Genomic DNA, 230,686 nt, shown 5'->3' with positions numbered 1-230,686 from the left:
CGTCCTCGACGATCTTTTTCTTCGCTTCTTCAGCGGCCGCTTTCTTGGCCTCTTCTTCAGCGGCTTTCTTGGCTTCTTCTTCGGCTTTCTTCTTGGCTATATCAGCCAATTGTTTCTCTTCTGCCTTTTTGGCCTCGGCTTTCTTCGCTTCGTCGGCTTTCTTGGCTTCGTCAGCCTTTTTCGCCTCGTCCGCTTTTTTCGCCTCATCGGCCTTCTTGGCTTCCTCGGCCTTTTGAGCCGCTTCCTCTTTCTTTTGTTCCGCGGCCTTTATCGCTTCCTGCTCGACCTTCTTCTGTTCCATTTGCTCGACTTCAGTCTGGCGCGCGGCGGACTTCTTCGCCTCACCGGCAAGCTTCTGGTTCGTCTGGGTCGTCGCCTGGCTTTTCGACTTGAGCTGGTACAACGTCGCCTGCACGATCGGCTTGGCCGGTGGCAACTCCGGAGTCATGGCAAAACTGACGAACAGCATGCCGAACACCAGCACATGCAGGCCGATGGCCAGGACACTGGGCCAGAAGTAGCTTTCCGAGGCGGACGGCTCTCGCTGTTGCTGCATCAGGGCGCCTCAGTGATCAAGCCAACATTACCGACCCCGGCTTTCTGCAGGCCGCCCATGGCCCCCATCACGGCACCGTAGTCGACGGTCTTGTCGCCGCGAATGAAGACTTGCGTGCGCTTGCCGGCATCGTTGCCGACACGAATGATCTTGGTCACCGCATCGGTCATCTGCGGCAACGTCATGGCCCGGTCCTGCTGCTTCTCGGTGTCCACTTCGCTGCCAAGGTTCCAGTAGTAGGTCTTGTCAGCCTTGATCGAAATGGTCAGGACCTGGGTGTTGTTGTCCTGCGGCAAGGCTTCGCTGGAAACCTTGGGCAGATCGACCTTCACGCCCTGATTGAGCATCGGCGCGGTCACCATGAAGATGACCAGCAGCACCAACATCACGTCGATGTAGGGCACCACGTTCATCTCGGCGACCGGCTTGCGCTTTTTTCGGGCTCGAGCGATTAAAGCCATTGGGAAATACCTGCTTATTCTTCGCTGGTGTGCACTTTACGGTGCAGGATCGCCTGGAATTCATCGGCGAAGGTGTAGTAACGGCCGGTCAGCATTTCGCTGCGGGCAGCGAAGCGGTTGTAGGCGATAACGGCCGGGATGGCCGCGAACAGACCGATGGCGGTGGCGATCAGTGCCTCGGCGATACCCGGGGCCACGGTGGCGAGGGTCGCTTGCTGGGCGGAAGCCAGGCCACGGAAGGAGTTCATGATCCCCCACACGGTACCGAACAGACCGATGTACGGGCTGACCGAACCAACGGTGGCCAGGAACGACAGGCCCTGTTCGAGCTTCTCTTCCTCGCGGGAAATGGCGACGCGCATGGCACGGGCCACACCTTCCATCACCGCCTCAGGGTCGACGCCCGGCTGCTGGCGCAGGCGAGAGAACTCCTTGAAGCCGGCACGGAAGATCTGCTCGACGCCCGAGTCCGGGTCAGGGTTGCTACCGGCCTGGCGATAGAGCTTGGACAGGTCGATGCCGGACCAGAAACGCTCCTCGAAGCTCTCCAGGGCACGACGACCGGCGCGCAGCATGTTGCTGCGCTGAAAGATCATGATCCATGAGGTCACCGATGCGGCTACCAGGGTCAGCATTACCAGTTGCACCACGACGCTGGCATTGCTGACCAGGCTCCACATGGAGGAATGGTCGACGACGTTAGCTTCCACGCTTTATCTCCTGCTCTGAGTGTGTACCCGCGCCGCTCACGCCGGCAAAGGCCGCACGTAGAGCTTCGGGAATGGCCCGGGGTTTCAAACTATGGGTGCGCACACAGGCCACCAAAAACTGCCCTTCACAGAGCAGCACGTTATCCGTAGCCCGCCTGACCTGCTGCTTGAAACGCAGGCTGACACGGTTCAATTCGATGACATCGGCACTTACCAGCAACTCGTCGTCCAGTCGCGCCGGCGCGTGGTAGCGCGCTTCGCTGGAATGCACGACGAATAACAGGTCCTCCCCTGCCAGCGCGGATTGGGCAAAACCCAGTTCCCGCAGCCGTTCGGTTCGAGCCCGTTCCATAAACTTGAGGTAATTGACGTAGTAGACGATGCCGCCAGCATCGGTGTCCTCGTAATAAACGCGACAGCGATGTGCGAACGACTCCAGCCCGTTTTGCGCGCGCATACTCTAGTGCTTACTCCTCAGGTTGCCAATCGGCCAGGCAACTGTTTTTTCATTCTCGAACGCATTGACGCTCCAGGCGTCGTCTGGGACAGCACGAACTGGAAAAAAGTCGGCGTACAGAGCTCGTTCAATCGTCCACGGCATCGAGGAATTCGTCTACCACCGGCATCTCACCCATTCGTGTCGGGATGTTTAAACCAAAATGCAGATAAGCATGACGGGTCACCACGCGCCCGCGAGGGGTACGCATGATGTAGCCCTGCTGGATCAGGTACGGTTCCAGCACATCTTCAATGGTGTGGCGCTCTTCGCTGATGGCCGCGGCCAGGCTGTCCACGCCCACCGGGCCACCGTCGAACTTCTCGATCATGGTCAGCAGCAGGCGCCGGTCCTGGTGGTCGAAACCACGCTCGTCGATGTCCAGCAGGTTCAACGCCAGGTCGGCAATCGGCTTGGTGATGTGGCCCTTGGCCCGGACTTCGGCAAAATCCCGGACCCGGCGCAGCAGGCGGTTGGCGATCCGCGGCGTGCCCCGGGCACGCCGGGCGATCTCATACGCACCGTCCGGGTCCAACGGCAACCCGAGGATGCCCGCCGAGCGGCTGACAATCGTCGCCAGGTCGGCGTTGTTGTAGAACTCCAGGCGCTGGACGATACCGAAGCGGTCGCGCAACGGGTTGGTCAGCATGCCTGCGCGAGTGGTGGCGCCCACCAGGGTGAAGGGCGGCAGGTCCAACTTGATGGAGCGTGCCGCCGGCCCTTCGCCGATCATGATGTCGAGCTGGAAGTCTTCCATGGCCGGGTACAACACTTCCTCGACGATCGGCGACAGCCGATGGATTTCGTCGATGAACAGCACATCATGGGGCTCAAGGTTGGTCAGCAGCGCCGCCAGGTCACCCGGCCGCTCGAGGACCGGCCCGGACGTGCTCTTGATCGAGACGCCCATTTCCTGGGCAATGATGTTGGCCAGGGTGGTCTTGCCCAGGCCCGGCGGGCCGAAGATCAAGGTGTGGTCCAGCGACTCGCTGCGCCCACGGGCGGCCTGGATGAACAACTCCATCTGCTCGCGCACGGTCGGTTGACCGATGTAGTCGGCCAGGCTGACAGGACGAATCGCGCGGTCCTGGATTTCCTCGCGGTCACGGGGCGCGCCCGTGGCGGCGATCAGGCGGTCAGCTTCAATCACTTAAATCATTCCCTTCAGGGCACGACGAATCATGTCTTCAGTGCTCAGGCCTTTTTCCTTGATAGCGGAAATCGCCTTGCTGGCTTCCTGCGGCTTGTAGCCCAGGGAGATCAGCGCGGTGACTGCATCGTTTTCGGCGCTGACCGCAGGCGCAGGCGCATCCGGCTGGTTCGGCACCAGGGCGAACATCGCCGGCACCGCCTCCCAGGCCTTGAAGCGGTCCTTGAGTTCGACCAGCAGGCGCTCGGCGGTTTTCTTGCCCACACCCGGCACCTTGGTCAGGGCCGAGGTGTCCTGGGACTGCACACAACGCACCAATTCATCGACTTCCAGGCTCGACATCAAGGCCAGGGCCAGTTTCGGGCCGACGCCATTGAGACGGATCAGTTCGCGGAAGAAATCCCGCTCGCGCTTGCCGACGAAGCCATAGAGTAACTGCGCATCCTCGCGCACGACCAAATGGGTGTGCAGGGTCAGCGGCTCGCCGACCGACGGCAAGCGATACAGCGTGGTCATGGGCACTTCCAGCTCATAGCCCAGGCCGTTTACATCCAGAATCAGGTGCGGCGGCTGTTTTTCAGCCAGGGTGCCGCGCAAGCGTCCAATCACGTTTCAGATCCTTGGGTGTTGGCCAGCCTGCCGGCTGGCGAGTAACAGCCCGGGCAGGAAGGCCGACGACACAGGCGCAAGATGCTCGGGCTCACGAAAGATTGCGCTGATGCTATCAGAGACGCAGGCGCCCGCCACGACTGCGTGCGGTTCCCAGGCCGTGAGGCAACAGGCTGGAACGGGTATGGGCATGGCAAATGGCAATGGCCAGGGCGTCCGAGGCATCGATCTGCGGCTTGCTGACCAGTTTCAACAGGTGCATCACCATCATTTGCACCTGCTCCTTGTTCGCCGCCCCGGTTCCGACGACCGCCTGCTTGACCTGGGTCGCGGTGTACTCGGCGATCTCCAGGTTTTCCTCGGCGCCAGCAACGATTGCCGCGCCCCGGGCCTGCCCCAGTTTCAAGGCCGAGTCGGCGTTGCGCGCCATGAAGACCCTTTCGATGCCCATGGTGACCGGGCCGTAGGTCTGGATGACTTCGCGAACGCCGCGATAAACGATCTGCAAGCGCTCGTGCAGTTCACCCGCCCCGGTGCGGATGCAACCGGACGCGACGTACACGCAGCCGCGCCCGGTATCGCGAACCACACCGTAGCCGGTGATGCGCGAACCAGGGTCGATACCAAGGATTAAAGTCATAGCGCCTGCGAAAGGTAATGCGGTTACAAGAGGATACAGCTCATCAAGGGCTTGCAGTGGATCCGTGGCGAGGGAGCTTGCTCCCGCTGGGCTGCGCAGCAGACCTTTTTGGGAGCGCTTCGCACTCCAGCGGGAGCAAGCTCCCTCGCCACAATGATTTCAAACAAGCCTTGAGTGCCCGTCAGCCCAGCTGTTCAGCCACCGACTCCGGAATATCGGCATTGGAATAAACGTTCTGCACGTCATCCAGGTCTTCCAACATGTCGATCAGCTTGAGCACCTTCTCGGCCCCTTCCAGGTCCAGTTCGGCACTGGTGGTCGGCTGCATGACGATCTCTGCGTCGGCGGGCTTGAAGCCGGCCGCCTCCAGGGCGTTGCGCACGGCATAGAAGCTGGCGAACGACGTGAACACGTCGAACGAACCGTCTTCATGACTGACCACGTCATCGGCATCGGCCTCCAGGGCCGCTTCCGTCAGGGCATCTTCATCGAGGCCCGGCGCGAAGCTGATCTGCCCCTTGCGCTCGAACAGATAGGCCACCGAACCATCGGTGCCCAGGTTGCCACCGCATTTGCTGAACGCGTGACGCACGGCGGCGGCAGTACGGTTGCGGTTGTCGGTCATGCATTCGACCATCACCGCCACGCCGCCCGGGCCATAACCTTCGTAGGTCAGCTCTTCAACGTTGTCGGCCTCGGTCGCACCCGCGCCACGGGCGATGGCCCGGTCGATGATGTCGCGGCTCATGTTGGCACCCAGCGCCTTGTCCAGGGCCAGGCGCAAGCGCGGGTTGGAACCGGGGTCGCCGCCACCCTGGCGGGCCGCGACCGTCAGTTCACGGATCCACTTGGTGAAGATCTTGCCTCTCTTGGCATCCTGACGTTCTTTGCGGTGCTTGATGTTCGCCCACTTGGAATGACCTGCCATAACTCGCTCCGTTTCTCTTTGGAACATTGCCCGCCCTGCGCGTACGCAGTGGCCGGCAATCAGAAATATCGACCCCAATGAAAAGGCGCATCCGAAGATGCGCCCTCTCAGGTGCCAGCCTTACTCAGCTTTTGGCTGTTCACGCAGACGAATGTGCAACTCGCGCAATGCCTTGGCATCCACCACACCCGGCGCCTGGGTCATGACATCGGCCGCGCTCTGGGTTTTCGGGAACGCGATCACTTCACGGATCGACTGGGCGCCGGTCATCAGCATCACCAGGCGGTCCAGGCCGAAGGCCAGGCCACCGTGAGGCGGTGCACCGTACTTCAGGGCGTCGAGCAGGAAGCCGAACTTCTCTTCCTGCTCGGCTTCGTCGATGCCCAGCAGGCGGAACACTGCCTGTTGCATTTCCTTGCGATGGATACGGATCGAACCGCCACCCAGCTCGGTGCCGTTCAGGACCATGTCGTAAGCGCGCGACAGAGCGGTGGCCGGGTTGGCCTCCAACTCTTGCGGCGAGCACTTCGGCGCGGTGAACGGGTGGTGCAGCGCCGAGAAGCTGCCGTCGTCGTTTTCTTCGAACATCGGGAAGTCGACGACCCACATTGGCGCCCACTCGCAAGTCAGCAGCTTCAGGTCGTGACCCAGCTTGATGCGCAGCGCGCCCAAGGCTTCGCTGACGATCTTGGCCTTGTCGGCGCCGAAGAACACGATGTCGCCGTCAACCGCGCCCACGCGATCGAGGATCACGTTCAGGTTGGCTTCAGGGATGTTTTTCACGATCGGCGATTGCAGGCCGTCAACACCCGCGGCGCGCTCGTTGACCTTGATGTAGGCCAGGCCCTTGGCACCGTAGATGCCGACGAACTTGGTGTAGTCGTCGATCTGCTTGCGCGGCATGCTGGCCCCGCCAGGAACGCGCAGGGCCGCGATACGGCATTTCGGGTCGTTGGCCGGGCCGCTGAACACCTTGAACTCGACTTCCTTGAGCTGGTCAGCCACATCCACCAGTTCCAGCGGGTTACGCAGGTCCGGCTTGTCGGAACCGTAGCGGCGCATGGCCTCTTCGAAGGTCATGTGCGGGAACTCGCCGAATTCCAGGCCCAGCACTTCCTTGAACAGGTTGCGGATCATGCCTTCGGTCAGGCCCATGATGTCTTTTTCGTCGAGGAAGCTGGTCTCGATGTCGATCTGAGTGAACTCAGGCTGACGGTCGGCACGCAGGTCTTCGTCGCGGAAGCACTTGGCGATCTGGTAGTAGCGATCGAACCCGGCCACCATCAGCAGTTGCTTGAACAGCTGTGGCGATTGCGGCAAGGCGAAGAAGCTGCCGGGGTGGGTACGGCTCGGCACCAGGTAGTCGCGGGCGCCTTCCGGCGTGGCGCGGGTCAGGATTGGCGTCTCGACATCGAGGAAGCCGTTCTCGTCCAGGTAACGACGGATGCTGGTGGTCATGCGCGAACGCAGGCGCAGCTTCTCGGCCATCTCCGGGCGACGCAGGTCGATGAAGCGGTAGCGCAGGCGGGTTTCTTCGCCCACGTCGGAGTATTCGTTGAGTGGGAACGGCGGGGTTTCCGATTCGTTGAGCACTTCCAGCTCGTAACCCAGCACTTCGATCATGCCGGACGCCATGTTGGCGTTGCCAGCACCGGCCGGACGCAGGCGCACCTTGCCGGTGATCTTGACCACGTATTCGCTGCGCACGCGGTCGGCGGTGGCGAAGGTGTCAGCGCGGTCCGGATCGAACACCACCTGGGCCAGGCCTTCACGATCACGGATATCGAGGAAAATCACCCCGCCATGGTCACGGCGACGATGGACCCATCCGCAAAGAGTAACTTCCTGACCTTCCAGGCTTTCGTTCAGTTGGCCGCAATAATGGCTGCGCATCATGGTAGTGGTTTCACTTCTCGTAATTCGAAATTCGGTTGGAGGACCTGCCCGTGCAAGCACTCGCGCGTGTTCAACTCAATCTGCTTTGTCGCCACCGGCCAAATTCTTCTTGGCGCCGGTCTTGAAGTCGGTTTCATACCAGCCTGTGCCGCCGAGGCGGAAACCAGGCATGGACAGCATCTTTTTCAGTTCTGGCGCCTGACAGGCAGGGCAGTCGACCAGCGGTGCCGCGCTGATCTTTTGAATGGCTTCCATCTGATGACCACAGGAAGCACATTGATAGTCGTACATCGGCATGGGGTTGTCTCGGCGATCAGGTTACTCGCGCAAAGGCTGGGCTTTGCGGCAAAGAGCGGGATTATATCCATTAAATGCGGCCTGTGCAGCCGTAAGACCGCACAGGCCGTTTGCAGTCCGACTCAGTCATCGACAGGGCAGCTACCCGTCAATGACAGTCCGCCACCTGCGACACGGTCTCCTTCAAACCGTGCACCACGCATACAACACGCACCAGCGCGCTGAAATTGCGTACCCCGCCATGGCGCAGGTGCACCTCTCTGTCGACATGGGACAGCAACGTACTGATGGAACAGCTGTTGAGCTGGGCCATGTCGCCGAGGATATCCCAATAGACCTGCTCCAGCCGCAGACAGGTGGCGAACCCGTTCAGACGAATGGATCGGGCCAGGGGACGCACCAGTTGCATGTCGAACCCCCTGACGAACGGATCGACGCTGATGGACTGAAAGCGTCCACGCACACCCTCCTCCGGTTCCTTTCCTTGAATCATACCGTTGACACTCCTTTGCCATACGAGCCTCTCAGTTGGAACAATCCACCTGTGGCTCTATGGAAGCTCAACGGCATCGCCAGTTCCAGACGACTTTATGACCATGGGCGTAGGACAAGCCAACAGCAGGCAGGCGACGAATTACGCCGTCCTACACCTGTGGCGAGGGAGCTTGCTCCCGCTCGACTGCGCAGCAGGCGCAAAATCTTCCAGCCTCCAAAGAATCAGCGTCTGGTATGGGGGTCGCTTCGCAACCCAGCGGGAGCAAGCTCCCTCGCCAGGACATTACAACGCGCTCCCTATTAGTTTTCCAACAGCGCGCGCAGCATCCACGCGGTCTTTTCGTGAACTTGCATGCGCTGGGTTAGCAGGTCGGCGGTGGGCTCATCACTGACCTTGTCCAATAAGGGAAAGATGCCACGGGCCGTACGTGTCACCGCTTCCTGGCCCTCGACCAGTTGCCGGATCATGTCTTCGGCGCCAGGCACGCCTTCCTCTTCCTTAATAGAAGACAGGCGCGCGTACACCGAGTAGGCCCCCGGAGCCGGGAAACCCAGGGCGCGGATGCGCTCGGCAATCAGGTCCACCGCCAGGGCCAGCTCGTTGTATTGCTCCTCGAACATCAGGTGCAGGGTGCGAAACATCGGCCCCGTGACGTTCCAGTGGAAATTGTGGGTCTTGAGATACAGCACATAAGTGTCCGACAGCAGGCGCGAAAGCCCGTCGACGATGGATTTGCGGTCTTCTTCACTGATACCGATATCAATTGCCATGCTGGTTGATCTCCTGACGGTGATGAATTCGACAACGCCCCAAACTCTAGTGGTTTTGGCCGCCGATGGCCTGCGACAGATCGCCAGCCCTCCTGAACCGACAAGCCGGGGCAGCGGGCGGTTCCGACACCTCGAGGAATTCAACGCCGTTTGCCTGGCACCTTCAAGCATCGGCGAGTTTTTCCTGGCCGACGAACAGCGCGGTGCGCGCCCGTAACGGGTTTGAGAAGGCCCGAGCTTTACTGTTAAATAGGCAGTGTGTCGCTACGCTTATTTTCCCGGGTGTGGCGCATAGGCTGATTCGGGTACGTGTCCAACGCCTCTCATTGTTTCGAAGCGAACCGTCCCCGACCCGCTCTTCCTTGTGATCTGTCTTAACCGTGAGCCAATCAAAATGTTGAAAATCGTCCACTTGCTAATGGGCGCAGCTGCCCTGCTGCTGTCCTTCATCCCTAGCCTGGGTTCCGAAGCCACACCTTACCTGCAACACCCCGATGCACTGTACCTGGCCTTTTTCGGCCTGCTCAACCTGACCCTTGCACCCGTCATCCCTTACTGGAACAAAGGTCCACGTCACCAACTGCAAAACCTGGTCAGCGCCCTGCTGGTACTGGCCGTTGCCCTGCAAACCCTGGCCCTGCTGGCACCCATGCCGGAAATCGGCGGTCAACCGGCCATTCTGTTCAGCCTGGGTGCGGCACTGCTAGCCGTGGCACTGCACCTGGCCGTCAGCTTCTACAAGAAGTCGTCGCCGGCCGCCGCTGCGCAGAACTACGACATGTCCAACCGCGATACCGGCACGGTGAAGTGGTTCAATACGTCCAAAGGGTTCGGTTTCATCTCCCGCGACTCCGGCGATGACATTTTCGTGCATTTCCGGGCCATTCGTGGCGAAGGCCATCGCGTCCTGGTGGAAGGCCAGCGCGTGGAGTTCTCCGTGATGAACCGCGACAAGGGCCTGCAGGCCGAAGATGTGATCGCCGCGCTGCCGCGCCGCTGATCCCTGCCCCTAAAAAAACCGCGATGCAGCCTGGCTGCTCGCGGTTTTTTATTGCCCGTCAAACGAGAGTCGGGCCCAGTCAGTAGTGAGGAGGCGGCGCCTCTTCTTCGAACGACTCGAACTGCCCGGCCATTTCTTCCTGGCGCTTGAGCAACGCCGCCATCTGCAGTTGCAGACGCTCGACGATCCGCTGCTGCTCCACAAGCACATCGTTCAATGCCTGGATGGTGTCATCCTGAAACGCCAGGCGGCTTTCCAGATCGGTTACGCGGTCTTCAAGGTTCATGGTTCAGCCCTCCAGAAACTTGAAATCATCGGTCAAGGCCATTCGCAACCGTTCACGAATGGCCGCGACCTGCCCTGCATTATAAGGCTGGGCCGGGTGCTTGCCCCAGACCGGCGCGGGCCAGGCGGCGTCATCCCGTTTGCGCACGATGACGTGCATGTGCAGTTGACTGACAACGTTACCCAAGGTTGCAACGTTCATCTTGTCGGCATCGAACGAATCCTTGAGGGTTTCGGCCAACGCCGTGGTTTCTTTCCACAGCTGTTGTTGATCAACGTCATCCAATTGAAATAATTCGCTGATATCTTCCCGCCGCGGTACGAGGATGAACCACGGGTAGTTCGAATCGTTGGACAAGAGCAGTCGGCACAATGGGAAATCACCGATGGGCAATGTGTCTTGTTGCAGTCGTGGATCTAAAGCGAACACCGCGTGTACTCCTCGCTCGTTATCGGTTCTGCCCGGTTTGGCGGCCTACGGGCCTGCATCGGACTCAGATGCGCAGCATACCCGCGAACGCCGGATCGATCACGGTGTACCGTCCTGATGCTCGTCCTGCGAAGTTTTTTCAACACACAGCATCAACCTGTGCAAGCTGACGCACCAACACAGCGCAAGCGGCACCACACAGTCCTGACAGGACCGTGCCAGGGGCCCACGCAAGGCCTCGGCGTTGTAAGATTTTCGTACAGCCGGAAAATTTTTTGCACCAAAACAGCACAGTGCGTCTACGCTCAGTGCACAAAGCATCCGTGATCTACTCACTGGGTAGGGTGAACCGGTAACGTTTTTGATTGTCTCGCCGCGTTTGTCGGCGTCAATCACGAGAGCCGCACACGAGTCAACCCTATTTAAAACAAGGCCTTTGGAGCCCGGTTTCATGAGGTTTCACCGCGTCAACCGGTGAAATGTGAAAAAAATGTAAACAAAATTCGGGTTTGAGCATGCTTGTTGCATTCATCCCCGCACTGTCCAAAGGCCTCGCCGGAAGCGAGCACCTGCCGACATACAAATTAAAGTGGCAAGGCTGCCCACAGGAGCTTCAAGCGCGGTAATGACGGACTCTTTACACCGATGCCGGAAAAGAAAAAACAACATTAAGTTGTGGATACGGTTGCGTCGGACCAGCTGAAATGCGACATGGATCGAGCCATTGGCGACATGGTCGTAAAGAAGCTGAAAGGTTGAATGGGCAAGTATCGCCAAAGAATGTCGACGTGATATAAGTTTGCGCCGACACAAAAAGAAAGAGCCGCCCAGATAAAAAAACAGGTGGGACGGCAGTACTCTTCTAAAAACCAAAGGAGCAAATCACGATGCGCGTGATGAAGTGGAGCATGATCGCACTGGCTGTATCGGCCAGTACCTCGCAGTTCGCAATGGCCTCTTCCCAGGAAGAATCCAAGGGTTTTATTGAAGATCAGAGCTTGACTGTTCTGACCCGTGCGCTGTACATGAACCGTGATTTCAAGAACAACCCAAGCACTTCACAAAGTTATCGTGAAGAGTCTGGTGTTGCCGCTCGTGCCATCTACGAGTCGGGTTTCACTCAAGGTACCGTTGGTGTAGGCGTTGATGGCTTCGCATTTGGCACCGTTCGCATTGATGGCGGTAGCGGTCGTGCCGGTAACGGTCTGTTCGCTCGTGACAGCGACGGCAACCTGGAAGACACACAATCGAAGGTGGGCGGCGCGGTTAAATTCCGTCTGTCCGACACCGTCCTGAAATACGGTAACCAGTTCACCACCAGCCCGGTTTTCTCGACTGACGACAGCCGTCTGCTGCCAGAAGTTGCCACGGGTACGCTGATCACCAGCAAAGAAATCAAAGGCTTGGAGTTGAGCGCAGGTCATTTCAACGCCATCAGCTCGCAAACTGGCATGGGAGATGACGGCCTTGGCCTGAAATCTGCTGACATCGTTGGCGCAACCTACCAGTTCACCGACAATTTCGTAGCAGGCGTAGCGGCTTCCGACGTTGAAGATCACTACAAAAAGAAATACATCAACCTGAACTACACCCTGCCGATCAACGAAGATCAGTCCCTGAACTTCGACTTCAACGGTTATGACAGCCAGGATCAGGGCCAGAAAATCAGCGGCGATGTTGACAACCGTATCTGGTCCCTCGCAGCAGCCTATGCCATCGGTGCCCACAAGTTCACCCTGGCTCACCAGCGCTCCTCCGGTGACAGCGGCTATGTGTATGGCGTTGACGGCGGCGGTACCATTTTCCTCGCCAACTCCATCCAGTACTCCGACTTCAACGGTCAGGACGAGCGCTCCTGGCAGGCTCGCTACGACCTGAACATGAAGACCTACGGCGTTCCTGGCCTGAGCTTCATGACTCGTTACGTCAAAGGTGACAACATCTCCACTGGCGGTGAAGAAGGTAAAGAGCACGAACTGGACTTCGAAACCAAGTACGTTCTGCAAAGCGGTCCAGCCAAAGACCTGTCTTTCCGCCTGCGTACTGCGTTCTACCGTGCAAACACCGCTTATAACGAAGCCGGCCAAGTCACTGACAACAATGACACCCGTCTGATCATCGAATACCCACTGAGCATCTTGTAATTCAGTGCTAATTCGATAGCTGCACCCGCAACAAACAAAAACCGCTCACCTGATCCAGGTGAGCGGTTTTTTTATATCCACCGCATGTCAGCTTTAACACAGCTTGTTAAATAGCAAGCTAACTAAACATAACCTGACCCCAGGCCAAGTTATAGCGAATCATTATTGCGCTGCTCCTTCCTGAACCACCCGAATCACTCGCTGTGGAAACGGAATATCAATACCCGCGTCCTTCAAGCGATCCCGCGCTTGTTCATTGAGCATGAACATCACACTCCAATAATCCGCAGTCTTCACCCAGATACGCAGCGACACCGTGATGGAACTGTCGCCCAAGGTGGAAATCACCGCTTCAGGCGCCGGATCCGCCAGCACACGCTCATCCTTGGCCAGGTCCAGCAGCACTTCCCGGGCTTTTTGCAGGTCGGCCTGGTAATCCACGCCGACATCGAACACCACCTTGCGGGTCGGCTGGCGGTTGGTGTTGGTAATGATGCCGTTCGAGAGATTGCCGTTGGGCACAATGACAGTCTTGTTGTCACCGGTGCGCAACACGGTGTGGAAGATCTGGATGCTGTCGACCGTACCGGCCACACCTTGGGCTTCGATCCAGTCACCGATGCGGAACGGACGGAACAGCAGGATCAACACGCCACCCGCGAAGTTCGCCAGGCTGCCTTGCAGGGCCAGGCCAATCGCCAGACCGGCGGCACCAATGGCGGCAACGAACGAAGTGGTTTCCACACCGATCATCGAAGCGACGCTGACGATCAACAATATCTTCAGAATGATGTTGGCCAGGGTACTGATGAACCCTTGCAGCGCCAGGTCAGCGTTACGCAGGGCCAGCAGCGCACCCAGTTTCTGCGTGACTTTGTTGATCAACCACCAACCGATGGCCAGGGTGATGACGGCCAGCAACACGCGGCTGCCGTATTCCATGATCATGGGGATCCAGGTCTGGGAAGCCTTGACCAGGTTGTCCACTTCAGCATTCAAGTCCATCAAATTCTCCTTTATTCCTGTTACCACTAAAAAACCTGCAGAGACTCATTGTGGCGAGGGAGCTTGCTCCCGCTGGCTGCGTAGCAGCCCCTTATAGGTGGGCGCTTCGCACCCAAGCGGGAGCAAGCTCCCTCGCCACAGGGTCACTGAAGTATCAATCGCGGAAATTATTGAATTGCAGTGGCATGCCGAATTCCTTGCCGCGCAGTGCCGCAATGGCTTCCTGCAAGTCGTCACGCTTTTTGCCGGTGACTCGCACCTGCTCGCCCTGGATGGCGGCTTGCACCTTGAGCTTGGCGTCCTTGATATGAGCGACGATCTTCTTCGCCAGTTCCTTGTCGATGCCTTCCTTGAGCACGGCTTCCTGCTTCATCAGCTTGCCCGAGGCATAGGCGTCCTTGACCTCGAGGCACTGCACGTCGATCTTGCGCTTGACCAGCGCCAGCTTGAGGATCTCGATCATCGCCTCGAGCTGGAACTCGGCCTCGGCGGTCAGGTTCACGGTCAGGTCTTTTTCCTTGAACTCGAAACTGCCCTTGCCCTTGAGGTCATAACGACGGTCGAGTTCCTTGACGGCGTTTTCAACCGCGTTGGTGACTTCGTGCTTGTCCAGTTCGGATACCACGTCGAATGACGGCATGTAGTGTTCTCCAAATAAAAAGGCGCGCCAGTATCATCGGCGCGCGCTTGGCTTGTGGTTAAAATCGGGCTCATTATAACGGCTCTTTTCCTGCCGACACTGCGAGCCCTCAGATGCCTGCGCCAATCCGAGTAAAAAACTGATGTCGACCACCTGGCATGTCCTGGGGGCCGGCAGTCTCGGCACGTTGTGGGCCACGCGCCTGGCCCGGGCCGGGTTGCCGGTTCGGCTGGTGCTGCGCAACGAAGCCCGCCTGCAAGCCTACCGAAGCGCCGGCGGCCTGACGCTGGTGGAACAGGGCCAGGCGCAGAGCTACCCGATACCTGGCGAAACGGCGAACAACCCAGAACCGATCAGGCGCCTGCTGTTGGCCTGCAAAGCCTATGACGCGGAAGCGGCCGTGGCCTCGGTGGCCCATCGCCTGGACGCCGAATCGGAACTTATCCTGTTGCAGAACGGCCTCGGCAGCCAGGACGCGGTGGCCAATTGTGTGCCCCAAGCCCGGTGCATCAGCGCCTCCAGCACCGAAGGCGCGTTCCGCGACGGTGACTGGCGCGTGGTATTCGCCGGCCACGGCTACACCTGGCTGGGCGATCCTGCTCACCCAGTGGCGCCGTTCTGGCTCGACGACCTGGCCGCCGCTGGCATTCCCCACGAATGGAGCGCCGACATCCTCACCCGGCTCTGGCGCAAGCTGGCGCTCAATTGTGCGATCAACCCGCTGACCGTGCTGCATCACTGCAAGAACGGCGGCTTGCAGGAACACCGTTGCGAAGTGGCGACCTTGTGCGCGGAGCTCACCGACCTGCTCGAACGCTGCGGCCAGCCCGCGGCGGCCGAAGATTTGCAGCCGGAAGTCGAACGGGTGATCCAGGCCACGGCCGCCAATTATTCCTCGATGTACCAGGATGTCGCCAATCGGCGCCGCACCGAAATCAGCTACTTGCTCGGTTATGCCTGCAAGGTCGCCCAACGCCATGAACTGAGCGTGCCGCACCTGGAACAACTGCGACAGCGACTGATTGTCCACTTGCACAACCTCGGATTGCCCAGCGACTGAGCAGCGGCTACGCTGGCCCTCGTATTCCTTTTTAGCGACGAGTCTGATGCCATTGCGCCAGCGCCTTGAAAACCTCCCGGTCGGCCAGAAACTGCTGGCCGCCCTGTTGGTGTTGTTGACCACTGTCCTGCTGGTGGCCAACCTGACCTTTATCAGCGCCGCCTACTACATCTCCCAGGAAAGCATGGCGCCCCAGGCCCTGCAGACCATTGGCCGGCTGGTGGCCAATCCAAGCCTGATCTCCGACGCCCTGCAATCGCCACAAAGCGCCCAACGCTTGCTCGACGAGCTCAACAGCTACGCACCGCTGCGGGCGGCGGCGCTGTACGACGGCCAGGGCGAACGCCTGGCACAACTGCAACAGGGCGAAAAGCTCAAGCTGCCGGACCATTACCGCAACATACAAGCCTGGCAGGCGGGCGAATTTCGCAGCAACCAGGTCATCACCCTGCCCCGCCCCGGCACGGTGCCCGGCCATCTGTTACTGGTGGCCAGCAGCGAATTGCCGACCGCGTTCTACACCGGCACCCTGACTGCCAGCCTCGGCATCCTGATTTTCAGCGTGTTGCTGTGGCTGATCATTGCCCAGCAGATCAAGCGCCTGATCACCCAGCCAATCCATCAACTCGAAGAACTGTCACGCCAGGTCACCCGCGAAGAGAACTATGCCCTGCGTGCCGCACGCGGCAACCACGATGAGATCGGCAGTCTGGCCGAAGCGTTCAACACCATGCTCTCGCGCATCGAAGCCCGGGAGCAGCAACTCAAGCGCGCGCGGGACGACTCCCAGGCCGCCTACGACCAGGCCCAGGGCCTGGCGGAAGAAACCCGCCACACCAATCGCAAGCTGGAACTGGAAGTCCAGGTGCGTAGCAAGATCGAGAAAAAGCTCACCGGTTTCCAGAATTACCTCAACAGCATTATCGACTCCATGCCGTCGGCGCTGATCGCCCTCGACGAGCAGCTCTACGTCACCCAATGGAACCAGGAAGCCAGCGCCCTCTCCGGCACACGGCTGGACGAGGCGCTGAACCAGCCGATCTTCCTCGCCTTCGAACCGCTCAAACCCTACCTGCCCCAGCTCAAGCAAACCGTCGAGCAGCACACGGTGGCCAAGATCGAACGCGTCACTTGGACCAAGGACGACGAAGCCCGGCATTACGCCCTCACCTTCTACCCGCTGATGGGCGGCGCCGGGCGTGGCGTGGTCATCCGGATCGATGACATCACCCAGCGCCTGTCGCTGGAAGAAATGATGGTGCAATCGGAGAAAATGCTCTCGGTCGGCGGCCTCGCAGCGGGCATGGCCCATGAAATCAACAACCCGTTGGGTGCGATCCTGCACAACGTGCAGAACATCCGCCGTCGCCTGTCGCCGGAACTGCCCAAGAACCTCGAACAGGCCGAGCTGCTGGGTATCCAGTTAGAGGAGGTCAATCGTTACCTCCAGGGGCGGGAGATCCCGCAGTTGCTCGACGGTATCCAGCAAGCCGGCGCCCGGGCGGCAAAAATCGTCACCCACATGCTCAGTTTCAGTCGTCGCAGTACCCGGCAAATGGCGCCTTGCGACCTGCCCGCGCTGATCGACCAGGCAGTGGAAATCGCTGGCAACGACTTCGACCTGGCCATCGGTTTCGACTTCAAGGGCCAGGCGATCACCCGTCAGTTCGACCCGAACCTGGGCCCGGTGCCCGGCACGGCCAACGAGCTGGAACAGGTGCTGCTCAACCTGCTGAAAAACGCCGCCCAGGCGATCCATCAGCGCCAGGACGACAGCGAACCGGGGCGTATCATCCTGCGCACGCGGTTGAATCCGCCGTGGGCGGAAATCCAGGTCGAGGACAATGGCATTGGCATGAGCGAGAACGTGCGCAAACGTACCTTCGAACCTTTCTTCACCACCAAAGAGATCGGCCAGGGCACGGGCCTCGGGCTGTCGGTCTCGTATTTCATCATCACCAACAACCACAAGGGCCAGATGGAAGTGCAGTCGGCGCCAGGTCAAGGCACCTGCTTCACCTTGCGCCTGCCCCTGACCGGCACGTCGATGGTGCCGCAGGAAAACAGACAACTGGAGCGCTGAGCATGGGTTTTCGCCTGTCGAAGATTTACACCCGCACCGGCGACACAGGTGAAACCGGGTTGGGCGATGGTCGCCGCGTGGCAAAGGACCACCCACGGGTCGAGGCCATCGGCGAAGTGGATACGCTGAACAGTCAGCTGGGGTTGTTGCTGGCCGGGCTCGCCACTGAAACGACCCGGCATCCGGGGCTGAAGGAGGTCAGTGATGTGCTGGCGCCTTGTCAGCACCGTCTGTTCGACCTCGGCGGGGAACTGGCAATGCCGGCCTATCAGGCCTTGAACGTCGCAGAAATCGAGCGGCTGGAAGCGGCGATCGATGGGTGGAACGAGGAATTGGGCCCCCTGGAAAACTTCATCCTGCCAGGTGGCTCGACGCTGGTAGCCCAGGCCCACGTCTGCCGCAGCCTGGCCCGCAGCGCCGAGCGGCGTTGCCAGCAGTTGAACGCCATGGAGCCGCTGGCCGGGCCGGGGCTGGCCTATATCAATCGCTTGTCGGATCTGCTGTTCGTGGCCGCGCGGGTCATTGCCCGACGGCAAGGGGTGGCGGAAGTGCTTTGGGTGGCGGCGGCCAAGCCTGAGGGCTGATCACCTGCATGATCGTTCCCCACGCTCTGCGTGGGAACGCAGCCCGGGACGCTCCGCGTCCCCCTCCAGAGCCGAACGCGGAGCGTCCGTTGAGGCATTCCCACGCAGAGCGTGGGAACGATCGGTTCACTGCAGCTTCAAGCCTCTGGCCAAAACGCCCGAATCCCCGCCACACCCTGCGCCCCGGCCTCCCAGGCTTTTTGCCGCTCGCCAGGCCCGACCCCGCCCAACAGATAAACCGGCCTGTTGAAGTCCTCGATCAACCGCGCCGCCTCTGCCCACCCCAACGGCTGTGCATCGGGATGGGTCTGGGTCGGTTGCACCGGCGAGAGTGTCACGAAGTCCACGTCCATCTGCTGCGCCAGGGACAGTTCCTCGGCGTTATGGCAGGAGGCCGCCAGCCAGCGGTCCTTGCCAAACGGTCGACCGGCCGCTGCATGCTTGCGCAGTTGCGCGGCGGTAATGTGCCAGCCAGCGGAAGGAAAATCCCCCAGCCATTCGAACGGGCCCTTGAGCATCAGCTGGGCCTTGCCGGCACACAGCCCCGCCGCGTCCACCGCCAGATCACGGTATTGCGGGTCGTAACCGTTGGGGGCGCGTAGCTGGACCAACTTGATCCCACCGGCAATCGCCTTCTGCATGCCGCGCAGCAAGGCCGGTGTTTCAAGGCCGTCAGGCGTGATCAGGTACTCACCCGGCAAACGGGCCGCCGCGACAATCGGCTGATTGGCCGCCGGAAACTCATAGTTCGTCAGATCTCGGGCCGTCACCCAGGCCAACGGCTGCCCTTCGGCGCCGTGGGGCTGGCCGGTGAACGCCGAGACTTCCCAGACATCCAGCAACACCTGTTTGTCCGGGTAATCGTGGCGCACCTTGATCAACGGTCGGGCGGCATCGACGACAATGCACAGCTCTTCATGAAGTTCACGGGCCAGGGCGGTTTCAACGGACTCATCGGCCTCGACCTTGCCACCGGGGAACTCCCACAGGCCACCCTGGTGCTGGGTGTCGGCCCTTCGGGCGATCAGGATTTTACCGGCGGCGTCGCGAATGACCGCCGCCGCCACATGGACTCGTTTCACCGCGCAGTGTCCTCCAGGCCAGCGTGTTGCCACGCCTTGAACGCCGGCCATTGATAAAGGGTTTCGACGTAGGCCTCATCGACCTGCGACAGTTTCACCTGATAAGTGCGCAAGCGCACGGCAACAGGGGCAAAAAACGCATCGACCAGGCTCACGCGGCCAAACAGGTAAGGACCGGTTTCGGTCGCCGCGGCACGGCATTCGGCCCACAGCGTCAGCATCCGCTCGATTTCCACCTGGACGTCAGCCGGCATGGGTGACAGCGGTGCATCGTGCAGCAGGTCCATGGGCATGTGGTTGCGAATGGCGAAGAAGCCGCTGTGCATTTGTGCACAAGCCGAGCGCGCCTGGGCCCGGGCGGCAACGTCCTTGGGCCAGAGGCCGGCATCCGGGAACTGTTCGGCCAGGTATTCGGCAATCGCCAGGGAGTCGGCGATCACGCCGAACTCGGTCTTGAGCAGCGGGACCTTGGCCGTGGCCGAATACTTGAGCAGCTTCTCGCGGGTGTCGGGTTGGCCGAGCCTGACCAGCTCTTCGGTGTACTTCGCGCCGGTCAGCGCCAGGGCCAACGCGCCGCGCAGGGACCAGGAAGATAGATCTTTGTCGCCGATGATCAGGTGCATGCTCATACCTGGATTCCTTTCTTATGGTTCTGGGGTGTCTGTTCTGGCGCCATCGCGAGCAAGCTCGCGATGGCAGCAACTCGGTCCAGAGCCTGTTAAGTCCGGTACTCAGCGTTGATCTTGACGTACTCGTGGGACAGATCGGTGGTCCAGATGGTTTCGCTGCAATCACCCCGTCCCAGCTCGATACGGATGGTGATTTCTTCCTGTTGCATGACCGCCGCGCCCTGGGCTTCGGTGTAGGTCGCAGCGCGAGCGCCTTGGCTGGCGATGCAGACTTCGCCGAGGAACACATCGATCTTGCTCACGTCCAACTCAGGCACGCCGGCCCGGCCAACGGCGGCGAGAATGCGGCCCCAGTTCGGGTCGGAGGCGAACAGTGCGGTCTTGATCAGCGGCGAGTGCGCCACGGTGTAGCCGACATCCAGGCATTCCTGGTGATTGCCACCGCCGTTAACCTGCACGGTCACGAACTTGGTCGCGCCTTCGCCGTCACGCACGATGGCCTGGGCCACTTCCATGCACACTTCAAACACTGCCTGCTTCAGCGCCGCGAACAGCGGGCCGCTGGCTTCGGTGATTTCCGGCAGGCTGGCCTTGCCGGTGGCGATCAGCATGCAGCAGTCGTTGGTGGAAGTGTCGCCGTCGATGGTGATGCGGTTGAACGACTTGTTGGCGCCGTCAAGCATCAGGTCTTGCAGCACTTGGCGTGAGACCTTGGCGTCGGTGGCGATGTAGCCAAGCATGGTCGCCATGTTCGGGCGGATCATGCCTGCGCCTTTGCTGATACCGGTGACAGTGATGGTCACGCCATCGTGCTCGAACTGGCGGCTCGCGCCCTTGGGCAAGGTGTCGGTGGTCATGATGCCGGTGGCGGCGGCGGCCCAGTTGTTTTCCGACAGATCATCGAGAGCGGCTTGCAACGCACCTTCGATCTTCTCGACCGGCAGCGGCTCGCCGATCACGCCGGTGGAATACGGCAGCACCTGGCTGGCGTCGACACCGGTCAGTTCCGCCAGCTTGGCGCAGGTGCGCTCGGCAGCGGCCAGGCCTGGCGCGCCGGTACCGGCGTTGGCGTTACCGGTGTTGGTCAGCAAGTAACGCACCGGTCCCTGCACGCGTTGCTTGGCCAGGATGACCGGCGCGGCGCAAAAGGCGTTGAGGGTGAACACGCCAGCGACCGTCGAACCTTCGGCGCAACGCATGACCACGACATCCTTGCGCCCGGGGCGCTTGATGCCCGCCGAAGCGATACCGAGTTCAAAACCGGCAACCGGGTGCAACGTGGGCAACGGACCAAGACCAACAGCCATGAATGAGCTCCTAAATGAGATGTATATCGACGCCATCCTCATTGGGACGGCGAATCAAAATGGCAAAACGCCGCGACGGATAAAATCCGGTCGCGGCGCGGGTGGTTCAGCGTTGGAACGGGTTTATTGGATCTGCCCGTGGCAATGCTTGTATTTCTTGCCCGAACCGCAATAGCACAGTTCGTTACGACCCAGCTTCTGCTCGTTGCGCACCGGTGCGGTCGCCAAGGCGACATCCACATCGACGCCCTCTTCGGCGACCACTTCCAGGCCCGGGGCTTCGGCGTGTTCGAATTGCATGCGCGCAGCCAGGGCTTCGGCTTCCTGGCGCAGGCGGGCTTCTTCCTCGGCCGGGTCTTCGCGGCGAACCTGAACGTGAGACAGCACACGGATCGAGTCGCGCTTGATCGAGTCGAGCAACTCGGAGAACAGCGTGTAGGACTCGCGCTTGTACTCCTGCTTCGGGTTCTTCTGGGCGTAACCACGCAAATGGATCCCGTGACGCAGGTGGTCCATGGTCGAGAGGTGGTCTTTCCACAGGTCGTCCAGCACCCGCAGCACGATTTGCTTCTCGAAGGAGCGCAGCGCTTCGGCGCCGGCCTGGTCTTCTTTCTCGTTGTACGCGGCGATCAGTTCGGCCAGCAGCTTCTCGCGCAGGGTTTCTTCGTACAGGTGATCGTCTTCGTCGAGCCATTGCTGGATTGGCAACGCCACGCCGAAGTCGCTCTGCAAGGCGGCTTCCAGGCCAGCGACGTCCCACTGCTCCGGCAACGACTGCGGCGGAATGTGGGCACTGACGGTGGCGTTGAGCACGTCCTGGCGGAAATCGGCGATGGTTTCGCCAATGTTGTCGGCGGCCAACAAACTGTTACGCATGTGATAGATCACTTTACGCTGTTCGTTGTTGACGTCGTCGAACTCCAGCAGTTGCTTACGAATGTCGAAGTTGCGGCCTTCGACCTTGCGCTGGGCCTTCTCGATGGCGTTGGTCACCATGCGGTGCTCGATCGCCTCGCCCGGCTGCATGCCCAAGGCCTTCATGAAGTTCTTCACCCGGTCAGAGGCGAAGATGCGCATCAGGCTGTCTTCCAGGGACAGGTAGAAACGGCTGGAACCGGCGTCGCCCTGGCGACCGGCACGGCCACGCAGCTGGTTGTCGATACGACGCGACTCGTGACGCTCGGAAGCGATCACCTGCAAACCGCCGGATTCGAGCACCTGTTGGTGACGTTTCTGCCAATCGGCCTTGATCTGCGCGATCTGCTCGGGGGTCGGGCTTTCCAGGCTGGCAACTTCCACTTCCCAGTTGCCGCCCAAGAGGATGTCGGTACCACGGCCGGCCATGTTGGTGGCGATGGTCAGCGCACCCGGGCGACCGGCCTGGGCGATGATCTCGGCTTCCTTCTCGTGGAACTTGGCGTTGAGGACCTTGTGCTCGATGCCTTCCTTGTTGAGCAGGGCGGACATGTGCTCGGAAGTCTCGATGGTGGCAGTACCCACCAGGATCGGACGGCCCTGGGCCATGCCTTCCTTGATGTCGTTGATGATCGCCGCGTACTTCTCTTCGGCGGTCAGGAACACCAGGTCGTTGTAGTCTTTACGGGCCAATGGCTTGTTCGGCGGAATCACCACCACTTGCAGGCCGTAGATCTGGTGGAATTCGAACGCTTCGGTGTCGGCCGTACCGGTCATGCCGGACAGCTTGTTGTACAGGCGGAAGTAGTTCTGGAAGGTGGTCGAGGCCAGGGTCTGGCTCTCGGCCTGGATGTTCAGGCCTTCCTTCGCTTCGATGGCCTGGTGCAGGCCTTCGGACAGGCGACGACCCGGCATGGTACGGCCGGTGTGTTCGTCCACCAGTACGACCTGGCCGTCCTGCACGATGTATTCGACGTTGCGATGGAACAGCTTGTGCGCACGCAGGCCAGCATAAACGTGGGTCAGCAGGCCCAGGTTGTGGGCCGAGTACAGGCTCTCGCCTTCAGCCAGCAAACCAATACGGGTGAGCATTTCCTCGACGAACTGGTGACCCGCTTCGTTGAGCTCGACCTGACGGGTCTTCTCGTCAACGGTGTAGTGCCCGGGCTGGGTCACTTCGCCTTCGACTTCCTCGACGTGCAACTTGAGCTGCGGGATCAGCTTGTTGATCTCGATGTACAGCTTGGAGCTGTCCTCGGCCTGACCGGAAATGATCAGCGGGGTACGGGCTTCGTCGATGAGGATGGAGTCCACTTCGTCGATCACGGCAAAGTTGAGTTCACGCTGGAATTTTTCTTCCATGCTGAACGCCATGTTGTCGCGCAGGTAGTCGAACCCGAATTCGTTGTTGGTGCCGTAGGTGATGTCGGCGGCGTAGGCGGCGCGCTTCTCTTCCGGCGGCTGGAACGGCGTGACGACACCGACAGTCAGGCCGAGGAACTCGTAGAGCGGGCGCATCCAGTTGGCGTCGCGGCGGGCCAGGTAGTCGTTGACCGTCACGACGTGCACGCCCTTGCCGGACAGTGCGTTGAGGTACACGCCCAAGGTCGCCACGAGGGTCTTGCCCTCACCGGTACGCATTTCGGCGATCTTGCCTTCGTGCAAGGTCATGCCGCCGATCAACTGAACGTCGAAGTGGCGCATGCCCATGATCCGCTTGCCGGCTTCACGGGCGACCGCAAAGGCTTCAGGCAGGAGCTGGTCAAGGGTTTCCCCCTTGGCGATGCGGTCCTTGAATTCGGCAGTCTTGGCGCGTAACTGATCGTCCGAAAGGGCCACCATTTGCTCTTCGAAGGCATTGACAGTCTGTACCGTCTTGAGCATGCGCTTGACTTCACGCTCGTTCTTGCTTCCAAAAAGTTTCTTTAACAAAGGCGCAAACATATCGGCAGGATCTTCCACACTAAAGGGATGGAGGGCGGCCCCGTGAGTCGCCCGTGCAGCCCTCATGGCCGCATGCGAACGAGCATTCTACCCGGAAACGATGGAGAGGAAAGTGGCGTTATTCCACGATGCTGGCACAGCGCTGTGACGGGGCCTGCATAAAATAAGGGCTTTTGCGCGAACTTCAACCCACAAAAGGCAGAAGTTACGCTTTGGTTGCGCGGGTAAAAGCCGCTGGGTATCAGGCCGAGGCGTGCCCGGCGCTTTCTGCTACCATGGCGCCTCTGTCACTTGCGGTATTCACTCATGGCCTTCCGCCCTCTTCCAGCCAAGGCACCCGCCGTTCTGCTGCGCGAAGCCAAGCCGCTGAAAGCCATCTTTGGCCACGCCAAACGCCTGGGTCACTTGCAACGCCTGCTCGACAGCCAGTTGCAACCGGCCGCGCGCGAGCATTGCCACGTGGCCTCCTGGCGCGAAGGCAGCTTGCTGCTGATCGTCACCGACGGCCACTGGGCCACACGCCTGCGCTATCAGCAAAAACGCCTGCTACGCCAACTCCAGGCGTTCGAAGAATTCACCAACCTGACGCGGATCCTGTTCAAGGTGCAACCGCCCACCGTCCAGGTCGGCGCCAAAGGGCACACGCTGGATTTGTCCACCGACGCCGCGGCGACTATCCAGGCCACGGCGGACGGCATCACCGACCCCAACCTGCGGGCGGCGCTGGAACGGTTGGCGGCGCATGCCAGGCCCAAGGGCTGAGAGTTTCGGCGCCTGTTGAACCGCTATCGCGAGCAAGCTCGCGATGGTGGCAACTCGGTCCTGACTACCGGCGCTTGCTGCCACCGAGCAACGACCCCATCAACCCACGCACCAATTGCCGCCCCAACTGATTGGCCGCCTGGCGCATCGCCGATTTAAGCGCCTGACCGGCCGCGGTGCCGAGAAATTCCCCGGCCTTTTCGGTGAAGCTCGGTTCTTCCGCCGTCGGCTTACCCGGTGCCTCTTCGGCCTGCGGTTCCAGCCCTTTGCGGCCCATCAGCACTTCATAGGCCGACTCGCGATCAATGGGCTTGTCATAGCGCCCTTGCAGCGACGAGCTGGCGATCAACCCGGCGCGCTCAGCCTCGCTCAGCGGCCCGATGCGTGATTGCGGCGGCGCCACCAACACGCGCTGGACCATTTCCGGCGTGCCTTTTTCCTGCAAGGTGCCCACCAGGGCTTCACCGATGCCCAGTTCGGTCAGCACCGCCAGGGCATCGAACTGCGGGTTGGGCCGGAAACCGTCGGCCACCGCCCGCAGGGATTTCTGCTCCTTGGCAGTGAAGGCCCGCAAGCCGTGCTGAATGCGCAAGCCCAACTGCGCCAGCACGTCATCCGGCAAATCGCCCGGCGACTGGGTCACGAAATACACCCCCACGCCCTTGGAACGGATTAGCCGAACCACTTGTTCCAGGCGCTCCTGCAAGGCCTTGGGCGTCCCGGCAAAGAGCAGGTGCGCCTCGTCGAAGAACAGCGCCAGCAGCGGTTTGTCTGCATCGCCGCGCTCGGGCAACTGCTCGAACAGCTCGGCCAGCAGCCACAACAGGAACGTCGCGTAGACCTTCGGTGCTTCATGGACCAGGCGGCTGGCGTCGAGCAAGTGGATGCGGCCACGGCCATCGCTGGCCGGTTGCAGGATGTCTTCGAGCTGCAAGGCTGGCTCGCCGAACAACGCGTCCGCCCCCTGCTGTTCCAGGGTGGACAAGCGTCGCAACAACGCCTGGCTGGAACCGGTGGTCATCAAGGCCGCGTCGTCCCCCAGCAATTCTGGGTTGTCCTTGAGATGGTTGAGCAGCGCCTTCAGGTCCTTGAGGTCCAGCAACAACAGGCCTTCGCGGTCGGCCACCTTGAACGCGGCGTAGAGCGCCGACTGCTGGCTGTCCGTCAGCTCCAGCAGACTGCCGATCAACAATGGGCCCATCTCGCTCAGGGTGGTGCGCAATGGATGCCCGGACTGGCCGTGGATATCCCACAAGGTCACCGGGTAAGCCTGGGGCTTGTGGTTGAGCCAGGGCATGCCGGCGATACGCTCGGCGATCTTGCCCTGGGGATTGCCGGCAGCGCCCAGGCCGCACAGGTCACCCTTGATGTCCGCTGCGAACACCGCCACGCCGGCATCACTGAACATTTCGGCCAGGCGCTGCAAGGTGACGGTCTTGCCGGTACCGGTGGCGCCTGCCACCAGACCATGACGGTTCGCCAGGCGCATGGCCTGGGCGATAGGCTGGCCGCCAAGGTCGGCCCCGATAACGAGTTGCGATGAGTCAGGCATGTAGTCACCCGTGGTGTTTGCGATATGACGCCATTTTGCACACTTATATAAAAGCATGCCTGGCGCATTAAGCCCCTGGCGCTGGAAATAAAAACCGCATGTGATCGCACTCATGTGGCGAGGGAGCTTGCTCCCGCTGGGCTGCGAAGCGGCCCCAAAATCTTGGGAGTGCTTCGCACTGGAGCGCCAGCCCGGTCCAGCGGGAGCAAGCGCCCTCGCCACGTATTCATTTACATAGCCGCCACGTCACCATAACCCCAACCGAACATCTATTCTTACTAAAGGTCAACACAGGAGAACACTGACCGGAGGGACGTTCATCGTGCATATAGCGGACATAACCATGTTCTACGCCCCCGCCAGCGGAGGCGTGCGCACTTATCTGGATGCCAAGCACCGGCGCCTGGGCGATCGGCCCGGTATTCGCCACAGTCTGTTGATCCCCGGCGCGCATTTGAGCGAGCACGATGGGATCTACAAGGTTCCGGCCCCTGCACTGCCGTTCGGCAAGGGCTATCGTTTCCCCCTTCGCCTGGCTCCCTGGCGCAATGTCCTGCGCGATCTACAGCCCGATCTGATTGAAGTCGGCGATCCCTACCTCACGGCGTGGGCCGCGCTGGATGCCCGTCGCCAGCTCGACGTGCCCGTCATCGGTTTCTATCACTCCGACCTGCCACTGCTGGTCAGCAACCGCATGGGCAACTGGTTCACCCCCAACATCGAAGCCTATGTCAGCAAGTTGTACGGCAACTTCGACCGGGTCCTGGCGCCGAGCCAGGTCATGGCCGACAAACTGACCGGGTTGGGGGTCAAGAACGTCTACGTGCAACCGTTGGGCGTCGACCTGCAAACCTTCAACCCGGCCGCCCGCGACCCGGAGTTGCGCGCCGAGCTGGGCATCGCCGAAGACGCGCGCCTGCTGATTTTCGCCGGTCGCGGCTCCAAGGAAAAAAACCTGCCGGTGCTGCTCAAGTGCATGAAACGCCTGGGAGAGCGCTACCACCTGCTCCTGGTGGGCTCATCGATGCCCGCCTTGGTGCCGGACAACGTCACGGTGATCGATGAATTCTGCCCGGCGCCGCAAGTCGCCCGGCTCATGGCCAGCGCCGATGCCTTGCTGCACGCCGGAGACCAGGAAACCTTCGGCCTGGTGATCCTCGAAGCGATGGCCAGTGGCATTCCCGTGGTGGCAGTGGCGGCCGGGGCCTTTACCGAAATCGTCAACGAAGACTGCGGCCTGCTGTGCATGCCCAACAATCCACAGGCCATGGCCAATGCCGTGCGCCAACTGTTTTCCGAAGGTTGTCAGCGCCGGGGGATATTGGCACGCCGGCACGTGGAGCGTCATTACGCCTGGGATACCGTGGTCAACAGCTTGCTGGGGCACTACTACGCCGTGCTCGGCGAACAAATGCCGTTGCTGGCCAATGGTTGAGGCGAGGACCGTGTCGATGAGTTCTTCGCCCAGCGTGCTATTGGTGCTGCACGACGTGGCACCGCAAACCTGGCCCGACTATCAGCCCTTCGTCGAAGCCGTTGACGCCCTCGGCCACGTGCCGATGACCTGGTTGGTGGTACCTGACTTTCACCGCAACAATGCCTTGGAGGCTCACCCCGGCTTTCGGCGCCTGCTCAATAGCCGGGTCGAGCGTGGCGACGAGCTGGTGTTGCATGGCTACTACCATTGCGACGACGGCCCTGTCGCCCGCCACCCCAAGGACTGGTTCATGCGCCGGATCTATACCCATGAGGGTGAGTTCTACAACCTGTCCGAGGTCGCCGCCCTCGCCCGCCTGCGCGCCGGTATCGACACCTTTGAACGCTACCACTGGCCACTGGAGGGTTTCGTCGCCCCGGCCTGGCTGATGAGCGAAGGCACGCGCCAAGCCTTGCGCCAGTTACCGCTGAGCTACACCAGTGACACCCAACACCTCTATCGCCTGCCCGACTTCAGCGCCATCGACGCGCCGGGGCTGGTCTGGAGTGCCCGCAGTGCCTGGCGCCGTGGCCTGTCGAAAGTCATCAGCGACCAGCGTGAACAGCGCTGGCGCCAGGCCCCGGTGATTCGCCTGGGCCTGCATCCGGTGGACATGCGCCATAGCTTTTCCCGGGACTATTGGCTGCGCACCCTCGAACGCCTGCTCAACGACGGTCGCGTGCCGATGACCAAGGTCGGCTGGCTGGCAACCCAGGGGCTGCGTGCCCGCAGCGCCGCATGAAACGGCTGATCTGGCTGGGCGCCGCCCTGCTCACGGCGCTGTTGGTGCCGCTGCTGGTCGGTGGTGGGGAAATGTGGTCGCGGGTGCAGCGCTTTCCCTTGTCGCTACTGCTGGCCATGCTCGGCATGATCGTGCTGTGCTGGGCCTTGAACTCCGTGCGCTTGCGCCTGCTGCTGGGGGAACACCGTGGGCGCATCGGCAGGCTGAAAAGCATCGGCGTGGTGATGTCCACCGAGTTCGCCATGTGCGCGACGCCCGGTGGCAGTGGCGGCCCACTGACGCTGATGGCCCTGCTGGCACGCAACGGCGTGCGCCCGGCCCATGGCAGCGCGGTGTTTGCCATGGATCAGTTGAGCGACTTGCTGTTCTTCCTCTGCGCCTTGGTGGGCATTCTGTTTTATGCGCTGTTCCAGAACCTCAGCCAGCGCATGGAGTGGATGCTGGGGTTGAGTGCGGTTTCAATGTTTGGCGGACTGTTCGCCTGCGCACTGGTGGCCCGCTTCCATCGCCGACTGATCCTGCTGGGCGCGCGGCTGCTGTGCCATTTGCGGGTCAAGGGCAGCACCCGCCGACGCTGGGCGCGCAAGATCCTGCACTTTCTCGCGGCCTTTACCGATACCTTGAAATTGCCACGGCAGACGCTGTTCCAGGTCTTTGGCCTGACGTGCCTGCACTGGGCCCTGCGCTACAGCGTGTTGTACCTGGCGTTGAAAGGGTTGGGCGCGGACTTGCAGTGGGCCTGGAGTTTCCTGATCCAGATGCTGTCCTTGAGCGCGGGGCAATTCAGCCTCTTGCCCGGCGGTGCCGGGGCGGCCGAGGTGACCTCGGCGGCGTTGCTGGCTCCCATGGTGGGCAAATCCACGGCGGCGGCAGCGATCCTGATCTGGCGAGCGGTGACCTATTACTTTTACCTGGTGGCCGGCGGACCGGTGTTCTTCCTGATGGTCGGGCGCCCCCTGATCAAGAAGCTGATAAAGCTCAAGCAGGCCTGAGCGATCAGCGCTTCTGCCCGGGCTCATCCTGGGGATGTAACTGCTCCCACAGTTGCGCGGCATCGGGGAACTCAGTGCCATCCTCGGGCCCCAGTGCATCAGGGTCGTAGCGGCTCAGGCAGCCTTCGCCCAGGGTGTCCGGCGCACGGGAGGTGGCTTTATCCAGTGGATCGGTCATGGTGCAAGGTTGTCCCTGAAGGTTTCATGAATCATTGTGCTTCAGTAAAAAGGCCTGGCGATCGCTCGTCCAGGCCCTTTGCAGTGTGGTCAGAACACCACGGTCTTGTTGCCGTGCACCAGCACCCGGTCTTCCAGGTGATAACGCAGGCCCCGGGCCAACACCATCTTCTCTACGTCACGGCCGAAACGCACCATGTCTTCGATGCTGTCGCTGTGGCTGACGCGCACCACGTCCTGCTCGATGATCGGGCCGGCATCCAGCTCTTCGGTCACGTAGTGGCAGGTGGCGCCAATCAACTTCACGCCGCGCATCGAGGCCTGGTGGTACGGCTTGGCCCCGACGAACGACGGCAGGAAACTGTGGTGGATGTTGATGACCTTATGGGCGTATTCGCGGCACAAGGCCGGCGGCAGGATCTGCATGTAGCGGGCCAGCACCACCACCTCGGCATCATGCTGCTTGACCAACCGCGAGACTTCGGCGAACGCCGGCTGCTTGTCCTGCGGGTTGACCGGCACGTGGTAGTAAGGGATGCCGTGCCATTCCACCATGCTGCGCAAGTCGTCATGGTTGGAAATCACACAGGCGATGTCGCAATCGAGCTCATCGCTGTGCCAGCGGTGCAACAGGTCGGCCAGGCAGTGGGACTCACGACTGGCCATCAGCACCACGCGCTTTTTCTGCGCGGTGTCGGTGATACGCCAGTCCATCGAGAACTCTTCGGCAATGGGGGCGAATGCTTCACGGAAGGCTTCGATACCGAAGGGCAGCGAGTCGGCACGAATCTCGTGACGCATGAAAAACCAACCGCTTTGATTGTCCGAGTGATGGCTTGCTTCGGTGATCCAGCCGTTATGGGACGCCAGAAAGTTACTGACTTTAGCAACGATGCCGACGCGGTCCGGGCAAGCAATCACCAGACGAAAAGTGCGCATTAGGGAAACTCCAGAACTTCGCAAAGGCGGCCATTCTAGCCATTGCGCGGCAAAACTGCAGTATCGATGAGACGCCAAATCTCGACGACGGCCCCCGGGCCACGACCGGCGAGGCCCGGGAAAGCAAGCTATATGTGTGAACAGATGTGAAGACTCTGTCGCGGTATTTAACTGCAACAGGCGTTTTTGTGGCGTAGCACTAATTAATTAAATAAAACACCGGTTAAATGTTTACTTGATGAAACTGTCTGATTACTATTGTCGCACTGTGTCCTTGTCACCCGCGTCCTACATAAGGTAGTCCACATGTCCTTGATCAATGAATACCGCGCCACAGAAGAAGCTATCAAAGAACTGCAAGCTCGCCTGAAAAACCTGTCCCAAGACGACAAACTGCAAACCGAGCTTGAATTCGAAGGCAAACTGCGCACTCTGATGGGCGAATACTCCAAGTCGCTGCGCGACATCATTGCCCTGCTGGATCCAGAAGCCAAGTCGAGCAAAGCACCACGTGGCGCCGTGAAAACTACCGGCACCAAACGCGCTCGCAAAGTTAAGCAATACAAGAACCCGCACAACGGCGAAGTCATCGAAACCAAAGGTGGCAACCACAAGACTCTGAAAGAGTGGAAAGCCAAGTGGGGCGGTGACGTGGTTGAAGGCTGGGCAACCCTGCTGGGCTAAGCCCCACCGGTTCGCAGCGTTCTTAGCGAACAAAAAAACGCCAGCGATGCTGGCGTTTTTTTTGCCTGTCATCTTTTCACTTCATCGCGGCCCAAGGCTTAAACGTTTGCGCAATTGCTGGCTGTAACCCTGCCACTCCCTGAGTACTTCTTGCTGCACTGGTGTAGACAGGTCCATCCACTCCCCCATCGCCGCATCAAAACTTTCCAAGGTATTAGGCGCGCCCCACTCCGGGGATGACAGCCGTTGTTGACAGAAAAGTCTCCAACGCTCCTGCTCTTCAGGATTCAACGTGTCTGGAAAGTTGCGTGCACGATATCGGAACAATAGTTCTGGTAAACGCTCATCATCGAAAGGCCAGCGTTCTCGAGCCAATTGCGCCGGGTCCGCCATGCGGACTTGTTCACATAAACGTCGATCGCGATCCCCCAGGAAGCCCGCGTATAACTGTTGCTCGGGATCCTCGCTGGCGGTGAAATCCTCGCGACCATAAATAGCCTGAAGTTTATCTTGCCAAACTTTCTGTGCGTCAGTTAGCCGCGATGCCCGTTGCTGATAGCCCTCCATGTCCAACTCCAGTCGCTGCTGGTCCTCGGCACGCAGCACCGACAATGGCGCGATCACCGGGCATTTGTTGATATGGATAAGCTTGAGCGGCACCGGCAACTCACCTTCGAGCAATTCTTCACGGCGGGTATACAAACGCTGGCGCAGGCTTTCGGCATCGTGGTCCAGCAGGCCCTGGGGGTCCAGGTGCAGGTCGCAGACGATCAGGGCGTTACGGTTTTTCGGGTGCCAGGCCAGCGGCAAGACCACACCGATGTAGTTGCGCGCCGCCGAGAAGCGACCGGAAATATGCACCATGGGCTGCAACAGACGGATCTGGTCCATCACCTTCTGTTTGCTGCGCAACTGGAATAGCCAGTCGTAGAGCCGGGGCTGCTGCTGACGGATCAGCCGGGCCAGGGCAATGGTCGCGCGCACGTCCGACAACGCATCGTGGGCCTGGCCATGGTCGATGCCATTGGCGGCGGTCAAGCGCTCGAGCTTGAGGGTTACGCGCCCGTCCTCTTGCGGCCAGACAATGCCTTGCGGGCGCAGCGCATAGGCCGCGCGCACCAGGTCGATCAAATCCCAGCGACTGTTGCCGCCCTGCCATTCCCGTGCGTACGGGTCGAAGAAATTTCGATAGAGGCTGTAGCGGGTCATTTCATCGTCGAAGCGCAGGGTGTTGTAGCCGGCGCCACAGGTTCCGGGCGCGGCCAGGTGCCCGTGGACACGGGTCATGAAATCGGCTTCGCTCAAGCCTTTTTCGGCCAGGCATGTCGGGGTGATACCGGTAATCGCACAGGCCGCCGGATGCGGCAGGATGTCATCGCTGGGCCGGCAATACAGGTTCACCGGTTCGTCGATTTCATTGAGTTCGAAATCGGTACGGATACCCGCCACCTGCAAGGGCCGGTCGCAACGCGGGTTGATGCCGGTGGTTTCGTAGTCGTACCAGAAGATGGAAGTCACGGGCTGTTCCTGAACTGAAGACTGGCGAAGTCTAGGCGCTCGGGCCCGCCCGAGACCAGCAGTCCTGTAACTTTTGAATTCCAACACGGGTTCCACGCCCACAGTTTGAACCCTGGTGCTCATACGGGCAGTGCTCGCCTCCTCAATCCTGTTGCAAACCATGAAATGACCTGCACAGTTGTATCGTTTGCCCGCACGAAGACTGCTAGCATCTGGGCCGAGATTGAACATTCGGTCTGGCCCATCACAGGTTGCCCATGCTCGAGACACCAGCACTGCAAAGGAACGCGACGCTGCCCGCGCCCCTGGACACGCGCTATCAGGTTGAAACGCCCGAAGGCATCGACCTGCCGCTGCGCCCGGCGGGGCTGATGCCGCGTGCAATCGCCTTCGCCATCGACCTGGGCATACGCGGGCTGGTCCTGGGGCTTTTCTTTCTGGTCCTGGCGTTTTTCGGCGAGCTGGGGATCGGCCTTGGGTCCATCCTGCTGTTTGTCGTCAGTTGGTGGTACATGGTGCTGTTCGAGGTGCTCAACCAGGGGCGCTCTCCCGGCAAGCAGATCATGGGGCTGCGCGTGGTGCAGGACGATGGCCGGCCCATCGGCTGGTCGGCGTCGTTGATCCGCAACCTGCTGCGTTTCGTCGACATGCTGCCCTTCGGCTACACCTTCGGGGCCATCAGTTGCCTGCAGCATCCGGCGTTCAAGCGCTTGGGCGATCTCGCGGCCGGCACGCTGGTGGTGTATCGCGAACAGCCGGTCAAACGCCCTGCATTGCCAATGGCAGCGCCGATACGAACACCTTTCACCCTCAGCCTGCATGAACAACGCGCCGTGCTGGGCTTCGCCGAACGCCAGGCCGAACTGTCCCAGGCGCGGGTCAACGAACTGGCTGCCATCCTGGCCGCGCCACTGAACGTCCAGGTGCCAAACGCCGCGGCCGAACTCAATGGCGTCGCCCGCGGCCTGCTGGGGCCAACATGAAGCAAAGCCTGTTCGAAAGCCGTCACCAAGGGGAATGGGAGCACCTGGCCCGGCAACTCGACCAACTGGAGCGCAGCCGCAGCGTGCCCCAGAGCAGCGACTTTCCCGCCACCTACCGACGGCTTTGCCACCACCTGGCATTGGCCCAGGCCCGGGGCTACAGCAGCTTGCTGGTCGACACACTGCAACAACTCGCGCTGCGCGGTCACCAGCAACTGTACCGGGATCGCAGCCGGCCATCGACCGGTCTCTCGGCGTTTATCCTGGCCGGTTTTCCCCGACTGGTGCGTGAACAATGGCGATTCGTGCTGGCCGCCAGCCTGATGTTCCTGGGCAGCCTGGTGGGTATCGGGCTGCTGGTCTATCTGTTCCCGGAACTGGTCTACAGCGTGCTCGGCGCCGACGAAATCAGCCAGATCCGCAGCATGTATGACCCCGCGTCCGGGCACCTGGGGCGTTCGGTCGAGCGCGCCGCCAGCGAGGACTGGGTCATGTTCGGTTACTACATCATGCACAACATCGGCATTGCCTTTCAGACCTTTGCCAGTGGCTTGATGTTTGGCCTGGGGAGCGCGTTCTTCCTGTTTTTCAATGGCCTGACCATTGGCGCGGTGGCTGGGCACCTGACCCAGATCGGCTCCGGGGGAACATTCTGGTCGTTCGTGATTGGCCACGGCGCCTTCGAACTCACTGCCATCGCCCTGGCCGGGGCCGCAGGCCTGCAACTGGGCTGGGCTCTGATTGCGCCGGGACGCCTGAGCCGAGGCGAGGCCTTGCGGCTCGCGGCGGGCAAAAGCGTACTGATGATCGGCGGTGTGATGCTGTTCCTGCTCATTGCCGCGTTCATCGAGGCCTACTGGTCTTCCAGCGCCGTGACGCCCGCCACCAAATACACGGTGGGCGCCTTGTTGTGGCTGTTGGTCATCAGCTATCTGTCGCTTGCCGGACGGGTCCGCCATGCGCCTGAGTGACGCCACCGTCGTCATCCGCCCACGCTCCACCTGGGAAGCCATGGACCTGGGGGTGTTGATGAGCCAGCAGCATCGACGCCTGCTGATGACCAGTTGGGCGATCATCACGTTGCCGGTGTATCTGTTGCTGACCCTGCTGCTGTGGGATTCACCGTCGCTGGTGGTGATGCTGTTCTGGTGGTTGAAGCCGGCCTTCGACCGGCTGCCGCTGTACATTCTGTCCAAGGCACTGTTTGGTGAAACCCCCACCTTGCGCCAGGCGTTGCGCCAGTGGCCGGCGCTGCTCAAGCCGCAGTTGCTGGCCAGCCTGACCTGGCGCCGGCTGAGCCTGAGCCGCAGCTTCCTGATGCCGGTGGTGCAACTGGAGGGGCTTAGCGGTGAGGCGCGGACGCAACGCTTGCGGGTTTTGATGCAACGCAACCGCGGCGCGGCGCAATGGTTGACCATCATCGGCGTGCACCTGGAAACCGCCTTGTGGTTCGGCCTGATGGCCCTGTTCTACCTGTTCGTGCCACAACAAGTCGAACTGCAATGGGATTGGGAGACGCTGGTGTCAGCGGCCGAGCACGACTGGTTGTGGTTCGAACACCTGGTCAACTTCCTCTACCCGCTGCTGCTGATCTTGTGGGAGCCGGTGTATGTGGCCTGCGGCTTCAGCCTCTACCTGAACCGGCGCACCATCCTCGAAGCGTGGGACATCGAACTGGTGTTCCGACGCCTGCGTCAGCGCCTGAGCGGCGTGGCTCCGGTGTTGATGCTGCTGGCGTTCATGCTGCTGTCGCCGACGCCCCCGGCGTTTGCCGCCGAAGACAGCGACGCCCCCGATAGCCCGCGGCTGCTCAACCAGCCCCTCACCAGCGAAGCCTCCCGGGAGGGTATCAAGGCAATCCTCGACGCCCCGCCATTCAAGAACCCCGAGACCGTCATCCGTTATCGTTTCGGCGAAGAAACTGCCGAATCCCCCGAGACCGAGACCGAGGCCAAACCGAGCTGGCTCAAGGACCTGTTCAAATGGCTCGGCAGCCAACGTTTCGACATCGCCGCCGCACTGATCCAGGTGGTGCTGTGGGCCTGCCTGGTGGCAGCGATCGCCTGGTTGGCCTGGCGCTACCGTGAAAGACTCAAGGCCCTGGCCAATCGCCGACCGACGCAGCGCCTGCCGGTGGAACGAGCCGCACCGGCACGCATGTTCGGCCTGGATATTCGCGAAGAGAGCCTACCCGCCGATGTGGCCACCCGCGTCGAACAACTGTGGGCCACGCAACCCCGTGAAGCCCTGGGCCTGCTGTACCGGGCGCTGCTCAGCCGGTTGCATCATGACTTCAAGATCCCCTTGAAACCGGCCGACACCGAAGGCCAGGTGCTGGAACGCGTCGAACAGCTCAAGCAGGACAACCTGCTGGGCTTCAGCAAAAACCTGACCCTGCATTGGCAGAACATTGCCTATGGGCATCGTCCACCGCCGACACACCTGCAACAGGAATTGTGTGACGGCTGGCGCGAGCTGTTCGGTCCGGGAGCCTCTCGATGAGCCGGCATGCAGGGTGGCTGATCGGCGCCGTGCTGGCCGCGCTGGTGTGCGCATTCGGCCTCTACCTCTACACCAAGGCCGAACCCTATGAAGAGGTCGTCGAGCACGGCCCCTCCCCTGAAGCCCAGGCCAATCCTTACCTGGCCGCCGAACTTTTCCTGCGCCAACGGGGGATCAACGTCGAGCACGCCAACAGCCTGGAGGTGCTGCCCAGCCTGGAACCTCGCCAGCACAGCCTGCTGTTGCTGGGCGAGCGAACCCACATGACGCCACGGGAAGTCGAACAGTTGATGAACTGGACCCGGGCCGGCGGACGCCTGGTCTTTGTGGCCGAAGCCTTGTGGGACAACAACACCGGCAGCAGCGGCGACCTGCTGCTTGATCGCGTGCGCCTGCGTCAACTCCTGAGCGAAGACCTCAAGGAGCCCGCGCCCGAACTGATCAAGGACCGTTACCCGGAACTGACCAAGCTCTACCTGGAAGATGAAGAGGCGCCGGCGTATATCGGCTTCGACACCGATTTCCACCTCGAAGACCCGCATAACCTGGCCCAGGCCTGGGCCAACAGCGCGCTGTCGACCCACATGATGCAGTTGAACCTCGGCCTGGGCTCGATCACCGTGATCACCGACGCCGAGCTGTGGAAGAACGACGCCATCGACCAATACGACAACGCCTGGCTGCTCTGGTATTTGAGCGCCGACACGGACGTCACCCTGCTGTTCAACACCGACCACGACGACCTGCTGACCTTGCTGCTGCGCTATTTCCCCCAGGCACTGGTGGCCCTGCTGGCTCTGGTTGCGCTATGGCTCTGGCGCTCGGCGGTACGCCATGGCCCACTGCAACAACCGGCGCCCAAGGCGCGGCGTCAGTTGGAAGAGCATGTGCAGGCCGGCGCCGGTTTCCACCTGCGCCACAACGGCCAGGCGTACCTGTTGCATGCCTTGCAACAAGACGTACTGCGCCGGGCACGTCATCTTCACCCAGGCTTCGAACAACTGGCCGTCGCCGAACAATGGCAGGTACTCGCCCGCCTGACCCGCCAGCCCACGCGAGCCATCAGCCAGGCCTTGAGCCCCCGGCCGAAACAGCGCATGTCCCGCGCAGAGTTCTGCCGCCAGGTCGCCCATTTGCAAACCCTTAGGAATGCCTTATGAGTTTTCCGCAGATAAATCCGCAAGAACACTCGAATTCATCTATCGTACGGCGTTACCAAGCCTAGTAATAACCGGCGCTGTAGCCGATTTTGTTTTCCGCATAAATTTCCGCAGGAATCACCGAGTAAGTAGCCGTTTAAGGGCGCCGGAATCAAACGATGATCACCTCGAAAACGTACCTTGACCCAGTACTGCCAGAAAATCTGCCCGACTCGATCATTCAGTCCGCGGATCAGTTGCCCCGCAAGGCAGAATTTCTGGCCGGACGACTTGCCGATGAGACATCGAAGCAACTGGCGGGCCTGTTGCGCATCACCAATACCTATTACTCGAACCTGATCGAAGGGCATCGAACCGAGATCGCCGACCTCCAGATTGCTCGCACGACACCAAAACGGGAAAGAAAAGAGCTCAAAGAGCTGGCCGTACAACACATGACGCAGCAGGAGGTGATGGAGCGGCTGCTTCGCATGCGGCCAGCGGATAATTTCTCTGCCATGTTCGATCCCAGGTTGATCGCGGCCATCCATCGTCGACTGTTCAAAGATGCTTCCACGCAGGAACTGACCCTGAGCGATGGGCGCATGATGGAACCGGGCAGGCTGCGGGTCGAAGAGGATGAACAGGTCCAGGTCGGCGCGCATATCGCTCCAGCGGCTGCAGTTGTATTGCCCATGCTTGAGCATCTGCAGTTGCACTACGGACGAATAAAGGATCCGCGACGCCAACTGATCGCGGCCCTGGCAGGCCATCACCGAGTGGCGCTTGTGCACCCCTTCCTCGATGGCAATGGTCGAGTGATTCGGATGCTCACCCACCTGCAACTGGTTCACCTCGGGCTAAAACCTTTCCTCTGGTCACTGTCCCGCGGCCTGGCTCGCAGGCAAGATGAGTACTATCGCTTCCTGGCTTTGGCTGATCGTCCTCGTGAAGGAGACTATGACGGGCGCGGCCAACTCTCACAGCGTCACTATTTCAACTTCATCGAGTTCATGCTCGATGTCTGCCACGACCAGATTGAGTACATGACGACCTCGCTAAACCCAGCCAAGCTGCGCGAGCAGGTTGTTCATGTGTTCTCAACGGATCCTGAGCTTCGCCGTGCCGGCATCAGGCATACCAGTGCAGCTGCCGTGCTGGCGCTGCTCACCCAAGGGGCGATGCCGCGTGCAGAGTTCAAGGTGTTCACAGGTTTGAAGGATCGGCTTGCCACGGAGGAACTGAGCCGCTTGATCGACGCGGGGATTGTGGTCAGCAGGACCCCCAGATCCCGCACGGTGGAGGCGGGTTTGCCCGCACGCTTCGCTGGGTTGATCTTTCCAAACCTGCACTTCCAAATGGGCTAGGTTATGTCGGCGGCTCAGATGTCACCGCCCAGTCATGGCAAAGCATGAAATGGTTAGATCATGTAACTAGATGATTTATCTAATAGGAATAGGATTTAACCGTTAGGAGAACTCCAGAATTGACGACTGAACAGAACGAACCTGTCGACGGCCAGGCCCACGCCGCCCAACAGCGTCAGCGCGCCAGTCAGTTGGCCCAGGCCATCCGCACCGAGCTGCGCAAAGCGGTGGTCGGCCAGAGCGCGGTGATCGACGATGTGCTCACCGCGCTGATCGCCGGCGGGCACGTGCTGCTCGAAGGCGTTCCCGGGCTGGGCAAGACCTTGCTGGTGCGGGCCTTGGCCCGCTGTTTCAACGGCGAGTTCGCGCGCATCCAGTTCACCCCCGACCTGATGCCCAGCGACGTCACCGGGCACGCGGTGTACGACTTGCAGACCGAGCAGTTCAAGCTGCGCAAGGGCCCGGTGTTCACCAACCTGCTGCTGGCCGACGAGATCAACCGCGCACCGGCCAAGACCCAGGCCGCGCTGCTCGAAGCCATGCAGGAACGCCAGGTCACCCTCGAAGGCCGCGCCCTGCCCATCAGCCAGCCGTTCATGGTCCTCGCCACCCAGAACCCCATCGAACAGGAAGGCACCTACCCGTTGCCCGAAGCCGAGCTCGACCGCTTCATGCTCAAGGTGCGCATGGACTATCCGGACGCCGACCAGGAGCTGGACATGGTGCGCCAGGTCAGCCGCTCGACCCGCGCCGACATGCTCGACGTGCAACCGCTGCGCGTGGTGTTGCAGGCCAAGGACGTGCAAGCGCTGCAACGCATTGCCAGCGACCTGCCGATGGACGACCAGGTGCTCGACTACGCCGTACGCCTGGCCCGCACCACCCGCAGTTGGCCGGGCCTGACCCTCGGCGCCGGACCGCGCGCGTCGATTGCCCTGGTGCGGTGTGCCCGGGCCCGGGCGTTGTTGCGCGGCGGCGAGTTCGTCGTGCCGGACGACATTAAGGGTTGCGCCCTGGCGGTGCTGCGCCATCGCGTGCGGCTGGCGCCGGAGCTGGACATCGAAGGGCTGTCGGTGGATCAGGTGCTGGGGCAGTTGCTCGATCAAGTGCCGGCGCCGCGCTTGTGAATACGCATTTCATGATGGAGAGACTCATTGTGGCGAGGGAGCTTGCTCCCGCTGGGCTGCGAAGCAGCCCCCTGGCTTTGCCTGGCACACCGCAAGGGGACGCTACGCGTCCAGCGGGAGCAAGCTCCCTCGCCACGGGGAACCTCACAGCCGCAAATTCCTTTGCCAAGGCAAGCGCCCCCTGCGAGGGAATGCACCCATGAAACCCTCGCGCCTGCTCTTGATCTGGCTCGCGCTTCTGCTGGCCCTCGGCATTGTGCTGGGCGCGCTGCGGGCACTGGGCGTGGCGCTGCCAGCGACACTGCTGTCGATCAACTGGGGTTTGCTGCTGGCCTTGCTGGCGCTGGCGCTGCTCGACGCGGTGCGCGTCAGGCGCCTGCCCTCGCCGCGGGTACAACGGCAGATGCCCGGCAGCCTGGCCCTGGGTCGCTGGGGTGAAATCCGCTTGGACATCAGCCATGACTTTGCCCAACCGCTGGAGGCGCAGGTCTTCGATCACGTCCCAGATGGCCTGGACTTCGAAAACCTGCCCCTGTCCGTCGAGCTGCAACCCGGCCAACGCAGCCAGGTCGGCTACCGCCTGCGCCCGCTCGAGCGCGGGCACTTCGCCTTCGAACATTGCGAAATCAACCTGCCGAGCCCATTGGGCCTGTGGACCGACAAGCGTCTGCTGGATGCGCTCGATGAGACCCGGGTCTACCCGGATTTCGCCAGGCTCTACGACGGTCAACTGCTGGCGGTGGACAACTGGCTCAGCCAACTCGGCATCCGTCAGCGGCAACGGCGCGGCCAGGGCCAGGAATTTCATCAACTGCGCGAATTTCGCGAGGGCGACAGCCTGCGCCAGATCGACTGGAAGGCTACGGCCCGCCATCGCACGCCGATTGCCCGGGAATACGAAGACGAGCGCGACCAACAGATCATCTTCATGCTCGACTGCGGCCGGCGCATGCGCAGCCAGGACGGCGAGCTGTCGCACTTCGACCACGCCCTCAACGCCTGCCTGCTGCTCAGCTACACCGCGCTGCGCCAGGGCGATGCCGTGGGCCTGAACACGTTCGCCAGTGATCAGCCCCGCTACCTCGCCCCGGTCAAAGGCCCGGGCCAGCTCAACGTCTTGCTCAACACCGTGTACGACCTCGACAGCAGCCAGCGCCCCGCTGATTACCAAGCAGCCGTGACCCAGTTGCTGGCTCGGCAAAAACGCCGGGCCCTGGTGGTGCTGGTGACCAACTTGCGGGATGAGGACGACGCCGATCTGCTCGCGGCCGTGAAACGGTTGGGCCAACAGCATCGAGTACTGGTGGCCAGCCTGCGGGAAGAAGCCCTCGACCGGTTGCGCCAGGCGCCGGTGCAAACCTTGCCTGAAGCCTTGGCCTATTGCGGAACGGTGGACTACTTGAATGCCCGGGCCGAACTGCATCAGCAACTGAGCGCCCATGGCATCCCGACCCTGGATGCGCGCCCCAGTGAGTTGGGGGCGCAATTGGTGACGCAATATCTTGCATGGAAAAAGGCGGGGACCGCATAGGTCCTACAGCGAGCCAGCAAAGCTCCAGCTGACTACAGCGCCTTGCGCAACGGACTACAGATCCGCCAGAATCCGCCGGCTTGTGTGCCTTGGCCTTGCCCCGTAACTTGATTCGCGTCGCTGATATCCAGCGATCGGGTTTAGTCGCCCGGGGTGTGTTACCAAGATGCATTGCGTTTCCATCAGTCAGGTCTCCCTATCCCTGCTCTTGATGGTGGCTGTGCGCAGGGCGCTTCGGCGCGCCGGTTTTTGGTGACACTTCCCCGGTCGACTAACCTGCGTACAGCCGCCACCCTTCGTTTAGTCGCGAAGTGGTCAAGGCATCATTTAAGGGAAATCACCATGATCAAACCAACCCCCAATCCACCCCATCCCGACCCGCTCTCCCCCCACGAAACCCTCGATCCCGGAAAGCTCGACGAAGCCGCCCAAAGAGCCCTGGACTACTACCTCAAGCCCAACCACGGCCAACCCGACAAGAAGCCTGCCAAACAACCGGATTACTTCATCGTCGCCCCTGACGCCGACCCCGAAGGCATGCTCGCGCACACCTACGAAACCTTCTGCTCGGTGAGCACACTGATCCTGGATTTATCGGAAGACCTGGAAGGCGCCCCGCGCAATCTGGCCCTGGCAATTCACCAGATGGGCGAGATGGGGGTGTTGTTGCTGGAGAAGATGCTGGATAACGAAGCGAAGGTTCAGCGCTAGAAGAGGTGTATGAGAAACCTGTGGGAGCGAGCTTGCTCGCTCCCACAAAGTGTTGCGCCAACAAAAGTGACCGGGGCTCAGGCCGATTCCGGCAACGGATAAAAACTGAAATATTGCTGCAATGCGCTGATCAGTTGCCCGTACTCCGGCGGCGCCCATTGCAGGCTGAAACCGGCGTCGAAATGCTGCGGCGTCACGTCTTCGCGGCACCACAGGCAATTGGCCCTGAGCACAATGTTCTGCTGCGGTCCCTCATCGGAAGGGATTTTCAGGTGCAAGTCAAAGTCCGCACCGACCATCAACGGTAAATGGCTGATCAGCATCAGGCCATCTGCAGAAACGTTGCCCAAAAAACCGATGGGCTTGCCGTTGACGCCATTAAACACTCTCAGGAAATACGGCAGCTGCTGCCGTTCGATGCGCCGTTTTCTGTACATGTCCTGTATCGCTTTTTGAACGACCCCGAATCGGGGCAACCTAATACTTCGGAACGAGCACACGCCAGCTCGCTCTCCCCGATCCCGGTGCCAGACGCTCGCAAGCGTTCAAGCCTAGTGCTGCCGGTCACAGGTGCCGCTTGAAGTTAGAGATTTAGCTCTAATGACGATTTGTACAAATATAGCTCATGGTCGTGTGGCAGCCAGTCCGTGCGCACACCTTTCATAAACAAAAATACCCGGGGGGCTTGTGGCCAGGGATCGCCCCCGGCCCATGGCTTGATGAGCCTGTCAGGACGCCGTCGGGCGGATCGCCGACGCGCTGCGGGTCGGGTAATGGCCCAAGCTCTGCAAGGTCTCGAGCCGGGCGCGGGCGCGGAAGGCGTATTCACTGTTAGGGTATTGCGTGATGATGAACTGGTAGGTCTGCGCCGCATCGACAAACAGCTTCTGCCGCTCCAGGCACTGTCCGCGCAGCATCGAGACTTCCGGCTGCATGTAGCGACGGGCGCGACTGGCGCGGTCGACCTGGGACAGTTCGAGCATGACCTGCTCGCAATTGCCGCGGTCATAGGCCTTGTAGGCCAGGTTCATGTGATGGTTCATCGACCAACGGGTGCAGCCCGTGACGCTCAGGGCCAGGGCAACAAAAAGCACGAATCGCATGGGAGGTTCTCCTGTCTTGAGCTCTGTATCGACCTGGCTGGGAAAATCTTCAGCCTGAAAACGCTTGCCATGGCTGGCACACACCCCGTGGCGAGGGAGCTTGCTCCCGCTGGGCTGCGCAGCAGCCCTGAAACCTGGCCCCTCGGTGTATCAGGCAGCCCGGGTTCAACTTGTTTGGGGTCGCTTCGCAACCCAGCGGGAGCAAGCTCCCTCGCCACAAGAGCCTGTGGCAGGCTTTAACGAGGTGTGAAAATTTTCAGGAATGTTCATTTCGAAAAACAAACGAAAAAGTAGTGCATATGAACAATGACTACACCCAAAGAGCATAGTAGCCTTCGCTGGCGCTTGAACTTGAGGAGTCTTGCATGTCCGTCCGTCGCACCAAAATCGTCGCTACCCTTGGCCCGGCCAGTAATTCGCCGGAAGTTCTCGAACAGCTGATTCTGGCTGGCCTGGACGTCGCCCGCCTGAACTTTTCCCACGGTACCCCCGAAGAACACAAGGCACGTGCCAAGCTGGTGCGCGACCTCGCCGCCAAGCACGGCCGTTTCGTTGCCCTGCTGGGCGACCTGCAAGGCCCGAAGATCCGCATCGCCAAATTCGCCAACAAGCGCATCGAGCTGAAGATTGGTGACACCTTCACCTTCTCCACCAGCCATCCGCTGACCGAAGGCAACCAACAGGTGGTGGGTATCGACTACCCGGACCTGGTCAAGGACTGCGGCGTGGGCGACGAGTTGCTGCTCGACGACGGTCGCGTGGTGATGCGCGTCGAGACCGCCACTGCCACCGAACTGAACTGCGTCGTGACCATCGGCGGCCCGCTGTCGGACCACAAAGGCATCAACCGTCGCGGTGGTGGCCTGACCGCACCGGCCCTGACCGAAAAAGACAAGGCCGACATCAAGCTGGCCGCAGAGATGGAAGTCGATTACCTGGCCGTGTCCTTCCCACGTGACGCCGCCGACATGGAATACGCCCGTCAACTGCGCGACGAAGCCGGCGGTACTGCCTGGCTGGTGGCCAAGATCGAGCGCGCCGAAGCCGTCGCCGACGACGAAACCCTCGACGGCCTGATCAAGGCCTCCGACGCCGTGATGGTGGCCCGTGGCGACCTGGGCGTGGAAATCGGCGACGCTGAGCTGGTGGGTATCCAGAAGAAGATCATCCTGCACGCACGCCGCCACAACAAAGCGGTGATCGTCGCGACCCAGATGATGGAGTCGATGATCCAGAACCCGATGCCGACCCGCGCCGAAGTGTCCGACGTAGCCAACGCCGTACTGGACTACACCGACGCCGTGATGCTCTCGGCCGAAAGCGCCGCGGGCCTCTACCCGCTCGAAGCGGTGCAAGCCATGGCGCGTATTTGCATCGGCGCTGAAAAGCACCCGACCAGCAAGACCTCCAGCCACCGCATCGGCAAGACCTTCGAGCGCTGCGACGAGAGCATCGCCCTGGCGACGATGTACACCGCCAACCATTTCCCGGGCGTGAAGGCGATCATCGCCCTGACCGAAAGTGGCTACACACCGTTGATCATGTCGCGCATCCGTTCCTCGGTGCCGATCTACGCATTCTCCCCGCACCGCGAAACCCAGGCTCGCGCCGCCATGTTCCGTGGCGTCTACACCGTGCCGTTCGACCCGGCCGCCCTGCAACCGGGCGAAGTCAGCCAGGCGGCGGTGGATGAACTGGTCAAGCGCGGCGTGGTGCAGACCGGTGACTGGGTCATCCTGACCAAAGGCGACAGCTACCACACCATCGGCGGCACCAACGGGATGAAAATCCTGCATGTTGGCGACCCGATGGTCTGAGTGACCGAGCGCTGAAAAACAAAAGCCCTGCCATGTGAATGGCGGGGCTTTTTGGTTTTTGCCCTTGGGGAATGTAGTGCCTGAACTGGCCCCTGCAGAACTTATTGCCTGTTGATAAACCCCGACAACGCCGCAACCGCCTCGGGCGAACGCAGCCGCTGGGTGAACAGCTTGCCCTCTGCTTCAATCACCTTGCGCAACAGTTCCCGGTCCGGCGCTTTCATCAGTTGCTTGCTGATACTCACCGCTTCAGCCGGCAACGATTCGAAGCGCAACGCCACCTCCCGCGCCTTGGCCAATGCCGCCTCGCCACTGTCCATTGCCTCGGTGGCAATGCCCCAGGCGACCGCTTGTTCGCCACTGAAGCCCTCGCCCAACAGCAACAATTGCGCGGCCCTGGCCTGGCCCAGCAACCGTGGCAGGATGAGGCTGGAGCCGAATTCCGGGCATAGCCCCAAGTTGACGAACGGCATGCGCAGCCGCGCGTCCCGGCTGACGTAGACCAGGTCGCAATGCAACAGCAACGTGGTGCCGATGCCCACCGCCGGCCCGGCCACGGCGGCGATCACCGGTTTGCGGCAATCGAGCAGGCTGAGCATGAACTGGAACACCGGGTTATCGAGGTCGTTCGGTGGTTGCTCGAGGAAGTCGACGATGTCGTTGCCGGCGGTGAAGCAGTCGCTGGAGCCGGTGAGCAGCACTGCGCGAATCTGCGGGTCAGTATCGGCCATCGCCAGGGCTTGGGCCAGCTGACTGTACATGGCCCGGGTCAGGGCGTTTTTCTTTTCCGCACGGTTCAAGCGCACCGTCAGCAGGCCGCGTTCTCGGTCGAGCAACAGGGTTGGGGTCATGGTCGGTCTCGCGTCTGGAAATCAGCGCTCAACCACGGGGCAGGAAGACGTCGGCCAGCAGTTGGTTGCGCGGCAAGCCGGCCAGGTACAAGCGTTTGGCAAAGGCCTCGACCCGGTCGGGATGGCCGCAGAGTAAGGCCTGGGTTTGCCGTGAAACAAGCCGCAGTTGCGCCAAGGCGGACGGCGCCTCGGCCGCGGTCAACAGTTCCACGGTGAGGTTTGGGTGCTTGGCCGCCAGCGCCGCCAGGGGTTTGGCCAGGTAATGCCCGGCCGCATCATGGGCCACGTGAATAAGGCGAATCGCGCCTTGGTGATCCTGACGCAAGGCTTCGCGCAGCAAGCCGAACAGCGGCGCCAGGCCAGTGCCGGCGGCGAGCAGCCACAGCGGCCGGGCGTGCCAGTCGGGGTCGTAATGCAGGGCACCGCCGCGCAACTCGCCCAGGCGGATCGGATCACCGGCCTTCATCCGCCGGGCCGCATCAATGAATTGACCGGGCTCGCGGCAATCGAGGTGGAATTCCAGGAAACGGTCTTCCTCGGGCAGGCTCGCCAGGGAATACGGCCGGGCCACGTCGCCGGCCCACAGCACCAGATGCTGCCCGGCCTGATAACGCAGCGACCGCTTGGGGGTGATGCGCAAGCGCAGCACATCGCCACCAAGCCAATCCACCGCCGCCACCTGAGCGGCCTGGCCGTCACGTTGCGGGTCGAAGGTGTGGATCTGCACATCCTCGACCACCTGGCATTGGCAGGCCAGCCGCCAGCCCTGGTCGCGCTGCGTCGGGCTCAGGGCGTCGGGGCGGCTGTCGCGCACATCACCGCCCACACACTGCACCAGGCAGGCGTGGCAACTGCCGGCGCGGCAACTGTAGGGCACCGCCACGCCTGCACCGTTCAAGGCGTCCAGCAGGTTACTGCCCACCGCCACCGTCCATTGCCGACCGGCGACTGTCAGTTCAGGCATCGACGTTCTCCCAGGCGGCAGCGCACCGATTGCGGCCGTCTCGCTTGGCACGGTACAGGGCCTGGTCGGCACGCTGCAACGCGTTGTCCAGGTCATCGCCCATTCCCAGCATCGTCATGCCCGCCGACAAGCTGAGGGCGCCGACCTGCAGACCGATCAGCTCGACTTCTGTGAATGCCAGCCGCAGCCTTTCACAGCAGGCCGTCAGGCGCTGGGGGTCGCAGGCAGGCAGCAGCATGACGAACTCCTCGCCACCATAACGGGCCAATACATCGCCCTCGCGCAGGCACGCTGTGGCGACCGCGGCAAATGCCTGCAGCACCTGATCGCCGGCGGCGTGGCCGTGCAGGTCGTTGATGCGCTTGAAATGGTCGAGGTCGATCAGGGCCAGGCCATGGGCGATGCCGGGCCTGAGGGTGTTGAGTTCGCGCGAAGCGAGGCGCAGGAAGTGGCGGCGATTGAACAGCCCGGTCAGCTCGTCGGTGGCCACCAGGTCTTCGAGCTGGCGCATCATCCCGCGCAAGGTGTCCTGGTGCGCCTGCAGGGCAAACCGCCGCTGGCGCATGCGCTGACGTGATATCTGGACGTAGCGGGCGTAAAACACCAGCCACACCAGCACCAGAAACAGCACGGCCACCTGCAACCCGGCCAAGGTGGGATCGGGAAGCCTGAAGAAGTAACCGTCCCAAAGGGTAATAGCGGCGAAGCTGATGAACACCAGCGTCGCGCAGCGCACGAAGGCCCGGCGCGACAGATGAAACAGCCCGAACAGCAGGATCAATACATAAAACACCAGGAACACGCCCCGAGCCTGGTCCAGGTGCGCCATCATCCAGGTCTGCCAGCCCAGGCCGATCAACACCTGCGCTTCGGTAAGGCTGGGGTCGGCGAAGCGCAGGTTACGATCCGTGATAAACAGCGCGAACAGCCCAGCCTGGCACAGCACGACCAACACGCTGCCGATGATGACACCGCGCAACGAATCGAGGTAATGACCACTGAAAAATGCCAGCCACAATAAAACCAGTGCCAGCGCGTACGTCGCTGCCGCCAAAGCGAAGCGTTTCAGCAAAAGACGTTGAATGGCGTTATGGGTCAATCGTTGACTCACCATGGGAAAGGAAACTGACAGGAGGCGTCCTACGCTACAGGCCAGACGCCACTTTAGTGGCGTGTAGGACAAATGACCATTCAATTCTGGAGCAGAAAAATGGCGTCAAAGCAATGGCCCAGATTGACGCATCCGTAGGTCGTCCTGGTCCCCGTGGCGAGGGAGCTTGCTCCCGCTGGACGCGCAGCGTCCCCTTGCGGTGTGTCAGACAAACCAGGGGGCCGCTACGCAGCCCAGCGGGAGCAAGCTCCCTCGCCACAGGTTTCACTTCCCTCATCAATCCGTCGTGATCGGGAGCAAGCTCGCTCCCACAGGGTGCCGGCCTGCGATATACTGCCGCGCCTTTTTAGCGTCGCGCCAGCATGCCCGGCGTGCCTTATAGAGGTGCCGCCCGTCGACCGATGCACCCAAGCGGCCGGCACCTTATTGAATGTTCCCGTCTTTAGAGAGGAGCGCGACTCATGACCGTGATCAAGCAAGATGACCTGATACAGAGCGTTGCCGACGCTTTGCAGTTCATTTCCTACTACCACCCCGTGGATTTCATCCAGGCGATGCACGAGGCCTACCTGCGCGAAGAATCGCCGGCGGCCCGTGACTCCATGGCGCAGATCCTGATCAACTCGCGCATGTGCGCCACCGGCCACCGGCCGATCTGCCAGGACACCGGCATCGTGACCGTGTTCGTGCGCGTGGGCATGGACGTGCGTTGGGACGGCGCGACCATGAGCCTGGACGACATGATCAACGAGGGCGTGCGTCGCGCCTACAACCTGCCGGAAAACGTCCTGCGTGCGTCCATCCTCGCCGACCCGGCAGGCGCCCGCAAAAACACCAAGGACAACACCCCGGCAGTCATCCACTACTCCATCGTCCCCGGCAATACCGTGGAAGTGGACGTGGCGGCCAAGGGCGGCGGCTCCGAGAACAAGTCGAAGATGGCCATGCTCAACCCGTCCGACTCCATCGTCGACTGGGTACTGAAAACCGTGCCGACCATGGGTGCCGGCTGGTGCCCACCGGGCATGCTCGGTATCGGCATCGGCGGCACCGCCGAGAAAGCTGCGGTGATGGCCAAGGAAGTGTTGATGGAATCCATCGACATCCACGAGCTCAAGGCGCGCGGCCCGCAGAACCGTATCGAAGAGATGCGCCTGGAGCTGTTCGAGAAGGTCAACCAACTGGGCATCGGCGCCCAGGGCCTGGGTGGCCTGACCACCGTGCTCGACGTGAAGATCATGGACTACCCGACCCACGCCGCTTCGCTGCCGGTGTGCATGATCCCCAACTGCGCCGCCACCCGTCACGCCCACTTCGTGCTCGACGGCAGCGGCCCGGCGTCGCTGGAAGCGCCACCGCTGGACGCCTACCCGGAAATCGTCTGGGAAGCCGGCCCGTCGGCTCGCCGCGTGAACCTCGACACCCTGACCCCGGAAGAAGTCCAGAGCTGGAAACCGGGCGAAACCGTGCTGCTCAACGGCAAGATGCTCACCGGCCGCGACGCGGCGCACAAGCGCATGGTGGAAATGCTGAACAAGGGTGAAACCTTGCCGGTGGACCTCAAGGGCCGCTTCATCTACTACGTCGGCCCGGTCGACCCGGTAGGCGACGAAGTCGTCGGCCCGGCCGGCCCGACCACGGCCACGCGGATGGACAAGTTCACCCGCCAGATCCTCGAGCAGACCGGCCTGTTGGGCATGATCGGCAAATCCGAGCGCGGCCCGACCGCCATCGAAGCGATCAAGGACAACAAGGCCGTCTACCTGATGGCCGTCGGCGGTGCCGCTTACCTGGTGGCCCAGGCGATCAAGAAATCCAAGGTCCTGGCGTTCGCCGAACTGGGGATGGAAGCGATCTACGAGTTCGAGGTCAAGGACATGCCGGTGACCGTTGCGGTCGACAGCAAAGGCGAGTCGGTGCACATCACCGGTCCTGCCATCTGGCAAAAGAAGATCAGTGACAGCCTGGCGGTGGAAGTGCAGTAACAGGCACTTTGCTGCTGTAAAAAAGGCCGGTGGGCGACAAGCCCACCGGCCTTTTTTTTTGTGCAAACCGTGGCGAGGGAGCTTGCTCCCGCTTGAGCGCGTAGCGCTCACAAAAGGGTCTGCTACGCAGCCCAGCGGGAGCAAGCGCCCTCGCCACAATGAATGACACCTTGAATATGGATGTGCAGCCGTCTTCGCAACCGCCATGCTATCGTGCCCGCCCGACTTGCAACTGTTCACACCAGCATGCTGCCAACTACCCGTACCTTGCGTCTGTCGTTGTACACCTTGCTGATCCTCACCGGCGCAGCCGTTGCCGCCACCCTCGCCGTGCGCCACGCCGAACGCGTGGCCCTGGAAGAAGACGCCAGCCGTGCCAACCAGCAGTTGGCGCTGTACGCCAATTCGTTGCACACCCTGATCGAGCGCTATCGCGCCCTGCCCGCCGTGCTGGCGCTGGACCCGGAGTTACGTTCGGCCCTCAAGGGACCGGTCGGCGCGGCGCAGCAGGATGTGTTGAACCGCAAGCTGGAACGGATCAATGGCGCCGCCCAGTCATCCACCCTGGAATTGCTCGACCACACAGGCTTGGCCGTCGCGGCCAGCAACTGGCGCCTGCCCAGCAGCTATGTCGGGCACAACTATGGCTTTCGTCCGTATTTCCTCCAGACCCGCACCCAGGGCACCGGACGTTTTTATGCGGTGGGCGTGACCAGCGGCATCCCGGGATACTTCCTCTCCAGCGCCGTGACCGACGACAACGGCGAGTTCCTCGGCGCGATGGTGGTAAAGCTGGAGTTTCCGGAGCTGGAACGCGAATGGCGCCAGGGCAGCGACACTCTGCTGGTCAGCGATGCCCGGAGCATCATCTTCATCGCCAACCGCCCAGGCTGGCGTTATCGCCACTTGCAGCCGCTGAGCGACAGCGACCGCGCCGAGCTCAAGGCCACCCGTCAATACGACAAACAACCGTTGCAACCGCTGGCTTACGAAACGTTGCGGCGCTTTGACGACAATAGCCATCTGGCCCGGGTCGAGACGCCCGATGGCTCGGCGGACTACCTGTGGGAATCCTTGCCGCTGACCGCCGAAGGCTGGACGCTGCACTTGCTGCGCCGTCCGCAGATCGCCTTCGAAGACCGCCGTAATGCCGGGCTCGCGGCCGCCGGTTCGTGGCTGGCGCTGGTGTTCCTGCTGCTGTTTCTCAACCAGCGCTGGCGCCTGGCAAGGTTGCGCCAGCGCAGCCGCGAAGAGCTCGAACGGTTGGTCGAAGAACGTACCCGGGATCTGCGCACGGCCCAGGACGGGTTGGTGCAATCGGCCAAGCTGGCGGCACTGGGGCAGATGTCGGCGGCCCTGGCCCATGAAATCAACCAGCCCTTGACCGCCCAGCGCATGCAATTGGCGACCCTGCGCTTATTGCTCGATCACGGTCGGGTCGATGACGCCTACAAGGCCCTCAAGCCGGTGGACGACATGCTGACGCGTATGGCCGCCCTCACCGGCCACTTGAAAACATTTGCCCGCAAAAGCCCCAGCGGCCTGCGCGAACGCCTGGACCTGGCGGCGGTGGTCGACCAGGCGCTGCAATTGCTGGACACGCGCCTGCGCGACGAACAGATCAGCACCGTGTTGCACCTGACTCGACCGGCCTGGGTGCGCGGCGATGCGATCCGCCTCGAACAAGTGTTGATCAACCTGCTGCGCAATGCCCTCGACGCCATGGCCGAGCAACCCATCAAGCGCCTGGAAGTGCGCCTGGAGGCCGATGAGCAATTGTGGCGCCTGACCGTCAGCGACAGCGGCAGCGGGATCGCCGAGGAACACCTGGCCCAGGTGTTCGATCCGTTTTTCACCACCAAGGCGGTAGGCGACGGCTTGGGCTTGGGGCTGGCGGTTTCCTTCGCGATCATTCATGAATCCGGCGGGCGGCTGACGGCAGACAATCACGAACATGGCGCAGTATTCTGCGTGACCTTGCCCATCGATCAGGAGGCCCAACTGCATGCTTGATTCAGTCATGGTCGTGGATGACGAAGGCAGCATCCGCAGTGCCGTCGAGCAATGGTTGAGCCTGTCGGGGTTCCAGGTGCAGTTGTTCAGCCGCGCCGACGAATGCCTGGCCCGGTTGCCGGAGCATTTCCCCGGGGTGATCCTCAGCGACGTGCGCATGCCCAGCCTCAGCGGCCTGGAGCTACTGGCCGAAGTACGCCGCCGCGACCCGGACCTGCCGGTGATTCTGTTGACCGGCCACGGCGACGTGCCCATGGCTGTGGAGGCCATGCGTGACGGCGCCTACGACTTCCTGGAAAAACCCTTCAGCCCCGAAGCCCTGCTCGGCAGCCTGCGCCGGGCCCTGGACAAGCGCACCCTGGTCCTGGAAAACCGTCGCCTGCATGAACAAGCCGACGCCCGGGCCCGCCTCGATGGCACGCTGCTGGGCGTTTCCCGTGCGTTGCAAAACCTGCGGCGCCAGGTGCTGGACCTGGCCGCACTGCCGGTCAACGTGTTGATCCGCGGCGAAACCGGTAGCGGCAAGGAACTGGTCGCCCGTTGCCTGCACGACTTCGGCACGAGGGCGAGCAAGCCCTTCGTCGCGTTGAACTGCGCAGCCATTCCCGAAGCGCTGTTCGAAGCGGAGCTGTTCGGTCACGAAAGCGGCGCCTTCACCGGCGCCCAGGGCAAGCGCATCGGCAAGCTCGAATACGCCAACGGCGGCACGCTGTTCCTCGATGAAATCGAGAGCATGCCCCTGGCCCAACAGGTCAAGTTACTGCGGGTGTTGCAGGAACAGAAGCTCGAACGCCTGGGTTCCAACCAGAGCATCCAGGTGGACCTGCGCATCATCGCCGCCACCAAGCCCGACCTGCTGGACGAAGCCCGGGCCGGGCGTTTTCGCGAAGACCTGGCCTATCGCTTGAACATCGCCGAGCTGCGCCTGCCGCCGCTGCGAGAACGGCGCGAGGACATTCCCCTACTGTTCGAGCATTTCACCCACAGCGCCGCCGAACGCCTGGGTCGCGCCGCCGCGCCCCTGAGCGGCCCGCAATTGAGCCACCTGCTCAGCCACGACTGGCCGGGCAACGTGCGAGAGCTGGCCAATGTCGCCGAACGCCAGGTGTTGGGGCTCGATCAACCACAGGCCCTGGAGACGGAGCCGGGCCAGTCTCTCGCGGCCCAGCAGGAAGCCTTCGAAGCCCAATGCCTGCGCGCCGCCCTGACGCGGCACAAAGGCGATGTGAAAGCCGTGCTCGAAGAACTGCAACTGCCGCGCCGCACCTTCAATGAAAAGATGCAACGCCATGGGTTGAGTCGGGAGATGTTTTTGTAGGGTGTTGATCGCTCCCACGCTCCCGCTGCCGCCAGGGACGCTCCGGAGGTGACGCAGAGCGTCACGGGATGCATTCCCACGCAGCGTGGGAACGATCAACATAAGCGGATTCCCGCTCATGCCGAATCCAAAGCAAGCGGATTTCCGCTCATTCAACGTCACTACCCCCTCTAAACCGGCCTTCTGCCACCTGGCACAGCTCCTGCTATAGCCCTGGCAGGCTGCGTTCCCACGCGCTCCACAAAAACAATTAAACGAAGGATCCTTCAATGGATAACTCCAACGCCCTGCCCCTTGGGTCGGCTGCCGTGCCCGCCCGTGAAAGAACCACCGCCAGCCGGATCAAATCGATCTTCAGCGGCTCGGTCGGCAACATGGTCGAGTGGTATGACTGGTACGTCTACGCCGCTTTCTCGTTGTACTTCGCCAAAGTCTTCTTCCCCAAGGGCGACACCACCGCCCAATTGCTCAATACCGCCGCGATCTTCGCCGTGGGCTTCCTGATGCGCCCGATCGGCGGGTGGTTGATGGGCCTGTACGCCGACCGCGCCGGTCGCAAACGTGCGTTGATGGCTTCGGTGTACCTGATGTGCTTCGGCTCGCTGATCATCGCCTTGAGCCCGAGCTACGAAACCATCGGCGTCGGTGCGCCGATCCTGCTGGTGTTTGCCCGCCTGCTCCAAGGCCTGTCGGTGGGTGGCGAGTACGGCACCTCGGCGACCTACCTGAGCGAGATGGCGACCAAGGAACGTCGCGGCTTCTTCTCCAGCTTCCAGTACGTGACCCTGATCTCCGGCCAGCTCATCGCCCTCGGCGTGCTGATCGTGCTGCAACAGTTCCTCACCACCGAACAGCTGTATGCCTGGGGCTGGCGCATCCCGTTCGCCATCGGCGCGCTGTGTGCGATCGTGGCGCTGTACCTGCGGCGCGGCATGGAAGAAACCGAGTCGTTCACCAAGAAGGAAAAAGCCAAGGAAAGCGCCATGCGCACCTTGCTGCGCCATCCCAAGGAACTGATGACCGTGGTCGGCTTGACCATGGGCGGCACGCTGGCGTTCTACACCTACACCACCTACATGCAGAAATACCTGGTGAACACCGTCGGCATGAGCATCTCCGACTCCACCACCATTTCCGCCGCCACGCTGTTCCTGTTCATGTGCCTGCAACCGGTGATCGGCGGGCTGTCGGACAAGATCGGTCGCCGGCCGATCCTGATCGCCTTCGGCATCCTCGGCACGCTGTTCACCGTGCCGATCCTCACCACCCTTCACACCATCCAGACCTGGTGGGGTGCGTTCTTCCTGATCATGGCCGCGCTGATCATCGTCAGCGGCTACACCTCGATCAACGCCGTGGTGAAAGCCGAGCTGTTCCCCACCGAAATCCGCGCCCTGGGCGTCGGCCTGCCGTACGCACTGACCGTGTCGATCTTCGGCGGCACCGCTGAATACATCGCCCTATGGTTCAAGAGCATCGGCATGGAAACCGGTTACTACTGGTACGTGACGGCCTGCATCGCCGTATCGCTGCTGGTGTACATCACCATGAAAGACACCCGCAAGCATTCACGGATCGTGACCGACTGACCTCCAAGTCGTACAAACAAAAAGGGGCGAACCTGACAGGGTTCGCCCCTTTTTTCGTTCCTGGCTAAAGATCTTTCTGACATTAATCCCTGGTTAATGCCTGACCTTCACCCTCATCCTCAACAGAACGCCACTCGAATACGCCGGCAATGGCCTCATTGACCGCTCTGCTGCAACGGCTAACACATCGATTTTATCGATTTATTTGAGCATTTTTTTGCGCTTTTTAATCAAATTAACAAGCGTAATATCAACTCCACACCCAAGGCGCTAACGCCAAACATTCTGGAGCACGACCATGAAAACCAAACTGATCATCGCCCTGACCCTTTCCGTACTGGCTGCCAACACCTTTGCTGCCGACGGTTTCGACCGCACCAGCTCGGCCATCGCCGCCGATGGTTATGACCGTACGAGCGCCGCCACCGTCGCATCTGATGGTTACGACCGTACTAACGGCGCCACCGTTGCTGAAGACGGCTTCGACCGCACTAACGGCGCCACCGTTGCTGAAGATGGCTTCGACCGCACTAACGGCGCCACCGTTGCCGAAGATGGCTTCGACCGCACTAACGGCGCCACCGTTGCCGAAGATGGCTTCGACCGCACTAACACTGCTGCCATCAGCTAACCCGAGAACGACACCCTCACAGCCCGGCTTCGGCCGGGCTTAGTTATTCATGGGCTATGGAAAAAGGAAGACCGCCAGTGGTTTTGTTATCGCCACTCATCAAATTGTGGGAGCGGGCTTGCTCGCGAAGACAGTATGTCAGTCGACATCTATGTGTCTGAACCTGCGCATTCGCGAGCAGCCTGCTCCCACAGTGTCCCAGGGTGCTGACAAAAACAGCGCGGCCCTGCACTATCTTCCAATCCCTTTGAAAGCCCACCGCAGGACCTTCTTCAACCATGCCCGATGACATCCACTTCTACGAACCCGCCAACGGCCACGGCCTACCCCACGACCCATTCAACGCCATCGTTGGCCCGCGCCCCATTGGCTGGATTTCGTCCCAGGATGCCGAAGGCCGCCTGAACCTTGCGCCCTACAGTTTTTTCAACGCCTTCAACTACATTCCACCGATCATCGGGTTCTCCAGCGTTGGGCGCAAAGACAGCCTGAACAACATCGAACAGACCGGCGAGTTCGCCTGGAACCTGGCCACGCGCCCGCTGGCCGAGCAGATGAACCAGAGCTGCGCGATGGTCGCCCCAGAGGTCAATGAGTTCGAACTGGCGGGTTTGACGGCCGCCCCATCACGGGTAATCCAGGTTCCACGCGTCGCCGAAAGCCCGGTGTCCTTCGAATGCAAGGTCACGCAGATTATTCAACTGCAGCGAGCGGACAAAGGGCTCGTGCCAAGCTGGCTGATCCTCGGCGAAGTGGTCGCCGTGCATATCGCCAAGTGGTTGTTGAAAGACGGGGTGTACGACACCGCCGCCGCCGAGCCGATCTTGCGCGGTGGCGGGCCGGCGGATTATTTCCAGCTGGGGCCTGAGGCGTTGTTCAAGATGCATCGCCCGAAGTAAGCGACACGGCTCTCAAGAAGAAACAGCAACCTGTGGCGAGGGAGCTTGCTCCCGCTGGACGCGCAGCGTCCCCTTGCGGTGTGTCAGACAAACCGGGGGGCCGCTTCGCAGCCCAGCGGGAGCAAGCTCCCTCGCCACAAAAGCCCTACCGGGTGATCGTGCCGCTACCAGACCAACCCGCCCTCGTCGTCGACACCTTTGAGGTGGGTCAGCTGCAGGGCTGCCGCTTCATCGGCTTTGACCGCGGTCTCGAAGGTTTGCTCTTCAAGGATCTTGTTGAAACGCGGCGCACCGGAACCACCGATGGCCTTGGTGGCGATGGCGGCATGGTAGCCGCCGCCTTCTTTGGGGATTACAGCGGAAACAGCTTCAAAGGTTTCAAAGGCTTTACGTGCCATGTCTTGTGCATCCTGGCGGTGGAAAATGACGCTCATTAAACCTTCAACCAGCCAGTTTGTGTACCTGCGCCAGGCACCCTTCGGTCGCCTGGGCGGCGGACACGTCGCGGAACGTATGGAAATCCAGGCTGCTCACCACCAGGTCTTGCACCAGCTCGGCAAATATCGCCATGGCCGGGGAATTGAAGTAGGCATCCATGGCCGCCTGATTGACCCAAAGCCCGGACACCAGCCACAAATCGGCATCGCACTGCGAATGCTGCAAGGCAAAGTACAGGCAACCGGGGGCCTGGCGCGAAGGCGCGATCAGCGTACTCAGGCGTGCGCCCAGTTGCTTGGAGCAACCGACGCGGGCCCGGACAAAAGCCATGTGACTGACGGGGATCTGTGTAGACATGTTCAACCCTCCCAGGTCATCCGTTGTGCAGCCGGGGACAGGCCGCGACAGGATCAAAGGTTAAGCGCCGCCCTGCCAGTTTCGTTAGTCGATTCCTGCCGACCCATTGCACGATCCTGCGCGTCGGTATCATAAAATTTGCTATCGATCCGGTCGAAACCCGGGAAGTTGAAACAAAAGGTTTCAAGCAAGTTTCCACAGCATTGCAGCGTCATGGCCCTTTGCGTCGTGCAGGATCAGGCAAGCTTTCAACAGGATGTTGCTATCGCTGTGCCTTGCACAAACATAAGCTTTTGTTCATCGCTCCCTATCGCTTGAGGATCCCGGCATGTCGCCACTCGACCACGCCCACGTCCCACTGGACACGTATCTGGAACAACAGCGCGCCGAACTGGCATCGATCATCGACCGCAACACCAGCGAAGACGGAAGCTACGCCACGGCCATCGGCTCACTGAATCTGTCACGGCACAGCCAGCCGCATAAGTTCGCCCCGGTGTTGGCGCAACCGGCGCTGTGCATCATGGCCCAGGGCAGCAAACAGGTGCGCCTGGCGGATGAGTTGTTCAACTACGACCCACTCCATTACCTGGTGGTCTCGGTCTCGATGCCGTTGAGTGGTTGCGTTGCCGACGTTTCGCCCGAGCAACCCATCCTGGCCCTGCGCCTGGACATCGACCCGGCGGAAATCACCGCATTGATCGCCGACGCCGGCCCCCTGGGCGTACCGACCCGCCCCGCCGGGCGCGGGCTGTATGTCGAACGCCTGGACACGCCAATGCTCGACGCCGTACTGCGCCTGGCACGGTTGCTCGATACGCCGAAAGACATCGCCATGCTCGCGCCGCTGGTTCGCCGGGAAATCCTCTATCGTCTGCTGCGCAGTCCCCAGGGTTATCGGCTGTACGAAATCGCCATCGCCAACAGTCAGAGCCATCGCATCAGCCAGGCGATCAAATGGCTCAACGGCCATTTCGAACAGCCGCTGCGCATCGATGACCTGGCCCGGGAAGTGAACCTCAGCGTCTCGACCCTGCACCACCGCTTCAAGGCCATGACCGCCATGAGCCCGCTGCAATACCAGAAGCAACTGCGCTTGCAGGAAGCCCGGCGGCTGATGCTGGCCGAAGGGCTGGAAGCTTCGGCGGCGGGCTATCGGGTGGGTTATGAAAGCCCTTCGCAGTTCAGCCGCGAGTACAGCCGATTGTTCGGCGCGCCGCCGTTGCGGGACTTGGCGCGGTTGCGGATGACGGTTTGATCTGGGTTTGCATTGCCTTTTGAAATCAGGCAGCGAGCACCCGACATGCCTGCGCCGGTATGGTCACCGACACCGCATGCCCGATGCCCAGGTCCATGCCCTGGCACGGCGTGCTCAGTGCCGTGAACGAGATTCCAGAACACTCCACCGTGGTCTCGATCGTCGCACCGATGTCGCGCACGAACGTGACCTTGCCCAGCAACCGGTTGCCCACCGTGGCCTGGGGCGCGGACAGTTGCAGGTCTTCGGGGCGCACCAGCAGCTTGATCTTTTCGCCAACCTTGAGGCTATCGCTGGCCGGCACCTCCAGCGCATCGCCACCCGGCAGCCCCACTCGCCCGTTGCCCAGGGTGGTCGCCGGAAAAATGTTGCCAGAGCCGATGAAGTCGGCGACGAACTCATTGGCCGGGTGCCGGTAGATCTCGATCGGCGTACCGACCTGTTGCACCCGATGTTCCCCCAGCACCACGACGATGTCGGCCATGGTCATGGCTTCGCGCTGATCATGGGTCACCAGGATCGTGGTGATGTTCAACCGCTGCTGCAGTTGGCGGATTTCCACTTGCATCGACTCGCGCAGCTTGGCGTCCAGGGCCGACAGCGGTTCGTCCAGCAAGAGGATCTTCGGCCGGGCAGCAATGGCCCGGGCAATCGCCACGCGCTGGCGTTGGCCGCCGGACAGTTTGGCCACGGGCCGGTCGATCATCGCCTGGAGCTGGATCAGTTCCAGCAACTCCACCACCCGCGCTTGTTGCTCGGCCTTGCCCACACCCCGAAGCTTCAGCGGATAGGCGATGTTCTCGCCGACGGTCATGTGGGGAAACAGCGCCAGCGATTGAAACACCATGCCGAAGTTACGCAGGTGCGCCGGGGTATGGCCGATGTCTTGCCCATCCAGGCGGATTTCACCACCGCTGAGGCTTTCCAGGCCGGCGATCATGCGCAGCAAAGTGGTCTTGCCACAGCCTGAAGGCCCGAGAAAGCACACCAGTTTTCCTTCGGGCAAATGCAGGTTCACGTCCTTCACCGCACAGGCCGAGCCGTAATGTTTCTCGACGTTTTCCAGTATCAGTCCAGTCATGTCTTCACCTTGAAATCAAAAGGAAACGCCGCCCTCGCCCACCAGCCTCTCCAACGCCCAGATCAGCACGAAGTCGATCAGCACGATGAGCACGGCAAACGAGAAAACGGTGGGGTCCAGCGACGACACGGTGCGGCTGTACATCCAGATCGGCACGGTCATGACATCGATGGTGTAGAGGAAATAGGTCACGGTGAATTCGTTGAACGAGACAATGAACGCCAGCAGCATCCCGGCGAGAATTCCCGACTTCATCAATGGCACCACCACGTCGACGATGGCCCGCCGCGGTGTCGCCCCGAGCATTCGCGCGGCTTCTTCGACTTCGCTGCCGATGCCAAGCATGGCGGCGGTGCAGTTCTTCACCACGAACGGCAAGGCGAGGATCACGTGGGCAATGACCAGCCGCGAGGTGGTCATCTGGAACGGCAGGCTGTCGAACACCAACAGCAGCGCCAACCCCAGCACCACCATGGGAAACACCAACGGCAGCGACATCAGTTGCAGCGCCACAGCCTTGCCACGGAACTCGCAACGGGTCAGCGCGTAGGCCGCCGGCACGGCGATCAGCGTGGCGAAAATCATGGTCAGGCAGGCCACCAACAAACTGGTGCCCATGGCCTGGCCCAGGCTCAGCACATCGCTGGCATCCGGCGATACGAAGGTGTGCCAGGCCGCCCGGTACCATTGCAGGCTGTAGCTGCTCGGCGGAAAGTCCAGGTTCGCGGCGCCGCTGAAGGACATGACGATCATGGTCAGGATCGGCAGCACCGCCAGCAGCAGGATGAAACCCGACAGCAGCCCCACTGCGCGCCCGGTTTCACCGGGCAACAGCGACTGGCGTTTTTTGCTCAACGCGGTCATTGAGAAGCCTCCAGCATCCGCCGACGACGGCCGGTGAAATATTCGGACAGGGTCATGATCATCAACGTGGTGACAATCAGCACCACCCCAGCGGCGGACGCGGCGGGCCAGTTCATCAACGGGGCAATCTGATCGTGGACCATCACCGCCAGCATCGGCACCCGCCGGCCGCCCAACAGCAGCGGCACGACAAAGCTGCTGGCGTTGTAGGCAAACACCAGCGTCGCGCCGGTGATGATGCCCGGCAGGCTCATGGGCAGCACCACTTGGCGAAACACCTGGAAGCGGCTGGCGCCGAGGGTCGCGGCGGCCTCTTCATAGCTGCGGGCGACCCCACGCATGGCGCTGGCGATGGGCAACACGGCCAGGGGGAAGGCCGTCTGGACCAGGCCCATCAACACACCATTCTGGTTGTACAGCAGCATGACCGGTCGCTTGATCAAACCCAGGCCCATGAGCGCCTGATTGAGCATGCCGGCAGGGCCGAGGATCACCAGCCAGCCATAGCTTTGCAGCAGCAGGTTGACCAACAGTGGCAACAGCACCGCCGCCAGGAACACCCGCCGCAACAACGGCGAGGCCAGGCGCGACATGGTGTAGGCCACGGGGATCGCCAGCAGCACAGCAATCACCGCGCTGATCAATGCAAGGCGCAAGGTCAGCAGCAGGGACTTGAGGTAATAAGGCTCCAGCAACTGCTCGTAGCTGGCGAGGCTGAACCCACTCCACTCCGCGCCCTTGGTGCCGACGCTCATGCGCAGCACCAGCAGGCTGGCGGCGATCAGCACGCCGAGAAACAGCATGGACGGCGACAGGAACAGCCAGGCTCGGCCGGTGGGTGAAATCTCCCGGGGTGGACGCATGGATGCGACGCGCTGGGGATGGGTTAACGGTTGGGGTTCCATGGCAAGATCTCGTCAGAGGAACACGACAGGACAAACACAATTTCAAAACAACCCACTTCCCTGTGGAGCGAGCTGGCTCGCGAAGGCGGCAGCACCGTCAACATCTCCTTCAACTGACCTACCGCTATCGCGAGCAAGCTCGCTCCCACACTGGATCTCGGGTGGTCACAGAGGCCGCGTACTCCTCAATTCCCTATGCTGGGCAGGCGGTGTGCAGCGCTTGTTTCAGGAAGAGAAGATTTCCGTGTACCGACGAATCCACTGGTCATGCACCGTCGCCAGGAAGGCGTTGTCATGCATGATCGCTTTGTCGGCGATTTGCTCCGGGGTGAGGATGTAGGGGCTCTTGCGCGCTTCGCTGGAGATGATGGCCTTGGCGTTGACCGGGCCGTTGAAGATGTCTTCGGCCATCTTGCCCTGCACCAGCGGGTCGAGGGAGTGGTCGATGAAGGCGTAGGCCAGGTCGGTGTCGCCCGGGCGGTTTTTTGGCATGACCGAGAGCATCAGGTCGGTGTAGAAACCTTCCTTCATGCCGAACGTCGCCCCGAGGCCGTAGGCCGGGTCGCGGATCTGCTTGGGGAAAAACGCCGGCGCATACAAGCCGCCCATGTCCAGGGAACCGGTGCGGAACAGCTCGGCGATCTGGTTCGGGTTTTCCCCCAGGGTCACCACCCGATCCTTGAGTTCGGCGAGTTTCTTGAAGCCGGGTTCGATGTTGTGTTCATCACCACCGGCCAGCTTGGCGGCGATGATGATCAGGTCCATGGCCTCGGTCCAGTTTGGCGGCGGCAGGAAAATGTTCGGCGCCAGCTCCGCGTCCCACAGCGCAGCGTAACTGTCCGGTGCCTGCTGCAAGGTACGGGTGCTGTAGACCAGGCTGTTGCACCACAGCAGGTAACCGATGCCATGGCCGCCAGCGCCGGTGCGGTATTGCGCCGGCACGTCAGCCAGGTTGGGAATGCGGTTGAGGTCGGGTTTTTCCAGCAGCCCGGCAACCGCCAGGCCCTCGGCGCCGACGCCTGCCAGGGTGATGATGTCGTACTGCGGCCGGTCGCCACCGGCCTTGAGCTTGGCCACCATCTCCGAGGTACTGCCGGTGCGGTCGGCAATGACCTTGGCCCCGGTCTTGGCCTCGAAGGTGGCGGCGATGTTGCGCAGCGCCGCCAGCCCGGTGTCATCGGACCAGGTCAGCAGGCGCAGGGTCTTGCCGACGAACCGCGTGTCACTGGCCCGCGCACTGATGAACGGCATGCTCATGGCCGCCGCTGCAACCGAAACCACACTTGCAGTCTTGATGAATTGACGTCTGTTCAGATCATGCTCGCCCATGAGGACTCCCTTTATTCTTTTAAGTATGAGGTGGGTAAAAACCGTTGTGCCCGCACCGTTCGGCGTCGACGAAAGCCCCGTATTGCCTGGGCTTTGCCGCCGCCTGCGGCCATCCTGAGGTTGTGCAAAATCCCTGACTATCGAAAAAAACTCATTGGAGCCATGTCCTTGGCGCATGCCTTTTTTCGAGGCATGCATGACCTGAAAACGTGCCGTCAGATCGCCCGGACCACATGCTTGATTTCCTGGAACGCGGCCAACCCCCAAGGTCCCAACTCGCGGCCCAGGCTGCTCTGCTTGTACCCTCCCCACGCCGCCTGGGGAAAAATCACCTGGGGCGCGTTGATCCACACCAGCCCAGCCTGCAACGCGTCGGCCACCTGCCCGGCGGCTTCGGCATCGCGGCTGACCACGCTGGCCACCAGACCGAAACGGCTGTCGTTGGCCAGGGCGATGGCCTGCGCCTGGCTGCTGAAACGGCGTACGCACACCACTGGCCCGAAGATCTCTTCGCACCACAGCGCACTGTCGAGGGGCACGTCAGTGAAGATTGTCGGCTGTAGAAAAAAGCCGCGCGGCAGGTGCGCCGGTCGCTGGCCGCCGCACACCAGGGTCGCTCCGGCGCTCAGGCCTCGGTCGATGTGCCCCAGCACCCGCTGGTATTGCGCCTGGTTGACCAGTGTCCCCATCTCCACGTCCGGATCGAACGGATCGGCTACGCGGATCGCTTCGGCACGGGCCTTGAGCCGGCGCAGGAATTCATCGGCCAGCTCATCGGCCACCAGCACGCGGCTGGTGGCCGAACACATCTGTCCGGCATTGAAGAAAGCGCCGCCACAGGCCAGCTCCACCGCCAGGTCCAGGTCGGCATCCGCCAGTACCAGCAGGGACGATTTACCGCCCAGCTCCAGGCTCACGCCCTTCACCGTTTCCGCCGCCCGTTGCATCACTTGCACGCCCACCGCGTTGCTGCCGGTGAAGGAGATCTTCGCCACGCGCGGGTCCGCCGCCAGCGGCGCGCCCACTGCCAGGCCAGTGCCGCAGACCAGGTTGAAAACCCCGTGGGGCAAGCCGGATTCGGCGATGATCGATGCCAGCGCAAGCTCGGGCAACGGTGTGACCTCCGAGGGCTTGAGCACCACGCAGCAGCCGGCAGCCAATGCCGGGGCGAGTTTCCAGGCCGTGGTGACCATCGGGAAATTCCACGGCACGATCAAGCCGACCACGCCGCACGGTTCGCGGCGCAGGCGTGCGCTGAAATCAGCACTGGGCAATGCCAGCGGACTGTCTTGCCGAGCGTCCAGGCCTTCGGCCAACTCGGCGTAATACTCGAAGGTGGCGATCACATCGTCGACATCGATGGCCGCTTCGAACAACGGTTTGCCGTTGTTGCTCGATTGCAATTGCATCAACCGCTCGCGGCCTGCCTGCACGCCGGCGGCAATCCGGCGCAGGATCGCGCCACGCTCGGCGCCGGTGGTGGTCGACCAGTGCGTGAAAGCCTGGGTCGCGGCGTTCAATGCCTGATCGACGGCGCGTTCACCACCGCCATGAACGGTGGTCAGCAGCGCTTCGGTCGCCGGGTTGATCACCCGCAGCGGTTGATCGCCGGCCAACCATTCACCGTTGATGTACAGCCCGTCTTGCGTCGTAGGGAAATTCATTTCGACACCTGCGCCATCCAGGTTGCCTGGTCGATTTCGATCAGCGTCGGGCCCTGCCGGTCGCAAGCGGCGAGCAACGCGGCGTGCAGTTGCGCCACGCCGTCGATGGCTTGCGCAGCGCAGCCCAAAGCCCTAGCGACACCGATGAAATCCGGGGTGTAGATGTCCACGCCCACCGGCTCGATGGCGCGGTTGACCATGTATTTCTTGATCTCTTCGTAGCCCTGGTTATTCCACAGCAGCACGATCACCGGCGTGCGCGCCTCCACCGCGCTGGCCAGTTCCGGCAGGGTGAACTGCAACCCGCCATCGCCAATCAAACACACCACCGCCGGGCGACCATGGCCCCGGTCCTTGCCGCCAAGCCAGGCGCCAATGGCCGCCGGCAAGGCGTAGCCGAGGGTGCCGTAGCCGGTGGATGAATTGAACCAGCGGCGTGGCTGCTCCGGGTTGAAGGTCAGGTTGCCGGTGTACACCGGTTGGGTCGAATCGCCGACGAACACCGCCTCCGGCAGTGCTTGCAAGACGGTGTCGAGAAACAAGGTCTGGGCGCGGGTCGCGGCGTCCCAACTGCCTTGAAGCTCTGCGCGCAACCGGGCGGCACGCGTCGTGCCCCAATCGTCACGGCGCTCGGCCAAGGGGTGCTGGCTCAGCGCATCGAGCACGGCCCGGGTGGCGACGCGAGCGTCGGCCACCAGCGCCAGGTGCGGCGGGTAGTTGCGCACGGTCTGGTCCGGGTCGATGTCGATGCGCAGCAACGCACCGGGAATCTCGAAGCCGCCGGCGAAGGTGATGTCGTAGTCGGTCTCGGCCAGCTCGGTGCCGATGGCCAGCACCACATCCGCTTCGGCCACCAACGCGCGGGTGGCGACCAGGCTCTGCGTGGAGCCGATCAGCAACGGATGCCGGGACGGTAACAGGCCCTTGGCATTGATGGTCAACGCCACGGGTGCGCCGAGACGTTCGGCCAGTTCAGTCAATTCGGCCGCCGCGTCGATGGCACCGCCGCCGGCCAGGATCAACGGCCGTTGAGCCGATGCCAACTTTGCAGCCATTTGCGCCACGGCACTCGGCGCAGCACCGGCACGGTTGATGTTCACCGGCACACTGGCGAGCAAGGCATCGGCGTCTTCGACCAGCACGTCCAACGGAATTTCAATGTGCACCGGCCGCGGGCGCCCAGCCTGGAACACGGCGAACGCCCGGGCCAGCACACCGGGCAATTCAGCGGCGGACATCAGCGTGTGGGAAAACGCCGCGACACCGCCCACCAATGCAGCCTGGTTCGGCAGTTCATGCAACTTGCCGCGCCCGCCGCCCAACTGGTTGCGCGACTGCACGCTGGAGATCACCAGCATCGGGATCGAATCGGCGTAGGCCTGGCCCATGGCGGTGGTGATGTTGGTCATGCCGGGGCCGGTGATGATGAAACACACGCCGGGCTTGCCGCTGACCCGGGCGTAACCGTCGGCCATGAAACCTGCGCCCTGTTCATGACGCGGGGTCACATGGCGGATGTTGGAACGGGCCAGCCCGCGGTACAACTCGACGGTGTGCACGCCAGGAATGCCGAACACCTGCTCCACGCCATACGCGTGGAGTAACTTGACCAATACTTCGCCGCACGTCGCCATTGCCATTGCCTTTTCGTGTCGTGTAAAGGGCCTCGCACGGCATGCGGCGGGACCCTTTTTCTGTCTTGGGAATGGCGTTATTGGAACGGTCCGACCATAGCGGCAACAATGGATAAAAAGTCATACTAGCCATGTCCTCACGTCATGGCTTGGATCCGAAATGAAACGACTTCCCCCGCTGCCGGCGCTGCACACATTTCTGATCACGGCCCAATGCTGCAATTTCACCCGGGCCGCCGAACAACTGCATATCACCCAAGGCGCGGTGAGCCGGCAGATCGCCGGGCTGGAAGATCATCTGGGCTATGCACTGTTCCAGCGCCAGGCACGCGGCCTGACCCTGACTGCCGAAGGCCAGGCGTGGCTACCCCGGGTGCAGCAGGTGTTCAGACTGATCGGCGAAGCGGTTGAGCAGGTCGGCGAAAAACGCCAGACCCTGCAACTCAAGGCCCCGACCTGCGTGATGCGCTGGCTGCTGCCGCGCCTGTTGCAATGGCAGAAGGAACGACCGGACGTGCCGGTGGAACTGACCACCACGGTCAGGCACGGCGTGGATTTCCAGCGCGAAGCCTTCGACGCCGCGGTGGTCTATGGCCCAGCACCCGACGCCTCGCTGGCGTGCGTACATCTGTTCGATGAACAACTGACGCCCGTCTGCTCCCGTCCGATCCTGGAAGGGCCGGTGCCGCTGCATGAACCCGCCGACCTGCAACAACACGTGCTGCTGCACCCCACCCGTGACGAGCGCGACTGGAACGCCTGGCTGAAGGCAGCCGATGTGCACTTGAGCAATGTCAGCAAGGGCCAGCATTTCGAAACCCTGGACCTGGCGATGTCCATGGCTTCCCAAGGCACGGGCGTGGCAATTGGCGACTGGTCGCTGATCGGCGATGACTTGAGCGCCGGCCGACTGGTGATGCCGTTTGAACTGAAGGTCAAGACCGGGCTGGGTTATCACTTGGTGCATCCGCACAAACCCGAAGTGTCAGGGCCGTTGCAGGCCTTGATGGGGTGGTTGGTGGAGCAGGCCAAGGCGCGGTAAGCGTCAGCCACCCAGATCATTCAAGGATGAACAGGACCGTGGCGAGGGAGCTTGCTCCCGCTGGGTTGCGCAGCAACCCCTGGGTCTGCCTGGGGCACTGCGGCGGCAGGTAGATGATGGGGCTGCTGCGCAGCCCAGCGGGAGCAAGCTCCCTCGCCACATGATCACACCAGGCTCAAGTGATCAGTACGGGCTTGTCAGAGCAGATTAGGCGCCTGCACCGGCTCGATCTGCGCCCAATGCGATGTGTCTTCGCGATGCTATTGATGGGGTGGTTGGTGGAGCAGGCACAGGCGCGGTAGGCGTCAGCCACCCAGATCATTCAAGGATGAACAGGACCGTGGCGAGGGAGCTTGCTCCCGCTGGGTTGCGCAGCAACCCCTGGGGTCTGCCTGGGGCACTGCGGCGGCAGGTAGATGATGGGGCTGCTGCGCAGCCCAGCGGGAGCAAGCTCCCTCGCCACATGATCACACCAGGCTCAAATGATCAGTACGGGCTTGTCAGAGCAGATTAGGCGCCTGCACCGGCTCGATCTGCGCCCAATGCGATGTGTCTTCGCGATGCTATTGATGGGGTGGTTGGTGGAGCAGGCACAGGCGCGGTAGGCGTCAGCCACCCAGATCATTCAAGGATGAACAGGACCGTGGCGAGGGAGCTTGCTCCCGCTGGGTTGCGCAGCAACCCCTGGGGTCTGCCTGGGGCACTGCGGCGGCAGGTAGATGATGGGGCTGCTGCGCAGCCCAGCGGGAGCAAGCTCCCTCGCCACATGATCACACCAGGCTCAAGAGATCAGTACGGGCTTGTCAGAGCAGATTAGGCGCCTGCACCGGCTCGATCTGCGCCCAATGCGATGTGTCTTCGCGATGCTGCTGCAGATACGGCAACACGGCACCCAGCAACGGCGCCTTGAATGCCTCCTGGAAACGATGGGCCAGGCCCGGGATCAGCTTCAACTGGCTGCCCTGGATGTGCGCCGCCAAGTGCACGCCGTGCATCACCGGCAGCAACGGGTCGGCGGTGCCGTGGATAACCAGGGTCGGCACGCGCAGTTGATCGAGCAGCGTCACCCGGCTTGGCTCGGCCATGATCGCCATGATCTGACGCTTTACGCCCTCGGGGTTGAAGGCCCGGTCATAGGCCACTGCGGCCTGATGCAGCAGCGCCTCGCGGTCGTCGACCACCATCGGGCTGCCGAGGGCGGCCAGCAGATCGGCCTGCTGTTCCAGGGCCATTTCGCGATTCGGCGCACCGCGCCGGGACAACAGTTGCACCAGCCTTTCGCTGGGCGCCGGCAGGCCTGCGGCGCTGGAACTGGTCATGATCAGGGTCAGGCTTTCAACCCGCTCGGGGGCCATGGCCGCCATGTGCTGGGCGATCATCCCGCCCATGCTTACCCCCAGTACGTGGAAGCTTTGCACGTGCAAGGCGTCCATCAGCCCCAGTCCGTCGTCAGCCATGTCGGTCAAGGTATAGGGCGCGGCCACGGGCAAGCCGAGTTTGTAGCGCAGGGCTTCAAAGGTCAGGTTGGCGCTGCCGGGCGCTTGGCGCCAGGTGGACAGGCCGACGTCGCGGTTGTCGTAGCGAATCACCCGGAAACCTTGCTCGCACAGGGCGACCACCACTTCGTCCGGCCAATGGATCAACTGCCCACCCAGGCCCATCACCAGCAACAGCGCCGGATCCGAGGCACGGCCAACGCTCTGGTAGGCCAGGCTCACCTGAGCCAGATCGACCCGTTGGGTCGCAACATTGATGTCACACCGAGAAGCCGCCATCGACGGCAGGCCGAAAAACAACGCGGCCAGGAAAATGAATACACGCATGAAGAAACACCGAAACGCAGAACCCCAGTAGAGCGCGAGTCTGATGAAGTTTGTTCAAGCGCGCTGCCACAATTGCGTGACAGTTTGATGAAGATTGCCGAGTGGTGATCTGAAGCCATGTGGGCACCTGTTTGGACCGGGGACATGGTGGACACCCTGTGGCGAGGGAGCTTGCTCCCGCTGGGTTGCGCAGCAACCCCCGGGGCTCTGCCTGGGGCACTGCGGCGACAGATAGATGTTGGGGCTGCTGCGCAGCCCAGCGGGAGCAAGCTCCCTCGCCACAAAAAAGCTCCCCTTGCCAGGGACAGGGTGCTCGCCCACAACTCCGAGCCTCAGGCCAACTGGCTGCGCAACTGCCGCGCCGCCGCCACCATATTCACCAATGCCGCTTCCGTTTCCGGCCAGCCCCGGGTTTTCAACCCACAGTCGGGGTTGATCCACAACCGCTCGGCGGCGATCCGTTTTACCGCCTTGCTCATCAGCGCAACCATCTCGGCCGTGTCCGGCACCCGTGGCGAGTGGATGTCGTAGACGCCCGGGCCGATGTCGTTCGGGTAGTCGAACGCCTCGAACGCCTCCAGCAATTCCATGTCCGAACGCGAGGTCTCGATGGTGATGACATCGGCGTCCATGTCGGCGATGGCCTTGATCACGTCGTTGAATTCGCTGTAGCACATGTGGGTATGGATCTGGGTTTCATCAGCCACCCCCGACGCGCACAAACGGAACGCGTCAACCGCCCAGTCCAGGTACTCCTGCCATTGCCCGCGACGCAGCGGCAACCCTTCGCGGAACGCCGCCTCGTCGATCTGCACAATCTTGATCCCGGCCTTTTCCAGGTCCAGCACTTCGTCCCGCAGGGCCAGGGCCAGTTGTCGGGCCTGGACCTGGCGCGACACGTCTTCACGGGGGAACGACCACATCAGCATGGTCACGGGGCCGGTGAGCATGCCTTTCATGATCTTGTCGGTCAGGCTTTGCGCGTAGCGGATCCAGTCGACGGTCATGGCGCTCGGCCGACTGATGTCGCCATAGATGATCGCCGGTTTCACGCAGCGCGAACCGTAGCTCTGCACCCAACCGAAACGGGTGAAGACGTAGCCGTCCAGGTGCTCGGCGAAGTATTCCACCATGTCGTTGCGCTCGGCTTCACCGTGCACCAGCACATCCAGGCCCAGGCGTTCCTGGATCTGCACGGCATGGCGGATCTCGGTGTGCATGGCGTCCTGATAGTCATTGGCCGACAGCTTGCCTTGCTTGTAGGCCTGACGCGCCAGGCGAATCGCCGGGGTCTGCGGGAAGGAGCCGATGGTGGTGGTGGGAAAGGCAGGCAGTTTCAGACGGGCGCGCTGGCGTTCGATGCGCTTGGCAAACGGCGAGCGCCGCTGACTGTCCTGTGGCCCGATTGCCGCCAGGCGCGCCTGGACCGCGGGTTTGTGAATGCGCGCCGAACGGGCGCGACTGGCCTGCACCTCGCGGCTGTCGGCCAAGGCCTGTTGCACAGCGGGCGCGTGTGGATCGTTCAGGGCATCGCGCAGCACCGCGACTTCACCACACTTCTGCACGGCAAAGGCCAGCCAGCTCTTGAGTTCCGGATCGAGGCGGTCTTCACGCTCCAGGTCCACCGGGCTGTGCAACAGCGAGCATGAGGTGCTGACCCAGAGGTTGTCGCCAAAGCGCTCCTGGGCCGGTTGCAGCTGCGCCAGCGCCTGTTCCAGTTCACAGCGCCAGACGTTGCGGCCATTGACCAGGCCCACCGACAGAATCTTGTAGGTCGGCAGGCGGTCCAGCACCTGGCCCAGTTGTTCCGGGGCGCGCACCGCGTCGATGTGCAAGCCATCCACCGGCAGGCTGACCGCCAGGCCGAGGTTGTCTTGCAGGCCACTGAAATAGGTGGCCACGAGTTTTTTCAGCGGCGAGTACTGGAGGATGTGATAAGCCCGTTCGAAAGCGCTCTTCCAGGCTTGAGGCAGGTCGAGGGTGAGGATCGGTTCGTCGATCTGTACCCACTCCACGCCCTGGGCCTTGAGACGGTTGAGGATCTCCCCGTAGACCGGCAGCAGGCGCTCCAGCAGGCCGAGCTTGTCGAACGCCTCGCCCTTGGCCTTGCCCAGCCACAAGTAGGTCAACGGGCCGATGATCACCGGTTTGACCTGATGGCCCAAGGCATGGGCCTCGTCCACTTCATCGAACAACTGTTCCCAGCTCAGGGCGAAGGTCTGGTCGGCGGAAAACTCCGGGACCAGGTAGTGGTAGTTGGTGTCGAACCACTTGGTCAGTTCCTGGGCGTATTGCGCCTGGCCGTGGTCGGCCCCGCAGCAACTGGCCGTGGCGCCACGGGCCATGGCGAACAGGGTGTCGAGGGTCGGTCGGCCCTGGGCATTCAAGGTGCTGTGGAAACGCTGTGGCACGACGCCCAGGGTCAGGGAATGGCTGAGCACTTGGTCGTACCAGGCAAAGTCGCCGACGGGCAGCAGGTCGATGCCGGCGTCTTTCTGCAATTGCCAGTGCCGGGCCCGCAGTTCGCGACCCACCGCCTGCAACGCGGCCGGGGCCAGGTCACCTTTCCAATAGGCTTCGAGGGCTTTTTTCAGTTCGCGGTCGGCGCCGATGCGAGGGAAACCGAGAGTGTGGGCCAGGGCCATGGTGTGCGTCCTCCTGTAAAAGATGGCGCCATTGTCGACAGCCGACCCTACATGAGACAAACTCAACCTTTTCGTGTTGATCACAAGTTTTACTCATGGAGCAACTCCGGTGCTTGAACTCCGTCACCTCAAGACCCTGCACGCCCTGCGCGAAGCCGACAGCCTGGTCGAAGCCGCCGAACGCCTGCACCTGACCCAGTCCGCCCTCTCCCACCAGTTCAAGGAACTGGAAGAGCGCCTGGGCATGCAGTTGTTCGTGCGCAAGACCAAGCCGGTACGGTTCACCAGCGCCGGCCTGCGCCTGTTGCAACTGGCCGATGCCGCCCTGCCCTTGCTGCGTGGCGCCGAACGGGACATCGCCCGCCTGGCTGGCGGCACCGCCGGACGGCTGCACATGGCCATCGAGTGCCATAGCTGCTTCCAGTGGTTGATGCCGACCATCGACCAATTCCGCGATGCCTGGCCGGAAGTCGAACTGGACCTGGCTTCGGGCTTCGCTTTCGCGCCGTTGCCAGCCCTGGCCCGGGGCGACCTCGACCTGGTGGTGACCTCCGACCCGCTGGAGCTGGCCGGCATCACCTACGTGCCATTGTTCACCTACGAAGCGATGCTCGCCGTGGCCAACCAGCATCGACTGGCGGGCAAGCCCTACATCGTGCCCGAGGACCTGATCAGCGAAACCCTGATCACCTACCCGGTGGAGCGCGACCGGCTGGACATCTTCACCCGTTTCCTGGAACCGGCCGACATCGAACCGGCCCAGGTGCGCACCTCTGAACTGACGGTGATGATGATGCAACTGGTGGCCAGCGGTCGCGGTGTCTGCGGCATGCCGCACTGGGCCCTGCATGAATACAGCTCGCGGGGTTACGTGAAGGCCAAGCGGCTGGGGGAGAAAGGCTTGTTTGCCACGCTCTACGCGGCGGTGCGCACCGACATGCTCGACGCGCCGTACATGCGCGATTTTTTGCTGACGGCCAAGGACACGTCGTTTTCCACGTTGGACGGGGTCAGTGCCGTGCGCTGACTGCTTTTTGTGGCGAGGGAGCTTGCTCCCGCTGGGCTGCGCAGCAGCCCCCTCTGAAGCTCACTCAATCAACCTGATCCACCGTGTCGCCGGGTTCTAGGGCCGCTGCGCGCCCCAGCGGGAGCAAGCTCCCTCGCCACAGGGAATTGGGCACGGCGTGGGTTAAAGGAATGCCTCGAATCAGTGTCAGTCTCAAGAGCCAATCGGTTGGTCGACCGGGATGCTTTTGGGCTTTTGGGCTTTTGGGCTTTTGGGCTTTTGGGCTTTTGGGCTTTTGGGCTTTTGGGCTTTTGGGCTTTTGGGCTTTTGTGGCGAGGGAGCTTGCTCCCGCTTGGGTGCGCAGCGCCCACCTGAAAAGGGGCTGCTGCGCAGCCCAGCGGGAGCAAGCTCCCTCGCCACAAAAAAGCTCAACAGTCATGGCCGGTTGGTTTACAGCTCGAGCCACATGTGGATTTTGTCGAGGTACTCATCGTCCACGCAGATCGCCATCGGTTCGAGGCCGTACAGAACGAAACCACAACGCTGGTAGAGCTTGAGCGCCGGGGTGTTGCCGGCGGTGACGGTCAGTTGCACCAGGCGCAGGAAGGGATGACGCCGGGCTTCGGCGAGGGCGGCTTGGACCAGTTGGTAGCCGAGCCCACGATGGCGATGTTCATCGGCGACGTACATGCCGAACAGCAGCGCCTTGTGCCGGGCTTTTTCCCGGGGCTCCAGGGCCAGGCCGACAATGCCGACCAGCTCTTGCTCGACAAACGCCCCCAGCAGCACATCGAGCCGGCTGCCCAGGCGTGACTCCCACCAGTTGATAGGCAGCTTGGCCCGCTCGGTGACGCTGGAGGTGAAGGCTTGGGGATGCAGCGCGTATGCCTGCAGCATCAACTGGCGATACGCCTGGGCATCGCCGGCCCTCAACCGTCGGATGCTCACGCCGAACGCCGTTGCTCAAACATCAGGCGCAACGCCAGCGCACCGAGGACAAACCCCATGAAGTAGCGCTGCGCCGCCAGCCAGGTCGGGTTGTGGACGAACCATGAGGCAATGCCGGCAGCGAACAGGGCAATCAGCAGGTTGACGCTGAAACTGACGCTGATCTGGGTCAGGCCCAGGATAATGCTCTGGGTGAACAGCGAACCGTGTTCCGGGCTGATGAACTGCGGGAACACCGACAGGTAGAACACCGCGATCTTGGGGTTCAGGGCGCTGGTGAAAAAACCCATGGTGATCAACTTGCGTGTCGAGTCCGCTGGCAACTGCTGGGCCTCGAAGGGCGAACGCGCGCCCGGCTTGACCGCCTGCCAGGCCAGCCACAACAGGTACAGCGCACCGGCCCATTTCAATACTTCATAGGCCATGGGCACCGCCAGGAACACCGCCGTCAATCCGGCGGCCGCGGCGAACATGTGCACGAAGAACCCCGCCACCACCCCCTGCAGGGAGGTGACGCCGGCCTTGCGGCCCTGGCAGATCGAACGGGAGATCAGGTAGATCATGTTCGGGCCGGGCGTCAGTACCATCAGCAACGCGGCAGCGGCGAAAATCAACAGGTCCGGCAATGGAATCATGGGCATCAGTCCTTGAGGCGTGAATCAGCAGGCAGCTAGAAGTGTCGTTCGATAAAACGGCAGGATCACCTCGCCTGTCAACGGTGCCAGCAAAAGATTGCTGGCGCCGGCCGGGTCGATCCAGCACACCTCTTCAATTTCGGCTGCCGGCGAAACCGGGGCATCGATGCTCAGCAAAAATACCTCGGCCTGCACGATAAACCCCGGCTCGTTGGCCGCCGGAGCGCTGAACACGCCCAGGTAACGGGCCTGTGCCGGGTCGATCTGCAACCCAAGCTCCTCTTCCAGCTCCCGGGCCAGCGCCTGCACCGGCTGTTCATGGGCCTCGATCTTGCCGCCCGGCTGCATGAAGGCCCGGGTGCCGCGCTTGCGCACCAGCAGGGTTCGCCCGTCCGGCCCGAGCAACAGGGCGGCGGCGATGCGGATGAGGGAAGTGGTCATGATGAGTCAAAGCCTTGGGCAGAAAAATGCCAGGGAGATTACAGACCACGGTGGCAGGGAGCAAAGCCTGGCCCCAGTTTCAGGACCCACGCTTCCCCTTGTGGGAGCGCAATGCTGTTCACTTAAGGCAGTAGATGAATCTGTGGCGAGGGGATTTATCCCCGCTGGTCTGCGAAGCAGCCCCAAAAAAGCTTCAGACATGACTTTTGCCTGACACACCGAGTGTTCAGGTTTGGGGGCTGCTTCGCAGCCCAGCGGGGATAAATCCCCTCGCCACAATGATTCAACCATCCTTAAGTGAACAGCATTGCCTTGTGGGAGCGATGGCGTCGTCCGATCCGCGTCACCCCAAAATCGGCTTCGGCGCCGTAGGGTCGGCTTGCTCTTCGGGGATCTTGACGAACACGCTGTACCGGGCCCCTTCCATCGCTTCGAAGGCGATGAGCTTTTCCACCAGCGGGCCGCTCAGGACCTTGCCGGCGTTGAGCAGCAGCATGCCGTTGTCAGCGTTGAGGTTGCGGGCCAGGATCATGCCGGGCATCAGTTCGCGGGTGGTCTTGACCTCTACCGTCGGGTCGGACAGGGTCACGTCCTCCAAGTATTCCCCACAGGCCTTGATGAAATCCTCGACCATGTCCGGGTCGTACAGCTTGCCGGCGTACTTGCGGATGTAGACCAGCGCTTCGTCGCTGTTCATCTGCCGCTCCAGGATCAACCCGCGCTGCAGCTCGATGAAGTCCACCGCCAGTTTCAACAGCCTCGAACCGAACGGAATGGCCTCGCCCCTGAGGTGCTCGGGGAAGCCGCTGCCGTCCCAACGCTCCTGGTGATGGCGAATGATCCGCGCCGCATCCTTCATCGGGTCCAGGGTCATCAGCAGCGATTCGCTCTGCTTCGGATAGGCCCGATAGAGCTCAAGTTCGTTGTGGTGCAGCAAGTCGGCAGGCGTGACCATCATGTTATCGGTCCAGCTCAGCTTGCCGATGTTGTAGAGCGCCGCGGCCATGGTCAGGTCGCGGTCGGTGGACTCATCGAGGAAATGCAGCCGGCTATAGACCCTGATCAACTCGATGATCTGCCGGTTGGTCTGCTTGGCCTTGGGCAGGCGCAGGTTGGCGATCAGCGAAAACACTTCGGTGCTGGTCACATAACTGCGCTTGAGCTCGTCATAGGCCAAATCGAGCATGTCGGCGGTCTGCTGCAGCTCGGAGGTGCGCGACGCCACGCGTTTTTCCAGGGTGGCGTTAAGGGTCTTGAGTTGCTGGTTCTGCTCGCGATTCAGCGCTTCGAGGCGCTGGCGCTCGCTTTCGGAATGCTGGTGGGACAGGGCCTGGCGCAAGGCCTGCACCAGTTCCTCATCGTTCCAGGGCTTGCTGAGGTAGCGATAGAGTTGCCCCTCGTTGATGGCCTTGGTCATCATGTCCACATCGGCATAACCGGTGAGCAGGATGCGCAAGGTCGATGGGTACAGCTTGCGGATCTCGGCCAGCAGCGTGGCGCCATCCATGTTCGGCATGCGCGCATCGGTCATCACCAGGTCGACCGGCCGCTCCTTGAGAATTTCCAGGGCTCTGGCGCCACTGTCGGCCAGCAGGATCTCGTACGGCTGGCTGCGCAATAGCCGACGCAGGCTATTGAGGATCGACTCTTCGTCATCGACCAACAGCACCGATGGCTTCCTTACCGGAACATCCGGCGATTGATCTTCCATTTGAAACCCCCCTCCTATTCACGACAACCGTTCTACCTTACCCCCGAAATACAGGCTAGTAGATTGCGAACATTTAGACACATTTGCCATCACTGACCGAGCGTATCCCGATGAGACGACTATGCTGTATCCCATGAAGGGCCATGTACAGGCCGAATACTCATGCCAGCGAAAGGGATATCAGATGTTTCCAGGGTTCTATAGTCAGCATCAAAACGGTGCACGGCCATGAGCCTGCCGTTGGATAAAACTAATCGGCGAATCCTGATTGTCGACGACACGCCGACTATCCATGAGGATTTCCGCAAGATCCTCAGCCCCGAGGCGAACACCCAGGACAGCCTGAGCAGCGCCGAAGAGGCCTTGTTCGGCTCGCCCGTGGCGGTTTCTGGTGCGAGTTTCGTGCTCGATTCGGCATTCCAGGGCATGGAAGCCCTGAACAAGGTCGAAACGGCGCTGGCCCAGGGGCAACCCTTCGCCATGGCGTTCATCGACATGCGCATGCCTCCGGGCTGGGACGGCCTGGAAACCATCGAGCGGCTGTGGCGCGCCGACCCCAAGCTGCAAGTCGCCCTGTGCACCGCTTACTCGGACTATTCCTGGGAAGACATTGCCGATCGCCTTGAACTGGGCGACCGCCTGCTCATCCTGAAAAAACCCTTCGACGCCATCGAGATCCGCCAGATGGCCAGTACCTTGACCGTCAAATGGCAAATGACCGAAGACGCGGCGCTGAAAATGGACATGCTCGAGCGCGCAGTCGAGGAACGCACCCGCGAACTGGCCGACGCCAACATCATCGTGCAGAACAGCCCGACCATTCTCTATCGCCTGCGGGGCGAGCCGCCGTTCGCATTGATGTACATCTCCCACAACATCACCAAGTTCGGCCATTCCGCAGCGCAACTGACCAACTCGCCGGACTGGGCGCAAACCCTGATCCACCCCGACGACCAGGAGAAGGTCCATGAGGCCATGGTCCGCGTTCTGGACCGCGACACCGCAGGGGCGTCCATCGAGTTCCGCATGCACACCGGCGACGACACGTACCGCTGGGTAGAGAACCGCTACATCCCGGTGCGCAACGAGCAAGGCCTGTTGCTGGAAATAGAAGGCATCATCCTCGACATTACCGAGCGCAAGCTGGCCGAAGAGAAAATCGCCCTGCTGGCCCGCACCGACGGCCTGACCGGGCTGGCCAACCGCGCCACCATGATCGAGCGCCTGCACCAGGCCTTCGCCGCCGCTCGTCGGGGTGCGGCGCCGTTTGCGATGTTCTACCTGGACCTGGACCACTTCAAACGGATCAACGACACCCTGGGTCACCCCATCGGCGACCTGCTGTTGCAGGAAGTCGCCACACGGATCAAGGCCTGCACCCGGGAAAACGACGTGGTGGCGCGCCTGGGCGGCGACGAGTTCGCCCTCCTGCAACTGGACGTCCATGAAGCGACCCATTGCGCCGCGCTGGCGGGCAAGATCCGCGATGCCCTCGTGGCACCGTACTCCCTGGACGGCAACGACGTGCGGATCTCGGTGAGCATCGGCATCGCCCTGTACACCCCGCAGAGCCTGAGTGCCGACAGCCTGATGGCGCAGTCCGACATGGCCCTGTACCGCTCCAAGGAAAAGGGCCGCAACCAGTACCATTTCCATAACGAGGAAATTAACCAGGAAGTCACCGACCGGGTCGCCCTGGCCAACGATCTGCGCCAAGCCATCGAAAACCAGGAACTGCACCTGCACTACCTGCCGGAAGTCGACCTCGGCACCGGCAAGATCCTCGGCATGGGCGTGCAAGTGCGCTGGAACCACCCCCAACGTGGCTGGCTGGAGCCGGCGGTCTTCATGCCCGCCGCCGAGAAAACCGGGATCATCATTGGCCTCGGGCATTGGGTGCTGGACCAGGCTTGCCAACAAATGCGCCAGTGGCGCGACCAGGGCATGGCGCCCCCGGTAATCGCCATCGACCTGTCCCTGACCCAGCTCAAGACCGGCCCGGAACTGATCTACGACGTGCTGCGCACCACCGCACGCTGGGAACTGGCGCCCTGGGACCTGCGCTTCGACGTCACCGAAGCCACCCTGGCCCAGACCAAGTGGACCCACAACGACGTGCTGCCGCGCCTCTGCGAGTTGGGCGTGCAGATCGCCATCGATGACTTCGGCACCGAGTACTCTTCGTTCGATTACCTCAAGACCTACCGGGTCAATCACCTCAAGCTCGCCCAGCGCTTCCTCGACAGCGCCAACGCCGATCCCGAGAATGCCACGACGTTGCGGGCGATCATCAACTTCGCCCGGGACGTGGGCATCGGGATCATTGCCGAGGGCGTCGAAACCCAGGAGCAACGCACCACGCTGATGTCCAGCGGCGGCGCGATGCAGGCCCAGGGGCATTACTTCAGCACCGTGGTCGACAGCGGCCAGGCCGCCGAACTGCTCAAGGCCGGCACCATCGTTCCGGCGACAGACCACTGGACCCGACCAGCGAGCGAGCTATCGGAGAGCAATCCATGAACCCGATGTCGGTACCTGCCAACCGGCGAATCCTGGTGGTGGACGACACACCGGCGATCCACCAGGACTTTCGCAAGATCCTCAGCCCCAGCGCCGGCAGCGATGACTCACTGGACGACACCGAGAGCCTGCTGTTCGGCACCCCACAGGTCAGCCGGCTGCAATTTCAGATCGACTCGGCCTACCAGGGCGAAGAGGCGCTGGAACTGGTCAAGCGCGCCCAGGCCGAAGGCCAGCCCTATGCGATGGTGTTCGCTGACATGCGCATGCCACCGGGCTGGGACGGCCTGCAAACCATCGAGCGGCTGTGGGAAGCCGACCCGCGCCTGCAAATCGCCCTGTGCACGGCGTTCTCGGATTACTCCTGGGAAACCATGTCCGAACGGATCGAGTTCGACGATCAGTTGCTGATCCTCAAGAAACCCTTCGACACCCTGGAAATCCGCCAGATGGCCAGCGCCATGACTTGGAAGTGGCAGCTGGCCCAGGATGCGGCGAGGAAAATGCGCAGCCTGGAGCGCACGATCGAAGAACGCGTCCAGGAATTGCTCAAGGTATCCCACCTGCTGCAATACGACGTGCTCACCGAGTTGCCCAACAGCATGTTGCTCGGCGATCGCCTGACCCAGGCCATGGCCCAGTGCCGCCGGCACGACCGGCAGCTGGCGGTGATGTTCATCGGCCTGGACCGCTTCAAGCGCATCAATAACGCGCTGGGCCATCCCGTGGGCGATGAAATGCTCAAGCGAGTGGCCCGGGCACTGGCGACCGTGGTGCGTGAATCCGATTCGGTGTTTCGCTACGGTTCCGATGAATTCGTGGTGGTGCTGGGAGACATCGTCGACCCGCAGCAGACCAAAGGCGTGGCCGACAAACTACTGGCGGCCATCAGTTCCCCGCAACCCATCGACGGCCATGACCTGACCGTCACCGCGAGCCTGGGCATCAGCGTGTACCCCTCCGACGGTTTCGACGCCGTGGCGCTGATCAAGAAAGCCGAGACAGCGATGCGCAACGTCAAGGAAACCGGCCCCAACGACTACCGGTTTTTCACCGAAGACATGAACCGCCGGGCGCGACAGCAACAGACCATCGAATCCGGCCTGCGCCTGGGCCTGCAACGCAAGGAGTTCGTGCTGCATTACCAACCCAAGCTCGACCTCAAGAGCGGCAAGGTGGTCGGTGTCGAGGCGCTGGTGCGCTGGAACAGGCCGGATCATGGCCTGGTCTATCCGTCGGATTTCATTCCGGTGGCCGAGGACAGCGGCCTGATCGTTCCGCTGAGCCAATGGGTGCTTCAGGAAGCCTGCCAGCAGGCGTGTCGCTGGCAAGCCCAGGGCATGCGCCCGCTGTACCTGTCGGTGAACGTCTCGGCCATCGATTTTCGCCAGCGCGGCTTCGTCGAAGGCATCGCCCGCACCCTCAAGGAAACCGGCTTGGCTCCGACACAGTTAGAACTGGAGATCACCGAAAGTGTACTGATGCAGAACGTCGATACCACGGTAGCCATCCTCAAGGCCATCAAGCAGCTAGGCATTCGCCTGGCCATCGACGACTTCGGCACCGGCTATTCGAGCCTGAGCTACCTGCAGAAATTTCCGGTGGATGTGTTGAAGATCGACCAGTCGTTCGTCGGTGACCTGAGCATCGACAGCAACGACGCCAAGCTGGTGAGCACCATCATCAGCCTGGGCAAGAGCCTGAACCTGCACATCATTGCCGAAGGTGTGGAAACCCTCGAACAGTTGGAATTTCTCAAGAAGCACCATTGCGAGGAGGTCCAGGGTTATTACTTCAGCAAGGCCGTCGAACCGCAGGCCTTCGCCGACTGGATGACCGAGTGGGAAAAACGCCAGAACCCGTTTTCGTGAACACCTGAGTGTTATCAACCAAAGTTTCAAGGAAAGCATCCCATGGCGTTACATGGACTGATTCTGGCTCTCGGCCTACTCGTGGGATCAAGCGTGACCGCTCACGCCGAGCCACTGGACGAACCCCTCAAACCCCTGCCAGCGGCTCCGGCCCTGGACCCCAAGCGCGTCCAACTGGGGTTGCGGCTGTTCAATGACCCGCGGCTGTCGGTCAACAACACCCTGTCCTGTGCCAGTTGCCATCGCCTGGACAAGGGCGGTGCCGACGACAAGCCGTTCTCCCTGGGCTTCGACGGCAAGCCGGTGGAGGTCAATACGCCGACCGTGTTCAATGCCGGCCTGAACTTCCACCAGTTCTGGGATGGTCGCGTCGACACGTTGGAAGAACAGGTCCACGCAGTCGTGACCAGCCCGGCGGAAATGGGCAGCACCTGGGAATCGGTCGTCAAGCGCATCGCCAATGACCCCGGTTATGCCAAGGACTTCAAGGACGCCTATCCCGACGGCGTGACCAAGCCCAATATCCAGGGCGCACTGGCGGATTACGAGCGCACCTTGCAGACACCCAATTCGCGCTTCGACCAATACCTGCTGGGCAATACCGACATCCTCACGCCCCGGGAAAAGTTCGGTTACCAGCGCTTCAAGGAGTACGGCTGCATCGCCTGCCACCAAGGCGTGAACATCGGCGGCAACATGTTCCAGAAGTTCGGGGTGATGGGCGACTACATCAAGGATCGGGGCAACCCTACCCGAGCCGACGAAGGACGCTTCAACATCACTGGCGATGAAGCCGACCGCCAGGTCTTCAAGGTGCCCAGCCTGCGCAATGTGGCCGTCACCGCCCCGTATTTCCATGACGCGTCGGCCCCGACCCTGGAACGCGCGGTGGAGATCATGTTCAAGTACCAACTGGGGCGTGAGCCCCTCAAGAACGATACGACCCTGATCGTCGAGTTCCTCAAGACGCTGACCGGTGAATCGGAGGGCAAGCCCCTATGACCACTCTCCGTCGCCTCGGCCTTGCGTTCATCGGCCTGTTGCTGGCATCGGTCCTGCTGTTCATGTACATCAATTCAGGGGCCCAGCAGGCCGCCTCGTACATTGAGTCCCGGGATCTGATTCGCCTGCTCAAGCAGCAGGACGCCATCTGGGACAACGAAGTGCTCAAGTCGCGGATCGCCCTGACCCAAAACTACGATCCCCTGGTCACGCCCCTGCATGAAATGGCGCGCCTGTGGCAGCGTCTCGACGCCATCGAATCGGAGCCCGGACGCCACAAGCCGTCACTCTGGGAAGCCCAGCGCGACGAGTATCTCAAGGCGGTCAAGGAAAAGACCCGGTTGGTGGAACAGTTCAAATCCCACAACGCGGTGCTGCGCAACTCCATGGCCTTCCTGCCCTCCGCCGAGGACGACATCCAGGCCCAGTTCGCCCGGCTGGCCGACACGGAGCGCCTGCAACTGCAAAACGTCGCCATCGACACCTACGACCTGTTGCTCAGCAGCATGGAGTTCGCCCAGTTGAGCACCAGCGAGGTAGCCGCCGAAGTGCTGCTGGGCCTGAACCGGCTGGACATCAACAAGGAGCGCATGCCCCAGGGGCTTCAAGGCCCCGTTGACATCCTGAGCAGGCACATCGCGCTGATCCTGCGCGAACAACCGCGGGTCAATGAGCTGTTAGCGGCCATCGAAGCGATCCCCGTGTCCGGACACCTGGACACCATTACTGACCTGTTGGAGAAAGACCAGAGCAAAGCCGCGGCCAAGTACGAACGTAACCACGTCTACCTGCTGGTGTTCGCCACGTTCCTGGTCTTGATACTGATCTGGCTGGCGATCCGCCTGGTACGCAGTTTCGCCGAGATCAAAAGGGTCAACAACGCGCTGCAAAGCGCCAACGATGAACTGGAACAGCGGGTTGAAGAACGGACCCGCCAGCTCAAGGACACCCAGAGCGAATTGATGGACACCGCCCGCCAGGCCGGCATGGCGGAAATCGCCACCAACGTGTTGCACAACGTCGGCAACGTCCTCAACAGCGTGAACATCTCCGCCGACCTGGTCAGCCGCAAACTGCGCAGTAGCAAGGCCCAGGGGCTGGGCAAGGCGATGCAACTGATCAACGAACACGCCGATGACCTCGGGCACTTTTTCACCGAAGACGCCAAAGGCAAGCTGCTGCCCGGTTACCTCAACCAACTGGTCGAGGCCATCGCGCTCGAGCAACAGGGCATGACCGACGAACTGGCCCAGTTGAGCAAGAGCGTGGACCACATCAAGGACATCGTTTCCACCCAGCAATCCTATGCCGGGGCCAACAGCCTGCTGGAACCCTTGGTGGTCAGCGAACTGCTCGAAGATGCCTTGCGCATGAATTCGGGCGCCCTGACCCGTCACCATGTTACGGTGATCAAGGAATACGGCGATGTGCCGCGGATCATGGGTGACAAACACCGCTTGCTGTTGATCCTGATCAACCTGATCAGCAATGCCAAATACGCCATGGCGGGGGTTTCCAATCATGCGCGAAACATGACCCTGAAGGCTGCCGTCGTCGATGGCCAGACCCTGCAAATCAGCGTCAAGGACGAAGGCGAAGGTATCCCGGAGGAAAACATGACGCGCATCTTCGCCCACGGTTTTACCACGCGTAAGGAAGGCCACGGCTTTGGCCTGCACAGTTGCGCATTGGCGGCCATTGAAATGGAAGGCCGCCTCACCGCCCACAGTGAGGGGCCAGGCAGGGGGGCGACGTTCCAACTGCAACTGCCCCTGAAACTTGCAGAAGGTGAGCCATGAATAGCATGAGTAACCGCCGCATCCTGTTGATCGACGATACACCCGCCATTCATGAAGATTTCCGCAAGATCCTCACCCCGGAGGATGACAGCAACGCTGACTTGCTGGACATGGAAAGCGCGCTGTTCGGCGAAGCACCAAAACCTGCTGCCACCGTGTTCGAACTCGACTCGGCCTATGGCGGGATGGAAGGCCTGAACAAGTTGCTGGAGGCATCGGCAAAAGGGCGTCCTTATGCCCTGGCCTTTGTCGACATGCGCATGCCCGAAGGCTGGGATGGCGCCAAGACCATCGAAGAACTCTGGAAGCGCGACCCGCAGTTGCAAGTGGTGGTCTGCACCGCCTATTCGGATTATTCCTGGGATGAACTGCTCGACCGTCTGAACGGCCACGACCGTTTGCTGATCTTGAAAAAACCGTTCGACAACATCGAAGTCCAGCAGATGGCCAACACCCTGACCACCAAATGGGAAATGACCTCCCGCGCGGAACTGAAAATGAACAAGCTCGAAGACCTGGTGGAACAACGGACCCAGGCGTTCAAACAGGCCAGCGAGCTGCTGCAAATGGAAATCGACGAACGCAAGATGCTGGAAACCCAACTGGTGCAATCGGAAAAGCTCGCCTCGCTGGGACAGTTGGCGGCTGGGGTGGCCCATGAAATCAACAACCCGATCGGTTTCATTTCTTCCAACCTGGGTGCATTGGACGGCTACTTCGGCAAACTCCAGGAAATGCTCAGCGCCTACGGCAGCGCCGAGGGGGCCATCGCCTCGCCGGAGCTGGTGGTGCAATTGCGCAAGCTGCGCGAACAGGTGGAGCTGGACTTTCTCGTCGAGGACATTCCCCTGCTGATCAAGGAGTCCAAGGATGGCATTGGCCGGGTCGGGCAGATCGTCAAGGACCTGAAGGACTTCTCTCGCGTCGATTCCAGCCAGGAATGGCAGATGGCCAATTTGCAGCAGGGCATGGATTCGACGTTGAACATCGTCGCCAATGAAATCAAATACAAGGCCGACGTGGTCAAGGAGTACACGCCGTTGCCGGAAGTGGAATGCCTGCCGTCGCAGATCAACCAGGTGATCATGAACCTGATCGTCAACGCCGCCCAGGCCATCGGCCCCGAGCGCGGCACCATCACCCTGCGCAACGGCGTTGGTGATGAAACCGTATGGATCGAAGTCGCCGACAACGGCTCGGGCATCCCCCCCGATACCCTGCAGAAAATCTTCGACCCGTTCTTCACCACCAAACCCATCGGCCAGGGCACAGGGCTCGGGCTGTCGTTGTCCTACGGCATCGTGAAAAAACACCACGGCGAAATCACGGTACGCAGCGAAGTCGGCGTCGGCACCACCTTCCGCGTGGAATTACCGTTGCGGCAGATGAAGCAGGCGGGCTGAGCAACTGTATCGCCTAACAGCAGCGAGCAGGCTCTTGTGGCGAGGGAGCTTGCTCCCGCTCGGCGGCGCAGCCGTCGCAAAACACCTGACGCGGTCTACCTGAATGATCGCAGTGATCCAATTGGGGCCGCTTCGCAGCCCAGCGGGAGCAAGCTCCCTCGCCACAGGCTGAATTCCAAGCTAATGTCTCGCCAACCGCTCCCCCCAAGGAAACCGCATGAGCCTGTCGCTGCTGAGCCGTTACGCCTTCTTCGCCGGCTGTGTCATCTTCACCCTCGCCAGCCTGCCGTTCCTGCAACACGACTGGCTCTGGCCGATGGCATTGGTGACGGGGCTGTTAAGCCTGCTGGGGCTGTTCGACCTGCTGCAAAGCCGCCATGCGGTGCGGCGCAACTATCCGATCCTGGGCAACATCCGCTACCTGGTCGAAGGCATCCGACCGGAAATCCGCCAGTACCTGCTCGAATCCGACAGCGAGGCCCTGCCCTTCTCCCGGGCCCAACGTTCGCTGGTGTACTCCCGGGCCAAGAACGAAAGCGCCGACAAACCCTTCGGCACCCTGATCGACGTCTACCAGACCGGCTTCGAATTCATCGGCCATTCCATGCGCCCGGCACCGTTGAGCGATCCCAGCGGTTTTCGCGTGACGGTCGGCGGCCCGCAGTGCACCCAGCCGTACTCAGCGTCAGTGTTCAACATCTCGGCGATGAGTTTCGGCTCCTTGAGCGCCAATGCGATCCGGGCGTTGAACCAAGGCGCCAAGTTGGGCAACTTCGCCCACGACACCGGTGAAGGCAGCATCAGCCCCTACCATCGCGAACACGGCGGCGACCTGACCTGGGAACTGGGCAGCGGTTATTTCGGCTGCCGCACCAGCGACGGGCGCTTTGACCCGGAACGCTTCGCCGTCCAGGCGCAGAACCCGCAGGTGCGGATGATTGAAATCAAGATGAGCCAGGGCGCCAAACCCGGCCATGGCGGGATCCTGCCCAAGCACAAGGTCACCCGGGAAATCGCTGAGACCCGGGGCATCCTCATGGGCGAGGATTGTGTTTCGCCGTCACGTCACAGCGCGTTTTCCACGCCGATCGAACTGATGCAGTTCGTCCAGCAACTGCGCGAACTGTCCGGCGGCAAACCGGTGGGCTTCAAATTCTGCCTGGGCCACCCCTGGGAATTCATGGGCATCGCCAAGGCCATGCTGGAAACCGGAATCCTCCCCGACTTCATCGTGGTGGACGGCAAGGAAGGCGGCACGGGCGCGGCGCCAGTGGAATTCACCGACCACATCGGCGTGCCGCTGCGCGAGGGCCTGCTGTTCGTGCACAACACCCTGGTGGGCCTGAACCTGCGGGACAAGATCAAGCTCGGCGCCAGCGGCAAGATCGTCAGCGCCTTCGACATCGCCAGCGTCCTGGCCATCGGCGCCGACTGGGCCAACGCCGCGCGCGGCTTCATGTTCGCCATCGGCTGCATCCAGTCGCAAAGCTGCCACACCAACAAATGCCCCACCGGCGTCGCCACCCAAGACACCCTGCGCCAGCGCGCCCTGGTCGTCCCGGATAAAGCCCAACGGGTCTACAACTTCCACCGCAACACCCTCAAGGCCCTGGCCGAAATGCTCGCCGCTGCCGGGCTTGAGCATCCTTCGCAGTTGCAGCCCAAGCATCTGGTACGGCGGATGTCAGCGACTGAGATCAAGCTGTTTTCGCAGTTGCATGTGTTTTTGAAACCGGGGGAATTGCTGACGGGTGAGGTGAATGGGGCGTTTTATTCGCGGATGTGGCAGATGGCTCGGACGGATAGTTTTGAGCCGGAGAAAATAGTGGCGGCGTAACTATCGCCACCATCCCCTAATGTACCCTTCGGAACCTGTTAAATCTTTCATGACAATAAAATCACCTGACTCAGTGACATAAAATGAATAGAACTTCCTGTCTACCACCCGCCTATAAGTCTTGCCCTCAGCCGTCGCCGCATCAAAAGCGGCGCGCCCCTCTGAAACCACATTATTAATACCGTACTGAGGTAAAGTATTTGGGCGGAGCACCATACTGGAGCTGCTCAAAAGGTAGCGCAACGCCGGCATATAATTTATGGCACCCTGCGCTTTGGGCAACCACTTCCCATTAATAGGGGGCTCAATATAATAAAGCACAGGGGAATTGAGAAATTCTTTTGTTGCAATAATGTCATAAGCTATAAACATTGCCATGGCCGTCTCAAGCTCTTTTTTTGCGATAAGAACTTGCCCATAGCCGTAACTAAACGAATACATCGCCAAAACTGGTATCACCAAAAGCATTCGCAACCCAGCACGCCCCAAAACTTCACGACTCATCAGCAGCAAAAAAAATAATACTACAGAAAACCCCAGATAGTTCCGCGCTTCCAAATTAGGATCCAGCACGAATAACATCGGACCGGGGACACAAACTATCAGCACAGGCGGTACGCATAGACAGGCCCCTAAAACTAAAACTTTTTCGCCCCTACCACCGGCCAGTGCTAAAACATTCTTAATGACTAGGACATATCCCACGCCGGCTACGATCACCATTAAAATAGAAAAAAATCCATTTCCGGCGTTGATCAACTCGAACACTTTTTCCATAGAGAACTTAAACTTTCTAACGACCTCTCCAAGCCAGTGCGAATCGAACTCTGCCAGCGAACCGCGCCTATCGCTCGTCAGTTTGAAAGCGGTAAAATAATAAAAAATCCCCCCAAAAAAAAGCTGTAAACCACGCAACCCAATTTCTCTCAACACTTCCTGCGCCGGCTTTCCATTTCTAACATTCCACAAACACTCCATACAGCACAACCCAATAAAAACTGTAATCACCAATTGATAAATACTTAGCAGCACCGCTATTAAAATAGCCGACACGCACCCTCGCAGGTAACTATTGCGAACATGACAGGTTATAGAAAAAACAGCAGCCACAACTGCTAACATCATACCCGGCCCATCATATTGAAAACTAATGTTACCTAAAAAAAAAGGATTACAGAGCAGTGGGAGCACCACGAGACACGCTGTCCACTCGGGGCGAGGAAAATACCATAACGTCAGCCTAGTCATCGCACATGCAAATGCAAAAGTAGCAATTAACAATGGAAGCGGGAAAATATTAATGGTTGCATTGTTAAACGCCATAAGCTTCGTAACCACTTCAGCCAGCACTCTGCCGTGAATTCTCCACCAGTCATCGATCGCCAATATTTCCCGCCAACTATCGTCTACATAGGCGTAATCGGCATGAACAATAGGGTATACGTACACAAAAGAAGCTACCGTAAAAAACAATAGCACCTCTTTTTTGCTAAGTACCTTCGTTATTCGCATAGGTTACTCGTGCAATCGCCAACAGTGCAGATAGATCTTTCATCTTGGTGCCTTGCCATTCCCTGTTGGCAAGCTTCCAAGCTAGACTGCGGTCCGATGCGGGTCTACTGTCAGAACTTACAGGTCAGCTACAGTCTTCGACGGACGGTCAATCACAGCTCAATGAAAAAGCCCCAGTCACTGACCGGGGCTTTCTTTTATATCGCGGTTAATTTACGACACTGACCGCACCGAGCCGTGGGTTTCGCCCGTCGGCTGCAACTTGAATACATAAAACAACACCGTCAACAACACCAGGAACGCCGGACCGACATACAACGCCACCCGTGTATCAGGGAAGTACGCCATCAGCCCCACCACCAGCACCAAAAATGCCAACGCCAGGTACGAGCTGACCGGGTACAGCCACATCCGGTACTTCAAGGCCGCACGTTCCGAAGCGCTCAGGCTCTTACGGAATTTGAGCTGGGCCAGCAGGATCATCACCCAGGTCCAGATCGCGCCGAATGTGGCGATGGAGGTCACCCAGACGAAGACTTTCTCTGGCACCAGGTAGTTGAGCAGCACGCCCAGCAGCAACGCGGCGATGGACAACAGCAAGGCGCGGCGCGGCACGCCGTTGGCCGAAGTGGTGGCAAAACCGGCCGGGGCCTGGCCATTCTGCGCCAGGCTGTAGAGCATCCGCCCGGTGCTGAAGATGCCGCCGTTACAGGACGACAGCGCGGCGGTGATCACCACGAAGTTGATGATGCCGGCGGCGGTCTTGATGCCCAGGCGCTCGAAGGTCATCACGAACGGACTGCCCTGGGTGCCGATCTCGTTCCACGGGTAGATCGACAGGATCACGAACAGCGCGCCGACGTAGAACAGCAGGATCCGCCAGAACACCGAGCCGATGGCGTTGGGGATGGTTTTCTGTGGGTTCTTCGCTTCGCCGGCGGTCAGGCCGATCATCTCCACGCCCAGGTAGGCGAACATCACCATCTGCAGGGACATCAGCACACCCTGCACGCCGTTGGGCATGAAACCGCCGTGGGTCCAGAGGTTGGAAATGCCCAAGGCCACGCCGTCGTTGCCGAACCCGAAGGCGATGATGCCGACACCGCCGATGACCATGGCAATGATGGTGACGATCTTGATCAGGGCGAACCAGAATTCGAACTCACCGAAGGCCTTGACCGCGATCAGGTTGATCGAGCCCATGCTGACCAAGGCGGCCAGGGCCCAGATCCAGCGGGGCACGTCGGGGAACCAGATGCCCATATACACCGCCACCGCGGTGATCTCCGCCACACAGGTCACCAGCCACAGGAACCAGTAGTTCCAACCGGTCAGGAAGCCGGCTAGCGGGCCGAGGTAGTCCTGGGCATAGCGGCTGAACGAGCCGGCCACCGGGTTGTGCACGGCCATCTCGCCGAGGGCGCGCATGATCACCAGGATCGCCAGGCCGCCAATGATGTAGGACAGCATGATCGCCGGGCCGGCCATTTCAATGGCCTTGGCCGAGCCGAGGAACAGCCCGACACCGATGCAGGCGCCAAGCGCCATCAGGCGGATGTGCCGCTCACCGAGCTCACGTTTGAGCGGACCACCCTGAGCGGTCTCGCCATGGGGCAGATGATTGCCGACAGCCATAGGGATACAACCTCGTCTTGTTATTGGATTGACCACCGAGTCTCCAAAGCCGCAGGTCGATAAGCCTGCCACTTTGCCGAAACCAGTCTGTTTCGTGGACAGACCGTCCTGTGAACAGCGCCCTCAGGATCAGCGGGCCGTGCAGTATAAAAAGCCAGGGATAGAGAGATTCACTGTAAAACCGGGGAAATTCAGGGAGAAACCTCAGTAGAAACCGTGTTTCCGGAGATGCATTATCTGGACGACAGACCTTTCCGAAAGCGCCGCCGAGTATTGCACAGGGAGGGTGCAGCGTCATGTCTGGGCGCGGGGCGATGGCTCTGGCACAAGGCTTTCAGGCATCGCAGCCCTGTAGTGAGGATTCCCCTGTGACAAGGGGTTCACTTGTGGCAAGGGATACACCTGTGGCAAGGGATACACCTGTGGCGAGGGGATTTATCCCCGCTGGGCTGCGCAGCAGCCCCCTACGGCATCCAGGTATGTCTGAAAGATCCAGTTGTCTGCATTGGGGCTGCTTCGCAGCCCAGCGGGGATAAATCCCCTCGCCACAATAACCTCACCATCACAGATAACCTCACCATCACAGATAATCTCCCCCATCGCAGATTAAATCTTTATCAGATAATTCTCCTCACCACAGGGAATCCGTGTTCCTCGGTCCAGACAGGGAGCATGAGGCGCTTCAAGGCCATGCAGTATCCCAGAGAGGGTAATCGCCAATACATTCCACCAGCCCAGCCCGTAGCGGATTATCAATGATGTAGTCGGCGAAGGGCCGCAGCTCTTCATTGTCACGAATCGCGCGATCATGGAAGCCGCTTTGCCAAAGCGGGCCAGAGGTTTTACTCATGTTATTGACGCGATGGGTGCATCGAGCTTTGGTGGCACCGATGACACGACTCAGATGGCCGTCGTGGAGTTGCAGCAACCAGTGAAAATGATCCGGCATCACCACCCAGGCTAAAGAGTTCACCAGGCCAGAATCATGGGCGTATTTGAATTCTGTAACCAACAATCTTCCAACCTTCCAGTTGGAAAAAAACAGGACGGCGCTGATGAGTAACTGCCGTCACCAGATAGGCGCGTCCCTGCTCCGAATAACGTCCTCGACGCAGGCGATGTGAATTGGGGCGTGGATGCATTCCTTACTTCCTTTAAGAGGGTTTGGATGCAGCGTAGCCATGCTGTTGGTTGATCGACGCTGAGAAGGTCGAGCGAATATTCCGAAGTGGTCGTAGTACTTGTGGCTAGGACATTTATCTGTGACAGGGGATGTGTCTGTGGCAGGAATGTATCTGTGACAGGGGATGTGTCTGTGACAGGAATGTATCTGTGACAAGACATTTATCTGTGGCGAGGGGATTTATCCCCGCTGGGCTGCACAGCAGCCCCCAACTGCAACCCCGATATGCCTGGATAATCGCGTTGCCTGCATTGGGGCTGCTTCGCAGCCCAACGGGGATAAATCCCCTCGCCACAGATAAATACCTCCTCACCCACAGATAATTCCTCCTCACCCACAGATAATTCCTCCTCACCCACAGATAAATCTCTCCTGGTCACAAAGTCGTTGCCACAAAGGAATGCCACTGGCCATGACAGACCGCCACCCACAATTTCCCCTCCCCCCACGCCAACCACCGTCTAAGCTTCAAGCAAGTCCGATCAATCTGCGTGAATGGATCAGTCGACTATGGGCGCTTTGTGGCAAACCGATTCGAATGAACCTGTGGTCCCGACTGAACGTATGGAAGAAGCGCCTTTACCTCAAAAAAAACGCCGCGCCCGGCATGGCTGGCGGGCGTTCTGGTTGTTGTTGCTGATTATCGTCGTGGTGGTCGGCCTGGCGGTGGCCAAGGAAATGCGCACCTCGCGCTTCCAGGCCCGGGAGATCAGCAAGTACGCCGCGTCGCTGAGCTATTCGGTGCAACCAGGGCCCAGCGATGCCATCATCTACCCGGGTGCCGGCCCGTTCGATCGGCGGTTGGGCTATAGCTCGCTGGGGGAGTTTCTGCCGCGGTTGCTCAAGCGCGACTACGTTATCCAGGCCCAGGCCCGTTTCTCACCGGCCTTGATGAATTACGTCGAAAAAGGCCTGTTCGTGCCCTACGCCGAAAAGATCCAGGCCGGGCTGACCATCACTGACTGCCGCGCCGCGCCGGTGTATCAGTTCAAGTATCCGCAGCAGTTGTACGCCAATTTCGATGCGATCCCACCGGTAGTGGTGCAAAGCCTGTTGTTCATCGAGAACCGTTTCCTGCTCGACCCCAAGCAGCCCTTGGCAAACCCAGCGGTAGACTGGCCGCGTTTCGCCATGGCGGCCTGGTCGCAAATGGCCAAGCTGTTGAGCTTGCCGGGACAATCCGCCGGCGGCAGCACGTTGGCGACGCAGCTGGAAAAATACCGTCACTCCCCCGAGGGCCTAACCGTGTCGGGCGGGGAGAAAATCCGCCAGATGATTTCCGCCAGCGTGCGGGCCTATCAGGCCGGCCCGCAAACCCTTGAGGCGCGGCAGCGGATCATCCGCGACTACCTCAACAGCGTACCGCTCTCGGCCGTGCCGGGGCACGGTGAAGTCCACGGCATGGCGGAGGGCTTGCGGGTTTGGTACGGCGCCGATTTCAAGCGGGCCAATGAACGCCTGTCCAGTGCCGCCAACGACCCCAAGAGTCTGGCGGAAAAAGGCCTGGCCCTGCGGGAAATGCTGTCGTTGATGATCGCCCAGCGCCGCCCGTCCCATTACCTGTCCAAGGGGCACGAAGAGCTGGCGCGCCTGACCGACAGCCATATCCGGCTGTTGGCGCAGAACGGCGTGATCGATGCGGCCCTGTCGGAGGCGGCACTGGCGAGCCAGGTCAGCTATCGCGACTGGGTCCAGGACCCGACCGTGCAACCCAACGAAACCAACAAAGGCATCAGCGCTGCCCGCAGTCGCCTCGCCACGCTGCTCAATCGCCCGCTGTACGACCTCGACCGTCTCGACCTCTCAGCCACCAGCACCTTGCAAAGCGACTTGCAGGCCCAGGCCACCGAGTACCTCAAGCGCTTGGCCGACCCGGCGTTCGCTGCCGAGATCGGCCTGATGGGCGAACGCTTGCTGACCCCCACCAGCACCACCCAGGTGCGCTACAGCTTCACCCTGCTGGAACTGACCCCCGACGGCTCGCGGGTACGGGTGCAAACCGACAGCACCGACCAACCCTTCGACATCAATGAAGGCAGCAAACTGGAACTGGGCTCCACCGCCAAGTTGCGAGTCCTCACCACGTACCTGCAGATCATCGCCGAGCTGCACGAGCGGTATGCCGAGCAGACCCCGGCGGCGTTGAAGAAGGCCGATATCGCCGAACAGGATCGCCTCTCGCGCTGGGCCGTCGACTATTTGATCCAGAACACCGACCGCAGCCTGCCGAAGATGCTGGAGGCGGCCCTGGACCGCACCTATTCCGCCAGCCCCGGCGAGGCGTTTTTCACCGGTGGCGGCCTGCACACCTTCCACAACTTCCGCAACGAAGACAACGGCCGCAACCCGACCCTGCGCGACGCCCTGCGCGAATCGATCAACCTGCCGTTCATTCGCCTGATGCGCGACCTGGTGCGCTACGCCACCTATGCCGGCCCCAATAACAGTTCCGAGCTGCTCAAGGACGACAAGGACCCGCGCCGCCAGGAATACCTGGCCCAGTTCGCCGACCGCGAAGGCACTTCGTTCCTGCTCAGGTTCTGGAAGAAGTATCAGAAAAAGGACACCAGCCAACGCCTGGAAACCTTCCTCGACGGCATGCGCCCCACGGCGATCCGCCTGGCGGCGGTGCACCGCTACTTCTTTCCCGGCGACAGCCAGGAAAGCTTCAACCTGTTCGTGCGCTCGCACCTCAAGTCGGTCAAGAACCCCGAGAAGCTCACCGACGAACGCCTGGAACGGCTCTACCAGAGCTACGGCCCCGGCGCCTATGACCTGCCGGACCAGGGTTTCATCGCCAAGGTCCATCCACTGGATTTATGGTTGATGGGCTACCTGCTGAATAACCCCGACGCCAAGTTCAGCCAGATCGTCAAGGCCAGCGAGTTCGAGCGCCAGGAAGTCTACAGCTGGCTGTTCAAGAGCCGGCACAAGAGCGCCCGCGACAGCCGCATCCGCACCATGCTGGAGATCGAAGCCTTCCTGGATATTCACCAGCGCTGGCAGAAAGTCGGCTACCCGTTCGATCACCTGGTGCCGTCGCTGGCCACCGCCATCGGCAGCTCCGGCGACCGCCCTGCCGCCCTTGCCGAGCTGGTGGGTACCATCCTCAACGACGGCATCCGCCAACCGGCACTGCGCGTCGACAGCCTGGACTTTGCCGTCAACACGCCCTACGAGACACGGCTGGTGAGCAACCCGGATAACGGCAAGCGCGTGATGCCGGTGGAAGTGGCCCGGGCCCTGCGCGGCGCGCTGTCCCAGGTGGTGGATGCCGGCACCGCGAAACGCGTGGCCGGCAGTTTCAAACTGGCCGACGGCACACCGCTGGCCATGGGCGGCAAGACCGGCACCGGCGACAACCGCATCGAAGCCATCGGCTCGGGTGGGCGGGTGATCAGCTCCAAATCGATCAACCGCACCGCCACCTTCGTCTTCTACATCGGCGACAGCCATTTCGGCACACTCACCGCCTTTGTCCCGGGGGCCTCGGCACAGAACTTCAAATTCACCTCCGCCTTGCCGGTACAAGTGCTCAAGGGCATGGCGCCGTTTCTCTCGCCCTACTTGCAGCCGGGCAGTCATACCCAGTGCAAGCCGTTGGTGGCAAGCCAATGAGTTACAGCAGTGTGGGGGCAGACACATGTGGCGAGGGAGCTTGCTCCCTCGCCACAGGGGTAGTGATCCGCCTGATGCGTCTGGGCTGCGATACGAAATAGCCTAGACCTCCGAATCCCAGATCACCGTCACATCGCCACTGTAATGCTTGGCCTCACCGGCCAGCATTTCCTCCACCTGGCTACGGCCCACTTCGAAATGCAGGGTGCCGGGCTTGCGGTCGACGTAGTGCCCCGGCTGGAACAACTCCGTCCCACTGCCATCCCGATACAGCCGTCGGCGGTTGACCGGTTGGCCGGCGGCGTCCATCAGGCCGTCAGGCAGGCTCACGCTGACGTTCACCGGGACCATCTGGCCGGAACTGGGCGCCCAGAGCAGGCAGGTGTTGTTGGCCGTATCGGCGAACTGGCATTCCATACGCATCTTGAAACGTGATGAAGCCGAGATGTGGAAGGTCTGGTCACGGAACAACCGCGTCGGTTTTTGCCCCTGGTTCAGCCAGGCCTGCCAACCGCCCTGGGGTTCAAGCACGACCTTATTGCCACCAGGAGGCACTTCGACTTTGAGGGTGTGTTGGACGTCGAGATTGAAGTTGAGCGTGATTAACGAATCGTTCGGGAGCATGACATCGCCCAGGTCGAAGTCTTGGCCTGGCCCGACGGTATAGTTCAACGTTCCCGTGTAGTGTCCGGCCGACATATTCAATGGGTTGGGGGTGCGCAATTCGTAGGCAAAATCCAGATAGTTGTATCTAAAGTCCGGCACTTGGTATTTGGCTTGTTTAGTACAGGCACGTTCTTGCGGCGTTTTCCAGAAAAAGGCGTACTCGTTCCAGCTGTAAGTGCCAACCCCACTGTAAAGGCAGGGTGAAGGCGCATACACCCAACTGCCCCCCCATAATCGGAAATGTGCCGTGACAAGATCCACGCCGCCCCCCACCAACTCGATGGGATTAACGCTGAGTCGATACTTCGAACCGATACCGGACACGCGGACTTCAACCATCTCACTTTCGCCAGTGTCCAAATTGACCACGGTGACCGGACGCCAATTCGCGGGCACCTTGAACATGGCGCCTTGTCGGCTATCGGTGTGATTGGCCTGGATTGGACCGGACGAATTGAAGACGATGGGCATGCGGATACTGAACATACCCGCGATTTCGCATTCCCTTGGGTGTGAGGCGCAATACCCACTCGCCGGTGTGGTATTGGTGAACTTGTTCTCTGTAGGCTTCGCAGGATCAGGCCGAAAACGCGCGCTGATCTCCTGGGTCAGGGCACTTGCCGTTGGCATGCCTGCAAACAACAAGGCAAGAACCGTGGCTGCGCGACACAAGGAAGCGCCGCGTCCGAAGGTGTTTGAACGACTCATAGTGACTCCAAATAAACTGCGGGCGGCGCGGTGGTATCGAAAACTGGCCGTTGGTGGTGATCCAGCAAATCACCACATTCCCCAGAGGGAACGAGCGGGCTCGCGATAGCGGAGGGTCAGTTGATAAAGCGTGACTGGCCCACCGTAATCGCGAGCGAGCTCGCTTCCACAGGGTATGGGTGGTAAACCGCTAGACCTCCGAATCCCAGATCACCGTGACGTTGCCGCTGTAGTGCTTAGCGTCTCCCGCCAGCATTTCCTCCACCTGGCTACGGCCCACTTCGAAATGCAGGGTGCCGGGCTTGCGGTCGACGTAGTGCCCAGGCTGGAACAACTCCGTCCCGCTGCCGTCCCGATACAGCCGTCGGCGGTTGACCGGTTGGCCGGCGGCGTCCGTCAGGCCGTCGGGCAGGCTCACGCTGACGTTCACCGGCACCATGTGCCCGGTACTGGGCGCCCAGAGCAGGCAGGTGTTGTTGGCCGCATCGGCGAACTGGCATTCCATGCGCATCTTGAAACGTGATGAAGCCGAGATGTGGAAGGTCTGGTCACGGAACAACCGCATCGGTTTTTGCCCCTGGTTCAGCCAGGCTTGCCAGCCGCCTTGGGGTTCAAGCACGACCTTGTTGCCGCCAGGAGGCACTTCGACTTTGAGGGTGTGTTGGACTTCGAGATTGAAGTTGAGCGTGATTAACGAATCGTTCGGGAGCATGACATCACCAAGGTCGAAGTCTTGGCCTGGCCCGACGGTATAGGTCAATGAACCCGTGTAGTGACCAACCGACATCCTTAAGGGGTTGGGCGTTCGTAACTCATAGGCAAAATCCAGATAGTGGTACCTCATTTCCGGGACTAAATATCTGGCCCGTTTATTACAGGTGCTTCCCTGCGGAGTGGTCCAGAAAAAAGCATACGTGAGAGTCGTGTAAGCACCTACACCACCGGTACGGCAGGGCGAAGGGGCAGTGACCCAACTGCTGCCCCAAAGCATGTTATGAGCCGCTTGGAGACCGACGCCGCCGCCCACAAGATCAATGGGGCTAGTAGTGAGTCGATATTGAGAACCTATACCGGACACCCGCACTTCAACCACTTCACTTTCGCCAGTGTTTGAATTGACAACGTTTGCCGTACGCCAATTAGAAGGCACTTTAAACGTAGCGCCCTGCCGATAGTCGCTGTGATTAGCTTGAATAGCCCGGGACGAATTAAAGCTGATGGGCATGCGGATACTGAACATGCGTACGGCGGCACATTGCACCGGAAAGCTGGTGCAGTAACCGCTCACGGGCGTGGTATTGGTAAACGTATTTTCTGTGGGTTTTGCAGGATCAGGCCGAAAGCGCGCGCTGATTTCCTGGGTCAGGGCATTGGCCGTCGGCATGCCCGCAAGCAACAAGGCAAAAACCGTGGCTGCCCTGCATAACGAAAGTCCACGTCCGAGGGTGTTTGAATGACTCATAATTACTCCAAATAACTGCGACGGCGCGGTGGTATCGAAGGCCGGCCGTGGGTGGTGATCCAGCAAATCACCACATTCCCCTGTGGGAGCGAGCTTGCTCGCGATAGCGGAGGGTCAGTTGATAAAGTGTTGACTGGCCCACCGTAATCGCGAGCGAGCTCGCTCCCATAGGGTATGGGTGGTAAGCCGCTAGACCTCCGAATCCCAGATCACCGTGACATTGCCGCTGTAGTGCTTAGCGTCTCCCGCCAGCATTTCCTCCACCTGGCTACGGCCCACTTCGAAATGCAGCGTGCCCGGCTTGCGGTCGACGTAGTGCCCCGGCTGGAACAGTTCGGTACCACTGCCATCGAGATAGAGCCGGCGGCGATTGACGGGTTGGCCGGCAGCGTCCGTCAGGCCGTTGGGGAGGGTCACGCTGATGTCCACCGGTATCAAATAACCGGTGCTGGGTGCCCACAGCAGGCAGGTGTTGTCGCCGGCATCAGCGAACTGGCACTCCAGGCGCATCTTGAAACGCGACGAAGCCCAGAGATGGAAGGTCTGGTCACGGAACAAGCGCGTCGGCTTTTGTCCTTGGTTCAACCAGGCCTGCCAGCCGCCTTGGGGTTCGAGTACGACTTTGTTGCCGCCAGGAGGCACTTCGACTTTGAGCGTGTGTTGGACTTCGAGATTGAAATTGAGCGTCAGCAATGAATCGTTCGGCAACATGACATCGCCCATGTCAATGTCCTGCCCCGGCCCGACGGTATAGTTCAACGACCCCGTGTAGTGACCGGTCGACATTTTCAAAGGGTTAGGAGTACGCAATTCGTAGGCAAGGTCCATGTATACAACTTGGAGCCCCGGAATCAGGTATTTTGCCTGCTTCGCGCACGCAACATCTTGATGCGGCGCCAGCCAGAAAAAATAGAAACCGTTAAAGCCAGAGTGGGCTTCAACAGGAGTAGCTCTACACGGCTGGGGAGGCCTACTCCAATTACCACCCGCCCATAGCTTTCGGTGGGCCTCAAAGAGGCTCACTCCTCCCCCAACCAAGTCCATGGCACTCTCACTGAGTCGATACATCCCGCCCAAGCCGGCAATTCGTACTGAAACCTCTTCACTTTCACCCGTGGACGAATTAATGACCTGCATCGTCCGCCAATTGCCGGGAATTATGAACATGGCGCCTTGCCGGTTATCTGGGTGATTGGCCTGAATGGCACTGGACGAGGCAAAAGTAAGGGGAATGGTAAGACTGAATATATCCGCAGCCGCACAGTGTGCTGGCCAGTGATTACAAAATCCCGTAACCGGCGTGGTATTGACGAATTTGTTGTCCATGGGCTTCGCGGGATCAGGCCGAAAAACCGCGCTGATTTCCCTGGTAGCAGCATCGGCCGTCGCCAAACCTGCAAACAACCAGGCAAGCACCATGATCGCGCGGTACATCGAAACACCCCGTTTCAAGATCGCTGGATGACTCATATAAACCCGCTCCAATGAACTACGGCGCAATGGCATCAAACACCATGTGCACGGTGCCGAAGTAATCCCCTGGCGTATATTCCTCAGCCGTCTTGACGGCGATGATTTCCAACCCCACGCGCCGACCCGGCCGAGCCTCGGCGGCCGAGACTACCTGGGCCGAATCCAACGTCAGTTGGACGTTGTTGAACCGCACCTGCAGGTCAATGCGCTCCCGGCCATTGGACAGGTATGCCTCTTCGCCCAGGCGGGCACCAATGGCCCCGTTGATGTTCTTCACTTCGTAATTCGCCCGCAGCGGAAGCAGTCCCGAGGTCAAGGTGCTGAACAGCATCGGCTGTTCGCGTTCGACCAGTTGCGGGTCAACCGGTAACACATGGAATTCGGTGGTCGGGATGGTGACGAAGAGTTCGAACGTTTCCCGCTCCACCGCCCCCCACGCCGCAAGACTCGGCAGCGCCAGGGTGGTGAAGATCAGGGTGTGCAGCGATGTCTTGAACATGATGATTACCTGTGACGTCAACGGCGATTCAGCGACGGCGCGCCGTCAGCCTTTGATCTCGATGGCTTTCTCGTCGCCGCCTTCGACCAGGTTGAAGCGATACTCACGGCCGGGCTCCTTGTCGAACGAAAAGGAGCGTCCAACCATGACGTGATGCTTCATGGTCGGCCGGCAATCGTTGTCTTTCTTCGCCGCACAGTCCTTGAATTCGTCGATCACCACCACGCTGTTGCCGTTATTGCGCAGCACATAACGGTTGGCGCTGTTATCGATGACCGTGTCGAAGCGGGTTTCCTTGGGCCGCACGAAAAACACCGTGCCAAAGCCAGCCAGCACCTTGACCCCAGCCGCGATGCGCTCCTTCTTGTACTCCTCGCGCTCCTCGGCGCTGATCGCGAATTCGTCCTCGGCCTCCGGTACTACCGGTACGAAGCGAACCCGGAAGTAGCGTTCCTCGCTGCGCTCGCCCATGAACAGCAGGCGCGTACCCTGCATACCGTTGGCCGGAACGATCATCCGCGCCGGGCTCGCCATCAGGCCGTTCTTGGCGAGCGCGCCTTCCTGATCTTGCAGCGCCACCTCCTGATAGCTGCCGTCCTCGTTGTAGAGGATCTCCAGGATGTCGACCTTGACGAACGCGGTGGACGTCCCGCCGTTGAACACCCGCTTCATGTAGGTGCTCTTGTCGCCGTCAAGGTAGTCGTAGACCACCCCGACATTAATCTGCGGCCCGGCCTGGGCCACCGTGGAAACCAACGCCAAACCACACAGAGCCAAAAAACGCTTCATAACCAAAACCTCATCTATCGAAGGCGGCCGATGGCGACCGCTTCACGCAACACTGTTGTTAAAACGCCAGGTTCAACCCGCTGCTTCGAGCTGATGGCCGTTGCCGGCCAGGGTGTCCGGCGTGCAGCGCAAATCACCGATCATCAACACATCGCCCTCGCTGCTGGCGTTGTCCGGGTCAAGGCGGAACTGGCAGAGCAAGTCGTTGCCGTAGCGCACCTCCAGCGTCGGCGAGCTGGCGTTCATTTCCATGGAGAAGAACCCGTCCACCTCGCTGACCCCACGGCTGGCGTGGTTGATCACGTGATGGCCCTTGAGCGGCTGGCCCTGCCCGTCCAGCAGGCGGCCGAGCACGGTCACGCTGCGCATGACGCTGACCTTGCGGTAGTCCACGCCACCCTTGTTCAGGTGATAGCGGGTACGCGCCGGTTGGATGTTGGCCGCCGGCGGATGAAGACCGTCGAAGTCGAAGGTGACCAGACTATTCTGGTAGGCCGTGATGGGCACGAAGTTGCGGCCCGGGCGCAACGTGGTGGTACCGCCCGTGAGATCATCGGCAAGCAGGACGATGTCGTCCAGGTCGGTTTCCACGTCGACGATCATCCCCGCGCCGCCATTCTGCGGCAGGCCGGTGAAGGCGACTTTCCGGCCGCCCACGGCCACCGTGCTGCTCAGGTTCAAGCCCCCGGTGAGGTTGCCGTTGTAGGAAGAACGCTGGACGAAACCGTCGCCATACAACGAATCGGTTTCGAAACTGGCCAGGCCCGACAACCCCATGCCGTAGGTGTCGGTCAGGGCCGTGGCGGACACGCTTTGCAGCACGTGGTCCTGCAGGTCCCGACGATAGGTCAGCGAAGCATTGTTGTCTCGGTCACCGTCCCGCGAGGTGCGGGTGCCGATGCTGCCCGACCAATACTCCCCCGGCCCGCCCAGGGCGACGCTGACGCTCAGGTCCAAGCCGCGATTACGCCGATCGGCGGTGCTCGAGGTGCCCGGGCGATCGAATACCGACAGCCGCCAGTTGGCATCGCTGCTGCCCAGCTTGCCGCGCTGGGTCCAACCCAGGTCCAGGCCGGCGCCCTCGACGTTACCTTCGCTGTAGAACAGCCGCCCATTGACCGACGATTTGTTGCTCAACCGGTGGTTGACCGCCAGCGACGAGTTACTGGTCTGGCCGACGAACACGTTGCGCTGGCGGACTCGGGTGCCGTCCGGCAGGACTTCGTAGGTGTTGCGAGTGTCCAGCCAACTGCGGTTATGGCTGGCTACCACACTGCCCAGCCCATAACTGTACAGCGCTTGCAAGTCCATGCCGGTGCCGTATTGCTCGGTCTGGTAGACGTTGGCAAAGAAGCTGGTGTTGTTGGCCAGGGTCCAGTCCACCGAGGTGCCGTATTGCAGTTTGTCCTGCACCTGGCGCGTGGAAAGTCCCAGTACCAGCCGTGGATGCAGCAGGTAATTGAGGCCCACCCCGGCGGTCATGAAGCCCGACGGTTGATCGTCCCAGTTGCTCAGCAACTTGCTTTCCCGCCCGGCGAACAGGTTGTAGCGCCAGCGATCATCGGCGTTGCGCCAGTTGTTGGGTTTGTAGACCAGTTCCTGAGTGGTGGCGGTGGTCTGTCCGTCCTCGATCAGCCGCACCTCCACTTCATAGATACCGCCAGGCAATGGCCGGGTGTCCAGGCTCTGCAAACCGGCGCTGACGGCCTGGGTGTTGATCAGCAGGCCGTTGCGGTATATCTCCACCGCAGCCTGACGGCTGGCGGTGACATAAATCGGATAGACACTGGGCTTGGGATTGTTGATGACCAGGCTGTCGGAACTGCCGTACATCACACCCACTGCGGTGTCCGGGTTGGCGCCGAACGAACGGATCTGCCGGTTCAGACCATCGGAACCCGGCATGAAATAACCCAGGCGAAAAAAGCTGTCTTCCATTTCACGTTGGGTGAAGAGTTCATGGACCGCGTGATAGAGCTTGTCGTCCGGGCCACCTAGGCGCGAAAGCTGCAAGTCGAACGACTGGGTCCAGTTGCCCAGGCTGGAACTGGCGTTAAGGCCATAGCGCCCGCCGGTGTCCTGCTCCTGGCCACCGTTGAGATTGAGTTGGTTATTGAAGATCAGGCCAAGGCTGCCCTCTTCTGGCTGGTCGTAAAAACGCTTCTCTGCGCCGCCACGTTCCACATTCTGAGTGAGGATCGACACCAGCGAATGTTCGAGGCTGTAATGCACCGCCAGGAGTCCCGACGTGCATCGGGTTTCGCAAGCCCCCAAGGGGCGCCCTTCTTTGAGCAGTTGTTCCCATTGCCCGCGATCGACAGCCGAGACCGGGCTGTCCTGGGTGTCGGTGAATTCAAGCAAGGTGATGCGATCATCCCGCGTCAACACCACCATGGCTTCGCCGAGGTACTGTTGATCAAGTTCTACACGAACCGCCAGAGGCACATCGAAAAAGTGGGCTTCAAACTCTTCCGGCAACCCCTTGGCCTGAGACAACAGACTTCTGGGCGTTGTACCGGGGGCAGTCGGCGCAGCCAATGCGCTCGCGCACAGCAATAGCGCGAGGGCACCCGCGATGGGTGTCATCGGAAACATCAACGGATTCTCATAATCAACGAACGATCAGGGCGTTTTCAGGTGCGGGCCGCCCGGCTAGGGAGCGCTGGACGGCCTGCAGCAATGCCCGTGCAATGAGGTGAAACTCATCGGGCATCGAACGGCATCACGGAGTAACGCGTGGCACCGCGTCGAAGATCACGGTGAAGTCAGCGTTGTACACGCCCACTTGGGTATCGGTAGGCGCGGTGGAGGCCAGGATAAGCATGTCGGCCTGGGTGCCTGGAGTGGATGCTGCGTCGGACACTACTTCCTGAGGATATTCAGTCAAAGTCACGCTGTTGAACATGGTGGTCAGGGGAATAGCGTCCGAACCGTTGGTCAGCGAAGGCTGGCCGCCCAAGATGTAAGCGTGAACCGAACCGTCGGTGTTCTTCACGTCATAGGTCTGGCGCAAAGAGCTCAGGGTATTGGTCACCGGGTTGTAGTTCATGACCTCATCCTTACCGAAGTCCGGATTACGCGGCAGTACATGGAACTGCTTGGTAGGAATGGTCGCGGTGATATGAATCGAGGAGCGAGCATCATCAGCGGCGAACGCCGCCGAAGAACCCAGGGCAGCAGCGACCAGAGCAGTACCGGATACGAATTGTTTGAGCATGTTGTTAACACCTGTTCTTGACATAAAGAGAAGGGTTGAAAGTTGCAGGCCAATAACCGCTTGGCCTGCCCCCTTCAACGCCGGGGCATGATCGGCTCTCTTTAATCAAAAATAAGCAGGCACTTTCCCATAAGCATGTAGTACTTAGTGCATATAGCACGAAGAAAAAGAAGCCATTTCTTATAAAGTTGAAGTTTGGCTGTCAGAAACAACCCACATTGCCAGCCTACACGCTACTCAATCATTACAAATGTATGCAGCCCGTATGCTTGTCACCCCGGGCCTAGAGCTTTCATGTAAGGTTTTTTCCGACCCCAAGTAAGACCTTGCGAATAAAAATACATCTTAGTTCCAGAAACTTATCAAAGATATATCTTTAAATAAAGATATATCTAAGTTTTATCTTATGCAGAATGGAGAGCGCGCATATGACAGTCACTTATTCCCTTCCCAAGAACGATGGACTTGAACAACCCACGGCAGTCCGTGAGCGTGGCAGCCGGGGTCCACGGGTCTTCGCCTCCGGCGATCTGAAGCTGCTGTTGCTGGCGCTGATTGCCGAACAGCCTTGCCATGGCTATGACCTGATCCGTCGGATCGAAAATATGTTCGACGGCGCCTACAGCCCCAGCCCCGGGGTGATCTACCCGACCCTGACCTTCCTGGAAATGAGCACAATGGTGACCTGCGGCGTCGAGGACGGGAAAAAATGCTACAGAGTGACCGACGCCGGACGTCTATCCCTTGAGGAGCAAGCCGTGGCGCTGGATGAGGTAAGGATGCGTATTGAAGCCAGCAAACGCGCCCTGCGCGGACAGGACCGCCCCGCACAAATCCATGAAGCGGTGTATAACCTGCGGCATGCGCTGCACAAGCACCCCGGGCATTGGACCCCGGAGGAGATCAAGCGGGTAAGCGACTTGCTCAACGACACCGCCAAAGCCATCATCGACGGCCTCGACCGTCCACCCGTTTCGGAGTCAACGCCATGACTGCAGTCGATCCAAACACCATTCACCGTGTCAATCACGAGGTCAAACGCCGTCGCCTGGAAGTCTTGCGGGTGCAGGACCTGACCCCGCGCATGCGCCGTATCACCGTCGGCGGACCGGAACTGGCCGGGTTCGTCAGCCTGGGCACGGATGATCACGTCAAGCTGTTTTTCCCGCAGAACGCTGAGGAACGGGCGGCGCTGGAAAGCCTCAACCTCAGCGCCGGCAAGGCCCAGGGCGCGCTGCCGCAAATGCGCGACTACACCCCGCGCCGCTATGACCTGGACACCCTGGAGATGGACATCGATTTCGTGCTCCACGGCGACGGCCCTGCCTCGACCTGGGCGTCCCAGGCAACGCCGGGGCAGTACCTCGACATCGGTGGGCCACGGGGTTCGATGATCGTGCCGGACATCTTCGACAGCTACCTGCTGATCGGCGACGAAACCGCCCTCCCCGCCATCGCCCGCCGCCTCGAAGGCCTGGCGCCGAACCGGCGTGCCCTGGTGGTGGTGGAAGTGGAAAACGGCGCCGAGCAGCAGGTTCTCCAGAGCCCGGCGCAGGTGCATGTGATCTGGGTGCTGCGCGAAGGTCGCCAGGATAACCTGCTGACCACCGTGCAGCAGTTGGATATGCCCGGTGGCAAGCTCTACGCCTGGGTCGCCACCGAGAGCAAGGTGTCGCGGCAGATTCGCAAGGTGTTGCTGGACGAGAAAGGGTTGGATCAGGATTTCGTGAAGGCTGTAGGGTATTGGAAGGCGGAGGGGAGTGAAGAGGAATGAGCTATTGGCGGCGGCTAAACTACCCATTGAGCGACACAGAACTCCGTGGCGAGGGAGCTTGCTCCCGCTGGGCTGCGCAGCAGCCCCCCCTCTCAAAGACCACTCAATTAACCTGATCCACCGGGTTGCCTGGTTTGGGGCCGCTTCGCGCCCCAGCGGGAGCAAGCTCCCTCGCCACGGGGAATATCGCTATCCTTCAATATTTGGCACGACATTTCACCAGGTACCCCCATGCTCTTCCTGATCGCCTACATCGCCAGCGTCGTGCTGATCAACTTCGCGTTTTCCGCCGCGCCGCACCTGGACATCATCTGGTCGGCCTGGGGCGGGCTGGTGTTTATCCTGCGGGACATGGTGCAGACCCGTTTCGGCCATGGTGCTATCGCGGCGATGCTGGTGGCTCTGGTGTTGTCCTATGTCACCTCGGATCCGACCATCGCCCTGGCCAGTGCCACGGCGTTTGCCGTGTCCGAGTGCATCGACTGGCTGGTGTTCACGATTACCAAACGCCCATTGCATGATCGGCTATGGATCAGTTCGGCCCTGAGCATTCCGCTGGACACGTTCATTTTCTTCGGCCTGATCGACGCTCTGACGCCTGCCGTGGTGATCACCGCCCTGCTCTCGAAATTCGCCGGGGTCACGGCTGTCTGGCTGATCATGGCCTGGCGTTTGCGCAAGCAAACCATCGCCACCTGAAGCCAAAACCCGCAGTTCATGTAAAATGCCGCGTTTTCTCCCCACGGGAAGCTCGCCCGGCGTGCAACCCTCGACGACCGCTCCTGTTTGAGGACCTTCAGATGACCCGTATCGGAACTCCCTTGTCGCCCACCGCGACCCGCGTTTTGTTGTGTGGCAGCGGTGAGCTGGGCAAGGAAGTGGTAATCGAGCTGCAGCGCCTGGGCGTTGAAGTGATCGCCGTGGATCGCTACGCCAACGCGCCGGCCATGCAAGTGGCCCACCGCAGCCATGTGATCAACATGCTCGACGGCGCCGCCCTGCGTGCGGTGATCGAGGCCGAGAAGCCGCATTTCATCGTGCCGGAAATCGAAGCCATCGCCACCGCCACCCTGGTGGAACTGGAAGCCGAAGGCTTCACCGTGATCCCTACCGCCCGCGCGGCGCAGTTGACCATGAACCGTGAAGGCATCCGTCGTCTGGCCGCTGAAGAGCTGGGCCTGCCGACCTCGCCGTATTTCTTCGCCGACACCGTGGAAGACTATCGCAAGGCCGTCGAAACCCTGGGCTTCCCGTGTGTGGTCAAGCCGGTGATGAGTTCGTCGGGCAAGGGGCAGAGTCTGCTGCGCAGTGCCGACGACGTGCAGAAAGCCTGGGACTATGCCCAGGAAGGCGGCCGTGCCGGCAAAGGCCGGGTAATCATCGAAGGCTTCATCGACTTCGACTACGAAATCACCTTGCTGACCGTGCGCCATGTCGGCGGTACCACGTTCTGTGCACCGGTCGGTCACCGCCAGGAGAAAGGCGACTACCAGGAGTCCTGGCAGCCGCAAGCCATGAGCCCGGTGGCCCTGGCTGAATCCGAGCGCGTCGCCAAGGCAGTGACCGAGGCACTGGGTGGTCGCGGCCTGTTTGGCGTCGAGCTGTTCATCAAGGGTGATCAGGTGTGGTTCAGCGAAGTCTCGCCACGTCCGCACGACACTGGCCTGGTGACGCTGATTTCCCAGGACTTGTCGCAATTCGCCCTGCACGCCCGCGCCATTCTCGGCCTGCCGATTCCGTTGATCCGCCAGTTCGGCCCATCGGCTTCGGCGGTGATCCTGGTGGAAGGCCAGTCGACCCAGACCGCTTTCGCCAACCTCGGCGCCGCCCTGAGCGAGCCGGACACCGCCCTGCGCCTGTTCGGCAAGCCGGAAGTCAACGGCCAGCGCCGCCTGGGCGTGGCCCTGGCCCGCGACGAATCCATCGAAGCCGCCCGCGCCAAGGCGACCCGGGCTTCGCAGGCCGTCAAGATCGAGTTGTAAGGCTGGCCCCCCGTGGCGAGGGAGCTTGCTCCCGCTGGGGCGCGAAGCGGCCCTAAAACCCGGCGACACGGTGGATCAGGTTGATTGAGTGAGCTTGAGAGGGGGCTGCTGCGCAGCCCAGCGGGAGCAAGCTCCCTCGCCACAAAAGCCCAAAAACTCAAAAGCCCAAAGCCCAAAAGCCCAAAAGCCCAAAAGCCCAAAAGCTCAAAAGCCCAAAAGCCCAAAAGCTCAAAAGCCCAAAAGCTCAAAAGCTCAAAAGCCCAAAAGCCCAAAAGCTCAAAAGCTCAAAAGCTCAAAAGCTCAAAAAGGCCTGTGTTCAAGCTACAAAAAAGGCGACACCCGCCAAGGTGTCGCCTTTTTCATTGCCGCCGGTTGGGCTTAATCCGGCAGCTTGTAGGCAATCACATAATCACCCTGCTTGGTCCCCAGGGAGCCATGACCACCCGCAACGACCAGCACATATTGCTTGCCGTCCTTGCCGGTGTAGGTCATCGGCGTGGTCTGGGCCCCCGCTGGCAGGCGACCCTCCCACAGTTGCTTGCCGTTTTTCACGTCATAGGCACGCAGGTACTGGTCGAGGGTGCCGCTGAGGAACGCCAGGCCGCTGGCGGTGGTGAAGGTGCCGCCCAGGCTCGGTACGCCCATGCTCAGCGGGATCGGTACCGGCGAGCTGTCACGCACGGTGCCGTTCTTGTGTTTCCACAGGGTCTTGTTGTTGGTCAGATCCACCGCCGCCACATAACCCCAGGCCGGCGCCTGGCAAGGCAGGCCCATCGGCGAGAGCAGCGCTTCGAGGATCACCCCATACGGCGCGCCTTTGTTCGGCTGTACGCCTTCGGTTTCGCTCTTGCGCCCCGGACCGCCAGCCACTTCGGCTGCCGGGACCAATTTGGACTTGAACGCCATGTAGCTCGGGTTGACGAAGGCGATCTGGCGCACCGGGTCCACCGAAATACCGCCCCAGTCGAACACACCAAAGTTACCCGGGTAAACGATTGAGCCTTGCAGCGACGGCGGCGTGAACATGCCCTCATAACGCAGCGACTTGAAGTCGATCCGGCAGAGCATCTGGTCGAACGGGGTCACGCCCCACATGTCGCGTTCCTTGAGGACCGGCGGCACGAAGTTCAGGTCGGACATCGGTTGGGTCGGCGAGGTGTGGTCACCTTCCACCGCGCCTTGGGGCACCGGGATTTCCTTGATCGGGATGATCGGCTGGCCATTGCTGCGGTCCAGCACGTAGATGCTGCCCTGCTTGGTCGACGCCAATACCGCGGGTTTCACACCATCGGCGGTCTTCATGTCCATCAGGGTCGGTTGACCGCCGACGTCCATGTCCCATAGGTCGTGGTGGGTGAACTGGAAGTACCAGCGCACCTTGCCAGTGGCGATGTCCAGGGCGGTCAGTCCAGCTGAATATTTTTCCGATTCCGGCGTACGGAAACCACCAAACTGGTCGGGGGTCTGGTTGCCCATCGGCAGGTAGAGCATGCCGAGTTTTTCATCGACGCTGAACATGGACCACATGTTCGGCGAATTGCGGGTGTAGGTCTTGCCCTCGGCAATCGGCGCGGTGTCGTCCGGGTTGCCGCTGTCCCAGTTCCACACCAGCTTGCCGGTGTGCACGTCGTAGGCACGGATCACACCGCTTGGTTCGTCGGTGGAGACGTTGTCGGTGACGTGGCCGCCGATCACCACCAGGTTCTGGGTGACCGCCGGTGGCGACGTGGAGTAGTAACCGCCGGCCGTGAAACCGCCGATGTTGGCAGTCAGGTCAACCTGGCCCTTGTCGCCGAAGTCTTCGCACATCTTGCCGGTGTCGGCGTTGAGGGCGATGAGGCGGGTGTCGGCGGTCGGCAGGAAGATCCGCCGCGGGCAGACGGTGCTGACGGGCGTGGTGCTGGCGGCGCCCGTCGGGCTCTGCTCGGCAGAGGCGTACGCGGCGTCATCGTGATAGGTCACGCCACGGCAGGTCATGTGGGCCCAACCCTTGAAGTTCTCCGCTTTTTGCGTGGAAAGCTTCGGATCGAAACGCCAAATTTCCTTGCCGGTTTCAGGTTCCAGGGCAATCACCTGGCTGTGGGGCGTGCACACATAAAGCATGCCGTTGACCTTCAGCGGGGTGTTTTCAGCGGTGGTCTCGCCAGGGTCGTTCGGCCCTGGTAGGTCGCCGGTACGATAGGTCCAGGCCGGCACCAGTTTGCTGACGTTCTCGGGGGTGATCTGTGCCAGTGGCGAATAGCGATCGCCATGGGCGCTGCGCCCGTAGGAGTTCCAGTCGCCGTCCGGCATGGCCGGTGCGGTGTTGGTCATGCCCGGCACGCTGTCACGATCCAGTTGGCCCTTGATCTCACCCGGGTTGGTGAACTGGCTGGCGAGGGCGGCGACACCGGCGATGACCACGGCGGCGCCCAATGCGCGGGTTCCGGTGGCCGAGGCATCGGCGGTCAACAGCGGGCGGCGGAACCACGGCAACAACATGACGATGCCCAAGGCAAACAACAGCGCCAGGCGCGGCACCAGTTGCCACCAATCCAAGCCCACTTCCCACAACGCCCACACGGTGCTGGCGAACAGCACCAGCGCGTACAGGCCCAGGGCCGCGCGGCGGGCCATGATCAGCAGCACGCCAGTCAACGCCAGGCCGATACCGGCCAGCAGGTAATACCACGAGCCGCCAAGCGTGCTCAGCTTGACTCCCCCGGCCAACAGGGCCAGGCCCATCAATAGAAGCAGAATGCCGAGCAAACTCGGTAGCAGACGGCTTCGACTCAAAGCACCCTCAGTGCTCATAGTGTGTTTCTCCGTGACGTTTTAAGGAGTTCCGCGCAAGTAGTCACTGTAGATGACGATCTTGCAGGGGCATGGTTCAGTTGAAAAAAGGCAAATTCGGTTGCCGCGATCCCTTGTGGGAGCGAGCTTGCTCGCGATGCGGTGTGCCAGCCGGCTTCAATGTTGAATGTGCAATCGTTATCGCGAGCAAGCTCGCTCCCACAGAAATCCTGAAAGACAGCGCTGTCTTTCAAAATCTGAACACTGGGCGTTCTTTGATCTTTCAGCAGGATTGAGCAGGACGCAGAGACTTCGGCACGCCAGAAGAAGCGTTTCAGCAAGCGGGCAAGGATAATGTCCTGTTCTCAATAGAGAAAGGGCTTTTGCTGACATGAATCATCTCGGATTCGGTAACAGTGCGCCTGGCGCTGGCGGCCATGATGAAGGCTATGCTTCCACCAAAGGGGCACCTCGGCTAAGGTGCGCGGCTTTACACCTTTAGCGCGAAGACCTCCCATGACCGAAGCCAACAACAACCCGCTGCACGGCGTGACGCTGGAGCAGATTCTCAATGCCCTGGTGCAGCACTATGAATGGTCGGGGCTGGCCGAGCGCATCGACATCCGTTGCTTCAAGAGCGACCCGAGCATCAAGTCGAGCCTGACCTTCCTGCGCAAGACGCCATGGGCGCGGGAGAAAGTCGAGCGCCTGTACATCAAGTTGATGCGCACCAAGCGGCCGGTCTGAGCCGTGGGCAGTGATCAGGGTCGTCACCTCACGCTGCGACAGCGTTTTGTCTCGGTGACGGCACTGCTGGGCTGGGTGGGATTGAGCATCCAGTTGTATCTGATCCTGCTGGGTCGTTGGAAACTGGACGCGAGCCTGCTGGGCGGGCTGGTGAGTTTCTTCAGTTTCTTCACGGTCCTGACCAACACCCTGGTGGCCGTGGTGTTGACCTGGGAACTGACCCCTGGCGAATCGGCGGCCCGGCGCTGGTTCCTGCTGCCCAGCGTGCGCAGCGGCATCGCCGTGAGCATCGCCCTGGTCGGCCTGGCCTACAACCTGCTGCTGCGCCACCTCTGGCAACCCGAAGGTTGGCAGTTCGTAGCCGACGAGTTGCTGCACGACGTGGTGCCCTTGCTGTACATCGCCTATTGGTGGCTGTGGGTGCCCAAAGGTACCTTGCGCCTGGGTCACATCAAGCTGTGGGTGATCTACCCCTTGGTGTATTTCGCCTATGTCCTGCTGCGCGGGGATCTATTGGCGGCTTACCCCTACCCTTTCATCGATGTGGCGAACCTGGGTTATCCACAGGTGTTCATCAATGCTGGGGGGATATTGCTGGGGTTTGTCGGGATTGCGCTGGGGGTGGTGGGGTTGGATCGGTGGGTTGGACGACGATCGACTAAAGCCTTGTGAGATGCCCTTGTGGCGAGGGAGCTTGCTCCCGCTGGGCTGCGCAGCAGCCCCCCCTTGGATCTGCCAGGCGCACCGAGTTGTCAGTGCGTTATTGGGGCTGCTTCGCAGCCCAGCGGGAGCAAGCTCCCTCGCCACAGGTTTTTGTGTTCGCAAGTGGACATCACCGCCTGGCCGGCAACATCCACACCAACCCACTGGCCTTGGCCCGTTCATGACACAACGCCAAAACCCCACGGCGTTCCTCGTTGTCCATCCGGCTCCAACGGGTGATCTCCGCCACGGTGCGCTGGCAACCGGTGCAGATGTCGTCATCGTCCAGCGCACAGATGTTCACGCAGGGCGAAGGCACCGGGCGTTCAGGGGTGCTCATGATTCCTGCTCGAACAGGTCGCGGGCGTAGCGCTGGGAATTGTGCACATAGTGCGCCGCACTGGCCTCGAGCATTTTCTTCTGGGCCTCGGTCAGTTCACGCACCACCTTGCCAGGCGAGCCCATCACCAGCGAACCGTCGGGAATTTCCTTGCCCTCGCCGATCAGCGAGTTGGCGCCGATGATGCAATTCTTGCCGATCTTCGCGCCGTTGAGAATCACCGCGTTGATGCCGATGAGGCTGTAGTCGCCCACCGTACAGCCATGGAGCATGGCGTTGTGGCCGATGGTCACGCCGGTGCCGATGGTCAGCGGATAGCCCATGTCGGTGTGCATCACCGTGCCGTCCTGCACGTTGCTGTTCTTGCCGATCAGGATCAGTTCGTTGTCACCGCGCAGCACGGCGTTGAACCAGACGTTGGCGCCCTCTTCGAGGCGGACCTTGCCCACCAGCGTGGCGTTGGGCGCAACCCAGCTCTGTGGGTGGGTTTCGACACGGGCATCGCCCAGGCGATATTTCATGAGAGTCCTCGGGGCGTCAGGTATTGATGAAACTCTTGGGCGGTTTGTGCAGGTCGATTTCGGCGTCGTACAGCAGGTTGACCAGTTCGACGATCATGATCGCCGTCAGTCCCCAGATCTTGTATTCGCCAAAGCGATAACTGGGCACGTACCAACTGTGGCCCTGGTAATCGATGCGGTGCGTGTGTTCGCGTGGGTCCTTGCGGAAAAACTCCAGCGGCACGCTGAATACCGCAGCGATCTCGGCATCGTTGGCCTGGTATTCGACGTAGTCCGGAATCACCCCGACATAAGGCGTGACCTTGATGCCGTGCAACGAGATCAGCGGGCTGAGGGGGCCAATCACTTCCACCAGGCCGGGCGGCAGGCCGATTTCTTCCTCGGCTTCGCGCAGGGCGGTGAAGATCAGGTCCGGGTCTTCCGGGTCGCGGCGCCCGCCGGGGAACGCCACCTCGCCGCCATGGGTCGAGAGCCCGCTGGCGCGCAGGGTCAGTACCAGCTCCGGTTCATCGCTGCGGGTAATCGGCACCAGCACCGCGGCTTCAGGGAAACGTCGGTCAGCCTGCAGATCGTGCGGGGTATGGTTGCTTACTCGATGCAGTAGCTCGTCCAGCATGAGACTTCTCGATTTATTCGCTACCTTGCATCATGCACCAATCGTTCAAGCGGCCCAACCCCCGCACCGCGTCGTGTCGCGAAACGACAACTTGCCGCACCGGCCCACGCACGCCAAGATAGGCGCAGCATTCAGGAATCCAAGCATGAAATTCTGCAGCCAGTGCGGTAACCCGGTGACCCAGCGCATACCCGAAGGCGACTCGCGCCTGCGTTTTGTTTGCGACACCTGTCACACCATTCATTACCAGAACCCCAACATCGTCGCCGGTTGCGTACCGACCTGGGGCAGTAAAGTCCTGTTGTGCCGACGCGCCATCGAGCCAAGGCGTGGTTACTGGACGCTGCCGGCGGGCTTCATGGAAAACGGCGAGACGGTCGAACAGGCCGCCGTGCGCGAAACCGCCGAGGAAGCCTGCGCCCGTGTGCGAAATTTGAGCATCTATACGCTGATTGACGTACCGCATATCAGCCAGGTACATGTATTCTTCCGCGCCGAACTGGTGGATGAGGATTTCGCCGCCGGGCCCGAGAGCCTGGAAGTGAAACTGTTCGAAGAAGCGGATATTCCCTGGAATGAACTGGCGTTCCGCACGGTGGGCCGCACCCTGGAATATTTCTATGCGGACCGCCGGGCCGAAGATTACCCGGTGCGATCCGAATCGATCCCGCCACTGGCCCAGCCTGCCAATACATAAAAAACCCATTAATAGCCGCGACACCTCTAGGGATATCGTTTCAATGCGCTGGTTGCTTGTCCTGTTCTGCTTGTCGTTCACCGCTGTGTCCCAGGCTTCCGCGCCGGGAACCTACAACGGCAAGACCATCGAAAAAGTGCTGGTGCTCAAGTCCGCCCATCAATTGCAATTGATCAACGACGGCAAGCCGCTCAAGACCTATCGCATCTCCCTGGGCAAGGGCGCCAAGAAAGGCCCCAAGCTGATCGAAGGCGACAAGCGCACCCCCGAGGGTTTCTACTGGATCGACTGGCGCAAGACCAGCGACCGCTTCTACCTGTCGATGCACATTTCCTACCCCAACATCACCGACTCCGCCCGCGCCCGCCGTGAAGGCGTGGAACCGGGGGGCATGATCATGATCCACGGCACGCCTGATTCGGAAGAGAACCCTGAGCAGTTGTTCCACACTTTGGACTGGACCGATGGCTGCATCGCCATGCGCAACGTCGACATGCGCGAAGTCTGGAACCTGGTGCCGGATGGCACCATGATTGAGATTCGTCCGTAGCCCCGAAGCAGCTCCTGTGGCGAGGGAGCTTGCTCCCGCTGGGCTGCGCAGCAGACCCAAGGCAGCCAACTCAAATTTACCTGACACACCGCGTTGCCGGAATTCAGGGCCGCTTCGCGCCCCAACGGGGATAAATCCCCTCACCACAAGGGACGGTGTCGATCTCACATCTTGCTACAAGTCCCGGAAGCGGAGCGCAACCGCCTTATCAGCTTTGATCTACCCTCAAAACTGATGCGGTGGCGCGACGCCCCGCAGAATTCATAGTGAGACGTGTCACGTCGAAGCATAGGCAGTCATGACGTATGTGATTCGACAGGGCTTCACCGTTCCAGATGGACATCAAATCATGACAACTCATAACAGTTTTATACGGACGACCGCGGTTGCGGTGGTGGCGTTGGCGGGTGTTTGGCAGTTGGGAGGCGACGCGTGGGGGGCCGGGGCGCCTGCGGAGGGTAAAGAGGAGCCGTGGTATCAAGCCTGGCTTCAGGTTACAGCGGATCCGAGCGTGGACATCCAAAAAACTACACCCTGGTTGCGCTGGCGTACCGACATGGACACGCTCTATCGGGGAGATACGACGGGTCAGGGCCTCGATGCCTTCGAGAAGGGGATGTTGCCCAAAGCTGTGGGCGTCCCTGAAAACGAATGGATATATGACTGGATCACCCACGCGAGTGGAAGCGCGGGAACGGTGTTCAGCAGTACAACGCGTAGCCTGGCCTGGGCCCAAAACTATGCCAAAGAATGGGTGTACGAGTTCACTTCCCCCCACGGAATCGATCAGGTGCCATCGAGGGGGCCCTTTCCAAGAGACCAGGAAATCAGCTTCCCGGGCGGGGTCAAGGGGCATTTCATCAAACAGGCCTGTCACAAAGACGATCTTGCCAAATGCAGGCCGAACCCAAACTACCGAGCCCCCACCGGCCGCGAGTCGATGCAGGACGTCGCCGCGATTTCCATCAATTGGAGCCGGCTGACGCCTCCAGAGGGGCTGGCATGGGTAACGACCAAGCAATCCCTTTGGGCCGTCGGCTCTACGACGATCAACCCCGTGCAGGGAGCGGATGCGCTTAGCAACGGGCTACGGGGCTGGAACTCTTTGCCACCAAGTTTGAGATCGGCGCGCTGGCTGGAGGACTCCACGGCCCGATCGCTCGTTGTAGCGTTTCGCGATTATAGCGAAGCCAAGCTCTGGGCAACCCAGGAAGCAAAAAATGGCGGCTGGGTATATGAGGTCAGGCCCAACAGCGTGGCGGTTGATTTGTCGATACCTAGCGCTGGCTCGCGTGAAGGCGCCTACGCGTTCATCGGCGGCATCAAAGGCGGCCTATTGATGAACGCCCGCCGTTTCGAGAAAGGCGTGAGCCAACCGGTCGAGTGCATTGGCATCGAAAAAGAAGCGTGCCGGCTTGAGAACCTCCACCAATAGTTTTCAAGGGAGGAATCCCCTCGCCACAAAACACCATCCCCCGTGGCGAGGGAGCTTGCTCCCGCTGGGCTGCGCAGCAGACCCAAGGCAGGTCACTCAATTTGCCTGACACATCGGGGTGTCAGGGTTTGGGGCCGCTTCGCGCCCCAGCGGGCGGTGCGACGTTTCGCTAAATTCCCTCGCCACAACACCATCCCCGTGGCGAGGGAGCTTGCTCCCGCTGGGCTGCGCAGCAGACCCAAGGCAGGCCACTCAATTTGCCTGACACATCGGGGTGTCAGGGTTTGGGGCCGCTTCGCGCCCCAGCGGGAGCAAGCTCCCTCGCCACAAGGGGTGATGTCAGCTGACATATTTGTGTACGCCACGAACCCACTGTGGGAGCGAGCTTGCTCGCGATGAGGCCGGTCCTTATTGCATCAAGTCCGAAGCTCTGCCCGGTCCAGGCACTTGTTCGCCAACAAAGCCCCCAACTCAATCATCTGCGCCACCCCCAACGCCACATGCCGCCGCGAGCCTTCCAGGTCGAAGGCAAGGTCGCTGAGCATTGCGTTGGCTGACGCCAGGGTTTCGCTGAGGTTGGCTAACAGGGCTTCGGTATCGACACTGTCCACTACGGTGAACAATTGCGCCGGTGGTTTGGCTTCTGATGCGCTGTCCTCAGGCTTGAGGTAATGGTCCATCGCGCGGTCGGCCGCTTCTTTCAGTCTTTCGGGAGCGTAATCGCCGTAGGGAAAGGTGGAGGCGGGTTTGGGAATGTCAGAATTTTTCAATGGAAGCTCCTTTATCTAATGGAGCCCAGGACAAAACGTCCGGGCCTGTTGCCCCGTGATTTTTCGGACGGTCAAACCCGGTCGCTGAATTGGCAGCGACACCCAAAGGCTAGAGCCCCCGCTTCCGAGAGACAACCCTAAAAACATGTCGGAAACTTCGGTGCGTCTGACAGCCCCCCGCCACATGAGGATCATTCATACAACAAAAAACCCGGCCTAAACCGGGTTTCGATCACAACATTTGGATTCAAACAAATGCTGCGCGCTGCTCAGCCTCATAATGCCGAGTCTGAAAAGGCATGAGGACCTGTACCTTCAAACCAAGACCTTCACTCACCCCCCACGAGAGGGCGAGTTCATCACGACGACTGCGAAGCGTTACAGCGGCTTGTGAAGTCACTTCGTGCTTAGGTGCCGAACGCCAGAATAGCTCAAGCGCTTTGAAGACTTCCGACACGCGGCTATCGGTTACGCATGAAAAGCGGGTGAATCGTTCGAGCAAATACCCTGCGCGACGAACCTCGACCTCATCAGTGTGCCGACTTAGAAAAGTCTGAGCGACACTCATCAGGTCCGAATTTGAATACCAGACAGCCTTGGCTGCACTCACAAGCGCGGCGTCATCTGCCTGCTTTAATGGGCGTTTGACCAGAGTGTCCAGCGCGGATGAGAGGACGTGGCCGTTAGCAGGCTTCGCCATCTGTATTCTCCAAATAACTTTGCAAAATATAGGTAAGGACCGAGGTTGGGGGCTCTTTGTTGCCAACATATACATCAATCGCCTGCAATGCCAGTCGGCGCAGCTCGGCGGTCAATATGAAGCCTGCTCTCAGGAGGGCCATGATATCGCCAATGTCCTGATCCGTTGCCCTACCCAGTTTTGAAATTGCAATATCCACAGGTGCAGCAATGTGAACGTGGAGAGGGGACTCTAGCGGAAACTCTTCAAGGGGGAGACTTCGGGCCCAATAGTCCTCGTGAATCGGACCAAAGCTTGTGTTGTATTGCAGGTCGTAGTTTAGCTCCATCAACCGGCCAGACCTCTCATCGACAAATCGCTCGGGTACCTCTGCGAGTAACGTTCGAAGATGGAAGTCTTCCGGGAGGCTGGCCTCATAAACTTCGGCGTCAACATCCGTAGAAACACGATGATTTGTATAAAGGTGCACTGCGCACCCACCGAACACGATGACTTTAACCGCCCCTGGTTTTGCATTTTCAACCGTCAGCTCCGCTTCGACGGACTTGAACATTGAAACCAAAGCCTGACCCAGAGCGGTTTTCGTATTAAGACGGGGGATGATCATGTCCGGCAATTCCATATTGACCTCAGATGCTGATGTTGCTCCTTGGAGCGCAGAGCGGCCACCCTGCCTTGCCACCGGCCAGTGAGTGACTGCTTACGCCTGGAGATGTTGGGGGCTCATGCCCGAGGGACCGCGAGTTCTGAAAGCTAGAGCCCCCACTTCCGAGGGACAACCCTAAAAACATGTCGGAAACTTCGGTGCGTCTGACAGACCGCAGTTTCTGTGGCGAGGGGATTTATCCCCGCTGGGCTGCGCAGCAGCCCCAAGGCAGTTAACTCAATTTGCCTGATACACCGCGTTGTCAGGTTTTGGGGCCGCTTCGCGCCCCAGCGGGGATAAATCCCCTCGCCACAACAGCTCGTTAGCCTTGGTGGCTCGAACGACCGCCGGTCAGCGTCGAAAAATAAAATCAAAAAATCGCAACGTCAGAAATTGCCTACAGATGAATACCAGTTCACCCAGTGGGTGTTGTCGCAGTTGAAGATCTTTGCCTTCGAATCCGCAGCCTCTAATACCACTTCAATCCCACCCCCTCAAAACCCTCCAACAACACCTCTAAACCACGGGAAATCAGCGTTGACATGGTATTCAAGTGGTATTAGCTTCCACCTCACTTACCGGGCGACAAACAACTCAATAACCGCATCGGACACCTACATGAACGACATCCTGGCCCTGCGCCCCGACGACACCCAACCCACGCCGCTGTACCTGCAATTGGCGCGTAACCTGGAGACGGCGATTCATGCCGGCCAGTGGAAAGCCGAGCAGGCGATGCCGTCCGAGCGCAGCTTGAGCGAGCAACTGGGCATTTCCCGGGTGACCGCGCGCAAGGCGTTGGAAGTGTTGTTCGAACAAGGATTGATCCGCCGTAACCAGGGTTCGGGGACGTTCATCACACCGCGCCTGGAACAACCGCTGTCACGCCTGAGCGGCTTCAGCGAGATGCTCCGCCTCAAGGGTTTTGTCCCGGGCTCCCAATGGCTGGAGCGGGACATCACTCCGCCCACCCACGAAGAATTGATCCGCCTGGGCCTGTCGCCCACCGACAAAGTCGCGCGGCTCAAGCGCTTGCGCAAAGCCGACGACACGGTCATGGCCATCGAGATGAGCACCCTGCCCGCCTCGATCATTCCCAAGCCACAGGCAGTGGGCGATTCGCTCTATGAATTTCTCGACAGCATCGGCAAGCCGGTGGTGCGCGCCCTGCAACACATCCAGGCCATCAACGCCTCGGACGAGTTCGCCGCCCTGGTGGGCATCGCCCCCGGCACCGCGATGTTGCTGATGACCCGGGTCGGCTACCTGGAAGACAACACCCCCATCGAAGTCACCGACACCTATTGCCGCAACGACTACTACGACTTTGTCGCAGAGCTGCGGCGCTAGACGACCAGAGAGTCCCCATGTCCGAAGACAACATCCTCACCGCCAATGGCTGGGTTCGCGGCCGCCTGATCCATGCGCACGGCAAAGTCGTGTCCATCGAAGGCCGGCCTTGCGATCCGGCCAGCAACGACCTGCCCTACCTGCTGCCCGGTTTCATCGACCTGCATGTCCACGGCGGTGGCGGCAAGGACATCATGCAAGGCGCCTCGGCGTTCGAAACCATCGCCCGCACCCACGTGCGCTTCGGCACGACCGCGCTGCTGGCCACCACCATGACCGCGCCCAGCGAAGAAATCGCCAGCGTGCTGCAGGCCCTCGGCGAGTTCTGTGAACAACGCCCGAACGGCAGCGCCCGAGTCCTGGGCGTGCATTTGGAAGGCCCTTACATCAACCCCGGAAAACTCGGCGCGCAACCGAATTTCGCCCACACCGCGCTGATGGCCGAAGTGGAGAGTTACCTGGCCCTGGCGCCGATCCGCGTGATTACCATCGCCCCGGAAATCGCCGGTCACGATGCCTTGATCCGCGCCCTCAGCGCCCGGGGCGTGCGCATGCAGATCGGTCATACCCTGGGCAATTATGAAGAAGGCGTCGCGGCGTTGGCCGCCGGGGCCAGCAGTTTCACCCATTTGTATAACGCCATGAGCCCGTTGCATCACCGCGAGCCAGGCATCGTCGGCGCGGCGCTGGCCCATGCTCAATATGCCGAGTTAATTCCGGACTTGCTCCACGTACACCCCGGTGCGATGCGCGTGGCCTTGCGTTCGATTCCGTGCCTGTATTGCGTCACCGACTCCACCGCTGCCGCCGGCATGCCCGACGGCGAATACAAGCTGGGCAGCCACACCGTGACCAAGTGCCTGGGCGGCGTGCGCCTGGCCGATGGCACGCTGGCCGGCAGTACCCTGACCATGGACCAGGCCCTGCGCAACCTGGTGAAAATCGGTCTGCCCCTCGCCGAAGCCTCCCAGCGCCTGTCCCAGTTTCCCGCCGACTACCTCGGCCTGCCCGAGCGTGGCCGCTTGCAACCCGGCGCCTGGGCCGACTGCGTGCGCCTTGACCGCTCCCTGACCCTGACCGACGTGATGGTCGAAGGAGAAGCCATTGACTTCCAAAATGCTTGAAGAGGCCCTGGCCTCGTGGGAAGCCGTCGAGCGCCAGTTACAGCAACTGGACCCGGCCCTCGAGGAAATCGCCGGACGCCTGCGCCGTCAGCCACCGCAAGTGGCGATGACCGTCGCCCGTGGCAGTTCCGACCACGCCGCCAGCTACTTCGCCTACCTGACCATGCAACAACTGGGCATCCCGGTGGCCTCGTTGCCGATGTCGGTGGTGACCATGCAACAGGCACCGCTGAAGGTCAGCGGCCAGGTGGCGTTTGCATTTTCCCAATCGGGCCAGAGCCCGGACCTGGTGAACAGCCTGCGCCTGTTGCGCAAGCGCGGCGCCTTGAGCGTGGCCCTGGTCAACGCCACCGATTCGCCCCTGGAAGCCGCCTGTGAATTCAGCGTGCCGCTGTGTGCCGGCGTCGAAAACAGCGTCGCCGCCACCAAGAGTTTCATCGCCACCCTCAGCGCCAGTGCGCGGCTAGTGGCGCACTGGAAGGACGACGCCGAGTTGCTGGAAGCCGGCAGCGCCCTGCCCGAAGGTTTGCAAGAGGCCGCCCGCCAGGATTGGCGTGCTGCCGTCGAGGCCCTGCGCGATTGCCAGCGGTTGATGGTCATTGGCCGTGGCGCCGGATTCGCCATCGCCCAGGAAGCGGCGCTCAAATTCAAGGAAACCTCGGCGATCCAGGCCGAAGCCTTCAGCAGTGCCGAGGTTCGTCATGGGCCGATGGCGCTGATCGATGAAAACTACCCGTTGCTGGTGTTTGCCCCTCGCGGTGCCGAGCAGGCCGGCGTGTTGAGCCTGGCCGCCGACATGCGCCAGCGCGGCGCCCGGGTGTTGCTGGCGGCGCCGGATGACATCGCCGAACGCGACCTGACGCTGACCCGCGCCGAACACCCGTCCCTGGACCCGATCCTGGCGATCCAGAGCTTTTATGGGATGGCCGCGAGCCTGGCCGTGGCCCGAGGCCTGGACCCGGATCAACCACGGTATCTGAGCAAGGTCACCCGTACGCACTGAACCGACGGTTTTCTTTTTATAGAGAGTCTGATGAGAGCGCCCCATGCCCAACAATAATAAAGAGCTGACCCTCAGCGCCCCGCTCAGCGGCCCGGTGCTCACCCTCGCCAACGTCCCGGACGCGGTGTTCGCCAGCGGCGCCATGGGCGACGGGATCGCCATCGACCCGCTGAACGACACCCTCTACGCGCCCTGCGCTGGTGAAGTGATTCACGTCGCCCGCACTGGCCACGCCGTGACCCTGCGGGCCGACAACGGCGCCGAACTGTTGCTGCACCTGGGCCTGGACACGGTCGAGCTGCAGGGCGACGGGTTTTCCATGCTGGTCAAGGAAGGGGCGCGGGTCAGCAATGGTCAGCCGCTGCTGCGTTACGACGTGGACAAAGTGGCACTGCGCTGCAAGAGCCTGGTCAGCCTGTTGGTCATCACCAACGGCGAACACTTCCAGGCGCGGCCCATCACGCTCAAGGGGGTGAAGGTCGGCGAACCACTGCTGCATATCATCGCCAAGGCCCCGGGCGAAACGTCACACGATGACCAGGAGATCGGCCACGAAGTCTTCGGCCAGGTCCGCATCGCCCATCGCGGCGGCCTGCATGCCCGGCCGGCGGCGCTGATTCGCCAGACCGCCCAGGGCTTCAAGAGCCGCTCGCACCTGCATTTCCAAGGCAAGTCGGCCTCTTGCGACAGCGTGATGGGGATGATGGGCCTGGCCATCACCGAACAAGCGCAAGTGCACGTCAGTTGCCAGGGCAGCGATGCCGAGGCGGCGCTGCAAGCCTTGCTGGCGACCTTATCCACAGCCCTGGCGGAAGAAGCCCATGCCGTGGCGCCAGCCATCAAGCCGCAACGCCCTGCCGCCGAAAACGGTGTGCTCCATGGCGTGTGTGCCGCCCCCGGCCTGGTGACCGGGCCGCTGGTTCGGCTGAATGGCATTCAATTGCCCCAGGACACTGGCGGCCATGACGTCGAAGAGCAGCGACACCGCTTGGACAATGCCTTGGCTCAGGTCAGTGGCGAAATCCGCCTCACCCTGGAAAACGCCAAGGCCCGACGCCACCGCGACGAAGAAGCGATCTTCAGCGCTCATCTGGCGTTGCTCGAAGACCCAGTGTTGCTGGATGCCGCCTACCTCTTTATCGAACAAGGCAGCGCCGCGACCCACGCCTGGAGCCACTCCATCGATGGGCAATGCCAGGTGCTGCAACAACTGGGCAGCACATTGCTGGCCGAGCGCGCCAATGATTTGCGCGACCTGCGCCAACGGGTCCTGCGGGTGTTGCTGGGTGAGGCCTGGCAATTCGACGTGGCGCCCGGCACCATCGTCGCCGCCCAGGAACTGACCCCGTCGGACCTGCTGCAACTCAGCGCCCAAGGCGTGGCCGGCGTGTGCATGGTCGAGGGCGGCGCAACCTCCCATGTGGCGATCCTGGCCCGGGGCAAAGGCTTGCCGTGCCTGGTGGCGCTGGGTGACGAGCTGCTTGCCCAGGCGCTGGGGCAAGGGGTGGTGCTGGATGCAGACGACGGTCGCCTCGAACTTAGGCCCAGCGCCGAGCGCCTGGCCCAGGTGCATCAAGAGCGGCTCCGGCAGACCAGCCGACGCGCCCAACAACAAGCGCTCGCCCACACCCCGGCCCAGACCCTTGACGGCGTCACCGTGGAAGTGGCGGCCAACGTCGCCTCCAGCGACGATGCAGCCCAGGCCTGGGCAAACGGTGCCGACGGTGTTGGCTTGCTGCGCACCGAATTTCTGTTCGTCGACCGTCATACCGCGCCCGACGAAGAGGAACAACGCCAGGCCTACCAAGCCGTGCTCGAGGCCATGGGCGACAAGCCGGTGATCATCCGCACCATCGACGTGGGCGGTGACAAGCAGCTGGATTACCTGCCGCTGCCGACCGAAGCCAACCCGGTGCTGGGCCTGCGCGGCATTCGCCTGGCCCAGGTGCGACCGGATCTGCTGGACCAGCAACTGCGGGCCTTGCTGCAAACCCGTCCGCTGCGGCGCTGCCGGATCCTGTTGCCCATGGTCACCGAAGTCGACGAACTGCTGCACATCCGCCAACGCCTAGATGCCCTCGGCACCGAACTGGGCCTGGGCGAACGCCCGCAATTGGGAGTGATGATCGAAGTGCCGGCCGCCGCGTTGCTGGCCGAACAATTGGCCGAGCATGCGGACTTCCTGTCCATCGGCACCAACGACCTGTCGCAATACACCCTGGCCATGGACCGCGACCATGCCGGCCTCGCCGCCCGGGTCGATGCCCTGCACCCGGCGCTGCTGCGGCTGATCGCCCAGACCTGTGCCGGCGCGGCGAAACATGGTCGCTGGGTGGGTGTATGCGGCGCCCTGGCCTCCGATCCACTGGCGATGCCGGTGCTGATTGGGCTGGGTGTACGTGAACTGTCGGTCAGTCCGCCGCAGATCGGCGCAATCAAGGACCGCGTGCGGCACCTCGACGCCGCCCAGTGCGCCCGCCTCAGCGGCGAGCTGCTGAACCTGGGCAGTGCCGCCGCCGTGCGCCAGGCCTGTCATCAACACTGGCCCCTGGGCTGAGCCACGTCGAAGAACAATAAAGGGAGAGACGCCATGTACCAGCATTTCATCGAAGGACTGCAACGCCTCGGCCGGGCACTGATGCTGCCCATCGCGATCCTGCCCATCGCCGGCCTGTTACTGCGCCTGGGCGACACCGACCTGTTGAACATCGCCATCATCCACGATGCCGGCCAGGCGATTTTTGCCAACCTGCCGCTGATCTTCTCCATCGGCATCGCCGTGGGCTTCGCCCGGGACAACAACGGGACGGCGGGGTTGGCCGGGGCCATCGGTTACCTGGTGATGATCGCGACCTTGAAGGTGCTCGATGCCAGCATCAACATGGGCATGCTCGCCGGGATCATCAGTGGCCTGCTGGCCGGCGCGCTGTACAACCGTTTCAAGGACATCAAGCTGCCGGAATACCTGGCGTTCTTCGGTGGTCGGCGCTTCGTGCCGATTGTCACCGGTTTCAGCGCCGTGGGCCTGGGGGTGGTGTTCGGCCTGATCTGGCCGCCGATCCAGCAGGGCATCAACAGTTTCGGCGCCTTGCTGATGGAAAGCGGCAGTTTCGGTGCCTTCGTGTTCGGCGTGTTCAACCGGCTGCTGATCGTCACCGGCCTGCACCACATCCTCAATAATATGGCCTGGTTCATCTTCGGCAGCTTCACCGATCCGCAAACCGGCGCGGTGGTCACCGGCGACCTGACCCGCTACTTTGCCGGCGACCCGAATAGCGGCCAGTTCATGACCGGCATGTTCCCGGTGATGCTCTTCGGCCTGCCCGCTGCGTGCCTGGCGATGTACCGCAATGCCCTGCCCCAGCGGCGCAAAGTCATGGGGGGGATCCTGCTGTCCATGGCGCTGACGTCGTTTCTCACGGGTGTCACCGAACCGATCGAGTTCGCCTTCATGTTCCTTGCGCCGCTGCTGTTCCTGTTGCATGCCTTGCTCACCGGGCTGTCGATGGCGATCACCGATTGGCTGAACATCCGCTTGGGCTTTACCTTCTCCGGCGGCTTCATCGACATGGTGCTCGGCTGGGGCAAGTCGAATAACGGCTGGCTGGTGGTGCCGGTGGGACTGGTCTATGCCGTGATCTATTACACGGTGTTCGACTTCTGCATTCGCCGCTTCGACCTGAAAACCCCAGGGCGTGAAGAAGTGCCCGCCGGTGACAAACCGGTCATCGCCCAGAACCAACGAGCCGGGGCCTACATCGAAGCACTCGGCGGTGCCGACAACCTGATCACCGTCGGCGCCTGCACCACTCGGCTGCGGTTGGACATGGTGGATCGCAACAAGGCCTCCGACGCGCAACTCAAGGCCCTGGGCGCCATGGCCGTGGTGCGTCCCGGCAATGGCGGGAGTTTGCAAGTGGTGGTCGGGCCGATGGCCGACAGCATCGCCGATGAAATCCGCCTGGCCCTGCCTTCCTCCGACCGCCCTGCCGCTGCGCCCGTGGCCACGGTGGTTGAACCGGTCACCGCGACCAGCGTGTCCGGGGTCGAAGCGCAACAGTGGCTGGATGCGCTGGGTGGCGGTGGCAATGTGTTGCAGCTCGATTGCGTGGCGATGAGCCGGTTGCGGGTGCGCCTGGCCGATGGCAAAAGACTGTCGGAAAGCGGCCTCAGGGCACTGGGATGCCAGGGGGTCAGCCCGTTGGAAGGCGGTGTCTGGCACCTGTTGCTGGGGGAGAAAGCGCCGGGGTTGTGGCAAGTGTTGGAGGGAATGGTGCTGAGCCGTCAGGCCGATGTGAAAGCCTAGTCCCCCAATCTCTGTGGTTCCGTTTACACCGGTGAATCGCTATCGCGAGCAAGCTCCCACAGAGAATTTGTGTTGTTCGACCGGTGATCCACACCACTCTCTCTGGAAAAGTACAATCCCCGTGGCGAGGGAGCTTGCTCCCGCTGGGGTGCGAAGCAGCCCCTTGGATCTGCCAGACACACCGAGTTGCCAGAGTGTTATTGGGGCTGCTGCGCAGCCCAGCGGGAGCAAGCTCCCTCGCCACAGGGGTCGTGTACATAGATAAATCGGCTTCAAATAGCGCCCAATAAAAAACCCGCTGATTCATCAGCGGGTTTTTCATTTCAACGGCCCGGGATCAAAAATCCTCCAACCGCCACACTTCATACGCCGGTGTCTCGTAGGGATGGCTCTGTTTCAACGCCTCCACTACCCCACGAATCAGCTCATCGGCAACGACAAGCTCCACTTTCCATTCCTCGACCTGCTCGACCTGTCCCGCCTCGCCGATGAACGGCTGGCTGCCGTCCAACGGGCGAAACTGGCCCAGGCCCAAGACTTGCCAGGCGCAGTGGTCATAGTCGCCGATTCGCCCGCCACCGGCAGCGAATACGGCGTTTTTGACCACGTCCAGATGGCTGGCCGGGACGAAGAAGCAGAGCTTGTACACCGCCTTAGTTCACCCAGACGCGCGCGTTACGGAACATGCGCATCCATGGCGCGTCTTCGTTCCAGTCGTCCGAACGCCACGAGTTCTGCACCGCGCGGAATACGCGCTCCGGGTGCGGCATCATGATCGTGACGCGGCCGTCGCGGCTGGTCAGGCCGGTGATCCCGCGCGGCGAGCCGTTCGGGTTGGCCGGGTAGGTTTCGGTGACCTTGCCGTGGTTGTCGACGAACCGCAGCGACACGCAACCGGACAGGTCCGCTTCGAGCAGCGCCTCTTCGCTTTCGAATTCCGCATGGCCTTCGCCGTGGGCGATGGCGATCGGCATGCGCGAACCGGCCATGCCCTGCAGGAAGATCGAGTTCGATTCCTGCACCTGGACCATCGCCACGCGCGCTTCGAACTGCTCGGAACGGTTACGCACGAAGTGCGGCCAGAACTCGCTGCCCGGGATCAGTTCGTGCAGGTTGGACATCATCTGGCAACCGTTGCACACGCCGAGGGTGAAGCTGTCGGTACGTTCGAAGAAGCCCTGGAACGCATCGCGGGCACGGCTGTTGAACAGCGCCGACTTGGCCCAGCCTTCACCGGCACCCAGCACGTCGCCGTAGGAGAAACCGCCACAAGCGACCATGCCCTTGAAGTCATTCAGGTCGACACGACCGGCCAGGATGTCGCTCATGTGCACGTCGATCGCGTTGAAACCGGCACGGTCGAATGCCGCCGCCATTTCCACCTGACCGTTGACGCCCTGCTCGCGCAGGACCGCCACTTGTGGGCGAATGCCTTTCTTGATGTAGGGCGCGGCCACGTCGTGGTTGACGTCGTAGCTGAGCTTGGCGCTCAGGCCCGGGTTGTCTTCTTCCAGCAGTGCATCGAATTCCTGCTCGGCGCAGTCGGCGTTGTCCCGCAGGCGCTGGATCTGGTAGCTGGTTTCCGCCCACTGGCGCTGCAACAGGCTGCGCTGGCCTTCGAAGACGGTGTCGCCGTTGAAGGTGATGTTGATGTGGGCGTTGTTGATCGGCTGGCCGATCACCGAAACGCAGTCGGCCAGGCCAGCCGCGCTGAACTGGGCGAGGATGTCCGGGGTGGCGTCCTGGCGAACCTGGATCACCGCGCCCAACTCTTCGTTGAACAGGATGGCCGGGATTTCGGCGCTGGACTCGGCCACGCTGTCGAGGGTCAGGCTCAGGCCGCAGTGACCGGCAAAGGCCATTTCCACCACGGTGGTCAGCAAGCCGCCGTCGGAACGGTCGTGGTAGGCCAGCAGGTGACCGTCGGCGTTGAGGCCCTGGATCACGGCGAAGAACGCTTTCAGGTCTTCGGCATCGTCGACGTCCGGCGCTTGCGAGCCGAGCTTGCCGTGCACCTGGGCCAGGATCGAGGCGCCCATGCGGTGTTGGCCACGGCCCAGGTCGATCAGGATCAGATCGGTGGTGCCCTTGTCCATGCGCAGTTGCGGGGTCAGGGTCTGGCGGATGTCGGTGACCGGGGCGAAACCGGTCACGATCAGCGACAGCGGCGAGGTCACGCTCTTGTCCACGCCTTCGTCGCTCCAGCGCGTGGCCATGGACATGGAGTCCTTGCCCACCGGAATGGTGATGCCCAGCTCCGGGCACAGCTCCATGCCGACAGCCTTGACGGTGTCGTACAGGCGGGCGTCTTCACCCGGGTGACCGGCGGCGGACATCCAGTTGGCCGACAACTTGATGTCGGAAATCTTGCCAATGCGCGAAGCCGCGATGTTGGTCAAGGTCTCGCCGATCGCCATGCGGCCCGACGCCGGGGCGTCCAGCAGCGCCAGCGGAGTACGCTCGCCCATCGCCATGGCTTCACCGGTGTAGACGTCGAAGCTGGTGGCGGTCACGGCCACGTCGGCCACCGGCACCTGCCATGGGCCGACCATCTGGTCACGGGCCACGAGGCCGGTGATGGTGCGGTCGCCGATGGTGATCAGGAAGCTCTTGCTCGCCACGGCCGGGTGATGCAGTACACGCTCGATGGAGTCGGCGATGTCGAGTGTCGATGGATCGAAATCATCGCCCAGCTCCGCTTCGCGAACGGCCGAACGGTGCATGCGCGGGGCTTTGCCCAGCAGCACTTCCAGCGGCATGTCCACCGGGCTGTTGCCGAAATGGCTGTCGGTGACGGTCAGTTGCGGCTCGGCGGTGGCTTCACCGACCACGGCGAACGGGCAACGCTCGCGCTCGCAAATGGCTTGGAAACGTTCGAAGTCGGCCGGACCGACCGCCAGGACGTAACGCTCCTGGGATTCGTTGCTCCAGATTTCGTGCGGGGCCATGCCCGGCTCGTCGTTTGGAATGTTGCGCAGTTCGAAGCGGCCACCGCGGCCGCCGTCGTTGACCAGTTCCGGGAAGGCGTTGGACAGGCCGCCCGCGCCGACGTCGTGGATGAAGCTGATGGGGTTGTGTTCACCCAACTGCCAGCAACGGTCGATGACTTCCTGGCAACGGCGTTCCATTTCCGGGTTTTCCCGCTGGACCGACGCAAAGTCCAGGTCGGCCGAGCTGGTGCCGGTGGCCATGGAGGACGCGGCGCCGCCACCCAGGCCGATCAGCATGGCCGGGCCACCGAGGACGATCAGCTTGGAGCCGACCAGGATCTCGCCTTTCTGCACGTGGTCGGCGCGGATGTTGCCCATGCCGCCAGCCAACATGATCGGCTTGTGGTAACCACGGACTTCCTCACCGCGCGGGGTGGTGATGGACTGTTCGAAGGTACGGAAGTAACCGGTCAGGGCCGGACGGCCGAATTCGTTGTTGAACGCCGCGCCCCCCAGGGGGCCTTCGATCATGATGTCCAGGGCGTTGACGATGCGCTCAGGCTTGCCGTACGGCTTTTCCCACGGCTGTTCAAAACCCGGGATCTGCAGGTTCGACACGGTGAAGCCGGTCAGGCCGGCCTTGGGCTTGGCACCACGCCCGGTGGCGCCTTCGTCGCGGATCTCGCCACCGGAACCGGTGGACGCGCCCGGGAACGGCGCGATGGCGGTCGGGTGGTTGTGGGTCTCGACCTTCATGAGGATGTGCACCGGCTCCTGGACCGCACCGTACTGGCGGGTCTCAGGGTTCGGGTAGAAACGACCGGCAACGTTGCCGACGATCACCGCGGCGTTGTCCTTGTAGGCCGAGAGCACACCTTCGTTGTGCATCTGGTAGGTGTTCTTGATCATGCCAAACAGGCTTTTTTCCTGGCTCTGGCCGTCAATGTCCCAACTGGCGTTGAAGATCTTGTGGCGGCAGTGCTCGGAGTTGGCCTGGGCGAACATCATCAATTCGATGTCGTGCGGGTTGCGCTTCAAGCCCTGGAAAGCGTTGACCAGGTAATCGATCTCGTCTTCGGCCAGGGCCAGGCCCAGTTCGCCGTTGGCTTTTTCCAGCGCGGCACGGCCGCCGCCCAGTACGTCGATGGCGGTCAGTGGCTTGGGTTCGGCGTGGCTGAACAGGCCGGCGGCCTGCTCCAGGTTGCCCAGCACGACCTGGGTCATGCGGTCATGCAGGCCGTCGGCGATCAGTTGGGCCTCGGCCTCGCTGAACTCACCGGCGACATAAAAGGCAATGCCGCGCTCCAGGCGCTGGACTTTCGCCAGGCCGCAGTTGCGGGCGATGTCGCTGGCCTTGCTCGACCACGGCGAAATGGTGCCGAAACGCGGCAGTACCAGGAACAGGCGACCGGCCGGCTCCTGGACAGGAACACTGGGACCGTACTTCAGAAGGCGCGCAAGCACCTGCTGTTCGTCGCCGGTCAAACCGCCGGTGACTTCGGCGAAGTGAGCGAATTCAGCATACAAGCCACTGACAGCCGGAACCTTCTGGCTCAGTTGCTCAAGGAGTTTGCTGTGGCGAAAGGCAGAAAGGGCAGGAGCGCCGCGCAGGATCAACATCTTCGGGACAGCCTCGGGAAGGGGGTGTGCTTTGAGGCCGTGCATTCTAGCCTAAACCGCCGGCAACGGCACCCGAAACGGCACGCGCAGTGCTGGCCGAATGTCGGTCTTTGCGTGCGCGACGGTATCGGACACCCGCGCCAAGGCTGCCGAAGAGATATTTTTCAGCGATGCAAAGCCCTGCGCCCCCCGGCCGGCCTGTGTTGCGGACATGTTTTGCAATGGCTAGCAGACTGGCCTTTTGCTGTCGAGATATGGCGGTAGGGGCCGTTTGCGTATACTGCGCAGATGTTTTCCCCAACGGCTTTGCGTCCGCGATATGCCAGATGGCTGATCGCAACCGGACTCTTCCTGGTGCTCAGTGGTTGTGTTGAGAAACCCAACACACTGGAGCGCGTAAAGGAGGATGGCGTGCTGCGGGTGGTTACCCGAAACAGCCCCGCCACCTACTTTGAGGATCGTAACGGTGAAACCGGCTTCGAGTACGAGCTGGTGAAGCGCTTCGCCGACGATTTGGGGGTGGAACTGAAGATAGAGACCGCCGACAACCTCGACGATCTGTTCAGCCAGATCGGCAAGCCCAACGGTCCGGTATTGGCGGCCGCGGGCCTGGTCAGCAGCGAACAGCGCAAGAAGCAGGTACGGTTTTCCCGCTCCTACCTGGAAGTCACCCCGCAGATCATCTACCGCAACGGCCAGTCACGCCCCACCGACGCCGCCGCTTTGGCCGGCAAAAAAATCATGGTGCTCAAGGGCAGCACTCACGCCGAACAACTGGCACAGCTTAAACAGCAATACCCGGGCATCGAATACGAAGAGTCCGACGCGGTTGAAGTGGTCGACCTGCTACGCATGGTGGATGAGGGCCAGATCGACCTGACCCTGGTGGACTCCAACGAAGTGGCGATGAACCAGGTGTACTTCCCCAACGTGCGCGTGGCGTTCGACCTGGGTGATGCCCGCAGCCAGAGTTGGGCGGTCGCCCCCGGTGAAGACAACAGCCTGCTCAACGAGATCAACAGCTACCTGGACAAAGTGCAGAAGAACGGCACCCTGCAGCGCCTCAAAGACCGCTATTACGGGCACGTCGATGTCCTCGGCTACATGGGCGCCACCACCTTCGCCCAGCATTTGCAGCAACGGCTGCCCAAATACGAACAGCACTTCAAGGCCTACGCCAAGAAAGAGAAAGTCGACTGGCGCCTGCTGGCCGCCATTGGCTATCAGGAATCGCTGTGGCAACCGGCGGTCACGTCCAAGACCGGCGTGCGCGGCCTGATGATGCTGACCCAGAACACCGCCCAGGCCATGGGCGTATCCAACCGCCTGGATCCGAAGCAGAGCATCATGGGCGGCGCCAAGTACCTGGCCTACATGAAGGATCAACTGGACGAAAGCATCCAGGAGCCCGACCGCACCTGGTTCGCCCTCGCCGCCTATAACGTGGGCAGCGGTCACCTGGACGACGCGCGCAAACTGGCGGCCAAGGAAGGGCTGAACCCGAACAAGTGGCTGGATGTGAAGAAGATCCTGCCGCGCCTGTCGCAGAAACAGTGGTACAGCAAGACCCGCTATGGCTACGCCCGGGGCGGCGAGCCGGTGCATTTCGTGGCGAACATCCGTCGCTACTACGACATCCTGACCTGGGTGACGCAGCCGCAGCTCGAAGGCAACCAGGTGGCCGAGGGCAATCTGCACGTGCCGGGTGTCGACAAGAGCAAGCCTAACCAGGAAAGCCCGCAGCTCTGAAGCTGTGCACCATCCCGATGCAGTGATGAATCTGTGGCGAGGGAGCTTGCTCCCGCTGGGGCGCGAAGCGGCCCTAGTAACTCCCTGGCAACCCGGTGTGTCTGGCAGATCCAAGGGGCTGCTGCGCAGCCCAGCGGGAGCAAGCTCCCTCGCCACAATGAATCAGGCAAGCCCTAAGTGAGCAGCCAGTCTTATGGCCGCGGTCAGGACTTGGCGGCAGCCAGGATCAGCGCTTTCATTTCCGATACAGCCGACTTGAACCCGACGAACAACGCATGGGCCACCAACGCGTGGCCGATGTTCAGCTCGTTGATGCCCTTGATCGCCGCGACGGCTTCGACGTTATGGTAGTGCAGGCCATGGCCGGCGTTGACGATCAGGCCCTTGGCCAGGCCGAAGGCGACACCGTCAGCGACTCGCTGCAGCTCATCGGCCACATCCGTGGGAGTCTCGGCATCAGCGTAACGGCCCGTGTGCAGCTCGATGGCCGGTGCGCCAACACGCTTGGAAGCCTCGATCTGCCGTTCGTCGGCATCAATGAACAGCGATACCTCGGCGCCGATCTTCGACAAGCGCTCCACTGCCAAGCTGATCCGCGCCTCCTGCCCCGCCACGTCGAGGCCGCCTTCGGTGGTCAGCTCCTGGCGAGTCTCCGGCACCAGGCAGATGTGCGCCGGGCGGATGAGCTCAGCGAACGCCATCATCTCTTCGGTCACGCCCATTTCGAAGTTCATGCGGGTTTGCAGCACGTCCTTGAGCAGCAGCACATCTCGCTCCTGGATGTGACGACGGTCTTCACGCAAGTGTACGGTGATGCCGTCGGCGCCCGCCTCTTCCGCGTCCAATGCGGCCTTGACCGGATCCGGGTAACGCGTACCCCGGGCCTGGCGCAGGGTGGCGACATGGTCGATGTTCACGCCGAGAAGAATGCGATTGCTGGTGCTCACAAAAAGGCTCCTGAATGGACGAATAGTCGGCCCACAGCATACGGGTTGATCAGGGCTTGCGAAACAACTCGCGACTGACCAGCGGCCGCCCGCCCAGATGCACAGCCAGGGCCTGGCGCATCAGCCGCTTGGCTGCCGACAAGGCGCCTGGCGCACTCCAATCGGCCTCGGCCATCGCCAGCAGCTCGGCCCCGTTGAACAGCCCCGGTTGCAACAGGTAGACCTGCTCCAGGCCAGCATCCACCTGTAAGCGGTAAAGACCGTCCGCTGCGACGGGTTCGCCGTGCAGATCAGTGTTCAGAGCGAAGCCGTAGCCCAGGTCATCCAGTAGCCGCCACTCAAAGGAGCGCAGCAGCGGCTCCAGCGGCCGCCCTTCAGCCAGGGCCAGTAGCGTGGCGGCGTAGTGGTCGAAGACGGCCGGGTGGGGATCTTCGGCCGGCAGCAGGCGGATCAGCAGTTCATTGAGGTACAAGCCGCTGAACAGCGCCTCACCGTTGAGCCACGCCGCGACGCCATTGCTTTCCATGCGCCCGACATTTTTCAACTCGCCTCGACCACGGAACTCGACTTCCAGGGGCACGAACGGCCGCGCCAGTGTCCCGGCCTTGCCCCGCGCCCCACGCAACACCGCCCGCAGCCGCCCTTGCGGCGTGAGGAAGTCCACCAGGGCGCTGCTTTCGCGGTAGGCGCGGCTGTGGAGGACGTAGGCGGGTTGGGCGATGGGTTGGCTTGGGGACATCAGGGGCCTGAATATCAGAAGATATCGACTATGAAAGAGAGCCTTGTGGCGAGGGAGCTTGCTCCCGCTGGGCTGCGAAGCTGCCCCTTGGATCTACCAGACACACCGAGTTGCCGGAAGGGTATTGGGGCTGCTGCGCAGCCCAGCGGGAGCAAGCTCCCTCGCCACAAGAGCCCGCCCACCATGATCCGGGGATTACAGGTCGCCGTAACCCAACGACCGCAGCGCCCGCTCGTCGTCGGACCAGCCACCCTTCACCTTGACCCACAGGTTGAGCATGATCTTGGAGTCGAACAGCAGTTCCATGTCCTTGCGCGCCTCGGTGCCGATGCGCTTGATGCGCTCGCCCTTGTCGCCAATGATGATTTTCTTCTGGCCGTCACGTTCGACGAGGATCAAGGCATGAATGTGCAGGGTCTTGCCCTGTTGCTTGAACTCTTCGATCTCGACCGTGATCTGGTAGGGCAACTCGGCCCCCATCTGACGCATGATTTTCTCGCGCACCAGCTCGGCGGCGAGGAAACGGCTGCTGCGGTCGGTGATCTGGTCTTCGGGGAAGAAATGATCGTTTTCCGGCAGATGTTCGGCAATGACCCGCTCCAACGCGTCGAGGTTATGGCCGTGCTGGGCAGAGATCGGGATGATCTGGGCGTTCGGCAACTGTTCCTGCAACCAGGACAGGTGCGGCATCAGTTCCGCCTTGTCTTCGATCCGATCGGTCTTGTTCAGCGCCACGATCAGCGGGCCGGTGACGTATTGGACGCGCTCGAGGACCATCTGGTCTTCGTCGGTCCACTTGGTGCGGTCGACCACGAAGATCACCACGTCGACGTCTTTCAACGCCGCCGAGGCAGTCTTGTTCATGTAGCGGTTCAGGGCCTTTTCGCCGCCCTTGTGCATGCCCGGGGTGTCGACGTAGATCGCCTGCACGGCGCCTTCGGTCTTGATGCCCAGCATGTTGTGGCGGGTCGTCTGGGGCTTGCGCGAGGTGATCGCCAGCTTCTGGCCCAAGATGTGGTTCAGCAGCGTGGATTTACCCACGTTCGGCCGACCGACAATGGCGACATAGCCGCAGCGGGTGACGGTTGTATCAGTCATTGCCATTCTCCACACCCAGGGCAATCAATGCTGCGGCGGCCGCTACCTGTTCGGCAATACGACGACTCACACCCTGACCCCGGCTTTTTTCATTCAATAGGACCACTTCGCATTCGACGAAGAAGGTACGGCAATGCGGCTCACCCTGGATATCCACGACTTCGTAGCGCGGCAGCTCGCAACTGCGCGATTGCAGGAATTCCTGCAAACGGGTCTTCGGATCCTTGTTGGTGTCCACCAGCGTCAGGCTGTCGATCTCGGACGTCAGCCAGGCCAGCACGCGTTCACGCGCCATTTCCATGCCTGAGTCCAGATAGATCGCGCCGATCAAGGCTTCCAGGGCATCGGCCAGGATAGATTCGCGACGGAAACCGCCACTTTTCAGCTCGCCGGAGCCCAGGCGCAGGTAGTCGCCCAGGTCAAAACCACGGGCCAGTACGGCCAGGGTCTCACCTTTTACCAAGCGCGCGCGCAAACGCGACAATTGGCCTTCGCGGGCCAGCGGGAAACGCTCGAACAGCGCCTCACCGGCCACGAAGTTGAGGATGGCATCACCGAGGAATTCCAGGCGTTCGTTGTTGCGCCCGGCAAAACTGCGGTGAGTGAGGGCCAGGAGCATCAGGTCCTGGTCCTTGAAGGTGTAGCCGAGCTGACGCTCGAGACGGCTTAGAGAAACGCTCACGGTTTACCCACGCTGAGTTCGTGGCTGGATTCCACCGCCACGGCGGCAAGGCGCCGTTGGCTTGGGACAATTAACGCTGTGTTCAAAAATACGTCCTGACTATCGTTGGCTTCATGCCTTCGGGCAACCTTGCGCAGGCTCCAGAAAAGCATTCGGCGCTGTGTTCAACAGCGCCGTGGGTGATTACTTGATCAGGCCAACCCGCGAGAAATTCGGCAGGTGACTGAGTTTGGGTTCCGGCCAGCTCATCCAGACCGCAAAGGCCTTGCCGACGATGTTCCGGTCCGGGACCATGCCCAGCAGGTCCTTGGGAATGTTCGGATCATCCCAGTACCGGCTGTCGTTGGAGTTGTCGCGGTTGTCTCCCATCATGAAGTAGTGCCCCGCCGGCACGGTCCACGAATGGTCCGGTGTCGCGCGGTAGCGGCTCATTTCCTTGCGGATCAGGTGCTCGGCCTCGCCGAGTTTTTCCCGGTAGAGCTCGGCACTGCCCAGCGTACCCGGCTCGGAGCCGAGCAACTGTTCGGCCACGGATTCGCCATTGACGAACAGGCGCTTGTCGGCGGTGTAGCGAACCGTGTCGCCCGGCAGGCCGACGACACGCTTGATGTAGTTGACGTTCGGGTCGCTCGGGAAGCGGAACACCATGACATCGCCGCGTTGCGGATCACCGACTTCGATGACTTTCTTGTCGATCACCGGCAGGCGGATCCCGTAGGAAAACTTGTTCACCAGGATGAAATCGCCCACGTCCAGGGTCGGCTTCATCGAGCCGGAGGGAATCTGGAAGGGTTCCACCAGGAACGAGCGCAGCACCAGCACGATGAACAACACCGGGAAGAACGACTTGCCGTATTCGACCAGCAGCGGTTCCTTGTTGAGCTTTTCGATCACCACACCATCAGGCTGGCTGACGCTGCCCTGATAAGAGGCGATGGCCGCCCGGCGCCGAGGCGCCAGGAACAACAGATCAAGCAACGCCAACAGGCCGCAGACAAACACGGCGATAACCAGCAACAGCGGGAAATTTAGCGACATAGGACCTAACTATCCAACCTGAGCACCGCAAGGAAGGCTTCCTGTGGAATTTCCACGTTACCGACCTGCTTCATGCGTTTTTTACCGGCCTTCTGCTTTTCCAACAGCTTGCGCTTACGGCTGACGTCGCCACCGTAGCATTTGGCCAATACGTTCTTTCTGAGCGCCTTGACGGTTGTACGCGCCACAATCTGCCCGCCAATGGCGGCCTGGATTGCCACGTCGAACATCTGCCGCGGAATCAGTTCCTTCATCTTCTCGGTCAATGCACGACCTTTGTAGTGCGCGTTGTCACGGTGCACGATCAATGCCAGGGCATCGACTTTCTCACCGTTGATCAGCACATCCAGCTTCACCAGATTAGCCGATTGGTAACGATCGAAATGATAGTCCAGCGAAGCATAGCCGCGACTGGTGGATTTGAGGCGGTCGAAGAAGTCCAGTACCACCTCGTTCATCGGCAGGTCGTAGGTCACCTGGACCTGCGTGCCGAGGAACAGCATGTCGTGTTGTACGCCACGCTTCTCGATGCACAACGTAATGACGTTGCCCAGGTGCTCCTGAGGCACAAGGATGTTGGCCCGCACGATCGGTTCGCGCATGTCTTCGATGGCCGACAGATCCGGCAGCTTGGACGGGTTGTCGACGTAGAGGGTCTCGCCGTTCTTGAGCAACAGCTCGAAAATAACCGTCGGCGCCGTGGTGATCAGGTCCAGGTCGTATTCGCGCTCCAGGCGCTCCTGGATGATTTCCATGTGCAACATGCCCAGGAATCCGCAACGGAAACCGAAGCCCAGGGCATCGGAACTTTCCGGGGTGTATTGCAGGGACGAGTCGTTCAGGGTCAGCTTCTGCAGGGCTTCGCGGAAATCCTCGAAGTCGTCGGAGCTGACCGGGAACAGGCCGGCATAGACCTGCGGCTGGATGCGTTTGAAACCTGGCAGCACATCGACGTCGGGGGTGGAACTCAAGGTCAGGGTATCGCCGACCGGCGCCCCGTGGATGTCCTTGATACCGGCGATGATGAAGCCCACTTCACCGGCCTTCAGGTCTACGGTAGCGGTGTGTTTCGGGTTGAATACACCGACGCTGTCCACCAGGTGGATCTTGCCGGTGGACTTGACCAGGATCTTGTCGCCCTTCTTCACGCGGCCATGGCGCACGCGAACCAGGGACACCACGCCCAGGTAGTTGTCGAACCAGGAGTCGATGATCAACGCTTGCAGCGGATCTTCGATGTTGCCGGTCGGCGCGGGAATGGTGTGCACCAGGCGCTCGAGCACTTCGTCCACGCCCAGGCCGGTCTTGGCGCTGCAGGTGACCGCGTCGGTGGCGTCGATGCCGATGATTTTCTCGATTTCTTCCTTCACGCGGTCCGGATCGGCCTGGGGCAGGTCGATCTTGTTCAGCACCGGCATGACTTCCAGGCCCTGCTCGATGGCCGTGTAGCAGTTGGCAACCGACTGGGCTTCGACGCCCTGGCCGGCATCGACCACCAGCAGCGCACCTTCACAGGCCGCCAGCGACCGGCTGACTTCATAGGTGAAGTCGACGTGGCCCGGGGTATCGATGAAGTTCAGCTGATAGGTGATGCCGTCGCGGGCCTTGTAGTAGAGGGTAACGCTGTGGGCCTTGATGGTGATCCCGCGTTCACGTTCGAGGTCCATGGAGTCCAGGACCTGGGCTTCCATTTCACGCTCGGCCAGGCCGCCGCACATCTGGATGAAGCGATCGGCCAGCGTCGACTTGCCATGGTCAATGTGGGCGATGATGGAGAAATTGCGGATATGACTCAAATCACTCACGGATCAACACTCAAAAAGGCTGCAGGCATAGCCCGCCGAAAAATAGCCGGGAATTGTACCTGATAGACCGCGCAAGCGTCACGTTCGCCGGTCGATGAGCTCTCGTGGCGAGGGAGCTTGCTCCCGCTGGGCTGCGAAGCGGCCCTCGATTTATCCGCCACGGCGATATGTCAGGCAGGCTGTAGGGGACTGCTGCGCAGTCCAGCGGGAGCAAGCTCCCTCGCCACAGAAGCCCGCTCGCCACAAGAATCGGGGTCAACCCGCCCGACGCAACAGCCAAAGCCCGGCCAACGCGCAGACACCGGCCGGCACCAGCACCGCAAACAGCGGTGAGAAGCCGAACACCAGGCTCGACGGCCCCAGCAGATCCTGGGCAATGCGGAAAGTGAAGCCCACCAGTACACCGGTAAACACCCGCTGGCCAAGGGTCACCGAACGCAGCGGACCAAAAATGAAGGAAATCGCCATCAACACCAGGGCGGCGGTGACCAACGGCTGCAACACCTTGACCCAAAAAGCCAGCCAATAGCGGCCGTTATTCAAGCCCTGGTCCGCCAGATAGTGGATATACCCCCACAAGCCGGTAATCGACAGGGATTCGGGCGCCATCACCACGGTGCTGAGCAGTTGCGGGCTGATCGACACGTCCCAACGCTCCCGCGGGGCGGCGACCACCTCGGTGCGCTTGTCATGGAACAAGGTGGTAGTGACACCGATCAACTGCCAGTGGTCCTCGGCGAATTTGGCGCGCTTGGCGAAGCTCGACGACAGCATGTGCCGCTGGTCGTCGAAGCGATAACGGGTCACCCCGTACAGAATGCCGTTGGGCTGGACCGAGTTGATATGGATGAACTCGTCGCCCTGGCGGTGCCACAGGCCGTGCTTGGCGCTTTGCGCATCGCCGCCGCCCTGGGCCAGGGAACGGTTGGCCTGGGCAGTATTTTCGGTGGCTGGGGCGATGTATTCGCCGATCAGCACACCCACCAGCATCAACACCAGCATGGGCTTCATCACCGCCCAGACGATCCGACCAATGGACACGCCGGCGGCGCGCATGATGGTCAGCTCGCTGTTGCTGGCCAGGCTGCCCAGGCCGATCAGGCAACCGATCAGCGCGGCCATCGGCAGCATGTCGTACAAACGCCGTGGCGCCGTCAGCAGCACGTAGCTCGCCACGTCCGTCAGCGTATAGGTGTCGCTGACATCGCTCATTTCATCGATGAAGGCAAACAGGGTCGCCAGGCCGAGGATGATCCCCAGCACCGCAAGGATCGCCATGAACACGCTGCTGCCGATGTAGCGATCGAGTTTAACCACGGGCCACCTCCAGCGCGCTGCGACGACTGGCCAGCTTCAGGCGTAGCGGCTCCCAATAGAGCAGCCCCAGGCCGATGGCCAGGAAGATCGAGTGCACCCACCACAGGCCCAAGGCGGGCGGAATCTTGCCTTTCTCCAACGCACTGCGAGCGGAAATCAGGATGGTCAGGTAAGCCATATACAGAAGAATCGCCGGCAGCAGCTTGAGGAAACGCCCCTGGCGCGGGTTGACCCGCGACAGCGGGACCGCCATGAGGGTCACGATGAACACCAGCAGCGGCAAGGACAGGCGCCATTGCAGCTCGGTACGGGCACGAATGTCCTTGTTGCCCAGCAGGCTGGCGGTCGGCATCGCGTCGCGATCAGTGACTTCGTCGCTGACCTCGGGCTTGGGCAACAGCACGCCATAGGTGTCGTACTTGATGGCCCGGTAATCGGCCTGTCCCGGCTTGCCGTCATAGCGATAGCCGTTTTCCAGGATCAGGTAGCGGTTGCCGTCGGGGTTGATTTCCTGCCGGCCCTTCTCGGCCACCAGCACGGAAATGCCACGGTCCTTCTTGGTATCCGAAGACAGGTTCTTTTGGGTAATGAAGACGCCGGCCAGGTCGATCCGGTCGTCCGAGAGCTGTTCGGTGTAGGTCACGCGCGTACCGTCGCGCAGGGCCTGGAAACGCCCTGGCACCAGGGTGTCGAACTCGGTCATGGCGTCCTGCTGGTTGATCAGCAACTGGAACTGGTTGGCGCCTTGGGGGGCCAGGCTCAGGCTCAGCCAGGCCACCACCAACGCCACCAACGTGGCCGGGAACAGCGTCATGCGAAACAGGCGCTGTTGGCTCATACCGGTGGCCGACAGCACGGTCATTTCGCTGTCCAGGTACAAGCGCCCGTAGGCCAGCAGGATGCCGAGGAACAACCCCAGCGGCAGGATCAATTGCAAGAAGCCCGGCAGGCGGAACCCCATGATCAGGAACAGCGAGCCCGGGTCCAGGGCGCCGGAAGCCGCCTGGGCGAGGTATTTGATGAAGCGCCCGCTCATGATGATGACCAGCAGCACGGCGCTGACGGCGCTCAGGGTCAGCAGGACTTCACGGGATAGATAACGAAAGACGATCACACCAGACACTCCAGGGTTGTCAGGCTGGGTTTTGTATGAAAAGTGCCTGCGCGACGATCATGCTGCGTTGAAAACAGGCTCGGAATGCTCATTGACAGCCAGTCAACTCCGCTTCCTCGCCTGTTTTCGCCTTGCCTGATCGCCGTTCGGCGACTTTGCATAAAAACCCTTAAGGCGGCCAAACAAGCAAACGTATCGAGTCGGCCCGCCAACGCGAGCCGCCGAAAAAAGAGCCGCATTATCCTGTGATTGGAGGCGCCTGTCACTTCGCACGCTTTAAGCCGGTGCTTAAAGCCAAAAGTTAGCGCCGTCGAGGGTTGTCAGGCTCGGGCGCCGAGGTTCAAACTGCGGCCTTTGTCGCCGGCGCGACCGTGACCGTTTCACTCAGGACTTGTGGCGAGGGAGCTTGCTCCCGCTGGGCTGCGTAGCAGACCCCGCTTCTTTGCGGTTGCTGCGCAACCGAGCGGGAGCAAGCTCCCTCACCACAAGTCAGCGCCTGGCATCTTGACCATTGACTCAGGGATCCGGACATGGAACTGGTTGTAAAAAGCGTCAGCCCAGAAACGTTGAAAACCGCCACGCTGGTGGTTGCCGTCGGTGAAAACCGCAAGCTCGGCGTGGTCGCCACCCAGCTCGATACCCTGAGCGGCGGGGCCATCAGCGCCGTACTCAAGCGCGGCGACCTGGCCGGCAAGGTCGGCCAGAGCCTGTTACTGCACAACCTGCCCAACCTCAAGGCCGAGCGCGTGCTGCTGGTGGGCGTGGGCAAGGACGCTGAACTGGGCGATCGTCCGTTCCGTAAACTCATCGCCGGCGTGCTGGGCACCCTCAACGGCCTTGGCGGCGCTGATGCCGCCCTGGCGTTGGACGAGTTGGTGATCAAGGGCCGCGATAGCTACGGCAAGAACCGCTTGCTGGCCGAAACCCTGGTAGACGGCGAATACCGGTTCGACCAGTTCAAGAGCCAGAAAGCCGAACCCCGCACCCTGAAAAAAATCACCGTGCTGACCATCAAAGCCGCCCAGGCTGAAGTCCAGCGCGCCGTGACCCACGCCACCGCGATTGCCAACGGCATGGCGTTTACCCGCGACCTGGGCAACCTGCCACCGAATATCTGCCACCCGACGTTCCTCGGCGAACAAGCCAAGGCACTGGGCAAGGAATTCAAGGGCCTGAAGGTCGAAGTCTTCGACGAGAAGAAGATCAAGGACCTGGGCATGGGCTCGTTCTACGCCGTTGGCCAGGGCAGCGCCCAGCCACCGCGCCTGATCGTCATGCAATACAACGGCGGCAAGAAATCCGAGAAGCCGTACGCGTTGGTCGGCAAGGGCATCACCTTCGACACTGGCGGCATCAGCCTCAAGCCGGGCGCCGGCATGGATGAGATGAAGTACGACATGGGCGGCGCCGCGAGCGTGTTCGGCACCCTGCGCGCCGTGCTCGAACTGCAACTGCCGATCAACCTGGTGTGCATCCTGGCCTGCGCCGAGAACATGCCCAGCGGCACGGCCTCGCGTCCGGGCGACATCGTCACCACCATGAGCGGCCAGACCGTTGAAATCCTCAACACCGACGCCGAAGGCCGCCTGGTGTTGTGCGACGCCCTCACCTACTCCGAGCGCTTCAAGCCGCAAGCGGTGATCGACATCGCCACCCTGACCGGCGCCTGCATCGTCGCCCTGGGCTCCCACACCTCGGGCCTGCTGGGCAACAACGACGAGCTGATCGGCCAACTGCTCAGCGCCGGCCAACAAGCCGACGACCGCGCCTGGCAGTTGCCGCTGTTCGACGAATACCAGGAACAACTGGACAGCCCGTTCGCCGACATCGCCAACATCGGCGGCCCGAAAGCCGGGACCATCACCGCAGCCTGCTTCCTGTCGCGCTTCACCAAGAACCTGAACTGGGCGCACCTGGACATCGCCGGCACGGCGTGGACCAGCGGCGGCAAGGACAAGGGCGCCACCGGTCGTCCGGTGCCCCTGCTGACCCAGTACCTGCTGGACCGCGCCAAGGCCTGACACCAATGACCGTCGTTGCCCTCACCCTCGGGTGGGGTCATCGGCGGCTCAGGAACCGCAATGACCAAAGTCGATTTCTATATCCTGCCCAGCGCCGACCCGTCGGCGCGGCTGGATTTCGCCTGCAAGCTCGTTGAAAAAGCCTGGCGCATGGGGCACCGCATCTACCTGCATTGCAGCGATGCCGCCCAGCGCGAGGACCTGGACGCACGCCTGTGGGCTTTCAAGGGCGAGAGCTTCGTGCCCCACGGCCCGGCCGAAAGCGAACCCGAGGGGGTGATCGTGCTGGGACTGGGGAACGACTGCGGCCAGCACCAGGACCTGCTGGTCAATCTCGACCTGAAAGTACCGGCCTTTGCCCAGCGCTTCGCCCGTGTGGCGGAAGTGGTGGTCGAAGACCCGGCCATCCGACAAGCCGCGCGGGAGAGTTTCCGTTTCTACCGCGAACAGGGCTATCCTCTGCAAGACCACCGTTTACAGCGACTCTGAGCCCTACGATGGACACTCCAAAACCGCCACAAAAACCCGCGCACCTGCTGGATGACCTCGAGTCGATCCGCCAACTGCTCGGCGACGACAATCTGCAACCACCACTGCTGACCGACACGGTCGTGCACGAGCCAGTGCATGACGAACAGATCCCCCTGCTGTTCGACCCGATCAACGGCCAGCCGGAACCCAAGCCTGCTGCCAAGACCGAAGCCAAAGGGCCCGACGCCCTGTTGCACCTGGACCGCGAACTGCGTGCTGCTGCGCAGTTGATCATGCAAGACGTCATCGACGACTTCGCCCCGCACATCGAGACCGAGATCAAGCGTCGGCTGGATGCACGGATGGAGCGCTTGCTCAGTCAGTACGAATAAAAGCACTCCCCCGCTTTTTGTGGCGAGGGAGCTTGCTCCCGCTCGGCTGCAAAGCAGCCGTAACACTGGCGAGCAGCCCCATCTCACTCACCTTGACACTTTTGGGGGCCGCTTCGCGCCCCAGCGGGAGCAAGCTCCCTCGCCACAGGATTTGTTGCGCCTGTTAATACGCGCTCACTGCGTACTGGCTCGCCCTGCGTCCTTCGCCCCGCTATACTTCCCGGCTTTTCCTGAATAAATGCCAATAGGGTCCCGCCGCGCATGGATAAGACCTACCAGCCGCACGCCATTGAAACCTCCTGGTACAACACCTGGGAGTCCGAGAATTATTTCGCTCCGCAAGGCGCGGGCGATTCCTACACCATCATGATCCCGCCGCCGAACGTCACTGGCAGCCTGCACATGGGCCACGGTTTCAACAACGCGATCATGGACGCCCTGATCCGTTTCCGCCGCATGCAAGGTCGCAACACCTTGTGGCAGCCGGGTACCGACCACGCCGGTATCGCCACGCAGATGCTGGTGGAGCGTCGTCTCGAAGCCCAGGGCCAGAATCGCCATGACCTGGGTCGCGAAAAATTCCTGGAGAAAGTCTGGGAATGGAAAGACGAGTCCGGTGGCAACATCAGCCGCCAGATCCGTCGCCTCGGCTCGTCGGTGGACTGGAGCCGCGAGCGCTTCACCATGGACGATGGCCTCTCCGAAGCGGTGAAAGAAGCCTTTGTACGCCTGCACGAAGACGGGCTGATCTATCGCGGCAAGCGCCTGGTCAACTGGGACACCAAGTTGCACACGGCCATTTCCGACCTCGAAGTGGAAAACCACGACGAGAAAGGTTTCCTGTGGAACCTGAAGTACCCACTGGCCGACGGCGCCAAGACCGCCGAAGGCAAGGATTACCTGATCGTCGCCACCACGCGTCCGGAAACCATGTTGGGCGACTCTGCCGTGGCGGTGAACCCGAACGATGAACGCTACCAGGCGCTGATCGGCAAGTTCGTCGAGCTGCCCCTGGTTGGCCGTCGTATCCCGATCATCGGCGACGACTACTGCGACCCGGAATTCGGCACCGGCTGTGTGAAAATCACCCCGGCCCACGACTTCAACGACTACGAAGTCGGCAAGCGCCACAACCTGCCGCTGCTGAACATCTTCGACAAGAACGCCAACGTCCTACCGGCAGCCCAGGTGTTCAACCTGGACGGCACGCTGAACGAGAGCATCGACGGCCAGATCCCGGCTGAATACGCCGGCCTTGACCGTTTCGAGGCACGCAAGCAGATCGTCGCGGCGTTCGACGCCGCCGGCCTGCTGGTCAGCGTCGACGATCATGCCCTGAAAGTTCCGAAAGGCGACCGCTCCGGCACCATCATCGAGCCGTGGTTGACCGACCAGTGGTACGTGTCCACCAAGCCGCTGGCTGAACCTGCGATTGCCGCCGTGGAAGATGGCCGCATCCAGTTCGTGCCCAAGCAATACGAAAACATGTACTTCTCGTGGATGCGCGACATCCAGGATTGGTGCATCAGCCGCCAGCTTTGGTGGGGCCATCGCATCCCGGCCTGGTACGACGAGTCGGGCAAGGTCTATGTCGGCCGCGATGAAGCCGAAGTCCGCGCCAAGCACAACCTCGGTCCGGACGTCGCCCTGGCGCAGGACAACGACGTCCTCGACACCTGGTTCAGTTCGGGCCTGTGGACCTTCTCGACCCTGGGCTGGCCGCAACAGACCGAGTTCCTGAAGAAATTCCACTCCACCGACGTGCTGGTCACCGGTTTCGACATCATTTTCTTCTGGGTCGCCCGGATGATCATGCTGACCATGCACCTGGTGAAGAACGAAGACGGCACACCGCAAGTGCCGTTCAAGACGGTCTATGTCCACGGCCTGGTGCGCGATGGCCAGGGCCAGAAGATGTCCAAGTCCAAGGGCAACGTCCTCGACCCGTTGGACATCATCGACGGCATCGACCTGGAAACCCTGGTGCAGAAACGCACCTCCGGCCTGATGCAGCCAAAACTGGCGAAGAAGATCGAGAAGGCCACCCGCGAAGAGTTCGCCGAGGGCATCGCCAGCTACGGCACCGACGCCCTGCGCTTCACCTTCTGCTCGCTGGCGTCCACCGGTCGCGACATCAAGTTCGACATGGGTCGCGTCGAAGGCTACCGCAACTTCTGCAACAAGATCTGGAACGCCGCGCGCTACGTGCTGGATAAAGGTGAAGACTGCGGCCAGAACGGCGAAGCCTTCGAGCTGACCCTGGCTGATCGCTGGATCATCTCCCAGCTGCAACGCACCGAGGCCGAAGTGACCCGCCAGTTGGATCAGTTCCGTTTCGACCTGGCCGCACAAGCCTTGTACGAGTTCATCTGGAACCAGTACTGCGACTGGTACCTGGAGCTGTCCAAGCCAGTGCTGTGGGACGAAAACGCCCCGGTCGAGCGCCAGCGCGGCACCCGTCGCACCCTGGTGCGCGTATTGGAAGTGGCCCTGCGCCTGGCGCATCCGTTCATGCCGTTCATCACCGAGGAAATCTGGCAGCGCATCGCACCGCTGGCCGGCGCCCAAGGCAAGACGATCATGCTGCAACCTTGGCCTGTGGCCAACGAAAGCCGCATCGATCCGGCGGCCGAAGACGACATCGAATGGCTCAAGACCTTCATGCTCGGCCTGCGTAACATCCGCGCCGAAATGAACATCGGCCCGGGCAAGCCGCTAACCCTGTTCCTGAAGAATGCCAGCGCCGAAGACCTGCGCCGCCTCAACGAGAACGAGGCGCTGCTCAAGAAACTGGCGAAGCTGGAATCGGTGACCGTCCTGGCTGCCGGCGAAGAAGCGCCACTGTCGGCCACCGCCCTGGTCGGCGAGATGGAAGTGCTGGTGCCAATGGCGGGCCTGATCGACAAGGCCGCGGAACTGGCGCGCCTGGACAAGGAAATCCTGCGCCTCAAAGGCGAAGTGCAGCGGGTCGGCGGCAAGCTGTCCAACGCCGGCTTCGTCGACAAGGCGCCGGCCGAAGTCATTGAGAAAGAACGGGCCAAACTGGCCGAGGCGGAACAGGCCTTGGGCAAACTGGCCGAGCAGCACGCGCGGATCTCCAGCCTGTAACGGTGGTTCGTCGCTGAAGGAGGAGGCCCTGGTGGCCTCCTTCTTTTTGCCTGGCACTTTCTCACTCATGCTGAGCCCCTGTGGGAGCGAGCTTGCTCGCGATAGCGGTGGGTCAGCTTGCATCAATGCTGGATGTGTCGCCGCCATCGCGAGCAAGCCCGCCCCCACATTTAATCGGCACAAGCCTCAAGACCAGGCCGGATGTGGGACAATGCCCGCCACTTTTTGAGCCATCCCCGAATCGACCCGCCCATGACCGCCCCCCGCACACCCAAACCAGCCCGCCAGAAGCCCAAGTCCACCCCAGAGGCTAAAACCGTGGCGCCGCGTGAGAAGGCCAGCCTGCATCCGCGCAACCGCCACCAGGGCCGCTATGACTTCCCAGCGTTGATCAAGAGCACGCCGGAACTGGCGAAGTTCGTGATCATCAACCCCTACGGTAAAGAAAGCATCGACTTTGCCAGCCCCGAAGCCGTACGGGTGTTCAACCGGGCGCTGCTCAAAGCTTTCTATGGCATCGCCCACTGGGATATCCCGGCCGATTACCTGTGCCCGCCGGTGCCAGGTCGGGCGGACTATGTGCACTTCCTCGCCGATTTGCTCGCCAGCCACAACGCCGGTGAAATCCCCCGCGGGGCAGCAGTCAAGGTGCTGGACATTGGCACCGGCGCCAACTGCGTCTATCCGTTGATCGGCTACAGCGACTACCGCTGGCACTTCCTCGGTTCGGAGATCGACCCGACGGCCATCGCCTCGGCCAAGGCCATCGTCCAGTCCAATGGCTTGAACAAAGCCATCCAGTTGCGCCAGCAAGCCAACCGCAAGCAGATTCTCCTGGGCCTGCTGGAAGACACCGAACGGTTCGACCTGACGATGTGCAACCCGCCGTTCCATGCGTCCCTGGAGGAAGCCAGCAAGGGCAGCCAGCGCAAGTGGCGGGCACTGGGCAAGGCCGATCCGAAGCGCAAGCTGCCGGTGCTGAATTTCGGTGGGCAGGCTGCGGAGTTGTGGTGCGAAGGCGGGGAAGCCCGGTTCGTGACGCAACTGATCGGCGAAAGCGCGCAGTTGGCCGGGCAAGTGCTGTGGTTCAGCACCCTGGTCTCAAAAGCATCGAACCTGCCGGCGATTCAAACCGCTCTGAAAAAGGCCGGGGCGCTGCACAGCCAGGTGGTGGAGATGTCCCAGGGCCAGAAGCAGAGTCGCTTCGTGGCCTGGACCTTCCAGACCGAGGCCCAGCAACAGGCCTGGCGCCAGGCGCGCTGGGTCCGTAAGGACTGAATCGGGGTCGCCACGCCTGTGGCGAGGGAGCTTGCTCCCGCTGGGCTGCGCAGCAGCCCTGGAACCCGGCGACGCGGTGGATCAGGTTGATTGAGTGAGCTTGAGAGGGGCTGCTGCGCAGCCCAGCGGGAGCAAGCTCCCTCGCCACAAAAGCTTAAAAGCTCAAGAGCTCAAAAGCTCAAAAGCTCAAAAGCCAAAAGCTCAAAAGCCAAAAGCTCAAAAGCCAAAAGCTCAAAAGCCAAAAGCTCAAAAGCTCAAAAGCTCAAAAGCTCAAAAGCTCAAAAGCTCAAAAGCTCAAAAGCTCAAAAGCTCAAAAGCTCAAAAGCATCCCGGTCGACCAACCGATTTGCTCTTGAAACTGACACTGATTCGAGGCATTCCCCTAACCCGCGCCATGCCCAATTCCCGTGGCGAGGGAGCTTGCTCCCGCTGGGGCGCGCAGCGGCCCTGGAGCCCGGCGACGCGGTGGATCAGGTCGATTGAGTGAGCTTGAGAGGGGGCTGCTGCGCAGCCCAGCGGGAGCAAGCTCCCTCGCCACAGGTCACTTTTTTCGAGGCAACAAAAAACCGTGCCCGGATCGCTCCGAGGCACGGTTTTTTTACTGCGGTCTTACTTGTTGACCGCGTCGGTCAGGCCTTTGGCCACAACCAGCTTGATCACTTTCTTGGCAGCGATTTCGATGGCAGCGCCAGTCGAAGGGTTGCGGCCGGTACGGGCAGGACGCTCGGTGACTTTCAGCTTGCCAACACCTGGCAGAGTGATTTCGCCGCCATTTTCCAGCTGATCGGCAACGACTTGGCCCAGTTGGTCCAGCAGCGAACGCACGGTAGCTTTTGGTGCGTCTACAGATTCAGCCAAATCAGCGATCAGTTGGTCTTTAGTAAGAGCCATGTAGTGTTCCTTCCCTATCAAATTCATATGGATTGCAGAGTGCAGTGTCAGCCATCGAGCCCGATCTCTCTTGATCAGGCACCCTCGGCAATCACCACGACGGATCGGGGTAATAGATGCCGAAAACCGGGATTGGTTCGACCTGACAGATGCTGAATGCACGCTTAACGCAGTGACTTCGCGTAAGACCGGGCAAAACTAGCACAACGCCTCTGAAATATCCGCCTCTAGCTACCCATTTGGTCAGCTTTCTTGCGCTAAAACGTTAAAAAAATGCATATAGGATGTCGGACGGGTCTGAAAGGGCCTTTGCCGGGTTCCAAAACCAGTGATTGCGGTACACTGGGCCCCTTTTCGGGGAGCGCGCCCTCCTCTCTTTCAACAGCCGAGAAATCCATGCCGATCCGTCATTGCATCGTCCACCTGATCGACAAAAAACCCGACGGCACCCCTGCTGTGCTCCATGCCCGCGACTCCGAACTGGCAGAGTCCACGGCCATCGAGAACATGCTCGCCGACCTCAACGAGAGCTATAACGCCAAGCAAGGCAAGGCCTGGGGTTTTTTCCATGCCGAGTCCGGGGCGCATCCGTTCAGCGGCTGGCTGAAGGAGTACCTGGACGGCGGCAAGGACTTCACCGCCTTCAGTCGCGTGGCGGTGGAACACCTGCAGAAACTGATGGAAGAGTCCAACCTGTCGGTGGGCGGCCACGTGCTGTTCGCGCATTACCAACAAGGCATGACCGACTACCTGGCCATCGCCCTGCTGCACCACAGCGAAGGTGTGGCAGTGACCGATGAGCTGGACGTGACCCCGTCCCGCCACCTGGACCTGGGCCAGTTGCACCTGGCGGCACGGATCAATGTGTCGGAATGGCAGAACAACAAGCAATCGAAGCAATACATCTCGTTCATCAAGGGCAAGAACGGCAAGAAGGTCTCGGAATATTTCCGTGATTTCATCGGCTGCCAGGAAGGTGTCGACGGCCCCGGTGAGACCCGCACCCTGCTCAAGGCCTTCAGTGACTTCGTCGAAAGTGAAGACCTGCCGGAAGACGATGCCCGGGAAAAGACCAAGACCCTGGTCGACTACGCCAGCAGCCAGGCCAAGCTCGGCGAGCCGATGGGCCTGGAAGAACTGTCCGAGCTGATCGACGAAGATCGACCGAAAGCCTTCTACGACCACATCCGCAACAAGGACTACGGGTTGTCGCCGGAAATCCCGGCGGATAAACGCACCCTCAACCAGTTCCGCCGCTTCACTGGTCGCGCCGAGGGCTTGTCCATCAGCTTCGAAGCGCACTTGCTGGGCTCCAAGATCGAGTACGACGAAGAGGCTGGCACGCTGATCATCAAGGGCCTGCCCACGTCGCTGACCGACCAGCTCAAGCGGCGTAATTGATGCTCGGTAGGGTGCTGAAGAAATTCCTGCTGATTCTGCTGGTGGTGGTGGCCTACCAGAACTGGGGCAAGATCGAGCGGGTATTCAACCCGTCACAGATGGTTTCCGAGCAGATTCGCAGCAACGCCCGCGTCGTGCTGTATGCCACCGACTGGTGCGGCTACTGCAAGGCCACCCGGCGGTTCCTGGATGAGAAAGGCGTGCCGTTTCGCGAGTTCGATATCGAGAAAGATGCCGAAGCGCGCAAGGCCTACGAGGCGTTGGGAGGCCGGGGGATTCCGATCCTCGATGTGAATGGCACGTTGATGCGTGGGTATGAGCCGGAGCATATTCTCAAGGCGTTATCTGCCATCTAGTCATCGCCGCAAATCCCCTGTGGGAGCGAGCTTGCTCGCGATAGCGGTGGGTCAGCTTGCATCAATGCTGGATGTGTCGCCGCCATCGCGAGCAAGCTCGCTCCCACAGGTCATTCGTTGCTCAGCGCGCCTCGATCCGAAACCCGAACCGCGGAAAGTGCACATGCACCACCCCGCCACGCTCATCTTCGCGACGCAGGATCAATTCTTCGCGGCCAGCAAACAGTAACTCCCCAACCACCGGATCAACGCCATAGTCCGTCGCGGCTATGCTTACCTGCTGCCCTGCGGTGAACCCGTTCGGCTCTTCGAACGACTCATCCGGCAGCGCTTGCGGCGTCGCGTTGCGGGCAACGTCCAAGGCTTCTTCGGCACTCATCTGGCTCGAGGCACCATGGCCGAAACCCAACACCCGCGCCAACCAGGCCGAGACAGCCGGATAGGCATCCACCAGCGACGAGGTGACCGGAGTGCCCTTGAGGAACCACAGTGGATGGGCCATGGCGAAGTCGGCAATCGACGGATCACCCAACAGGAAATCGCCCTCCTCGCGCTGCAACTGTTGCTCGAGACGCGCCATGATCGTCGGCCATTGGTGCTTGGCCTGCTCGGCGGCCAAGCGTGTAGTCGTGCCGCCACTGAACAGCCCGGCGCGATCGCTGATGAACGCCTTGATCGCTTCGGGCGATAGCTTGGCGAACCGCACCGCCACCGATTCCGGCTGGAACACCAGGCTCACCGCATGCTGGAACACCACCGAATCGGCCCACGCAGCAAAGGATGCGGCAAGCATTTCCCGGCCTTCGGGGAACAGCGCCGGCGAGGCTTTTTCCTGCTCCAGGCGGCGGGCCATCAGCGACGTATCGCAATAGATATCCGCGCCGACCTGCAACACCGGCGTCTTGCGGTAGCCACCCGTCAGCGCCGTCAGGTCAGGCTTGGGCATCATCGGCGGGATGCTCACCGAACGCCAGGACAGCCCCTTGAAGCCCAGCAGCAGCCGGGCCTTTTCCGCGAAAGGAGACGTAGGGTAATGATGAAGGATCAGCTCTGACATGAGATTAGCCACTGCAGGAATGAAGTCCTACAGCTTAGCGCGCCTGATCGGGACAGCCTACCGGCCTGATAAAGGCCTATCAGCCCGGCTGATCGAGCGACAGCGCACTGGCCACCAGGCATTCCTTGGCGCTTTTCTTGAGTTTTTTGATCAGCCGCTCCTGGCGCAGGGCCTCGCCCTTGTCGCGACAGGCCTCGGTGTACACCAAAGCCACTGCCGGGCTGGAAAGGAAGAAACGTGCACCCTTGCCACTTTGATGCTTGGCGAAACGCCGCACCGGGTCATCGCTGATGCCGCAGTACAGCGAACCGTTGGCCGCCCGCACCAGGTAGACGAACCAGGGTTTGTCCGGTTCGGCGGGGCCTTGTGCTGGCAGATCGGGAGAGGGGGTGGCGATCGTCACTAGATGTTCAACAGGTCGGCAAAGACAAGCCGCGATCTTATCAGCGACTGGCCTGGAACGCCCGCAGCCCCTTGAGCGCCTGGGCCCTGACGGCGTTACGTACCAGTGGTGTCCAGCCCAGCAACAGGCCCTTGGCACCCAATGCCTGGCGAGACCAGCGCCACAGATCGAAGCTGTCGTGGTGCTCGCAGATCTTGCCGTCGCGAAAAACGAAGCGTGCCTGAATGTCATTGATCACCACGTTGCCGGTCTGGCTGAACAAGTACGTCGCCACCCAATGAGCACCACCGGTACGCTCATCACTGCGCACGTTATCGAAGGTCAGGGAAAAGTCCTTGGCCCGGGTCGTCAGCATGCGCCACATGTCGCCGGCATCGCGCCCGCGCAGCTCACCGAACGCCGGATCGCTGAACAGCACGTCGTCGGTGTAGCAAGCGCTCATGGCTTCGGCGTCCAGGCGTTGGAAGGCCTGGTAAAAACGGCTGATCAAGGCGTTGTGGGCATCACTCATGGACAGGCTCCGAAAAACGTTTCAGTAGGCCAGCACGATAATCTGCCGCCGCCGGGAAGACTATCGTCATTCGCCATGAAAATGATATCAACGAAGATCAGCGACCCTTTCGCTGCTGACCCCGACGTACAACGCCCGGCCTGCGCCGATGCCGGCGATGATCGCCCCCAGGCCAACCAGGCCGAAGATCCAGCCCAGGGCGTTCCAGCCGCCGGTCAAGTCGTGGACCACACCCACCGCGAACGGCCCCAGCGACGCCAGCGTATAACCGAAACCCTGGGCCATGCCGGAAAGGTTGGCGGCCACGTGGGCGTCCCGCGAACGCAGCACGATCAGTGTGAGCGCCAGGCTGAATGATCCGCCCTGTCCCAAGCCCAGCAGGATCGCCCAGCCCCACAAGCCATCGAGCGGAGCGTAGAGGCTACCGAACAACCCGCCCAGGACCATGAGCATGACGATCACGATGGCCAGGCGCTGATCCTTGCCACGTGTTGCCAACCAGGGCGCCGCGAGGGAACTGATCAACTGCACGATGACCGAACCGGATAGCACGAGCCCGGCCTGGGTCGGCGTCAGGCCACGTCCAATCAGGATCGACGGCAGCCAGCCAAAGACGATGTAGGCCAGGGACGATTGCAGCCCCATGTACAACGTCACTTGCCAGGCCAGGGGATCACGCAGCAAGCCGCGGACTCGATAAGCCACTTGGTGGGCACCGTGTTTCTCGCCCACTTGCGGTAACCAGAACACCGAGGCCAGCAGCGCCGGGACCACCCAGAAACCCAGGCCCAAGGCCCAGCTGTGGCCAAGCTGCTCGCTCAGCGGCACGGTCGCCCCGGCCGCCATCGCCGCGCCCAGGCACAAAGCCATGGTGTAGACGCCGGTCATGGTGCCGGCCTGCTTGGCGAAGTCGCGCTTGACGATGCCCGGCAACAGCACGCCGATCACACCAATACTCGCGCCGGCCAGGATACTGCCGACAAACAGCCCGACCTGGCCGAAGGCGCTGCGCAAGACAATCCCGCCCGCCAGCGTCAACAAGATCCCCAGCACCACGCGCTCGGCACCGAAGCGCCGCGCCAGCACCGGCGCCAGCGGCGCGAACAGGCCCAGGCAAAGCACAGGCAATGTGGTCAGCAAACCGGCCTGGGCAGCCGACAGGTCGAGGCTTCTTGACACTTCGCTGAGCAACGGCGCCATGCTCGACAATGCCGGACGCAGGTTCAGCGCCACCAGGATCAGCCCGAGCAGCAACAGCCAGGGCCGGCGCACCAACGGAGGGCGCTGCTGGGCCTGCTCATCGTCGGCCTCGGCGTCGATCAACAGTTCTTCAAGTTCGGCGGCGCGTTTGGGCGCCGTCGAAGTGGCAGGGTCAAGCAGGTCGCGGGACATGGAAAGCTCGGGTTCGGGGTTCGGGGTTCGGGGCTCAGGGTTCATTGATCAACTGGCGACACAGGGACTTGGCCCGTTGCGGGTCCTGTTGCTCGACGGCGTCCAGGATTTCGACGTGCAGGTCGAAGACATGTTGATGACGCGGGGCGATATTGAGGCTCTGGCGCAACTGTGCGCCGATGACGCTGGAGAAGTAGCGATAGAGTTCACTGAGCGCAGGGTTGTGCGCGGCATCTACCAAGAGGCGGTGGAACACCAGGTCGCAGGCGATGTACTGCTCCAGGTCGCCGTGATAATGCTCACCGCTGTCTTGCAGCGCCCGGCGCAAGGCAAGTAGATCCTCATCGGTGCGCCGCACCGCCGCCAGGCCAATGGCCTCCACCTCCAGGATATGCCGGGTTTCCCGGGCCTGTTCCAGCGAACAACGGGATAGCACCTTGAGCGTATCCAGCGGATCAACCACCGCCCGCACGTAGCTGCCATCGCCCTGGCGGATCTCGATCAACCCGGAAAACGCCAGCACGCGCATGGCTTCCCGCACGGTGTTGCGGCTGATACCCAGCTCCGCCACCAACTCCGGCTCGGTGGGCAAGCGCTGGCCGACGCCCCACACACCATCGCTGATACGCCGACGCAATTGTTCCAAGGCCTGGTCGACCAGGGAGCGTTTCATCAATGGAGAAATAGCTGACATAGAATTCGCCCTTTCATCCAATCATAGGATGAATTTTCTGACATGTTAGTCAGCTTCGCGTAGGACGGCAACCGCCTAGGGTCAAACGGGAGGTAAAGAAACGAGATTTTCAATTAGTCAAAATTACCCTTTGAGGGTAATTTTAAGGACAAGGCACGCCGTTCCATGGAAAAGAACACACCCCACTACGCCTTGGCGGCGATACAGGCAGATGTCAGGCGACTTAAAGGGAAAGCGTTCACCAGCACTGCGAAGAACACTGCTCGGACGCTCGGTTTAAACGTCTCGGACATGCAGCAGGTCATTCATGGGCTTGAGCGAAAACAGTTCTACAAATCGATGACCACCTATGACGATCATCGAGTCTGGCATGACGCCTACCACGCCAATTCACACGGTCTGCAGATTTACCTGAAGGTGACGTACCGCCCCAGCGGAGGCCCACCGGTAATTTCCTTCAAGGAGAGAAACTCATGAAACACCAGCAATGCTTCAGCTGTGGTGCCCCGGAAGGCATGTTGCATTTCGAAGGTCGCGGCGAAACCATGAGCGTCAAGGGACTGGAACGCCGGGTCGATGACTTGTCTGGCTGGGAATGTCAGATGTGCGGCGAAGTCGAGCTCGATTCAAGCTGCTCGGATCGCTACGACCATGCAGGTGATGAGCTGGTCAACGCGGCCAGGCGAATGATCGGCGAAGAGATCAAACGTGTCCGGCGCAAACTGCATCTATCGCAAAAGGAAGCGGTACTGCTGCTATCGGGCGGTGGACACAATGCGTTTTCCCGCTACGAGCGCGGCGAGGTAGTGCCACCCAAGGCGTTGATCTTGCTGATGCGCCTGCTTGATCGCTATCCGCATTTGCTTGCCGATGTCCATGCCTTCGCTGAAGACGCAGACTTGCGGCAATTCAAAACGACGGTGCACAAGGAACACGAGACCCTCACGGCTTGCTGAGCGGCCCATTAAAAACAAACCCGGACAAGTCCGGGTTTATTTCACTGCCTAAGGCCGGATCAATGCAGGATCTGGCTCAGGAACAGCTTGGTGCGGTCGTTCTGTGGGTTGTCGAAGAAGTCGTTCGGCGCGGCCTGTTCGACGATTTCACCCTTGTCCATGAAGATCACGCGGTTGGCCACGGTGCGAGCAAAGCCCATTTCGTGGGTCACGCAGAGCATGGTCATGCCGTCTTCGGCCAAGCCGATCATGGTGTCGAGTACTTCCTTCACCATTTCCGGGTCGAGAGCCGAGGTCGGCTCGTCGAACAGCATGATTTTCGGCTTCATGCACAGGGCACGGGCGATAGCCACACGTTGCTGCTGACCGCCGGAGAGCTGGCCCGGGTACTTGTGCGCCTGCTCTGGAATGCGTACGCGCTCCAGGTAATGCATGGCGATTTCCTCGGCCTTGCGCTTGGGCATCTTGCGTACCCACATCGGCGCCAGGGTGCAGTTCTGCAGGATGGTCAGGTGCGGGAACAGGTTGAAGTGCTGGAACACCATGCCGACTTCACGGCGGATCGCTTCGATCTGCTTGAGGTCGTTGGTCAGTTCCACACCGTCGACCACGATGCGACCCTGCTGGTGCTCTTCCAGGCGGTTGAGGCAGCGGATGGTGGTGGACTTGCCGGAGCCCGACGGGCCGCACAGCACGATACGCTCGCCCTGCTTGACGTTCAGGTTGATGTCTTTCAACACATGGAACTGGCCGTACCACTTATTGACGCCCTGCATCTGAATAATGCCTTCAGGGCTCACAGGCTGTTTGATCGCTTCACTCATAAACTACGCTCCTAACGCTTGTGGCCAGTGTCCAGCTTGCGTTCCAAATGCATGGAATAGCGGGACATACCAAAACAGAAAATCCAGAACACCAGGGCGGCGAACACATAGCCTTCGGTGGCCATGCCCAGCCATTTCGGGTCGGCGGCAGCTTGTTTCACGCTGTTGAGCAGGTCGAACAGGCCGATGATGATCACCAGGCTCGTGTCCTTGAACAACGCAATGAAGGTGTTGACGATACCCGGGATCACCAGCTTCAGGGCTTGCGGCAGAATCACCAGGCCCATGCTGCGCCAGTAACCCAGGCCCATCGCTGCGGCCGCCTCGTATTGCCCCTTGGGAATGGCTTGCAGGCCACCACGCACCACTTCGGCAATGTAGGCCGACTGGAACAGGATCACCCCGATCAGCGCCCGCAGCAGCTTGTCGAAGTTCATGCCTTCAGGCAGGAACAGCGGCAGCATCACCGAGGACATGAACAGCACTGTGATCAACGGCACGCCGCGCCAGAACTCGATGAAGGTCACGCAGACCACGCGAATCGCCGGCATGTTCGAACGTCGCCCCAGCGCCAGGACGATGCCCAGTGGCAAGGCGCCGACAATACCCACGGTCGCGATCACCAGGGTCAGCATCAGCCCCCCCCATTGGCTGGTCGCCACGGCGTCCAGGCCGAACACGCCGCCGTGCAGCAGGCACCAGGCGCTGATCGGATACAGCACCAGGAAACTCAGGCCGTAGATTGCCTTGCGCGGGAAGCGCGAGATGAACAACGGCGCCACACCGATCACTGCCAGCCACACGGTCAGGTCGACGCGCCAGCGCAGGTCTGCCGGGTAGTAGCCGTACATGAACTGCCCGAAGCGCTGCTGGATGAAGACCCAGCAGGCGCCTTCCTTGGTGCAGTCGGCGCGGGTGGTACCGACCCAGTTGGCATCGAGGATCGCCCATTGCACCAGGGGCGGCACGATCAGGTAGATCAGGTAGAACGCGAACAGGGTCAGCAGCGTGTTGATCCAGCTGGAGAACATGTTGGCGCGCATCCACGCCACCACGCCGATGCTGCTGCCCGGCGGGGGCATGTCTGGTTTGAAAGTATGAGTCGTCATGCGCGTTTCCTCACCGCTCGATCAGCGCAATGCGCTTGTTGTACCAGTTCATCAGCAACGAAATGCTGATACTGATCGCCAGGTACACACTCATGGTGATCGCAATCACCTCGATGGCCTGGCCCGTCTGGTTCAACACTGTGCCGGCAAACAGCGAAACCATTTCCGGGTAGCCGATACCGGCCGCCAGGGAGGAGTTTTTCGCCAGGTTCAGGTATTGGCTGGTCAACGGCGGAATGATCACACGCAGGGCCTGCGGGATGATCACTTTGCGCAGGGTCGGACCGTTGCGCAGTCCCAGGGAACGGGCGGCTTCAGTCTGACCGTGGCTGACCGACTTGATGCCCGAGCGCACGATCTCGGCGATGAACGCCGCGGTGTACACGGTCAAGGCCAGGGTCAAGGCCAGCAGTTCCGGGATCAGCACCCAGCCGCCGACGAAGTTGAAGCCCTTGAGCTCCGGCATTTCCCAATGCACCGGCGCACCAAAAAGCAGCGCGCTCAACGCAGGGATCACCAGGAACAACGCCAGGCCGACCCAGAACTTATGAAACGGCTCGCCTGTCGCTTCGAAACGCTTGTTGGCCCAGCGCGTCATCAGCACGATGGCGACGATCGCCAGCACTACGCTGATCACGAATGGCCAGAACCCTTCGGCCACCAGCGCGGCAGGCATGTTCAGACCCCGGCTGCTGACAAAGAAGGTGTCGCCGAAGTTATGGGCGGCCCGCGGTCCTGGCATGCTCAGGAATACCGCGAAGTACCAGAACAGGATTTGCAGCAGTGGCGGGATATTACGGAAAACCTCGACATAAACGGTTGCCAGCTTGGAAATGATCCAGTTCTGCGACAGCCGTGCCACGCCGATGATGAACCCCAGGATGGTTGCCAGGATCACGCCGATGAACGTGACCAGCAGCGTGTTGAGCAACCCGATGAGAAAGACCCGGGCATAGCTGTCCGCTTCGGTGTAGTCGATCAGGTGTTGGGCGATGCCGAAACCGGCACTGCGCTCCAGGAAGCCGAAACCGGAGGTGATGCCTCGGTGCTGAAGATTGGTTTGTGTGTTATCGAACAGAAACCAGCCCAGCGCGATAACCGCCACGACAGTGACGACTTGAAATACCCACGCACGCACTCGTGGATCGCTGAGGCTGAGCCTCTGCTTAGGTGCGCCGATTGAATTTTGCATGAAGTGCCCCGCAAAGAATGGAACAGAACATCACCCGGTGGTTGGCCCACCGGGTGATAGAACCATCAGCGCACTGGTGGTGCGTATTGAATGCCGCCAGCGTTCCACAGAGCGTTCAAGCCGCGATCGATTTCCAGCGGAGTGCCCTTGCCGAGGTTGCGCTCGAACATTTCACCGTAGTTGCCGACCTGCTTGACGATCTGCACAACCCAGTCTTTCGGCAGTTTCAGGTCTTTGCCGTATTCACCGTCAGCGCCCAGCATACGAGCGACGTCAGGGTTCTTGGTGGACTTGGCTTCGGCCTCGACGTTCTTCGAGGTCACACCCGCTTCTTCAGCGTTGAGCAAGGCGTAGCCAGTCCAACGGACAATGGCCAGCCACTCGTCGTCGCCGTTACGCACGACTGGGCCCAGGGGCTCCTTGGAAATGGTTTCCGGCAGAACCACGTAGTCCTTTGGCGAAGCCAGCTTGCTGCGCTGGGCGAACAGCTGGGATTTGTCCGAGGTCAGCACGTCGCAACGACCGGATTCCAGCGACTTGGCGCTTTCATCGGAGGTGTCGAAAGTGATCGGGGTGTACTTCAGGCCGTTGGCGCGGAAGTAGTCGGAAACGTTCAGCTCGGTGGTGGTACCGGCCTGGATGCAGATGGTTGCACCGTCCAGTTCCTTGGCGCTCTTGACGCCCAGCTTGTTGTTCGCCAGGAAGCCGATGCCGTCGTAGTAGGTGATGAAGCCTGGGAATTTCAAGCCCATGCCCGCGTCACGGGAGCTGGTCATGGTGGAGTTGCGCGAGAGCATGTCGATTTCGCCCGATTGCAGCGCGGTGAAGCGCTCCTTGGCGTTCAACTGGCTGAATTTGACCTTGGTCGCATCGCCAAATACAGCAGCGGCCACGGCACGGCAGAAGTCAGCGTCGATACCGACGATCTTGCCGTTCGAATCAGGCACCGAGAAACCCGGCAGGCCATCACTCACACCACATTGCACAAAACCTTTTTTCTGCACGGCATCCAGAGTTGCACCCGCCTGAGCGAACCCGCTGACACCAAGGACTGCTGCTGCAGTCATGACGGCCAGGGTGGATTTCAGTAACTTCATTCAAACCTCCAGTTTTGCTCTTGTTGTGTCGGAGCTCGAGTCCTGTCGCACCCTTTTGGGGCATTGCCGACCCTTGTTGGCTTTTTTTAGGGTCAACCGACGTCTGGACCTTCGCTATGAGTCTAATAATGAGGATGTCCGTAAACAGCGGTCATGCCCATCTCTCACCAATCGGCCGAACGGGCTGTAGCCCTTCACGTTCGCGAAGCCCGTAGCGGCTGCTGGCGAACATTCATCACCGGATTTCTGATATCCCATGCGTAGCGGTGAACTGATAGTGTTACCGCACAGCGTAAGAATCATCACTCAGGTACACCCATAGCAAAGCCCGTACCAGACCGCTGCGCTTAGCCCTTGTAAAACACGTCAAGACAAAAACTTTCAACTTTGCGACATCTAATTAACTGAGACACCGGACACGCACTGTAATCACGCACTGATTGGGCGCGCCCGCACAGATTTGGAGCACAACCATGACCGACCCCCTGATTCTCGAGCCCAGCAGCACTGCCGACGCGTGCGTTATCTGGCTTCACGGCCTGGGCGCCGATCGTTTTGATTTCCTGCCAGTCGCCGAAATGTTGCAGCAAAGTTTGCTCACCACACGTTTCGTTCTACCCCAGGCGCCAACCCAGCCAGTAACGATCAACGGCGGCTATGAGATGCCCAGTTGGTACGACATCCGCGCCTTGAGCCCGGCGCGGGCCATTGACGAACAGCAGCTCGAAGCTTCGGCACAACGGGTCATCGACCTGATCGAAACCCAGCGAGCCAGCGGAATAGACGCCTCGCGGATTTTCCTGGCGGGTTTCTCCCAAGGCGGCGCGGTGGTCTATCACACGGCATTCGTGAAATGGCAGGGCCCGCTGGGCGGCGTGGTCGCGCTGTCTACTTATGCCCCGACTTTCAGCGATGAGCTGCAATTGTCGGCCAGCCAGCAACGCATTCCGGTCCTGGCGCTGCACGGGCAATACGACGAAGTGGTACTCAACCCCATGGGGCGGACCGCGAAAGAGTATTTAAAGCAGCATGGTGTCACCGTGACATGGCAAGAATACCCAATGGGCCACGAAGTGTTACCCGAGGAGATTCGCGACATCGGTACCTGGCTGGCCGAGCGGTTGCGCTAAGAGGCCGATCGCCACTCCGTCCTTTGACGATCACACTACGCCGCGCCCGTTTCTTGCATTACACTGGCCGGCGTACATTCCTTAACCAATCGATGAGATGACCGTGCTCAAAGCACTCAAGAAGATGTTCGGTAAAAGCGAGGCCGAGCAACTCGCGCCTGGCTCCACTGCGCCGACCCACGGCCCGAGCCGCACCGATGCGCAACAACCGCACCGCACCGCACCTGTTGCAGGCGTGACAAAAGAGCCGATGACACCGCCAACCGCACAGCCTGTCACCGCCCCGGCAGCGGAAAAACCACGCAACGAAGCCCCCAAGCCACGCCGCGAACGCGCACCGAAACCGCCGGTCGTCGCCTGGAAGCTCGAGGACTTCGTCGTAGAACCCCAGGAAGGCAAGACCCGCTTCCACGATTTCAAGCTCGCCCCGGAACTGATGCATGCCATCCAGGACCTGGGTTTCCCCTATTGCACGCCGATCCAGGCGCAAGTGCTCGGTTACACCCTCGCCGGCAAAGACGCCATCGGTCGCGCCCAGACCGGCACCGGCAAGACGGCCGCGTTCCTGATTTCCATCATCACCCAGCTGCTCCAGACCCCACCGCCCAAGGAACGCTACATGGGCGAACCGCGGGCACTGATCATCGCGCCGACCCGCGAGCTGGTGGTGCAGATCGCCAAGGACGCCGCCGACCTGACCAAGTACACCGGCCTGAACGTCATGACGTTCGTGGGCGGCATGGATTTCGACAAGCAGCTCAAGCACCTCGAAGCCCGTCACTGCGACATCCTGGTCGCCACGCCGGGCCGCCTGCTGGACTTCAACCAGCGCGGCGACGTGCACCTGGACATGGTCGAAGTGATGGTGCTGGACGAAGCCGACCGCATGCTCGACATGGGCTTCATCCCGCAAGTGCGCCAGATCATTCGCCAGACTCCACCGAAAAGCGAACGCCAGACCCTGCTGTTCTCCGCCACCTTCACCGAGGACGTGATGAACCTGGCCAAGCAGTGGACCACCGACCCGGCCATCGTCGAGATCGAAGCCGAGAACGTCGCCAGCGAAAACGTCGAACAACATATCTACGCAGTCGCCGGTGCCGACAAGTACAAGCTGCTCTACAACCTGGTCAACGACAACGGTTGGGAGCGCGTGATGGTGTTCGCCAACCGCAAGGACGAAGTGCGACGCATCGAAGAACGCCTGGTGCGCGATGGCGTCAACGCGGCCCAGCTCTCGGGCGACGTGCCCCAGCACAAGCGCATCAAGACCCTCGAAGGCTTCCGCGAAGGCAAGATCCGCGTACTGGTCGCCACTGACGTGGCCGGTCGCGGCATCCACATCGACGGCATCAGCCACGTGATCAACTTCACCCTGCCGGAAGTGCCGGACGACTACGTGCACCGCATCGGCCGTACCGGTCGTGCCGGGGCGGCCGGGGTTTCGATCAGCTTCGCTGGCGAAGATGACTCCTACCAGTTGCCGTCGATCGAAGCGTTGCTGGGCCGCAAGATCAGTTGCGAAATGCCCCCGACCCACCTGTTACGTCCGGTCGAGCGCAAGCGCCCTTAGCATCGAGACGGACGCAGAGCGTAGGAACGATCAGCGCAGCCAAGACAGGCTGCGCTTTTTTTTGCCTCGGGATATTGCTCGATTAAACTAAAAGTCCATAATGGACAAATTAGTTTACCTGAGCATCCGGAGCCCCCATGTCCAGCACGCCCTATGTGATGACCCAAGCCCAGGCACGAGAACTGCTCGGGCAAATCGACGTGCCGCACATCCTGCGCAAGCTGTTCCGCGATCTTGCCGCCGGACAGGCGGTGCAGCCACCCCAGCAACTGGTGGTGTTTCCCCAGGGCGCCGGGGACTTCATCAACTACCTGGGTGTGCTGGCTGAAGACCAGGTCTACGGGATCAAGACCTCGCCCTACATCGTGCGCGAGCAAGGCCCGCTGGTGACTGCCTGGACCTTGTTGATGTCGATGCAGACCGGCCAGCCGCTGCTGCTGTGCGATGCCGCCGAGTTGACCACCGCTCGCACCGCTGCCACCACGGCTGTTGCCGTCGATGCCCTCGCCCCGCACAACGCCCGGCGCCTGGTGGTCATTGGCAGCGGCCCCGTGGCGCGGGCACACGTGCAATACGTCAAGGGCCTGCGGGACTGGCAAGCGATCAGCCTCTATTCGCCAGGCCTGAAGACCAAATCGGCACAAGAACTTGCCTCCGTCACCGACCTGGACCCTCGCCTGCACATCGCCGACAGCCTTGAAGCGGCGCTGCACGACGCCGACGTGGTGATGCTCTGCACCTCGTCCGCCAAAGCGGTACTCGACCCGCAGACCCTGGGCAAACCGGCGCTGATCACCTCGATCAGTACCAACGCTCCGCAGGCCCATGAAGTCCCCCCTCAAAGCCTCAACGACATGGACGTGTTCTGCGACTATCGTCAGACCACCCCAGGCTCGGCCGGTGAAATGCTGATCGCCGGTGAACAGCATGGCTGGCAGGCGTCGAGGATCATCGGCGATTTGCCTGAATTGCTCAGCGAACAGGTGGCGCGTCCCGACTACCAACGCCACGTGTTCTTCCGCTCCATCGGTCTGGGGCTGGAGGATGTTGCACTGGCGAATGCCCTTTACCGATTGCACCACCACTGACACAACTCGATTCCCACAGGTTCCGCGAACGCCCGGCAATGTGCTCCACAGGAGAGCTTCATGACCTCAGCAGACTTCATCATCATCGGCGGCGGCATTGCCGGTGCATCCACCGGTTACTGGCTCGCCCCCCACGGCCGTGTAATTGTGCTCGAGCGCGAATCCCATCCGGCCTATCACTCCACCGGACGCTCGGCGGCGCTGTATACCGCCGCCTACGGCACCCCTCAGGTGCGAGCGCTGACCCAGGCCAGCCGGGATTTTTTCGACGCCCCGCCGGCCGGTTTCTGCGAACACCCCTTGCTGACCCCACGGGGCGAAATGACGGTGGATTTCACCGGTGACCCGGCCGAGTTGAACAACCAGTACCTCAGTGCCAAGGCCACGGTGCCGCAGATGCAACTGCTCAGCGCCGACGAGGCCTGTGCAAGGCTGCCGATCCTGCGACGGGACAAGGTCCACGGAGCGATCTACGACCCCACGGCCTGCGACATCGACACCGATGCGCTGCACCAGGGCTACTTGCGCGGTATTCGTCGCAATGGCGGTGAAGTGCACACCGACAGCGAAGTGCAGCAATTGAGCCGCGATGATCAGGGGCTGTGGCAGGTGAAAACCGCCAACCAGACCTTCACAGCCCCGGTCCTGATCAATGCCGCCGGCGCATGGGCCGATCACATTGCCCAGATGTCCGGCGCCCGGAAGCTGGGGTTGCAGCCCAAGCGGCGTGCAGCATTCATTTTTGCCGGGCCCGAGGGCGTGGACATTCATGACTGGCCGATGCTGGTGAGCCTGGACGAATCCTTCTATATGAAGCCCGACGCCGGCATGTTCCTCGGCTCGCCGGCCAACGCCGACCCGGTGGAACCTCACGATGTACAGCCCGAAGAGCTGGACATCGCCATGGGCATCTACCAGATCGAAGAAGCCACCACCCTGACCATCCGCCGCCCGACCCGCACCTGGGCCGGCTTGCGCAGTTTCGTACACGATGGGGACCTGCTGTCCGGCTTCGATCCACAGGTGCCCGGACTGTACTGGGTCGCGGCCCAGGGTGGCTACGGCATCCAGACGTCGCCGGCCATGGGCCAGGCCAGCGCGGCGCTGGTGCGTGGCGAACCGCTACCCGAGGCCCTGGCCCGTTTCGGCCTGAGCATCGCCATGCTGTCACCCGAACGACTGGGCTGAACCACCTTGAGGTGACGCATCGCCGCGATTGCGGCACACTCCCCCGCGCCCCTGTTTCACGGGGCGCTGACGCTGCCTGGAGCCCTGTCATGACTGCTTCGCCACCCGATCCGGCGCTGGAAAACTTCCGCACCATCGCCGACGCTATCGCCACGCTGTTCTACCCCCACGCCGAAGTGGTGCTGCACGACCTGCGCACCCAAAAAGTCGATTACATCGCCAATAACCTGTCCAAGCGTGAAATTGGCGATGACTCGTCCCTGGAAGACATGCTCAGTGAGGACGTTAGCGAACGTAATATCGGGCCCTACGAGAAGCTGAACTGGGACGGACAGAAGATTCGCAGCCTCAGCAGCGTACTGCGTGACGCCGACGGACATCCGCTGGCGGTGCTGTGCATCAACCTGAATATTTCGCTGTTCGAGAACGCCAAGGCCGCGCTGGATCTGTTCCTGTCGCCAAGCAAGTTGATCCCCCAGCCAGACTCACTGTTTCGCGATGACTGGCAGGAGCGGATCAACACCTTCCTGCATGCCTGGATGCGCGAGCGTCAATTGAGCCTGAACCTGCTGACTCGCGACCACAAACGCGAGCTGGTGCTGGCGCTGCATGCCGAAGGCGCGTTCAAGGGCAAGAGCGCGTCCAACTACGTGGCCAATGTGCTGAATATGGGGCGGGCGACGGTGTACAAGCATTTGAAGGAGTTGAAGGGCTGAAATCTGCTTTGCCAGGTCTGCCGCCTTCGCGAGCAAGCTCCCACACTGGATCTTTGTACCCAGGCCCTGTGGGAGCGAGCTTGCTCGCGATGGCGGTCAATCAGTCGCCGTAGATATCCGACTTGAAATACTTGCCCTGGATCTTCTGATACTCCCCATTGGCGCGAATCCCATCGATGGCCTTGTTCAAATCCGCCACCAGTTGGGTATTGCCCTTGCGCACCGCGATACCGGCGCCTTCGCCGACGTATTTCGGGTCCTTGAGCTCGGGGCCGACAAAGGCGTAGCCCTTGCCACGGGGCATCGACAGGAAGTCTTCCAGCGGAATGGTGTCGGCAAAAATCGCGTCGAGGCGACCGGACGCCAGGTCCATGTAGATTTCTTCGTTGTTGCCATAGCGCTTGACGCTCACACCCTTGGGCTCGAGGACTTCAGTGGCGTAGCGGTCAGTGGTGGTGGCCCGCTGCACACCGACGGTCTTGCCCTTGAGGCTGACGTACTGGTCATCGACCACCGCCCCTTCCTTCATGACCAGGCGCGACGAGGTGAAGTAGTACTTGTGGGTGAAATCCACCGACTTCTTGCGCTCTTCGGTGATGGTCATGGACGACAGCGCCAGGTCGATCTTCTTGACCTTGAGCGCCGGAATCAGCCCGTCGAACTCACCTTCGATCCACTCGCACTTGACCTGCATCTGCGCGCACAGGGCATTGCCGATGTCGTAGTCGAACCCCACGATCTTCCCTTCCGAGGTCTTGGAAGCAAAAGGCGGGTACGCCGCCTCGATGCCGATGCGCAAGGTTTTCTCAGCGGCGAACAGGCTGCTGGAGGCCAACAGGCTCAAGGCCAGGCCAGTGATGAGGGGGAGTTTCTTCATGATCGATCTCTCGCGGGTTGTTGTTGGTTTGGCAGAGAAAGGTGGGGCGATGACTTTTATGTACTTATAAATCCATACTGGACTTTTATGTACAAAGCGTCAATTGGGGAAACAGGGGAAAGTGATGGGAGGCTGCCGGCCTCATCGCGAGCAAGCTCGCGCCCACAAAGGACCTGTGTACAACGAAGATCCAGTGTTGGAGCGAGCTTGCTCGCGATGGCGGGCTCGTGGCTTGCGAAAAAAAGACGGGGGGTTTACTGCTTCCAGCGATCCGCTGCCGCATGATCACTGTCCCGCCCTTCAACCCAGCGCGGGCCGTCGACAGTGTTTTCCTTCTTCCAGAACGGCGCTCGGGTCTTGAGGTAGTCCATGACAAAGGCGCAGGCGTCGAATGCCGCCTGGCGATGGGCACTGGCGGCCCCGACGAAGACGATCGGCTCGCCCGGTTCCAGGGCGCCGATACGGTGCAGCACCTCCAGCTTGAGCAACGGCCAGCGCTGCTCGGCCTCGCTGGCGATCTTGCCCAGGGCTTTTTCGGTCATGCCTGGATAATGCTCCAGGAACATCCCGGACACATCGAGGCCGTCATTGAAGTCGCGCACGTAGCCGACAAAACTCACCACCGCCCCCACGCCGACATTGGCCGCGTGCATCGCGTTGACTTCGCCCCCTGCGTCGAACGGTGCGACCTGCACACGAATCGCCATGGTTCAGCCTCCGGTCACAGTGGGGAAAAACGCCACTTCGTCGCCGTCCGCCAGCGGTTCGTCGAGCTGGCACAGGTCTTCATTGCGCGCGCACATCAGGTTTTGTTCCTTCAGCACCTCGGCCCCGTCACGCTGGGCAAGCAGCACACGCACATCGTCGACCGTGGCGAAATCGCCTTCCACCTTTACCGAGTCCACACCCAGCGCTTCACGGTAACGGGCAAAGAACTTCACGTTGATTTTCATGACGCATCCGCCTGGAAATGGCCGCTCTTGCCGCCGAGTTTTTCCAGCACCCGCACGCCTTCGATGGTCATGCCACGGTCGACGGCCTTGCACATGTCGTAGATGGTCAGTGCAGCGACGCTGGCGGCGGTGAGGGCCTCCATTTCCACGCCGGTCTGCCCCGACAGTTTGCAACGGGCGACGATGCGTACCCGGTCCTCGCCTTCGGCCGTGAGCTCGACCTTGACGCTGGTGAGCAACAGCGGGTGGCAGAGCGGAATCAGGTCACTGGTTTTCTTGGCCGCCTGGATGCCGGCAATGCGTGCGACGGCGAACACATCGCCTTTGGGGTGACCGCCGCTGACGATCATCTGCAGCGTGTCGGGCAACATGCGCACAAAGGCTTCGGCCGTGGCTTCACGGAACGTCACGGCCTTGTCGGTCACGTCGACCATGTTGGCGCGACCTTGGGAATCGAGATGAGTCAGCACAGGGTTACTCCTGATCGGGAGTGTCGATTGTAAACCCGTAAGTCAGAAACCGGCAGGGTCGATTGTCGCACCCCACTTGGGTCTTGGAGTCGAAAGTCAGCGCTACCACAGTTTTTTTTGTACAGCATAAAAACCGGGCGGCTAGAAGGCCGCCCGGTTTGGCTGGGGTTACAGGTGGGATTCGGCGTATTCGGCCAGGATCGAGCGCGGTACGCCCTGCAGGGTGATGTGCACCCCGTTGGGGAAGTCCTTGAAGCGTTCCGTCAGGTAGGTCAGCCCGGAGCTGGTCGCGGACAGGTAAGGGGTATCGATCTGCGCCAGGTTACCCAGGCACACCACTTTGGAACCGGCACCGGCACGGGTGATGATGGTTTTCATCTGGTGCGGGGTCAGGTTCTGGCATTCGTCGATCAGGATCAGGCTCTGCTGGAAGCTGCGGCCTCGAATGTAGTTGAGGGATTTGAACTGTAACGGCACTTTGCTGAGGATGTAGTCGACGCTGCCATGGGTGCTTTCGTCATCCATGTGCAAGGCTTCGAGGTTGTCGGTGATGGCGCCGAGCCAAGGTTCCATTTTTTCCGCTTCGGTACCGGGCAGGAAGCCGATTTCCTGGTCCAGGCCCTGCACGCTGCGGGTGGCGATGATGCGCCGGTAGCGTTTGCTGACCATGGTCTGCTCGATGGCAGCGGCCAGGGCCAGGATGGTCTTGCCGGAACCGGCGGCGCCGGACAGGTTGACCAGGTGGATATCCGGGTCGAGCAAGGCGAACAGCGCCAAGCTCTGGTAGATGTCTCGGGGCTTGAGGCCCCAGGCTTCCTGGTGCAGCAAAGGCTCCTGGTGCAGGTCGAGGATCAGCAGCTTGTCGACCTGGATTTCCTTGATCCAGCCGACGAAGCCTTGCTCGTCGATGATGAACTCGTTGATGTGCACGGCCGGCAGGTTGTCGATCAGTTGCACCTGGTGCCAGGTGCGGCCGTGGTCCTGGCGGGTCTCGACCTTGCTCACACGGTCCCAGAAGGAGCCGGTCATGGTGTGGTAGCCATTGGGCAACAGCGAGACGTCGTCGACCAACTGGTCGGTGCTGTAGTCCTCCGCCGCAATCCCGCAGGCGCGGGCCTTGAGGCGCATGTTGATGTCTTTGGTCACCAGCACCACGGCCTGGTCCTTGGTGCGCGCGTGCAGGTCGATCAACTGGTTGATGATGATGTTGTCGTTCAGGTGTTCTGGCAGCACCAGATTGGGTTCGGTGCGCTTGCTCATCAGGATCGAAAGCAGGCCCTTGGGACCACTTTTACCACGCTGGATCGGCACGCCGAGCTCAACGTCCTCCGGAGAGGCATCACCCAGGGTCTTGTCTATCAGGCGGATCGCCTGCCGGCATTCGGCCGCAACGCTGTGGTGTCCGCTCTTGAGTTTGTCCAACTCCTCAAGCACGGTCATCGGGATGGCAACGTGGTGTTCTTCGAAGTTCAGCAGGGCGTTTGGATCGTGGATCAATACGTTGGTATCGAGTACATAGAGGATTGGCTGGTTGGAGGAAGGGCTACGTCCGTGGTCATCCATACTCGGTCACCTATGTGGGGGCCATTCGACGCAATACCGTGACAGTGCTGCGCCTCGAGGTAGCCACCGAATTCACCCGCGACGATTCAGGTGAACTGCACACAATCTGGGTCTTGGAAGACGCCACCTGTGTTGCAGGTTTCGGCGGTCTGTCTTCTTGATACTCCAAAAACCATGACAGGAAAAAGCACTTTGACGCTTTTTTGAAGTTTATTTTTCAGAGTGACGAATAACCCTTGGCGTACCGCCATTGCGCCGTTAAAGTCGGAAGTCCGGTTGTCATGAATGTGCGCCGGTTTTTCCTCTGCCCCCAATGTTTCCGGGCCTTTTCAGGTTTCAGCGAAACGCTTCCTGGCAATCCGCCCAACCGATCCCGCTTTGCGCCGTCTGCGTCATCAACCAGGGCATCGCCGTTTTCACCCCATCCTGCTTGGCATTGAAAGTGATCACCCCGTGGCGCCACAGCAGCATCAGGGTCAGCACACGCTGGGCACTTTGCTCAGGCTTGAGTCGATTGTTGCTGTCCTGGGGATCGATGTCCCACAGCGCCACTTGCAAGCCCTGCTGCTCAAAGAACGCTTGTGCATCGCCACGACGCTGGCCCTGGGGTGGACGAAACAGCGGCACATAATTTTCGGGCAGCTTGCCCTTGACCAGCTCGACACTGCGCCGGACCGAGTCTTGCCAGTCCTGCCAATAACTGTGGGAGCGGAACTCCCAGCCCTGCACGCCCACGCATTGTCTCGAATACAACGCCTGGAGATGGTTGACCGAGCCCTCTTGCAACCGCGCCTGGATGTCCTTGCCCAGCACGAAGAAGGTGCCATTGACGTTCGCCTTGCGCAGATATTCGGTTAGCCACGCAGTGTTGTCCGGCACCACGTTGGCGGCGCTGTCGAAGGTCAGCAGGAACAGGCGGTCGTTCATGTCTTCGCCGTTGCGTTCGTAATCGCCGAAACGTTCGATTTCGCTGCTGGTTTGCGGAAAAAGCGCGGCTTTACGCAGCAGTTCGTCGCGGTATTGGGTATGAAAGATCTGACTCGGCGCGGCCCACTTGATGTAGTAGGAATCGTCATCCAGATGAAACCTGCGCGCTTCTTCGCGCAGGGTCGCCATGTCCTCGACCAGGTAACAGAAGGAAGCGTCCTGATCGCAACTGCGTTGGGCAAAGTTGTAGCTGGCCAACAACCGCTGCCACAGCCGGGCGCGAAGCGCATCGATCGCAACCATGTTGACCGAGCGCAGCCCCAAGTACTGCTTGAGTGCGATCTCGTCCATGGCATCGACGTCCAGCAGGACCCGGGCGAACATCAGGATCTCGGCCCGCGAGGCCACGTCGAACAGCGTCGGGCTGGTGAGTTGTTCCGGCCAGGTGCTGCGGTCCAGGGTCGCGACATCATTGGGCGCGGGCGCGGCAATGGCACCCAGGCTCAACAGCCAGGCCGATAACACAAGAGCGATACGCAAAAGGGATGTCTCCATAACGAAACCCGCGCGGCATCATAGCCGATCCTGATGCAATACCCGCCGGCGAACGCCTCATGGCAAAGCGGCTTCTGCGGTTGGAGGATTTTGTGGTGGAAGTGCTTTTGTGGCGAGGGAGCTTGCTCCCGCTGGGCTGCGAAGCGGCCCCCAAAATTTTGCGGTCGCTGCGCAACCGAGCGGGAGCAAGCTCCCTCGCCACAAAAGCATCACCACCGATCACCTATCACCCCAATAGCTGGAGTCCACCCGGACAACCCCCTAGAATCGCCGCACCCTCAAGGAGACGATTTCATGCTGATGGTGATTTCCCCCGCCAAGACCCTCGATTACGAAACACCGCCGGCCACCGAGCGTTTTACCCAGCCACAGTACCTGGATCATTCCCAGGAACTGATCGAGCAACTGCGCGAACTCTCCCCGGCACAGATCAGCGAGCTGATGCATGTCTCCGACAAGATCGGCGGCCTCAATGCCGCGCGATTCGGCAGTTGGACACCGGCGTTCACTCCGGCCAATGCCAAGCAGGCGCTGCTGGCCTTCAAGGGCGACGTGTATACGGGCCTCGATGCGCAAAGCTTTGGTGACGCCGACTTCGACTACGCCCAGCAACACCTGCGCATGCTCTCTGGCCTCTATGGCCTGCTGCGGCCACTGGACCTGATGCAACCCTATCGCCTGGAAATGGGCACGAAGCTGGCCAATGCCCGGGGCAAGGATCTTTATGCTTTCTGGGGCACACGCATCAGTGAATGGCTGAACGAAGCCCTCGCCGACCAGGGCGACGACGTTCTGCTGAACCTGGCTTCCAATGAATACTTCTCGGCGGTCAAGCGCAGCGCACTGAAAGCGCGCGTCATCGATACCGAATTCCGCGACCTGAAAAATGGCCAGTACAAAATCATCAGCTTCTACGCCAAGAAAGCCCGGGGCCTGATGAGTCGTTTCGTGATTCAGGAACGGATCAGCGACCCTGCGGCACTCAGCCAGTTCGATGTACAGGGCTACCGCTTCAACGCCCAACAATCGAGCCGGGACAAACTGGTTTTCCTGCGCGATCACGCCCCCGAATAAGGCATGACCCTATACCGCCCCCTGATCGGGGGCTTCGATCATCTGCCTATTTGTCATCTTAGTTCATCGCCCACTTCGCCAGTTTCATGGCGCCAATAAATCGCCCCACTCCTGCGCTAACTTTTCTTTCACTCGACACTCGTCAGTTTTTTGCGTAGTGGCACCGATTTTTTTCATCGGTAGTGGCACAAAACTATCTACCCCTCCTAACTCCCCATTAATAAAGGGCAAAACGGCAAGTGCCATCATATTGAGGCCAGTGCCATCTTCGATAATATTTCGAAAAATTTCGAAAATCGCGATGAGCGGATCGGAACTATGTCAAATTGCATGGCTCATACCATCCGTAACGATTCTCGGCGAGCGTGTACGAGATAACTTACAAAGGACGTCGAACGGATTAACCAAGTTGTCACGACAACTTAGCGAAACGGTCGTCTAATTGGATCCACCCTTAAAGGATGGGAGATAAAGCACCATTACTATCCCCTACAAGGCCAAGGCTGCGCCCCTATAACGTGCTCACCCGAGCACACAAACTTTTGATTTTGTGGGCTTTTTGCCAGGGATCGGAAGTGAAGGACCTTTGCACGAGCGTTCCCGATAACGAGGACTGGCTGCATAACAGGGCAGGTCATAACAACTAGGCCACATTGCGCACAACTTGAGTGCATTTATTTAGACACTCGGAACTTAGTATGCCTGCACACGGCATTGTGGCGCCTGCATTCCACACTTCCGAGTGCACTATGACCGCTGAACACTATTAACTCCGGCCATTTAATGGCGTGAAAAACAGAGGGAAATGCGATGCGCATTAGCATATTTGGTTTGGGTTACGTCGGTGCAGTATGTGCCGGTTGCCTGTCTGCACGGGGCCATGATGTAGTTGGCGTGGATGTCGCCAAAGACAAAATCGACATGATCAACGCCGGTAAATCGCCGATCGTTGAACCTGGTCTTGGTGAGCTATTGGCGCAAGGCATTCAAACTGGTCGACTGCGCGGCACGACCAACTTCGCCGAAGCGATTCGCGATACTGACCTGTCGATGATCTGCGTCGGTACACCGAGCAAAAAGAACGGCGACCTGGAACTGAACTACATCGAAGCGGTGTGCCGCGAGATTGGTTTTGTCCTGCGTGACAAGACCACCCGCCACACTATCGTAGTTCGCAGCACCGTATTGCCGGGCACAGTGGCAAACGTTGTGATCCCAATCCTGGAAGACTGCTCCGGCAAGAAAGCCGGCGTCGATTTCGGTGTCGCGGTCAACCCTGAATTCCTGCGTGAAAGCACCGCGATCAAGGACTACGACCAGCCGCCGATGACCGTTATCGGTGAGTTCGACACCGCCTCCGGTGACGTTCTGCAGTCGCTGTACGAAGAGCTCGATGCGCCGATCATCCGCAAGGACATCGCCGTCGCCGAGATGATCAAGTACACCTGCAACGTGTGGCACGCCACCAAGGTGACCTTCGCCAACGAAATCGGCAACATCGCCAAGGCCGTCGGCGTCGATGGCCGTGAAGTGATGGATGTGGTCTGCCAGGACAAGACCCTGAACCTGTCCCAGTACTACATGCGCCCAGGCTTCGCCTTCGGCGGCTCCTGCCTGCCCAAGGACGTTCGCGCCCTGACCTACCGTGCCGGTTCCCTGGACGTGGAAGCGCCGCTGCTCAACTCGCTGATGCGCAGCAACGAATCCCAGGTGCAGAACGCCTTCGACATCGTTTCCAGCCACGACAAGCGCAAAGTCGCCCTGCTGGGCCTGAGCTTCAAGGCCGGTACCGACGACCTGCGAGAAAGCCCACTGGTAGAACTGGCGGAAATGCTGATCGGCAAGGGCTTCGACCTGAAGATCTACGACAGCAACGTCGAATACGCCCGCGTCCACGGTGCGAACAAGGATTACATCGAGTCGAAGATCCCTCACGTCTCGTCCTTGCTCAACTCCGACTTCGACTCGGTGATCGACAGCTCCGACATCATCATCCTGGGCAACCGCGACGAGAAGTTCCGCGCGCTGACCGAGAACGTACCGGAAGGCAAGCAGGTCATCGACCTGGTCGGCTTCATGTCCAAGGCCACCAACCCGAGTGGCCGGACCGAAGGCATCTGCTGGTAAGTCTGTTTGCCGGCCGGGGCATGCTCCGGCCGGCCTTTCGCCTGCCTTAACCCATCGGGCCGCCCACAAGGCCCGCCCGAGATAGAGACGGATGCAGATTATGCACAGGCTAAAGCACGGCCTGCTTCAGGCCGCCGGTTGGCTGTTTTACTTGAGTTTATTGATGGGCATCGCCATGGCGCTGCCCACGTCCACGTTCGACTCCGAATCCAAGGACTTCATCTTCCTGATCGGCGCCGTGGGCATCTGGCGTTACTCCATGGGAGCAACGCATTTCGTGCGCGGCATGATCTTCCTGTACATCGTCTACCCGCACCTGCGCCGCAAGGTACGCAAGCTGGGCAAGGCGGCGGATCCGTCCCATGTGTACCTGATGGTCACCAGCTTCCGGATCGATGCGCTGACCACCGCCCAGGTGTACGGCTCGGTGATTCGCGAGGCCATCGAATGCGGGCTGCCCACCACCGTGGTCTGCTCCATCGTGGAAATGTCCGACGAACTGCTGGTCAAGAGCCTCTGGGCCCGCATGAACCCGCCAGCGCGGGTCAAGCTGGACTTCGTGCGTATCCCTGGCACCGGCAAGCGCGACGGCCTGGCCTACGGTTTCCGCGCCATCTCCCGCCACTTGCCGGATGACCGCGCCGTCGTAGCGGTGATCGATGGCGACACCGTGCTCGCCGAAGGCGTCGTGCGCAAGACCGTGCCGTGGTTCCAGCTGTTCGGCAACGTCGGCGGCCTGACCACCAACGAGTTCTGCGAAGTGCGCGGCGGCTACATCATGAGCGAATGGCACAAGCTGCGTTTCGCCCAGCGGCACATCAACATGTGTTCCATGGCCTTGTCCAAGCGCGTGCTGACCATGACCGGCCGCATGTCGGTGTTCCGCGCCACCGTGGTCACCAACCCGGACTTCATCGCCGACGTGGAAAGCGACTCGCTGCAACACTGGCGCCTGGGTCGCTTCAAGTTCCTGACCGGCGATGACAAGTCGAGCTGGTTCAGCCTGATGCGCCTGGGCTACGACACGTTCTATGTGCCCGATGCGGCGATCAACACCGTTGAACACCCGCCGGAGAAGAGCTTCATCAAGGCCAGCCGCAAATTGATGTTCCGCTGGTACGGCAACAACCTGCGGCAGAACTCCCGGGCACTGGGCCTGGGTCTGCGCCGTCTGGGCCTGTTCACCTCGGTGGTGCTGCTCGACCAGCGTGTGTCGATGTGGACGTCGCTGCTGGGCCTGACCGTGGCACTGATCGCCAGCTTCAAGTACGGCACCGCGTTCATCCTGGTGTACCTGCTGTGGATCGGCATCACCCGGTTGCTGCTGACCCTGTTGCTGTCGTGCTCCGGACACAAGATCGGCCCTGCCTACCCGGCGATTCTCTATTACAACCAGATCGTCGGTGCCCTGGTGAAGATCTATGTGTTCTTCCGCCTCGACCAGCAGTCCTGGACCCGCCAGCCCACCTCACTGACCCGTGATCTCGCCAGCTTTCAACGTTGGTTCAACACTTGGTCGTCTCGGACCATGACCTTCTCCGCCGGCAGCATCTTTGTCGCCGTGCTGCTGACGATGGTCTGACCGGACTTGAATGAATTAACTAGGAAATCGCCCCTATGAACACCGCCGTGAATGTCAACGTAGTGCATGAATCCGAAGCCCAGCGCCAACACGCCCGGGTCAAAATCCCGGCCAAGCTGCGCTTCTTCGGCCCTGACCGTACGCCGATGGAAGTCAAGGTCCTGGACTTGTCCGCCGGCGGCCTGAGCTTCAACGCCGGCCAGATGCCCCTCAAGACCGGGGAGTCCTACAAAGGTCGCCTGCAGTTCGTCATCGACAACCTTGGCCTGGCCATGGACGTGGAGTTGCAGATCCGTTCCTACGACCGCCAGACCGGCCGCACCGGTTGCCAGTTCCAGAACCTGGAGCCGCGGGACATCTCGACACTGCGTCACATCATCACCTCGCACCTGGCCGGCGACATCGTCGGTGTCGGTGACGTGCTGGCGACCCTGCAGCGCGACAACTTCACCAAGGCCCGCAAGCAGAAAGACGAAAACGGCGGCATGAGTGCCATGGGGCGCCTACGCGCCGTGACCTTCAGCCTGGGGGTCTTCGCCGTTGGCCTGGCGGCGTTCGGTTTCATCTTCAAGTCGGTGTACGGCATGTACTTTGTCAGCCACGCCCAGGCCGGCCTGGTGAACGTGCCGGGCATGGCCATTACCATGCCGCGCGACGGCACCGTGCAGAGCCTGGTCAAGGCCGACGGCGTGGCTGCCAAAGGCGCCCCGCTGGCGACCTTCAGCACCAGCATGCTCGATGTGCTCAAAGGTCACCTGGACGACAACCAGTTGCAGCCGGCCAAGGTCGAGGAGCTGTTCGGCAAGCAAATGACTGGCACCCTGACGTCGCCGTGCGACTGCATCGTGTCCCAGCAACTGGTCGCCAACGGCCAGTACGCCAGCAAGGGTGACGTGATCTTCCAACTGGTCCCACGGGGCACCGAAGCCAACGTCGAAGCCCGTTTCTCCTATCGCCAGTTCGGCGACGTGCGCCCAGGTACGCCAGTCAACTTCCAGGTCGCCGGCGAAGACACCACCCGTACCGGCAAGATCGTCAGCAGCACCAGCCTGAAAAGTGCCGACCTGTCCTCCGATATCCGTGTGCTGATCCAACCTGACGAACCCCTGGACAGCTCGCTGGCCGGCCGGCCGGTAGAAGTCACCAGCGACCGTGGTCCGAACCTGAACTGGCTGATCGACAAAGCCATGGCCGTCGGTATTTAAGTCGAGGATATGCCCGTGACCATTATAAAAATCCTGAACACCCCACAGGCTCTGTGGGAGCGAGCTTGCTCGCGAAAGGATCAACGCGGTCAGGATGCTATGCCGCAAACTCGTTCCCACATGGGAACACTGTGTGCCCTGGCACTGGCCGTCAGCCTGGCCGGTTGTGCCGGCCTGCCCGACCAGCGCCTGGCCAACGAAGCCCTCAAGCGCGGCGACACGGCGCTGGCGCAGCAGAACTATCAGCAACTGGCAGACCTGGGCTACAGCGAAGCCCAGGTCGGCCTGGCCGATATCCAGGTGGACAGCCGCGACCCCGAGCAGATGAGAAAAGCCGAGGCGACTTACCGCGCCGCCGCCGATATCTCGCCACGGGCCCAGGCTCGCCTGGGTCGCCTGCTGGTGGCCAAGCCCGGTTCCACTGAAGCGGAAAAACACGAAGCCGAAGGCCTGTTGAAGAAAGCCTTCGCCAACGGGGAAGGCAACACCCTGATCCCGCTGGCGATGCTGTACCTGCAATATCCCCACAGCTTCCCGAACGTCAACGCCCAGCAGCAGATCAGCCAATGGCGCAGCGCCGGCTACCCGGAAGCGGGCCTGGCGCAGATTCTGCTCTACCGCACCCAGGGCACCTACGACCAGCACCTGGATGAAGTCGAGAAGGTCTGCAAGGCCGCGCTGGCGACCACGGACATCTGCTACGTCGAACTCGCCACGGTCTATCAGAAACGCGGCCAGCCGGAACAGCAGGCCGCATTGCTCAAGCAGATGCAGGACGGTCACGCCCGTGGCGTCGTATCCGCCCAGCGCGTGGACAGCGTCGCCCGTGTCCTGGCCGACGCCAGCCTGGGCAAGACCGATGAAAAGACCGCCCAGTCGTTGCTCGAAGGCATCGCTCCTGGCTACCCCGCTGCCTGGGTCAGCCTGGCGCAACTGCTCTACGACTTCCCGGAACTGGGTGACGTCGACAAGATGATGCAATACCTGGAAAACGGCCGCGCCGCCGACCAGCCTCGTGCCGAGCTGTTGCTGGGCAAGCTGTACTACGAAGGCAAGTGGGTCCCGGCCGATGCCAAGGCCGCCGAGGCGCATTTCCAGAACGCCGTTGGCCGCGAAGTGGCTGCCGATTACTACCTCGGCCAGATCTATCGCCGCGGTTATCTGGGCCAGGTGTACTCGCAAAAAGCCCTGGACCACCTGCTCAAGGCCGCCCGCAACGGCCAGAACAGCGCCGACTTCGCCATTGCCCAGCTGTTCTCCCAGGGCAAGGGTACCAAGCCCAACCCGGTCAACGCGTATGTGTTCAGCCAGTTGGCCAAGGCGCAGAACACCCCGCAAGCCATCGAGCTTGCCCAAACCCTCGAAGCACAATTACCGCCGGAACAACTTGCACAAGCCCAACGCCTGCTACAACAAGAGCAGGCCATTCGCGGCGCAATGAGCCCCGATACGCTGGAACTGCAAGCCCTAAAAGAAGATGACGGCGAGGAACCTCTATGAAGCTTTTGAAGCTCAACCCTTTTGTGCAGGCTGGTATTGGCCTGTCGTTTGCCCTGCTGTGGTCCTGTCCGACCCTGGCGGCACTGACCGATAGCAAGAATTTCGGCCTGGAAGTGAAGATCACCGGGCAGTCCGAAGATGACCGTGATCTCGGCACCCAGAGCGGTGGCGACGTCAACGGTGTCGGCCTGGACCTGCGTCCATGGGTCTACGGTGAAAGTGAAAGCGGCGCCTGGAGCGCCTACGCCATGGCCCAGGCCGTGACGTCCAGCGACATCATCGAGACCGACACCCTGCAACAGTCCGATGGCAGCACCCAGCAAACCGACAGCGGTGACCGCGAAGCCAAGAAAAGCTACCTGGCCATGCGCGAGTTCTGGATTGGCTACCGTGGCCTGACCCCCTACCCGGGCGAGCAGTTGAAGTTCGGTCGCCAGCGCCTGCGCAACGACGACGGCCAATGGCGCGACACCAACATCGAAGCCCTGAACTGGACCTTCGACACCACCTTGCTGCGGGCCAACCTCGGCGTGGCCGAACGGTTCAGCGAATACCGCACCGACCTCAAGGAATTGTCCCCCAAGGACAAGGACCGCATGCACGTCTACGGCGACGTGGGTTACCAGTGGATGCCAGGCCAATGGGCCGGTATCCGTGCCCACCACTCCCATGACAACGGCAGCCTCGACTACCCGACCCCGGGCGAGCCCACCGATACCCTGGACAAGACCGAGAACGGTGACTTGACCTGGCTCGGCCTGGAAGCCAACAGCGACGCCTACAACTGGCGCAACACCAACACCGTCAACTACTGGGCGAGCCTCACGGGCATGACCGGTGACCGCGACACCGTCAACCCGCTCAATGCCGACGGCACCCGCCCGACAGAAGCCAAGCACAGCGATGATGTGGACGGCTGGGCCACTGACCTGGGTATCCGCCTGCGCCTTGACCCGCAATGGCAAGTCGGTGCGGCCTATGCTCGCGCCAGCGAGGACTACGAACAGAACGGCCTGCAAAGCAACCGTTCGAACTTCACCGGCACCCGTTCGCGCGTCCACCGTTTCGGCGAAGCATTCCGTGGCGAAATGGCCAACACCCAGAGCGCCAGCCTGTTCGGTTCCTGGCAACTGCGTGACGAATACGACGCCAGCCTTGTGTATCACAAGTTCTGGCGCGTGGACGGCAACAAGCCAGTGGGCAGCAACGGTATCAATGCCGTGGAAAACAACACCGACGACGTGACCGGCGCAATCCTGTCCACCTCGACCCTGCCGCTGCGTGATGGCGACAAGGACCTGGGCCAGGAAGTCGATCTGGTCGTCACCAAGTACTTCAAGCAAGGCCTGCTGCCGGCCGCGCTGAGTCAGTCAATTGATGAGCCGTCGGCGCTGGTGCGCTTTCGTGGCGGCGTGTTCAAGCCAGGCGACGCCTACGGCAAAGAGGTCGATTCGTACATGCATCGCGCCTTTGTCGACGTGATCTGGCGCTTCTGATGCGAATGGCCATGGGAGTGCCCGAAATGAACCGCTACCTCAGGAACAGCCAGGCGATGAAAGGTTCGATCAGCCTGTTGGTCGCAGCGATGCTGCTGGCCGGCTCGCCGGCGTTCGCCAACGTTGAACCGGTGGTCAAGCCGGGCAACGTGGCCAAGGAACTGCAACGAGCCAAGACCTATACCGTCAGCAGCGCGCCGACCGCACCGCTGGAACTGGCCAAGCCGACCTTGCCCGACCTCAAAGGCTATACCGCCGAAGCGGTCGCGGCCAAGATCGTGCGCACCAAGCCCGGCAAGGTCAGCGTGCGCCGGATGATGCAGGAAAACGCCTTGAAGGACTTCATCGGCGGCGACAACAAGATGGCCGAGTGGGTCGTGCGTCAGCACGGTATCCCACAGGCCATCTTCCTCGACGATGGCTACATGAACCTCAAGGACCTGGCCAAGAAACAGCCCAAGTACCTCATCGAAACTTCGCCAGGTGTCTACCTGGCGAAGATTCCGATCGTGGTTGGCCAGAAAGGCATCCTGGAAATCGACAAACAGACCCAGGAACTGCGCCTGTCCCAAGAGGGCGGCTCATTCCTGGTCAACGATGGCCAGATGTTCATCCGCGACACCAAGGTCACCGGCTGGCGCGAAAAGGACAATGGCCCCGCCACGTTTCGCTCGCCCAAGGAATTCCGTCCGTTCCTGCTGTCGTGGGGCGGTACCGAGACCTACATCGTCAACACCAAGATGGCCAGCTTCGGCTACGCCAACAGTAAGTCGTACGGGGTGAGTATTTCCCAGTACACGCCGAACATGGCCAAGGTCCTCAAGCGCCCGGAACCGACCGGCTGGATCATCGGTTCCGAGTTCTCGGACATGTGGTACGGCTTCTACTGCTACGAGACCCGCGACTTTGTCATCAAGGGCAATACCTACAAAGACAACATCGTCTACGGCATCGACCCCCACGACCGTTCCCATCGGCTGATCATCGCCGACAACACCGTCTACGGGACCAAGAAGAAGCACGGGATCATTATTTCCCGTGAGGTCAACGACAGCTTCATTTTCAACAATCGCAGCTACGACAACAAACTCTCGGGCCTGGTGATCGACCGTAACAGCGTCAACAACCTGATCGCCTACAACGAGATCTACAAGAACCACACAGACGGCATCACGCTTTACGAGAGTGGTGACAACCTGCTGTGGGGCAACAAAGTGATCAGCAACCGCCGCCACGGTATCCGGGTTCGTAACAGCGTGAACATTCGCCTCTACGAAAACGTATCCATGGCCAACGGCCTGACCGGTCTCTACGGTCACATCAAGGACCTGTCCGACACCGACCGGGACATCAAGCTCGACCCGTTCGACGCCGAGGTCTCGCTGATCGTGGTCGGCGGCGAACTGGCTGCCAACGGCAGCGGTCCGCTGTCCATCGACTCGCCGTTGAGCGTCGAGCTGTACCGCGTGTCCATGCTCGCGCCGACCAAATCCAGCGGCATCAGCTTCACGGGAATCCTTGGCGAGCGCCAGGATGAAATTCTCGACCTGCTGGTGCGCCAGCAGAAAGCCGTGCTGATCGACCCTGTCGAACGCCAGACCGAAATGCGGGACTGAGGATGACCTTTATGAACCCACAGATGATCAAACTCCTGGGCCTGTCTGCCCTGACTGCCGGCATTCTCGCCGCTGCAAGCGGCGCCCGCGCCGATGAAATCAAGGCCCCGAGCTTCACTGCCGAGCCCTGCTGCAACCTGTGCCCGGCGGCCCATGATGCGAAGAACTACACCACGCGCTACCAGCAGAACTTCACCACGCTGGTACAAGCCCAGGGTGACTGGCTGTTCCGGACCCAGGAAGACCTGCGTACCGAATTCAACACCACCCCGGCCGGCTACAAGCGCCTGCAGCAGTTGCACGATGCGTTCAAGGCAAAAGGCGTCGAGTTGGTGCTCGTCTACCAGCCGACCCGGGGCCTGGTGAACCGCAACAAGCTCAACCCACAGGAAAAGGCCGCTTTCGACTATGAGAAAGCCCTGACCAACTACAAATCCATGCTCGGGCGTTTCGCCCAGATGGGTTACGTGGTGCCGGACCTGTCGCCGCTGACCAACGAAAACCTGCCCGAAACCCTGCCGGCCCACGATTTCTATTTCCGTGGCGACCAACACTGGACACCTTACGGCGCCCAGCGCACCGCCAAGATCGTCGCCGAGAAGGTCAAGCAGCTCCCGGCCTTCGCCGACATCCCCAAGCGTGAGTTCGAGACCAAGAAGTCCGGCCGCATGGGCAAGACCGGCACCCTGCACAACATGGCCGGGCAGCTGTGCGGCACCAGCTATGCGATCCAGTACATGGACCAATTCACCACCGAGCCCAAGGGCGAGGCGGGTGACGGCGATCTGTTCGGCGATTCCGGGAACCCGCAGATCACCCTGGTGGGCACCAGTCACAGCGGCAAGAACTACAACTTCGCCGGCTTCCTTGAAGAAGCCATCGGCGCCGACATCCTCAACGTAGCCTTCCCCGGCGGCGGTTTCGAGGGCGCGATGATCCAGTACCTGGGCAGCGAAGAGTTCCAGAAGAACCCGCCGAAAATCCTCATCTGGGAATTCTCGCCGCTGTATCGCCTGGACCAGGAAACCATCTATCGCCAGATGATGGCGCTGCTGGACAACAACGGTTGCGAAGGCAAGCCGGCATTGATGAGCAGCAAGACCGCGCTCAAGCCGGGCAAGAACGAATTGATGGTCAATAGCAAGAACATGGATCTGCGTAACGGCAGCCACCAGGTCGACATCCGCTTCGCCGACACCTCGGTGAAAACCTTGCAAGCCACCCTCTGGTACATGAATGGGCGCCACGAGGATATCAAGATCGAAAAACCGGATACCTCCGAAACCGACGGACGTTTCGCCTTCCAGCTGCGCACCGACGAGGACTGGGCTTCGCAAAACCTTCTGGCTGTCGAAGTCCAGGGACCTGAAGCCGGTAAAGAGCCGCAGCAGATCGAAGCGAAAATCTGTAAACGCAACGCATCTCCGCAAGCCGAACAAACGGCTCAAATCGGACAATGAGGTCTCGTCTCATGACCAGTACCACGCGCACCCGAACGTTGAAAACGCTGCTGGCGCCCTCCCTGCTGACCCTGGCAATGTTCGCCGGGGCCACGCAGGCCGCGGCCCCGCTGCGCCCGCCACAGGGTTACTTCGCACCGATCGAAAAGGTCAAGGCCGGCGAAGCGGCCCAAGGCTGCGACGCCACGCCGACGCCCTACACTGGCTCCCTGCAATTTCGCAGCAAGTACGAGGGCTCGGACAAGGCCCGTGCGACCCTGAACGTGCAGTCGGAAAAAGCCTTCCGCGACAGCACCGCCGACATCACCAAGATCGAGCGTGGCGTCAGCAAACAAGTGATGCAATTCATGCGTGACGGCCGTCCCGAACAATTGGAATGCACCCTCAACTGGCTGACCGCGTGGGCCCAGGCCGATGCGCTGATGTCCAAGGACTTCAACCACACTGGCAAGTCCATGCGCAAATGGGCGCTGGGCAGCATGGCTTCGGCCTATGTGCGCCTGAAGTTCTCCGAGTCCCGCCCACTGGCCAATCACCAGGAGCAGGCGCAACTGATCGAAAGCTGGTTCAGCCGGATGGCCGACCAGGTCGTCAGCGACTGGGACAACCTGCCGCTGGACAAGACCAACAACCACTCCTACTGGGCCGCCTGGTCGGTGATGGCCACCTCCGTGGCAATCAACCGCCGCGACCTGTTCGATTGGGCCGTCAAGGAATACAAGGTCGGCGTCAACCAGATCGACGCCGACGGTTTCCTGCCCAACGAACTCAAGCGCAAGCAACGCGCCCTGTCCTACCACAACTATGCCCTGCCGCCGTTGGCGATGATCGCCAGTTTCGCCCAGGTCAACGGTGTGGACCTGCGCCAGGAAAACAACGGCGCCCTCAAGCGACTGGGTGACCGGGTGCTGGCCGGGGTGGAAGACCCGGACATCTTCGAAGAGAAGAACGGCGACAAACAGGACATGAAGGACCTGAAGGTCGATTCGAAATTCGCCTGGCTCGAACCGTTCTGCAGCCTCTACACCTGCAGCGAGGATGTGCTGGAACGCAAGCATGAGATGCAACCGTTCAAGACCTTCCGCCTCGGCGGTGACTTGACCCGGGTGTACGACCCTTCGCGGGAGAAAGGTGAAAAAGGAAGCTGATTCACAACACATTTCCTGTGGCGAGGGAGCTTGCTCCCGCTGGGGTGCGTAGCGCCCCCAAGCCTGACGATGCGACTGCTTCGCAGCCGAGCGGGAGCAAGCTCCCTCGCCACAGGTAAGTGTCGGAAATGTAATCAACCACCCGGTTTTCATGGGGGGGTTTGGGGGGGCTCTGGCCCTTGACTGTTGATTCAACATGGAGAGATCGGGATGGTATTTTCATCCAATGTGTTCCTGTTTCTGTTCTTGCCGATCTTTCTCGGCTTGTACTACTTGAGCGGGCAACGCTATCGCAACCTGCTGCTGCTGATCGCCAGCTACGTGTTCTATGCCTGGTGGCGGGTGGACTTCCTGGCGCTGTTCGCCGGCGTCACCTTGTGGAACTACTGGATCGGCCTGAAAGTCGGTGCCGCCGGTGTGCGGACCAAACCGGCCCAACGCTGGCTGTTGCTCGGCGTGGGCGTGGATTTGGCCATCCTGGGCTACTTCAAGTACGCCAACTTCGGCGTGGACAGCCTCAACGCAATCATCACCAGCTTTGGCCTCAACCCGTTCATCCTGACCCATGTGCTGTTGCCGATCGGGATCTCGTTCTACATCTTCGAGTCCATCAGCTACATCATCGACGTCTATCGCGGTGACACGCCGGCGACCCGCAACCTGATCGACTTCGCAGCGTTCGTGGCGATTTTCCCGCACCTGATCGCCGGCCCTGTGTTGCGTTTCCGCGACCTGGCCGACCAGTTCAACAACCGTACCCACACGCTGGACAAGTTCTCCGAAGGCTGCACCCGCTTCATGCAGGGCTTCATCAAGAAAGTGTTCATCGCCGACACCCTGGCGGTGGTGGCCGACCATTGCTTCGCCTTGCAGAACCCGACCACGGGCGATGCCTGGCTCGGCGCCCTGGCCTATACCGCGCAGCTGTACTTCGACTTCTCCGGCTACAGCGACATGGCCATCGGCCTGGGCCTGATGATGGGTTTCCGTTTCATGGAAAACTTCAAGCAGCCCTACATCAGCCAGTCGATCACCGAGTTCTGGCGCCGCTGGCACATCAGCCTGTCCACTTGGCTGCGCGACTACCTCTACATCACCCTGGGCGGTAACCGCAAAGGCACGCTGATGACCTATCGCAACCTGTTCCTGACCATGCTGCTCGGTGGTCTGTGGCACGGCGCGAACATCACCTACGTGATCTGGGGTGCCTGGCACGGCATGTGGCTGGCCATCGAAAAAGCGGTGGGCATCAACACCACGCCACGCAGCATCAACCCGATCCGCTGGGCGCTGACCTTCCTGCTGGTGGTGATGGGCTGGGTGATCTTCCGGGCCGAGAACCTGCACGTGGCCGGTCGCATGTACGCTGCCATGTTCAGCTTCGGCGACTGGTCGCTGTCGGAACTGACCCGCGCCAACCTCACCGGCCTGCAGATCGCCACGCTGGTGGTGGCCTACATCACCCTCGCCTTCTTCGGCCTGCGGGACTTCTACACCAACCGTCCACCGGTCAAGACCAAGCCTGAGGTCAATACCGAGGCCAACGGCCCGGCCACCGCACAACCGGGGATGATCAAGGCCGTACCGGGTGACAACCCATCGACGATCCATGAGCCGGGCTACACCGTGGGTGTCGAAGCCCAGGTGCAACCGGCCTACTGGACCGTGGACTGGTCGCGCTACGTGATGCGCGCCCTGGTGCTGCTGCTGTTCATCGCTTCGATTCTCAAACTCTCGGCGCAGAGCTTCTCGCCGTTCCTTTACTTCCAGTTCTGAGGGATCTGAACATGACCCGCTCATTACGCATCTTTTACATCGCACTGTTCATGCTGATCCTGACAGCGCTGGGCCTGTGGTCGATGCGCAGCTTCTTCGGCTTCAGCACCAACCCCGACGCCACCGTGCTCAACGGGCGCTGGGCCAAGGCCGTGGAAACGCACTACGACGACGAGTTCCCGATCAAGCGCCTGGGCACCAACATCTGGGCTGCGCTGGACTACAAGCTGTTCAACGAAGGCCGCAAGGGCGTGGTCCTGGGCCGTGACCAGTGGCTGTACAGCGACGAGGAGTTCAACCCGATCGTCAACGAAGAGCTGAACCTGCAAGGCAACTACGCGCTGGTCGAAGGCGTGCGCCAGAAGCTCAAGGAACAAGGCATCACCCTGGTCATGGCGATCCTGCCGGCCAAGGCGCGGCTGTACCCCGAGCACCTGGGTGACGTGAAGCCATCGAGCATTCACGCCAATCTCTACCAGGATTTCCATGCTCGCGTGGCGGCCGACAAGATCCTCGCGCCTGACCTGCTCGGCCCGCTGCAACAGGCCAAGCAAGGCGGCCAGCAAGTGTTCCTGCGCACCGACACCCACTGGACCCCGGAAGGTGCCCAGGTCGCTGCCGAGAACCTGGCCAAGGCCATCGCGGAAAAGGCGCCGCTCAATGGCGAACCACAGCGCTTCGTCACTGAGCCTGCGGAAAAAATCACCCACAAGGGTGACCTGCGCCAGTTCCTGCCCCTGGACCCGCTGTTCGAAAACCTGATGCCCGCCCAGGAGCCGCTGGTCAAGCGCAACACCCGCGAAGCCGACGACCAGCCAGCCAGCGACGACGCGCTGTTCGCCGACGCCCAGGTGCCCGTGGCCCTGATCGGCACGAGCTACAGCGCCAACCCCAACTGGAACTTCGTCGGTGCACTCAAGCAAGCCCTGCACAGCGACGTCATCAACTACGCCGAGGACGGCCATGGCCCGATCCTGCCGATGCTCAGCTACCTCAAGAGTGATGCCTTCAAGAACAGCCCGCCACAGGTGCTGATCTGGGAGTTCCCTGAACGTTATCTGCCCGTGAACAACGAAATCGGCGACGCCGACCCACAGTGGGTCGCAGAGCTCAAGCAAGCCGGCGCGCGCCAACAGAACGTAGCCGCCAACACCCCATCCGAGACGCCCGACCGGGCGCAAAACTGAAAGAGAGGTCCACCATGACTTTCAACACTACTCCTCGCCGTCTCGCTGCTCGCTCCTTCAAGGCTGTTGCCCTCGTCGCCAGCATGAGCGCCCTCTCATTGTCCGCCTTTGCCGGTGACTCGGCCCTGTACGGTCCGGTCGCGCCAAAAGGCTCGAGTTTCGTACGTATCTACAACGCCAGCAACGCCGAAGTCAGCGCCACCGTCGGCAGCACCAACCTCAACGAAGTGGCCCCACTGGCCAGCAGCGACTTCAGCTTCATGCCGGGCGGTGACTACAACGCCAAGGTCGGCAGCCAGACCGTCCCGGTCAAACTGGCCCCCGATCACTACTACACCCTGGTCAACAACGCCACCGGCCAGCCTCAGTTGATCGAAGAACCGCCGTTCAAGAACAAGCAGAAGTCCCTGGTCCGCGTGCAGAACCTCACCGACAAGGCCCTGACCCTCAAGACCGCCGATGGCAAGACCGAAGTGGTACCGAACGTCGCGGCCAAGGGCCGTGGCGAGCGTGAAATCAACCCGGTGAAAGTGACCCTGGCACTGTTCGAAGGCGACAAGAAAGTCGGCGACCTCAAGCCCGTGGCCCTGGAGCGCGGCGAAGCGGCCGTGCTGTACGTCACAGGCTCAGGCAGCAGCCTGTCGCCAGTGTGGGTGAAACGCCCGGTGTCGACACGATAAGAGCAGCGGCGAGCTTCTAGCTTCAAGCGGCAAGCTTTTACTTGCAGCTTGAAGCTTGAGGCTCGCCACTGCCGCAGGAACAACAACAAGAGAGTGAAACGACAGAACGCAGTAGCTCTAACAACCATTTCGCTTCAAGGAGTAACAAACATGATTCCGGTGATCTTGTCAGGTGGTAGTGGCTCACGTCTTTGGCCGCTTTCGCGCAAGCAATTCCCTAAACAGTTCCTGGCCCTGACCGGTGAACACACCCTGTTCCAGCAGACCCTCGAGCGCCTGGTGTTCGAAGGCATGGACACGCCGATCGTGGTCTGCAACAAAGACCACCGCTTCATCGTCAACGAACAGTTGAGCAACCGTAAGCTTGAAGCCCAGCGCATCCTGATGGAACCGTTCGGGCGTAACACCGCACCGGCCGTGGCGCTGACCGCGATGATGCTGGTCAACGAAGGTCGCGACGAGCTGATGCTGGTGCTGCCGGCCGACCACGTGATCGAAGACCAGAAGGCCCTGCAACGCGCCCTGGCCCTCGCTACCGTGGCTGCCGAGCGTGGCGAGATGGTGCTGTTCGGCGTTCCGCCAACCAAGCCGGAAACCGGCTATGGCTACATCAAGTCGACCAACGATGCGCTGCTGCCTGAAGGTGTGAGCCGGGTTTCGCACTTCGTCGAAAAACCCGACGCCAAGCGCGCCACCGAGTTCCTTGAGGCCGGCGGTTATTTCTGGAACAGCGGCATGTTCCTGTTCCGCGCCAGCCGCTTCCTCGAAGAGCTGAAAAAACACGATCCGGACATCTACGACACCTGCCTGCTGACCCTGGAGCGCAGTGAGCAGACGGCCGACACCATTACCTTCGACGAAGCCACCTTCGCCTGCTGCCCGGACAACTCCATCGACTACGCCGTGATGGAAAAAACCCAGCGCGCCTGCGTGGTTCCCCTGGCCGCCGGTTGGAGTGATGTCGGTTGCTGGGCGTCGCTGTGGGAAGTCAACGAAAAGGACACCAACGGCAACGTCACCAAGGGCGACGTGGTGATCCAGGACAGCCGCAACTGCATGATCCACGGCAACGGCAAGCTGGTGTCGGTGATCGGCCTGGAAAACATCGTGGTGGTCGAAACCAAGGACGCCATGATGATTGCCCACAAGGACAAGGTCCAAGGCGTCAAGCAGATGGTCAACACCCTCAACGCCCAGGGCCGCACCGAGACCCAGAACCACTGCGAGGTCTATCGTCCGTGGGGTTCCTATGACTCGGTGGACATGGGCGGTCGCTTCCAGGTCAAGCACATCTCGGTCAAGCCGGGCGCGTGCCTGTCCCTGCAGATGCACCACCACCGTGCCGAACACTGGATCGTGGTCAGCGGCACCGCCGAAGTGACCTGCGACGAGAACGTGTTCCTGCTCTGCGAAAACCAGTCGACCTACATCCCGATCGCGTCGGTCCACCGCCTGCGCAACCCGGGCAAGATCCCACTGGAAATCATCGAAGTGCAGTCCGGCAGCTACCTGGGCGAAGACGACATCGAGCGTTTCGAAGACATCTACGGTCGCTCCACCCCGATCGAACGTGGCGTCTCGGTGAAGACCATCGCACAGTAACCAGCTACAACGATCAACTGTACAAGAAGCCCCCATCCAGCCCACTGCGTCCCTATCCGCAGTGAGTTGGGTGGGGGCTTTTTTTGCAGTCGGTGATGGGCAGGCATCATTGCTTCAACATTGCCCGCCCCCTTCGGTAGGATGTGCCTACGGTAACGGAGGCTTCCACCATGCTTATCGGCGTCTTGCTGGTCATCACCTGGCTCATCCTGCTGTTGCGCTACCCGGCCAAGGCCTTGCCGGTCTCCCTGGCGGCGTTCATCGGTCTCGGGCTGGTCGCTGCGTGGGTGCTCTGGCAGGAAAACCGCGAGACCCGGCAATTGGAGCGCCTGGAAATGCGCATTACCTATACCCCCGGACAATGCCCCGCCGACCGTCCGCTGTCGCTGAACCTGAAAAACACCAATGACGTGCCGCTGATCGAACTGCGCTGGCAGGTCGCGGCCTATGCGCCTGGCGACACCATCAACCTGGCCGACACCCCCTACGACGCACCGCGCTACCGGGGCCCCGGCCAATTGCAGGCCGGCGCTGACTGGCAAGACTGCCTGCCCCTGCCACCCTTGCGTCCGGGTTATCGCCCGCAGACCCTGGAGTTTCGCGCCGAGCGATTGCACGGCAGCTTTTCCAACTGATTGCTCCCCCCACTTTTTGCACAAGGAATGCGCCATGCCTGTTGCGCTGATTACCGGATGTTCCAGCGGCATTGGCCGCGCCCTCGCCGACGCCTTCAAGACTGCGGGTTATCAAGTCTGGGCCACGGCGCGCAAGGTTGAAGACGTAGCGACGCTCAGCGCTGCCGGGTTCACCGCTGTGCAACTGGACGTCAACGACGGCCAGGCCCTGGAACAACTCAACGAACGGATCAACCAGCAGCATGGCGGCCTGGATGTGCTGGTCAACAATGCCGGCTACGGCGCCATGGGCCCTCTTCTGGACGGTGGCGTGCCGGCCATGCAGCGTCAGTTCGAAACCAACGTGTTCGCCATCGTCGGGGTCACCCGCGCGCTGTTCCCGGTGTTGCGTCGGGCCAAGGGGCTGGTGGTGAACATCGGCAGCGTTTCCGGGGTGCTGGTCACGCCGTTTGCCGGGGCCTACTGCGCCTCGAAGGCCGCGGTGCATGCCTTGAGCGATGCCTTGCGCATGGAACTGGCGCCGTTCGGCATCCGCGTGATGGAAGTCCAACCCGGCGCCATCGCCTCCAGCTTCGCCAAGAATGCCGGCCACGAAGCCGAACAGCTGATCAGCGAACAATCGCCCTGGTGGCCGCTGCGCGACAGCATCCGCGCCCGGGCCAAGGCGTCCCAGGACAAACCAACCCCGGCCAGCGAGTTCGCCGCCGGACTGCTCAAGGCCGTGCAACAACCCCGGCCGCCCCGCCTGCTGCGCCTGGGCAATGGCAGCCGGGCATTGCCGTTGATGGCGAGCTGGCTGCCCAAGGGGTTGCTGGAGAAGGGGTTGATGAAGCGGTTTGGGTTGGGTGGACTGCTGTAACCAAGGGCTGGCGAGCTTTGCTGTTGTGGCGAGGGAGCTTGCTCCCGCTGGGTGGCGAAGCCGCCCCCAACCAGGCATTGCGGTGCGACAGATCAAGGGTGGCGTCCAGGACACGACTGCTGCGCAGCCGAACGGGAGCAAGCTCCCTCGCCACAGGAATGGGGGTGACAAGCCTCTTTGTCACCCCGGCCACCGTCGCCTCAGCGCTCGGTTTGTGGCTCGACCACCACCGTGCAAGTCATCCCCGCCGCCAGCAACACCCCGTCGGGTACTTCATCGAGATGAATGCGCACCGGCACCCGCTGGGCCAGGCGAACCCAGTTGAAGGTCGGGTTCACGTCGGCGATCAGTTCGCGGCTTTCGGGGTTGTCCCGATCGTAGATGCCGCGGGAGATGCTTTCCACATGCCCCTTGAGCATCTCACCGCTCATCAACTGCAACTGCGCTGAATCGCCGACCCGCACCTTGGGCAACTTGGTCTCTTCGAAGAAGCCATAGACCCAGAACGAATTCATGTCCACCACGGCCATCTTCGCCTCGCCGATGCGGGCGTAGTCGCCACGGTGCACATTGAGGTTGGTGACGTAGCCGTCCACCGCCGCGCGGACTTCGGTGCGCGACAGGTTCAGCTCGGCGGCTTCCAATTGCGCCTGGGCCTGCTGGTAATCGGCCAGGGCCGAGTCGGCGATGTTGCTGGCGTCGTCGCGGTTTTCCCGGGAGATCACCAGGCTGTCCAGGTCGGCACGCCGATGGGCGTTGACCTTGCGCATCTCCCAAGTGGCCTTGCGCGACGCCACCAGGGAGCGAGCCTGCTTCACGGCGATGCGGTAATGCTCAGGATCGATGCGCATCAACAGGTCGCCCTTTTTCACCGATTGGTTGTCGCGCACCGGCACTTCGACCACCTCGCCACTGACATCGGCGGCCACATTGATGATGTCGGCCCGAATCCGCCCATCGCGGGTCCAGGGTTCGTTCATGTAATGGACCCATAACGTACGGCCGATCCACAGCGCCAGGGCCAGAACCAACAGCGTCGCCAGCAGGCTGAAAAACTTTCTCATCGCATCGATCTCAACGGTAGACCGTCAGCGCCAGCGCGCCGAACAGACAGGTAAACAGACTCAGGCGCAACAACGCCGGGTGCCAGAAGAAGCGGTACAGGTCCAGCCCCGACAGGAAGCGGTCCAAGGCCCAGGCCAGGCCGGCGGCGATGAAAAACATCAAGGTCATGGTGGGCATGTACACACCATGGAAGGCGATCTCACGGGGCATGTTCAGGTTCCTGGGGAAGCGGTGTGGCAGGCGGCATGGCATGCGGCATGGCATAGCCGGCCAATGGCGATTGCGGGTCGAGCAACGAGGTGCGGATGAAATGCAGGTAGCTTTTCACGCGGCGCAGGGCCGAGGTGTCGAAATGCGGGGCGAAGGGTTCGTCGGTGGCCTGCACGCGGCCGATGGCATGGTCCACCGCCACCAGGGCACGTTCCAGATTGCTCTGGCTCGGTTGGCGGAACAGCCGCACCAGCGCCCGCCCCATCACACGAATCGCCTGGCGCCACGGTTGGCTTTCGGCATACGCCGGATGCACCGGTAAAATCGCCTGTTCCTTGCGCAACTCGATAATCGCGTGGCCGACCTCCAGCACCACGAACATCCAGCGCAGCAAGTCCCGTTGCACTCGAGGTTGCCCCGCCGCCAGCCCGTAGGCCTGATGCAGCAAGTCGCGGGTACCACTTTCGAAGCTCGATGCCAGGCCCTTGAGCTTGCCACTGATGGCAAACACCACTTGCTCGCGCAAATCCTGCTCGAGCCGGCGCCACAACCAGCGACTGTTGGGCGGCAGGATGATTGCCCCGGCCGCGGCACACACCAGCATGCCGAGGATCATCGCGATGTAATCGTTGATGAAGGCGTAGGGGTTGTAGACCGTCAGGTTGTCCGGCACCGAACCGGTGCTGAAAAAGATCAGCAGCCCCAGCCCGACCCCGGCGTATTTCGGCCGCGAGCTGAGGAACGAACCAAGCATGATCACTGGCGCCAGCATCACGCAGAGCAAAGGGAAGCCGTCGATCAGCGGGAAGATGAAGAACATCTCGACAAAGCCGATCAACGCCCCGAACAACGTGCCGCAGGCCATCTGGAAAGCCATGCGCTTGGGGTTCGGCGTCGCGGCCGACAAGCCCACGGTGGCGGCGGCGATCATCGTCATGGTCGCGCCGCTCGGCCAGGCCGTGGCGACCCAGTAACTGCCCAGCACCAACAGGATGAAGGCGGCGCGAACACCCGATGCCGTGGCGGCCAGCCAGTTGGTCTGCGGCACGAACGGTTCGTCCCAGCGTTCACGTTCGTGGCGATGATCGGCCAGCGAGGCGTGGGTCAGGGCATAGCCGTGCAAGTCGTCGACGAAGCGATAAAGCAGCTCGTAGGCGGTATGGAAATCCAGTTGCTGCCCATCACTGGGCGCCGTTTCCTGGAACAGCGCCCGCAGCCTTCGCACCTGGGCCGGCAGCTCGGCCTTGTACTCGGCCAGCGCCGCGGCCAGACGGGCCGCATCGGCATCGGTCAGGGCGCGGCCACTGAAACCGTCGAGCAGTTCGGCCAACGTTTGCAAGCCCGGCTTGATGGCGTCTACCACATGATCCGCGGCGCTGCCGCGCAAGCGCTCCAGCAATTGGTGCAAGGCGTTGAAGCGGGTGGTGATGCCCATGAATTCGCTGTTCAAGCGACTGAGCCGGCCGTTGCGCCGACGCATGTGCGGGTCTTCGAACACGGTCACGCTGCGCAGGCTTTCCAGGCCCACCGCCTCGGCAATGAAGCCCACGTTGCGCGCTTCGAAGGTCTCGCGCTTGCTGCGCCCACGCAGGCCATCGGTGACAAACAGGGCAAATACCCCAAAGCGCTGGTACAAGGCATTGCGCATGGCGGCACTGGCGGTTTGCGGCAGGATCGCGGCGCTGACCAGGGTGGAGCAGAGAATGCCCAGGGAAATCTCCAGCACCCGCCAGACCGCCGCCATGAACGCGCCTTCCGGATGGGCCAGGGCCGGCAGGCCGATCATCGCCGCGGTGTAGCCGGCCAGCACAAAACCATAGGCCCGGAAATTGCGATATCGCGCCGCCCCTGCCGAACAGAGGCCAACCCAGGCCGCCAGGCAAGCGAGGAACGGCTCGGTGTTCTGGGCAAACAAGGCGATCAGCGCCACCATCACCGCCGAGCCGGCCAGGGTGCCAAGGAAGCGGTAGAAACTCTTGGCGAACACCTGCCCGCTCTGGGGCTGCATGACAATGAACACGGTGATCATGGCCGTGCGCGGTTGCGGCAACTCCAGGCGCATCGCCAACCACAAGGTCAGGAACGCGGCAAACAGGACCTTGAAGATATAGACCCAGGTCACCCCGTCGCTGCGGGCCCAGTCGAAGAAACCCCGGCGCCATTCAAGACGGTACAACCAGCGTGCGGGGGCAAGTAAAGACGTCACAGGAAAAGGACTCAGCATCGTGGCGAGGGAGCTTGCTCCCGCTTGGGCGCGCAGCACCCACTTGAGGGGACTGCCGCGCAGTCCAGCGGGAGCAAGCTCCCTTGCCACAGGGCATGGCTCAAGCCAGGGCTGTCGTTGCCGGCCTCAAGCCCGCCGCCCAGCGCCGTCACCAGGTCGGCATGGGCACTCAAGCGCGCCGCCTGCACTTGCTGTTGCACCTGTTGCTGCTTGAACAACAGGCTTTGGGCGTTGAGCACGTTGAGGTAGTCGGTGAGCCCGCGCTGGAACGCCACCATTGCGATGTCGTAGGTGCGCTGGGCTGCGGCCACCGATTCGGCAGCGAAAGCCTGCTGCTTGTCCATGGATTGGCGGCGGATCAGTTGGTCGGAAATGCCCTTGAGGGCGTTCACCAGTGTCTGGTTGTAGTGCGCTACGGCGATGTCATAACCGGCCGCCGCCTCGCCCAGCTGTGAACGCAAGCGTCCGCCGTCGAAGATCGGCAACGTGATCGCCGGCCCGACGTTGTAGGTGAGCTTCTTACCCGTCAAAAACTCCAGCGCCCCACCGCCAGTGGCCATGTAGCCGAGGCTACCCACCAGGTCGACATTGGGATAGAAGCCGGCCCGGGCCACATCGATACCCCGGGCCTGGGCCGCTACTTGCCAACGCCCGGCAACCACATCCGGACGCTGGCCGAGCAGTTCGGCGGGCAAGGCCGACGGCAGCTTCAAGGGCGCGCCGAGGGCCAGGGTCGGACGTTGCAATTGCGCGCCCTCTCCCGGCCCCTTGCCGGCCAGGGCCGCCAACTGATTACGGCTCAAGGCGATGGCTTCGTCCAGCGCGTCGAGTTGGCGATGGCTCTCGGGCACTGGTGCCTGGGCCTGGCTGACTTCGAAATGGGTGCCGATGCCGCCGTCCAGGCGTTTCTGCGCAAGGTCGAGAATCTGCTCTTGTTGGTGGAGAGTCGCGGCGACGATATCGCGCTGGGCGTAGTGCAGCGAAAACTGGATGTAGGCACGCACGATGTTGCTTTGCAGTTCCAGTTGCGCCTGGCGCGCCTCAGCGACACTGACATGGGCCAGGTCAACCGCCCGTTCGCTGGCATTGCGCTCGCGGCCCCACAGGTCCAGGGCGTAGCTCAAGCCCAGGGCGGCATTGTTGTCCCAGGTCGTGGTGTCGGCCAGCTCGCCCGGGCCATAGAACTGATCGGTGGGCCAGTTATGGCGCTTGAGGGTCACCTCGCCATTGATCTGCAGCGACTCGGCAGCCTCGGCAACCCCGGCCATGGCCTTCGCCTGGCGCACCCGCGCGGCGGCCATGGCCAGGCTCGGGCTGTCCTGCATGGCCAGGTCGACCCAGCGATCCAACTGCCGATCACCATAGGCTTGCCACCACTGACGGGTGGGCCAGCGGGCGTCGCGAGCCGCCTCGCGGATGGCGGCATCGGTGACCAGTTGATTGGCCGGCAGTACCTGGCTTTGCGGCCCAATCCCGCCTGTCCCGATGCACCCGCTGATGGTTAATGTCAGAACCCAAACACTGAGAGTCTTCAGCTCTCTGCTGATGCAACGCGGCACTTGCGCAAAATTCCTGAGATGGAGCATGACGACGAGGATGGCGGCCTGTTAACGCAAAACTTGTGGGAGCGAGCTTGCTCGCGATGGCGTCCGAACATTCACTTCAGGTGTTGAATGTGATGGTCTCATCGCGAGCAAGCTCGCTCCCACAGGAATCAGTGACCCAGGATTGGTGGCAATTCTAGGCATCGCCCTCCCCGCCGATAAGCCGACCTTTCTGTGAATCTTTGTTACCGTTAACGCGATAATCCATTAGTCGGGTCCCGCTGCTCTGTAACTTCGTGTCACAATTTGCCACCTCCCAAGAGAGCCCTCCATGGACACCTTGCAAAACATGCGCGCGTTCAGTTGTGTTGCCGAAGCTGGCAGTTTCACCGCTGCCGCCGCGCAACTGGACACCACGACGGCCAACATCTCGCGCGCGGTTTCCAACCTGGAAGCCCATCTGCAAACCCGCCTGCTCAACCGCACCACTCGCCGCATTGCCCTGACCGAGGCAGGTAAACGCTACTTGTTGCGTTGCGAGCAGATCCTGGCTTATGTCGAAGAAGCGGAAGCCGAGGCCAGCGACGCCCATGCCCGACCGGCCGGGCAGTTGAAGGTCCACACGATGACCGGCATCGGCCAGCATTTCGTGATCGACGCCATCGCCCGTTATCGCAAGACCCATCCGGATGTGACCTTCGACCTGACCCTGGCCAACCGCGTGCCGGACATCCTTGACGAGGGCTACGACGTCTCCATCGTGCTCGCCAGCGAGTTGCCGGATTCGGGCTTCGTCTCCCAGCGCCTGGGGATCACCTACAGCATCGTCTGCGCATCGCCCGCCTATGTGAAAGCCAGCGGCTGCCCGCAAAAACCCGGCGACCTGCTCAACCACGCCTGCCTGCGCCTGGTCAGCCCGGTCATTCCGCTGGAAAAATGGGTGTTCGACGGCCCGGAAGGCCAGGAGATGGTCACCATCAATAGCTCACCGTTCCTGGTGAATTCCGCCGATGCGATGAAAACCGCGATCACCAGCGGCATGGGCGTGGGGGTGTTGCCGGTGTACGCCGCCATCGAAGGCCTGCGCAACGGCACGCTAGTGCGGGTCATGCCCAACTACCGCTCCCAGGAACTGAACCTCTATGCCATCTACCCGTCGCGCCAATACCTGGATGCGAAGATCAAGACCTGGGTCGAGTACCTGCGAGGCTCGTTGCCTGAAATCCTCGCGGCGCACCAGTCTGAGCTGGCGGCTTACGAATTGAGTGGAAGCCTGGCAGGCGCACGGGTCGCGAACTGAAGTCGCCCCCGTGCGTGAAGGATGATGTCAGCGCTTGCCCATCGAACGACGCGTGCCGGGAGGCGCGGCGCCCGGGGTTTTGGTATGGCCATTCTTCGCGCCGTTCTTGTACCACGGCTGCTGGCCGGCGCCCTTGGCCGCAGCCAGTTCACCGGGTTTGAACGGGAATTTGAAGGCAGGGATCGCCGCTTTGGCGTCCTCGGCGCAGGAAACATCGCTGTCGGACAAATCGGCCTGTTCGCCGCCGGGGAGTTCATCCGCAGGCGAAGGTGTCGGGGAAGTCATGTGAGGCTCCGGGTCATGCATGCAAGTCGGGCCCGAAGGGCGAGCCGCGAAAGGCGGCAGTATACCTGCCCGATATCACCGCGCGCAGGGCAGTTTCATTGGCACGACATTCATCTGACGGCAAGCCAGGACAAAACTGACAAGCCTGTCAGTTAGCCGTCACCTTCCTGACCGGCTCGTAACGCTATATAAGAAAGCTCAAACTCCTGTGTCCCGAACCGGCCCTTCATATTCATGCACACCCAGAAGAAAACCGTCCTGCTCGTCGTGCTGTTGGTCGCCCTGGCGGCCCTTGTCCTCTGGTTTGTGCTCAGGCCCGTGACCGCCAAGCCCAGCGCTCCCGCCGCCGTTCCGGTGCGGGTCGTCAGCGTGGTGCAAAAGGATGTGCCGCGCTTTGCCAGCGGCATCGGTACGGTCCTGTCGCTGCACAGCGTGGTCATCCGGCCGCAGATCGACGGCATCCTCACCCGGCTGCTGGTCAAGGAAGGGCAACTGGTCAAGAAAGGTGACCTGCTGGCGACCATCGACGATCGTTCGATCCGCGCCAGCCTCGACCAGGCCCGGGCCCAGCTCGGCGAGAGCCAGGCGCAGTTGGCGGTGGCCCAGGTCAATCTCAAGCGCTACAAATTGCTGAGCGTCGATGACGGCGTCTCGAAGCAGACCTACGACCAGCAGCAGGCGCTGGTCAACCAGCTCAAGGCCACCGCCCAGGGTAACCAGGCGGCCATCGACTCGGCTCAGGTGCAACTGTCCTACACCCAGATCCGCTCCCCAGTGAGCGGTCGCGTCGGCATTCGCAATGTGGATGAAGGCAACTTCCTGCGCACCAGCGACGCCGATGGCCTGTTCACGGTGACCCAGATCGACCCGATCGCCGTGGAGTTCTCCCTGCCCCAGCAAATGCTGCCCACCTTGCAACGCTTGATCGCGGCGCCCGAGCAAGCCTTGGTCAAGGCCTATCTCGGTGCCGATGGCGCTAGCGGGGAACTGCTCGGCGAGGGGCGCCTGAGCCTCATCGACAACCAGATCAACGCCAACACCGGAACCCTGCGGGCCAAGGCTGAATTCGACAACGCCGCGCAACGGCTGTGGCCCGGGCAACTGGTGACGCTGAAGATCCAGACCGCCCTCGACAAGGACGCCCTGGTGGTGCCTCCCTCCGTGGTCCAGCGCGGGCTGGAGCAACACTTCGTGTACCGGATCAAGGGCGACAAGGTCGAGAGCGTGCCGGTGGTCATGGTTTACCAGGACAGCGACATACACATCATCAAAGGGGTGAACGCTGGCGATCAACTGGTGAGCGATGGTCAGTCACGGCTCAAGCCGGGCAGCCACATCCAGGTGCTCAGTGCCCCGCCCGCCCTGGCCAAGACCGCGGAGCCGCAACCGTGAAGGGCCGCGGCTCGGTTTCAGCGTGGTGCATCGACCACCCCATCGCCACGGTGCTGCTGACGTTCGCCCTGGTGCTGCTGGGGATGATCGCGTTTCCTCGCCTGCCCGTCGCGCCGTTGCCGGAAGCCGAATTCCCGACCATCCAGGTCAACGCCCAGTTGCCCGGGGCCAGCCCCGAAACCATGGCCTCGTCAGTGGCGACGCCGCTGGAAGTGCAATTCAGTGCCATCCCCGGCATCACCCAGATGACCTCCAGCAGCGCCCTGGGCTCGACCAACCTGATCCTGCAATTCAGCCTCGATAAAAGCATCGACACCGCCGCCCAGGAAGTGCAGGCGGCGATCAACACCGCCGCCGGCAAACTGCCCAACGACATGCCGAACCTGCCGACCTGGCGCAAGGTCAACCCCGCCGACAGCCCGGTGTTGATCCTCAGCATCAGCTCCTCCCTGATGCCCGGCACCGAGCTGAGCGACTACGTCGAAACCCTGCTCTCGCGCCAGATCAGCCAGATCGACGGCGTAGGACAAATCTACATCACCGGCCAGCAGCGTCCGGCGATCCGGGTCCAGGCCTCGGCTGATCGACTCGCCGCCATCGGCCTGACCCTGGCGGACATCCGCCTGGCGCTCCAGCAGGCCAGCCTCAACCTGGCCAAGGGCGCCCTGTACGGCGATTCGAGCATTTCCACCCTGTCCACCAACGACCAGCTGTTCCAGCCTGAGGAGTACGGTGAGCTGATCGTGTCCTACAAGGACGGCGCACCGGTTCACCTCAAGGACATCGCCAAGGTCGTCAACGGCTCGGAAAACGCCTACGTCCAGGCCTGGTCCGACAGCGAACCAGGGGTCAACCTGGTGATCTTCCGGCAACCAGGGGCGAACATCGTCGAGACCGTCGACCGCATCCAGGCGGCCCTGCCCACCCTGCAAGCCATGCTGCCCGCTGCCATACAGGTCAAGGTACTGATCGACCGCACCCAGACTATCCGCGCCTCGTTGCACGAAGTGGAGATCACCTTGCTGATCGCGGTGCTGCTGGTTGTCGCGGTGATGGCGCTGTTCCTGCGCCAGCTCTCGGCAACCCTGATTGTCTCGGCGGTGCTGGGGGTGTCGCTGATCGCCAGTTTCGCCCTGATGTACGTGATGGGCTTCAGCCTGAACAACCTGACCCTGGTGGCAATCGTCATCTCGGTCGGGTTCGTGGTGGACGACGCGATTGTGGTGGTGGAGAACATCCACCGGCATCTGGAAGCCGGCGACGGCATGCGCGAAGCGGCGATCAAGGGAGCGGGTGAGATCGGTTTCACCGTGGTCTCCATCAGCTTCTCGCTGGTAGCGGCATTCATTCCACTGCTGTTCATGGGCGGTGTGGTCGGGCGCCTGTTCAAGGAGTTTGCCCTGACCGCCACCTCGACCATTCTGATTTCGGTGGTGGTGTCGCTCACCCTGGCACCGACCCTGGCCGCGCTGTTCATGCGCGCCCCGGTACATCATGCCCACAGCAAGATGGGATTCGGCGAGCGTCTGCTGGGCTGGTACGAGCACGGCCTGCGTCGGGCCCTGGCCCATCAAAAACTGATGATAGGCGTGTTCGGCCTGACCCTGGCACTGGCGGTGGTGGGCTACGTGTTCATTCCCAAGGGGTTCTTTCCGGTACAGGACACCGGCCTGGTACTGGGCACCAGCGAAGCCGCCGCCGATGTGTCGTTCCCGGACATGGTCGCCAAACACAAGGCCCTGGCCGACATCGTCGCCGCCGACCCGGCGGTGCAGACCTTCTCCCATTCCGTCGGTGTTTCGGGCAATAACCAGACCATCGCCAACGGCCGTTTCTGGATCGCCCTCAAGCCCCGGAGCGAGCGTGACGTGTCGGCCAGCGGCTTCATCGACCGAATCCGCCCGCAATTGCTGAATATCCCCGGTGTAGTGCTGTACCTCAGGGCCGGTCAGGACATCAACCTCAGCTCCGGCCCCAGTCGCGCCCAATATCAATACGTGCTCAAGAGCAACGACGGGCCGAGCCTCAACGCCTGGACGCAAAAACTCACCGACAAGCTGCGCGGCAACCCGGCGTTCCGTGACATCTCCAACGACCTGCAACTGGGCGGCAGCATCACCCACATCAACATCGACCGCAGCGCGGCAGCGCGCTTCGGCCTCACCGCCACCGATGTCGACCAGGCCCTGTACGACGCCTTCGGCCAACGGCAGATCAATGAATTCCAGACCGAGACCAACCAGTACAACGTGATCCTGGAACTCGATACCGCGCAGCGGGGCAAGGCCGAAAGCCTGGCGTATTTCTACCTGCGTTCCCCCCTGAGTGGGGAAATGGTGCCGCTCTCGGCCCTGGCCCGCTTCGATGCGCCGAGCAACGGCCCGCTGTCGATTGCCCACGACGGCATGTTCCCCGCCGCCAACCTGTCGTTCAACCTGGCGCCCGGCGTCGCCCTGGGAGACGCGGTGCGCCTGCTCGACCAGGCGAAGAACGAAATCGGCATGCCCGCCGCCATCACCGGTAATTTCCAGGGCGCGGCCCAGGCCTTCCAGAGCTCGCTGGCGAGCCAGCCATGGCTGATCCTCGCCGCGCTGGTGGCCGTGTACATCATCCTCGGCGTGCTCTACGAGAGCTTCGTGCACCCGTTGACGATCATCTCCACCCTGCCCTCGGCCGGTCTCGGCGCGCTGATCATGCTCTGGCTGCTGGGCCAGGATTTTTCGATCATGGCGCTGATCGGGCTGGTGCTGCTGATCGGGATCGTCAAGAAGAACGGCATCCTGATGATCGACTTCGCCCTCGACGCCCAGCGCAACAAAGGGTTGGCGCCCCAGGAGGCGATTTTCCAGGCGTGCCTGACACGCTTCCGGCCGATCATGATGACCACCCTGGCCGCCCTGCTCGGCGCCTTGCCGCTGATGCTCGGCTATGGCCCCGGCGCGGAGCTGCGCCAGCCCCTGGGCATCGCGGTGGTGGGCGGCCTGCTGGTGAGCCAGGCGCTGACGCTGTTCACCACACCGGTCATATACTTGTGGCTGGAGCGACTGTTCCATCGGCCCGCCCATCAGCCAGGGTCGGCGCCGACGGCGGCGCTGGCGAGCACAGACCACTGAGGCAGGGGCCATGCGCGTTCTGATTATCGAAGACGAAGAAAAAACCGCGGACTACCTGCACCGCGGCCTGACCGAACAGGGCTATACCGTGGACGTGGCGCCGGACGGCATCGAGGGGCTGCACCTGGCCCTGGAAACCGACTATGCGGTGATCGTGCTCGACGTGATGCTGCCGGGCCTGGACGGCTTCGGCGTACTGCGGGCCCTACGCGCCCGCAAGCAGACACCGGTGATCATGCTCACCGCCCGGGAACGGGTCGAGGACCGCATCAAGGGCCTGCGCGACGGCGCCGATGACTACCTGGGCAAACCTTTCTCTTTCCTCGAACTGGTGGCCCGCCTGCAAGCCCTGACCCGCCGCAGCGGCGGCCATGAACCGGTGCAGGTGAGCATCGCCGACCTGTGGATCGACCTGATCAGCCGCAAGGCCACACGGGCCGGCCAGCGCCTGGACCTGACGGCCAAGGAGTTCTCCCTGCTCAGCGTCCTGGCCCGCCGCCAGGGTGAAATCCTCTCGAAAACCGCCATTGCCGAAATGGTCTGGGACATCAACTTCGACAGTGACGCCAACGTGGTGGAAGTGGCGATCAAACGCTTGCGGGCCAAACTCGACGGGCCATTCGAACAGAAGTTGCTGCACACCATTCGCGGCATGGGTTATGTGCTGGAGAGTCGCAGCGATGAGCGTCCCTGACAGCATCGCCCTGCGCCTGAGCGGCATGTTCACGCTGGTGGCGGCGCTGGTGTTCCTGTTGATCGGTGGCGCTTTATACCAGCAGGTCGGCAAGGGCCTGGGCCTGTTGCCCGAAGCCGAGCTCGATGCCCGCTACAGTGTCCTGGAGTCCACCGTTGGCCGCTACGGCACGCCTGAACACTGGGTGAAGATCAACAACAAGCTGCGACTGCTCGGTGAAGAAGACAAACGCATCCATTTCTGGATCGTCAGCGACGATCCGCGCTTTGAATACGGCGCTCCCGATGCACAGATCCGTGCCTTTGCCCAAGGCGCCCTGGGGAAGCGCGACCTGACCTTGTCCCATCGGGACTACCCGATGAAAGTATTGGTGAGCCAATTCCCGGCCAAGGACCAACGCCCGCCGCTGCGCTTCATGATCGGCATCGACACCCAGACCTTCTACCAGACCCAGCATCGCCTGCTGGTGGCGCTGGTGAGCCTGGCGATTGTCGGTGTGCTCCTCGCTTCGTTGCTGGGCTACTGGGTCGCGCGCATCGGCCTCAAACCTCTGATCAAGCTGTCCGATGAAGCCCGACGCCTGGCCCCGCCCCGCCTGTCCGGGCGCTTGCATCTGTCGCCCTTGCCGCCGGAGCTGAGCCAGTTCGTCAGTTCCTTCAACGCCACCCTCGACCGGGTCGAACAGGCTTACTCGCGGCTGGAATCGTTCAACGCCGACGTCGCCCATGAATTGCGCTCGCCCCTGACCAACCTGATCGGCCAGACCCAGGTTGCGTTGACCCGTGGACGCTCGGCCGAACACTACTTCGAAGTGCTGCAATCGAATCTCGAGGAGTTGGAGCGGCTGCGTTCGATCATCAACGACATGCTGTTCCTGGCCAGCGCCGACCAAGGCAGCAAGGCCACCAAGTTGACCAGCGCATCCCTGGCCGGCGAAGTGGCGACCACCCTCGATTACCTGGACTTCATACTGGAAGATGCCCAGGTCCAGGTCCGGGTCAGCGGCGATGCCCAGGCCAACATCGAGATCGCCCACTTGCGACGGGCGCTGATCAACCTGCTGAGCAACGCCGTACAACACACCGCGCCCGGGCAAGTGATCGACGTGCACATCGAAGCCCTTGGCGACCAGATCACCCTCGCGGTCACCAACCCCGGCGAACCGATCGCCGGCGAGCACTTGCCACGCCTGTTCGAACGTTTCTATCGCGTCGATGCCTCGCGCAGCAACAGTGGCGCCAACCATGGACTGGGGCTGGCCATCGTCAAGGCCATTGCACTGATGCACGGTGGCGATGTGTTCGTGCGCAGCGACCAGGGTGCCAACACGTTCGGGATCCGCTTGCCAGCCTGAGGCCTTCACAAGGTTCGATCTTTCCAGCATTGAATGCTGGGCGAAAGCCAACTCGATCAAAATCGACAGATCGCAGCCTTCGGCAGCTCCTACCCAGTTATTGCGCAAACACTGATTGCCCGCTCTCATTGATCCAAGCACAATCAGCAAAAGGCCAGCATCTGGTTCATTGCCGGTTTGCAACCCTTTGGGACGGACCCCAGCCACATGACAATGCAGACATCGGAACCATGAGCGCGCGCAGTGCGACACCCGGCAACACCCCGCTTTCGAGACGTTCGGAACGGGTATTCGTAGTGGCCAGCTCACTGGTTGTCATTGCCATCCTGAGCATCGTGACGTTTCTGTTGATCCGCGAACATGCCGCCGCACAAGAGGCGGCGACCCGTGCGGCGACCAATATCGTGCAATTGATTGACGCCGATGTGCTGCGTAACGTGGAGCTCTACGATCTGTCGCTGCAAGGTTTGGCCGCCGCCGCCAAACGCGACGACCTGAAAGACGTTTCGCCGGCGATTCGCCATCTGGCGCTGTTCGACCGCGCCACCGCCGCCCCCTACAAAGGCGACATCCTGCTGCTCGACAAGCGTGGCGATGTAATCGCCGACTCCGCCTCGCTCGAACCGCGCAAAGGCAATTACGCCGACCGGGAATATTTCCAGTCCCATGTCCAGGACCCGAGTCTGGGCATGATGATCAGTCGCCCGTTCCGCTCCAGGAGTGCCGCCCACGATTGGCGCATCAGTTTCAGCTATCGACTGAGCGACGAGCGGGGTGAGTTCATGGGCGTGGCCGAGGCCGCAATGCGCCTGAACTACTTCAGCCAGTTGTTCAAAAGCCTGAACATCGGCCACGGGACGGTCAACCTGATCAGCCGCGATGGGATTCTGTTGGCCCAGGAACCGCCCCTGGCCGACGACATGATCGGCAAGGACTTCAGCAACCGACCGAACTTCGTACGCATCCTGCGAGAAGGTAACGGCAGTTTTACCGGCATCTCCAGTGTTGATCAGACACAGCGGCTCTACACCTTTTCCCAGGTGGGCGACCTGCCATTGATTGTCGTGGTAGCGCTCTCCTACCAAGAGGTCTTCGCCTCATGGCAACGCACGGCGTTGTTGGTCAGCGGTGCCACCGGCGCGCTGTGCATCGGTTTGCTCTGGCTTACCTGGCTGCTACGCCGCGAATTGCGACGCCGCTACAGAGCTGAACGGGAATTGGCCCAACTGGCGTCCATCGACGCCCTCACAGGACTGGCCAATCGACGAACACTGGACGAGACGTTGCAACAGGAATGGCTGCGCGCCCAACGTTCGGGCCAACCGTTGTCTGTGCTGATGATCGATGCTGATCATTTCAAGGCGTTCAATGATCGCCATGGTCATCAAAAGGGTGACGAGGCCCTGCGCACCTTGGCGCAATTGATCGGCCAGCATGTCCGACGCCCCGCCGACCTGGCGGCGCGCTATGGCGGTGAGGAGTTCTCGGTGGTGCTGCCGGAGACCACCACCGCTGGCGCCTTCACCATGGCCCAGCATATTCGCAACGCGGTCGAACAACTGCCATCTGTGTCCGAGGGAGGAGCGCCCATGACGGTCAGTATCGGCATCGCCACTTGGACTCAGGGACCGTACAGCGAACTCAAACAACTCTTGTTCGCTGCGGACAAGGCGCTTTACCAGGCCAAGGCCAGTGGGCGTAATCGTGTGGTTTGCGCGATGTGACACCGGAGCACCCAAAGGCGATGGGCATGACGCCCTCTGTGCATGAACATGGTGCTCTCTGTGGCGAGGGAGCTTGCTCCCGCTGGGCTGCGCAGCAGCCCCCAAGGCAGTCAACTCAATTTACCTGACACACCGGGTTGTCAGGTTCTGGGGCCGCTGCGCGCCCTAGCGGGAGCAAGCTCCCTCGCCACAGGTTCCCGCATCGCTCCCGAAGAAACACCCGACCATAAAAAAAGGCCACCCAAAGGCAGCCTTCAAAAACTAGAGAGGTTTTTTTGCCTACACGGCCGCAACAGGGCGCATGTAGGAGATTGGTGCGGTGCTGGCGTCTTCGAACGTCACGACTTCCCAAGCATCTTTCTGCTCAATCAACTTGCGCAGCAGCTGGTTGTTCAGTGCATGGCCGGACTTGAAGCCCTTGAACTCACCAATCAGGCTATTGCCCAGCAGGTAGAGGTCGCCGATTGCATCGAGGATCTTGTGCTTGACGAATTCGTCTTCATAACGAAGGCCGTCTTCGTTCAATACACCATCGGAATCGACCACGATCGCGTTTTCAACACTGCCGCCGAGTGCGAGGTTGTGCTTGCGCAGGTACTCGATGTCACTCATGAAACCGAAGGTACGGGCGCGGCTGACTTCTTTTACGAACGAAGTGCTGGAAAAATCCACGCTTGCACTCTGGGTGCGGTCACGGAAAACCGGGTGATCGAAATCGATCTCGAAGCTCACCTTGAAACCTTCGAAAGGGACGAAAGTGGCGCGCTTGTCGCCGTCTTCCACGGTCACTTCCCGCAGGATGCGGATGAACTTCTTGGCTGCGTCCTGCTCTTCCAGGCCAGCCGATTGAATCAGGAATACGAAGGGTCCGGCACTGCCATCCATGATCGGGACTTCGGACGCGGAGAGCTCGACGTAGGCGTTATCGATGCCCAGGCCAGCCATGGCCGAGAGCAAATGCTCCACCGTATCCACTTTGGTGTCACCGTTGACCAGAGTGGTCGACATAGTGGTTTCACCAACGTTTTCCGCGCGAGCAGGAATCTGCACCACAGGGTCGAGGTCGGCACGACAAAACACAATGCCGGTATCGACAGGCGCGGGCTTGAGGGTCAGGTAGACCTTCTCGCCGGAGTGCAAGCCGACACCTGTGGCACGGATAATATTCTTCAGGGTGCGTTGTTTAATCATGGCATGGGCCGCTTCAGCGCAAATTGCGAACTGGTATCAACAAAGGCTGGCGATGATAGCAGACCAGACCTTTGCTGAACACCAATCACCCGTATCCCCCTGATACATTTCATCAATCGGCCTGACGACGCAGGAAAGCCGGGATGTCCAGGTAATCCAGATCGTCTTGCGGATTCATCTTCGCGGCAGTCGCAGTACCGGCCTGGGCCTGGTTGCGCATGACGGTCGGACGGTCCAGGTCACGGTAGTTCACCGCAGGCGCTTCCTGACGGGCAGACACTTGTTGTTGCGGTTGCGAAGCCATGGAAGTGTGAACGGTGTTGTCGATGACCTTCACAGGCTTCTCGATTTTGGCGCCCAGACCGGTGGCAACCACGGTGACGTGCAGCTCGTCGCGCATGTCCGGATCGATAACGGTACCGACCTTGACCATCGCGTGCTCGGAAGCGAAGGCTTCGATGATGCTACCCACGTCGGAGTACTCACCCAGGGACAGGTCAGGACCGGCGGTGATGTTCACCAGGATGCCACGCGCACCTTGCAGGTTCACGTCTTCGAGCAACGGGTTGCGAATGGCCGCTTCGGTGGCCTCGCGTGCACGGTTCGGACCGCTGGCGCAGCCAGTGCCCATCATCGCCATGCCCATTTCGCTCATGACCGTCCGTACGTCGGCAAAGTCGACGTTGATCATGCCCGGACGCTTGATGATGTCGGAGATACCGCGAACGGCACCGGCCAGTACATCGTCAGCCTTGGCGAAAGCCGACAGCAGGCTGGCGTCTTTACCGAGGATGGTCAGCAGCTTCTCGTTGGGGATGGTGATCAACGAGTCGACGCTTTCAGACAGCAGACGGATACCTTCGTCGGCGATCTGCATGCGCTTGCGGCCTTCGAACGGGAACGGACGAGTCACCACCGCAACGGTGAGGATCCCCATTTCCTTGGCCACTTCGGCAATGATTGGCGCCGCACCGGTACCGGTACCGCCACCCATGCCCGTGGTGATGAACACCATGTTGGTGCCTTGCAGGACTTCAGCGATACGCTCACGGTCTTCGAGAGCGGCCTGACGACCGACTTCAGGGTTGGCGCCGGCGCCCAGGCCTTTGGTCACGCCAGTGCCCAGTTGCAGGATGGTCCGCGCGCCGATGGATTTCAGCGCCTGGGCATCAGTGTTGGCGCAGATGAATTCAACGCCTTCAATGTTGCTCTTGACCATGTGGTTGACAGCGTTGCCGCCGCCACCGCCGACACCGATTACTTTGATAACCGGGCTAGCGGGGATGTTGTCTACGAGTTCGAACATTTTCCCTCTCCTTTCATTCTCTAGTTTTTTCGCCTACTGCGTTTGCTGCGTCTTCCAGCGCCAAGCCTGAAACCTGCCGCTTGAAGCTTTGAAACTGTTTAAAAGTTGCCTTTGACCCAAGCCTGGAGCCGCTCGAACAGGGGAGCCTTCGGCTCGTCGCTGCTATAGCTGTCGCGGCTGCCGATGCCTGAGAACGAAATCCCGTCGGACTGCTTCTGCAGGCCGTACATCAACAGGCCCACGCCAGTGGAATAGATCGGGTTGCGGACCACGTCATCCAGGCCCTTGACGCCATGGGGCACGCCCAGGCGCACCGGCATGTGGAAAATCTCTTCGGCCAGCTCGACCGCGCCTTCCATCTTCGACGTACCGCCGGTCAGCACGATGCCGGCCGGGATCAGGTCTTCGTAGCCACTGCGGCGCAGTTCGGCCTGGATCAGCGTGAACAGCTCGTCGTAGCGCGGCTCGACCACTTCGGCCAGGGCCTGGCGCGACAGTTCGCGCGGTGGACGGTCGCCGACACTCGGCACCTTGATGGTTTCACCGGCACCCGCCAGCTTCGCCAAGGCACAGGCGTAACGGATCTTGATTTCCTCGGCGTATTGGGTCGGGGTACGCAACGCCATGGCGATGTCGTTGGTCACCTGGTCACCGGCAATCGGGATCACCGCCGTGTGGCGAATGGCGCCTTCGGTGAAGATCGCGATGTCGGTGGTGCCGCCGCCGATGTCCACCAGGCATACGCCCAGTTCTTTCTCGTCGTCGGTCAGCACCGAGTAGGCCGAGGCCAGTTGCTCGAGGATGATGTCGTCGATTTCCAGGCCGCAGCGGCGCACGCATTTCTCGATGTTCTGCGCCGCGTTCACTGCACAGGTCACCACGTGGACCTTGGCTTCCAGGCGCACGCCGGACATGCCCAGGGGCTCACGCACGCCTTCCTGGTTATCGATCACGTAATCCTGCGGCAGGGTGTGCAACACACGCTGGTCCGCCGGGATCGCCACGGCCTGGGCCGCGTCGAGCACGCGCTCAAGGTCGGCGGAGCTGACTTCGCGATCACGAATCGCCACGATGCCGTGGGAGTTCAGGCTGCGGATGTGATTGCCCGCCACGCCGACGAACGCCGAGTGGATCCGGCAACCGGCCATCAACTGCGCCTCTTCGATGGCGCGCTGGATCGATTGCACGGTGGACTCGATGTTCACCACCACGCCTTTTTTCAAGCCACGGGACGGGTGTGTACCGATCCCGACGATGACCAGCGTGCCGTCGTCCGCGACTTCGCCTACCAGCGCCACCACCTTGGAAGTGCCGATATCAAGACCGACGATCATTTTCCCGCTTTGCACGTTTGCCATGGGTCCTGCCTCTTCTTAATTCTTCGCGACGGCGGGTTCGGCCGTCGTCGGCGCTACAGGTTCCCGCCAGCCAACGGCCAGGCCGTTGGCATAGCGCAGATCGATGCGCGCAATGTTCGTAATCTGTTCTTTGAGCGTCTTGTCATAGATGGCGATGAAGCGGCGCATCTTTTCCACCAGGTTGCCGCGCCCGAGCAACAGCTCGATGCCCGGTCCCGAGCTGCCCGCGCCAGTGGTCAGGAACCAACTGCCGCGCTCACGCAATTCCAGGCGCGCGATGGAGAAGCCCAATGGCCGCAACATCTGGCTCAACACCTGGTACTGCTGCATCACTTGCTGCTGGGCCCGCTGTGGACCGAACAGTTGTGGCAAATGTTCATAGTTGGCCAGTTCCCGCGGCGTAAACGCCTGGCCCTGGTTGTTCAACAACGACTCGTCGCCCCAACGGGCCACCGGCAATTGCTCTTCCAGGCGGATCGACACCTGGTCGGGCCACACCCGGCGGACTTCGGCGTGGGCGATCCAAGGCATCTGCTCCAGTTCTTTGCGCATGCCCGCCAGGTCGATGGTGAAGAAACTCGACGCGACGAACGGAGCGATCCGCTGCTGCACGGCCTGCTGGCTGATGTAGCTCAGGTCGCCCTGGACGTTGATCCGGGCGATCGGCCGGTCGGCATAAGGCAGCAACCGTTGCGCGCCTTCATACGTACCGAACCCCAACGCCACCAGCAGCACCGGCCAGAACAAGCTCTTGAGAAAACCAAAATTGGCTTTCGGCAAGCGCGCCGACATCGGCTCTTTGGCCACCATTCGGCTGGCACCCCGCGGCACCGGCTTGCGACCGGGTGCGGATGGCTGATGACGAAGCGATGCGCCTTGCATGGCTTAACCTCTTGGCTCTTGATGGCCGACACTGGCGGCCAGGATCGACACCACCAGTTGCTGGAAATCCAGACCGGCGGCGCGAGCCGCCATCGGCACCAGGCTGTGGTCGGTCATGCCAGGCGCGGTGTTGACTTCCAGGAACCAGAACTGCCCATCGGCGTCCTGCATCACGTCTGCCCTGCCCCAACCGGCGATACCCAGCGCCTCACAGGCCTTGGCCGTGAGGTCCATCAGTTCTTTTTCCTTGGCAGCGTCCAGCCCACAGGGAATGCGGTACTGGGTATCGTTGGCGATGTACTTGGCGTCGTAGTCGTAGAACGTGTGGGGCGTGCCCAGCGCAATCGGGGGCAACACCTGGTCACGCAGGGTGGCGATGGTGAACTCGGGACCGGAGATCCATTGTTCGACCAACACTTGCGAATCGTAGGAACTGGCGTCTTTCCATGCCGCGGTCAACTCAGGCAGCGAATTCACTTTCGCCATGCCGATACTTGAACCTTCATGGGCCGGTTTGACGATCAAAGGGAAGCCCAGTTCCGTGGCCGCCGAAATACAATCGGCCTCGGACGCCAGCACGGCGTGACGCGGTGTCGGGATGCCAAGGCTGTGCCAGACCTGCTTGGTGCGCAGTTTGTCCATCGCCAGGGCGGAAGCCAGGATGCCGCTGCCGGTGTAGGGAATACCCAGGCATTCAAGCAGGCCCTGCATGCTGCCGTCTTCACCGCCGCGGCCGTGGAGAATGATGAACGCGCGGTCGATTTTTTCGCTCAGCAGGCGCTGCAGGAAATCGTCGCCCACGTCGATGCCGAATGCGTCGACACCGGCGCTTTGCAGGGCTTGCAGCACGGCGTTACCGGACTTGAGGGATACCTCGCGCTCGGCGCTCTTGCCGCCGAACAGCACGGCAACGCGGCCGAAGGCTTTCGGGTCAAGGGTCGAGACCAGGTTGGCGTAGGCAGCAGTCATTTCAGTTTCCCCTCGCTGGAGGCCACGATTGCTCCGGCGAATAACGGACTTTTCAACAGTTTCGGGGCCAGGCCACCAATGTCACCGGCACCCTGGCACAGCAGGATGTCGCCGGCGCGCAGCAGCGGCTTGACCAGCGGTGCCAACTCCACGCCGCGCTCGATGTAGATCGGGTCCAACTGACCGCGCTGGCGGATGCTGTGGCACAGCTGACGGCTGTCGGCCCCCGGGATCGGTTCTTCACCGGCCGGATAGACCTCCATCAACAGCAACACGTTGGCGTCGGCCAGCACCTGGACGAAATCGTCATACAGGTCGCGAGTGCGGCTGTAGCGGTGCGGCTGGTAGACCATCACCAGGCGCCGATCCGGCCAACCACCGCGCACGGCCTTGATCACCGCCGCGACTTCGGTCGGATGGTGGCCGTAGTCGTCCACCAGCATCACGTTGCCGCCGTCCACCGGCAGTTCGCCGTAGACCTGGAAACGTCGGCCCACGCCCTGGAACCCGGACAGGCCCTGAACGATGGCTTCATCGCTGACGCCTTCGTCGGTGGCGATGCAGATGGTGGCCAAAGCATTGAGTACGTTGTGGTTGCCGGGCATGTTCACCGACACATCCAACGGCTCGCGATCGGGGCGCAGTACGGTGAAGAACGTCTGCATGCCCTGCTGGCGCACGTTGATGGCGCGCACGTCGACGTCTTCGCCGAAACCGTAGGTCACGGTCGGACGCTTGATCAGCGGCAGGATTTCACGCACCACCGGGTCGTCCAGGCACACCACCGCCAAACCGTAGAACGGCAGGTTGTGCAGGAATTCGACGAAGGTTTTCTTCAGCTTGTTGAAGTCGCCGTCGTAGGTCGCCATGTGGTCGGCGTCAATGTTGGTGACCACGGCCACCAGCGGTTGCAGGTGCAGGAAGCTCGCATCGCTCTCGTCGGCTTCGGCGATCAGGTAGCGGCTGGTGCCCAGCTGGGCATTGGTGCCCGCGGCGTTCAGGCGCCCACCGATCACGAAGGTCGGGTCCAGGCCACCGGCCGCGAACACCGAGGCGATCAGGCTGGTAGTGGTGGTCTTGCCGTGGGTACCGGCGACGGCGATGCCGTGGCGATAACGCATCAGCTCGGCCAGCATCTCGGCCCGTGGTACCACGGGGATACGGCGCTCCAGGGCGGTGGCGACTTCCGGGTTGGACGTGTTCACGGCACTGGAAACCACCAGCACGTCGGCATTGGCGGCGTTCTCGGCACGGTGGCCGATAAATATCTGGGCGCCGAAGGATTCCAGGCGCTCGGTGACCGGGGAGGCTTTCAGGTCGGAACCGGAAACCTGATAACCCAGGTTCAGCAGCACTTCGGCAATCCCGCACATGCCCACGCCGCCGATACCGACGAAGTGGATGCGACGGATACGGCGCATTTCCGGTTGCGGCATGGCTTTGCGATTCTCAACCATGGGCCACCTCCAGGCAGGTATCGACCACTTGGCTCGTGGCATCGGGTTTGGCCAGGCGGCGTGCGGCGCGGGCCATGTCTTCAAGTCGTTGCGGCTGCATCAAAACCTCTGTCAGGCGGGCGGCAAGATCCGCGGCGCCAGTCGTTCTTTGCGGCATCAGGAAGGCAGCGCCTTCACGGGCCAAATAATCGGCGTTACGGGTCTGGTGATCGTCGATGGCGTGGGGCAAAGGCACCAGCATCGAGGGCAGACCGGCGGCAGCCAGTTCACTGATGGTCAGCGCGCCTGCGCGGCAGACCACCAGGTCGGCCCAGCCATAGGCTTGGGCCATGTCGTTGATGAAAGGCTGTACTTGCGCCTCGACGCCGGCCGCGCGATAGCGCTCGGCGGTCACTTCATCGTGGTTTTTGCCAGCCTGGTGAAACACTTCCGGCCGCAGCTCGGGGGCAACCTGCGACAAGGCTTCGGGCAGCAATTTGTTCAACGGTTCGGCCCCCAGGCTTCCGCCCAGGACCAGTAGACGTGCCTTGCGTCCAGCCAGGGCCGGGCGCGGCGCATCAAAAAACAGCTCGGTACGCACCGGATTACCGGTGGTGCGGCGGCTGCCCGACAGGGTAAAGGTGTCGGGAAAGGCTTCACAGACCCGGGCGGCCAACGGCACCAGTAACCGATTGGCGGTACCGGCCACGGCGTTCTGTTCGTGAACGATCACCGGCACACCGGCCAATTTCGCCGCAACACCACCAGGACCGGTCACATAACCGCCAAACCCGACCACGCACACCGGGCGCAACCGACGGATGATCGCCCGCGCCTGCCTGATCGACTTGAGCAGCATCAGCGGCGCCTTGAGCAACGACAACTTGCCCTTGCCCCGCAGGCCGCTGGCGTCGATCCGGTGCAGCTCAAGGCCGGCAGCTGGCACCAGTTCGTTCTCGATGCCCCGTGGCGTGCCCAGCCAGTGCACGGTGTAGCCGCGCGCCTGGAACTCCCGGGCACAGGCCAGCGCCGGGAATACGTGCCCGCCGGTACCACCCGCCATGATCAGCACGTTAGCGCCCATGAATCGGCTCCTCGGCGAAGTCGCTCTCTTGAAACTCCATCTCTTCGCTGCCCAGGTGGGTTCGGCTCTCCCATTCGATACGCAGCAACAGGCCGAGACAGGCACAGCAGATCACCAGGGAACTGCCGCCATAACTGAGGAACGGCAGCGTCAGGCCCTTGGTCGGCAACAGGCCAACGTTCACGCCGATGTTGATCAGGAACTGGCCGATCCACAGGAACGACAAGCCATACGCCACGTAAGCGGCAAAAAACTGCTTGGCCTTTTCGGCCCACAAGCCGATGTACATGCCGCGTACGCAGACGAACACGAACAGGGCGACGGTGCACAGGGAGCCGACCACGCCCAGCTCTTCGGCCAGGACCGAGAACACGAAGTCGGTGTGGGCTTCCGGCAGGTAGAACTGCTTCTGCACACTGTTGCCCAGGCCCACGCCCAGCCATTCGCCGCGACCGAAGGCAATCAAGGCCTGGGTCAATTGATAGCCGGAGCCGAACTGGTCGGCCCACGGGTCGGTAAAGGTGATCAGGCGCGCCATCCGGTACGGTTGCGCCTGGACCAGCACGGTCACAGCCGCCACCGCCAACGCCACCATCAGGATGAAACGAAACAGCCCGACCCCACCGAGGAACAGCATCGCCGCCGCGGCGCCCATCATCACCACCGTGGCGCCGAAGTCCGGCTCCATCAGCAGCAGGCCCGCCATCGGCAGCAAGACGATAAACGGCTTGAAGAACCCCATCCAGCTCTCGCGCACTTCTTTCTGGCGACGCACCAGGTAACCGGCCAGGAAAATCACCACGAAGACCTTGGCGATCTCCGAAGGCTGCACGTTGAAGAAACTGAAGCCAATCCAGCGCATCGAGCCGTTGACCTCGCGGCCGATACCCGGCACCAGCACCATCACCAACAGGCCGAAGGCACCGAGCAGCATCATCCAGCCCAGGCGCTGCCAGGTAGCGATTGGCACCATCATGGTGACGATGCACGCGCCCAGGCCGATCACCAGGTAAATCAGGTGGCGGATCATGTGATAAAGCGTGTTGCCCGACTGCACGGCGGCCACTTCCGACGAGGCGGACGTGATCATCACCAGGCCCAGGCCCAGCAGTGCCAGGCAACCGGCAAGCATCGGGAAATCCAGGTCGATGCCGCGCCCGGTGATCAGCGGCGACGGGTACGGCTTGATGATGTTCATCAGGCTCATGCCAAGTCCTCCGCGGCCCGGGCGAACAGCTGCCCGCGCTCTTCATAGTTCTTGAACATGTCGAAACTGGCGCAGGCCGGCGACAACAGCACCGCATCGCCTGGTTGCGCAAGGGCGCGGCACTGTTGCACCGCCTCGTCCAGCGAACCGACCCGAACCAGCGGCACGGCATCGCCGAGCGCCTGGGCGATCAATTCACGGTCGCGGCCCATCAGCACCACGGCACGGCAGTTGGCCGCCACCGGGTCGCGCAGGTCCTTGAAGTCGGCGCCCTTGCCGTCGCCGCCGGCGATCAGCACGAGCTTGCCTGCGATGTCCGCCCCCAGCCCTTCGATGGCCGCCAGCGCGGCACCGACATTGGTGGCCTTGGAGTCGTTGTACCAGGCCACGCCATCGAGGTTGCGCACCCACTGGCAGCGGTGTTCGAGACCGGCAAAACTACGCAGGGCCGACAGCATGGCGTCGAACGGCAGGCCGACCGCATGCCCCAGGGCCAGGGCTGCCAGGGCGTTGGCCTGGTTGTGGGCGCCGCGAATCTTCAGTTCGCGCACCGGCATCAGGTTCTGGAATTCGAAGGCCAGGTATTTTTCGCCATTCTCCTCACGCAGCCCGAAGCCTTTGAAGTCCGGCACACCCAGGCCGAAGGACCAGCACGGCATGCCCTCGCCCAACAATGGACGAGTCAGGGCATCCTGGCGGTTGAACACCACTTGCCGGGCACCACGGAAGATCCGGTGCTTGGCCAGGTGATAAGCCGGCAGGCCGCTGTAGCGGTCCATGTGGTCTTCGCTGATGTTGAGCACGGTCGCCACTTCGGCGCCCAGGTGGTCGGTGGTTTCGAGCTGGAAGCTCGACAACTCCATCACGTACAGCTCGACGTCGTCACTGAGCAGGTCCAGCGCCGGGGTGCCCAGGTTGCCGCCCACGGCGACGCGCTTGCCGGCCGCCGCAGCCATCTCGCCCACCAGGGTAGTGACGGTGCTCTTGGCGTTGGAGCCGCTGATGGCAACGATCGGCGCCTTGGCGTTGCGCGCGAACAGCTCGATGTCGCCGGACAATCTCACGCCACGGGCAGCGGCCGCCTGCAGGGCCGGAGTCGCCAGGGCCAGGCCGGGGCTCACGTAGAGCTCATCGGCGCGGCACAGGAACTCGACGTCCAGCTCGCCACAACGCACGTCCACCTGGGGATAGTCACGGCGCAGCGTGGCCAGCTCAGGTGGATTTTCCCGCGTATCGGCGACGGCAAACGACACGCCCCGGCTCGCCAGGAAGCGAACCAGGGACATGCCGCTCTTGCCGAGGCCGACAACGATGCGGAAGTGGTCAGAAGCGATCAGGGACACTCGTTCTACCTCAGCTTCAGGGTGGCAAGGCCGACCAGTACCAGAATCACGGTGATGATCCAGAAACGGACGATCACACGCGGCTCGGGCCAGCCCTTGAGTTCAAAGTGGTGGTGGATCGGCGCCATGCGGAATACGCGGCGGCCGGTCAATTTAAAGGAAGCAACCTGAATGACGACTGACAGGGTCTCCATCACGAACACACCGCCCATGATGAACAGGACGATTTCCTGGCGAACGATGACCGCGATGGTGCCCAGGGCCGCGCCCAGCGCCAGCGCGCCGACGTCTCCCATAAAGACTTGTGCCGGGTAGGTGTTGAACCACAGGAAGCCCAGGCCGGCACCGATCAGCGCGCCGCAGAACACGATCAGTTCACCCGCCCCCGGTACATAAGGGATCAGCAGGTATTCAGCGAATTTCACGTTACCCGACAGGTAGCAGAAGATCCCCAGGGCGCCGCCGACCATGACCGTAGGCATGATCGCCAGGCCATCGAGGCCGTCGGTGAGGTTGACCGCGTTGCTCGAACCGACGATCACCAAGTAGGTCAGCACGATGAAACCTGCGCCCAGCGGAATGCTGTAGTCCTTGAGCATCGGCAGGATCAGGGTGGTCTCCACCGGCGAAGCAGCGGTCATATAAAGGAAGATCGCCGCGCCGAGGCCGAACACCGACTGCCAGAAATACTTCCAGCGGCTTGGCAGCCCACGGGAGTTCTTCTCGATGACCTTGCGGTAGTCGTCAACCCAGCCGATGGCCCCGAAGAACAAGGTCACCAACAGCACGACCCAGACATACCGGTTCGCCAGGTCGGCCCAGAGCAGGGTGCTGATGCCGATGGACGACAGGATCAGCGCGCCGCCCATGGTCGGGGTGCCGGATTTGGACAGGTGCGATTGCGGGCCATCGTTACGAACCGACTGGCCGATTTGCAGGTTCTGCAGAGTGCGGATCATCCACGGGCCCAGGAACAGCGACAACGACAGCGCGGTCAGCACACCCAGGATCCCGCGCAGGGTCAGGTACTGGAAGACCGCGAAGCCTTTGTGGAACTGTTGCAGGTACTCCGCTAGCAGCAGCAGCATTAATGTTTCTCCGTGGAGGCACCGCACAGCGCCGCGACGATGTTTTCCATCGCTGCGCTGCGTGAGCCCTTGATCAATAAGGTGGTGTTCGGATCCTGCTCGGCGCCCAGGGCCTGGATCAGCTCGGCCTGAGTGGTGAAATGCCGTGCGTGCTCGCCAAACGCGGCGACCGCATGGGCCATCATCGGACCGACCGCATACAGTGCGTCGACCTTGCCGCGCGCATAGGCACCGACATCGTGATGCCCCTGTTGCGCCCACTCGCCCAGCTCACCGATATCCCCCAGCACCAATACGGTACGGCCGGAGAAACCGGCGAGGATATCCACGGCTGCGCACATGGACGACGGGTTGGCGTTATAGGTGTCGTCGATCACGCGCATGCCATTACTGGCCAGTTGCGCAACAGAGCGCCCCTTGACCGGCTGCACGGCGTTCAGCCCGGCGACAATGCCCGGCAGCGACACGCCCAGCGCATGGGCGGCAGCCGCCGCGGCCAGGGCGTTGGCCACGTTATGCGTGCCGAGCAGGTTCAATTGCACCCGCTCGGCGCCATCCGGACTGTGCAGGTTGAAGGCCGGGCAACCGCGGGCATCGCGGTCCAGGTCGCTGGCGTAGAAATTCGCGGCGAGGTTGCTCAGGGCAAAAGTCAGCACCTTGCGCTCGCCCGCCCGGGTCTTCCAGATTTCGAAGGCCTTGTCGTCGAGATTCAGCACAGCGACGCCATCGGCATCCAGCCCTTCGATGATCTCGCCCTTGGCCTCGACGATTTTTTCCGGGCCGCCGAACTCGCCGACGTGAGCAGTCCCGGCGTTGTTGAGCACCGCCACATGAGGCTTGGTCATGGCCACGGTGTAGGCAATCTCGCCGAGCCGCGAAGCCCCCAGCTCGATGACAGCGGCGCTGTGTTCCGGCGCCAGTTCCAGCAAGGTCAGTGGCACGCCGAGGTCATTGTTCAGGTTGCCACGGGTCGCCAGCACCAGACCGCGCGTGCGCAGGATGCTGGCGAGCATTTCCTTGACGGTGGTCTTGCCGCTGGAGCCGGTGATGGCCGCCACCGGCTTGTCAAACCCGGCGCGGTTCAACGCGCCCAGTTGGCCCAGGGCCTGACGGGTGTCAGCGACCAGCAACTGCGGCAGCGTACTGTTGGTCACTTCCCGCTCGACCAGTGCCGCGACCGCGCCTTTGGCGGCGACTTCGTTCAAGTAATCGTGGCCGTCGAAACGCGGTCCGGCCAGGGCAACGAACAGTTGACCCGGGGCAATGGCCCGGCTGTCGATGCTGACGCCATCGAAGCTGGCATCCGCAGCAAGCAAGCGCGCATTCAGGGCATTGGTCAGTTCGCTGAGTTTCAGGGCCTTAAGCATGGGCCACCTCCCACGCGGTCAGGGCATGATCGGCTTCCACCAGGTCGGAGAACGCATGGCGTTCGCCGTTGATTTCCTGATAATCCTCATGGCCCTTGCCGGCCAGGACGATGACATCGTCCGCCGAGGCGCTGGCGATCAACTGGGCAATGGCCTGACCGCGGCCGGCGACGAAGGTGACGTTATCCACAGCCGTAAAACCGGCGCGGATGTCGTCGAAAATCCGCTGCGGATCTTCGGTACGAGGGTTGTCGTCGGTGACCAGCACGCCGTCTGCCAACCGCTCCACGACTTCAGCCATCAGTGGGCGTTTGCCGCGGTCACGATCGCCACCGCAGCCGAACAGGCACAGCAACCTGCCCTTGGCGTGAGGACGCAGGGCCGTGAGAACTTTTTCCAACGCGTCAGGGGTATGGGCGTAATCGACCACAACCAGAGGTTGAGTCCCACCGCCCAAACGCTGCATGCGACCGGCCGGGCCTTCGAGCTTCGGCAGGACCTTGAGAATTTCGTCCAGCGCGTAGTCCAGGCCGAGCAAGGCGCCGATGGCCGCCAATACGTTGCTCAGGTTGAAGCGGCCAAGCAAAGTGCTGCGCAAGTGGTGCTCGCCCTGGGGCGTGACCAGCGTGGCGCGCACGCCTTCGTCATTGAATTGCGCCTGGCGTACATAAAGGTAGGCGCTGGCATCTTCCAGGCTGTAGGTGATCAACCGCGACTCGCGCTTTTCGGCAGCCAGTTGCCGACCGAATTCGTCATCGAGGTTGATGACCCGGCACTTCAGGTCATTCCAGGCAAACAGCTTGGCCTTGGCCTCACCGTAGGCCTGCATGGTGCCGTGGTAATCCAGGTGATCCCGGGACAGGTTGGTCAACACCGCGACATCGAACGCCAGCGCGGTCACACGGCCCTGGTCCAAGCCATGGGAAGAGACTTCCATCGCAACGGCCTTGGCACCGGCCTTCTTCAGGTCCGCCAGGGTCGCCTGCACGGCAATCGGGTTCGGCGTGGTGTGCAGGCCACTTTCCAGCGCGCCATGGAAGCCGTTGCCCAGGGTCCCGACGATGCCGCAATGCTGGCCTAGCAGGTCCAGGGCCTGGGCCACCAGTTGGGTCACGCTGGTCTTGCCGTTGGTACCGGTCACGCCCACCAGGTTCAGGTGACGGCTCGGGTCGCCATAGAAACGCCCAGCGATGTCCGACAGCTGGGCCGCCAGGCCCTTGACCGGAATCAGCGGAACGTCGGTGATCGGCAGCACGGTCGCCCCGGCCACTTCATACGCCACGGCAGCCGCGCCACGCTTCAAGGCATCGGCGATGTGGGCACGGCCATCGAAACGGGCACCCGGCACCGCCAGGAACAAGTCCCCGGCGCGGACATTGCGGCTGTCCAGGGCCAGTTCGCGAATCAGCAGATCGTGACCGGCGTGGGCGAAAATCTTGTTCAGGCTCAGGGACATCAGCCACGCCCTCCTTCGGCTTTCAAGGGCACGACCGGTGCGGTATTCGCTTGCTGGGTCGGCGGCAGGTTATCCGGGGTAATGTTCATCAGGCGCAGGGTGCCGGACATCACTTTGCTGAACACCGGTGCCGAGACCAGGCCACCGAAGTAGCCCGCCTTGCTCGGCTCATCGATGACCACAACGATGGCGTAGCGCGGGTCGCTCATCGGGCCGAAGCCGGCAAACAGCGAACGGTAGGAATTCTCGGCGTAGCCTTTAGTGCCCACGGAGGTTTTACGGGCGGTACCCGACTTACCTGCCACGTGATAGGCCGGCACCTGGGCGCGATAGACACCGCGCGGGGCCTCGATCACCTGTTGCAGCATGCCCTGCATAGTCTTGGCGACGTTCTCCGGGATCACCTGGGTGGTCTGCGGCGCCTTGTCGGTCTTGATCAGGGTCAGCGGGGCGATACGCCCGTTGTTCGCCAACGCGGAGAACGCGTGGACCAGTTGGATCGCGGTCACGGAAACACCGTAGCCGTAGGACAACGTAGCGGTTTCAGCCTTGCGCCAGTCCCGGTAGTTCGGCAGGTTGCCGACACGCTCGCCCGGGAAGCCCAGGCCGGTGTCCTGGCCGAGGCCGATTTTCTGGGCCAGGCGATAAATCGTCTCGCCGCCGATATCGAAGGCGATCTTGCTCATGCCCACGTTACTGGAGTTGATCAGGATGCCGGTCAGGTCGAGCACCGGGCCTTCGGTCTTGGACACGTCACGAATGGTGTACTTGCCGATCTGCAGGGTGCCCGGGTACACCTCGACGGTGTCGCTTGGTTTCCAGCGCCCGGTTTCCAGGGCGGCGGCCATGGACACGGCTTTCATGGTCGAACCGGGCTCGAACACGTCGATCATCGCGCGGTTGCGCATCATCGCCGGTTGCAGGTTGCGACGGTTGTTCGGGTTGTAGGTCGGCTGGTTGACCATCGCCAGGATCTCGCCGGTCTTCACGTCCATGATCACCAGGCTGCCGGCCTTGGCACCGTTCTCGACGATGGCATTGCGCAGTTCACGGTTGGCCAGGTATTGCAGGCGCAGGTCAATGGACAACGCCAAGGGCTTGCCGGCCTTGGCGTTTTTGGTGACTTGGACATCCTTGATCAGCCTGCCGCGCCGATCCTTGATGACTTGGCGCTTGCCGGCGACCCCGGCGAGCCATTCGTCATAGGCCAGTTCGACACCTTCGCGCCCTCGGTCATCAATGTCGGTAAACCCGACCATATGGGCCGTGACTTCACCGGCCGGATAGAAACGCCGGAACTCTTCGATGCCGTAGACACCAGGTACTTTCAGATCGAGCACGCTCTGGCCCTGTTCGGGGGTCAAGCCGCGTACCAGATAAATGAATTCCTTGTTGGCCTGGGCTTCGAGGCGCTCGGCCAGGGCCTTGGGATCCTGCCCGAGGGCAGCGGCCAGTGCCGGCCATTTTTCCTTGGCCAACTGCATTTCCTTGGCGTTGGCCCACAAGGTGGTCACCGGGGTGCTCACGGCCAGGGGTTCGCCATTGCGGTCGGTGATCAAGCCACGGTGAGCCGGGATCGGAATATGCCGCACGCTGCGCGCATCGCCCTGCCCCTTGAGGAAATCACGGTCGACGACTTGCAGGTCGATGATGCGCCACGAAATCGCCGCCACCATGATCCCGAGCAAGCCCAGGACCAGACGAAACCGCCACGGGAACAGCGCCCCTTCGAGTTTCATCATGGCGCCACCATCTGCACTTCGGCAGCGCCGGGAATGCGCATTTTCAGCTGCTCGGTGGCCAACACTTCGATACGGCTATGGGCAGTCCAGGTGCTCTGCTCCAGGATCAACCGGCCCCACTCGGCCTGCGCCTTGTCACGCACGCTCAGCTCGTTGTAAAGGGAATTGAGAAGCTGCCGGTTCCAGTGCGCACTATAGGACACGGCGATGGCCGACACGAGCACGCCGATAAACAGCAGCAACATGAAAAAGCTGCCGCCGGGCAGGGGCTTGGCGAAGAGCTTGCTCACCGCAACTTCTCCGCGACGCGCATGACGGCGCTACGGGCACGTGGGTTGGCCTTGAGTTCAGCCTCGGAGGCGAACTGCGCTTTGCCATGGATCTTGATTTTTGGCACGAAGGCTTCGAAACGCACAGGCAGGTTGCGCGGCAGGTTATCGGCTTCACCCTTGGTGAGTTTGCGCATGAACAGCTTGACGATACGGTCTTCCAGGGAATGGAAGCTGATCACCACCAGCCGACCGCCGATCTCCAGCGCTTCAAGCGCCGCTTCGAGACCGACTTCCAGATCGCCCAACTCGTTATTGACGTGGATGCGCAAGCCCTGGAACGCACGAGTCGCCGGGTTCTTGCCCTTCTCCCAGGCCGGATTGGCCACTTTCAGCACCTCGGCCAGGTCGCCGGTGCGCTCGAATGGCTTGATGTCGCGGCGTTCGACCACGGCGCGAGCCATGCGGCCGGAGAAACGCTCTTCGCCGTATTCCTTGAAGACCCGGGCGATTTCTTCCACCGGGGCGGTATTGACGAATTCGGCGGCACTGATGCCACGGGACGGATCCATGCGCATGTCCAGCGGGCCGTCATTGAGGAAACTGAAACCGCGCTCCGGGTCGTCCAGTTGGGGCGAAGACACGCCCAGGTCGAGCAGCACGCCACTGACCTTGCCGGCCAGGCCACGCTCGGCGACTTCCGAAGCCAGCTCGGCAAAACTGCGTTGCACAATGACAAAGCGGCCGTCTTCGGCCGCCAGCGCTTGCCCGGTGGCAATCGCTTGAGGATCCTTGTCGAACCCCAGCAACCGGCCACCCGGACCGAGCTTGCTGAGAATCAACCGGCTGTGTCCGCCACGCCCGAATGTGCCGTCCAGATAGCAGCCATCAGGACGTACGGCGAGAGCCTCGACGGCTTCGTCAAGCAGTACGGTGATGTGGTTAAAGCCGCTATCAATAGTCACAGGATCAAATCACGCAGTTCATCAGGCATGGCGCCCGGTTGTTGAATAGCAGCGAGGTCGGCGGCAGAAACCGCATTCCAGGCATCTTCGTCCCACAGCTGGAACTTGTTCAGTTGGCCTACCAGCATCGCGCGCTTGTCCAGCTTGGCGTATTCGCGCAGGCGCGGCGGAACCAGGAAACGACCGCTGCCATCGAGTTCGAGGTCGACGGCATTGCCGATCAGCAAACGTTGCAAACGGCGGTTTTCTTCACGCAACGAAGGCAGTGCGCGCAGTTTGGTTTCGATGATTTCCCACTCATCAAGAGGGTAAACACACAAACATGGATCAACGGCGTCGATCGTGACGATTAACTGCCCCGAACTTCGCGAAACGAGCTCGTCACGATACCGGCTCGGCATGGCGAGACGGCCTTTTGCATCGAGACTGATAGCGTTAGCTCCGCGAAACACGTCTGCGTTTCTCCACTTTTTGGCGTTTTACCTTCAAAAAAACCCACTTCATGCCACTTTCCGCCACTTGCGCACACTATAGGAATGCGCCCACCGCACCGTCAAGGCGCGGATTGAAGGAAAAGCCTTATAGATCGGAGATTTAGGAGCGTTTCAGGAGGGGTAACAAGAATCTGACGTAGGAAATTTCACCTCAACCCGAGGAAGCACAGGAGGCTGCGCGCACAAGTTAAAGTGATTTGTTAAGAGTAAGATTTTTTTGGTATTAGGAACTGCGTCTGCCAGTGATTCCAGCAGGAAGGGAAAAGGTGGAGAGTCGATCTGTAAGCCGGGTTCTGTCTTGAACAGTCATTCGTCTACGATGGCCATCACTGGACATCTTTAGCAACCTACCCGGTCCCAGCGCGGGCCACGCCTTGGGACCCTATTTGGTCTTGCTCCAAGTGGGGTTTACCTAGCCACGAACTGTTGCCAGCCGTGCGGTGCGCTCTTACCGCACCTTTTCACCCTTACCGGCGCCGAAGCGCTTAGGCGGTTATTTTCTGTGGCACTTTCCGTAGGCTCACGCCTCCCAGGCATTACCTGGCACTTCGCCCTATGGAGCCCGGACTTTCCTCCCCCCCCTAATTCTCATAGAGGGCAGCGACTGTCCGATCGACTCTCCGCCGCGAAGGTTAACGGTAGAGCGCTTGAAGAACAAGCGCTAAAAGCCTTGGGCCAGACCCACGCCTTGGTTTCACTGGCCTTTCTGTTTTTCCAGTGCGACCTGGTACAGCACATTCTTGCGCTCGCCAGTGATTTGCGCCGCAAGGGCCGCGGCACGCTTGAGCGGCATTTCCTCGAGTAGCAGGTTCAGGACGCGCATCGCTTCACTGCTGACAGCGTCTTCACTTTCCGGGGCTGTCCACCCGGCCACCAGCACGACACACTCGCCGCGCTGCTGGTTGCTGTCGCTTTCGACGAAGGCTCGCAGCTGCGCCAACGGCAACCCCTTGAGGGTTTCGAAGGTCTTGGTCAACTCGCGAGCCAGCAGTGCCGGGCGCTCGGCGCCGAACACCAGTTCCATGTCTTGCAGGCATTCCAGAATGCGGTGCGGCGCCTCATAAAAGATCAGCGTGCGTGGTTCTTCCTTTATAGCCTCCAGGCGCGCCCGACGCCCCACCGCCTTGGCCGGCAGGAAACCTTCGAAGATGAAACGGTCCGACGGCAGGCCCGCCGCCGACAGCGCCGCGATCAATGCACAAGCGCCCGGCACCGGCACCACGCTGATGCCCGCCGCCCGAGCCTGACGCACCAGATGATAGCCCGGGTCGGAAATCAGCGGCGTACCTGCATCGGAAATCAGCGCGACGTTATCGCCCGCCAGCAGCCGGGTAATGAAACGACTGCCCTCATCCCGCTCATTGTGTTCATGACAGGCCGCCAACGGCGTGGAAATGCCGAAATGCTGCAGCAGGCGCTGGGAATGACGGGTGTCTTCGGCTGCGATAAGGGCAACCTCTTGCAGGATTTTCAGCGCACGGGCACTGATATCGTCCAGGTTGCCGATGGGCGTCGCCACCACATAAAGCGCGCCGGCAGCGGAATTCAAAGCACCTGGAGCAGTCAAGACACATACCTCATGATCGGTAAAAACCGCCATTGTAGCGTGTGCAGGCCGTCTCGGCTGTTCACATCAGCCATTGTGGCGAGGGAGCTTGCTCCCGCTCGGCTGCGCAGCAGCCGTAAAATCTGCCAGCCGCCCCCCCCCCGGATATACCGTGTTGAATGGGTTTGGGGCTGCTGCGCAGCCCAGCGGGAGCAAGCTCCCTCGCCACGGAGGGCAGTGCCTTTGTGCTGTGCCGCACTCTTTGCAATACCTAAATTGATCGATTCACACCACTAACATCGCGCCCCGGCCAGCGCTTGGGTACAATTCGACGCTAATTTGATCTCGTATCAGGAACACTTACATGATCGCTTGCCTGCGGCTGCTCTCCGCCCTCTGCCTCGCTGCCCTCCTGGCGGCCTGCGCCAGCTCGCCCTCGTCCAGCCTTGGCGAACTTCCACGCACCCCGGATGCCAGTATCGAGCAGTTGCTCGAACAGGCCACCCAAAGCAAAAATCCGGAAAAAGCCGCCCTGCTGCGCCTGAGCGCTGCCGACCTGGCCTACCGCCAGGGCAATGCCGGCCAGTCCGCACAGATCCTGCAACAAGTGCCGATGGAACAACTCAAGCCCGGCCAGCAGATTTTCGCCAGCACGCTGTCGGCTGAACTGGCGATGACCCGCAACCAGCCCAAGGCGGCACTGACCGCCCTGGCCCACCCAAGCCTGCAACACCTGAGCGAAATGCCGGTGGAGCAGCAGGTCCGTACCGGTACCGTCCGCGCCCGCGCCCTGGAGGCCGATGGCCAGACCCTGGCCGCCGCCAAGGAGCGCATTTTCATCGCGCCCCTGCTGGAAAACGACGCTGCGGCAAAAAACCACGAATCCATCTGGTCGTTGATCGCCTCGCTGCCCACCGACCAGTTGCAGGCAAGCTCCAACGACGACCTTGGCGGCTGGCTGAGCCTGGCCCAGGCCGTCAAGACCGCCGGCACCCTGGAACAACAGCAGGCGGCGATCGACCACTGGCGCGAACAGAACCCGAAACACCCCGCCGCCCTGCAACTGCCGACACCACTGGTCAAGCTCAAGGAACTGGCGAGCCAGCCGTTGAGCAAGATTGCCCTGCTGCTGCCACAAAATGGCCCGCTGGCTGCGGTTGCCAAGGCCTTGCGTGAGGGCTTCATGGCCGCGCACTACCAGGCCCAACAGGCCGGCCAGAAGCCGCCAAGCATCCAGTTCTATGACAGTTCCAGCCTGACCTCCATGGACGAGTTCTATCGCAAGGCCCAGGCCGACGGCGTGCAACTGGTAGTCGGACCACTGGAAAAACCACTGGTCAAGCAGATCAGCACCCGCCCGCAACTGCCGATCACCACCCTGGCGCTGAACTACAGCGAAGGTGAACAAGGGCCCCCGCAACTGTTCCAGTTCGGCCTGGCACCCGAGGATGAAGCCCGCGAAGTTTCCCGTCGCGCCCGCGCCGACGGCCTGCATCGTGCCGCCGCCATGGTACCGAAGGGTGAATGGGGCGATCGCGTCCTGAAAGCCTTCAGCCAGGACTGGCAGGCCAATGGCGGCACCATCATCGCAATCGAACGAGTCGACCAGCCGGTCCAACTGGCCCAGCAGATCGCCGACATGTTCCAGCTGCGCCAGAGCGAAGGTCGCGCCAAGAGCCTGCAAAGCACCGTTGGCACCACGGTCGCAGCCCAGCCGTCCCGTCGCCAGGACATCGAGTTCATCTTCCTGGCCTCGACGCCGCAACAGGCCCAGCAGATCAAGCCCACCCTGAACTTCCAGTACGCAGGTGATGTGCCGGTCTACGCCACTTCTTCAGTGTTCAGCGCCAGCGGCGACCAGAACCAGTACAACGACATGAGCGGCATCCGCTTTTGCGAAACCCCGTGGCTGCTCGACGCCAATGACCCGCTGCGCAAGCAGGTCACCGCCCAGTGGCCCCAGGCAGGCGGCAGCCTGGGCCGGCTGTACGCGATGGGTGTAGACGCCTATCGCCTGGCACCGCGCCTAGGCCAGCTCAAGACGCTGCCGGACAGCCGCATCGAAGGCCTGTCGGGCAGCCTGGCAGTGTCTCCAACCCAGCGCGTACAGCGTCAACTGCCTTGGGCCGAGTTCCTCAACGGCCAGGTGCAGCGCCTGCCGGATACCCAGCGCTGATGCCCGACCGATCACGCCAGCAAAGCGGACGGGATGCCGAGGGCCAGGCCCTCGCGCATCTCCAGCAACACGGCCTGCGACTGGTGGCGCAGAACTGGTTGTGCAAACGCGGCGAGCTTGATCTGGTCATGCTTGACGGCGATACAGTAGTATTCGTCGAAGTCCGCTACAGAAAAAATACTCAATGGGGTGGCGCGCTCGACAGCATTGACGAGCGCAAGCGCCAGAAACTGGTTTTGGCCGCACAGTATTTTCTGCAAAGCGAGCCTCGCTGGGCCGATCATCCCTGCCGCTTCGACGTGGTTGCCATCGACAGCAACGCCGCCCAGTTGAACTGGCTGCAGAACGCCTTCGACAGTTGAGCGCCCATGCCGAGCCGGACACCTTCACCTAACTTTTTTGCTCTTTGCTTTGCGCGCCGCACATGTTTGTGCCGATAAGCCGCGCTACTTAAGGTCACACAGATGGACATGCAATCGCGAATTCGCCAGCTTTTTCAGGCCAGTATCGACACCAAGCAACAGGCGATGGACGTACTTGCACCGCACATCGAGCAAGCCAGCCAAGTGATGGTCAACGCCCTGCTCAACGAGGGCAAGATGCTTTCGTGCGGCAATGGCGGCTCGGCCGGCGACGCCCAGCACTTCTCTTCGGAACTGCTCAACCGCTTCGAACGCGAACGCCCGAGCCTGCCGGCGATCGCCCTGACCACCGACAGCTCGACGATCACCTCGATCGCCAACGACTACAGCTACAACGAGGTATTCTCCAAACAGATCCGCGCCCTGGGCCAACCCGGCGATGTATTGCTGGCGATTTCCACCAGCGGCAACTCGGCCAATATTATTCAAGCGATCCAGGCCGCACATGATCGCGAAATGATTGTCGTAGCATTGACCGGTCGTGACGGCGGCGGCATGGCGTCCCTGCTATTGCCAGAAGACGTCGAGATCCGCGTACCGGCCAATGTCACCGCACGTATCCAGGAAGTCCACCTGCTGGCGATCCACTGCCTTTGCGACTTGATCGACAGCCAACTGTTCGGGAGTGAAGAATGACCCCTAATCGCCTAGGCCTTCTGGCCCTGACCCTGTGCCTCGGCATCAGCGGCTGCACATCGGTGGTTAACGCCAGCCGGGAAAAGCCGATTGAAGATGACCGCGGCACCCGCACCTTCGGCAGCAAGATCGACGACTCCCTGATCGAAACCAAAGTGGGAGTGAACATCGCCAAGGCCGACCCGGACCTGGACAACAACTCGCACATCGTCGTCACCAGCTTCAATGGCGTCGTACTGCTGGCCGGCCAGACCCCGCGCGCCGACCTCAAGGCCAAGGCGGAACAGGAAGCCAGCGCTGTGCAACGGGTCAAGACGGTGCATAACGAGTTGCAAGTCCTGCAACCCTCCTCGCTGCTGGCGCGCCAGAACGATGCGTGGCTGACCACCAAGATCAAGACCCAGATGCTCACCGATGCCAGCATTCCTGGCTCGCGCATCAAGGTTGTGACCGAGAATGGCATCGTTTATCTGCTGGGCTTGCTGACCAAGAAAGAGGCCGCCCAGGCGACCAACCTGGTGCAGGGTGTTTCCGGGGTGCAGAAGATCGTCAAGTTGTTTGAATACATCGACTAAGGGGTGGTTCGGTTGCGGGCTTTGTGAGACGCAGCTTGTTGGTCATGTTGATCACTTAAAAAACGGCGCTTCTTCCAGGGTGGGAAGGCGCCGTTTTTTTATGGGCGGGATTTTCGGGTTTTGGGTGTATATCCGTTGCTGCGGTAACGGCCACTTAGGGTTCCGCCCTGACGGCGGGTCACTTTCGAAAAGCGTGTACGGACCGGACACATGGTTGACACCTGTGCGGAGACATAGTGGACACATTATGCGCCGTAGTCAGGGTTATTCACGTCGAAGGTCCGTAAGAAGTGATGGCAGAAATAGACGTCAAACAAGCCATCGCTTTCAGCGTTAGGGCGTATTGCGATGTGCTGTCCTACCAGTCCTTTGGCGATGCTGAAGTAGCGTTTCTGGAAGCGAAATCGACTGTGATACACCTTGGCCAACACATCATCCGGGCCATATTCAAACTCTGACAGTTGCTGCGGATACGCCCAGGGGCTGCTCCGATAGCGGTCCATAGGCACCTTGTAGCCCAGCGCCTGATGGGGGCGCTGCAGGTTATAAACCTCACGCCATCGATCAAAAGCCGATTGAGCGTCCATTAGCGTGGAAAAATGACGCCCATCCAGCACTTCTGCTTTGAGCGAGCGGTGGAAACGTTCGATCTTTCCATTGGTTTGAGGATGGCGAGGACGGCTGAAACTGATCCGGATCCCCAGGCGAATCAGCCAGATACTCAGCTCTGTCACTTCACCCGGATTGCGTGGCGAGCCCCAGGGTGGGCCGTTATCGACGTTGATACGCGCCGGCAAGCCATAGCGTTGGAAAACCTCGATCATCCTCTCCTTCACCGTGGCTCCCCGTTCGTTGTCACAAGCCTCAATGGCTAGGCTGAACCGAGAATGATCGTCCAGCAGGGTCAGGGGATGGCACCGACCTTGTTGCAGCGCAAAATGCCCTTTGAAATCCATCTGCCAAAGATCATTAGGCGCGTCGTGTTCAAATCTCAGCGTTGCCGATTGCTCTCTCTGAGAGGGCTGGATCAGGCCGTGCCGGTGCAAGACATTGGTGACGGTGCTGGGGGCGATACGTTTTTCCAACAGGCTGCTAATCGTGCGTCCGCCCCATGCCGGATGGGCCAGCCTAAGGGCCACGACTTGCGCCTCCATGGCGACCTGCGTCAGTTTGGGGCTGGTCGCGGGTCTGCGAGATTTCTCTTGCAGACCAGGCTGACCATGCGCCTTGTAGCGATCTAGCCACTTGTAGGCTGTTTGCGGGCTGATACCGAATCTTCGACACAGCTCACGTTTATTGCTGCCGGGTTGCCGTGCTAAGGCAACGAACTCTTCTTTCAGGCTCATGGCATCTCTCGTAGTCCAGGGCATGATGGCTTTCCGGCGAAATTGGCTCGCTGGAAAGTGTCAACCATGTCCCCGCACACCCGTCAACCATGTGTCCGGTCCGTACAAAAAGCGCGAAAGTAACCAAAGCGCT

The 230,686-nt window shown here is 61.4% G+C and carries 200 protein-coding genes, 1 other RNA gene and 1 pseudogene (1 of these 202 cut by a window edge); 92 read left to right on the top strand and 110 right to left on the bottom strand.

The annotated features are described in order from the left end of the window. The 12 genes from tolA to BLT00_RS10385 form a co-directional block, all read right to left on the bottom strand. A protein-coding gene (tolA, locus tag BLT00_RS10440; RefSeq protein ID WP_092145116.1) for a cell envelope integrity protein TolA crosses the window boundary here: on the bottom strand, positions 1 to 556 show its 5' portion. The gene continues 521 nt to the left of window position 1, outside the view; 556 of the gene's 1,077 nt are visible here — the first part of the coding sequence; the start codon lies at positions 554 to 556; the stop codon falls past the left edge of the window. Next, positions 556 to 1,008 (bottom strand): protein TolR, encoded by a 453-nt coding sequence (tolR, locus tag BLT00_RS10435; RefSeq protein WP_161798348.1) that lies wholly within the window; start codon positions 1,006 to 1,008, stop codon positions 556 to 558. Before tolR ends, tolA begins: the two co-directional genes overlap by 1 nt. A 23-nt stretch (positions 1,009 to 1,031) precedes the next feature. Then, the gene (tolQ, locus tag BLT00_RS10430) at positions 1,032 to 1,727 is read right to left on the bottom strand and encodes a protein TolQ (RefSeq protein ID WP_014339916.1); all 696 of its coding nucleotides are present in this window, start codon (positions 1,725 to 1,727) and stop codon (positions 1,032 to 1,034) included. Continuing rightward, positions 1,717 to 2,184, bottom strand: coding sequence for a tol-pal system-associated acyl-CoA thioesterase (gene ybgC / locus BLT00_RS10425; protein WP_025215227.1), 468 nt, complete (start codon positions 2,182 to 2,184; stop codon positions 1,717 to 1,719). The genes tolQ and ybgC overlap by 11 nt, the downstream gene beginning before the upstream one ends. Positions 2,185 to 2,311: 127 nt before the next feature. Next, entirely contained in the window at positions 2,312 to 3,373 is a 1,062-nt protein-coding gene (gene ruvB, locus BLT00_RS10420; RefSeq protein ID WP_003178599.1) for a Holliday junction branch migration DNA helicase RuvB, read from the bottom strand. Next, positions 3,374 to 3,982 carry a Holliday junction branch migration protein RuvA gene (ruvA, locus tag BLT00_RS10415; protein ID WP_058542614.1) on the bottom strand — a complete coding sequence of 203 codons (609 nt, stop codon included), beginning with the start codon at positions 3,980 to 3,982 and terminating at the stop codon, positions 3,374 to 3,376. Positions 3,983 to 4,097: 115 nt separating this feature from the next. Beyond that, a complete protein-coding gene (ruvC, locus tag BLT00_RS10410; RefSeq protein WP_014339919.1) occupies positions 4,098 to 4,622 on the bottom strand; it encodes a crossover junction endodeoxyribonuclease RuvC in 525 nt (174 codons plus the stop codon). 181 nt (positions 4,623 to 4,803) lie between these two features. Continuing rightward, on the bottom strand, positions 4,804 to 5,550 hold the full coding sequence (locus tag BLT00_RS10405) for a YebC/PmpR family DNA-binding transcriptional regulator (RefSeq protein ID WP_018614256.1): 747 nt from the start codon (positions 5,548 to 5,550) through the stop codon (positions 4,804 to 4,806). Between the two features lie 120 nt (positions 5,551 to 5,670). Beyond that, the gene (aspS, locus tag BLT00_RS10400; RefSeq protein WP_092145114.1) at positions 5,671 to 7,446 is read right to left on the bottom strand and encodes an aspartate--tRNA ligase; all 1,776 of its coding nucleotides are present in this window, start codon (positions 7,444 to 7,446) and stop codon (positions 5,671 to 5,673) included. Positions 7,447 to 7,521: 75 nt separating this feature from the next. Next, positions 7,522 to 7,743, bottom strand: a complete 222-nt coding sequence (locus BLT00_RS10395) for an FmdB family zinc ribbon protein (protein ID WP_003178589.1) — start codon at positions 7,741 to 7,743, stop codon at positions 7,522 to 7,524. Positions 7,744 to 7,891: 148 nt separating this feature from the next. Next, a complete protein-coding gene (locus BLT00_RS10390) occupies positions 7,892 to 8,236 on the bottom strand; it encodes a ribbon-helix-helix domain-containing protein (RefSeq protein ID WP_063324611.1) in 345 nt (114 codons plus the stop codon). Between the two features lie 302 nt (positions 8,237 to 8,538). Further along, a complete protein-coding gene (locus BLT00_RS10385; RefSeq protein WP_092145112.1) occupies positions 8,539 to 9,009 on the bottom strand; it encodes a Dps family protein in 471 nt (156 codons plus the stop codon). Between BLT00_RS10385 and BLT00_RS10380 the strand changes: the two genes are divergently transcribed. Beyond that, positions 9,008 to 9,226, top strand: a complete 219-nt coding sequence (locus BLT00_RS10380; RefSeq protein WP_063324609.1) for a hypothetical protein — start codon at positions 9,008 to 9,010, stop codon at positions 9,224 to 9,226. The genes BLT00_RS10385 and BLT00_RS10380 overlap by 2 nt on opposite strands. A gap of 177 nt (positions 9,227 to 9,403) precedes the next feature. Further along, positions 9,404 to 10,009: a cold-shock protein gene (locus BLT00_RS32335; RefSeq protein WP_003205048.1), complete on the top strand. Its 606-nt coding sequence runs from the start codon at positions 9,404 to 9,406 to the stop codon at positions 10,007 to 10,009. 79 nt (positions 10,010 to 10,088) lie between these two features. Here BLT00_RS32335 and BLT00_RS10370 read toward each other — a convergent pair whose 3' ends face one another. Together BLT00_RS10370 and BLT00_RS10365 are read right to left on the bottom strand one after the other, a co-directional pair. Further along, positions 10,089 to 10,295 (bottom strand): SlyX family protein, encoded by a 207-nt coding sequence (locus tag BLT00_RS10370; protein ID WP_003205050.1) that lies wholly within the window; start codon positions 10,293 to 10,295, stop codon positions 10,089 to 10,091. Positions 10,296 to 10,298: 3 nt separating this feature from the next. Continuing rightward, entirely contained in the window at positions 10,299 to 10,724 is a 426-nt protein-coding gene (locus tag BLT00_RS10365; RefSeq protein WP_092145111.1) for an HIT family protein, read from the bottom strand. 887 nt (positions 10,725 to 11,611) lie between these two features. On the opposite strand from BLT00_RS10365, the gene BLT00_RS10360 reads away from it, so the two are divergent. After that, complete coding sequence (locus tag BLT00_RS10360; RefSeq protein WP_092145109.1) at positions 11,612 to 12,868, top strand: OprD family porin; 1,257 nt, start codon at positions 11,612 to 11,614, stop codon at positions 12,866 to 12,868. Positions 12,869 to 13,030: 162 nt separating this feature from the next. On the opposite strand, the gene BLT00_RS10355 is transcribed toward BLT00_RS10360, so the two are convergent. Beyond that, positions 13,031 to 13,873, bottom strand: coding sequence for a mechanosensitive ion channel family protein (locus BLT00_RS10355; protein ID WP_063324606.1), 843 nt, complete (start codon positions 13,871 to 13,873; stop codon positions 13,031 to 13,033). A gap of 154 nt (positions 13,874 to 14,027) precedes the next feature. Then, positions 14,028 to 14,513 (bottom strand): YajQ family cyclic di-GMP-binding protein, encoded by a 486-nt coding sequence (locus BLT00_RS10350; RefSeq protein ID WP_060740892.1) that lies wholly within the window; start codon positions 14,511 to 14,513, stop codon positions 14,028 to 14,030. Between the two features lie 142 nt (positions 14,514 to 14,655). Between BLT00_RS10350 and BLT00_RS10345 the strand changes: the two genes are divergently transcribed. Genes BLT00_RS10345 through BLT00_RS10335 form a run of 3 tightly spaced genes read left to right on the top strand, consistent with a single transcriptional unit; the run spans position 14,656 to position 18,240 of the window. Further along, positions 14,656 to 15,573 (top strand): putative 2-dehydropantoate 2-reductase, encoded by a 918-nt coding sequence (locus BLT00_RS10345; RefSeq protein WP_092145107.1) that lies wholly within the window; start codon positions 14,656 to 14,658, stop codon positions 15,571 to 15,573. A 46-nt stretch (positions 15,574 to 15,619) separates the two neighbouring features. Continuing rightward, positions 15,620 to 17,656: a sensor histidine kinase gene (locus tag BLT00_RS10340; protein WP_092145105.1), complete on the top strand. Its 2,037-nt coding sequence runs from the start codon at positions 15,620 to 15,622 to the stop codon at positions 17,654 to 17,656. Positions 17,657 to 17,658: 2 nt separating this feature from the next. Beyond that, positions 17,659 to 18,240, top strand: coding sequence for a cob(I)yrinic acid a,c-diamide adenosyltransferase (locus BLT00_RS10335; RefSeq protein WP_092145103.1), 582 nt, complete (start codon positions 17,659 to 17,661; stop codon positions 18,238 to 18,240). Between the two features lie 137 nt (positions 18,241 to 18,377). On the opposite strand, the gene BLT00_RS10330 is transcribed toward BLT00_RS10335, so the two are convergent. The 4 genes from BLT00_RS10330 to secA all read right to left on the bottom strand — a co-directional run bounded on the left by BLT00_RS10330 (position 18,378) and on the right by secA (position 24,117). Continuing rightward, positions 18,378 to 19,322: a Nudix family hydrolase gene (locus BLT00_RS10330; RefSeq protein WP_092145101.1), complete on the bottom strand. Its 945-nt coding sequence runs from the start codon at positions 19,320 to 19,322 to the stop codon at positions 18,378 to 18,380. Further along, complete coding sequence (locus BLT00_RS10325) at positions 19,319 to 19,951, bottom strand: glutathione S-transferase family protein (protein ID WP_092145099.1); 633 nt, start codon at positions 19,949 to 19,951, stop codon at positions 19,319 to 19,321. Before BLT00_RS10325 ends, BLT00_RS10330 begins: the two co-directional genes overlap by 4 nt. An 89-nt stretch (positions 19,952 to 20,040) precedes the next feature. Beyond that, the gene (gene argJ, locus BLT00_RS10320; protein ID WP_057452545.1) at positions 20,041 to 21,258 is read right to left on the bottom strand and encodes a bifunctional glutamate N-acetyltransferase/amino-acid acetyltransferase ArgJ; all 1,218 of its coding nucleotides are present in this window, start codon (positions 21,256 to 21,258) and stop codon (positions 20,041 to 20,043) included. 123 nt (positions 21,259 to 21,381) lie between these two features. Continuing rightward, on the bottom strand, positions 21,382 to 24,117 hold the full coding sequence (gene secA / locus BLT00_RS10315) for a preprotein translocase subunit SecA (RefSeq protein ID WP_092145097.1): 2,736 nt from the start codon (positions 24,115 to 24,117) through the stop codon (positions 21,382 to 21,384). 306 nt (positions 24,118 to 24,423) lie between these two features. Between secA and BLT00_RS10310 the strand changes: the two genes are divergently transcribed. Then, positions 24,424 to 24,879 (top strand): DUF721 domain-containing protein, encoded by a 456-nt coding sequence (locus tag BLT00_RS10310; protein ID WP_092145095.1) that lies wholly within the window; start codon positions 24,424 to 24,426, stop codon positions 24,877 to 24,879. 64 nt (positions 24,880 to 24,943) lie between these two features. Here BLT00_RS10310 and BLT00_RS10305 read toward each other — a convergent pair whose 3' ends face one another. Then, a complete protein-coding gene (locus BLT00_RS10305; RefSeq protein WP_092145094.1) occupies positions 24,944 to 26,431 on the bottom strand; it encodes a helicase HerA-like domain-containing protein in 1,488 nt (495 codons plus the stop codon). 343 nt (positions 26,432 to 26,774) lie between these two features. Here BLT00_RS10305 and BLT00_RS10300 point away from each other — a divergent pair, with 343 nt between their 5' ends. The 3 genes from BLT00_RS10300 to BLT00_RS10290 are packed head-to-tail and all read left to right on the top strand — an operon-like array spanning position 26,775 to position 29,642. Beyond that, complete coding sequence (locus BLT00_RS10300) at positions 26,775 to 27,866, top strand: N-acetylglucosaminyl phosphatidylglycerol synthase (RefSeq protein WP_086936729.1); 1,092 nt, start codon at positions 26,775 to 26,777, stop codon at positions 27,864 to 27,866. A gap of 16 nt (positions 27,867 to 27,882) precedes the next feature. Next, on the top strand, positions 27,883 to 28,650 hold the full coding sequence (locus tag BLT00_RS10295) for an N-acetylglucosaminyl phosphatidylglycerol deacetylase (RefSeq protein WP_092145092.1): 768 nt from the start codon (positions 27,883 to 27,885) through the stop codon (positions 28,648 to 28,650). Then, positions 28,647 to 29,642 carry a glucosaminyl phosphatidylglycerol flippase gene (locus tag BLT00_RS10290; protein ID WP_092145090.1) on the top strand — a complete coding sequence of 332 codons (996 nt, stop codon included), beginning with the start codon at positions 28,647 to 28,649 and terminating at the stop codon, positions 29,640 to 29,642. Before BLT00_RS10295 ends, BLT00_RS10290 begins: the two co-directional genes overlap by 4 nt. Positions 29,643 to 29,646: 4 nt before the next feature. On the opposite strand, the gene BLT00_RS31830 is transcribed toward BLT00_RS10290, so the two are convergent. After that, positions 29,647 to 29,820 carry a hypothetical protein gene (locus BLT00_RS31830; protein ID WP_170862114.1) on the bottom strand — a complete coding sequence of 58 codons (174 nt, stop codon included), beginning with the start codon at positions 29,818 to 29,820 and terminating at the stop codon, positions 29,647 to 29,649. Positions 29,821 to 29,909: 89 nt separating this feature from the next. Further along, positions 29,910 to 30,758, bottom strand: coding sequence for a formyltetrahydrofolate deformylase (gene purU, locus BLT00_RS10285; RefSeq protein ID WP_003205089.1), 849 nt, complete (start codon positions 30,756 to 30,758; stop codon positions 29,910 to 29,912). Positions 30,759 to 31,064: 306 nt separating this feature from the next. On the opposite strand from purU, the gene mvaT reads away from it, so the two are divergent. Next, positions 31,065 to 31,442: a histone-like nucleoid-structuring protein MvaT gene (mvaT, locus tag BLT00_RS10280; RefSeq protein ID WP_003205091.1), complete on the top strand. Its 378-nt coding sequence runs from the start codon at positions 31,065 to 31,067 to the stop codon at positions 31,440 to 31,442. 81 nt (positions 31,443 to 31,523) lie between these two features. On the opposite strand, the gene sbcB is transcribed toward mvaT, so the two are convergent. Beyond that, positions 31,524 to 32,960 carry an exodeoxyribonuclease I gene (gene sbcB, locus BLT00_RS10275; RefSeq protein ID WP_092145089.1) on the bottom strand — a complete coding sequence of 479 codons (1,437 nt, stop codon included), beginning with the start codon at positions 32,958 to 32,960 and terminating at the stop codon, positions 31,524 to 31,526. A gap of 257 nt (positions 32,961 to 33,217) precedes the next feature. Between sbcB and BLT00_RS10270 the strand changes: the two genes are divergently transcribed. The 8 genes from BLT00_RS10270 (at position 33,218) to BLT00_RS10235 (ending at position 42,320) form a co-directional block, all read left to right on the top strand. Next, positions 33,218 to 33,943, top strand: a complete 726-nt coding sequence (locus tag BLT00_RS10270; protein WP_092145087.1) for an RDD family protein — start codon at positions 33,218 to 33,220, stop codon at positions 33,941 to 33,943. Beyond that, positions 33,940 to 34,914, top strand: a complete 975-nt coding sequence (locus tag BLT00_RS10265) for a stage II sporulation protein M (protein ID WP_063324592.1) — start codon at positions 33,940 to 33,942, stop codon at positions 34,912 to 34,914. Before BLT00_RS10270 ends, BLT00_RS10265 begins: the two co-directional genes overlap by 4 nt. Next, complete coding sequence (locus BLT00_RS10260; protein ID WP_092145085.1) at positions 34,901 to 36,445, top strand: DUF4129 domain-containing protein; 1,545 nt, start codon at positions 34,901 to 34,903, stop codon at positions 36,443 to 36,445. The genes BLT00_RS10265 and BLT00_RS10260 overlap by 14 nt, the downstream gene beginning before the upstream one ends. Next, positions 36,442 to 37,605, top strand: a complete 1,164-nt coding sequence (locus BLT00_RS10255; RefSeq protein WP_092145083.1) for a DUF4350 domain-containing protein — start codon at positions 36,442 to 36,444, stop codon at positions 37,603 to 37,605. The genes BLT00_RS10260 and BLT00_RS10255 overlap by 4 nt, the downstream gene beginning before the upstream one ends. A gap of 158 nt (positions 37,606 to 37,763) precedes the next feature. Continuing rightward, the gene (locus BLT00_RS10250; protein ID WP_092145081.1) at positions 37,764 to 38,951 is read left to right on the top strand and encodes a Fic family protein; all 1,188 of its coding nucleotides are present in this window, start codon (positions 37,764 to 37,766) and stop codon (positions 38,949 to 38,951) included. A 119-nt stretch (positions 38,952 to 39,070) separates the two neighbouring features. Beyond that, positions 39,071 to 40,078 (top strand): AAA family ATPase, encoded by a 1,008-nt coding sequence (locus BLT00_RS10245; RefSeq protein WP_072345504.1) that lies wholly within the window; start codon positions 39,071 to 39,073, stop codon positions 40,076 to 40,078. A 199-nt stretch (positions 40,079 to 40,277) separates the two neighbouring features. Continuing rightward, positions 40,278 to 41,609 carry a DUF58 domain-containing protein gene (locus BLT00_RS10240; protein ID WP_092145079.1) on the top strand — a complete coding sequence of 444 codons (1,332 nt, stop codon included), beginning with the start codon at positions 40,278 to 40,280 and terminating at the stop codon, positions 41,607 to 41,609. A 342-nt stretch (positions 41,610 to 41,951) separates the two neighbouring features. Next, entirely contained in the window at positions 41,952 to 42,320 is a 369-nt protein-coding gene (locus tag BLT00_RS10235; RefSeq protein ID WP_092145077.1) for a DUF6124 family protein, read from the top strand. 77 nt (positions 42,321 to 42,397) lie between these two features. Here the strand turns inward: BLT00_RS10235 and BLT00_RS10230 are convergent, their stop codons facing one another. Together BLT00_RS10230 and BLT00_RS10225 are read right to left on the bottom strand one after the other, a co-directional pair. After that, a complete protein-coding gene (locus BLT00_RS10230) occupies positions 42,398 to 42,757 on the bottom strand; it encodes a PilZ domain-containing protein (protein WP_092145075.1) in 360 nt (119 codons plus the stop codon). A gap of 291 nt (positions 42,758 to 43,048) precedes the next feature. Continuing rightward, positions 43,049 to 43,423: a tetratricopeptide repeat protein gene (locus BLT00_RS10225; protein ID WP_053124682.1), complete on the bottom strand. Its 375-nt coding sequence runs from the start codon at positions 43,421 to 43,423 to the stop codon at positions 43,049 to 43,051. 365 nt (positions 43,424 to 43,788) lie between these two features. Between BLT00_RS10225 and pyk the strand changes: the two genes are divergently transcribed. Beyond that, positions 43,789 to 45,240, top strand: coding sequence for a pyruvate kinase (pyk, locus tag BLT00_RS10220; protein ID WP_063324585.1), 1,452 nt, complete (start codon positions 43,789 to 43,791; stop codon positions 45,238 to 45,240). A gap of 101 nt (positions 45,241 to 45,341) precedes the next feature. Here pyk and BLT00_RS10215 read toward each other — a convergent pair whose 3' ends face one another. From BLT00_RS10215 to BLT00_RS10205, 3 genes are read right to left on the bottom strand one after another with little or no spacing between them, the layout of a single operon-like run. Then, positions 45,342 to 46,091, bottom strand: a complete 750-nt coding sequence (locus tag BLT00_RS10215) for an enoyl-CoA hydratase-related protein (protein WP_092145073.1) — start codon at positions 46,089 to 46,091, stop codon at positions 45,342 to 45,344. 28 nt (positions 46,092 to 46,119) lie between these two features. Next, positions 46,120 to 47,055 carry an iron-sulfur-binding ferredoxin reductase gene (locus BLT00_RS10210; RefSeq protein WP_092145071.1) on the bottom strand — a complete coding sequence of 312 codons (936 nt, stop codon included), beginning with the start codon at positions 47,053 to 47,055 and terminating at the stop codon, positions 46,120 to 46,122. Beyond that, complete coding sequence (locus tag BLT00_RS10205) at positions 47,048 to 48,154, bottom strand: GGDEF domain-containing protein (protein ID WP_063325235.1); 1,107 nt, start codon at positions 48,152 to 48,154, stop codon at positions 47,048 to 47,050. The genes BLT00_RS10210 and BLT00_RS10205 overlap by 8 nt, the downstream gene beginning before the upstream one ends. A 473-nt stretch (positions 48,155 to 48,627) precedes the next feature. Between BLT00_RS10205 and BLT00_RS10200 the strand changes: the two genes are divergently transcribed. The 6 genes from BLT00_RS10200 (at position 48,628) to BLT00_RS10175 (ending at position 56,601) form a co-directional block, all read left to right on the top strand. Further along, complete coding sequence (locus BLT00_RS10200; protein WP_063324582.1) at positions 48,628 to 50,151, top strand: fumarate hydratase; 1,524 nt, start codon at positions 48,628 to 48,630, stop codon at positions 50,149 to 50,151. Positions 50,152 to 50,397: 246 nt separating this feature from the next. Continuing rightward, positions 50,398 to 52,164 (top strand): sensor histidine kinase, encoded by a 1,767-nt coding sequence (locus BLT00_RS10195; RefSeq protein WP_092145069.1) that lies wholly within the window; start codon positions 50,398 to 50,400, stop codon positions 52,162 to 52,164. Further along, entirely contained in the window at positions 52,157 to 53,482 is a 1,326-nt protein-coding gene (locus tag BLT00_RS10190) for a sigma-54-dependent transcriptional regulator (RefSeq protein WP_092145067.1), read from the top strand. The genes BLT00_RS10195 and BLT00_RS10190 overlap by 8 nt, the downstream gene beginning before the upstream one ends. Positions 53,483 to 53,751: 269 nt before the next feature. After that, entirely contained in the window at positions 53,752 to 55,071 is a 1,320-nt protein-coding gene (locus BLT00_RS10185; protein WP_063324580.1) for an MFS transporter, read from the top strand. Between the two features lie 298 nt (positions 55,072 to 55,369). Beyond that, positions 55,370 to 55,702: a hypothetical protein gene (locus tag BLT00_RS10180; RefSeq protein WP_092145065.1), complete on the top strand. Its 333-nt coding sequence runs from the start codon at positions 55,370 to 55,372 to the stop codon at positions 55,700 to 55,702. A gap of 278 nt (positions 55,703 to 55,980) precedes the next feature. Further along, entirely contained in the window at positions 55,981 to 56,601 is a 621-nt protein-coding gene (locus BLT00_RS10175) for a flavin reductase family protein (RefSeq protein WP_063324578.1), read from the top strand. A gap of 164 nt (positions 56,602 to 56,765) precedes the next feature. On the opposite strand, the gene BLT00_RS10170 is transcribed toward BLT00_RS10175, so the two are convergent. After that, positions 56,766 to 56,999, bottom strand: a complete 234-nt coding sequence (locus BLT00_RS10170) for a hypothetical protein (protein ID WP_063325233.1) — start codon at positions 56,997 to 56,999, stop codon at positions 56,766 to 56,768. A 43-nt stretch (positions 57,000 to 57,042) separates the two neighbouring features. Next, positions 57,043 to 57,396 carry a putative quinol monooxygenase gene (locus BLT00_RS10165; RefSeq protein ID WP_092145063.1) on the bottom strand — a complete coding sequence of 118 codons (354 nt, stop codon included), beginning with the start codon at positions 57,394 to 57,396 and terminating at the stop codon, positions 57,043 to 57,045. 328 nt (positions 57,397 to 57,724) lie between these two features. Here BLT00_RS10165 and BLT00_RS10160 point away from each other — a divergent pair, with 328 nt between their 5' ends. Beyond that, on the top strand, positions 57,725 to 58,654 hold the full coding sequence (locus tag BLT00_RS10160) for an AraC family transcriptional regulator (RefSeq protein ID WP_092145061.1): 930 nt from the start codon (positions 57,725 to 57,727) through the stop codon (positions 58,652 to 58,654). Positions 58,655 to 58,679: 25 nt separating this feature from the next. Here the strand turns inward: BLT00_RS10160 and BLT00_RS10155 are convergent, their stop codons facing one another. The 6 genes from BLT00_RS10155 to BLT00_RS10130 form a co-directional block, all read right to left on the bottom strand. After that, positions 58,680 to 59,735: an ABC transporter ATP-binding protein gene (locus tag BLT00_RS10155; protein WP_092145059.1), complete on the bottom strand. Its 1,056-nt coding sequence runs from the start codon at positions 59,733 to 59,735 to the stop codon at positions 58,680 to 58,682. A gap of 15 nt (positions 59,736 to 59,750) precedes the next feature. After that, positions 59,751 to 60,599 (bottom strand): ABC transporter permease, encoded by an 849-nt coding sequence (locus BLT00_RS10150; protein ID WP_092145057.1) that lies wholly within the window; start codon positions 60,597 to 60,599, stop codon positions 59,751 to 59,753. Then, on the bottom strand, positions 60,596 to 61,504 hold the full coding sequence (locus tag BLT00_RS10145; RefSeq protein ID WP_092145055.1) for an ABC transporter permease: 909 nt from the start codon (positions 61,502 to 61,504) through the stop codon (positions 60,596 to 60,598). Before BLT00_RS10145 ends, BLT00_RS10150 begins: the two co-directional genes overlap by 4 nt. Before the next feature lie 225 nt (positions 61,505 to 61,729). Continuing rightward, positions 61,730 to 62,833 (bottom strand): extracellular solute-binding protein, encoded by a 1,104-nt coding sequence (locus BLT00_RS10140; RefSeq protein ID WP_092145053.1) that lies wholly within the window; start codon positions 62,831 to 62,833, stop codon positions 61,730 to 61,732. A gap of 215 nt (positions 62,834 to 63,048) precedes the next feature. Continuing rightward, on the bottom strand, positions 63,049 to 64,497 hold the full coding sequence (locus tag BLT00_RS10135) for an aldehyde dehydrogenase family protein (protein WP_092145051.1): 1,449 nt from the start codon (positions 64,495 to 64,497) through the stop codon (positions 63,049 to 63,051). Next, a complete protein-coding gene (locus tag BLT00_RS10130) occupies positions 64,494 to 66,131 on the bottom strand; it encodes a 5-guanidino-2-oxopentanoate decarboxylase (RefSeq protein ID WP_092145049.1) in 1,638 nt (545 codons plus the stop codon). The genes BLT00_RS10135 and BLT00_RS10130 overlap by 4 nt, the downstream gene beginning before the upstream one ends. Positions 66,132 to 66,291: 160 nt before the next feature. On the opposite strand from BLT00_RS10130, the gene BLT00_RS10125 reads away from it, so the two are divergent. Next, a complete protein-coding gene (locus tag BLT00_RS10125; protein WP_092152517.1) occupies positions 66,292 to 67,173 on the top strand; it encodes a LysR substrate-binding domain-containing protein in 882 nt (293 codons plus the stop codon). Between the two features lie 803 nt (positions 67,174 to 67,976). On the opposite strand, the gene BLT00_RS10120 is transcribed toward BLT00_RS10125, so the two are convergent. Further along, positions 67,977 to 68,996, bottom strand: a complete 1,020-nt coding sequence (locus BLT00_RS10120; RefSeq protein ID WP_092146960.1) for an alpha/beta fold hydrolase — start codon at positions 68,994 to 68,996, stop codon at positions 67,977 to 67,979. A 332-nt stretch (positions 68,997 to 69,328) separates the two neighbouring features. Next, the gene (gene metE, locus BLT00_RS10115) at positions 69,329 to 71,641 is read right to left on the bottom strand and encodes a 5-methyltetrahydropteroyltriglutamate--homocysteine S-methyltransferase (RefSeq protein ID WP_092146958.1); all 2,313 of its coding nucleotides are present in this window, start codon (positions 71,639 to 71,641) and stop codon (positions 69,329 to 69,331) included. Between the two features lie 109 nt (positions 71,642 to 71,750). On the opposite strand from metE, the gene metR reads away from it, so the two are divergent. Further along, positions 71,751 to 72,668, top strand: coding sequence for a transcriptional regulator MetR (metR, locus tag BLT00_RS10110; RefSeq protein ID WP_058546066.1), 918 nt, complete (start codon positions 71,751 to 71,753; stop codon positions 72,666 to 72,668). A 429-nt stretch (positions 72,669 to 73,097) separates the two neighbouring features. On the opposite strand, the gene BLT00_RS10100 is transcribed toward metR, so the two are convergent. The 4 genes from BLT00_RS10100 to BLT00_RS10085 form a co-directional block, all read right to left on the bottom strand. After that, positions 73,098 to 73,595: a GNAT family N-acetyltransferase gene (locus BLT00_RS10100; protein ID WP_092146954.1), complete on the bottom strand. Its 498-nt coding sequence runs from the start codon at positions 73,593 to 73,595 to the stop codon at positions 73,098 to 73,100. Continuing rightward, on the bottom strand, positions 73,592 to 74,230 hold the full coding sequence (locus BLT00_RS10095) for a LysE family translocator (protein ID WP_092146952.1): 639 nt from the start codon (positions 74,228 to 74,230) through the stop codon (positions 73,592 to 73,594). Before BLT00_RS10095 ends, BLT00_RS10100 begins: the two co-directional genes overlap by 4 nt. A gap of 24 nt (positions 74,231 to 74,254) precedes the next feature. Next, positions 74,255 to 74,671: an NUDIX hydrolase gene (locus BLT00_RS10090; protein ID WP_092146950.1), complete on the bottom strand. Its 417-nt coding sequence runs from the start codon at positions 74,669 to 74,671 to the stop codon at positions 74,255 to 74,257. A 343-nt stretch (positions 74,672 to 75,014) separates the two neighbouring features. Continuing rightward, positions 75,015 to 76,382: a response regulator c-di-GMP phosphodiesterase, NosR family gene (locus BLT00_RS10085; RefSeq protein WP_092146948.1), complete on the bottom strand. Its 1,368-nt coding sequence runs from the start codon at positions 76,380 to 76,382 to the stop codon at positions 75,015 to 75,017. 228 nt (positions 76,383 to 76,610) lie between these two features. Here BLT00_RS10085 and BLT00_RS10080 point away from each other — a divergent pair, with 228 nt between their 5' ends. The 6 genes from BLT00_RS10080 (at position 76,611) to BLT00_RS10055 (ending at position 86,814) form a co-directional block, all read left to right on the top strand. Continuing rightward, entirely contained in the window at positions 76,611 to 78,902 is a 2,292-nt protein-coding gene (locus BLT00_RS10080) for a GGDEF/EAL domain-containing response regulator (RefSeq protein ID WP_092146946.1), read from the top strand. Beyond that, positions 78,899 to 80,773 carry a putative bifunctional diguanylate cyclase/phosphodiesterase gene (locus tag BLT00_RS10075; protein ID WP_092146944.1) on the top strand — a complete coding sequence of 625 codons (1,875 nt, stop codon included), beginning with the start codon at positions 78,899 to 78,901 and terminating at the stop codon, positions 80,771 to 80,773. The genes BLT00_RS10080 and BLT00_RS10075 overlap by 4 nt, the downstream gene beginning before the upstream one ends. 42 nt (positions 80,774 to 80,815) lie before the next feature. After that, entirely contained in the window at positions 80,816 to 81,775 is a 960-nt protein-coding gene (locus BLT00_RS10070; protein WP_092146942.1) for a cytochrome-c peroxidase, read from the top strand. Then, positions 81,772 to 83,574, top strand: a complete 1,803-nt coding sequence (locus BLT00_RS10065; RefSeq protein ID WP_092146940.1) for a DAHL domain-containing protein — start codon at positions 81,772 to 81,774, stop codon at positions 83,572 to 83,574. Before BLT00_RS10070 ends, BLT00_RS10065 begins: the two co-directional genes overlap by 4 nt. Next, positions 83,571 to 84,977: an ATP-binding protein gene (locus BLT00_RS10060; protein ID WP_092146938.1), complete on the top strand. Its 1,407-nt coding sequence runs from the start codon at positions 83,571 to 83,573 to the stop codon at positions 84,975 to 84,977. Before BLT00_RS10065 ends, BLT00_RS10060 begins: the two co-directional genes overlap by 4 nt. A 217-nt stretch (positions 84,978 to 85,194) precedes the next feature. Further along, complete coding sequence (locus BLT00_RS10055) at positions 85,195 to 86,814, top strand: FMN-binding glutamate synthase family protein (RefSeq protein ID WP_092146936.1); 1,620 nt, start codon at positions 85,195 to 85,197, stop codon at positions 86,812 to 86,814. Here the strand turns inward: BLT00_RS10055 and BLT00_RS10050 are convergent, their stop codons facing one another. From BLT00_RS10050 to BLT00_RS10040, 3 genes and pseudogenes are all read right to left on the bottom strand, one after another. Beyond that, the gene (locus BLT00_RS10050) at positions 86,815 to 88,326 is read right to left on the bottom strand and encodes a glucosyltransferase domain-containing protein (protein ID WP_092146934.1); all 1,512 of its coding nucleotides are present in this window, start codon (positions 88,324 to 88,326) and stop codon (positions 86,815 to 86,817) included. Positions 88,327 to 88,539: 213 nt separating this feature from the next. After that, a complete protein-coding gene (locus BLT00_RS10045) occupies positions 88,540 to 89,961 on the bottom strand; it encodes an amino acid permease (RefSeq protein WP_063324556.1) in 1,422 nt (473 codons plus the stop codon). 682 nt (positions 89,962 to 90,643) lie between these two features. Then, positions 90,644 to 91,103: pseudogene (locus tag BLT00_RS10040) on the bottom strand (transposase). Between the two features lie 551 nt (positions 91,104 to 91,654). Here BLT00_RS10040 and BLT00_RS10035 point away from each other — a divergent pair. Next, the gene (locus BLT00_RS10035; protein WP_092146932.1) at positions 91,655 to 94,762 is read left to right on the top strand and encodes a transglycosylase domain-containing protein; all 3,108 of its coding nucleotides are present in this window, start codon (positions 91,655 to 91,657) and stop codon (positions 94,760 to 94,762) included. A 102-nt stretch (positions 94,763 to 94,864) separates the two neighbouring features. On the opposite strand, the gene BLT00_RS10030 is transcribed toward BLT00_RS10035, so the two are convergent. The 7 genes from BLT00_RS10030 to BLT00_RS10000 form a co-directional block, all read right to left on the bottom strand. Then, entirely contained in the window at positions 94,865 to 96,136 is a 1,272-nt protein-coding gene (locus BLT00_RS10030; protein WP_371856963.1) for a hypothetical protein, read from the bottom strand. Between the two features lie 190 nt (positions 96,137 to 96,326). Further along, complete coding sequence (locus tag BLT00_RS10025; protein ID WP_371856962.1) at positions 96,327 to 97,598, bottom strand: hypothetical protein; 1,272 nt, start codon at positions 97,596 to 97,598, stop codon at positions 96,327 to 96,329. 189 nt (positions 97,599 to 97,787) lie between these two features. Then, positions 97,788 to 99,068 carry a hypothetical protein gene (locus tag BLT00_RS10020; protein WP_371914356.1) on the bottom strand — a complete coding sequence of 427 codons (1,281 nt, stop codon included), beginning with the start codon at positions 99,066 to 99,068 and terminating at the stop codon, positions 97,788 to 97,790. Positions 99,069 to 99,087: 19 nt separating this feature from the next. After that, positions 99,088 to 99,570: a CS1 type fimbrial major subunit gene (locus BLT00_RS10015; protein WP_092146930.1), complete on the bottom strand. Its 483-nt coding sequence runs from the start codon at positions 99,568 to 99,570 to the stop codon at positions 99,088 to 99,090. Positions 99,571 to 99,615: 45 nt separating this feature from the next. Next, complete coding sequence (locus BLT00_RS10010) at positions 99,616 to 100,359, bottom strand: fimbrial biogenesis chaperone (protein WP_092146928.1); 744 nt, start codon at positions 100,357 to 100,359, stop codon at positions 99,616 to 99,618. A 72-nt stretch (positions 100,360 to 100,431) separates the two neighbouring features. Further along, on the bottom strand, positions 100,432 to 102,954 hold the full coding sequence (locus BLT00_RS10005) for a TcfC E-set like domain-containing protein (protein WP_092146926.1): 2,523 nt from the start codon (positions 102,952 to 102,954) through the stop codon (positions 100,432 to 100,434). 127 nt (positions 102,955 to 103,081) lie between these two features. Beyond that, the gene (locus BLT00_RS10000) at positions 103,082 to 103,576 is read right to left on the bottom strand and encodes a CS1 type fimbrial major subunit (RefSeq protein WP_092146924.1); all 495 of its coding nucleotides are present in this window, start codon (positions 103,574 to 103,576) and stop codon (positions 103,082 to 103,084) included. Between the two features lie 428 nt (positions 103,577 to 104,004). Between BLT00_RS10000 and BLT00_RS09995 the strand changes: the two genes are divergently transcribed. The 5 genes from BLT00_RS09995 (at position 104,005) to BLT00_RS09975 (ending at position 107,714) form a co-directional block, all read left to right on the top strand. Next, a complete protein-coding gene (locus BLT00_RS09995) occupies positions 104,005 to 104,568 on the top strand; it encodes a PadR family transcriptional regulator (RefSeq protein ID WP_072345585.1) in 564 nt (187 codons plus the stop codon). After that, complete coding sequence (locus BLT00_RS09990; protein ID WP_072345587.1) at positions 104,565 to 105,350, top strand: siderophore-interacting protein; 786 nt, start codon at positions 104,565 to 104,567, stop codon at positions 105,348 to 105,350. The genes BLT00_RS09995 and BLT00_RS09990 overlap by 4 nt, the downstream gene beginning before the upstream one ends. A 231-nt stretch (positions 105,351 to 105,581) precedes the next feature. Beyond that, positions 105,582 to 106,049, top strand: a complete 468-nt coding sequence (locus tag BLT00_RS09985; RefSeq protein ID WP_092146922.1) for a preQ0 transporter — start codon at positions 105,582 to 105,584, stop codon at positions 106,047 to 106,049. 101 nt (positions 106,050 to 106,150) lie between these two features. Continuing rightward, entirely contained in the window at positions 106,151 to 107,332 is a 1,182-nt protein-coding gene (gene purT / locus BLT00_RS09980; protein WP_063324546.1) for a formate-dependent phosphoribosylglycinamide formyltransferase, read from the top strand. A gap of 88 nt (positions 107,333 to 107,420) precedes the next feature. Continuing rightward, positions 107,421 to 107,714 carry a hypothetical protein gene (locus BLT00_RS09975; RefSeq protein ID WP_139199623.1) on the top strand — a complete coding sequence of 98 codons (294 nt, stop codon included), beginning with the start codon at positions 107,421 to 107,423 and terminating at the stop codon, positions 107,712 to 107,714. Here BLT00_RS09975 and BLT00_RS09970 read toward each other — a convergent pair. Continuing rightward, on the bottom strand, positions 107,711 to 110,125 hold the full coding sequence (locus BLT00_RS09970) for a glucose/quinate/shikimate family membrane-bound PQQ-dependent dehydrogenase (protein WP_092146918.1): 2,415 nt from the start codon (positions 110,123 to 110,125) through the stop codon (positions 107,711 to 107,713). The genes BLT00_RS09975 and BLT00_RS09970 overlap by 4 nt on opposite strands. Before the next feature lie 495 nt (positions 110,126 to 110,620). Between BLT00_RS09970 and BLT00_RS09965 the strand changes: the two genes are divergently transcribed. Both BLT00_RS09965 and BLT00_RS09960 read left to right on the top strand, forming a co-directional pair. After that, positions 110,621 to 110,851 (top strand): VF530 family protein, encoded by a 231-nt coding sequence (locus tag BLT00_RS09965; RefSeq protein WP_092146916.1) that lies wholly within the window; start codon positions 110,621 to 110,623, stop codon positions 110,849 to 110,851. A 3-nt stretch (positions 110,852 to 110,854) separates the two neighbouring features. After that, on the top strand, positions 110,855 to 111,523 hold the full coding sequence (locus tag BLT00_RS09960; RefSeq protein ID WP_092146914.1) for a Pr6Pr family membrane protein: 669 nt from the start codon (positions 110,855 to 110,857) through the stop codon (positions 111,521 to 111,523). A 160-nt stretch (positions 111,524 to 111,683) separates the two neighbouring features. Here BLT00_RS09960 and BLT00_RS09955 read toward each other — a convergent pair whose 3' ends face one another. Genes BLT00_RS09955 through BLT00_RS09945 form a run of 3 tightly spaced genes read right to left on the bottom strand, consistent with a single transcriptional unit; the run spans position 111,684 to position 113,030 of the window. Then, the gene (locus BLT00_RS09955; RefSeq protein ID WP_092146912.1) at positions 111,684 to 111,893 is read right to left on the bottom strand and encodes a DUF1289 domain-containing protein; all 210 of its coding nucleotides are present in this window, start codon (positions 111,891 to 111,893) and stop codon (positions 111,684 to 111,686) included. Continuing rightward, on the bottom strand, positions 111,890 to 112,414 hold the full coding sequence (locus BLT00_RS09950; protein ID WP_092146910.1) for a gamma carbonic anhydrase family protein: 525 nt from the start codon (positions 112,412 to 112,414) through the stop codon (positions 111,890 to 111,892). Before BLT00_RS09950 ends, BLT00_RS09955 begins: the two co-directional genes overlap by 4 nt. A gap of 16 nt (positions 112,415 to 112,430) precedes the next feature. Next, the gene (locus tag BLT00_RS09945; protein WP_092146908.1) at positions 112,431 to 113,030 is read right to left on the bottom strand and encodes a CoA pyrophosphatase; all 600 of its coding nucleotides are present in this window, start codon (positions 113,028 to 113,030) and stop codon (positions 112,431 to 112,433) included. A 145-nt stretch (positions 113,031 to 113,175) separates the two neighbouring features. On the opposite strand from BLT00_RS09945, the gene BLT00_RS09940 reads away from it, so the two are divergent. The 3 genes from BLT00_RS09940 to BLT00_RS09930 all read left to right on the top strand — a co-directional run bounded on the left by BLT00_RS09940 (position 113,176) and on the right by BLT00_RS09930 (position 115,712). Beyond that, on the top strand, positions 113,176 to 113,727 hold the full coding sequence (locus BLT00_RS09940) for an NUDIX hydrolase (protein ID WP_092146906.1): 552 nt from the start codon (positions 113,176 to 113,178) through the stop codon (positions 113,725 to 113,727). Positions 113,728 to 113,770: 43 nt separating this feature from the next. Continuing rightward, positions 113,771 to 114,277: a L,D-transpeptidase family protein gene (locus BLT00_RS09935; RefSeq protein ID WP_092146904.1), complete on the top strand. Its 507-nt coding sequence runs from the start codon at positions 113,771 to 113,773 to the stop codon at positions 114,275 to 114,277. 349 nt (positions 114,278 to 114,626) lie between these two features. Then, positions 114,627 to 115,712, top strand: a complete 1,086-nt coding sequence (locus BLT00_RS09930) for a scabin-related ADP-ribosyltransferase (protein WP_092146902.1) — start codon at positions 114,627 to 114,629, stop codon at positions 115,710 to 115,712. A 416-nt stretch (positions 115,713 to 116,128) separates the two neighbouring features. Here BLT00_RS09930 and BLT00_RS09925 read toward each other — a convergent pair whose 3' ends face one another. The 3 genes from BLT00_RS09925 to BLT00_RS09915 form a co-directional block, all read right to left on the bottom strand. Further along, the gene (locus BLT00_RS09925) at positions 116,129 to 116,482 is read right to left on the bottom strand and encodes a DUF6124 family protein (RefSeq protein ID WP_092146900.1); all 354 of its coding nucleotides are present in this window, start codon (positions 116,480 to 116,482) and stop codon (positions 116,129 to 116,131) included. Positions 116,483 to 116,729: 247 nt separating this feature from the next. After that, positions 116,730 to 117,182: a hypothetical protein gene (locus tag BLT00_RS09920; protein WP_092146898.1), complete on the bottom strand. Its 453-nt coding sequence runs from the start codon at positions 117,180 to 117,182 to the stop codon at positions 116,730 to 116,732. Then, positions 117,166 to 117,789 (bottom strand): DUF6036 family nucleotidyltransferase, encoded by a 624-nt coding sequence (locus BLT00_RS09915; RefSeq protein ID WP_256572767.1) that lies wholly within the window; start codon positions 117,787 to 117,789, stop codon positions 117,166 to 117,168. Before BLT00_RS09915 ends, BLT00_RS09920 begins: the two co-directional genes overlap by 17 nt. A gap of 657 nt (positions 117,790 to 118,446) precedes the next feature. On the opposite strand from BLT00_RS09915, the gene BLT00_RS09910 reads away from it, so the two are divergent. From BLT00_RS09910 to nagE, 5 genes are read left to right on the top strand one after another with little or no spacing between them, the layout of a single operon-like run. Continuing rightward, positions 118,447 to 119,178, top strand: a complete 732-nt coding sequence (locus BLT00_RS09910) for a GntR family transcriptional regulator (RefSeq protein ID WP_092146894.1) — start codon at positions 118,447 to 118,449, stop codon at positions 119,176 to 119,178. 17 nt (positions 119,179 to 119,195) lie between these two features. Further along, positions 119,196 to 120,302, top strand: a complete 1,107-nt coding sequence (nagA, locus tag BLT00_RS09905; RefSeq protein WP_092146892.1) for an N-acetylglucosamine-6-phosphate deacetylase — start codon at positions 119,196 to 119,198, stop codon at positions 120,300 to 120,302. Then, positions 120,283 to 121,305 (top strand): SIS domain-containing protein, encoded by a 1,023-nt coding sequence (locus tag BLT00_RS09900; RefSeq protein WP_092146890.1) that lies wholly within the window; start codon positions 120,283 to 120,285, stop codon positions 121,303 to 121,305. Before nagA ends, BLT00_RS09900 begins: the two co-directional genes overlap by 20 nt. A gap of 43 nt (positions 121,306 to 121,348) precedes the next feature. Beyond that, positions 121,349 to 123,862 carry a phosphoenolpyruvate--protein phosphotransferase gene (ptsP, locus tag BLT00_RS09895; protein WP_092146888.1) on the top strand — a complete coding sequence of 838 codons (2,514 nt, stop codon included), beginning with the start codon at positions 121,349 to 121,351 and terminating at the stop codon, positions 123,860 to 123,862. 33 nt (positions 123,863 to 123,895) lie between these two features. Next, positions 123,896 to 125,611, top strand: coding sequence for an N-acetylglucosamine-specific PTS transporter subunit IIBC (gene nagE, locus BLT00_RS09890; protein WP_092146886.1), 1,716 nt, complete (start codon positions 123,896 to 123,898; stop codon positions 125,609 to 125,611). A 337-nt stretch (positions 125,612 to 125,948) separates the two neighbouring features. Here nagE and BLT00_RS09885 read toward each other — a convergent pair whose 3' ends face one another. Both BLT00_RS09885 and purL read right to left on the bottom strand, forming a co-directional pair. Further along, complete coding sequence (locus BLT00_RS09885) at positions 125,949 to 126,260, bottom strand: YqfO family protein (protein WP_092146884.1); 312 nt, start codon at positions 126,258 to 126,260, stop codon at positions 125,949 to 125,951. Positions 126,261 to 126,264: 4 nt separating this feature from the next. After that, positions 126,265 to 130,161: a phosphoribosylformylglycinamidine synthase gene (purL, locus tag BLT00_RS09880; RefSeq protein ID WP_092146882.1), complete on the bottom strand. Its 3,897-nt coding sequence runs from the start codon at positions 130,159 to 130,161 to the stop codon at positions 126,265 to 126,267. Between the two features lie 288 nt (positions 130,162 to 130,449). Between purL and mltF the strand changes: the two genes are divergently transcribed. Then, positions 130,450 to 131,910, top strand: coding sequence for a membrane-bound lytic murein transglycosylase MltF (gene mltF / locus BLT00_RS09875; protein ID WP_092146880.1), 1,461 nt, complete (start codon positions 130,450 to 130,452; stop codon positions 131,908 to 131,910). A gap of 203 nt (positions 131,911 to 132,113) precedes the next feature. On the opposite strand, the gene pdxJ is transcribed toward mltF, so the two are convergent. From pdxJ to lptF, 8 genes are all read right to left on the bottom strand, one after another. Beyond that, positions 132,114 to 132,857: a pyridoxine 5'-phosphate synthase gene (gene pdxJ, locus BLT00_RS09870; protein WP_063324536.1), complete on the bottom strand. Its 744-nt coding sequence runs from the start codon at positions 132,855 to 132,857 to the stop codon at positions 132,114 to 132,116. 49 nt (positions 132,858 to 132,906) lie between these two features. Further along, the gene (recO, locus tag BLT00_RS09865) at positions 132,907 to 133,596 is read right to left on the bottom strand and encodes a DNA repair protein RecO (RefSeq protein ID WP_063324535.1); all 690 of its coding nucleotides are present in this window, start codon (positions 133,594 to 133,596) and stop codon (positions 132,907 to 132,909) included. A gap of 195 nt (positions 133,597 to 133,791) precedes the next feature. Further along, on the bottom strand, positions 133,792 to 134,694 hold the full coding sequence (era, locus tag BLT00_RS09860; protein WP_063324534.1) for a GTPase Era: 903 nt from the start codon (positions 134,692 to 134,694) through the stop codon (positions 133,792 to 133,794). After that, entirely contained in the window at positions 134,687 to 135,376 is a 690-nt protein-coding gene (gene rnc, locus BLT00_RS09855) for a ribonuclease III (RefSeq protein ID WP_057448995.1), read from the bottom strand. The genes era and rnc overlap by 8 nt, the downstream gene beginning before the upstream one ends. Before the next feature lie 183 nt (positions 135,377 to 135,559). Then, positions 135,560 to 136,414, bottom strand: coding sequence for a signal peptidase I (gene lepB / locus BLT00_RS09850; RefSeq protein ID WP_063324533.1), 855 nt, complete (start codon positions 136,412 to 136,414; stop codon positions 135,560 to 135,562). Between the two features lie 5 nt (positions 136,415 to 136,419). Further along, positions 136,420 to 138,219, bottom strand: a complete 1,800-nt coding sequence (gene lepA / locus BLT00_RS09845) for a translation elongation factor 4 (protein WP_063324532.1) — start codon at positions 138,217 to 138,219, stop codon at positions 136,420 to 136,422. 255 nt (positions 138,220 to 138,474) lie between these two features. After that, positions 138,475 to 139,536: an LPS export ABC transporter permease LptG gene (gene lptG / locus BLT00_RS09840; RefSeq protein WP_092146878.1), complete on the bottom strand. Its 1,062-nt coding sequence runs from the start codon at positions 139,534 to 139,536 to the stop codon at positions 138,475 to 138,477. Continuing rightward, a complete protein-coding gene (gene lptF, locus BLT00_RS09835) occupies positions 139,529 to 140,650 on the bottom strand; it encodes an LPS export ABC transporter permease LptF (RefSeq protein ID WP_063324530.1) in 1,122 nt (373 codons plus the stop codon). The genes lptG and lptF overlap by 8 nt, the downstream gene beginning before the upstream one ends. Positions 140,651 to 141,180: 530 nt before the next feature. Between lptF and BLT00_RS09830 the strand changes: the two genes are divergently transcribed. The 6 genes from BLT00_RS09830 to BLT00_RS30960 all read left to right on the top strand — a co-directional run bounded on the left by BLT00_RS09830 (position 141,181) and on the right by BLT00_RS30960 (position 148,403). Next, on the top strand, positions 141,181 to 142,671 hold the full coding sequence (locus BLT00_RS09830; RefSeq protein WP_092146875.1) for a leucyl aminopeptidase: 1,491 nt from the start codon (positions 141,181 to 141,183) through the stop codon (positions 142,669 to 142,671). 60 nt (positions 142,672 to 142,731) lie between these two features. Beyond that, the gene (locus BLT00_RS09825; RefSeq protein WP_092146873.1) at positions 142,732 to 143,160 is read left to right on the top strand and encodes a DNA polymerase III subunit chi; all 429 of its coding nucleotides are present in this window, start codon (positions 142,732 to 142,734) and stop codon (positions 143,158 to 143,160) included. A gap of 8 nt (positions 143,161 to 143,168) precedes the next feature. Further along, on the top strand, positions 143,169 to 143,534 hold the full coding sequence (locus BLT00_RS09820) for a hypothetical protein (RefSeq protein WP_027911412.1): 366 nt from the start codon (positions 143,169 to 143,171) through the stop codon (positions 143,532 to 143,534). A gap of 261 nt (positions 143,535 to 143,795) precedes the next feature. Continuing rightward, positions 143,796 to 146,642, top strand: a complete 2,847-nt coding sequence (locus BLT00_RS09815) for a valine--tRNA ligase (protein ID WP_063324527.1) — start codon at positions 143,796 to 143,798, stop codon at positions 146,640 to 146,642. A gap of 252 nt (positions 146,643 to 146,894) precedes the next feature. Then, a complete protein-coding gene (gene rlmF / locus BLT00_RS09810) occupies positions 146,895 to 147,920 on the top strand; it encodes a 23S rRNA (adenine(1618)-N(6))-methyltransferase RlmF (protein ID WP_092146966.1) in 1,026 nt (341 codons plus the stop codon). 90 nt (positions 147,921 to 148,010) lie between these two features. After that, positions 148,011 to 148,403: a hypothetical protein gene (locus BLT00_RS30960; RefSeq protein ID WP_106215825.1), complete on the top strand. Its 393-nt coding sequence runs from the start codon at positions 148,011 to 148,013 to the stop codon at positions 148,401 to 148,403. Between the two features lie 126 nt (positions 148,404 to 148,529). Here BLT00_RS30960 and BLT00_RS09805 read toward each other — a convergent pair whose 3' ends face one another. Beyond that, the gene (locus BLT00_RS09805) at positions 148,530 to 148,811 is read right to left on the bottom strand and encodes an HU family DNA-binding protein (protein ID WP_003205289.1); all 282 of its coding nucleotides are present in this window, start codon (positions 148,809 to 148,811) and stop codon (positions 148,530 to 148,532) included. 396 nt (positions 148,812 to 149,207) lie between these two features. Between BLT00_RS09805 and yejK the strand changes: the two genes are divergently transcribed. Next, complete coding sequence (gene yejK, locus BLT00_RS09800) at positions 149,208 to 150,212, top strand: nucleoid-associated protein YejK (protein WP_014340016.1); 1,005 nt, start codon at positions 149,208 to 149,210, stop codon at positions 150,210 to 150,212. Further along, on the top strand, positions 150,212 to 150,568 hold the full coding sequence (locus BLT00_RS09795) for a glutaredoxin family protein (protein ID WP_063324525.1): 357 nt from the start codon (positions 150,212 to 150,214) through the stop codon (positions 150,566 to 150,568). The genes yejK and BLT00_RS09795 overlap by 1 nt, the downstream gene beginning before the upstream one ends. 121 nt (positions 150,569 to 150,689) lie before the next feature. On the opposite strand, the gene BLT00_RS09790 is transcribed toward BLT00_RS09795, so the two are convergent. The 5 genes from BLT00_RS09790 to BLT00_RS09770 form a co-directional block, all read right to left on the bottom strand. After that, a complete protein-coding gene (locus BLT00_RS09790) occupies positions 150,690 to 151,625 on the bottom strand; it encodes a glutathione S-transferase family protein (protein WP_063324524.1) in 936 nt (311 codons plus the stop codon). A gap of 79 nt (positions 151,626 to 151,704) precedes the next feature. Beyond that, positions 151,705 to 152,028: a GIY-YIG nuclease family protein gene (locus BLT00_RS09785; RefSeq protein WP_063324523.1), complete on the bottom strand. Its 324-nt coding sequence runs from the start codon at positions 152,026 to 152,028 to the stop codon at positions 151,705 to 151,707. Between the two features lie 40 nt (positions 152,029 to 152,068). Then, positions 152,069 to 152,539: a nuclear transport factor 2 family protein gene (locus BLT00_RS09780; RefSeq protein ID WP_063324522.1), complete on the bottom strand. Its 471-nt coding sequence runs from the start codon at positions 152,537 to 152,539 to the stop codon at positions 152,069 to 152,071. An 87-nt stretch (positions 152,540 to 152,626) separates the two neighbouring features. Next, a complete protein-coding gene (locus BLT00_RS09775; RefSeq protein ID WP_092146871.1) occupies positions 152,627 to 153,931 on the bottom strand; it encodes a CynX/NimT family MFS transporter in 1,305 nt (434 codons plus the stop codon). Between the two features lie 34 nt (positions 153,932 to 153,965). Then, a complete protein-coding gene (locus tag BLT00_RS09770) occupies positions 153,966 to 154,625 on the bottom strand; it encodes a FadR/GntR family transcriptional regulator (protein WP_092146869.1) in 660 nt (219 codons plus the stop codon). Between the two features lie 165 nt (positions 154,626 to 154,790). Between BLT00_RS09770 and BLT00_RS09765 the strand changes: the two genes are divergently transcribed. Together BLT00_RS09765 and BLT00_RS09760 are read left to right on the top strand one after the other, a co-directional pair. Then, positions 154,791 to 155,102 (top strand): type II toxin-antitoxin system MqsR family toxin, encoded by a 312-nt coding sequence (locus BLT00_RS09765; RefSeq protein ID WP_092146868.1) that lies wholly within the window; start codon positions 154,791 to 154,793, stop codon positions 155,100 to 155,102. Next, a complete protein-coding gene (locus tag BLT00_RS09760) occupies positions 155,099 to 155,581 on the top strand; it encodes a type II toxin-antitoxin system MqsA family antitoxin (protein WP_003178333.1) in 483 nt (160 codons plus the stop codon). Before BLT00_RS09765 ends, BLT00_RS09760 begins: the two co-directional genes overlap by 4 nt. Before the next feature lie 59 nt (positions 155,582 to 155,640). Here the strand turns inward: BLT00_RS09760 and BLT00_RS09755 are convergent, their stop codons facing one another. The 4 genes from BLT00_RS09755 to BLT00_RS09740 all read right to left on the bottom strand — a co-directional run bounded on the left by BLT00_RS09755 (position 155,641) and on the right by BLT00_RS09740 (position 159,803). Continuing rightward, positions 155,641 to 156,405 carry an amino acid ABC transporter ATP-binding protein gene (locus tag BLT00_RS09755; RefSeq protein WP_003178331.1) on the bottom strand — a complete coding sequence of 255 codons (765 nt, stop codon included), beginning with the start codon at positions 156,403 to 156,405 and terminating at the stop codon, positions 155,641 to 155,643. A gap of 11 nt (positions 156,406 to 156,416) precedes the next feature. After that, complete coding sequence (locus BLT00_RS09750; protein ID WP_063324519.1) at positions 156,417 to 157,514, bottom strand: amino acid ABC transporter permease; 1,098 nt, start codon at positions 157,512 to 157,514, stop codon at positions 156,417 to 156,419. A 10-nt stretch (positions 157,515 to 157,524) separates the two neighbouring features. After that, positions 157,525 to 158,706, bottom strand: a complete 1,182-nt coding sequence (locus BLT00_RS09745) for an amino acid ABC transporter permease (RefSeq protein ID WP_063324518.1) — start codon at positions 158,704 to 158,706, stop codon at positions 157,525 to 157,527. A gap of 65 nt (positions 158,707 to 158,771) precedes the next feature. Next, positions 158,772 to 159,803, bottom strand: coding sequence for an amino acid ABC transporter substrate-binding protein (locus BLT00_RS09740; RefSeq protein WP_092146866.1), 1,032 nt, complete (start codon positions 159,801 to 159,803; stop codon positions 158,772 to 158,774). A 473-nt stretch (positions 159,804 to 160,276) separates the two neighbouring features. Here BLT00_RS09740 and BLT00_RS09735 point away from each other — a divergent pair, with 473 nt between their 5' ends. The 5 genes from BLT00_RS09735 to BLT00_RS09715 all read left to right on the top strand — a co-directional run bounded on the left by BLT00_RS09735 (position 160,277) and on the right by BLT00_RS09715 (position 165,498). Beyond that, positions 160,277 to 160,933 (top strand): alpha/beta hydrolase, encoded by a 657-nt coding sequence (locus BLT00_RS09735; RefSeq protein WP_063324517.1) that lies wholly within the window; start codon positions 160,277 to 160,279, stop codon positions 160,931 to 160,933. Between the two features lie 97 nt (positions 160,934 to 161,030). Then, positions 161,031 to 162,506, top strand: a complete 1,476-nt coding sequence (gene rhlB / locus BLT00_RS09730; protein ID WP_063324516.1) for an ATP-dependent RNA helicase RhlB — start codon at positions 161,031 to 161,033, stop codon at positions 162,504 to 162,506. Positions 162,507 to 162,643: 137 nt separating this feature from the next. Beyond that, positions 162,644 to 163,594, top strand: a complete 951-nt coding sequence (locus BLT00_RS09725) for an ornithine cyclodeaminase family protein (protein ID WP_092146864.1) — start codon at positions 162,644 to 162,646, stop codon at positions 163,592 to 163,594. A 60-nt stretch (positions 163,595 to 163,654) separates the two neighbouring features. Continuing rightward, entirely contained in the window at positions 163,655 to 164,782 is a 1,128-nt protein-coding gene (locus BLT00_RS09720) for an NAD(P)/FAD-dependent oxidoreductase (protein WP_092146862.1), read from the top strand. An 89-nt stretch (positions 164,783 to 164,871) separates the two neighbouring features. Next, positions 164,872 to 165,498 carry a helix-turn-helix transcriptional regulator gene (locus BLT00_RS09715; RefSeq protein WP_003205307.1) on the top strand — a complete coding sequence of 209 codons (627 nt, stop codon included), beginning with the start codon at positions 164,872 to 164,874 and terminating at the stop codon, positions 165,496 to 165,498. A 100-nt stretch (positions 165,499 to 165,598) separates the two neighbouring features. Here the strand turns inward: BLT00_RS09715 and BLT00_RS09710 are convergent, their stop codons facing one another. The 6 genes from BLT00_RS09710 to BLT00_RS09685 form a co-directional block, all read right to left on the bottom strand. Next, positions 165,599 to 166,375: an ABC transporter substrate-binding protein gene (locus BLT00_RS09710; protein ID WP_092146860.1), complete on the bottom strand. Its 777-nt coding sequence runs from the start codon at positions 166,373 to 166,375 to the stop codon at positions 165,599 to 165,601. Between the two features lie 254 nt (positions 166,376 to 166,629). Further along, complete coding sequence (gene moaE / locus BLT00_RS09705; protein ID WP_063324513.1) at positions 166,630 to 167,082, bottom strand: molybdopterin synthase catalytic subunit MoaE; 453 nt, start codon at positions 167,080 to 167,082, stop codon at positions 166,630 to 166,632. Positions 167,083 to 167,085: 3 nt separating this feature from the next. Continuing rightward, positions 167,086 to 167,328 (bottom strand): molybdopterin converting factor subunit 1, encoded by a 243-nt coding sequence (moaD, locus tag BLT00_RS09700; RefSeq protein ID WP_053189805.1) that lies wholly within the window; start codon positions 167,326 to 167,328, stop codon positions 167,086 to 167,088. After that, the gene (gene moaC, locus BLT00_RS09695; RefSeq protein ID WP_092146858.1) at positions 167,325 to 167,798 is read right to left on the bottom strand and encodes a cyclic pyranopterin monophosphate synthase MoaC; all 474 of its coding nucleotides are present in this window, start codon (positions 167,796 to 167,798) and stop codon (positions 167,325 to 167,327) included. The genes moaD and moaC overlap by 4 nt, the downstream gene beginning before the upstream one ends. A gap of 168 nt (positions 167,799 to 167,966) precedes the next feature. Further along, positions 167,967 to 169,361: a PhoH family protein gene (locus BLT00_RS09690; RefSeq protein ID WP_063324511.1), complete on the bottom strand. Its 1,395-nt coding sequence runs from the start codon at positions 169,359 to 169,361 to the stop codon at positions 167,967 to 167,969. 336 nt (positions 169,362 to 169,697) lie between these two features. Beyond that, positions 169,698 to 170,828, bottom strand: a complete 1,131-nt coding sequence (locus tag BLT00_RS09685) for a polysaccharide deacetylase family protein (RefSeq protein ID WP_092146856.1) — start codon at positions 170,826 to 170,828, stop codon at positions 169,698 to 169,700. A gap of 309 nt (positions 170,829 to 171,137) precedes the next feature. On the opposite strand from BLT00_RS09685, the gene yaaA reads away from it, so the two are divergent. The 15 genes from yaaA to BLT00_RS09610 all read left to right on the top strand — a co-directional run bounded on the left by yaaA (position 171,138) and on the right by BLT00_RS09610 (position 190,790). Next, the gene (gene yaaA / locus BLT00_RS09680) at positions 171,138 to 171,917 is read left to right on the top strand and encodes a peroxide stress protein YaaA (RefSeq protein WP_092146854.1); all 780 of its coding nucleotides are present in this window, start codon (positions 171,138 to 171,140) and stop codon (positions 171,915 to 171,917) included. An 810-nt stretch (positions 171,918 to 172,727) separates the two neighbouring features. Then, positions 172,728 to 174,044 (top strand): nucleotide sugar dehydrogenase, encoded by a 1,317-nt coding sequence (locus tag BLT00_RS09675; RefSeq protein WP_063324509.1) that lies wholly within the window; start codon positions 172,728 to 172,730, stop codon positions 174,042 to 174,044. 100 nt (positions 174,045 to 174,144) lie between these two features. Continuing rightward, positions 174,145 to 175,626: a mannuronan synthase gene (gene alg8 / locus BLT00_RS09670; RefSeq protein ID WP_371856190.1), complete on the top strand. Its 1,482-nt coding sequence runs from the start codon at positions 174,145 to 174,147 to the stop codon at positions 175,624 to 175,626. A gap of 35 nt (positions 175,627 to 175,661) precedes the next feature. Continuing rightward, on the top strand, positions 175,662 to 176,831 hold the full coding sequence (locus tag BLT00_RS09665; RefSeq protein ID WP_063324507.1) for an alginate biosynthesis protein Alg44: 1,170 nt from the start codon (positions 175,662 to 175,664) through the stop codon (positions 176,829 to 176,831). 15 nt (positions 176,832 to 176,846) lie between these two features. After that, positions 176,847 to 178,331 carry an alginate biosynthesis TPR repeat lipoprotein AlgK gene (gene algK / locus BLT00_RS09660; RefSeq protein WP_092146852.1) on the top strand — a complete coding sequence of 495 codons (1,485 nt, stop codon included), beginning with the start codon at positions 176,847 to 176,849 and terminating at the stop codon, positions 178,329 to 178,331. A gap of 5 nt (positions 178,332 to 178,336) precedes the next feature. Continuing rightward, positions 178,337 to 179,827: an alginate export family protein gene (locus BLT00_RS09655; protein WP_063325227.1), complete on the top strand. Its 1,491-nt coding sequence runs from the start codon at positions 178,337 to 178,339 to the stop codon at positions 179,825 to 179,827. A gap of 26 nt (positions 179,828 to 179,853) precedes the next feature. Further along, complete coding sequence (gene algG, locus BLT00_RS09650; RefSeq protein WP_092146964.1) at positions 179,854 to 181,443, top strand: mannuronan 5-epimerase AlgG; 1,590 nt, start codon at positions 179,854 to 179,856, stop codon at positions 181,441 to 181,443. 11 nt (positions 181,444 to 181,454) lie between these two features. Continuing rightward, a complete protein-coding gene (locus BLT00_RS09645) occupies positions 181,455 to 182,903 on the top strand; it encodes an alginate O-acetyltransferase (protein ID WP_092146850.1) in 1,449 nt (482 codons plus the stop codon). An 11-nt stretch (positions 182,904 to 182,914) separates the two neighbouring features. Continuing rightward, positions 182,915 to 184,051, top strand: coding sequence for a mannuronate-specific alginate lyase (locus BLT00_RS09640; RefSeq protein WP_092146848.1), 1,137 nt, complete (start codon positions 182,915 to 182,917; stop codon positions 184,049 to 184,051). Positions 184,052 to 184,261: 210 nt separating this feature from the next. Continuing rightward, on the top strand, positions 184,262 to 185,827 hold the full coding sequence (locus BLT00_RS09635; protein WP_063324503.1) for an MBOAT family O-acyltransferase: 1,566 nt from the start codon (positions 184,262 to 184,264) through the stop codon (positions 185,825 to 185,827). Positions 185,828 to 185,838: 11 nt separating this feature from the next. Continuing rightward, positions 185,839 to 187,014 (top strand): alginate O-acetyltransferase, encoded by a 1,176-nt coding sequence (locus tag BLT00_RS09630; RefSeq protein WP_092146846.1) that lies wholly within the window; start codon positions 185,839 to 185,841, stop codon positions 187,012 to 187,014. Between the two features lie 14 nt (positions 187,015 to 187,028). Beyond that, on the top strand, positions 187,029 to 187,694 hold the full coding sequence (locus tag BLT00_RS09625) for an alginate O-acetyltransferase AlgF (protein WP_092146844.1): 666 nt from the start codon (positions 187,029 to 187,031) through the stop codon (positions 187,692 to 187,694). Positions 187,695 to 187,844: 150 nt separating this feature from the next. Next, positions 187,845 to 189,296 (top strand): mannose-1-phosphate guanylyltransferase/mannose-6-phosphate isomerase, encoded by a 1,452-nt coding sequence (locus BLT00_RS09620; protein WP_092146842.1) that lies wholly within the window; start codon positions 187,845 to 187,847, stop codon positions 189,294 to 189,296. A gap of 170 nt (positions 189,297 to 189,466) precedes the next feature. Next, on the top strand, positions 189,467 to 189,931 hold the full coding sequence (locus tag BLT00_RS09615; RefSeq protein WP_063324499.1) for a hypothetical protein: 465 nt from the start codon (positions 189,467 to 189,469) through the stop codon (positions 189,929 to 189,931). Positions 189,932 to 189,965: 34 nt separating this feature from the next. Further along, complete coding sequence (locus tag BLT00_RS09610) at positions 189,966 to 190,790, top strand: SDR family oxidoreductase (RefSeq protein WP_092146840.1); 825 nt, start codon at positions 189,966 to 189,968, stop codon at positions 190,788 to 190,790. 200 nt (positions 190,791 to 190,990) lie between these two features. Here BLT00_RS09610 and BLT00_RS09605 read toward each other — a convergent pair whose 3' ends face one another. The 4 genes from BLT00_RS09605 to BLT00_RS09590 are packed head-to-tail and all read right to left on the bottom strand — an operon-like array spanning position 190,991 to position 195,848. Further along, entirely contained in the window at positions 190,991 to 191,854 is an 864-nt protein-coding gene (locus tag BLT00_RS09605) for an efflux RND transporter periplasmic adaptor subunit (protein ID WP_063324497.1), read from the bottom strand. Between the two features lie 10 nt (positions 191,855 to 191,864). Further along, complete coding sequence (locus BLT00_RS09600; RefSeq protein ID WP_003205331.1) at positions 191,865 to 192,065, bottom strand: DUF1656 domain-containing protein; 201 nt, start codon at positions 192,063 to 192,065, stop codon at positions 191,865 to 191,867. Continuing rightward, positions 192,055 to 194,271 carry an FUSC family protein gene (locus tag BLT00_RS09595; protein WP_092146962.1) on the bottom strand — a complete coding sequence of 739 codons (2,217 nt, stop codon included), beginning with the start codon at positions 194,269 to 194,271 and terminating at the stop codon, positions 192,055 to 192,057. The genes BLT00_RS09600 and BLT00_RS09595 overlap by 11 nt, the downstream gene beginning before the upstream one ends. An 11-nt stretch (positions 194,272 to 194,282) precedes the next feature. After that, the gene (locus BLT00_RS09590; RefSeq protein WP_175456240.1) at positions 194,283 to 195,848 is read right to left on the bottom strand and encodes an efflux transporter outer membrane subunit; all 1,566 of its coding nucleotides are present in this window, start codon (positions 195,846 to 195,848) and stop codon (positions 194,283 to 194,285) included. Positions 195,849 to 196,164: 316 nt separating this feature from the next. Between BLT00_RS09590 and BLT00_RS09585 the strand changes: the two genes are divergently transcribed. Further along, positions 196,165 to 197,133 carry a LysR family transcriptional regulator gene (locus BLT00_RS09585; RefSeq protein WP_003205334.1) on the top strand — a complete coding sequence of 323 codons (969 nt, stop codon included), beginning with the start codon at positions 196,165 to 196,167 and terminating at the stop codon, positions 197,131 to 197,133. Positions 197,134 to 197,160: 27 nt separating this feature from the next. Here the strand turns inward: BLT00_RS09585 and BLT00_RS09580 are convergent, their stop codons facing one another. Further along, positions 197,161 to 197,418, bottom strand: coding sequence for a hypothetical protein (locus tag BLT00_RS09580; protein WP_092146838.1), 258 nt, complete (start codon positions 197,416 to 197,418; stop codon positions 197,161 to 197,163). Between the two features lie 234 nt (positions 197,419 to 197,652). Between BLT00_RS09580 and BLT00_RS09575 the strand changes: the two genes are divergently transcribed. The 5 genes from BLT00_RS09575 (at position 197,653) to BLT00_RS09555 (ending at position 205,695) form a co-directional block, all read left to right on the top strand. Further along, positions 197,653 to 198,810: an efflux RND transporter periplasmic adaptor subunit gene (locus BLT00_RS09575; RefSeq protein WP_092146837.1), complete on the top strand. Its 1,158-nt coding sequence runs from the start codon at positions 197,653 to 197,655 to the stop codon at positions 198,808 to 198,810. After that, the gene (locus tag BLT00_RS09570) at positions 198,807 to 201,923 is read left to right on the top strand and encodes a multidrug efflux RND transporter permease subunit (protein ID WP_092146835.1); all 3,117 of its coding nucleotides are present in this window, start codon (positions 198,807 to 198,809) and stop codon (positions 201,921 to 201,923) included. Before BLT00_RS09575 ends, BLT00_RS09570 begins: the two co-directional genes overlap by 4 nt. A 10-nt stretch (positions 201,924 to 201,933) precedes the next feature. After that, positions 201,934 to 202,617 carry a heavy metal response regulator transcription factor gene (locus BLT00_RS09565; protein ID WP_060740762.1) on the top strand — a complete coding sequence of 228 codons (684 nt, stop codon included), beginning with the start codon at positions 201,934 to 201,936 and terminating at the stop codon, positions 202,615 to 202,617. Continuing rightward, entirely contained in the window at positions 202,604 to 203,971 is a 1,368-nt protein-coding gene (locus tag BLT00_RS09560) for a heavy metal sensor histidine kinase (RefSeq protein WP_092146833.1), read from the top strand. The genes BLT00_RS09565 and BLT00_RS09560 overlap by 14 nt, the downstream gene beginning before the upstream one ends. 230 nt (positions 203,972 to 204,201) lie before the next feature. Next, on the top strand, positions 204,202 to 205,695 hold the full coding sequence (locus BLT00_RS09555; RefSeq protein ID WP_092146831.1) for a sensor domain-containing diguanylate cyclase: 1,494 nt from the start codon (positions 204,202 to 204,204) through the stop codon (positions 205,693 to 205,695). Between the two features lie 279 nt (positions 205,696 to 205,974). On the opposite strand, the gene lpxC is transcribed toward BLT00_RS09555, so the two are convergent. From lpxC to rsmI, 18 genes are all read right to left on the bottom strand, one after another. After that, positions 205,975 to 206,886 carry a UDP-3-O-acyl-N-acetylglucosamine deacetylase gene (gene lpxC / locus BLT00_RS09550; protein ID WP_030139673.1) on the bottom strand — a complete coding sequence of 304 codons (912 nt, stop codon included), beginning with the start codon at positions 206,884 to 206,886 and terminating at the stop codon, positions 205,975 to 205,977. Between the two features lie 112 nt (positions 206,887 to 206,998). Continuing rightward, positions 206,999 to 208,192, bottom strand: a complete 1,194-nt coding sequence (gene ftsZ, locus BLT00_RS09545) for a cell division protein FtsZ (protein WP_063324491.1) — start codon at positions 208,190 to 208,192, stop codon at positions 206,999 to 207,001. 98 nt (positions 208,193 to 208,290) lie between these two features. Next, complete coding sequence (gene ftsA / locus BLT00_RS09540) at positions 208,291 to 209,550, bottom strand: cell division protein FtsA (protein WP_003205342.1); 1,260 nt, start codon at positions 209,548 to 209,550, stop codon at positions 208,291 to 208,293. Between the two features lie 15 nt (positions 209,551 to 209,565). After that, positions 209,566 to 210,432, bottom strand: coding sequence for a cell division protein FtsQ/DivIB (locus BLT00_RS09535; protein WP_063324490.1), 867 nt, complete (start codon positions 210,430 to 210,432; stop codon positions 209,566 to 209,568). A gap of 3 nt (positions 210,433 to 210,435) precedes the next feature. Continuing rightward, a complete protein-coding gene (locus tag BLT00_RS09530; RefSeq protein ID WP_092146829.1) occupies positions 210,436 to 211,401 on the bottom strand; it encodes a D-alanine--D-alanine ligase in 966 nt (321 codons plus the stop codon). Further along, entirely contained in the window at positions 211,398 to 212,858 is a 1,461-nt protein-coding gene (murC, locus tag BLT00_RS09525) for a UDP-N-acetylmuramate--L-alanine ligase (protein WP_092146827.1), read from the bottom strand. Before murC ends, BLT00_RS09530 begins: the two co-directional genes overlap by 4 nt. Further along, on the bottom strand, positions 212,851 to 213,921 hold the full coding sequence (gene murG, locus BLT00_RS09520; RefSeq protein WP_063324487.1) for an undecaprenyldiphospho-muramoylpentapeptide beta-N-acetylglucosaminyltransferase: 1,071 nt from the start codon (positions 213,919 to 213,921) through the stop codon (positions 212,851 to 212,853). Before murG ends, murC begins: the two co-directional genes overlap by 8 nt. Further along, positions 213,911 to 215,128, bottom strand: coding sequence for a putative lipid II flippase FtsW (ftsW, locus tag BLT00_RS09515; protein WP_063324486.1), 1,218 nt, complete (start codon positions 215,126 to 215,128; stop codon positions 213,911 to 213,913). The genes murG and ftsW overlap by 11 nt, the downstream gene beginning before the upstream one ends. Then, a complete protein-coding gene (murD, locus tag BLT00_RS09510; protein WP_092146825.1) occupies positions 215,125 to 216,471 on the bottom strand; it encodes a UDP-N-acetylmuramoyl-L-alanine--D-glutamate ligase in 1,347 nt (448 codons plus the stop codon). The genes ftsW and murD overlap by 4 nt, the downstream gene beginning before the upstream one ends. 5 nt (positions 216,472 to 216,476) lie before the next feature. Further along, positions 216,477 to 217,559, bottom strand: a complete 1,083-nt coding sequence (gene mraY, locus BLT00_RS09505) for a phospho-N-acetylmuramoyl-pentapeptide-transferase (RefSeq protein WP_063324484.1) — start codon at positions 217,557 to 217,559, stop codon at positions 216,477 to 216,479. After that, on the bottom strand, positions 217,559 to 218,926 hold the full coding sequence (murF, locus tag BLT00_RS09500; protein WP_092146823.1) for a UDP-N-acetylmuramoyl-tripeptide--D-alanyl-D-alanine ligase: 1,368 nt from the start codon (positions 218,924 to 218,926) through the stop codon (positions 217,559 to 217,561). The genes mraY and murF overlap by 1 nt, the downstream gene beginning before the upstream one ends. Then, positions 218,919 to 220,382: a UDP-N-acetylmuramoyl-L-alanyl-D-glutamate--2,6-diaminopimelate ligase gene (locus tag BLT00_RS09495; protein WP_092146821.1), complete on the bottom strand. Its 1,464-nt coding sequence runs from the start codon at positions 220,380 to 220,382 to the stop codon at positions 218,919 to 218,921. The genes murF and BLT00_RS09495 overlap by 8 nt, the downstream gene beginning before the upstream one ends. After that, positions 220,382 to 222,121, bottom strand: coding sequence for a peptidoglycan D,D-transpeptidase FtsI family protein (locus BLT00_RS09490; RefSeq protein WP_162893922.1), 1,740 nt, complete (start codon positions 222,119 to 222,121; stop codon positions 220,382 to 220,384). Before BLT00_RS09490 ends, BLT00_RS09495 begins: the two co-directional genes overlap by 1 nt. After that, the gene (ftsL, locus tag BLT00_RS09485) at positions 222,121 to 222,414 is read right to left on the bottom strand and encodes a cell division protein FtsL (protein ID WP_072348519.1); all 294 of its coding nucleotides are present in this window, start codon (positions 222,412 to 222,414) and stop codon (positions 222,121 to 222,123) included. Before ftsL ends, BLT00_RS09490 begins: the two co-directional genes overlap by 1 nt. After that, complete coding sequence (gene rsmH, locus BLT00_RS09480; RefSeq protein ID WP_003205354.1) at positions 222,411 to 223,358, bottom strand: 16S rRNA (cytosine(1402)-N(4))-methyltransferase RsmH; 948 nt, start codon at positions 223,356 to 223,358, stop codon at positions 222,411 to 222,413. The genes ftsL and rsmH overlap by 4 nt, the downstream gene beginning before the upstream one ends. Beyond that, entirely contained in the window at positions 223,355 to 223,810 is a 456-nt protein-coding gene (gene mraZ, locus BLT00_RS09475) for a division/cell wall cluster transcriptional repressor MraZ (RefSeq protein WP_003205355.1), read from the bottom strand. The genes rsmH and mraZ overlap by 4 nt, the downstream gene beginning before the upstream one ends. 308 nt (positions 223,811 to 224,118) lie before the next feature. Next, positions 224,119 to 224,472: RNase P RNA component class A (gene rnpB, locus BLT00_RS09470), an RNA gene on the bottom strand. 74 nt (positions 224,473 to 224,546) lie between these two features. After that, entirely contained in the window at positions 224,547 to 225,452 is a 906-nt protein-coding gene (rsmI, locus tag BLT00_RS09465) for a 16S rRNA (cytidine(1402)-2'-O)-methyltransferase (RefSeq protein WP_072348523.1), read from the bottom strand. A 310-nt stretch (positions 225,453 to 225,762) separates the two neighbouring features. On the opposite strand from rsmI, the gene BLT00_RS09460 reads away from it, so the two are divergent. The 4 genes from BLT00_RS09460 (at position 225,763) to BLT00_RS09445 (ending at position 229,207) form a co-directional block, all read left to right on the top strand. Further along, positions 225,763 to 227,574 (top strand): penicillin-binding protein activator, encoded by a 1,812-nt coding sequence (locus BLT00_RS09460; protein WP_092146819.1) that lies wholly within the window; start codon positions 225,763 to 225,765, stop codon positions 227,572 to 227,574. Continuing rightward, positions 227,574 to 227,936: a YraN family protein gene (locus BLT00_RS09455; protein WP_063324478.1), complete on the top strand. Its 363-nt coding sequence runs from the start codon at positions 227,574 to 227,576 to the stop codon at positions 227,934 to 227,936. The genes BLT00_RS09460 and BLT00_RS09455 overlap by 1 nt, the downstream gene beginning before the upstream one ends. Before the next feature lie 102 nt (positions 227,937 to 228,038). After that, positions 228,039 to 228,632, top strand: a complete 594-nt coding sequence (locus BLT00_RS09450) for a phosphoheptose isomerase (RefSeq protein ID WP_007928463.1) — start codon at positions 228,039 to 228,041, stop codon at positions 228,630 to 228,632. After that, a complete protein-coding gene (locus BLT00_RS09445; RefSeq protein ID WP_003178201.1) occupies positions 228,629 to 229,207 on the top strand; it encodes a BON domain-containing protein in 579 nt (192 codons plus the stop codon). Before BLT00_RS09450 ends, BLT00_RS09445 begins: the two co-directional genes overlap by 4 nt. A 245-nt stretch (positions 229,208 to 229,452) precedes the next feature. On the opposite strand, the gene BLT00_RS09440 is transcribed toward BLT00_RS09445, so the two are convergent. Next, on the bottom strand, positions 229,453 to 230,577 hold the full coding sequence (locus tag BLT00_RS09440; RefSeq protein WP_092146064.1) for an IS481 family transposase: 1,125 nt from the start codon (positions 230,575 to 230,577) through the stop codon (positions 229,453 to 229,455). Positions 230,578 to 230,686 lie beyond the last annotated feature (109 nt).

Source organism: Pseudomonas sp. NFACC51 (genome assembly GCF_900103575.1).
Classification (GTDB): domain Bacteria; phylum Pseudomonadota; class Gammaproteobacteria; order Pseudomonadales; family Pseudomonadaceae; genus Aquipseudomonas; species Aquipseudomonas fluorescens_Q.
The sequence above is the reverse complement of the archived record's forward strand: the minus strand, read 5'-3'. Positions and strand labels throughout refer to the sequence as shown.

Coding starts and splice junctions, on each gene's coding strand:
- BLT00_RS09495 (WP_092146821.1), bottom strand. CDS start 220,382: ATGTCCCTGAGCCTGAACAAGATTTTCGCCCACGCCGGTCACGATCTG.
- BLT00_RS10055 (WP_092146936.1), top strand. CDS start 85,195: ATGAGCCTGTCGCTGCTGAGCCGTTACGCCTTCTTCGCCGGCTGTGTC.
- BLT00_RS10035 (WP_092146932.1), top strand. CDS start 91,655: ATGGGCGCTTTGTGGCAAACCGATTCGAATGAACCTGTGGTCCCGACT.
- ruvC (WP_014339919.1), bottom strand. CDS start 4,622: ATGACTTTAATCCTTGGTATCGACCCTGGTTCGCGCATCACCGGCTAC.
- metE (WP_092146958.1), bottom strand. CDS start 71,641: ATGGCCCTGGCCCACACTCTCGGTTTCCCTCGCATCGGCGCCGACCGC.
- BLT00_RS10020 (WP_371914356.1), bottom strand. CDS start 99,068: ATGAGTCATCCAGCGATCTTGAAACGGGGTGTTTCGATGTACCGCGCG.
- BLT00_RS09600 (WP_003205331.1), bottom strand. CDS start 192,065: ATGCCCCGTGAGATCGCCTTCCATGGTGTGTACATGCCCACCATGACC.
- BLT00_RS10355 (WP_063324606.1), bottom strand. CDS start 13,873: ATGGACTTGAATGCTGAAGTGGACAACCTGGTCAAGGCTTCCCAGACC.
- BLT00_RS10170 (WP_063325233.1), bottom strand. CDS start 56,999: ATGGCACGTAAAGCCTTTGAAACCTTTGAAGCTGTTTCCGCTGTAATC.
- BLT00_RS09555 (WP_092146831.1), top strand. CDS start 204,202: ATGAGCGCGCGCAGTGCGACACCCGGCAACACCCCGCTTTCGAGACGT.
- BLT00_RS09490 (WP_162893922.1), bottom strand. CDS start 222,121: ATGAAACTCGAAGGGGCGCTGTTCCCGTGGCGGTTTCGTCTGGTCCTG.
- BLT00_RS09710 (WP_092146860.1), bottom strand. CDS start 166,375: ATGAAGAAACTCCCCCTCATCACTGGCCTGGCCTTGAGCCTGTTGGCC.
- BLT00_RS09440 (WP_092146064.1), bottom strand. CDS start 230,577: ATGCCCTGGACTACGAGAGATGCCATGAGCCTGAAAGAAGAGTTCGTT.
- recO (WP_063324535.1), bottom strand. CDS start 133,596: ATGTCCCCAAGCCAACCCATCGCCCAACCCGCCTACGTCCTCCACAGC.
- BLT00_RS10175 (WP_063324578.1), top strand. CDS start 55,981: ATGCCCGATGACATCCACTTCTACGAACCCGCCAACGGCCACGGCCTA.
- BLT00_RS32335 (WP_003205048.1), top strand. CDS start 9,404: ATGTTGAAAATCGTCCACTTGCTAATGGGCGCAGCTGCCCTGCTGCTG.
- BLT00_RS09450 (WP_007928463.1), top strand. CDS start 228,039: ATGGACATGCAATCGCGAATTCGCCAGCTTTTTCAGGCCAGTATCGAC.
- moaD (WP_053189805.1), bottom strand. CDS start 167,328: ATGAAAATCAACGTGAAGTTCTTTGCCCGTTACCGTGAAGCGCTGGGT.
- BLT00_RS10095 (WP_092146952.1), bottom strand. CDS start 74,230: ATGATTCCATTGCCGGACCTGTTGATTTTCGCCGCTGCCGCGTTGCTG.
- rhlB (WP_063324516.1), top strand. CDS start 161,031: ATGACCGTGCTCAAAGCACTCAAGAAGATGTTCGGTAAAAGCGAGGCC.
- purU (WP_003205089.1), bottom strand. CDS start 30,758: ATGCGCACTTTTCGTCTGGTGATTGCTTGCCCGGACCGCGTCGGCATC.
- BLT00_RS09535 (WP_063324490.1), bottom strand. CDS start 210,432: ATGCAAGGCGCATCGCTTCGTCATCAGCCATCCGCACCCGGTCGCAAG.
- BLT00_RS10045 (WP_063324556.1), bottom strand. CDS start 89,961: ATGGCTGTCGGCAATCATCTGCCCCATGGCGAGACCGCTCAGGGTGGT.
- BLT00_RS10235 (WP_092145077.1), top strand. CDS start 41,952: ATGATCAAACCAACCCCCAATCCACCCCATCCCGACCCGCTCTCCCCC.
- BLT00_RS10075 (WP_092146944.1), top strand. CDS start 78,899: ATGAACCCGATGTCGGTACCTGCCAACCGGCGAATCCTGGTGGTGGAC.
- BLT00_RS09765 (WP_092146868.1), top strand. CDS start 154,791: ATGGAAAAGAACACACCCCACTACGCCTTGGCGGCGATACAGGCAGAT.
- BLT00_RS10405 (WP_018614256.1), bottom strand. CDS start 5,550: ATGGCAGGTCATTCCAAGTGGGCGAACATCAAGCACCGCAAAGAACGT.
- mltF (WP_092146880.1), top strand. CDS start 130,450: ATGTTTTCCCCAACGGCTTTGCGTCCGCGATATGCCAGATGGCTGATC.
- BLT00_RS09815 (WP_063324527.1), top strand. CDS start 143,796: ATGGATAAGACCTACCAGCCGCACGCCATTGAAACCTCCTGGTACAAC.
- BLT00_RS09715 (WP_003205307.1), top strand. CDS start 164,872: ATGACTGCTTCGCCACCCGATCCGGCGCTGGAAAACTTCCGCACCATC.
- BLT00_RS10325 (WP_092145099.1), bottom strand. CDS start 19,951: ATGAGCATGCACCTGATCATCGGCGACAAAGATCTATCTTCCTGGTCC.
- BLT00_RS09445 (WP_003178201.1), top strand. CDS start 228,629: ATGACCCCTAATCGCCTAGGCCTTCTGGCCCTGACCCTGTGCCTCGGC.
- BLT00_RS10165 (WP_092145063.1), bottom strand. CDS start 57,396: ATGTCTACACAGATCCCCGTCAGTCACATGGCTTTTGTCCGGGCCCGC.
- yejK (WP_014340016.1), top strand. CDS start 149,208: ATGCCGATCCGTCATTGCATCGTCCACCTGATCGACAAAAAACCCGAC.
- murG (WP_063324487.1), bottom strand. CDS start 213,921: ATGGGCGCTAACGTGCTGATCATGGCGGGTGGTACCGGCGGGCACGTA.
- purL (WP_092146882.1), bottom strand. CDS start 130,161: ATGTTGATCCTGCGCGGCGCTCCTGCCCTTTCTGCCTTTCGCCACAGC.
- BLT00_RS10340 (WP_092145105.1), top strand. CDS start 15,620: ATGCCATTGCGCCAGCGCCTTGAAAACCTCCCGGTCGGCCAGAAACTG.
- BLT00_RS09750 (WP_063324519.1), bottom strand. CDS start 157,514: ATGACGACTCATACTTTCAAACCAGACATGCCCCCGCCGGGCAGCAGC.
- BLT00_RS10270 (WP_092145087.1), top strand. CDS start 33,218: ATGCTCGAGACACCAGCACTGCAAAGGAACGCGACGCTGCCCGCGCCC.
- BLT00_RS10395 (WP_003178589.1), bottom strand. CDS start 7,743: ATGCCGATGTACGACTATCAATGTGCTTCCTGTGGTCATCAGATGGAA.
- BLT00_RS10015 (WP_092146930.1), bottom strand. CDS start 99,570: ATGTTCAAGACATCGCTGCACACCCTGATCTTCACCACCCTGGCGCTG.
- BLT00_RS09825 (WP_092146873.1), top strand. CDS start 142,732: ATGACCAAAGTCGATTTCTATATCCTGCCCAGCGCCGACCCGTCGGCG.
- BLT00_RS10120 (WP_092146960.1), bottom strand. CDS start 68,996: ATGCGTGTATTCATTTTCCTGGCCGCGTTGTTTTTCGGCCTGCCGTCG.
- BLT00_RS10360 (WP_092145109.1), top strand. CDS start 11,612: ATGCGCGTGATGAAGTGGAGCATGATCGCACTGGCTGTATCGGCCAGT.
- aspS (WP_092145114.1), bottom strand. CDS start 7,446: ATGATGCGCAGCCATTATTGCGGCCAACTGAACGAAAGCCTGGAAGGT.
- BLT00_RS10155 (WP_092145059.1), bottom strand. CDS start 59,735: ATGACTGGACTGATACTGGAAAACGTCGAGAAACATTACGGCTCGGCC.
- BLT00_RS10370 (WP_003205050.1), bottom strand. CDS start 10,295: ATGAACCTTGAAGACCGCGTAACCGATCTGGAAAGCCGCCTGGCGTTT.
- BLT00_RS09665 (WP_063324507.1), top strand. CDS start 175,662: ATGAACACCGCCGTGAATGTCAACGTAGTGCATGAATCCGAAGCCCAG.
- yaaA (WP_092146854.1), top strand. CDS start 171,138: ATGCTGATGGTGATTTCCCCCGCCAAGACCCTCGATTACGAAACACCG.
- BLT00_RS10065 (WP_092146940.1), top strand. CDS start 81,772: ATGACCACTCTCCGTCGCCTCGGCCTTGCGTTCATCGGCCTGTTGCTG.
- BLT00_RS10085 (WP_092146948.1), bottom strand. CDS start 76,382: ATGGAAGATCAATCGCCGGATGTTCCGGTAAGGAAGCCATCGGTGCTG.
- algG (WP_092146964.1), top strand. CDS start 179,854: ATGAACCGCTACCTCAGGAACAGCCAGGCGATGAAAGGTTCGATCAGC.
- BLT00_RS10265 (WP_063324592.1), top strand. CDS start 33,940: ATGAAGCAAAGCCTGTTCGAAAGCCGTCACCAAGGGGAATGGGAGCAC.
- BLT00_RS10025 (WP_371856962.1), bottom strand. CDS start 97,598: ATGAGTCATTCAAACACCCTCGGACGTGGACTTTCGTTATGCAGGGCA.
- BLT00_RS09915 (WP_256572767.1), bottom strand. CDS start 117,789: ATGATCATCCCCCGTCTTAATACGAAAACCGCTCTGGGTCAGGCTTTG.
- BLT00_RS10335 (WP_092145103.1), top strand. CDS start 17,659: ATGGGTTTTCGCCTGTCGAAGATTTACACCCGCACCGGCGACACAGGT.
- BLT00_RS09920 (WP_092146898.1), bottom strand. CDS start 117,182: ATGGCGAAGCCTGCTAACGGCCACGTCCTCTCATCCGCGCTGGACACT.
- BLT00_RS10250 (WP_092145081.1), top strand. CDS start 37,764: ATGATCACCTCGAAAACGTACCTTGACCCAGTACTGCCAGAAAATCTG.
- BLT00_RS10000 (WP_092146924.1), bottom strand. CDS start 103,576: ATGCTCAAACAATTCGTATCCGGTACTGCTCTGGTCGCTGCTGCCCTG.
- BLT00_RS10145 (WP_092145055.1), bottom strand. CDS start 61,504: ATGGAACCCCAACCGTTAACCCATCCCCAGCGCGTCGCATCCATGCGT.
- BLT00_RS10070 (WP_092146942.1), top strand. CDS start 80,816: ATGGCGTTACATGGACTGATTCTGGCTCTCGGCCTACTCGTGGGATCA.
- BLT00_RS09635 (WP_063324503.1), top strand. CDS start 184,262: ATGGTATTTTCATCCAATGTGTTCCTGTTTCTGTTCTTGCCGATCTTT.
- nagE (WP_092146886.1), top strand. CDS start 123,896: ATGTACCAGCATTTCATCGAAGGACTGCAACGCCTCGGCCGGGCACTG.
- BLT00_RS10150 (WP_092145057.1), bottom strand. CDS start 60,599: ATGACCGCGTTGAGCAAAAAACGCCAGTCGCTGTTGCCCGGTGAAACC.
- BLT00_RS09820 (WP_027911412.1), top strand. CDS start 143,169: ATGGACACTCCAAAACCGCCACAAAAACCCGCGCACCTGCTGGATGAC.
- argJ (WP_057452545.1), bottom strand. CDS start 21,258: ATGGCTGTTGGTCTTGGTCCGTTGCCCACGTTGCACCCGGTTGCCGGT.
- BLT00_RS10130 (WP_092145049.1), bottom strand. CDS start 66,131: ATGGCGACGTGCGGCGAAGTATTGGTCAAGTTACTCCACGCGTATGGC.
- BLT00_RS09615 (WP_063324499.1), top strand. CDS start 189,467: ATGCTTATCGGCGTCTTGCTGGTCATCACCTGGCTCATCCTGCTGTTG.
- BLT00_RS10190 (WP_092145067.1), top strand. CDS start 52,157: ATGCTTGATTCAGTCATGGTCGTGGATGACGAAGGCAGCATCCGCAGT.
- BLT00_RS09630 (WP_092146846.1), top strand. CDS start 185,839: ATGACCCGCTCATTACGCATCTTTTACATCGCACTGTTCATGCTGATC.
- BLT00_RS09955 (WP_092146912.1), bottom strand. CDS start 111,893: ATGAGCACCCCTGAACGCCCGGTGCCTTCGCCCTGCGTGAACATCTGT.
- BLT00_RS10030 (WP_371856963.1), bottom strand. CDS start 96,136: ATGAGTCGTTCAAACACCTTCGGACGCGGCGCTTCCTTGTGTCGCGCA.
- lepB (WP_063324533.1), bottom strand. CDS start 136,414: ATGTCGCTAAATTTCCCGCTGTTGCTGGTTATCGCCGTGTTTGTCTGC.
- BLT00_RS10160 (WP_092145061.1), top strand. CDS start 57,725: ATGTCGCCACTCGACCACGCCCACGTCCCACTGGACACGTATCTGGAA.
- BLT00_RS10380 (WP_063324609.1), top strand. CDS start 9,008: ATGCTGGTTGATCTCCTGACGGTGATGAATTCGACAACGCCCCAAACT.
- BLT00_RS09830 (WP_092146875.1), top strand. CDS start 141,181: ATGGAACTGGTTGTAAAAAGCGTCAGCCCAGAAACGTTGAAAACCGCC.
- BLT00_RS09930 (WP_092146902.1), top strand. CDS start 114,627: ATGACAACTCATAACAGTTTTATACGGACGACCGCGGTTGCGGTGGTG.
- BLT00_RS10305 (WP_092145094.1), bottom strand. CDS start 26,431: ATGCCTGACTCATCGCAACTCGTTATCGGGGCCGACCTTGGCGGCCAG.
- BLT00_RS10255 (WP_092145083.1), top strand. CDS start 36,442: ATGAGCCGGCATGCAGGGTGGCTGATCGGCGCCGTGCTGGCCGCGCTG.
- BLT00_RS09725 (WP_092146864.1), top strand. CDS start 162,644: ATGTCCAGCACGCCCTATGTGATGACCCAAGCCCAGGCACGAGAACTG.
- BLT00_RS09950 (WP_092146910.1), bottom strand. CDS start 112,414: ATGAAATATCGCCTGGGCGATGCCCGTGTCGAAACCCACCCACAGAGC.
- BLT00_RS10090 (WP_092146950.1), bottom strand. CDS start 74,671: ATGACCACTTCCCTCATCCGCATCGCCGCCGCCCTGTTGCTCGGGCCG.
- murC (WP_092146827.1), bottom strand. CDS start 212,858: ATGGTTGAGAATCGCAAAGCCATGCCGCAACCGGAAATGCGCCGTATC.
- BLT00_RS09995 (WP_072345585.1), top strand. CDS start 104,005: ATGACAGTCACTTATTCCCTTCCCAAGAACGATGGACTTGAACAACCC.
- BLT00_RS09945 (WP_092146908.1), bottom strand. CDS start 113,030: ATGCTGGACGAGCTACTGCATCGAGTAAGCAACCATACCCCGCACGAT.
- murF (WP_092146823.1), bottom strand. CDS start 218,926: ATGCTTAAGGCCCTGAAACTCAGCGAACTGACCAATGCCCTGAATGCG.
- BLT00_RS09640 (WP_092146848.1), top strand. CDS start 182,915: ATGACCAGTACCACGCGCACCCGAACGTTGAAAACGCTGCTGGCGCCC.
- BLT00_RS10185 (WP_063324580.1), top strand. CDS start 53,752: ATGGATAACTCCAACGCCCTGCCCCTTGGGTCGGCTGCCGTGCCCGCC.
- BLT00_RS10260 (WP_092145085.1), top strand. CDS start 34,901: ATGCGCCTGAGTGACGCCACCGTCGTCATCCGCCCACGCTCCACCTGG.
- secA (WP_092145097.1), bottom strand. CDS start 24,117: ATGTTTGCGCCTTTGTTAAAGAAACTTTTTGGAAGCAAGAACGAGCGT.
- BLT00_RS09990 (WP_072345587.1), top strand. CDS start 104,565: ATGACTGCAGTCGATCCAAACACCATTCACCGTGTCAATCACGAGGTC.
- BLT00_RS09760 (WP_003178333.1), top strand. CDS start 155,099: ATGAAACACCAGCAATGCTTCAGCTGTGGTGCCCCGGAAGGCATGTTG.
- mraY (WP_063324484.1), bottom strand. CDS start 217,559: ATGCTGCTGCTGCTAGCGGAGTACCTGCAACAGTTCCACAAAGGCTTC.
- BLT00_RS09675 (WP_063324509.1), top strand. CDS start 172,728: ATGCGCATTAGCATATTTGGTTTGGGTTACGTCGGTGCAGTATGTGCC.
- pyk (WP_063324585.1), top strand. CDS start 43,789: ATGTCCGTCCGTCGCACCAAAATCGTCGCTACCCTTGGCCCGGCCAGT.
- moaE (WP_063324513.1), bottom strand. CDS start 167,082: ATGGCGATTCGTGTGCAGGTCGCACCGTTCGACGCAGGGGGCGAAGTC.
- rlmF (WP_092146966.1), top strand. CDS start 146,895: ATGACCGCCCCCCGCACACCCAAACCAGCCCGCCAGAAGCCCAAGTCC.
- BLT00_RS09970 (WP_092146918.1), bottom strand. CDS start 110,125: ATGAGCACTGAGGGTGCTTTGAGTCGAAGCCGTCTGCTACCGAGTTTG.
- ybgC (WP_025215227.1), bottom strand. CDS start 2,184: ATGCGCGCGCAAAACGGGCTGGAGTCGTTCGCACATCGCTGTCGCGTT.
- BLT00_RS10080 (WP_092146946.1), top strand. CDS start 76,611: ATGAGCCTGCCGTTGGATAAAACTAATCGGCGAATCCTGATTGTCGAC.
- BLT00_RS10295 (WP_092145092.1), top strand. CDS start 27,883: ATGAGTTCTTCGCCCAGCGTGCTATTGGTGCTGCACGACGTGGCACCG.
- BLT00_RS10010 (WP_092146928.1), bottom strand. CDS start 100,359: ATGAAGCGTTTTTTGGCTCTGTGTGGTTTGGCGTTGGTTTCCACGGTG.
- nagA (WP_092146892.1), top strand. CDS start 119,196: ATGTCCGAAGACAACATCCTCACCGCCAATGGCTGGGTTCGCGGCCGC.
- BLT00_RS09565 (WP_060740762.1), top strand. CDS start 201,934: ATGCGCGTTCTGATTATCGAAGACGAAGAAAAAACCGCGGACTACCTG.
- BLT00_RS09720 (WP_092146862.1), top strand. CDS start 163,655: ATGACCTCAGCAGACTTCATCATCATCGGCGGCGGCATTGCCGGTGCA.
- BLT00_RS09745 (WP_063324518.1), bottom strand. CDS start 158,706: ATGCAAAATTCAATCGGCGCACCTAAGCAGAGGCTCAGCCTCAGCGAT.
- BLT00_RS09605 (WP_063324497.1), bottom strand. CDS start 191,854: ATGAGAAAGTTTTTCAGCCTGCTGGCGACGCTGTTGGTTCTGGCCCTG.
- ptsP (WP_092146888.1), top strand. CDS start 121,349: ATGCCCAACAATAATAAAGAGCTGACCCTCAGCGCCCCGCTCAGCGGC.
- BLT00_RS10240 (WP_092145079.1), top strand. CDS start 40,278: ATGAAACCCTCGCGCCTGCTCTTGATCTGGCTCGCGCTTCTGCTGGCC.
- BLT00_RS09645 (WP_092146850.1), top strand. CDS start 181,455: ATGAACCCACAGATGATCAAACTCCTGGGCCTGTCTGCCCTGACTGCC.
- BLT00_RS09620 (WP_092146842.1), top strand. CDS start 187,845: ATGATTCCGGTGATCTTGTCAGGTGGTAGTGGCTCACGTCTTTGGCCG.
- era (WP_063324534.1), bottom strand. CDS start 134,694: ATGACTGATACAACCGTCACCCGCTGCGGCTATGTCGCCATTGTCGGT.
- BLT00_RS10225 (WP_053124682.1), bottom strand. CDS start 43,423: ATGCGATTCGTGCTTTTTGTTGCCCTGGCCCTGAGCGTCACGGGCTGC.
- BLT00_RS10060 (WP_092146938.1), top strand. CDS start 83,571: ATGAATAGCATGAGTAACCGCCGCATCCTGTTGATCGACGATACACCC.
- ftsZ (WP_063324491.1), bottom strand. CDS start 208,192: ATGTTCGAACTCGTAGACAACATCCCCGCTAGCCCGGTTATCAAAGTA.
- BLT00_RS10345 (WP_092145107.1), top strand. CDS start 14,656: ATGTCGACCACCTGGCATGTCCTGGGGGCCGGCAGTCTCGGCACGTTG.
- BLT00_RS09775 (WP_092146871.1), bottom strand. CDS start 153,931: ATGTCCCGCGACCTGCTTGACCCTGCCACTTCGACGGCGCCCAAACGC.
- BLT00_RS09560 (WP_092146833.1), top strand. CDS start 202,604: ATGAGCGTCCCTGACAGCATCGCCCTGCGCCTGAGCGGCATGTTCACG.
- BLT00_RS09910 (WP_092146894.1), top strand. CDS start 118,447: ATGAACGACATCCTGGCCCTGCGCCCCGACGACACCCAACCCACGCCG.
- BLT00_RS09575 (WP_092146837.1), top strand. CDS start 197,653: ATGCACACCCAGAAGAAAACCGTCCTGCTCGTCGTGCTGTTGGTCGCC.
- BLT00_RS09795 (WP_063324525.1), top strand. CDS start 150,212: ATGCTCGGTAGGGTGCTGAAGAAATTCCTGCTGATTCTGCTGGTGGTG.
- BLT00_RS10200 (WP_063324582.1), top strand. CDS start 48,628: ATGACCGTGATCAAGCAAGATGACCTGATACAGAGCGTTGCCGACGCT.
- BLT00_RS09735 (WP_063324517.1), top strand. CDS start 160,277: ATGACCGACCCCCTGATTCTCGAGCCCAGCAGCACTGCCGACGCGTGC.
- BLT00_RS10215 (WP_092145073.1), bottom strand. CDS start 46,091: ATGACCCCAACCCTGTTGCTCGACCGAGAACGCGGCCTGCTGACGGTG.
- BLT00_RS09805 (WP_003205289.1), bottom strand. CDS start 148,811: ATGGCTCTTACTAAAGACCAACTGATCGCTGATTTGGCTGAATCTGTA.
- BLT00_RS09690 (WP_063324511.1), bottom strand. CDS start 169,361: ATGGATGACCACGGACGTAGCCCTTCCTCCAACCAGCCAATCCTCTAT.
- BLT00_RS31830 (WP_170862114.1), bottom strand. CDS start 29,820: ATGACCGATCCACTGGATAAAGCCACCTCCCGTGCGCCGGACACCCTG.
- BLT00_RS09740 (WP_092146866.1), bottom strand. CDS start 159,803: ATGAAGTTACTGAAATCCACCCTGGCCGTCATGACTGCAGCAGCAGTC.
- BLT00_RS09755 (WP_003178331.1), bottom strand. CDS start 156,405: ATGAGTGAAGCGATCAAACAGCCTGTGAGCCCTGAAGGCATTATTCAG.
- BLT00_RS09625 (WP_092146844.1), top strand. CDS start 187,029: ATGACTTTCAACACTACTCCTCGCCGTCTCGCTGCTCGCTCCTTCAAG.
- BLT00_RS10050 (WP_092146934.1), bottom strand. CDS start 88,326: ATGCGAATAACGAAGGTACTTAGCAAAAAAGAGGTGCTATTGTTTTTT.
- BLT00_RS09780 (WP_063324522.1), bottom strand. CDS start 152,539: ATGAGTGATGCCCACAACGCCTTGATCAGCCGTTTTTACCAGGCCTTC.
- ftsA (WP_003205342.1), bottom strand. CDS start 209,550: ATGGCAAACGTGCAAAGCGGGAAAATGATCGTCGGTCTTGATATCGGC.
- BLT00_RS09455 (WP_063324478.1), top strand. CDS start 227,574: ATGCCCGACCGATCACGCCAGCAAAGCGGACGGGATGCCGAGGGCCAG.
- BLT00_RS10195 (WP_092145069.1), top strand. CDS start 50,398: ATGCTGCCAACTACCCGTACCTTGCGTCTGTCGTTGTACACCTTGCTG.
- BLT00_RS09530 (WP_092146829.1), bottom strand. CDS start 211,401: ATGACTGCTGCCTACGCCAACCTGGTCTCGACCCTTGACCCGAAAGCC.
- BLT00_RS09935 (WP_092146904.1), top strand. CDS start 113,771: ATGCGCTGGTTGCTTGTCCTGTTCTGCTTGTCGTTCACCGCTGTGTCC.
- mvaT (WP_003205091.1), top strand. CDS start 31,065: ATGTCCTTGATCAATGAATACCGCGCCACAGAAGAAGCTATCAAAGAA.
- alg8 (WP_371856190.1), top strand. CDS start 174,145: ATGCACAGGCTAAAGCACGGCCTGCTTCAGGCCGCCGGTTGGCTGTTT.
- lpxC (WP_030139673.1), bottom strand. CDS start 206,886: ATGATTAAACAACGCACCCTGAAGAATATTATCCGTGCCACAGGTGTC.
- BLT00_RS09770 (WP_092146869.1), bottom strand. CDS start 154,625: ATGTCAGCTATTTCTCCATTGATGAAACGCTCCCTGGTCGACCAGGCC.
- BLT00_RS09790 (WP_063324524.1), bottom strand. CDS start 151,625: ATGTCAGAGCTGATCCTTCATCATTACCCTACGTCTCCTTTCGCGGAA.
- BLT00_RS10135 (WP_092145051.1), bottom strand. CDS start 64,497: ATGAATTTCCCTACGACGCAAGACGGGCTGTACATCAACGGTGAATGG.
- BLT00_RS10390 (WP_063324611.1), bottom strand. CDS start 8,236: ATGATTCAAGGAAAGGAACCGGAGGAGGGTGTGCGTGGACGCTTTCAG.
- BLT00_RS10140 (WP_092145053.1), bottom strand. CDS start 62,833: ATGGGCGAGCATGATCTGAACAGACGTCAATTCATCAAGACTGCAAGT.
- BLT00_RS10310 (WP_092145095.1), top strand. CDS start 24,424: ATGGCCTTCCGCCCTCTTCCAGCCAAGGCACCCGCCGTTCTGCTGCGC.
- BLT00_RS10180 (WP_092145065.1), top strand. CDS start 55,370: ATGAAAACCAAACTGATCATCGCCCTGACCCTTTCCGTACTGGCTGCC.
- BLT00_RS09965 (WP_092146916.1), top strand. CDS start 110,621: ATGACCGAAGCCAACAACAACCCGCTGCACGGCGTGACGCTGGAGCAG.
- BLT00_RS10300 (WP_086936729.1), top strand. CDS start 26,775: ATGTTCTACGCCCCCGCCAGCGGAGGCGTGCGCACTTATCTGGATGCC.
- BLT00_RS09585 (WP_003205334.1), top strand. CDS start 196,165: ATGGACACCTTGCAAAACATGCGCGCGTTCAGTTGTGTTGCCGAAGCT.
- BLT00_RS10350 (WP_060740892.1), bottom strand. CDS start 14,513: ATGCCGTCATTCGACGTGGTATCCGAACTGGACAAGCACGAAGTCACC.
- BLT00_RS09460 (WP_092146819.1), top strand. CDS start 225,763: ATGATCGCTTGCCTGCGGCTGCTCTCCGCCCTCTGCCTCGCTGCCCTC.
- BLT00_RS09610 (WP_092146840.1), top strand. CDS start 189,966: ATGCCTGTTGCGCTGATTACCGGATGTTCCAGCGGCATTGGCCGCGCC.
- BLT00_RS10210 (WP_092145071.1), bottom strand. CDS start 47,055: ATGCCTGAACTGACAGTCGCCGGTCGGCAATGGACGGTGGCGGTGGGC.
- purT (WP_063324546.1), top strand. CDS start 106,151: ATGACCCGTATCGGAACTCCCTTGTCGCCCACCGCGACCCGCGTTTTG.
- BLT00_RS09580 (WP_092146838.1), bottom strand. CDS start 197,418: ATGACTTCCCCGACACCTTCGCCTGCGGATGAACTCCCCGGCGGCGAA.
- BLT00_RS10385 (WP_092145112.1), bottom strand. CDS start 9,009: ATGGCAATTGATATCGGTATCAGTGAAGAAGACCGCAAATCCATCGTC.
- BLT00_RS10125 (WP_092152517.1), top strand. CDS start 66,292: ATGAAACGACTTCCCCCGCTGCCGGCGCTGCACACATTTCTGATCACG.
- BLT00_RS10230 (WP_092145075.1), bottom strand. CDS start 42,757: ATGTACAGAAAACGGCGCATCGAACGGCAGCAGCTGCCGTATTTCCTG.
- BLT00_RS10005 (WP_092146926.1), bottom strand. CDS start 102,954: ATGTTTCCGATGACACCCATCGCGGGTGCCCTCGCGCTATTGCTGTGC.
- BLT00_RS10290 (WP_092145090.1), top strand. CDS start 28,647: ATGAAACGGCTGATCTGGCTGGGCGCCGCCCTGCTCACGGCGCTGTTG.
- BLT00_RS09940 (WP_092146906.1), top strand. CDS start 113,176: ATGAAATTCTGCAGCCAGTGCGGTAACCCGGTGACCCAGCGCATACCC.
- rsmI (WP_072348523.1), bottom strand. CDS start 225,452: ATGGCGGTTTTTACCGATCATGAGGTATGTGTCTTGACTGCTCCAGGT.
- ftsW (WP_063324486.1), bottom strand. CDS start 215,128: ATGAGCCTGATGAACATCATCAAGCCGTACCCGTCGCCGCTGATCACC.
- BLT00_RS09985 (WP_092146922.1), top strand. CDS start 105,582: ATGCTCTTCCTGATCGCCTACATCGCCAGCGTCGTGCTGATCAACTTC.